Source organism: Streptomyces sp. NPDC002181, from assembly GCF_042890485.1.
In the GTDB taxonomy this organism is placed as follows: Bacteria; Actinomycetota; Actinomycetes; order Streptomycetales; family Streptomycetaceae; genus Streptomyces.
In genome coordinates this window covers 225354-452522 of the sequence record NZ_JBIASC010000002.1, presented here as the reverse complement: position 1 = coordinate 452522, position 227169 = coordinate 225354, and the positions used below count along the sequence as shown (strand labels likewise).

The following is a 227169-nucleotide window of genomic DNA, read 5'->3' as shown; positions in this document are numbered from 1 at the left end:
CCCATCTTGCCCGCGAGTTCGGCGACGCGCGTGACGGTGGCTGCCAGGGGCGCGTTGGCCACCGCGACGGGAGCCGGGAAGCCGTCTGTCACCAGTGGTTCTCCTAGATCGCGGCGGGGTCGTTCGGGCACATGGTCGGCTTTTGGAATCTAGCCGAGGACCCGTCGCAGGGCCAGAACTTGCCACAGCTGTGGCGGGAATGAGCTGTCTGGAGGCTGGAATTGCCACGATAGTTGACACTCGAATGAAGTCGGTAGCAGGATCGCCAGAGGAAATTGAAGATCCAGACCGTGAAGAGGGGGAGCTCTCGGTGCCACATCTCGCAGCGGTGGGCCCGTCCGACGGACTCGCCCGAGTCGTTGAGGAGCGCCTTGCGGGCGAAGAGTCCGCACGCGGCGCAGTGCGGTCGGAGCGACGCAAGGAGATTTTGCGCCAGCGGCGCGAGGAACTGGGGCTGAGCCAGGAAGACCTCGCCGCCCGGCTGCGCATCAGCGTCCGCGCCTACGGCAACTGGGAACGCGGCCTGGTCAAGGAGTGGACCGACCGCAAACTGCTCGCCCTGGCCGAGGCCTTGGAGATGAGCGAGCGGCAGTGCTTCTGGCTCTTCCGCGTCATGGTCGACCGCGATCCGCCGCCGACCTGGCGGGCGGCCGAGGAGAGCCGGCTGCCCCAGGACCCCGCCCAGCGCGACTACCTGTGCGACTACGCGGCGCTCATGGAGGCCGTTCCCTACCCGAGCTTCCTCGTGGACCACCGCTGGGACGTGGCCCTCACCAACTCGGCGTTCGACAAGCTCTTCCAGTCGGTGCGCCCCCACCCCACCGCGCTGCCGGACGACAACTTCCTGCGCTTCGTGCTGTTCCACCCGGACGCCGCCGCCGTGCTGGAGGACCACGAACCGTCCTGGTGCGTACCGCTGCTGGCCCAGTTCGCCGCCGCGCTCGACGCGGCCCCGGAGGACGAGGGCCTCACCAGCATCCGCCAGGAGGTGGCCCGCGATCCGTTCATGGAGGCGGCCTACCGCTACGGGGTGCCGCACTGGCTGAGCACCCACGGGACGGACGCCGCCGAGCTCGACGGAGCCGTGCGGACCGTCCGCCACTGGGACCCGCGCTGGGGGCCCGTGCGCTGTCGGATGGTGGCCGAATCCAGCCGGATGCTCGACGGGATGGGCCTCACCCGGATCACCATGGTCCTGTCCACGCCGCAGGGCGCGGCGACGGGCCCGGTCCGGGGCGGCGAGGCCGCACCCCTCCACCAGGGACCCCGGCTGCGCGCCGTGCCGTCGCTGGAGGACTAGCCCGGCACGGATGAGCCCCCGCGGGGCCGCCCGGCGGGGGACACTGGAGCCTCCATCACGGGTCGATCCCGTGTCGCGGGACCGGATGTCACGGATCGTGGCACGGGCGAAGGGCGGTAGGGCGTGCGGCTGACCATCCTCGGCGGGGGCGGATTCCGGGTACCGCTCGTCTACGGCGCACTCCTCGGCGACCATGCCGAGGGCCGGGTGTCCCACGTGACCCTGTACGACGAGGACCCCGCCCGGCTCGGCGCCATGGCCCGGGTGCTCGCCGACCAGGCGGCCGCCTCCGGGGTGCCCGACGCCCCGGCCGTCACCGCCACCCGCGACATCGACGAGGCCCTGCGCGGGGCCGACTTCGTCTTCTCCGCCATCCGCGTCGGCGGGCTCGAAGGGCGCGCCGCCGACGAGCGGGTCGCGCTGGCCGAGGGCGTGCTGGGCCAGGAGACGGTCGGCGCGGGCGGGATCGCGTACGGCCTGCGGACGGTGCCGGTCGCCCGGGAGATCGCCCGCAGGGTGGCCCGTACCGCCCCCGATGCCTGGGTCATCAACTTCACCAACCCGGCCGGGCTGGTCACCGAGGCCATGGCCGAGGAGCTCGGCGACCGGGTGATCGGGATCTGCGATTCCCCGGTGGGGCTCGGCCGGCGCCTCGCCCGGCTGCTCGGCGCCCGCCCCGAGGAGGCCTGGATCGACTACGTCGGCCTCAACCACCTGGGCTGGGTCCGCGGGCTGCGCATCGGCGGCCGCGACGAACTGCCCCGGCTGCTGGCCGACACCGCGGCGCTGGAGTCCTTCGAGGAGGGCCGGCTGTTCGGGGCCGAGTGGCTTCGCTCGCTCGGCGCGATCCCGAACGAGTACCTGCACTACTACTACTTCAACCGCGACACCGTGCGGGCGTACACGGAGGCCAAGCAGACCCGCGGCGCGTTCCTGCGCGACCAGCAGCGGGGGTTCTACGCCGAGGCGGGCCGGGCGGGGCGGGCGCCCGGAGCGGCGCTGGCCGCCTGGGACCGTACGAGGGCCGAGCGGGAGGCCACGTACATGGCCGAGAACCGCGAGGCGGCGGGCACGGGCGAGCGCGACGCGAGCGATCTGGAGTCCGGCGGATACGAGCAGGTGGCGCTCGCGCTGATGCGGGCCATCGCGCGCGACGAGCGGGCCACGCTGATCCTCAACGTCCGAAATCGCGGCGTGCTGTCCGTGCTGGACGCCCAGGCGGTCATCGAAGTGCCCTGCCTGGTCGACGCGAACGGCGCGCACCCGGTGGCCGTGGACCCGCTGCCGCTGCACGCGGTGGGCCTGGTGACCTCCGTCAAGGCGGTCGAGCGGGAGGTCCTCGCGGCCGCCGCGAGCGGCTCCCGGGCGGACGCCGTCAAGGCCTTCGCACTCCACCCGCTGGTGGACTCGGTCGCGGTGGCCCGGCGGCTGCTGGACGGGTACGCGGCCGAGCATCCCGGCCTCGCCCACCTGCGCTGATCCCGGCGGAGCGTCATCCGTTCGGCCCCGTGCCGGATGCGAGGGGGCGGGGGTGCTGTGAGAGTCCGTACTGTGACCACTGCCTCCGTCGTCCCCGCCGCGGCGCCGCCCCTGCCGGACCGGCGGACGCGCAACGTCATCTTCGGGACGATCATGCTGGGCGTGCTGCTCGCCGCGCTCGACCAGACGATCGTGGGCACGGCGCTGCCCACGATCGTGGCCGATCTCGGCGGCGGCGACCACATGTCCTGGGTGGTCACCTCCTACCTGCTCGCGGAAACCGTCGCGACCGTGCTGGTGGGCAAGTTCGGCGACATGTTCGGCCGGAAACTCATCTTCCAGATCTCGGCGATCGTCTTCATCACCGGCTCCTTCCTGTGCGGGCTGGCGGGCAACATGTCCCTGCTCATCCTGTGGCGCGGCGTCCAGGGCGTCGGTGCGGGCGGGCTGATGGTCACCGCCATGGCCCTGATCGCCGACGTGGTGCCGCTGCGCGAACGGGGCAAGTACCAGGGCGCCATCGGCGCCGTCTTCGGCGTCGCGACCGTCATCGGCCCGCTGCTGGGCGGCCTGTTCACCGACCACCTGTCCTGGCGCTGGTGCTTCTACGTCAACGTGCCCATCGCGATCCTGGTGGTCGTCGCGGCGGCGCGCACGATCCCCGCGGTGCGGGCCGAGGGCCGGCCCGTGATCGACTACCTGGGCATCGTGCTGGTCGCGATCGGTTCGAGCGCGCTCATCCTCGGCACCAGCTGGGGCGGCAACGAGTACGCCTGGAACTCGGCGGTGATCATCGGCCTGTTCGCGGGCGGCGTGGTGGCGCTCGTCCTCTTCTGCCTCGTCGAGCTCCGGGCCGTCGAACCGATGCTGCCGATGCGGCTGTTCCGCAACCCGGTCTTCACCGTCTGCTCCGTGCTGAGCTTCGTCGTCGGCTTCGCCATGCTCGGCGCGATGACCTTCCTGCCGACCTATCTCCAGTACGTCGACGGGGATTCGGCCACGGTGTCGGGCGTGCGGACCCTGCCGCTGGTCATCGGCCTGCTCATCGCCTCGGTCTTCAGCGGCAACGTCACCAGCAAGACGGGCCGCTACCGGATCTTCCCGATCGTCGGCAGCGCGGTCATGGGGCTCGGCCTGTACCTGCTGTCGCTGATGGGCCCCGGGAGCAACGCCTGGCTGGAGTCGCTGTACATGTTCGTGCTCGGTGTCGGGATCGGCCTGTGCATGCAGGTCCTGACGATCGCCGTGCAGAACACCGTGGACTACGCCGACCTCGGCACCGCCACCTCGGGCGTCACGTTCTTCCGTACGCTCGGCAGCTCGTTCGGCACCGCGGTGTTCGGAACCATCTACGCCAACACCCTGGGCCCCGGGCAGGAGAAGGCCGTGGCGGAGGCCGCGCGGGCGACCGGCGCCGATCCGGCGCAGCTGGCGAAGGCGGCCGGGAGCCCCCAAGGGGTCGACGGGCTCGAACCGGCGGCGGCCGCCCCGATCGTCGAGGCGTACGCGCACGCTCTGCAGACCGTGTTCCTGTGGACCGTGCCGGTGGCGGCGTTCGGCTTCGTCGTCGCGCTCTTCCTCAAGCAGGTCCCTCTGCGGGACTCCGCCCGCGCGGCCTCGACGGACATGGGCGACGGCTTCGCCTCACCGGCCACGGCCTCCGGGGACTCCGCCAAACTGCTGGAGCTGGCCGTCGGCAAGCTCGTACGGAACATGGGGCCGGAGACGGCGCGGGCGATCGTGAACGACTCCGACACCCGGCTGGACATCGCGGGCGCGTGGGCGGTGATGCAGGTGGAGATCATGACCCGTACGGTCGGCCACGCGAGCCTCGGGCTCATCGCCTCGCGCCGCGCCCTGCCGCCCGAGGTCCTGGTGCCGGTCTACGACCGGATGGAGCAGGAGGGGTACGTGACCCGCGAGGGCGCCTTCTTCACGCTCACGGCGGCGGGGCAGCGGGAGGCCGCGACCCTGTCCAAGGCGTGGGGAACCTGGCTCGGCGACCAGCTGGAGAAGGACCGCGGCCGGCCGCGGAGCGAGGAACTCCGGGCGGCGGCCGACGCGATCGCCAAACGGCTGCTGGCGGAGGACCTGGGCGAGGGATACTTCGCGCGGAAGACCCCGGCGGGGGTGTGACCCGCGAGGCCGCTCAGTGCCCGGCCGGGCGGCCGCTGGTGATGCGGCTCCACAGCGAGCGCGTGGCGCCGAAACCGCTCTCGTGCACCCAGACGTGGGTGCAGGACGGGCACTGCAGGTGCAGCAGGCTGCCGGTGTTGGTGAGCAGGTAGCGCCAGTGGGCGGAGCAGGTGCGCCGCTCCTCGCACGGCGCGCAGCCGCGGGCGTCGTCGCAGCCCGGGCAGGCCACCCAGGCGCGCCGCCCGGGGTCCGCCTGCGGGTCAAGCGGCAGCATGGCCGTCCCCGCGCGGGGCGAGTACGCCGGCCTCGACGAGGCTGTCGTGGATGCGCTGCTGCTCGGCGTCGAGGCCGGAGTACAGCAGGTCGTACGCCGCCTCCTCACCGCGCAGAACCTCGATCGGGTCCCAGTCGGGGCCGAGGGCGGCCATGACCTGGGCCCGCCGAAGGACCTCCTGAGCGGTGAGGTCGACGGTGAAGTCGACGAGCTCGGGGGTGCCCGGACCGGTGGGGGGTGTGAGGTGGTGGGGGGCCATGCATACGAACTTAGGTATGCCTTCCTTGCTGTGGCAAGAGGGGGTGGGAGATGTCACAGGGGGCGGGCGGCGTCCGCTCGCTCCGTCAGGGCGTCGGGTAGTCGTGCGAGGGGACGGGCGGCAGGGTCGGCCCGAGCTCGGGGCGCCAGGCGCGCAGGACCGTCACCGAGGGCGCGTAGAGGGCTTGCGGGATCGAGTCCGGGGCGAACCACCGCCAGCGCAGGATCTTGTGCGGCTCGGTCACCTTCGGGGTGCCTTCGGCGGCGCCGGTCACGGCCCCCGCGGTCAGGCGGGTCGTCTCCGCCTCGGGGGAGAGCTGGACGGTCAGGATCCGGATGTCCTCGGGGGCCGCCCGCAGATCCGTTTCCTCGGCCAGTTCGCGGGCGGCGGCCTGCTCGAAGCTCTCCCCGGGGTCGACCTTTCCGCCGGGCAGCTCCCAGCGGCCGTCGTGGGCCTCCCCGAGGAGCACCCGCCCGTCGGCGTCGGTGACGACGAGGCCGACGCCGACGACGGCGTTGGGCCGGGGGACGGCCCGTGCCGGGCGTTCGGGCCGGTCATGGGGTGTGGTCATCGTTCCATTTGCCGGTTCGGCAACAGCGTTTGTCAAGCGGGTGGGCCGGCCGCACCCTCGGCGGTATGGACAACGCGAAGGACAACACGCCGTCGGACCCTTCCGACGTGGTGGTCGTGGGCGGCGGGACCGCCGGACTCGCCGGGGCGCTGACCCTGGCCCGGGCCCGCCGGTCCGTGCTGGTGCTCGACTCCGGCAGCCCCCGCAACGCCCCCGCCGCCCACCTGCACGGCTACCTGGGCCGGGACGGGGCGAGCCCGGCGGAGCTGCTCGCCGCGGGACGGGCCGAGGTCGGCGGGTACGGGGGCCGGATCCGCTCCGGGGCGGCCGGCACCGCGCTCGCCGCCGACCGGCTGCCCGGCGGCGGCTTCGCCGTCCGCTGCGCCGACGGGTCCGCCGTGCGGGCCGGCCGGCTGCTGATCGCCACCGGGCTGGTCGACGAGCTGCCGGAGTTGCCGGGGCTGCGGGAGCGCTGGGGCCGGGACGTGCTGCACTGCCCGTACTGCCACGGCTGGGAGGTGCGCGACGAGCCGGTCGCGGTGCTGGCCACCGGTCCGTTGGCCGTGCACCAGGCGCAGATGTGGCGGAACTGGACCGACCGCGTGACCCTGCTGGCCCACACCCGGTTCCTCGCCGGCGAGGAGCGGGAGCTGCTGTCCGCGCTCGGCATCGCGGTGGCGGAGGGCGAGGTGACCGGACTGGAGACCACCGGCGGCCGGCTGGCAGGGGTGACCCTGGCCGGTGGCGCCACCGTGGCGTGCACGGCCCTCGTGGTGGCCCCGCGGTTCACCGCCCGCGCCGGGGTGGCGGCGAGCCTGGGGCTGCCCGTGGCCACGGTGGAGCGGGCCGGAGCGGAGATCGGCACCTGCCTGGAGGCGGACCCGCTGACCGGTGCCACCGCGCTGCGCGGTGTCTGGGCGGCCGGGAACGTGGCCGATCCCATGGAGCAGCTGGCCGGGGCGGCCGCGGCCGGGGTGCGGGCGGCGGTGGCGATCAACGGCGACCTGATCGAGGAGGAGGGCCGGCGGGCCCTCGAAGCCCACCGCGCCGCCGGCCGGGGCAGGGGCGGGGTCGGGGCCTAGTCCGTCGGACGGGTGTGCGGGTTTCGGCCGGGGCGGGTTCGTGCAGGCTCTGAACAGTCTGATCTTCGTACCGTTCATCGGCTCAGAGGCTCGGGGGGCTCGCAATGGCACATGTGCTGGTCATCGGCGGAGGTGTCGGAGGGCTGGCGACCGCGCTGCTCGCGGCGCGGTACGGACACACCGCCGAACTGTTCGAACGCGACGCCCGCGCACCCGGCGCCGCGCTCGACCGGGACTTCTTCGGCTGGCACCGGCCGGGCGTCCCGCAGGCCGCGCAGCCGCACGCCCTGCTGGGCGCGGCCCGTACCGTCCTGAGGCGGGAACTGCCCGACGTCCACGCGGAGATGCTGCGGCTCGGGGCCCGCGAGCGGCACGAGCTGGACTGGTTCGACGTACGCCCGCCCGCGCGGCCCGGCGACGAGGACCTGGTGATGCTCCAGGCCCGGCGCATCGTCCTGGAGAGCGCCCTGGCCACGGCGCTGCGCGCCGAGCCGGGGGCGGTCATGCGCCACGGCGAGCCGGTGACCGGGCTGCTGGCCGAGCCGAGGGGCTCCGCCGTACGGGTGCGGGGCGTGATCACGCCCGCCGGCGCGTACGCCGGGGACCTGGTCGTGGACGCGGGCGGGCGGCGCGGGGGCGTCGAGCGACTGCTGCCCGCGGCGGGCTGCCGGCCGGCGGTGGTGGAACGGCACCGGACGGGGCTGGCGTACTTCTGCCGCTGGTACCGGCTGCCCGAGGGGATGGAGGAAGGGCCCCGCCGGCCGTGGGCGGTGACCGGCAACACCTTCGCCGGGTGCGCCGTCTTCCCGGCCGACAACCGGGTGTTCGCGGTGACCCTGTTCGTCCACACCCGGGACACCACCCGCTCCGCCCTGCGCGACCCCGCCGTGTTCGAGGCCGCCGCGCGGGCCTTTCCGCCGGGTGCGGCCTGGCTGGACCTGGGCGCCGCACCGCTGTCGGGGGTGCTGGCCGCGGGCGGCCTGGACAACCGCTGGAGCGCGCTGGTGGACGAGCGGGGGCCGGTGGCCACCGGCCTGGTGCCGATCGGGGACGCGCTCACGCACACCAATCCGACGCTGGGGCAGGGCACCTCGCTGGCGCTGTGGGCCGCGTGCCGGGTGGCCCGTACGGCGCACGATGACCCGGGATCGGTGCGGTTCGCCGCCGCGTACCACGCATGGGCCGTGCGGACCCTGAAGCCGTGGTTCGACTTCCAGGTGGTGGCCGACGCGGCCATCGGGGAGCGGTTCGCGACGCGGGCGGGGCGAGGGGAGTCGGCGCGCGCGGTGGCCGCGCTGTTCGAGTGCGCACTGGAGGACCCCGAGGTGATGCGGGCCCGGGCGCGGGTGCGGCACCTGGTCGAACCGCCGGAGCGGGCGTACGCGGACCCGCGGGTGCGGGCGCGGGTGGAGCGCTGGCTGGCGGCCCGGCCCGGGTACGCGCCGCAAGCGGTGGGACCGGACCGGGAGGAGTGGGAGAGGCTGGTCTACGACCCGGCGGTCGGGCCGAGCACCTCGGCGAGGTCGTAGCCGACGACCTCCTCCAGCTGGGCGTACGTACAGCTGTCCGGTTCGCGGTCGGGCCGCCAGCGGCGGAACTGGGCGGTGTGCCGGAAGCGGTCGCCCTCCATGTGGTCGTACGCCACCTCGCACACGCGCTCGGGGCGCAGCGGCACCCAGGAGAGGTCCTTCTTGCCGGTCCAGCGGCTCTGGGCGCCCGGCAGCCGGGCGCCCTCGTGCGCGGACTCCTCGGCCCAGGCGGCCCACGGGTGCCCGGTGGTGTCGTCCATCCGCAGGGGTGCGAGCTCCTCCACCAGCTCGGCCCGGCGCTTCATCGGGAAGGCGGCGCAGACCCCCACGTGCTGGAGGGCGCCGCGGGCGTCGTGCAGGCCCAGGAGCAGCGATCCGACAATCGGACCGCTCTTGTGGAAACGGAAACCCGCGATGACGACGTCGGCCGTACGCTCGTGCTTGATCTTGAACATGAGGCGGGCATCGGGCCGGTAGGGCAGATCGAGCGGTTTGGCGATCACCCCGTCGAGCCCGGCGCCTTCGAACCGCTCGAACCACTCCCGCGCGAGCGCGGGGTCGGTGGTCGCGGGCGCGAGATGAACGGGGGGCCGGGCAGTGGACAGGGCGTCGGTGAGGGCGGTGCGGCGGTCGGCCAGCGGGGTGTCGAGGAAGGCCTCGTCGCCGAGCGCGAGCAGATCGAAGGCGACGAAGCTCGCGGGGGTCTTCCGCGCCAGCATGTCGACGCGGGACTGCGCGGGATGGATCCGCTCGGTCAGCCGGTCGAAGTCGAGCCGCCCGCCGTGAACGATGACGATCTCGCCGTCCACCACGCAGCGGGCCGGCAGGTTGTCCTTCAGCGCGGTCACCAGCTCGGGAAAGTACCGGGTCAGCGTCTTCCCGGTACGGCTGCCGATCTCCACCTCATCGCCGTCGCGGTGCACGATGGCCCGGAAGCCGTCCCATTTGGCCTCGTACTGCATGCCCGGAGGGATCTTGGACACCGACTTGGCGAGCATCGGCTTCACGGGCGGCATCACGGGCAGATCCATGTCTTAGATTCTGCGGTGGTACGTCCCGGGCCGCCCGGTATGCGCACCGGGCGGGGGCCGCCTACCGTGGCGCACATGGGTGCATCCGGGAATGCCATCGAGCTGGACGCGGGCGGGCGGACCGTGCGGCTGTCCAGCCCGGACAAGGTCTACTTCCCCGAGCGGGGCCTGACCAAGCTGGACGTGGCGCGGTACTACCTGTCCGTGGCCGACGGGATCACGCGCGCCCTGCGCAACCGGCCCACCACCCTGGAGCGCTACCCCGATGGGGTGGAGGGCGAGTCCTTCTTCCAGAAGCGCGCCCCGAAGAACCTGCCCGACTGGATCCCGACCGCCCACATCGAGTTCCCCAGCGGGCGCACGGCCGACGAGATCTGCCCGACCGAACCGGCCGCCGTGCTGTGGGCCGCCAACCTGGGCTGCCTGACCTTCCACCCCTGGCCGGTGCGGCGCGAGGACACCGACCGGCCCGACGAACTGCGCATCGACCTGGACCCGCAACCGGGCACCGACTACCACCACGCGGTGATCTGCGCCCACGAGCTGCGCGACGTACTGGAGGACCTCGGCCTGCGCGGCTGGCCCAAGACCTCCGGCGGGCGGGGTCTGCACGTGTTCGTGCCGATCGAGCCGCGCTGGACGTTCACCGAGGTCCGGCGCTGCGCGATCGCGATCGGCCGCGAACTGGAACAGCGGATGCCCGGCAAGGTGACCACGGCGTGGTGGAAGGAGGAGCGCGGCGAGCGGATCTTCGTCGACTACAACCAGACCGCCCGCGACCGCACGATCGCCTCCGCGTACTCCGTCCGCCCGCGCCCGCACGCCCCGGTCTCCGCCCCGCTGCGCTGGGACGAGATCGACTCCGCCGAGCCCCGCGACTTCGACATCACCACGATGCCGGCGCGGTACGCGGAGCTCGGAGACCTGCACGCGGACATGGACGAGCACGCCTTCACCCTGGACGCCGCCCTGGAACTGGCAGAGCGCCACGAACACGACCACGGCCTGGGCGACATGCCGTACCCGCCGGACTACCCGAAGATGCCCGGCGAGCCGAAGCGCGTCCAGCCGAGCCGGGCGAAGCACGAGGACGGCACGGGCCAGGGCTGAGCGCACTGTCAGCGGCGGGTGCCATGCTCGTCGGGAGGACGGAAGGAGTACGGGTCATGCTCACGACGGACTACGAAGACGGCTCCCCGAACTGGGTCGACCTCGGCACGCCCGACCTCGACGGCGCCGCCGGGTTCTACACGGGACTGTTCGGCTGGGACTACCGGCCGGGCGGCGAGGAGGCCGGCGGATACGCGATGTTCCAGCTCGGCGGCAAGACGGTGGCGGGCGGTATGGCCGTCGCACCGGGCGAAGTCCGGTCGGCGTGGACCGTGTACTTCCGGAGCTCCGACGCGGACGCCACCGCGGCAGCCGTGGTCAAGGCGGGCGGCACGGTCGCCGTCGAGCCCAGGGACGTCATGGGCCTCGGCCGGATGGCGATCTTCGCCGACCCCGCGGGGGTCACGTTCTCGATCTGGCAGCCGGGCAGGATCGAAGGCCTCGGCGCCGTGACCGACGTCGGCACCCTGTGCTGGACCGAGCTCTACACGGCCGACGTACGGGCGGCCGCGGCCTTCTACGGCGCGGTCTTCGGGTGGGAGATCAGCGAGATGCCCTTCGAGGGCGGCTCGTACACCGCGGTCAAGGCCGCGGGCGCGCCCGACGAGGCGGCCTTCGGCGGCATCGTCCCGATCGGGAGCGACCCGGTCGAGGACGCCGAACGCCCCTACTGGACCCCGTACTTCGAGGTCGCCGACTGCGATGTGACGGCGGCCGCGGCGGAGGAGTCCGGCGGCAAGGTCCGCTTGTCGCCGGTGTTCATGGAGGGAGTCGGCCGTTTCGCCAAGCTGGCCGACCCCTACGGCGCCCGGTTCGCCGTCATCGCCAGCGCTCCGCCGCCGGGGTCCTGAGGAGCCGGTGCCGATCCCGGGGAGCCGGTGTTGATCAGGCGTTGATCGGACGTCCATCGGCGGCGGCAAGGATCTCCGGCATGTCGATGAACACCTCCACCACCGCCGCGCCCGCCTGGTACGACCTCGCCCTCTGCGCCCAGACGGGCCCCGGCTTCTTCTTCCCGGAGCCCGGCTCCTCCCTGCGGGACGCGAAGCGGCTGTGCGGGGCGTGCGAGGGCCGCACGGCATGCCTGGAGTACGCCCTGGCCAACGACGAGCGCTTCGGTGTCTGGGGAGGCCTCTCGGAGTCCGAGCGCCTCGCGCTGCGCTCGCGCGGCTGACCGGGGTCCGGCGCGGCCGGGCCCCGGCGCCGGACAGCGCGAAACCCCGGCAGGGCCGCGGCCGTGCCAGGGTTCGAGGCGTTGTGAACCGGTCGGGCCGGTCGGGCCGGTCGGGCCGGTCGGGCCGGTCAGGCCTTGCGGGCTGCGATGCGCGCCGCGCGGGCGGCCAGCCGCTCGTCGAACTTGCGGGCCTCGGAGTCCAGGCCGTTCATGAAGAGCCCGAGCTCCTCCTGGGCCTGCTGCCCCTCGGGGCCGAGACCGTCGATGTCCATGATCTTCAGGAACCGGATCACCGGGCTCAGCACGTCGTCGTGGTGGATCCGCAGGTTGTAGACCCCGCCGATCGCCATCTGCGCGGCCATCCGCTCGAAGCCGGGCATGCCGTGGCCGGGCATCCGGAAGTTGACCACGACGTCCCGCACGGCCTGCATCGTCAGGTCCGGGGCGATCTCGAAGGCCGCGCCCAGCAGGTTGCGGTAGAAGATCATGTGCAGGTTCTCGTCCTGCGCGATGCGCGCCAGCATCCGGTCGCAGACCGGGTCACCGGACTGGTGGCCGGTGTTGCGGTGCGAGATGCGCGTCGCGAGCTCCTGGAAGGCCACGTATGCCACGGAGTGCAGCATCGAGTGCCGGTTGTCGGACTCGAAGCCCTCCGACATGTGCTGCATGCGGAACGCTTCCAGCTTGTCCGGGTCCACGGCGCGCGAGGCCAGCAGGTAGTCGCGCATCACGATGCCGTGGCGGCCCTCCTCGGCCGTCCAGCGGTGCACCCACGTGCCCCAGGCGCCGTTGCGGCCGAAGAGCGTGGCGATCTCGTGGTGGTAGCTGGGGAGGTTGTCCTCGGTCAGCAGGTTCACGACCAGCGCGATCTTGCCGATGTCGGTGACCTTGGACTGCTGCGGGTCCCAGGCCTCGCCGTCCTCGAAGAAGCCCGGGAAGTTCCGGCCGTCGCTCCACGGGACGTACTCGTGGGGCATCCAGTCCTTGGTGACCTTCAGATGGCGGTTGAGTTCCTTCTCGACCACCTCTTCCAGCGCGTACAGCAGCTTGGCGTCGGTCCACGCCTCCGAGCTGCCGAGGTGGGGAGAGGTGATTGTCACGGGTGCTCCTGAGGACAAAGCGAAATACCTACGGTTCCGTAGCCTACGAACCCGTAGGTTAAGCGGAGCGTGAGGGCCAGCCAAGCCCCAGGCGTTCATATGACCGGTTACGTCCGGTTATCTGCGCAGTTTGAGGGCGCGCGAGAGTGGCCCGGCGGAGCGAAAGTCGCCCCGGCAGGTGGCCCGTGACACCCGCCTTGACGGCGGTCACCGCCAGGACGGGCATTACGGCCGCGGAGCCGGCCGCCGGGTCGGCCGCCGACCCGGCCGCAACCCACTCGTACTCACTCGTGCCAGAGGGCCTCGCGCACCTCCTCGGCCGTGGTCGGCTTCAGCTCGCCGTCCAGCAGCAGCCACCGGGTGATCCCGACGGACTCCAGGAACGGCACGTCGTGGCTGGCCACCAGCAGTGCGCCCTCGTACGACTCCAGCGCCTCCGTGAGCTGCCGGACGCTCGCCAGGTCCAGGTTGTTCGTCGGCTCGTCCAGCATCAGCAGCTGCGGAGCCGGCTCCGCCAGCAGCAGCGCAGCCAGAGCCGCCCGGAACCGCTCACCACCCGACAGGGTGCCGGCCGGCCGGTCCGCCCGGGCGCCCCGGAACAGGAAGTGCGCGAGCCGCGCCCGGACGAGGTTGTTCGAGGCCTGCGGGGCGAACCGGGCCACGTTCTCCACCACCGACCGGCTCTCGTCGAGCACGTCCAGCCGCTGCGGCAGGAACCGCGTCGTCACGTGCGTGACCGCCTCGCCGGACACCGGCGCGAGCGTCCCCGCGATCGTGAGCAGCAGGGTCGTCTTGCCCGAACCGTTGCGGCCCACCAGCGCGATCCGCTCCGGACCGCGCAGCTCCCACTCGCCGGCGACCCGGGCCCCGTGTGCCAGGTGCACGTCGCTCAGGGTCAGGACCCGGCGGCCCGGCGGGACCTGCGTGGCGGGCAGCTTGATCCGGATCTCGTCATCGTCGCGCACCGCCTCCGCCGCCTGGTCCAGCCGCTCCTTCGCCTGCGCCAGCTTCTCGGCGTGCAGGATGCGGTGCTTGCCGGCCGACTCCTGCGCCGCGCGCTTGCGGGCGCCCATGACGATCTTCGGCTCGCGCTTCTGGTCGTTCATCTTCTGGCCGTACCGCTTGCGCCGCGCCAGCTTCATGTGGGCGTCGGACAGCTCCCGCTTCTGTCGCTGTACGTCGGCCTCCGCGACCCGGACCATCCGCTCGGCCGCGTCCTGCTCGGCCGCCAGCTGCTCCTCGTACGCCGAGAAGTTCCCTCCGTACCAGCGGACTTCGCCGTCGTGCAGGTCGGCGATCTGGTCGACCCGCTCCAGCAGCTCCCGGTCGTGGCTGACCAGCAGCAGTACCCCGGACCAGGACTCGACCGCCGCGTACAGGCGGCGCCGGGCCCGCAGGTCCAGGTTGTTCGTCGGCTCGTCGAGCAGCAGGACGTCGGGCCGGGCCAGCAGGAGGGCGGCGAGGCGCAGCAACACGCATTCGCCCCCCGACAGTTCGCCGACCGTACGGTCCAGGCCGATCCGGGCGAGGCCGAGCTGGTCGAGGGTGGCCAGGGCCCGCTCCTCCACGTCCCAGTCGTCGCCGACCGCGGCGAAATTCGCCTCGTCGGCCTCACCCGCCTCGATGGCGTGCAGGGCGGCGCGGGCGGTGTGGATGCCTAGCGCCTCGTCCACGCGCAGGGCGGTGTCGAGGGTGACGCCCTGCGGGAGGTACCCGACCGTGCCGACTGCCGACAACTGGCCTTCGGTGGGCGTCAGTTCACCGGCGATCAGTCTGAGCAGGGTGGACTTCCCGCAGCCGTTGAGGCCGATGAGGCCGGTACGGCCGGGGCCGACGGCCAAGTGGAAGTCATCGAAGACGGGAGTCCCGTCGGGCCAGTCGAAGGACAGGGCGGAGCAGGTGATGAATGCGGGGACATGGCTCATGGAGGCCTCCAGGTTGCGTGAGTGGTGCGTGCAACGCGGGGAGACAGCCGACGGTCGGATCCGACGTGGAACGGGTCGGTACGGCGGGATCGGTCGGTGTCTCGGACCTCAGAAGAGCAACGTCCTGCTCCGTTTCGACGGCAATGGGGCGTCAACGAAGCTACGGGCGGCCGGGGGCCGCCCGCAAACGATTTAAGCGCGAGCGCGAGCGCGAGCGCGAGCGCGAGCGCGGGGCCGGCGAAGGGGCGGGCTGCGGGGAACGGGGTGGCGGCCCGGTCTCAGCGCGGGTCGCGCATCAGCTCGGCCAGGCTGTGGTCCATGTCGAGGTACAGGTGCTCCAGACCCGGCGGCACGATCGTCGCGGCCCGCTCAAGGAACCGGTGCAGCTCGGCCGTCAGCATCAGCACGATCGCCACCCCCTCCGGCGCGTGGAACTCGATCGTGGTCCGGTCGATGTCGTACGGCCGCACCCGTACGTCGCCCCATCCCGTCGGGCGGTCCAGCCCCGATTCCAGGAGTTCGCGGGCGAAGGTCCACGAAACCTCGACGCCTTCCAGGGTGGCGGGAGCGGGGAAGGCCATGCGCACGGCGAAGGGATCCGCACGGTCGTAGCAGAGCGTGACGGGCACGGTCTCGACCTTCGGGGCGGTGGCGACCAGACGGGCCTGCACGGCCTGCTCGATAACAGTGATCAAGGCTCGCTCCCTTGCGGCGGATCTGCTGTCGGGCATGGGTGAAGCCCGGCAACCGGATAGACGCCGGAATCGGCAAATCCGTGCATGCGAACTGACGTGAGCTGTGTCACCGATTGGCTGGAACGCGTCCGTTTGATCGCACAGAGTGACGGCAGGGGCGTGGTGGGTGAAGGGCTGTCATGCGCGGCCGCACGCCCCGGAGTGGTCGCAAAACGGCTGGTTCCCGCTCACTCCACAAGCGCAAAGCATCGCCCTGGTCTCCTGCCGGACGGCCCCGTCGGGGGTCGTCACGCGCAGATCGCCGCGCATCACGAGCTGCCCGGCGGGCGAGCGTACGACCGTCGTCGGCCGGTCCGGCTCCTCGGCCGGCCCCTCGTCGGCGAACCGGTACCGCAGGGCACCCGAGGGGCACCGGCGGATCACCTCGGCGACGCGCTCCGGCTCGGCTCCGTCCGGCTGCACCCACGGACGCTTCCCCGAGTCGAACACCTCCGGGAGCCCGCTCACGCATTCGGCGGCGTGCAGGCACCGCCCGGTGTCGTAGGTGACGGTGATGCGCTTGCCGTCGTAGGCCTTGGGTTCCTTGGATGGCATGGCCACAGCGTAGGAACGCGGCGGCGCGGACGCACCCTGGACGCCGAATCCGGTGTGCATTAGCTTCCGGCGCCATGAGACTTCTGGGAGTTGGCATGTGCGCGGCGGCTCTGGCGGTGGGCCTGCTGGCCGCCCCGGCGCACGCGCAGAACGGTACGGGCGCGCAGGAGTTACGGGGTGCGGGCTGGGCCCTGAAGGACACCGGCAAGGACGCCCGGTTCCGCGGGCTCGCGGCGGTCAGCCGCTCCACGGCCTGGGTGGCCGGCACCAAGGGCACCGTGCTGCGCACGGTGGACGGCGGCCGCAGCTGGCGTGACGTATCACCGCCGGGCGCGGTCGCGGAGGGCCTGGAGCTGCGCGACATCGAGGCATTCGACGCGCGGCGCGCGGTGGCCCTGTCCATCGGGGAGGGCGAGGCCTCGCGGGTGTTGCGCACCGAGGACGGCGGCGCCACCTGGACGGAGACCTTCCGCAACCCCGACCCGCGGGCCTTCTACGACTGCCTCACCTTCTTCGACTCCCGGCACGGACTGGCGATGAGCGACCCGGTGGACGGCAAGTTCCGGATCCTGTCGACGGACGACGGCGGCCGGAACTGGGCGGTGCTGCCGGGCACGGGGATGCCGGACGCCCTGGCGGGCGAGGCGGGGTTCGCGGCCAGTGGCCAGTGCCTGGTGAGCGCGGGGCCGCGCGACGTGTGGCTGGCCACGGGCGGCGGCGCGGCCGGCCGGATCCTGCACTCGCCGGACCGCGGCCGCACCTGGCGGGTCGCCGAGTCGGGCATCCCGGCGGGCGACCCGGCCAAGGGGGTCTTCGCCCTGGCCTTCCGCGACCGTACGACGGGCCTCGCGGTCGGCGGCGACTACCGCACCGGCGAGGCCTCCCCGCGGGCCGCCGCCGTATCGGCGGACTCCGGCCGCACCTGGCGCCCGGCGTCGACCCCGCCCCCGGCGTACCGCTCGGGCGCGGCCTGGCTCCCGCACCTGCGCACCGCGGCCCTGGCGGTGGGCCCGACGGGCAGCGACGTGACGACGGACGCCGGCAGGACGTGGCGCCCCCTGACCCCGGGTTCGTTCGACACGGTCGACTGCGCGGGCGACGGGGGCTGCTGGGCGGCGGGGGAGAAGGGACGGGTGGGGAGGCTGGAGGGGGCTTCGTAGTCGGGGGCGGGGGCTTCGGAAGGCGGCCTTCGGTTGGTCGGGGTCGGTGGGGCTGGGCGGGGTGCCGGGGGCGGGACTCGTGCACTCGGGGTCGGTGGAGTGTCCGGGGGCTTCCCGTCAGTCCACTGTCCTTCCGTGTCGGGTCGGTCCCTCAAGGGCGCTCCCTGCGGTCGCGTCGCTGCGCGATGTCGCTGCGCTCCACCCTTGACCGCCCGGCCCGCCCCGGAATGCCACAAGACTGCCGGGAAGCCCCCGAAGGAACGGCCGGGAGGATACCGGGCAGGGACGGCCGCGTCAGCGATGCCGACCGGGACCTCCGGCCCATCGGCACCACATTTCCCGGTATCACCAGGCCCGACCATGACGGCGGGACGCACTAGATCGCTACGTGCTCCTCTCGGCATGGCGTCCGCGGCCGTCCGGGGCTGGTAGTGGTCGTTTTGCGGCCGAACGGGTCGACGACGAGCGGTGACGACGTTGCGGCCCGGTCGTCGCAGCGGAGCGTCATAGGGTGGCCGTCGCTCACCGGCGACGGAAGGAACGGACGTTCATGGCGTACGACCGGCGGGACCGTGCGATCTTCGGCGTCACCTCCGCCACCACGGTGACCCACGACATCGGCCTGCTCGTACTCCGGCTCGTCGTCGGCCTCACCATGGCCGGCCACGGCACTCAGAAGCTCTTCGGCTGGTTCAAGGGTCCGGGCCTCTCGGCCACCGGCAAGGGCTTCACGATGAGCGGATATCCGGCCGGGGACGCCATGGCGGTCATCGCCGGCCTCTCCGAGACCCTGGGTGGCCTGGGCCTCGCCCTCGGCTTCCTCACTCCGCTCGCAGGCGCGGCCTTGACCGGCACCTTCATCAACATCCTCGCCGTTCGGGGCTTGAACACGTTCTTCGCCCCGAAGGGCGTCGAACTGGAGTCGGTCCTCTTCGCGGCCGTCATCGCACTCACCCTCACCGGCCCGGGCCGCTTCTCCGTCGACCACTTGCTCCCCGTCCTGCGCGAGTCACGTCCCCGCTACTCCGTCCTCGGACTGGTCCTGGGAGCGGTGGTGGGCTTCGTCGTCCTCCTCATCCGCGACTGACCGTCACCTGCGGTCGCGTCGCCAGGGAGGTCCGTTCCGGCGCGTGGACGGCTTGTGTCCAGCCCCGGACGGTCGTCGGACGCCATGCCGGGAGAAGCGCGTAGCGATCCGTCGCGAACCGGCGGGGGATGGTCATCTCATCGCCGTCCGGTGCGGGTTGGTGCCCGCCGAGGTACGGAACGGTTGCTCGCGACGCCCTCCGGGCGCGCTGCCGGTCACCAGGCGCCGGTCGGCATCGCTGACGCGGCCGTTCCTGCCCGGTATCCTCCCGGCCATTCCTTCGGGGGCTTCCCGGCAGTCTTGTGGCATTCCGGGGCGGGCCGGGCGGTCAAGGGTGGCCGAAGGCCATCGCGCAGCGACGCGACCGCAGGGAGCGCCCTTGACGGACCGACCCGACACGGAAGGACAGTGGACTGCCGGGACGCCCCCGGACACTCCACCGACCCCGAGTGCACGAGTCCCGCCCCCGGCACCCCGCCCAGCCCCACCGACCCCCGACCAACCGAAGGCCGCCTTCCGAGCCGCCCGCCTACAGCGCCGGGTTCTCCCGTACCCCCGCCAAGTCCGACGACGTCTTCGTCGCGATGAACTCCGTGATGCGGTACTCGCAGACGCCGGCCAGGGTGAAGGGGTCCTGCGCCGCGATGCGCTCGATTTCCGCGCGCGAGACGCCCGCCGCCAGGATGATGCCGCCCTCGCGCGGGACCTTGCGGCCCGAGGCGAGGAAGACGCCCGAGGCGTAGTGGCCGTCCAGCCATGCGAGGTGGGCGTCCAGCTCGTCCTCGACGGCTTCGATGGGCGCGGTGTACGTGAGCTCCATGACGAACATGATCGCCAGGCTACTCTCGCACCTCATGACGAGTGTGAAGACCCCCGCCGACGAGGCCGAGGCCCGGGCGATACAGGACGAACTCCGCAAGAGCGTGGTGCTCGACGAGGCCGGCCCGCCGCCCGGGCGCGGGCTGGTCGCGGGCGTGGACGTCGCCTACGACGACGAGCGCGACCTCGTCGCCGCCGCGGCCGTGGTCCTCGACGCCGCCACCCTGGAGGTCGTCGAGGAGGCGACCGCCGTCGGGCACGTCAGCTTCCCGTACGTGCCCGGGCTCCTCGCCTTCCGGGAGCTGCCCACGGTGCTGGCCGCCCTCGACTCGCTCACCGCCGCTCCCGACCTGGTCGTCTGCGACGGCTACGGGCTCGCTCACCCCCGCGGCTTCGGTCTCGCATGCCACCTCGGGGTCGTCACCGGGCTGCCGAGCATGGGCGTGGCGAAGAACCCCTTCACGTTCACCTACGAGGAGCCCGGCGCCCGCCGTGGCGACGGCGCCGCGCTGGTCGCGGCCGACGGGGCCGTCGTCGGGCGGGCGCTGCGCACGCAGGACGGGATCAAGCCGGTGTACGTCTCCGTCGGCCACCGCATCTCGCTCGACACCGCCTGCGCCCACGCCCTCGCGCTGAGCCCCCGCTTCCGGATCCCCGAGTCCACCCGGCACGCCGACTCGCTCTGCCGGCGGGCCCTGCGCGAAGCCTCCTGACCGGCGGCCGGTTCAGCGGGTGGCGGCCACCCGGAAGCGGATCCCCGCCTTCTGGAGCCGGTCCAGCAGGGCGTCGCCCATCGCCACCGCCGTGGTGAGCTGGCCGGCCCGCTCCGGCAGGGCGTCGTACGCGAGGCACAGAGCCGACTCCGCCAGCATCTTGGCGGTCTCCCCGTAGCCCGGGTCGCCGCCCGAGACCTCGGTGAACACGCGGCGGCCGCCGCCCTCGCCCACGAAGCGCACCGTGAACCAGCTGCGCGCCCGCCGCTCCGCGTCAGGGCCCCGGCCCGGCTCCCAGCGGCTCATCAGCCACCGCCGCGCCGCCGGGAGCTGCGCCAGGGCCGCCGCCCCGCCGACCGCCGCCGCACCGCCCACCGCGGCGGGGAGGTGTTTCACCGAGGCGTACTGCCGGTAGCGGAAGTCCGGCCCGTACCGCTCCAGCGCGGCAGCGGAGCGGGTCACGATCCGGGGGTCCAGCGTCGGCAGCGGCAGCGCCCAGGTGCCGGTCTCGCCGCTGAACCGCGGCGCGCCCAGCGGACCCCGTACGCGGCGGGCCGGCAGCCGGGGCTCGTGCAGCCGGCGCTCCCGCGCCGCCGCCAGGGTCTGCCGTCCGCGGCCCATGGCGGTGAGGGCGGAAGCCAGCGTTCCGCCGGAGAAGGCGGCGTTGGACCGCATGAACCCGTCCACCCGCAGGGGAACGCCCTCCGGGAGCTGCCCCACCGTGAAGTAGGCGCCGAGGTCCGCCGGGATCGAGTCGAAGCCGCAGGCGTGCACGAGCCGCGCGCCCGTTTCCCGGGCCCGGGCGTCGTGCTCGACGTACATGCGGTCCACGAACTCCGGCTCGCCGGTGAGGTCCACGTAGTCCGTGCCCGCCGCGGCGCAGGCGGCGACCAGTTCCGCCCCGTACAGGACGTACGGCCCGACCGTCGTGGCCAGGACCCGCGTGGAGGCGGCCAGGTCCCGTACGGCCGCGGCGTCCCCCGCGTCTGCGCGCAGCAGCGGCAGCGAGGCGCAGCCCGGGTCGAGCGCGGTCAGCCGCTCGCGCAGCCGCTCCAGCTTCCCGAGGTCGCGCCCCGCGAGGGCCCACCGGCAGCCGGCGGGGGCGTGCGCGGCGAGGTACTCGGCGGTGAGGGCGCCGACGAAGCCGGTCGCCCCGAACAGCACCACGTCATAGGGCCGTACGTGTCCCCGTGCGGGGTCGCGCCCCGCGGCCCCGTCGGCCCGTCGAACCTCTTCGTTCACCACGGCTCCTCCCACTCCAGTCGGTGGCTGAGGCTAACCCGCCGGCCCCGTACGCAGAACAGCGCCCCGGAGGCGGCCTGGACGGCCGTCCCCGGGGCGCTGTGACCGGTGCGGGTCTGCCGCGGCTCAGTTCTCCTGGTACATCCCGAAGACGTCGACGATGAGGTCGGCGTTGCCGTCGCTCTGGTTCCAGAAGTCGACGACGCCGGTGCCGCCGGTGCTCGCCTGGACCAGGTTCGGGACGGTCTTGCCGGTCGTCCAGTTCAGGGTCGAGGAGGTGGGCGGCGCCGGCTGGCCCGCCGCGCCGCTGTCGTACTCGTCCAGCGTGTTCGGGTCCGGGGCGACCGCGAGGAAGCCGCTGTCCTTGGTGTTGGTCACCGTGGCGTTCAGCACGAAGCCGGTGACGCCGGAACCGGGCTCGGCCATCGCCGTGTAGATGTAGTCGCGGCCGGCCAGGGGGCCGTACACCGGGTCCTTGGGGTCGCGGGTGTCGATCATCCGCTCCGGGGCGAAGGGCAGGTAGGAGCCCTTGCTCTGCGGGCTGTAGTAGCCGACGACGTCGACGATGACGTCGGCCGGGTTCCAGCCGCCGTTGCGGATGCTGATCCTGCCGTCGGGGCCGACCGGGACGATCACCGAGTTGGCGATGGTCTGACCGGTCGTGAAGTTCACGTTGGACGCGGTCGGCGCCTGCTGGCCGCTCGGGTAGACGGTCAGGTGGCCGTCGCTGCGCGGGTTGGTGACGGTCACGTTGAGCGCCACGGCGGTGACGCCGGAGGCCGGTACCTTGCCCAGGCCGGTGATCTGGGTGCCGAAGGAGCCGTATCCGGCGAGCTGGCCCTTGGCGGTGCCGGTGCCGGTGCGGGTGTCGACGAAGCGCTGCGGCGCCAGCGGGGTGTAGCCGCTGGAGGCCGTCTGCGTGAAGTAGCCGGTGACGTCGGCGATGAGGTCGACCGGCTCCCAGCCGCCGTTGTACAGGTTGACGTAGCCGTTCGCGCCGACCGGCACGATGACCAGGTTCGGGACCGTCTGGCCGGGGACGAAGTTGACGTTCGAGGTGCTCGGCTTGTCGTCGCCGTCGGCGAAGGCGGTGACGTGGCCGCCGCTGGTGGTGCCGGTGACGGTGACGTTGAGGACCACCGCGGTGACGCCGGCCGGGATGGAGCCGTTCCCGCCGATCTTCAGGTGGGCGGAGGAGTACGGGGCGACCTTGGCGGCCTTCGCGGCGCCGGTGCCGTTGCGGGTGTCCAGCAGGCGGGTCGGGCCGTACGGGGTGTAGTCCGAGCCCGCGGTCGTGAACGCCACCTCGTTGGTGGCCGAGGTGCCTGCGGCCTTGTCCGTCACGGTGACCTTGACGGTGTAGGTGCCGAGCTCCGCGTAGGTGTGCTCGGAGGCCACGAGCTGGGTGCCGGAGGCCGAGGCGGTGGTGGTGGCCCCGTCGCCCCAGGCGACGGTGATGTCGAGCGGGGTGGCGGCGCTGGTGACGGAGCTGTCGAGCTCGATCGCGTGGGCGGAGGTGGCGAACGCGTCCAGGCCGACCGCGAGGGTCGGGTTGGCGCCGGCGGTCTCCGCCATGGGTGCGGCCGCGAGCTTGCTCTTGGGGGCCGGGGCGCTCTGCCGGATCGACCGGGCGGCCGGGCTGGAGAACTTGGCGGTGTTCTCCAGGCCGGCCTGCGCCAGGTCGGGCTTGGTGATGCCCTGGGCGTCGCCGGAGTCGGTGCCGGCCGCGTGGGCCATGCCCGGTATGAGAGAAATGCCGGCCGCGAAGACGGCGGCGGATGCTGCGAGTCGGCGGTAGGACACCGAGCCCCCTATGTTCCGTGAGCCCTTGGCCAGGGCTGAAAGCTCGCTCAGATTACATAGTTCCTGAGCTTCCGCTTAACGCCCCCCGCAGTCGGCTCTCACACCTGGGGCAAGAGTCTCGAAAGCGCCAGGGGGAGCGGGTCTGACCGCTGTGATCAGGCGTTTCACGTTCTCCGATCAGTTGTCCGGGTAGGCCCCGAAAAGCCCGATGGCGGGGCTGATGTCGTCGTCATTCCGGTTCCGGTACGCCGCTGGCATCCACGGGGGTCCGGGGGCGCCCGCGCGAAGGCCGCGGTCCACTCCCGGTCCGCGCCGGGGGGCGGCGCTAGCGTGAGGGCCGAGTGTCCGTGCGAGCGGGTGGCTGTGGTGACGGGAGGCGTCGATGAAGGCTGCGGTGCGCAAGTGGGAGGCGGTGCGGGAGTTCGCCCGGGAGCTGCCGGAGGCCGTGATGGACTTTCCCTGGGGGCCCGAGGACTGCGTCGTGAAGGTCAACAAGAAGATCTTCGTCTTCCTGGGCGGCCTCGACGGCCCGCAGTCGCCGGGGCTCTCCGTGAAGCTCAAGGACGAGGCGCTGCACGGCCACGCCATGACCGCGCCGGGGGCCGAGCCGACCGGCTACGGGCTGGGGCGGGCCGGATGGGTCTTCGTTCCGCTCGGGGTGAAGGGGGCGCCCTCCCTGGACGTGCTGTGCGAGTGGGTGGAGGAGAGCTATCGGACGGTCGCCCTCAAGCGGCACGTGAAGGAGCTCGACGCGCGCGCGGAGCGGCGCCCGGACGCGCGAAACGAGTCAACCGGCTAAGCGGTTGCTCTTGTGCTCAGTGGAAGGCGTTCCTAGCATCGCTGGTGTTACATCAGTTGTGTCACACAATGGCGCGCCACGGATGCTACGGACGCTGGGGGCTCGATGGCAGTGACAGGGAACGTGCCCGACGGGCCGGGCAGGCCCGGCGGACCCGGCACGCCCGGCAGACCCGGCGGCGGCCCGCTCGCGGGCGTGCGCGTCGTCGAACTGGCGGGCATCGGCCCGGGCCCGTTCGCCGCCATGCTCCTCGCCGACCTGGGCGCCGACGTCGTTCGGGTGGACCGGCCGGGCGGCGGCGGGCTCGCGGTCAACCCCGCGTACGACGTCACCAACCGCGGCAAGCGCTCCGTGCTGGTCGACCTGAAGTCCGCCGAGGGCCCGGCCCGGGTGCTCGACCTCGTCGAGCGTGCCGACGTGCTGATCGAGGGCTTCCGCCCCGGCGTCGCCGAGCGGCTCGGTGTCGGCCCCGCCGACTGCCACGCCCGCAACCCGCAGCTGGTGTACGGCCGGATGACCGGCTGGGGCCAGGACGGACCGCTCGCGCACACCGCCGGGCACGACATCGCGTACATCGCCGTCACCGGCGCCCTCGGCATGATCGGCAACCCGGGGGAGCCGCCGGCCGTCCCCGCCAACCTCGTCGGGGACTACGCGGGCGGCTCGCTCTACCTCGTCATCGGCGTGCTCGCCGCCCTCCAGCACGCCCGCACCCCCGGCGGCGCCGGCCAGGTCGTCGACGCGGCCATCGTCGACGGCACCGCCCACCTCACCGCCATGATCCACGGCATGATGGCGGCCGGCGGCTGGCAGGACCGGCGCGGGGCCAACCTCCTCGACGGCGGCTGCCCGTTCTACGGCACGTACGAGACCTCCGACGGCGGGTACATGGCGGTCGGCGCGCTGGAGCAGCAGTTCTACGACACCTTCACCGAGCTGCTCGGCATCAAGGACCGGGCCCCCGCCCGCAAGGACCCGGCCCGCTGGGGCGAGCTCCGCGAGGCCGTCGCCGCCCGCTTCAAGTCCCGTACGAGACGGGAGTGGACGGCGGTGTTCGAGGGCTCGGACGCCTGCGTGGCACCCGTGCTGTCCCTGGGCGAGGCGCCGCACCATCCGCACCTGGCCGCCCGCGCCACCTTCACCGACTTCGGCGGGATCACCCAGCCCGCCCCCGCGCCCCGGTTCTCGGCCACGCCGTCCGCGGTCGCCTCGGGCCCCGCCCTGCCCGGTGCCCACACCGAATCCGTGGCCCGCGACTGGGACGTACCGGCCCTGCTCCCGAAAGAGGTCTGATGGAACTGTCCATGATGCTCGACTACGCCGGGGACCCGCGCCGGGCCGCCGACGAGGCGGCGGCGCTGGAGGCGGCCGGGCTGGACGCCGTATGGGTCGCCGAGGCCTGGGGCTTCGACTCCCCGACGATCATGGGCTACCTCGCCGCCCGCACCGAGCGGATGAAGATCGGCTCGGCCATCCTCAACGTGTACTCGCGCACCCCGGCCCTTCTCGCCCAGACGGCCGCCGGACTGGACGCGCTCTCGGGCGGCCGCGCGCTGCTCGGTCTCGGAGCCTCGGGCCCCCAGGTCGTCGAGGGCTGGCACGGGAAGCCGTACGACAAGCCGATCTGGCGGACCCGCGAGACCGTCGAGCTGTGCCGCCGCATCTGGCGCCGCGAGACCATCGACCACCACGGCATCACCGACATGCCGCTGCCGCCGGAACGGGGGACCGGACTCGGCAAGCCGCTGAAGATCCTCACCCGCCCCGTCCGCGACGCGGTTCCCGTCTACATCGCCTCGCTCGGCCCCGCCAACGTGCGGATGACCGCCGAGATCGCCGACGGCTGGCTGCCCACCCTGTTCCTGCCGGAGAAGGCCCGCGCGGTGTGGGGCGGCGCCCTCGCCGAGGGCGCCGCCCTGCGCTCCCCGGAGCTCGGCCCGCTGCAGACCGTGGCGGGCGGGCTGCTCGCGATCGGCGAGGACGCCGCCGCCGTACGGGACCTGGCGCGCCCGCAGATCGCGCTGTACGTCGGCGGGATGGGCGCGGTCGGCAAGAACTTCTACAACGACCTCGCCGTCGCCTACGGGTACGGCGAGGAGGCCCGCAAGATCCAGGAGCTCTACCTCTCCGGCCGCAAACGCGATGCGGCGGCCGCCGTACCGGACGAGTTCTGCGAGCTCATGACGCTGTGCGGACCGGAGGGCTACGTGCGTGAGCGCGTCGAGGCCTTCCGGGAGGCGGGCGTCACGATGCTCAACGTCACGCCCGTCGGCCCCGAGCCGGCCCGGCTGATCCAAACCGTCAAGAACTGGCTTTAGGGAGCCCACCGATGCAACGCCGGATCTTCGACGCCGACCACGAGGCGTTCCGCGAGACCGTCCGCACCTTCCTCACCAAGGAGGTGCTGCCGCACTACGACCAGTGGGAGAAGGACGGCATCGTCAGCCGCGAGGCCTGGCGGGCCGCCGGCCGGCAGGGCCTGCTGGGCCTGGCCGTGCCCGAGGAGTACGGGGGCGGCGGGAACACCGACTTCCGCTACGCCGCCGTGATCGCCGAGGAGTTCACCCGGGCGGGCGCCGCCGGACTCGCGATCGGCCTGCACAACGACATCATCGGCCCGTACCTGACCTCGCTCGCCACCGAGGAGCAGAAGCGGCGCTGGCTGCCCGGATTCTGCTCCGGCGAGATCATCACCGCCATCGCGATTACCGAGCCGGGCGCGGGCTCCGACCTCCAGGGGATCCGGACCAGCGCCGAGGACCGGGGCGACCACTGGGTGCTCAACGGCTCGAAGACCTTCATCTCCAACGGCATCCTGGCCGACCTGGTCGTCGTCGTCGCCAGGACCACCCCCGAGGGCGGGGCGCACGGGCTCTCGCTGCTGGTGGTCGAGCGCGGCACGGAGGGCTTCGAACGCGGCCGCAACCTCGACAAGATCGGCCAGAAGGCGCAGGACACCGCGGAGCTGTTCTTCCACGACGTGCGCGTCCCCAAGGAGAACCTGCTCGGCGAACTCAACGGCGCCTTCGTCCACCTGATGACCAACCTCGCGCAGGAGCGGATGGGCATCGCGATGGCCGGCATCGCCGCCGCCGAGCACCTGCTGGAGATCACCACCACGTACGTGAAGGAGCGCGAGGCCTTCGGGCGGCCGCTCTCCAAGCTCCAGCACATCCGTTTCGAGATAGCGGAGATGGCCACCGAGTGCGCCGTCACCCGCACCTTCCTGGACCGCTGCATCGTCGACCACTCCAACGGAGAGCTGGACCACGTCCACGCCTCGATGGCCAAGTGGTGGGCGACCGAGCTCCAGAAGCGCGTCGCCGACCGCTGCCTGCAACTCCACGGCGGATACGGCTACATGAGCGAATACCGGGTCGCACGGGCCTTCACCGACGGCCGCATCCAGACCATCTACGGCGGCACGACCGAGATCATGAAAGAGATCATCGGCCGCTCCCTCCTCGGCTAACGCCAGACCTCCCCGAAAGGCTTGACCAGTGAGCACCGAAGCGTACGTATACGACGCGATCCGCACGCCGCGCGGCCGCGGCAAGGCCAACGGCGCCCTGCACGGCACCAAGCCGATCGACCTCGTCGTCGGCCTCATCAACGCCCTGCGCGAGCGCAACCCCGGCCTGGACCCCGCCACCATCGACGACATCGTCCTCGGCGTCGTCGGCCCGGTCGGCGACCAGGGCTCCGACATCGCCCGGATCGCGGCCATCGCCGCGGGGCTGCCGGACACGGTGGCCGGCGTACAGGAGAACCGCTTCTGCGCCTCCGGCCTCGAAGCCGTCAACCTGGCCGCCGCCAAGGTCCGCTCCGGCTGGGAGGACCTGGTCCTCGCGGGCGGCGTGGAGTCCATGTCCCGCGTCCCCATGGCCTCCGACGGCGGCGCCTGGTTCAACGACCCGATGACCAACTGGGACACCGGCTTCGTCCCCCAGGGCATCGGCGCCGACCTCATCGCCACCATCGAGGGCTTCTCCCGGCGCGACGTCGACGAGTACGCCGCCCTCTCGCAGGAACGGGCCGCCACCTCCATCAAGGAGGGCCGCTTCGCGAAGTCCGTCGTCCCGGTCACCGACCGCAACGGCCTGGTGGTCCTGGACCAGGAGGAGTTCGTCCGCCCGGGCACGACCGCCGACAGCCTCGCCAAGCTCAAGCCGTCCTTCGCGGACATCGGCGACCTCGGCGGCTTCGACGCCGTGGCCCTCCAGAAGTACCACTGGATCGAGAAGATCGATCACGTCCACCACGCGGGCAACTCCTCCGGCATCGTCGACGGCGCCTCGCTGGTCGCGATCGGCACCCGCGAGGCGGGGGAGCGCAACGGACTGGCTCCCCGCGCCCGGATCGTCTCGGCCGCCGTCTCCGGCTCCGAGCCCACCATCATGCTCACCGGCCCCGCCCCGGCCACCCGCAAGGCCCTCGCCAAGGCCGGCCTGACCATCGACGACATCGACCTGATCGAGATGAACGAGGCCTTCGCCGGCGTCGTCCTGCGCTTCGTCAAGGACATGGGCATCACCCTCGACCGGGTCAACGTCAACGGCGGCTCCATCGCGCTCGGCCACCCGCTCGGCGCCACCGGCGCGATGCTGCTGGGCACCGTCATCGACGAACTGGAGCGCCAGGACAAGCGCTACGGGCTCGTCACCCTCTGCGTCGGCGGCGGCATGGGCGTCGCGACCATCGTCGAACGCCTCTGAACCCCGTCCTGTACCCCCGAGACCTCCTCCCCGACACGGAAGCAGCGAGAAACATGAGCGAGTCCACCACGATCCGCTGGGAACAGGACGAGACCGGCGTCGTCACCCTGATCCTCGACGACCCGGACCAGTCCGCCAACACGATGAACCAGGCCTTCAAGGACTCCATCGCGGCCGTCGCCGACCGCGCCGAGGCCGAGAAGGACTCCATCCGCGGCATCATCTACACCTCCGCCAAGAAGACCTTCTTCGCGGGCGGCGACCTCAAGGACATGATCCGGCTGCGTCCCGAGGACGCCCAGATCGCCTTCGACACCGGCACCGCGATCAAGCGCTCGCTGCGCCGCATCGAGACCCTCGGCAAGCCCGTCGTCGCCGCCATCAACGGCGCTGCCCTCGGCGGCGGTTACGAGATCTGCCTCGCCTCCCACCACCGCGTGGCCCTCGACGCCCCCGGCTCCAAGATCGGCCTGCCCGAGGTCACCCTCGGCCTCCTGCCGGCCGGCGGCGGCGTCACCCGCACCGTGCGCCTGATGGGCATCGCCGACGCGCTGCTCAAGGTCCTGCTCCAGGGCACCCAGTACAACCCGCAGCGCGCCCTCGACAACGGTCTCGTCCACGAACTGGCCGCCACCCCCGAGGAGATGCTGGCCAAGGCACGCGCCTTCATCGACGCCAACCCCGAGTCGAAGCAGCCCTGGGACGTACCCGGCTACCGGATCCCGGGCGGCACGCCGTCGAACCCGAAGTTCGCCGCCAACCTCCCGGCCTTCCCGGCCAACCTGAAGAAGCAGCTGAACGGCGCCCCGTACCCGGCGCCGCGCAACATCCTGGCGTGTGCCGTCGAGGGCGCCCAGGTGGACTTCGAGACGGCGCTGACCATCGAGGCCCGCTACTTCACCGAGCTGGTCACCGGCCAGACCGCCAAGAACATGATCCAGGCGTTCTTCTTCGACCTCCAGGCCGTCAACGCCGGCCGCAGCCGCCCGCAGGGCATCGCGCCCCGCAAGGTCACCAAGGTCGCCGTCCTCGGCGCCGGCATGATGGGCGCGGGCATCGCGTACTCCTGTGCCCGCGCGGGCATCGAGGTGGTGCTGAAGGACGTCACCGCCGAGGCGGCCGCGAAGGGCAAGGCGTACTCCGAGAAGCTGCTCGACAAGGCCGTCTCCCGCGGCCGCAGCACCGAGGCCCAGCGCGCCGAGCTGCTCGCCCGGATCACCCCGACCGCCGACGCCGCCGACCTGGCCGGCTGCGACGCCGTCATCGAGGCCGTCTTCGAGGACACCTCCCTCAAGCACAAGGTGTTCCAGGAGATCCAGGACGTCATCGCCCCCGACGCGCTGCTCTGCTCCAACACCTCCACGCTGCCCATCACGGGTCTGGCGGAAGGGGTTTCGCGCCCCGTCGACTTCATCGGACTGCACTTCTTCTCGCCCGTCGACAAGATGCCGCTCGTGGAGATCATCAAGGGCGAGCGCACGGGCGACGAGGCCATCGCCCGCGCCTTCGACCTCGTACGGCAGATCAACAAGACGCCGATCGTGGTCAACGACTCGCGCGGCTTCTTCACCTCGCGCGTCATCGGCCAGTTCATCAACGAGGGCGTGGCGATGGTCGGCGAGGGCGTCGAGCCCGCCTCCGTCGAGCAGGCCGCGGCCCAGGCCGGCTACCCGGCCAAGGTGCTCTCCCTGATGGACGAGCTCACGCTCACCCTCCCGCGCAAGATCCGCAACGAGACCCGCAAGGCCTTCGAGGCCGAGGGCCGCACGTGGACCGCGCACCCCGCGGACGCCGTCATCGACCGGATGGTCGACGAGTTCGGCCGCCCCGGCCGCAGCGGCGGGGCCGGCTTCTACGCGTACGACGAGAGCGGCAAGCGCGCCGGCATCTGGCCGGGCCTGCGCGAGCACTTCGCCAAGCCGGACGCGGACATCCCGTTCGTCGACATGAAGGAGCGGATGCTCTTCTCCGAGGCCCTGGACACCGTCCGCTGCCTCGACGAGGGCGTGCTGACCTCGATCGCCGACGCCAACATCGGCTCCATCATGGGCATCGGCTTCCCGGCCTGGACCGGTGGCGTGATCCAGTACATCAACGGCTACGAGGGCGGCCTCGCGGGCTTCGTCGCCCGCTCGCGTGAGCTGGCCGCCCAGTACGGCGAGCGCTTCACCCCGCCGGCCTCGCTCGTCGCGAAGGCCGAGCGCGGCGAGACGTACGCCGACTGACGGGGGCGCGGGGAGGGCGGGCCGGTTCCCGGGGGCCCGCCCTCCCGGCCTTCGCCGCCCTCCCGGCCTTCGCCGCCCTCCCGGCCTTCAGCGGACCGCCGCCTTCGCGACCGACATGGTTTTCTGTTTGGCGAGAAGCGGCTCTGCCAGAATGCTGGATTTCGACTTGATCAGAGACCGCTGATATGCGCTCTCGACGTCGGACCACACGCCGATCAGATTCACCTTCCGCTTGCACAGGACGTCTGCGAGCGCGACCGCCTTCTCGTGGTCGCTCGGCGCTCCGGAGGCAAACTCCTGGTCGTTGATCGCGGCAATGGGATCGGGGTACCTGTGCCCGGACTCATTCATGCATTTCGACCATTTTTCGCTGACTTCCGTCACCGCGGGGTCTTTCTGCGACTTCACGTAGCTTTCCATGTTGAGTTGCTGTACCGGGCTCAGGGCCTGCTGCATCTCGGTGTCGTGAAGTTCCCGCTGCGCCTCTCCCGCGCACCCGCCTTCGGGTACCGGTTTGCCGTTGTACGTGGTGACCTCGCCCCTGATGAGCGCAATGGCGGCCGATGGATAGTCCTCGACCGGTTGGTCTCCGTCCGGCAGGTGATATCCGTGGGCCTTGGCGAGTTCCGCGTCGGCCAGGCCGTAGCGCCGCTCGTTGGTTTCGATTTTCACGCCTCCCCGCGGTGCGGGGGCGGAGGGGGCGCCGATCGCGGCGAGGCACCGCTGCACGAGGGCGTCGCGCCCTTTGGAGAGCGTCTCCAGATCGGATGTCGTGAGCAGGTACGCGTCCAGGGGCAGCTCAAGGGCCTTGCTGTCATCGAGCCGGTGCACCGGGCTCCGGCCCGGGGCGTCACCGGAGCGGACGGCGGATCCCTGCGCGCCGGACGCGCCGGCCGAGCACGCGCACACCAGTGGGAGCAGCAGCAGTGCCAGGCCCGCGCACGCTGTGGAGGAGGGGGAGAACGACTTCACGGGATTCCTCTGCTGATGACGAGGAAGGGTGTCCCGCGGTCGCCGTCGCGACTGCGGGACACCCTTCCCCGATCCAGGCGCCGGTGCTCAGCAAATCATTGCTCTGACGGAGGCGTTGTCGTTGTAGGTGTTCGCCAGGTTCCGGGACGAATAGGCCGCGACGGTGTCGGACGGACCGGAGTAGTTCGAGTTGTAGTACACCCGGTAGCAGTAACTCGAAGCGTTCTGGGCGGACGCGGCGTTGTTCTTCACCGGCTGGCCCTCCCCGGTGGCGATCGTACTGAAGGTCTCACCGGCGAGATTGGGGATGTTGCTGTCCGTCATGAACCGGGCGCCGGCCTGGTTGGAGTTGTAATAGAAGCAGAAGTAGCCGGTCTGGCACGCGTAGGCGCTCGCCGGAGTGGCCATTCCGAGTGTTACACCGGCTGCGGCAGCCAGGAGTGCTACGGAGCGCTTCATGCGCATTGGTCCATCCCCCTGTGTCGTGGTGTCCATGCCAACCATAGGTGAGGGTCCAGGGGTTCTCAACAACAGGAATCCAGCACGGAGTTGGAGCCGTGTGGGCTCCGTGCGCGGCCGGGCGGGGTCACTCTCCGGAGACGAATGCCGCCCGCAGTTCCTCCTTGAGCGACCGCTGGAACGCGGTCACCAGTGCCTGCACCACCATCGGCTGCATGTGCGCGGACAGCGCCTTCATCGACTCCACCCGCTCCGGATCGCTCTCGCCGCGCGTGAACGGCCCCCACACCTCGTCCCGGAACAGCGCCGTCAGCTCGTGCGCCGCCGTCCGCGCGTGCTCCAGCAGCACCGTCCGCGCCGCCAGGATCGTCTCGTGCGCGATCGGTACGTCCAGCAGCGCGACCCCCAGCCGCAGCAGTCCCACGTCGACCCGGAAGCCGTCGGCGGCGGGCGCCAGTACGTTCATCGCCGTCAGCCGCAGCAGATCGGCGTCCGACAGGCTCCGCCCCGCCCGCTTCTCCAGCTCTTCCCGCGAGACCTCCTGGGGCGCGTCCGGGGCCCAACTGGACACCATCGCCCGGTGGATCGCCAGGTCGTGCGCGCTCAGATCGTCGGGCAGCGCGTCCAGATACCGCTCGATGGCCGACAACGTCATGCCCTGGTGCTGGAGTTCCTCGATCAGCGCCAGCCGGGACAGGTGCTCCGGCCCGTAGTGCCCGACCCGACGCGGGCCGATCACGGGAGGGGGCAAAAGCCCGCGCGTGCTGTAGAAACGAACGGTGCGCACGGTGACGCCCGCCCTGGCCGCCAGCTCGTCGACGGTGAGCATCGGCTCGGGTGCCTGGTCGGCCATCATCTGCGCCTCGCTCTCTGCTCCACAGCTTGGGTTCAACAGTATTGCTGTCGCACCAACGATGTGAAACGGCCAGGAGCTGCCCATGACCATGAAACTGCGACTGCCCGGACGACCCGAAGAGCTCACGATCCCCACCCTGCTGGCCCGCAACGCCGCCGAGCACGGCAACCTCCCCGCCCTCTCCTGGCGGGACGGCGACGGCTGGACGACCCTCGACTGGACCGAGGTCCGCCGCAAGGTCGCCGACCTCGCCTCCGGCTACGCCGCCCTCGGCATAGAGCGCGGCGAACACGTCCTGATCATGATGGGCAACCGGCCCGAGCACTGGCTGACCGACCTCGCCCTGGTCCACCTCGGCGCCGTCCCCGTCACCGTGTACGGGACCTCCGCGCCCGAGCAGATCGCCCACATCGCCCGCCACAGCCGGGCCCGCGTCGCCGTCCTCGAAGGCGCCCGCGAGCTGGCCCGCTGGGAACCGCTGCTCGCCGACCGGGAGACACCCCTGGAGCGGCTGGTCGTGGCCGAGGCCGCCGAGGCGGGTGCGCACCGCACGTACGGATCCCTGCACGCCGGCGGCGCCCGCGCCCACCGCGCCGACGACTTCGAGAAGGCCTGGCGGGAGACCCGCCCCGAGGACCCGCTGACCGTCGTCTACACCTCCGGCACCACCGGCGACCCCAAGGGCGTACGGCTGACGCACCGCAACATCATGCTCCAGGCCGTCCGCATCGACGGGCGCACGGACCTGCCCGAACACGCCGAGCACATCTGCTACCTGCCGTTCGCGCACATCGCCGAGCGGATCCTCGGCATCTACCTGCCGCTCCTGCGGGCCGCGCACGTCCGGCTCGTCGCCGACCCGGCCGCCGTGGGGGCCGCCGTACGCGAACTGCACCCGGTGCAGTTCTTCGGGGTGCCCCGGGTCTGGGAGAAGCTCGCCGCCTCCGTACGGGCCGTGCTCGCACAGCTGCCGGCCGCCCAGCGGGAGTCCATCGAGGCCGCGAACGACCTCGCCCGGGCCCGCGCCGGCCACCGCGAGCGCGGCGAGCGGATCCCGGCCGCGCTCGAAGCCTCGTACGCCCGGGCGAAGGAGCAGGTGCTCGACCCGCTGCTGGGTCTGGCCGGGCTGGACCGGCTGGTGTGGACGGCCAGCGCCACCGCGCCGATGCCGATCGACGTGGTCCGGTTCTGGGCGGGCTGGGGGATCACCATCATGGACGCGTGGGGGCTCACCGAGACCTCGGGCGTGTGCACGATCAACAGCCCGGACGGCTTCCGGCTGGGCTCGGTGGGACGCCCGATCGAGGGGCTGGAGCTGCGCCTCGCCGAGGACGGGGAGATCTTCACGCGCGGCGCGACCGTGTTCGCCGGCTACCTGCGGCCCGACGGGTCGGTGGAGAGCGCGCACGACGCCGAGGGCTGGTTCCCGACCGGGGACGTCGGCCGGCTCGACGAGGACGGGTTCCTCTGGCTGACCGACCGCAAGAAGGAACTGATCATCACCTCGAACGGCAAGAACGTCTCGCCGGCGCTGGTCGAGAACACCGTCAAGGAGCATCCCCTGATCGGCCAGGCCCTCGTGCACGGCGACGGCCGCTCCTACCTCGTCGCCCTGCTGGTGCTGGACGGGGAGGTGGCCCCGGCCTGGGCGGCGGCCCGCGGCATCGAGGCCGGCCCGCTCGCCGCCCTCGCGGAGCACCCGGCCGTCCGCGCGGAGATCGCGGCCGCCGTCGACGCGGCCAACGCCCGGCTCAACCGGACCGAGCAGATCAAGCGGTACCGGCTGCTGACCGGGGAGTGGGGTCCCGCCTCCGGCGAGCTCACCCCGTCGCTGAAGCTGCGCCGCCGGGTGGTGCGGGAGAAGTACGGCGCCCTGATCGAGGCGCTGTACGCCGACCCCTACGAGGAACCGGACCGGAGCGTGCAGGCGTAGCCCGGATGGCCCCTTCCGGTGGGCGCGCGGGCGCCCGCCGGACGAGGCTGGGTGGATGCCGGAGACCCGTTTCAGCCGCGAGGAGATCCAGTCCCTCGCACGGCTCAGCCCGTTCGAGCTGAAGGACTGGTTCATCCGGCTGGCCCAGGAGGCCCAGGCCGACGAGCCGGGCCAGAAGGACACCACCGCCCGCGCCATGCTGAACGCGGGCCGCGGCAACCCCAACTGGATCGCCACCGGCCCCCGCGAGGCCTTCCACGCCCTCGGCTACTTCGCCCTCGACGAGTCCCGGCGCGTCTGGACGGCGGACCACCTCGGCGGGATGCCGGAGCGCCACGGGATCGGGAAGCGGTTCGACTCGTGGATCCGCCGCCACCCCGAGCTGCCCGGCACCGAGCTCCTCGCCTCGTGCGTCGCGTACGCGCTGTCGCGGTGGGGGTTCGACAAGGACGCCCTCGTGCACGAGCTGGCCGACGCCGTGACCGGCGACAACTACCCCGTGCCGGACCGGATGCTGGTGCACGCCGAGCAGATCGTCCGCGGCTACCTCGACTTCGAGATCTTCGGCGAACGGCCGGCCGTGGACCGGCTGTCGCTGTTCGCCACCGAGGGCGGAACCGCCGCGATGTGCTACGTCTTCGACTCGCTCGTCCAGAACGGGATCCTGCGCAAGGGCGACAAGATCGCCCTGATGACACCGGTGTTCACCCCGTACATCGAGATCCCCGGGCTCGAAGCGTACGAGTTCGAAGTGGTCTGCGTCAGCGCGAGCCTGTTCGCCGAGACGGGCGTGCGCCAGTGGCGCTATCCGCCGGAGGAGGTCGCCAAACTGGCCGACCCGGAGATCAGGCTGGTCTGCCTGGTCAATCCGAGCAACCCGCCCTCGCTCGCGCTGAGCGACCGGGTGGCGGAGCAGATCAAGGAGATCGTGGCGACCGCCAACCCGCGCCTGCTGATCGTCACCGACGACGTGTACGGCACCTTCGTGCCCGGCTTCCGCTCGCTCGCCGCCGAACTGCCCCGCAACACACTGCTGGTGTACTCGTACTCCAAGCACTACGGGGCGACCGGCTGGCGGCTCGGCGTCATCGGCTTGCACGAGGACAACGTCATCGACGAGATGCTCCGGGAGCTCCCGCGCGAGCAGCGGGAGCGGCTCGCCCGGCGGTACGGCTCGCTCAGCCTGGAGCCGGACGCGATCCGCTTCATCGACCGGATGGTCGCGGACTCCCGCTCGGTGGCGCTCAACCACACGGCCGGACTCTCGGGCCCCCAACAGGCGCTGATGGTGCTCTTCTCGCTGTTCGACCTGCTGGAAGAGGGCCAGGCGTACAAGGAGCGCGTCCGCGCGATCGTCCGGCGGCGGCTCGGCCTGCTGCTGGAGGGTGCCCGGATGAAGATCGCCGACGATGACCGGCGGGCGGCGTACTACGTCGAACTCGACCTGCTGGCCGAGGCGGAACGCGTCCACGGCAAGGACTTCGCGGACTTCCTGGAGATGAACTACGAGCCCGTCGACCCGCTGCTGCGCCTGGCGGAACAGACCTCGGTCGTCCTCCTGGGCGGCGGCGGCTTCGACGGCCCGCAGTGGTCGGTCCGCGTTTCCCTGGCCAACCTCGACGACCTCGACTACCTCAAGGTCGGCCACCACCTGCGCGAGATCTTCGAGGAGTACGCCACGGAATGGCGCCGCACCCGCGACGACACCCCCTAGATCGCGTCCGAGCCCCCGGCGCGGGAATCTCGCCCAACAGGCGGACGGGGGCACGCCGTCCGGGCCACACTGTGGGTCACGGATCGGCGCCCGGCCGGCCGGACGGTGCGGCGGCGGCGGACAGGGGCGGTTGCATGCCACGCGACGCGGTGTTCTTACCCACGGGCTGGTCCCGGCGCTGGCTGGACGCCGCCCTCGCGCTGTGGGTCGTCGGATTCCTGGGCGTCGCGCTGGCCGCGCAGGGAAACCAGCACCTCGGCAACGTCGGGGCGGCGAAGGCCCTGCGCACCGAGCCGGGACAGGCCGGGACGGTCCAGCTGGCCGACGAAGGCCTCTATCTGGTCTGGATCGAGAGCCGCACCGATCTGCCCCGGCCCCCGGCCCTGCAGGCCATGGTGAAGGGCGACGCGCGCAACAAGCCCGGCAGCACGGTGTCCCTCGCCGCCGTCGACGGACACCCCCTCGACCAGGGAGCCTGGCGCACCCCCGGGCTGCGCGAGGCGATCGACCACCGCTACTGGTACGCGGACGAGCGCGGGCACTGGCAGGCCTGGCCGGCCGCCACCGCCCCCCTGCAACCGGGCGGGTACACGCTGGACACGCCCCTGCGCGGGCCGGGCGTCAGGCTGGCGATCGCGAAGGTGCCCGCCGTTCCCCCCAGGAACCAGACCCCTTTCCTGGCGCTGGCAGGCGCCGGGGCGGCCCTGTGGGCCTTCAGCGCCCTGCGCCGGCGCGGCATCGACCGACGGGTCCTCGGCCCCGACGCGCCCGCCCTCGCCTGACCGGGCCCCGAGCACGGACACCACCACACCACTTCCGGGGGAGCGGACATGTTCGACGACGACACGCGGCACGAAGACCTGCAACGGGCCATCGAGAGGGAACGGATCCTCGGAAGGAAGCCGTGGAGCAACGCCACGGCGCCCTCCTCGCCGACCGACTGGGCCTTCCTGGTGCCGCTGGTCCTCGCTCCGATCGGCATCGCGGTCCTCGTCCTCCAAGGGCTCGCCGCCGGGGTGGACAGGCTGACGTACGACTCCCCGCTCGCCTTCCTCTTCCCCGTTCCCGGAGACGGCCCGGCCCGCTTCGCGCTCAGCCTGATCACCCTGGTCCTGTTCGTCCCGGGCACCCTGCTGTGGACCTCCCGCAGACTGCGGACCACCAGGCTGCGGCCCCTGTGCACCTGGCTGCTGTCGCCGGCCGCCGTCCTGCTCGTACCCGTGGTGGTCTACGTCGCCACCACCACGTACACCACCGACGTCGTCAGGCTGGGCGGATGAAGGCCCCCACCGGCGGTACGGCCCGGGCCGCCGCCGTACTGTCCTCGCTGGTCACCCCCCGGCGCCTGCCGGCCACCCTGGGAGCCGCCGGAGCGCTGCTGATGCTCCTGGGCGCCGTACTGCCGTGGGTCGTCGGCGGCGACAGCGACACCCTGTCCCACGGCTTCGGCCCGGACGCGGCCACCGGCGCCCCCGCCCTCGGATCGCGTGCCGGACTCGCGGGCGGGGACGCGCTCGTCGTGGTGGTCACGGGGGCCGGCGCGCTCTGGGCGGCCGTGCTGTTGCTGATCGGGCGCGGCCGCCGCGTCCACCGCGCGGTGCTGGTCGCGGCGGCGGCCCTGGGCGGCGCCTGGGCGGCGCTGGACCTCGCCGAGACCGGTACCGTGCGCGACCGCGCCGGACGGCTGCCCGACCTCACCGCGGGCCCCGGACCGTACGTGGTCCTGGCGACCGTGCCGCTGCTGCTGGCGGCCGCCGTCCTCGCCCGGCACGACGTCTTCGAGGAGCAGGAGGTCCGCACGCTGCGCGCGGTGCGGCTCATGGCCGCAGGGCGGGTCGGCGAGGCCCTGGAGGCGCAGCAGCGGACCGTTCGCGCCGCGCGCCGCTCTCCCGGGCGGGCCCACCCGTCCACGGCGAGCGCGACGGTGGAACTGGTCCGGATGTACGTCTGGGCCGGCTGGCCGGGCCGGGCGGCGGAACTGGCCCGGCAGGCCTCCGAGGACGCGCGCGCGTGGGCACCGGACCACCCGGAGGACCACCGGCGGTTCCAGGCCGACATCGCCGAGGCGCTCGGCTGACGCACTGCCCCGGGTGCCTGCCGCACGGCGGACACCCGGGGGAGCGGGCGCTAGCGTCCGATCAGCGGGTAGTGGTCGGAGAGGTTGGTGTACGTGTACGAGGTGCCCCAGCTGGAGACCGTCCAGGGCGCCGACTGCTCCTTGACCACGTTGTTCTCCCAGCCCGCCGGGCGCGCGTTGCCCTTGCGGTAGAGGACGTAGTCCAGGTCCTCGCGCGGGTCCGTCGGGTAGCGGTAGTTCGCGATGGAGTTCTGGGCGGTGTCGAACGAGTACGGGTGGCCCGTGCGCGAGTCGGAGTTCGCCAGGTCGGCGTTGGCGAGCATGGACGCGAACTCGGGGGAGCGCGAGTCGACGTTCATGTCGCCCGCGACGATGACCTGCTCGTTCGCCGGGATGTTCTTGCCGTCCAGGAAGGCGTCCATCGCCTTGAACTGGCGGGCGCGCATCTCGGCCGCCTCGCCGGAGCCGCAGCCCGGGTCGGTGGACTGGGCGTGGGTGCCGACCACGTGCACGTTGGTCCCGTTCACGTTCAGCACCACGTACGCGAAGCCCTTGTTGGACCACCAGTCGGCGCCGCAGGCGTCCTTGTAGACGACCTGCTCCTTGCGGACGATCGGCCACTTGCTGAGGATCGTGACGCCGCCGTCCTCCGGGGTGGTGGAGGAGTACGCGCCGCCCGTGGCGTCCCAGCCGCTCTTGCTGCGGCCGACGATCGGGGTCTGGTACGGGTACTGCGCCGAGGCGCCCGACTTCAGCGCGTCCGAGGCGCCGTTGTCGAAGGCCTCCTGGAGCACGACCACGTCGTGGCCCTGGAAGAAGGACGCCCGGGGGATCTCCGAAGCCCGGTGGTCCTGGCCCCAGTTGGGGTAGAGGTTCTTGCTCATCAGGAACGTGTTGTACGTGAGGACGCTGAGCCGCGGGGCCGCGGCGCCCTGGGCGGCCGAGGCGGCCGGCGCACTGGTGGCGGCCAGTGCGCCGACGGCGATCGCCGCAACGGCCGTGGCGGCGGCGCGGTTGCGGCTGAGCTTGGTGTGCAGCATGAGGTCTCCATCATTCCTGCAGGGGGGAGATCGACTCCGTCATCCAAGCAGCCGCGGTTACCTCTGGGTAACACCCGTGACAAGACTTTCTGTCCGGCAGCGGACGTCTGGCACTCGCGCGCCGGGACCCCGTGCTCGCAACCCGAACCTTCAGCACTCGCATACTGGAACCATGAGAGAGACCGAGCTCCCCGGACCCGGACCGAAGGCCGCGCGCCGCCCCGATCCCGAGCCGCCGGCCCCCGGCGGGGTGCTCTGGACCATCTCCGGCGACGTGCGCGCCCTCCTGATGCTGCCCGCCGCCTTCACCATGCAGGTCGCCCACCCCGCGATCGGCGCCGGGGTCGACGAGCACTCCGTCTTCCGCACCGACCCCTGGGGGCGCGGCGAGCGCTCCCTGCGCTCGGTCCAGCTCTGGGTGTACGGCGGGGCGGAAGCCGCCGAGGAGGGCCGCCGGGTGCGCCGCCTGCACAAGGAGATCCAGGGCGTCGACACCCGAGGCCGGCGCTACCACTCCCTCGACCCCGCCTGCTATTCCTGGGTGCACGCCACCGGCTTCCCGATCTACCTGTACGCGGGGCGCTACCTGCTGCGCCGCTTCACCCCCGCCCAGGAGCGCCGGCTGTACCGGGAATGGCTCCAGGTGGGCCGGATCCTCGGGATACACGACCGGGACATGCCGCAGAGCATCGAGGAGTACTGGGTCTACTACCGTCGGATGCTGGCCGAGGAGATCGAGCCGACCAAGGTCGCCCGCGAGCTGGTCGCCACCGACACGCGGCTGCCGAGGCCCGAGGGCGGATCCCTGCCGGTGCGGCTGCTGCTGCGGCTCGCCTGGCCGGTGCTGCGGGCGGCGTTCCTGCGCTTCCGGGCGTTCGTCACCGTCGGCTACATGCCGCCCGAGGCCCGCGCCGCCATCGGGCTGGAGTGGAGTCCGGCCCAGGAGCGCAGGCTCCGGCGGTTCAGCACGGCCGTGCGCCTCCTCGTACCGCTGCTGCCGGAGCGGCTGCGGTACCTGCCCATCGCGCGGGCGGCCCGCGCCCGGTGGCGCGCCGGCACCCCCTGAGGGGCGCCGGCGCGCGGAGCCTCGTACGCGCGGCTCAGTGCTCGTGGATCGTGTTCGTCTCGGCGATCTTCTTCCAGGACTTGGGCTCCACCGGCTTCGCGGCGGGGGCCCGGAGGGACCGGGCGGTCTTGGCCGCGGCGGCCGGCGGGGCGAAGGCGGGCTTGCCCGGGGTGTACAGCCAGGTCTCGAAGAGCTGGGCGAGGGGCTTGTTCGAGATCTTCTCCGCGTACCGGACGAAGTCCCCGACCTTGGCGTTGCCGTAGGCGCGCTCGGTGGGCCAGCCCTTGAGGATCTTGAAGAACGTCTCGTCGCCGAGCTCGTTGCGCAGCGCCTGCAGGGCGATCGCGCCACGGTCGTACACGGCTCCGTGGAACTGGTTGTCCGGACCCGGGTCGCCCGGCTTGACCTGCCAGAACGGGTCGTCCGCGGCGCGCAGTGCGTACGTCCAGTCCGCGAGCTCCTGCGCGGTGCCCTCGCCCTCCTTCTCCGACCACAGCCACTGGCTGTACCGGGCGAAGCCCTCGTTGATCCAGATGTCCTTCCAGCCGTCGACGGAGACGCTGTCGCCGTACCACTGGTGGGCCAGCTCGTGCACGACCACCGAGACGTTGGCGCCGTTCGCGAACTGCTTCGGGCTGTAGAAGGGCCGGGTCTGCGTCTCCAGGGCGAAGCTGGAGGGCACGTTGGGCACGTACCCGCCGACGGCGTTGAAGGGGTACGGCCCGAAGACCCCCTCCAGCCACTCGGCGACCTCGCCGGTCCGCTCCACGCTCGCGCGCGCCGCGCCCGCGTTGTCGCCGAGGTCCTTGCTGTACGCGTTGAGGATCGGCAGCCCGCTCGCCGTCGTGCCGGTGGTGACGTCGAACTTGCCGATGGCGAGGGTGGCGAGGTACGTGGCCTGCGGCTTGTTCGAGCGCCAGTTGTACCGGGTCCAGCCCAGCCGGGAACTCTGGGACTGGAGCACGCCGTTGCTGATGGCCTGGGTGCCGTCGGGAACGTTGACGGAGATGTCGAAGGTGGCCTTGTCGAGCGGGTGGTCGTTGCTCGGGAACCACCAGACGGCCGAGTCGGGCTCCTGCGCCGCGATCCCGCCGTCCGGGGTGCGCTGCCAGGCCGACCAGCCGTCGATCTTGAACTCCGAGGGCTTCCCGGCGTACTTGACGACGACCGACGCCGGGGTGTCCTTCTTCAGCACCTGGGCGGGGGTCACCTCCAGCTCGTGGTCCCCGGACGTGGCGAACCTGGCCTTGGCGCCGTTGACCCGGATCTCGCTGACCTTCAGTCCGAAGTCCAGGTTGAAGCGGGACAGGTCCTGCCTGGCGGTGGTCAGGAGGGTGGCGGTGCCCTCCAGCAGGTCCGTCTTGGGCTGGTACTGCAGGCGCAGGTCGTAGTGCGACACGTCGTACCCGCTGTTGCCGCTGGCCGGGTAGTAGGGGTCGCCGATACCCGGGGCCCCTTGGACCGAACTCGCCGCCGACGCCGGGATCACCAGCAGGAGGGAGGCGGCGAGGACGCTCGGGGCGATGACTTTGCGGTGCACGAAGAGCTCCAAGGGGTAGGGAGGCAGTTCTGGTCAACGGCTTGTCGTCCGACCGTATTCAGGACCGCCGCGCCACGTCATGTCCATGGCCCCGGTGTCACACGATCGCCATTCGGCCGTCACAGGGCCGGGGGGCCGTACCCCCGGATCACCGCCCCGATGAGCCGCGTTGGGGTACCTGACCGGCCCTCATCCGCCGCCGGGGCGCGCGGAAGAAGGCCGGAAACCGGAGGTCGGCCGGATCGTGCGCGGGGCGGCCGGGACTCGGCCTACCCGGCATACTGAGCGGTCGGTAATCTGACCGGCATGACGAATCCTGCGCGCGCCGCCCGTAACTGCTGGCATGCGGCGATCAACCCGCTGCACGCGACCATCTACTTCTCTCCCGACCTGGGCAAGGAGTTCGCCGCCCTCGGCGTCACCGAGCGGCCCGCCGTCAACCTCGCCTCCCGCTCCGCCGCCATGGGCGCCGTCGGGCCCGGCACGGTCACCGCCACCTTCTACAACTACCGCCACGACTTCGTCGCCCGGCACCTGCCCGCCGTCTGGGACACGATCACCCCCGAACAGGCCCTGGACGCCCGCCTGCGCGCCGCCGACAGCACCCTGCGCCGGCTCCTCGGCGACGAGGCCGTCGCATCCCCCGAACTCGCCGAGGCCGCCGACCTCGCCCTGCGCGCCGCCGAGGGCTGCACCCGGCACGCCCGGCCCCTCTACGCCGCCCACGCCGACCTCCCCGTACCCGAGGAGCCGCACCTGCGCCTCTGGCACGCCACCACCCTGCTGCGCGAGCACCGCGGCGACGGCCACCTCGCCGCCCTGCTGCTCGCCGGACTGGACCCGCTGGAGGCGCTGGTCAGCCACACCGCCACCGGCCGCGGCATGACCCCCAAGTGGATCAAGGCCATCCGCGGCTGGGAGCAGTCCGACCTCGACGCCGCCGCCGACCGGCTGCGCGAGCGCGGGCTCCTCGACGCCGAAGGCGAACTCACCGAGGAGGGCGGGGCCGTACGCGAGCGCCTGGAAGCCGACACCGACCGCCTCGACGCCGCCCCCTACGAGCACCTGGGCGCCGAGGGCCTGGCCCGCCTCGCCGAGCTCGGCGGTGGATTCGTCGTCAAGGCCGTCACCGCCGGAGCCTTCCCCGCGGACGCCTTCGGCAAGGCCTGACGCGGGCCTGACGCGGGCCCGGCGCGAGCCTGACGCGGGCCCGGCAGGGGTCTGACGCGGGCCCGGGCACGGGCTCGGGCACGGCCCGGAGAACGGCCCGGAGAACGGCCCGGGCGCGGGGCTCCCGGCCCCCGTCACCGCCACCTGCCACAATTGGCAGCCTTCCGGCAAACGAAGGCAGGCGGGACCCGATCGTGACGATGTCCATCGAAGGCAGGATCGCCGAGGAGCTCGGCGTACGGGAGCGGCAGGTCAAGGCCGCCGTCGAGCTGCTCGACGGCGGCTCCACCGTGCCGTTCATCGCGCGCTACCGCAAGGAAGCGACCGAGATGCTCGACGACGCCCAGCTGCGCACCCTTGAGGAGCGGCTTCGGTACCTGCGCGAGCTGGAGGACCGGCGCGCGGCGATCCTGGACTCCGTACGGGAGCAGGGCAAGCTCGACGCCGAGCTGGAGGCCCGGATCAACGCGGCCGACACCAAGGCCCGGCTGGAGGACATCTACCTCCCGTTCAAGCCCAAGCGGCGCACCAAGGCGCAGATCGCCCGCGAGGCCGGCCTGGAGCCGCTCGCCGACGGCCTGCTGGCCGACCCGACGGTGGAACCGGCCGCCGCGGCGGCCGCGTTCGTCGACGCCGACAAGGGCGTCGCCGATCCGGCGGCCGCCCTGGAGGGCGCCCGCGCCATCCTGACCGAGCGCTTCGGCGAAGACGCCGACCTGATCGGCGAGCTGCGCGAGCGCATGTGGGGCCGCGGCCGGCTCGCCGCGAAGGTCCGCGAGGGCAAGGAGGAGGCGGGCGCCAAGTTCGCCGACTACTTCGACTTCGCCGAGCCGTTCACGGCGCTGCCCTCCCACCGCGTGCTCGCCATGCTGCGCGGCGAGAAGGAGGACGTGCTCGACCTGACCCTGGAGCCCGAGGAGCCGGGCGAGACCCCCGGCCCGTCCACGTACGAGGGCATGGTCGCCCGCCGCTTCGGGGTGAACGACCGCGGCCGCCCCGGCGACAAGTGGCTGGCCGACACGGTCCGCTGGGCCTGGCGGACGAAGATCCAGGTGCACCTCGGCATCGACCTGCGGATGCGGCTGCGCGCCGCCGCGGAGGACGAGGCCGTACGCGTCTTCGCGGCCAACCTGCGCGACCTGCTGCTCGCCGCCCCGGCCGGCACCCGGGCCACGCTCGGCCTCGACCCGGGCTTCCGCACCGGCGTGAAGGTCGCCGTCGTGGACGCCACCGGCAAGGTCGTCGCCACCGACGTGATCTACCCGCACGTGCCCGCCAACAAGTGGGACGAGTCCCTCGCCAAGCTGGCCCGCCTCGCCGAGGAGCACGCGGTCGAGCTGATCGCCATCGGCAACGGCACGGCCTCGCGCGAGACCGACAAGCTGGCGGGGGACCTCATCACCCGCCACCCCGAGCTGAAGCTCACCAAGGTGATGGTGTCCGAGGCGGGCGCCTCCGTGTACTCGGCCTCGGCCTTCGCCTCGCAGGAACTGCCGGACATGGACGTGTCGCTGCGCGGCGCGGTGTCCATCGCCCGCCGCCTGCAGGACCCGCTCGCCGAGCTCGTCAAGATCGACCCCAAGTCGATCGGCGTCGGCCAGTACCAGCACGACCTCTCCGAGGTGAAGCTCTCGCGCTCGCTCGACGCCGTGGTCGAGGACTGTGTGAACGGCGTCGGCGTCGACGTCAACACCGCCTCCGCCCCGCTGCTCTCGCGGGTGTCGGGCATCAGCGGCGGGCTCGCCGAGAACATCGTGGCCCACCGCGACGACAACGGCCCCTTCCGCAGCCGCAAGGCGCTCAAGGACGTGGCCAGGCTCGGCCCGAAGGCGTACGAGCAGTGCGCGGGCTTCCTGCGGATCCGCGGCGGGGACGACCCGCTGGACCTCTCCAGCGTGCACCCCGAGTCGTACCCGCTGGTCCGGGGCATGGCCAAGACGGCAGGCAGTGACGTGGCGGCGCTGATCGGCAACACGGGCGTGCTGCGCTCGCTGCGGCCGGAGCAGTTCGTCACCGAGGCCTTCGGCCTGCCGACCGTCACGGACATCCTGCGCGAGCTGGAGAAGCCGGGCCGCGACCCGCGCCCGGCCTTCAAGACGGCCACCTTCAAGGAGGGCGTGGAGAAGATCGGCGACCTGGCGCCCGGGATGATCCTGGAGGGCGTGGTCACGAACGTGGCCGCGTTCGGCGCGTTCATCGACATCGGCGTCCACCAGGACGGGCTGGCCCACGTCTCGGCGCTGTCGAAGAACTTCGTCAAGGACCCGCGGGACGTGGTCAAGCCGGGCGACATCGTCCGTGTGAAGGTCCTGGACGTGGACATCCCGCGCAAGCGGATCTCGCTGACCCTGCGGCTGGAGGACGAGGCCGACCGCACGGCGGGCGGCGCTCCGCGGCAGCGCGAGGACCGACAGGAGCGGCGCGGCGGCGGCCGTCCCCCGCAGCAGCGCGGCGGTGGTCAAGGCGGCCAGGGGCAAGGCCAGGGCCAGGGCCAGGGCCAGGGCGGACAGGCTCGCGGCCAGGGCGGCGGCGGGCAGCGCCAGAGCGGGCAGCGCCAGGGCGGCCAGCGCCAGGGCGGCGGCCAGCGCCAGGGCGGTCAGGGCGGCAGCGGATCCCCGGCCCCCGCCAACAGCGCGATGGCCGACGCCCTGCGCCGCGCCGGCCTCACCGGCGGCCCCGAGGAGCGCCGGGGGCGCTGAGGCACACGTGTCCGCCGGGTACGTGCGGGGATGGCCGAATAGGCACCCCACCTGGGCGCACACCTTGCGAATTCCCGTACAAGATCTGTAGGCATGGTGGAACGCCCGTTCGCCGAGTGGTGAACGGGCTTCCGTTTCTCCCCTCAGGACCCCACTCCCCGAGGCCGCCTTGAAGGCACAGGACGCCATGCCCACGCCCACGCACGCCTACCGACGCTGCCCGCGAAAGGGTCCGAAGAGGGATCACATGCCCCACTCGCAACCCAGCCTCCGTAAACGGTGCGAGAAGATTCTCGGCCATCTGGAGCTGACACATCCCTTCTCCATCGAGGGGCTGTGCAACCGGATCGCCGAGCAGCGGGGCCGCCCCATCCATCTCCACCCGCTCCCCAAGGAGGCCTCGGAATCCGGGGTCTGCGGGCTGTGGGTGGGCACCGACAGCGTCGACTTCGTGTTCTACGAGGCCCAGACCACCGCGCTGCACCGCGAGCACATCGTGCTCCACGAACTCGGGCACATCCTGTTCGGCCACAACTCCCTGGAGGCCGAGGACAACGACGGACAGGTCCCCATCGTCCTCGGGCGCACCAACTACACCACGAGCCAGGAGCAGGAAGCGGAAATGCTGGCCAGCATGATCCGCATCCGCACGACGGGCCCCTGCCCGCAGTCGGCCACCGCACCCCGCTCCACCCTCGCGTGGCTGGAATCCGCCATGGGCTACGGGCGGGGGAGCCATGGACGCCGCTGACCTCACCGCCTTCGGCGACTCGCTCGCCGTGCCCAGCGTCGTCTGCCTCTGGGCAGCGGTCCTGCTCCGCGCCCCGGCGGCCCTGCGTTCCCCGCAACAGCGCGGCCTGTGGCTGGCCGTCGCGACCGCCGCCGCCGCGATGACCCTGAACCTCCCCGACGTCGTCACGTACGCGATGCGCGACCCGCACTACGCGCACTCCGTCGGCCTCGTCCGCAACCTCATAGGCGTGCTGTCCGCCGGCACCGTGCTCTACTTCGTCGCCGCCGCCACCGGCGGCCGGATCCTCCAACTCGCCTCCTGGACCGGCACGGCGGCCTGGCTGACCACCCTCGTCGTGCTGGACACGGCCGCCCCCGCGCACACCGCGCACACCATTCCGGCGCAGGGCGGCCCGGTGCCCTCCCTCGCGTACTGGCTGCTCCTGATCTCCGCGCACCTGCTCGCCAACACCACCTGCGTCGCCCTCTGCTGGCGCTACAGCCGGCGCACCGAGAGCCGGGGACTGGCCGCCGGACTGCGGCTGTTCGGCCTCGGCACCGCGCTCGCCGGCCTGTTCTGGTTCGCGTACCTGCTCAAGGCCCTGTTCGCCAGCACCTGGGCGATGCCCGCCCTGCCGCTGATGATGAACCTCCACGGACTGCTGCGGGCCGCCGCGATCCTCGTGCCCACCCTGTTCACGCTGCGCCGCACGAGCTCCGACATCGCCACCGCCTGGCGGCTGTGGCCGCTGTGGCACGACCTGGTCCAGGCCGTCCCGCACGTCGCCCTCACCAAGCCGCGGGCCGGCCGGGTCGTGGAGCTGCTGTGGCCGCCCGTCCCGCGCAACCTGCTGGTGTACCGCAAGGTGATCGAGACCCGTGACGCGATGCTGATCCTCGGCGAGTACGTCGCCCCGGGCGTCCCGGAGCTGGCCCGCAGCCATGTCACCGGGCACGGGATACCCGAGCAGCGTCGCACCGCGGCCGCGCTGGCCTGCGTACTGAAGGAGGCGCGGCAGGCGAAGCTGGCCGGCCGGCCCGGGCAGCCGGGGGAGGACGCGGCGTGGGAGCTGCCCGCCGCGATGCAGACCTCCGCCGAGGGCGGCGACCTCGACGACGAGGTCCGGTTCCTCGTCGACGTGGCCCAGGCCTACGGATCGCCGTCGACCACGGACTTCACCCCGCTGCCCCCGACCCCGCAGCGCCCGCACACCCCGTAAGGAAGTGACCTCTCGTGACCACCGTTCTGATCACCGGGGCCAGTGCCGGACTGGGCGCCGCCTTCGCCCGCGGCTTCGCGGCCAAGGGCTGTGAACTCGTCCTGGTCGCCCGCGACAAGGAGCGCCTCGAAGCAGTGGCCCGGGAACTCGGCCGGGAGTTCGGCACGGCCAGCGAGGTGCTGCCCGCCGACCTGCTGGAAGCGGACGGCTGCACGGCCGTCGCCGAGCGGCTCGCGGACCGGGAGCGGCCCGTGGACATCCTGGTCAACAACGCGGGCTTCGGGCTGCCCGCGCCCTTCCCGTACAGCCCGGTCGAGGACGAGGAGCGGCTGCTCGACCTGCTGGTGAAGGTCCCGCTGCGGCTCACCCACGCCCTCCTGCCGGGGCTGCGCGAACGCCGCCGGGGCGCGGTGGTCAACGTGTCCTCGGTGGCCGGACTGCTGCCGACCGGGACGTACGGGGCCGCCAAGGCCTGGATCACCGCGTTCAGCGAATCCCTGCGGGTGGACATGGAGCCGTACGGGGTCCGGGTGCTGGCGGTGGTACCGGGCTTCACCCGCACCGAGTTCCAGGCGCGCGCCGGAATGGACGTCAGCTCCCTGCGCGAGGCGGTGTGGCTGGAGCCCGAGGCCGTGGTGGCCAAGGCCCTGCGGGACCTGGCCCTGCGCCGACCGGTGAGCATCACCGGCCGGCGCTACCAGGCGTACGCGCTCGCCGTCCGGCACCTGCCGCGCGGCTTCGTGGCCGAACGGATGGCCCGCAAGCGGCGGGCGCCAGAGCAATGACGGCCCGGGGAATGTGACCTAGAGCTCGGTGACCTTGCCGTCCGCGACCTCCAGGCGGCGGGTCACGTGCACCGCGTCCAGCATCCGGCGGTCGTGGGTGACGAGCAGCAGGGTGCCCTCGTACGCGTCCAGCGCCGACTCCAGCTGTTCGATCGCGGGCAGGTCCAGGTGGTTCGTGGGCTCGTCCAGCACCAGCAGGTTCACCCCGCGGCCCTGGAGCAGCGCCAGGGCCGCCCGGGTGCGCTCGCCGGGGGAGAGCGTGGCCGCCGGGCGCAGCACGTGCGCCGCCTTCAGGCCGAACTTGGCCAGCAGGGTCCGCACTTCGGCCGGCTCGGTGTCCGGTACCGCCGCGCAGAAGGCCTCCAGCAGCGGCTCGTCCCCGAGGAAGAGCCCGCGCGCCTGGTCCACCTCGCCGACCAGTACCCCCGAACCGAGCGTGGCCGCACCGGAGTCGGGCACCAGCCGCCCGAGGAGCACGGCCAGCAGCGTGGACTTGCCCGCGCCGTTGGCGCCGGTGATCGCCACCCGGTCGGCCCAGTCGATCTGCAGGCTGGCCGGGCCGAAGGCGAAGTCCCCGCGCCGCACGGAGGCCTCGTTCAGGGTGGCGACGACCGAGCCGGAGCGCGGCGCCGCCGCGATCTCCATGCGCAGCTCCCACTCCTTGCGGGGCTCGTCGACGACGTCGAGCCGCTCGATGGCACGCTGCGTCTGGCGGGCCTTGGCGGCCTGCTTCTCGCTGGACTCGCCGCGCAGGTTCTTGCCGATCTTGTCGTTGTCGCCGGCCTTGCGGCGGGCGTTGCGCACGCCCTTGTCCATCCAGTTGCGCTGCATCTGGGCGCGGCCCTCCAGAGCCGCCTTCTTGCCCGCGTACTCGTCGAACTCCTCGCGGGCGTGCGTACGGGCCCGCTCGCGCTCCTCCAGATAGGCGTCGTAGCCGCCGCCGTAGAGGTTGATCTGCTGCTGCGCCAGGTCGAGTTCGAGGACCTTCGTGACGGTCCGGGTCAGGAACTCGCGGTCGTGGCTGATGACGACCGTGCCCGCGCGCAGGCCCTTCACGAACCGCTCCAGGCGCTCCAGACCCTCCAGGTCCAGGTCGTTGGTCGGCTCGTCGAGCAGGAAGACGTCGTAGCGCGAGAGCAGCAGCGAGGCGAGGCCCGCGCGGGCCGCCTGGCCGCCGGAGAGCGCGGTCATCGGCAGGTCCAGGCTCACGGCCAGCCCGAGCTCGTCGGCGACCTCCTGGGCGCGCTCGTCGAGGTCGGCGCCGCCGAGGTTCAGCCACTGGTCCAGGGTCGTCCCGTACGCGTCGTCCGCTCCCGGGGTCCCGTCGACCAGGCCCTGGGTCGCCGCGTCCAGTGCCGCCTGGGCGGCCGCGACGCCCGTCCGGCGGGCCAGGAAGTCCCGTACGGACTCTTCCGGGCGCCGCTCCGGCTCCTGGGGCAGGTGGCCGACGGCGGCGGTGGGCGGGGAGAGCCGCAGCTCACCGGTCTCGGGGGTGTCCAGGCCGGCGAGCAGGCGCAGCAGGGTGGACTTCCCGGCGCCGTTGACGCCGACGAGGCCGATGACGTCGCCGGGGGCGACGACGAGGTCGAGATCGGCGAAGAGCGTGCGCTCACCGTGCGCGGCGGTGAGGTTCTTGGCGACGAGGGTTGCAGTCATGGTCCGTCGATCCTATCCGCGCGGCACGGCATGGCCGTAAAGGTGGGATGAGCGTCATTGCGGCCATGGGCGCCGCGTCACACCATGGGGTCATGACGTTGCCGAACGTGCTGGTCGTCCTCTATGACGGCGTGCAGAGCCTGGACGTGACCGGGCCCGTGGAGGTGTTCGCAGCCGTCGGCCGCTTCCCGGGCCGGGCAGGGCACGGGTACGCGATCCGCACGGTCTCCCCGGGCGGGGCGCCCGTACGGACGAGCAGCGGGCTCACGCTGGTGCCGGACGGGGACCTGGAGAGCGCGCGGCCGGGAGCGGGCACCACCCTGCTGGTGCCGGGCGGGCAGTACCGGGGGGACTTCGAGCCCCGGCTGACCGAGTGGCTCCGCACGTACGGGAGCGGCGCGGAACGGCTGGTGTCCGTCTGCACGGGCGGGCTGCTGCTGGCCGAGGCCGGGCTGCTGGACGGGCGGAGGGCGACGACGCACTGGTACGCGTGCGAGCGGATGGCCCGGGACTACCCGCGGGTGACCGTCGAACCGGACCCGATCTACGTACGGGACGGCCCGGTCGCCACCTCGGCCGGGGTCACGGCCGGGATCGACCTCGCGCTGGCCCTCGTGGAGGAGGACCACGGACGGGAGCTCGCGCTGCGCATCGCGCGGCACCTGGTGGTGTTCCTGCGCAGGCCCGGCAACCAGGCCCAGTTCAGCGCCCAGCTGGCGGCGCAGACCGCGCAGCGGGATCCGTTGCGGGAGGTGCAGCAGTGGATCACGGAGCATCCGGACGCGGACCTCGGCGTGGAGGCCCTGGCGGCGCGGGCGCGGCTCTCACCGCGGCACTTCGCGCGCGCTTTCCGGCAGGAGACGGGGGTCACGCCCGGCCGCTATGTGGAGCGGGTCCGCGTGGAGCACGCGCGGCGCCTCCTGGAGGACACCGGGGACGGGATCGCCGAGATCTCCCGCGCCAGCGGCTACGGCACCCCGGAGGCCCTGCGCCGGGCCTTCGTGAAGACGCTGGGCCAGCCCCCGGCCGAATACCGGCGGCGCTTCGGCTCGGACCGCACGCAGACCACCGCTCAGTAGGCACACCACCAGCTCAGTAGGCACACCACCACTCTGGAGGAACCATGCAGATCGCAGTCCTGCTCTACGACCGGTTCACCGCGCTCGACGCGATCGGGCCCTTCGACACCCTCGGGCGGCTGTCCGGCGCCGAGGTCGTGTTCGTCTCGGAGCGGCCCGGCCCGGTGCGGACCGACAGCGGGGCGCTCGCGCTCGTCGCCGACAAGGGGCTCGACGAGGTGACCCGGCCGGACATCGTCATCGTGCCCGGTGGTCCCCACACCGAGCTGGAGATGGAGAACCCCGCCGTCCTCGACTGGCTGCGCGCCGTCGACGCCACCACCACCTGGACCACCTCGGTCTGCACCGGCTCGCTCCTGCTGGCCGCCGCCGGGCTGCTCAAGGGGCGCCGGGCCACGAGCCACTGGCTCTACCTGGACCGGCTGCCCGCCTTCGGCGCCGAGCCCACCGGCGAGCGCGTCGTGTACGACGGGAAGTACGTCACCGCCGCCGGGGTGTCCTCCGGCATCGACATGGGCCTCGGCCTCCTCGGCCGGATCGCCGGCGACGAGTACGCCCAGACCGTCCAGCTGATGACCGAGTACGACCCCCAGCCGCCCTACGACGCCGGCTCGCCCGACAAGGCCCCGGCCGAGATCGTGGCACGGCTGCGCGCGGTCACTCCGCCAGGCGCCCGGTAGTCCGCTCCCTCGCGGCCGCGGTCGCCGGCCCGGCCGCCGGCGCGGTGGTCCAGTCGAACGACGGCGTACGCCGCTCCAGGAACGCGGCGACACCCTCCGCGGTGTCGCCGCTGTCGGCCGCCTGCCGCGCCCAGTGGGCGTCCCGGTCCGTCCGCCCGTTCGTGAACTCCTTGGCCGCCGCCTGCGTCAGCTGCGAACGGGTGGTCAGCACGCGGGCGAAGTCCGCCACCCGCTTGTCCAGCTGCCCGGCCGGCAGCAGCTCGTTCAGGAAGCCGGCCCGCAGCGCGTGCTCCGCGTCGATCAGCTCCGCCGAGAAGAGCAGGTACTTGGCCACCGCGGGGCCGACCAGCGCGGCCAGCCGGCGGGTCGAGGACGCGGGGTAGACGATGCCCAGCTTCGCCGGGGTCACCCCGAAGGAGGCCCCCTCCTCCGCGAAGCGCAGATCGCAGGCCGCCGCCAGCTGGCTGCCGCCGCCCACGCAGAACCCGCGGATCGCCGCGAGCGTCGGCTTGGGGAAGGCGGCAAGGGCCTCCTCGGCCGCCACTGCCAGGGCCTGCGGGTCCTCGTCCCCGGTCAGCGAGGAGATGTCGGCCCCCGCGCAGAAGGTCGGTCCGGCCCCGGTCAGGACGAGCACCCGTACGGCCGGATCGGCCGCGAGCGCGTCCAGCACCTCCGGGAGCGCGCGCCACATCGCCGCCGTCATGGCGTTGCGCTTGGCGGGATGCGAGATGACGACCGTGGCGACCCCGTCGGCGACGGTGTGCAGGAGGGCTGCGTCCATGCGCCGGATGCTATCCCGGCCGGCCGATCCTATGATCGGGGGAGTCCGTCCGGCGGGTGCTGAAAGGTGGCACGACCATGGGCGCAGACCGTTCCGGGGCCGCTTCCCCGGTCGAGGCCCGGGCCAAGGACACGAAGCGGCTGGGGCGCAGCTTCGGGCTGCTGGCCGCGCTCGGGGTGCTCCTGGTGGCGGCCGGCCTGGTCGGCCTGTTCTACGCCTCCTTCGCCACCCTGACCACGATGTTCCTCTTCGGCTGGCTGCTGCTCGCCGGCGGTCTGGTGGGCCTGGTCCAGGCGTTCCAGTCCCGCAAGACCAACCATTTCTGGCTCGCCGTCGTCGTCGCCTCGATCAACATCGCCGCCGGCTTCGTGATCCTGCGCCGGCCCGAGGCGAGCGCCGAGGCGCTGACCATGTTCGCCGCGCTGCTCTTCCTCATCGGCGGGCTGTTCCGGCTGGTGGGCGGCCTGGTGGTGCGCGGGACGAACCTGTGGGTCAACCTGGTCCAGGGCGCCTTCGGCATCCTGCTGGGCTTCCTGGTCCTCGCCAACTGGCCGAGCAGCAGTCTCTACGTGATCGGAACCTTCTTCTCGCTCGCCCTGCTGTTCGACGGGCTGAGCCTGATCGTCCTGGGCATGGGCGCCCGGCGCATTCTGGGCTTGGTCAGGGAAGACGAGCTCCCGGCGGGCGCCGCCGCCGGGAGCGGGCCGGACAGCGCGGCCGAGAAGGGTCCCACAGAAGATCAAGAACGGTCGCACAACTGACGCTGTCATACGCCAACGGTCAGAAAGCGTCCGATTGACGCTGACTTCTGGTCAGGGGTCCGGTCCGGACCAGTCCGCTCCCCACTCTTGACGCGTGGAGACGATCGAGCGTGAAGACGGGGGCCGGGAGATGGATGTCAGCGGGAGCGTCCCGCCAGCCAAGGAGGGCGAGCCGGCGTCGGCCCCGGCCGACCCCCTCGCGTACGAGGGCGTGTGGCGGTTCACCGTGCCCGCTGTAGAAGAATCCGTTCCGCAGGCCCGCCGGGCCGTGCGCGACCTGCTCGGCCGCCAGGGCGTCCCGGCCGACCGGGACCTCGTGTACTCGCTGCTGCTGATCGTCTCCGAACTGGTGACGAACTCGGTCCGGCACGCGGCCCTGCTCTCGCCCCAGGTCGCGGTCGAGGTCGCCATCGGCCGGGAATGGGTACGGGTGGCGGTCGAGGACAACCACCCGTACCGCCCCAAGGCCCTGGAGGCGGATTTCGGCCAGACCGGCGGACGCGGCCTGCTCCTGGTGCGCGAGGTCACGCGGGAATCCGGCGGGGTCTGCGACGTCGAGCACACCTCGACGGGCGGCAAGGTCATCTGGGCGGCCCTGCCGCTCGCCGCACCCGCGCTCTGAGGCGGCGTACGGGCGCCGGGTGCGCCCGGCACACCGGTACGGACTACCAGCCCGCGGCATCCCCGGTCAGTTCGCGGATCGCGGGCCTGGCCGCGTCGAGCACGGTCATGAACCAGGCGGAGAACGGCGCTTCGGCATGCCGCTTGGCCAGCTCCTCGGCGGTCACGAACGCGGTGTCCCCGACCTCCTCCGGATCGGGCTGCGGCCGGGACTGCGCGAGTCCCACGAAAAGGTGGTTGTACTCCTGCTCCACCAGGCCCGACGCGGGGTCCGGGTGGTTGTAGCGCACGGTTCCCGCCTCCGCGAGCAGCGAGGGCGACAGACCCAGCTCCTCGTGGGTCCGCCGGGCCGCGGCCGCGAACGGCGACTCCCCGGGATAGGGGTGACCGCAGCAGGTGTTCGACCAGACGCCGGGGGAGTGGTACTTCCCGAGGGCGCGCTGCTGGAGCAGCAGGCGGCCCTGCTCGTCGAAGAGGAACACGGAGAAGGCCCGGTGCAGCAGACCGGGCGCCTGATGGGCGGAGAGCTTCTCCGCCGTGCCGATGGTGTTGCCGGACTCATCGACCAGTTCGAGCATGATCGGTTCCTGAGTGCCGGTGCCGGGGGACGCGGTGTTCGCGGCGGTGGCTGGTGTGGTCGGCATACCCATCCTTCGCTTCGGACTTCGGCCTTCAGTCTGCCGTACAAAAGAGGCTTGTCCCCACTTCGGCCATCTGCGCATGTCCGCCCGTGCGGCGTGGTAAGCGGCGGGGTACGGCGCTGTCGCACCCCGGGTTTGTGATAGGGCGCCGCGATCGTCAATGATGATCGCGCCGGGGCCCGCAGCCCCGCGATATTCGGCTTATCGGGGAGTAAACGGGTGGTGAATGCCCGCTTCCATTCATCCGATAGCCTCTGCCGACGTGCCGCCGCCCCCGCCCGGGGCGCCCGTCCAGTGTTTCGCTGCAAGGAGTGAGTCCGTCTGTCGACCGTCATCCTCACCGGCCTGCCGGTCCCCGGATCACCGCTCACCGACGAGCTGCGCTCCCTCGGCTTCGACGTCCGCCCGGCTGCGGGTCCCGAGGAGGCCGCCGCGGTGCTGGCCGGCGTTCCCGCCGACCAGCGGGTGGCCGTCGTCGACAGCGCCTTCGTCGGACACGTCCACGCCCTGCGGCTCGCACTGACCGATCCGCGCTTCGACGCCTGCGCGGTGACCGGCGCCTTCGCCGTCCAGCCCGCCGCCCGCGCGGCCCTGGACAAGGCCGCGGCCCTCCCGGCGCAGGGAGAGGGCCCGTACGCGGACCGGCTCGCGGCCGCCGTCGAGGCCGCCGGGACCACCGTCCAGCACCCCGAGCTCGGCACCCTGGTCGCCGCCGTCCCCGCCACCGGCGCCGAGCGCGCCGCGGCGGACGCCGCCGTCGCCGCCGTGGACGACGAGGCCGTACGCCTGCGCACCGCCGTGAAGTCCCGCGACGGGTTCTTCACCACCTTCTTCATCAGCCCGTACTCGCGCTACATCGCCCGCTGGTGCGCGCGCCGCGGCCTGACGCCGAACCAGGTCACCACCGCCTCCCTGATCACCGCGCTGATCGCGGCCGGCTGCGCCGCCACCGGCGAGCGGGGCGGCTACATCGCGGCCGGCGTGCTGCTCCTCGTCTCCTTCGTACTGGACTGCACGGACGGGCAGCTCGCCCGCTACTCGCTCCAGTACTCGACGATGGGCGCCTGGCTCGACGCCACCTTCGACCGCGCGAAGGAGTACTCCTTCTACGCGGGCCTCGCGCTGGGCGCGGCCCGTAACGGCGACGACGTGTGGGCCCTCGCGCTCGGCGCGATGATCCTCATGACCTGCCGCCACGTCGTGGACTTCGCCTTCAACGAGGCCAACCACGACGCCACCGCCAACACGAGCCCCACGGCGGCCCTGTCCGACAAGCTCGACAGCGTCGGCTGGACGGTCTGGGTCCGGCGGATGATCATCCTGCCGATCGGCGAGCGCTGGGCCATGATCGCGGTGCTCACCGCGGCCACCACCCCCAGGATCGTCTTCTACGCCCTGCTCGTCGGCTGCGCCTTCGGTGCCCTCTACACCACCGCCGGCCGCGTGCTGCGCTCGCTGACCCGCAAGGCGAAGAGGACCGACCGCGCCGCACAGGCGCTGGCCGACCTCGCCGACTCCGGCCCGGTCGCCGAGCTCGCCGGCCGGGTCGTGGGCCGGATGGCCCCCGGGGCCGGCATCGCCGCCGCCGTGATCGGGTCGGTGGCCCTGCTGTGGACGGCCTGGGCGTACGAGTTCGGCGCCCGCCAGGTGATCATCGCCGCCGCGTTCTACGCCGTGCTCGCCGGAGCGGCCGTCGCCCGCCCCCTCAAGGGCGCCCTCGACTGGCTCGTCCCGCCCGTCTTCCGGGCCGCCGAGTACACCACCGTGCTGATCCTCGCCGCCAAGGCGGACGTGCCCGGGGCCCTTCCCGCGGCATTCGGACTGGTCGCGGCGGTCGCCTACCATCACTACGACACGGTCTACCGCATCCGCGGCGGATCGGGTGCGCCCCCGCGGTGGCTGGTGTGGACGATCGGCGGTCACGACGGCCGGGTCCTGCTGACCGCGGTCCTGGCCTCCGCCCTGGCGACGCGCGCCGCGGACTTCCCCGTCGCGCTCACGGCCCTGGCCGTGTTCGTGGCACTCGTGGTGCTCGTGGAGAGCATCCGTTTCTGGGTCTCCTCCGGGGCACCCGCCGTACATGACGAAGGAGAACCAGCATGATCGGCCTTGTACTCGCTGCCGGTGCCGGACGCCGCCTGCGTCCCTACACCGACACCCTGCCCAAGGCCCTCGTGCCCGTCGGCCCCGAAGGCGCCGAGGACAGCCTGACCGTGCTGGACCTCACCCTCGGCAACTTCGCCGAGGTCGGCCTCACCGAGGTCGCGATCGTCGTCGGCTACCGCAAGGAGGCCGTGTACGAGCGCCGCGAGGCCCTGGAGGCCAAGTACGGCGTCAAGATCACGCTGATCGACAACGACAAGGCCGAGGAGTGGAACAACGCCTACTCCCTGTGGTGCGCCCGTGACGTCCTGAAGCAGGGCGTCATCCTCGCCAACGGCGACACCGTCCACCCGGTCTCCGTCGAGCGGACCCTGCTGGACGCCCGCGGTGGCGACCGCAAGATCATCCTCGCCCTCGACACGGTCAAGAGCCTGGCCGACGAGGAGATGAAGGTCGTCGTGGACGGCGCCGAGGGTGTTCGGAAGATCACGAAGCTGATGGAGCCCTCCGACGCCACCGGCGAGTACATCGGCGTCACCCTCATCGAGCCCGAGGCCGCCGAGGCCCTGGCCGAGGCGCTGAAGACCACGTTCGAGCGCGACCCCGACCTGTACTACGAGGACGGCTACCAGCAGCTCGTCAACGACGGCTTCGTCATCGACGTGGCCCCCATCGGCGACGTCAAGTGGGTCGAGATCGACAACCACGACGACCTCGCCAAGGGCCGGACGATCGCATGCCAGTACTGACGAGGCTCATCCCCTCCCCGGTCGTCGTCGACATCAGCCGCGGCGCCATGGACGACCTGGCCGGCCTCCTGGCCGACCAGCGGATCTCGGCGTCCGGCAAGCTGGCGATCGCGATCAGCGGCGGCTCCGGCCGGCAGCTGCGCTCCAAGCTGGAGCCCGTACTGCCGCACGCCGACTGGTACCCGGTCGCCGACGGCACGATCGACTCCGCCGTCAAGCTGGCCGACGACATAAAGGGCCGTCGCTACGACGCCGTCGTCGGCCTGGGCGGCGGCAAGATCATCGACGTGGCGAAGTACGCCGCGGCGCGCGTCGGGCTGCCCATGGTCGCCGTCGCCACCAACCTGGCCCACGACGGCATCTGCTCGCCCGTGGCCACGCTGGACAACGACAACGGCCGCGGCTCCTACGGCGTGCCCACGCCGATCGCGATGGTCATCGACCTCGACGTGATCCGCGACGCCCCGGTGCGGTTCGTCCGCTCCGGCATCGGCGACGCGCTCTCGAACATCTCGGCCATCGCCGACTGGGAGCTCTCGCACAAGATCACCGGGGAACCCGTGGACGGCCTGGCCGCCGCCATGGCCCGTACGGCCGGCGAGGCCGTCCTGCGCCACCCCGGCGGCTGCGGCGACGACACCTTCCTCACCGTGCTCGCGGAGTCGCTGGTGCTCACCGGCATCGCCATGTCGATCAGCGGGGACACCCGGCCGGCGTCCGGCGCCTGCCACGAGATCAGCCACGCCTTCGACCTGCTCTACCCCGGGCGCTCCGCGCTCCACGGGGAGCAGGTCGGCCTCGGCGCCGCCTTCGCGATGTTCCTGCGCGGCGCCGACGAGCAGGCCGGGCTCTTCGTCGAGTCGCTGCGCGGTCACGGCCTGCCCGTGCTGCCCGCCGAGATCGGGTTCAGTGCGGACGAGTTCGTCGCGGCCGTCGAGTACGCCCCCCAGACCCGCCCGGGACGCTTCACGATCCTGGAGCACCTCAATCTGTCCACAGCCGAGATCAGGGACGCGTACGCCGACTATGCCAAGACCATCCGTAGCTGAACTCCGGCCCGTCGTTCACCCGCCGGGCGTCAAGGACCGGCGCAGTGGCGAGCACTGGGGCGGTCGCCTGTACATGCGCGAGATCTCCCTGCGCATCACCCGGGTCCTGGTCAACACCAAGGTCACGCCCAACCAGCTGACCTACGTGATGACCCTCGCGGGTGTCCTGGCCTGCCCGGCGCTGCTCATCCCGGGCATCTGGGGCGCCGTCCTCGGCGTGGTGGCGGTCCAGATGTACCTGCTGCTCGACTGCGTCGACGGCGAGGTCGCCCGCTGGAAGAAGCAGTACTCCCTGGCCGGCGTGTACCTGGACCGGGTCGGCGCCTACCTGTGCGACGCGGCCGTCCTCGTCGGCTTCGGCCTGCGCGCCAGCGACCTGTGGGGCACGGGACGGATCGACTGGCTGTGGGCGTTCCTCGGCACCCTCGCGGCCCTCGGCGCCATCCTGATCAAGGCCGAGACCGACCTGGTCGGCGTCGCCCGCCACCAGACCGGCAAGGAGCCCGTCGCCGAGGCCGCCGCCGAGCCGCGCTCCTCCGGCATGGCCCTGGCCCGCCGCGCCGCGTCCGCGCTCAAGTTCCACCGGCTCGTCCTCGGCATCGAGGCCTCGCTCCTCATCCTGCTGCTGGCGATCGTGGACCAGATGCGCGGCGACCTGTACTTCACCCGGCTCGGCGTGGCCGTGCTGGCCGGCATCGCGATGCTCCAGACGGTGCTGCACCTGGTGTCGATCCTGGCCTCCAGCAGGCTCAAGTGACGACGCGGATGCGGCTGGGCGCCGTGATCATCACCATGGGCAACCGCCCCGACGAGCTCAAGGCGCTCCTCGACTCGGTGGCCCGCCAGGAGGGCGACCCGGTCGAGGTCGTCGTCGTGGGCCAGGGCGTCAGGGTCACCGGGCTCCCCGAGGGCGTCCGCTGCGTCGAGCTGCCCGAGAACCTGGGCATCCCCGGCGGCCGCAACGTCGGCATCGAGGCCTTCGGCCCCGGCGGCGGCGAGGTCGACGCCCTGCTCTTCCTCGACGACGACGGGCTGCTGGAGCGCACCGACACCGCCGAGCTGTGCCGGCAGGCGTTCGCCGAGGACCCCCGGCTCGGGATCGTCAGCTTCCGGATCGCCGATCCGGAGTCCGGCGAGACCCAGCGCCGCCACGTGCCCCGGCTGCGCGCCTCGGACCCGATGCGCTCCTCCCGCGTGACCACCTTCCTGGGCGGCGCCAACGCCGTCCGCACGTCGGTGTTCAAGCAGGTCGGAGGGTTGCCGGGGGAGTTCTTCTACGCGCACGAGGAAACCGATCTCGCCTGGCGCGCACTCGACGCGGGGTGGCTGATCGACTACCGGGCGGACATGGTGCTCCTGCATCCGACGACCGCCCCCTCCCGGCACGCGGTCTACCACCGTATGGTGGCTCGTAACCGGGTGTGGCTCGCCCGCCGCAACCTGCCCGCCCCGCTGGTCCCGGTCTACCTGGGCGTCTGGCTCCTGCTGACGCTCCTGCGCAGGCCCTCGGCACCGGCGCTCAAGGCCTGGTTCGGCGGGTTCAAGGAGGGATGGACCACTCCCTGCGGTCCCCGGCGCCCCATGAAGTGGCGTACGGTCTGGCGGCTGACCCGGCTGGGCCGACCGCCTGTGATCTGACACGCTCGCGTCTGAGAACATACGTGGTCACGGAACACGCGTGCCCGGACATGCATGATCACGGGCCGAGCGCCCCAGGCCCGATGCCACCTTCTGCCGCATCTTGAAGACGGAAAGTTTCAACTTGTGAGTGACACAACCCAGCAGGATGGCGCCCTCGCCACGAGCAAGCCGCCGTCCGATGACGCCGGGCTGAGCCCCGCCGAGCTCGCCAGGAAGTACGGCCTGTCCGTCAGCGGAGCCCGGCCGACCCTGGCCGAATACGTGCGGCAGCTCTGGGACCGGCGCCACTTCATCATGGCGTTCTCCCGGGCCAAGCTGATGGCGCAGTACAGCGACGCCAAGCTCGGCCAGATCTGGCAGGTGGCGACCCCGCTGCTCAACGCGCTGGTGTACTACCTGATCTTCGGTCTGATCCTGAACGCGGGCCGCGGCATGGAGAAGGGGGTCTACATCCCCTTCCTGGTGACGGGCATCTTCGTCTTCACCTTCACCCAGAGCTCGCTGATGGCCGGAGTCCGGGCCATCCCCGGCAACCTCGGCCTGGTCCGGGCCCTGCACTTCCCGCGCGCCTCCCTGCCCATCTCCTTCTCGATGCAGCAGCTCCAGCAGCTGCTGTACTCGATGATCGTCGTGGTGATCGTCGCGATCGGCTTCGGCAACTACCCGACGCTGTCCTGGCTGCTGGTCATCCCGACGCTGGCGCTGCAGTTCGTCTTCAACACCGGCCTCGCGCTGGTCTTCGGCCGGATGGGCGCCAAGACCCCCGACCTGGCGCAGCTGATGCCGTTCATCACGCGTACGTGGATGTACGCCTCGGGCGTCATGTTCTCGATCAGCGGGGCGCTCAAGGACCGGCACGTGCCCGAGTGGGTCTCGGACGTGCTCCAGTGGAACCCGGCTGCGATCTACATGGACCTGGTCCGGTTCGCGATGATCGACGACTACGGCCGGGAGAACCTGCCGCCGCACGTCTGGGCCTTCGCCGTCGGCTGGGCCGTCGTGATCGGCCTCGGCGGTTTCGTGTACTTCTGGAAGGCTGAGGAGCGTTACGGCCGTGGCTGAGATCAACCGGGGCAGTGTCCCCACCGTCATCGCCGACGACGTGCACATCGTCTACCGCGTCAACACCGGCAGGTCCGGCAAGGGCAGCGCCACCGCCGCGCTGAGCAAGATAATGCGCCGGGGCAAGGGAGATGCGCCGGGCGTCCGCCGGGTCCACGCCGTGCGCGGCGTGTCCTTCACGGCGTACCGCGGCGAGGCCATCGGCGTCATCGGCTCCAACGGCTCCGGCAAGTCCACCCTGCTGCGCGCCATCGCGGGCCTGCTGCCCTGCGAGTCCGGCAAGGTCTACACCGACGGCCAGCCCTCGCTGCTGGGTGTCAACGCCGCACTGATGAACGACCTCACCGGTGAGCGCAACGTGGTCCTCGGCGGTCTCGCGATGGGAATGAGCCGCGAGCAGATCCGGGAGCGCTACGACGACATCGTCGACTTCTCGGGCATCAACGACAAGGGCGATTTCATCTCCCTTCCGATGCGCACGTACTCCTCCGGTATGGCGGCACGCCTGCGCTTTTCCATTGCCGCGGCCAAGGACCACGACGTTCTGATGATCGACGAGGCCCTGGCCACCGGTGACCGCAAGTTCCAGGTGCGTTCCGAGGAGCGCATCCGCGAACTGCGCAAGCACGCCGGAACCGTTTTCCTGGTGAGCCACAACAACAAGTCCATCCGCGACACCTGCAGCCGCGTGCTGTGGCTGGAGAAGGGTGAACTGCTGATGGACGGGCCCACCGAGGAAGTCGTCTCGGCCTATGAGAAGGCGACCAGCGCCTGACCCCGGTCCCCGCCGGCCCCCGTCGCTCCGCGCGGCGGGGGCTTCGGCTTGCCCGGGCGCGCCCGCGCCGACATTCGGTAGCCGGGTGAATACCCGAGAGGCTGCCGCGGCGTTGTACAGCGTAAGCTGGAGCAGTCCTGAATCACGCCAGAGGGGACGATTCCCCGCAGGTGAACGGCCTGGGGTACCCCGGGGAAAGTCCGGCGGCGTGTCCGAAATAGGATGTATTGGGTCGGCAGTGTAGAACGGGAGACGTGACGGCAATGGCTACGGGAATTCTCCGGCCCCCAGGCATTACGGCCGTCCCCCGCGCGGGCGGCGGGCGGTGACCCCCGGGCACGGTATCCGGCCACGGCGGGACGCGGCCCCCACAGCCCCCGACGCCCGGGCGCAGGCGTCCGCCACCCTCGGCAAGGCACGCTCGGAGAACTTCCCCGTCGCCCCGTCCTTCCTCCCGCGCGCCTGGCGCGACGGGCTCATGGCGGTGTACGGGTACGCCCGCCTGGTCGACGACATCGGCGACGGCGACCTCGCCCCCGGCGGACACGACGCCGTGCTCCTCGGCCTCGACCCGGCCGCGGCGGACGAACCGCTCGCCATGCTCGACGCCCTCGAAGCCGACCTGCACCGTGTCTTCGGCGGCCCCGGCGGCTCCCCGCGCCACCCCCTCCTGCAAGCGCTGCGGCCCGTGGTCCGCGCCCACGGCCTCACCCCCGAGCCCTTCCTCGGACTCATCGAGGCCAACCGCCAGGACCAGCGCGTCACGCGCTACGCCACGTACGGCGACCTCCTCGCGTACTGCGAGCTCTCCGCCAACCCCGTCGGCCGCCTCGTGCTGTCCCTCACCGGCACCAGCACCCCCGAGCGGATCCGCCGCTCCGACGCCGTGTGCACCGCCCTGCAGATCGTCGAACACGTACAGGACGTCGCGGAGGACCTCGGCCGCGACCGGATCTACCTCCCGGCCGAGGACATGAGCCGCTTCCACGTGACCGAGACCGACCTCAAGGCCCACCGCGCCGGCGCGTCCGTGCGCTCCCTGGTCGCGTTCGAGGCGGAGCGCGCCCGGGACCTGCTGAATGAAGGCACCCCGCTGGTGGGTAGCGTGCACGGCAGGCTCCGGCTGCTGCTCGCGGGCTTCGTGGGAGGAGGGCGCGCCGCCCTGCGAGCCGTCACCGCCGCCGGATTCGACGTACTTCCGGGCCCGCCCAAGCCCACCAGGAGCGGACTGCTCCGCGAGGTGGCCGCCGTCCTGCGCACAGCGCCGAGAAAGGGGTGAGCCCGACCGTGGAGGGTTCCGCACACACGTCCGCACCGTCCGCAGCGGTCCTGGCGGCGTACAGCTACTGCGAGGCCGTCACCGGCTCCCAGGCGCGCAACTTCGCGTACGGCATCCGGCTGCTGCCCTCCGACAAGCGGCAGGCGATGTCCGCGCTGTACGCCTTCTCCCGGCGCGTCGACGACATCGGCGACGGCATCCTGGCCCCCGAGGCGAAGTTCGCCCGGCTGGAGGAGACCCGCACCCTCCTCGGCCGGATCCGGGCCGAGGAGATCGACGAGGACGACACCGACCCGGTCGCCGTCGCCCTCGCCCACGCCGCCGACCGCTTCCCGATCCCGCTCGGCGGGCTCGACGAGCTCATCGACGGCGTCCTCATGGACGTCCGCGGCGAGACCTACGAGACCTGGGACGACCTCAAGGTCTACTGCCGCTGCGTGGCCGGGGCCATCGGACGGCTCTCCCTCGGGGTGTTCGGCACCGTGAACAGCGGCGGCCTCGGCGCGGCCGACGCCGCGCGGGCGGGCGAGTACGCCGACACCCTCGGCCTCGCCCTCCAGCTCACCAACATCCTGCGCGACGTCCGCGAGGACGCCGCCAACGGGCGTACGTACCTGCCCGCCGAGGACCTCGCCAAGTTCGGCTGCTCGGACGGGTTCGGGAGCGAACGGATGCCCGCCGGGGCCGATTTCGCCGGGCTCGTCCACCACGAAGTGCGGCGCGCCCGCGCCCTGTTCATCGAGGGCTACCGGCTGCTGCCCATGCTCGACCGGCGCAGCGGCGCCTGCGTCGCCGCCATGGCCGGCATCTACCGGCGGCTGCTCGACCGCATCGAGCGCGAGCCCGAGGCCGTGCTCCGCGGCCGCGTCTCGCTGCCCCCGCACGAGAAGGCGTACGTCGCCGTGCGCGGCCTCTCGGGCCTCGACGCCCGCACCATCTCCCGCCAGAACACGCGGAGGCGGAGCTGATGGGCCCGACGCAGACGCCGCACACCGCGGCGGCGCACCGCACCGGGCCGCCGACCGCCGGGCAGCCGCACGCCCGGCGGGCAACCACGGCGGGGCCCGGCGCGTCTCACCGTGCGGGCTCCGCCCGGACGGCCGCCCCGGCGGGCAGTCGGCGTACGACGGGGGAGGCCGCATGAGCGCGACCGAACGGCACGCCGTCGTCATCGGCGGCGGGCTCGCCGGCGTGACCGCGGCGCTCGAACTCGCGGACGCGGGGCTGGAGGTCACCCTGCTCGAAGGCCGCCCCCGCCTCGGCGGGCTCGCCTTCTCCTTCAAGCGCGGCGAGCTCACCGTCGACAACGGCCAGCACGTCTACCTGCGCTGCTGCACCGCCTACCGGTGGTTCCTCGACCGCGTCGAGGGCGCCCACCTCGCCCCGGTCCAGGACCGGCTCGACGTCCCCGTGCTCGACGTCGCCCACCCCGCCGGGCCGCGCCTGGGCCGGCTGCGCCGCAGCGCCCTGCCCGTACCCCTGCACCTCGCGGGCTCCCTCGCCCGCTACCCGCACCTCTCGCTCGCCGAGCGGGCGAGCGTCGGCCGCGCCGCCCTCGCGCTGCGCCGGCTCGACCCCGCCGACCCGGCCCTGGACGGCGTGGACTTCGCGACCTGGCTCGGCCGCCAGGGCCAGAGCCCGCGCACCATCGAGGCCCTGTGGGACCTCGTCGGCATCGCCACCCTCAACGCCACCGCCGGCCACTCCTCGCTGGGCCTGGCCGCCATGGTCTTCAAGACCGGCCTGCTCTCCGAGAACGGGGCCGCCGACATCGGCTGGGCCACCGTCCCGCTCGGCGACCTGCACGACACCCTCGCCCGCAAGCAGCTCGACTCCGCCGGCGTACGCACCGAACTGCGCACCCGCGTCACCCGCGTCTCCCGCACGCAGGACGGGAACTGGCGGGTCGACACCGAGGGCGAGTCCCTCGACGCCGCCACCGTCGTCCTCGCCGTCCCGCAGCGCGAGGCGCACGCCCTGCTGCCGCCCGGCGCCCTCGCCGACCCGGACAAGCTCCTGGACATCGGCACCGCGCCCATCCTCAACGTCCACGTCGTCTACGACCGCAAGGTGCTCAAGCGGCCCTTCTTCGCCGCGCTCGGCTCCCCGGTCCAGTGGGTGTTCGACCGCACCGACTCCTCCGGGCTCCCCGACGGCGGCCAGTACCTGGCCCTGTCCCAGTCGGCCGCCCAGGACGACATCGACGAGCCCGTCTCGGTGCTGCGCGCCAAGTACCTGCCCGAGCTCGAACGGCTGCTGCCGGCCGCGCGGGGCGCCAAGGTACGGGACTTCTTCGTGACCCGGGAGCGGACCGCCACGTTCGCCCCCACCCCCGGCGTCGGCCGGCTGCGCCCCGGGGCGCGGACCGACACGCCGGGCCTCTACCTCGCCGGTGCGTGGACCGCCACCGGTTGGCCCGCGACCATGGAGGGCGCTGTCCGCAGCGGACTGAGCGCGGCGCACGCCGCACTCGCCGCACTCGGCCGCCACCGGGAGCACCCCCTGCAGGAGGCGGCATGACGACCACCAGCACGACCGCAGCAGCACGTACAGGACACAGAGGAGAGCCAGTGAACCCGGGGAATCCGGCTGTCGAGAGCACGGACGCCGGCAACGGCGCAGCCGGAGCGGGCGTCGAGAAGGCGGACACGCTCGCACTGCTGGAGCGCGGCCGCGCGCTGTCGACCCCCGTGCTCCGCGCCGCGGTCGACCGGCTGGCGGCGCCCATGGACACCGTCGCCGCGTACCACTTCGGCTGGATCGACGCCCAGGGCAACGCCGCGGACGGCGACGGCGGCAAGGCCGTGCGCCCCGCCCTCGCGCTGCTCTCCGCCGAGGCCGCCGGAGCCTCGGCCGAGGTCGGCATCCCGGGCGCCGTCGCCGTCGAACTCGTCCACAACTTCTCGCTGCTCCACGACGACCTCATGGACGGCGACGAGCAGCGCCGCCACCGCGACACCGTGTGGAAGGTGCACGGGCCGGCGCTGGCGATCCTCGTCGGCGACGCGCTGTTCGCCCTCGCCAACGAGGTCCTGCTGGAGCTCGGCACCGTCGAGGCCGGGCGCGCCACGCGCCGGCTGACCACGGCCAGCCGCAAGCTCATCGACGGCCAGGCCCAGGACATCTCCTACGAGCACCGCGAGCGCGTCAGCGTCGAGGAGTGCCTGGAGATGGAGGGCAACAAGACCGGCGCCCTGCTCGCCTGCGCGGTCTCCATCGGTGCGGTCCTCGGCGGCGCGGACGACCGCACGGCCGACAAGCTGGAGGAGTACGGCTACCACCTCGGCCTCGCCTTCCAGGCCGTCGACGACCTCCTCGGCATCTGGGGAGACCCGGAGGCCACCGGCAAGCAGACCTGGAGCGACCTGCGCCAGCGCAAGAAGTCCCTGCCGGTCGTCGCCGCCCTCGCGGCGGGCGGTCCCGCGTGCGAGGAGCTCGGCCGGCTGCTCGCCGCCGACGCCAAGAGCAACGACTTCGAGAACTTCTCCGAGGAGGAGTTCGCGGCGCGCGCCGCGCTCATCGAGGCGGCGGGCGGGCGCGAGTGGACCGCCGAGGAGGCGCGCCGCCAGCACGCGATCGCCATCCGCGCGCTGGACGACGTGGACATGCCGCAGCGGGTGCGCGAACAGCTCGTCGCACTCGCCGACTTCGTCGTCGTGCGCAAGAGGTGACCGCCACCCGGGCAGGGATATGACGCGCGAGTCGCCGGCCGGCGCCCCCTGACGGGAGCGCCCGGCCGACGGCGTACCCCCAGCACAGCAGATGTTCACTGCCACGTAAGGGGAAGCCATGACAGCGACGACCGACGGCGCCGGTACCCCCGGCGTCGATCCGGACATCACCTCACCGGAGACGGTGCAGGGTGCGCGGGAGGCCGCCGCGCGCGCGACCCGCCACCTGCTGGCCCGCCAGGACGCGGCCGGATGGTGGAAGGGCGACCTGGAGACCAACGTCACCATGGACGCCGAGGACCTCCTGCTGCGCCAGTTCCTCGGGATCAGGGACGAGGCCACCACACAGGCCGCAGCCCTCTTCATCCGCGGCGAGCAGGGCGCGGACGGCACCTGGGCCACCTTCCACGGCGGGCCGCCCGAACTCTCCGCCACCATCGAGGCGTACGTCGCCCTGCGGCTCGCCGGCGACGAGCCCGACGCCCCGCACATGGCCCGCGCCTCCGCCTGGATCCGGGCCCACGGCGGGATCGCCGCGGCCCGCGTCTTCACCCGCGTCTGGCTGGCCCTGTTCGGCTGGTGGAGCTGGGACCACCTGCCCGAACTCCCGCCCGAGCTGGTGTTCCTTCCGCCCTGGGTGCCGCTGAACATCTACGACTTCGGCTGCTGGGCCCGCCAGACCATCGTCCCGCTGACCGTGGTCTCCGCGAAGCGGCCCGTACGCCCGGCCCCGTTCGCCCTGGACGAGCTGCACACCGACGCGCGGCGGCCCTACCCCGCGGCAGGGCACCTGGCACCGCTGGCCAGTTGGGAGGGCGCCTTCCAGCGGATGGACAAGGCGCTGCACGTCTACCGCCGCTTCGCCCCGCGCCGGCTCCGCAAGGCCGCGATGGACACCGCCGCCCGCTGGATCATCGAGCGCCAGGAGAACGACGGCTGCTGGGGCGGGATCCAGCCACCCGCCGTGTACTCCGTCATCGCCCTGCACCTGCTCGGGTACGACCTCGCCCACCCGGTCATGCGGGCCGGCCTGGAGTCCCTCGACCGGTTCGCGGTGTGGCGCGAGGACGGTGCCCGGATGATCGAGGCCTGCCAGTCCCCGGTCTGGGACACCTGCCTCGCCGCGATCGCCCTGGCCGACGCGGGCCTGGCGCCCGACCATCCGGCCCTGGTGAAGGCCGCCGACTGGATGCTCGGCGAGGAGATCGTGCGCACCGGCGACTGGGCGGTGCGCCGGCCCGGACTCGCCCCCGGCGGCTGGGCGTTCGAGTTCCACAACGACACCTACCCCGACATCGACGACACCGCCGAAGTGGTTCTCGCACTCCGCCGGATCAAGCACCCGGAGCAGGCCCGGATCGAGGGCGCCATCGCCCGCGGGGTCTCCTGGAACCTCGGCATGCAGTCGCGGAACGGGGCCTGGGGCGCCTTCGACGCCGACAACACCAGCCCCTTCCCGAACCGGCTGCCGTTCTGCGACTTCGGCGAGGTCATCGACCCGCCGTCGGCCGACGTCACCGCCCACGTGGTGGAGATGCTCGCCGTGGAGGGCAAGGCGGCGGACCCGCGGACCCGGCGGGGCATCACCTGGCTGCTCGCCGAACAAGAGGCGTCCGGGGCCTGGTTCGGCCGCTGGGGCACCAACTACGTGTACGGGACCGGGTCGGTGGTCCCGGCCCTGACGGCCGCCGGCTTCTCCCCGGCGCACCCCGCGATCCGGCGGGCGGTGCGCTGGCTGGAATCCGTACAGAACGAGGACGGCGGGTGGGGCGAGGACCAGCGCTCCTACAAGGACCCGCAGTGGGCCGGGAAGGGGGCCTCCACCCCCTCGCAGACGGCCTGGGCGCTGATGGCCCTGCTCTCGGCGGGGGAACGGGAGGGCAAGGCCGCCCGGCGCGGCATCGCGTACCTGGTGGAGACCCAGCGCGGGGACGGCTCCTGGGACGAGCCGTACTTCACCGGCACCGGCTTCCCGTGGGACTTCTCCATCAACTACCACCTGTACCGGCAGGTCTTCCCGCTCACCGCCCTCGGCCGCTATCTGTACGGGGAACCCTTCGCACCCGGGGAGGCCTGATGGCCGCCGCCCGAGCAGGTCTCCCCGCACCGCTGCTGGTCGCCTGCGCGCTGCGCATCGAGCAGGCGGCCCTGCGCAGCGGAGGCGGCCGCGGCGCGGCCCGCCCGGAACCGGGCTACGCCGTGCTGCGCACGGGCATGGGCCCGCGCGCCGCCGAGCGGGCCGTCGCCCGGGCGCTCGCCGAGCCGGGGCTGGGCCGGTCCCCGGTGCTCGCCACCGGGTTCTGCGCCGGGCTGGTCCCCGGCATGAGCCCCGGCGACCTCGTCGTCGCCGAGGAGACCCGCGATCCGCGGGGCACCGTCGCCTGCGAGGGCACCGCCCTGCTCGCCGAGGCACTGGCCCGGGCCGCTCCGGGCCGGACCGTGCACACCGGCGCACTGACCGGATCCGACCACGTCGTCCGCGGCCAGGAGCGCGCCGAGCTGCGCGCCACCGGCGCCATCGCGGTCGACATGGAGTCCGCGGCCACCCTGTGGACCGCCGTGGAGGCGGCCGCCGATGGCTGGAACCGTCCGGTTGCGGCCGTACGGGTGATCGTGGACGCTCCGGAGCATGAGCTCGTCCGTATCGGCACGCTCCGCGGTGGAATATCGGCCTTCCGCGTATTGCGTGCCGTACTGCCCGCGTTTTATGACTGGCACCGTTCTTTGCTGCTCCCCAGGAGGTGAGCCAGATGGCCATGCCGCTGCGACAGTCCATCAGGGTCGGGACGTATCTTCTCGAACAGAAGCTGCGCAAGCGTGAGAAGTTCCCGCTGATCGTCGAGCTGGAACCGCTCTACGCCTGCAATCTGGCGTGCGAGGGGTGCGGGAAGATCCAGCACCCGGCGGGCGTGCTCAAGCAGCGCATGCCGGTGGCCCAGGCGGTCGGGGCCGTCCTGGAGTCCGGCGCGCCGATGGTGTCCATCGCGGGCGGCGAGCCCCTGATGCACCCGCAGATCGACGAGATCGTCCGGCAGTTGGTGGCCAAGCGGAAGTACGTCTTCCTGTGCACCAACGCGATGCTGCTGCGCAAGAAGATCGAGAAGTTCACCCCGTCCCCGTACTTCGCCTTCGCGGTGCACATCGACGGACTGCGCGAACGCCACGACGAGTCGGTGGCCAAGGAGGGCGTCTTCGACGAGGCGGTCGCCGCCATCAAGGAGGCGAAGAGGCGTGGATTCCGGGTCACGACCAACTCCACCTTCTTCAACACCGACACCCCGCAGACGATCATCGAGGTGCTCAACTACCTCAATGACGACCTCAAGGTCGACGAAATGATGATCTCGCCCGCCTACGCCTACGAAAAGGCCCCCGACCAGGAGCACTTCCTGGGAGTCGAGCAGACCCGGGAACTCTTCAGGAAGGCCTTCGCGGGCGGGAACCGGCGGCGCTGGCGGCTCAACCACTCCCCGCTGTTCCTCGACTTCCTGGAAGGAAAGGCGGATTTCCCCTGCACCGCCTGGGCCATTCCCAATTACTCCCTCTTCGGCTGGCAGCGCCCCTGCTATCTGATGAGCGACGGCTACGTGCCGACGTACCGGGAGCTCATCGAGGACACCGACTGGAGCAAGTACGGCCGCGGAAAGGACCCGCGCTGCGCGAATTGCATGGCGCACTGCGGCTACGAGCCCACCGCCGTCCTCGCCACCATGGGCTCCCTCAAGGAATCCCTGCGCGCCGCCCGCGAGACGATCTCGGGGAACCGGGAGAAGCAGTGACCGGCTTCGACCTCCGCGCCCTGCTGGACGAGCGGGGCGGGGAGCGGTACGAGCTGCACACCAGACACCTCAACCACCAGCTGCCCCGCATGCTGCACACGATCGGCTTCGACAAGGTCTACGTACGGGCCGAGGGCGCGCACTTCTGGGACGCCGAGGGCAACGACTACCTGGACATGCTCGCCGGGTTCGGGGTCATGGGCCTGGGCCGGCACCACCCGGTCGTCCGGCAGGCCCTGCACGACGTACTGGACGCGCAGCTCGCCGATCTGACCCGGTTCGACTGCCAGCCGCTGCCCGGGCTGCTGGCCGAGAAGCTGCTCTCGTACAGCCCGCACCTGGACCGGGTCTTCTTCGGAAACAGCGGCACCGAGGCGGTGGAGACGGCCCTGAAGTTCGCCCGCTGCGCGACGGGGCGGCCCAGGATCCTCTACTGCGACCACGCCTTCCACGGGCTGACGACGGGCTCGCTGTCGGTCAACGGGGAGGGCGGGTTCCGGGACGGCTTCGCACCGCTGCTGCCCGACACGAAGATCGCCCTCGGGGACCTGGCGGCCCTGGAGCGGGAGCTGAAGCGCGGTGACGTCGCCGCCTTCGTCGTGGAGCCGATCCAGGGCAAGGGCGTGCTCGCGGCCCCGCCGGGATTCCTGCGGGCGGCGCAGGAGCTGCTGCACCGGCACAAGGCGCTGCTGATCGCGGACGAGGTGCAGACGGGCCTCGGCCGGACCGGCGATTTCTACGCGTACCAGCACGAGCCGGGCGTGGAGCCGGACCTGGTGTGCGTGGCCAAGTCCCTTTCGGGCGGCTACGTACCGGTGGGTGCGACCCTGGGCAAGGACTGGATCTTCAAGAAGGTCTACTCGTCGATGGACCGGGTGCTCGTGCACTCCGCCAGCTTCGGCTCCAACGCGCAGGCGATGGCGGCCGGGCTGGCGGTGCTCTCGGTCATGGAGGAGGGGTCGGTCGTCGCGCACGCGCGTGCGATGGGCGACCTGCTGCGCGGGCGGCTCGCGGCGCTCGTGGACGAGTACGAGCTGCTCCACGAGGTGCGCGGGCGCGGCCTGATGATCGGCATCGAGTTCGGGCGGCCGTCCTCGCTCGGGCTGCGCAGCCGGTGGACCATGCTCCAGGCGGCCCGCAAGGGGCTCTTCGCGCAGATGGTCGTGGTTCCGCTGCTGCAGAAGCACCGGATCCTGACCCAGGTGTCGGGCGACCACCTGGAGGTCATCAAGCTCATCCCGCCGCTGATCGTGGACGAGCGGGACGTCGACCGGTTCGTCGCGGCCTTCCGCGAGGTCATGGACGAGGCGCACGGCGGGGGCGCCCTGATGTGGGACTTCGGCAGGACCCTGGTGAAGCAGGCCGTCGGCGGCGGCTGACGGCCTGCTCCACCTCGCGGGGCCGGCTCAGTCGAGCAGCCGGTCCCGCAGCCGGTCGAGGGTCTCGGGCGTGAGCCCGAGGCCCTCCGCGAGGTACCGGTCGAGCCCGCCCCAGTGTCCGTCGATGGCGTCGAAGGCTGACGTCAGGTATTCGGCGCGGGCGTCGAACAGCGGCGAGAGCAGCTCCATCACCTCGGGGGAGCGGGCCTCGGGCGCATCGCTGCCCCGGCGGACGCGGTAGCGGCGGTGCGGGGCGTTGGACTCCAGGTAGTCCGCCACGATCGCCTCCCGTCCGACGCCCAGCGCGAGCAGGGTGACGGCGATCGACAGGCCGGCCCGGTCCTTGCCCGCCGCGCAGTGCATGAGCGCCGGAACGCTGTCCTCGGCGAGCGCGTGCAGGACCCGGCCGTGCTCGGCGGTGCGCTTCTCGATCATCGTGCGGTACGAGCCGGCCATCCGCGCGGCGGCCTTTCCGTCGCCCAGGAGCCCGCGGAGCTGTTCGACGTCGCCCTCGCGGACCATCGTCCAGAACTCCCTGCCGTCGGCCGGATCCGACAGCGGGATGTTGACGTTCCGTACGCCGGGGAGCTCGACGTCGGGCCCTTCCAGGTCGTGGTCGGCGTTGTTGCGGAAGTCGAAGATGGTGTGCAGACCGAGCGACGCGAGAAATTCTGCATCAGTTTCGGTGGCATGTGCCAGATGTCCGCTACGGAACAGTTTTCCCGGCTTGACCCTCCGCCCGTCGGTGGTCGGGAGGCCGCCCACGTCACGGAAGTTGCGCACTCCCGCGAGTTCGGGCTCCGGTACGGGCCCCGTCGGCGAGGGCCGGGGTATCTGCTGGGTCACGGGAACTCCTCCGCATCGTCGTGGTGTGTCCGAATTACACTACTTGGGGCCAACTTGCCATAACCGGAGGCGAGATCGGGCAGGGCCCCGTGAGCCAGATCATACGGTGACCGTGAGTGCCTGATCGTCAAAGTCGAATGGCCCGGCCGGAGGGGTTGTTGACGCCGGGGAATGGACGGAGGGTGACCGGAATTCCGGTGGATTCCCGGTTCTGTGAATCCGTCAGGAAATTCGTGGCTTGTTCGGTGCGGCTCAACTCGATTACCTTCGCGATCGATCCGGATGGACCGCCGAATCCTGCCGCCGTCCGGGAACCGCACCCGACTATTCACGCGCGCGGCAGGAGCGGGGGAACCAGGTAGGCCGCTGCTTCGGATCTTTCGCATCCGAACAGCTCGGGGTGAAGCCGTTCATGTTCCGTTCATGCGCGGCCGGACATCTCCAGTCCGAACCCGACAGCTCACCTCGCAGGCGACGGAGAGGAATTCGCCATGCCTGCAAAGGGTAAGCACCGACGTCCCAAGTCCCGTTCCATGGCGCGCGGCTTCGCCGTCGCGGGCACCGGCGGTGCGGCCCTCGCGCTGCCGCTGCTGGGTGCCGCAGGCGCCCAGGCCGCCCCGGCCGGGGCCCCCGCCGCGGCTCCCGTGCAGGCTCCGCGGCTTCCCGCGGCCCTCGTCTCCGCGCCCGCCGCCGTACAGCAGGGCTCGCCCGCCACTTCGGCCGTCTACACCGTCGTGCCGGGGGACTACCTCTCCAAGATCGCCCAGGACCGCCACCTCTCGGGCGGGTGGCAGCAGCTGTACGCCGACAACCGCGAGGCGGTCGGCAGCGACCCCTCGCTGATCCACCCCGGGCTGAAGCTGACCCTCGCCGCGAAGGGCGGGGCGGCCGAGGCTCCCGCGCAGAAGGCTGCCCCGGCCCCGGCGAAGAAGTCCTCGGCCGCGGACCCGGCCGCGGAATCGGCCTCGAAGGGGAAGGGGTCAGCGGACGTCGCGCCGGCCGGCGCCCCCGCCGCCGCTCCCGCCAAGAAGAGCACCGCCTCCAAGTCCGCCGCCGCGGTGAGCGCCTCGGGCTTCGTCGCCCCCGTCGGCGGCGGCATCTCCACCCAGTACAAGACCCCCGGCGCCATGTGGTCCAGCGGTTACCACACCGGTGTCGACTTCATCGCGAGCTCCGGCACCACCGTCCGCGCCGTCGGCGCGGGCACGGTGGTCTCCGCAGGCTGGGGTGGCGCGTACGGCAACGAGGTCGTGATCCGGCACGCCGACGGCAAGTACTCCCAGTACGGCCACCTGTCCCAGCTCTCCGTCTCGGCCGGCCAGAGCCTCACCGGTGGCCAGACCATCGGCCTGTCCGGCTCCACGGGCAACTCCACCGGCCCGCACCTGCACTTCGAGATCCGTACCGGGCCGTCCTACGGCTCGGACATCGACCCGCTGGCCTACCTCCGCTCGAAGGGCGTGAGCATCTGACGGCTCCCGCCGTCGGAGAGGCAGCCGGACCCGTGAGGCCGGGACCCGAGGGGGGTCCCGGCCTCACGCACTGTTATTCCGTACCGACCAGGTGGTATAGATCACGGGCCGTCAACCCCTGCCTACGGTGGCGTAGGTCACGCACCGGGGTGAAGGATGTGTTCTCGTGGCAGCGACGACGACGACACTCAAGACCATCGGCTCGTACGCGGCGATCGGGGACAGCTTCACCGAGGGCGTGGGGGACCCGGGACCCGGGGGGACCTTTCTCGGCTGGGCGGACCGGCTGGCCGTACTCCTGGCCGATCAGCGCGAGGAAAACGAGTTCCGGTACGCGAACCTGGCCGTGCGGGGACGCCTCCTCGACCAGATCGTGGCCGAACAGGTCCCCCGGGCCAAGGAGCTCGCACCGGACCTGGTGAGCTTCTGCGCGGGCGGCAACGACATCATCCGGCCCGGCAGCGACCCGGACGACGCGGCGGAGCGGTTCGAGGCGGCGGTGGCCGACCTCACCGGGGCCGTCGGCCAGGTCATGATCACCACGGGCTTCGACACCCGGGGCGTTCCGGTCCTCAAGCACCTGCGGGGCAAGATCGCGACGTACAACGCACACGTGCGCGCCATCGCCGACCGCTACGACTGCCCGGTGCTCGACCTCTGGTCGCTGAAGTCCGTACAGGACCGGCGGGCTTGGGACGACGACCGGCTGCACCTCTCGCCCGAGGGACACACCCGGGTCGCGCTGCGGGCCGCCCAGGTGCTGGGGCTGGAAGTGCCGGCCGACCCCGACCAGCCGTGGCCGCCGCAGCAGCCGCGCGGCTCGGTGGACGTGACCCGGGACAACATCCAGTGGGCGCGGGAGTACCTGGTGCCGTGGATCGGGCGGCGGCTGCGCGGGGAGTCCTCCGGGGACCACGTGGAGGCGAAGCGCCCGGACCTGCTGCCGCTCTAGGGGCACGAGGGGCGAACGGGAGGGGACGGAGGAGGCGGAGGAGGCGGGGGGAGCGCGTGAGAACGGGGGCGCGCGGCGGAATCCTTCGGGGCCGGTACGCGTTGGCATGGTGGTAGACCGGTATTCCGTACGGCCTCACGACCATCCGCCCCACCCTCCCAGGAGGCGCTTTGACCGGCTCCCGTCCCCTGCGTCCTCGGCTTCGCGCCCTGCGGCCCGAAGCTTTCGGCGCGGATCCGTCCGGCGCCCGCCTGGAGCGGATCCGGCGCTCGCCGAACTTCGCCGACGGCACCTTCCAGAACCCGGTCGGGGCCCGGACCAGGCCCTCCGGCTCCATGATGGAGTTCGCCAAGATCTACTTCCACAAGGAGCAGCGGACCCGGCGCAACCCCGGTGCGCCGATCCCGGTGTACCCGACGACCCTCGCCGAGCTGGCGAAACCGCCGGTGAGCGGGTTGCGCCTGACCTGGATGGGGCACTCGGGCGTGCTCGCGGAGATCGACGGGCGGCGGGTGCTGTTCGACCCCGTGTGGGGAGAGCGGTGCTCGCCGTTCCCCTTCGCCGGGCCCAAACGGCTGCACCCCGTCCCCGTGCCGCTCGCCTCGCTGGGGCCGGTCGACGCCGTGGTGATCTCGCACGACCACTACGACCACCTCGACCTGCCCACCATCAAGGAGCTGGCCGGGACCGACACGGTCTTCGCCGTCCCGCTCGGTGTCGGCGCCCACCTGGAGCGCTGGGGGATCGCGCCGGACCGGCTGCGCGAGCTGGACTGGAACGAGGCCACCGAGATCGCGGGGCTCTCGCTGACGGCGACCCCGGCGCGGCACTTCTGCGGGCGCGGCCTGCGCAACCAGCAGAACACCCTGTGGGCCTCGTGGGTGGTCGCGGGCGACGAGCACCGCATCTTCCACAGCGGTGACACGGGCTACTTCCCCGGGTTCGCGGAGATCGGCGCCGCGCACGGCCCCTTCGACGCCACGATGATCCAGATCGGTGCGTACTCGGAGTACTGGCCCGACATCCACATGACCCCCGCGGAGGGCATGCAGGCCCACCTCGACCTCCAGGGCGGGATCCCGCACGGCACGATGCTGCCCATCCACTGGGGCACCTTCAACCTGGCGCTGCACCCGTGGGACGAGCCGGGCGAGGGCACCGTGGACGCCGCGAAGGAAACCGGTGCCGGCATCGCGCTGCCGATCCCGGGCCAGCCCTTCGAGCCCGGCGCGGCCGATGTGCCCGCCGAGCCGTGGTGGCGGCCGTTCGTCCTCGGAGCCCCCGCGGGCGGCCCCGTCGACGGTCCCGCGGCCGTGCCCCGCCTGGAGGCGGGCGGAGCGACGGCCACCGCGGCCCGGGTGGCGTCGGCCGCCGTCGACGGCGGACACGTCGACGGCGGACAGGAGAAGCCGGAGTCCGTCGGCTCGTGACCCGGGCGGTCCGCGGGCCCGGGCGCGGTGCCGGGCGGACCCGGGCCCGGCCCGGGTCCGCCCGACCGCACCCGGGGGTGGTGCGTCGTGGGGGCCGGTCACGAACGTGCGCCCCCGGCGGATTCGGGCTGTCGTACGAGCGCTCCACCGGGAGCGGGAAGCACCCCGCCGAAGTTCCCCAACTGGCTGTCAGCAGCGGGATCGTGCGGTCTAGCGTGGGTATCCGGTGATCAACACCGTGATCCACACCGGGCTCCGGAACCCTGGGGGCCCGGGCCCCACGTAGAGGACGCCGATGTCCGGACTCCGCGCCGCCCGCCACGCCCCGTCGAGACACGCCGCCACCGGTCCCGCCCGGCAGATAAGGCCCCAGCTGGTGCGCGCCGCCCTGCTGCCCACGCTCGCGGCCGCCCTCAGCGGAGCCGCTGCGGTGATCTTCACGCTCCAGCTCGGCGGGGGCGCGGGGGAGCGGGACGCCCGGCTGTGGCCGGTCCTGGCGGGCTGCGCCCTGCTCGTCGCCGGTGCGATGGCCGCGGCCCTGCTGGGGGCCCAGCGCTCCGCCAAGGCCGTACGGGACCGCTGCGAGGCCCTGCGCCGCTCCAGCGTGCGCGGACGCCAGGAGCTGCGGACCGCCGCCGAGCGGCTGGAACGGGGCGAGCCGCCGATCCGCCCCGCCCGCGGCGGCCCGACGGCGCCACCGCCCGGCACCGACCCGGCCCGGGTCGACGAGTTCTGGCTGCTCTCCCAGGAGCTGCGCGGCGCCCGCGAACACGCGCACACCACCCTCGTGCGGCTGGCGGGCCCGGCCGCGCCGTCCGACAGCGACCGCAAGGTTGAGGTGTTCGTCAACCTCGCACGCCGGCTCCAGTCCCTCGTGCACCGGGAGATCTCGCTGCTCGACGGGCTGGAGGACACGGTCGAGGACCCCGATCTCCTCAGGGAGCTCTTCCACGTCGACCACCTCGCCACCCGGATCCGCCGCCACGCCGAGAACCTGGCCGTCCTCGGCGGCGCCGCCTCCCGGCGCCAGTGGACCCGGCCCATCGACCTGAGCGAGGTGCTGCGCTCCTCCGTCGCGGAGGTCGAGCAGTACACGCGGGTCAAGGTGGTTCCCCCGGCGGGCGGCACCGTGCGCGGGCACGCCGTCGCCGACGTGGTGCACCTGCTGGCCGAACTCGTCGAGAACGCCACCGTGTTCTCCGCGCCCGACACCGACGTGGTGCTGCGCGCCGAGCGGGTCACCGCGGGCATCGCCATCGAGGTGGAGGACCGCGGACTGGGCATGCCGGCCGCCGAACAGCACCGGATGAACGCCCTGCTCGCCGACCCCGACCAGATCAGCGTCCGGCAGCTGCTGGCGGACGGGCGGATCGGCCTCTTCGTGGTCGCGGCGCTGGCCCGGCGGCACGGGATCGCCGTGGAGCTCAAGTCCAACATCTACGGCGGCGTGCTCGCGGTGCTGGTGCTGCCGCAGGAGCTGCTGGGGGCGGAGGCGCCGAGCGCCGCCGACGCGCTCGGGGGCTCCCGGGCGACCTCGTGGGGGACCGGGGACGGGGGCGCCGGGCTGCCCCCGCTGGAGCCCGTACGGGTCCCGGTGCCCCGGCCGCAGCCGCAGGCACGCCCGGAGCCGCAGCCGCGGGCACGCCCGGAGCCCGGGCCGGAGGTGCGGAGGGAGCCCGAGCCCCAGCCCGAGCCCGAGCCGGTCGCACCGACCTGGGCGGCGCCGCCCGCGCCGGCTCCGCCGGCCATGGCGGTGGTCTCCGTACCGGCCGCCCGCACGGATCCCGACCGGCCGGCCCTGCCCCGCCGCCGGGCCCAGCACCACCTCGTCCCGCAGCTGCGCGACGCCCCCGCTCCGCGGCCGGCCGACGCACCCGAACAGCCCGTCCACGACCCGGGCCTGATGGCCGCCTTCCAGCGGGGCTTCGGCCTCGCCCAGTCGGAGAACCAGCCATGACCCCGACCTCTCACCCCGGCAAGGAGCGCACCACCATGGGCGGCGAAGCGGCGACCAAGACCAACCGGCTCTCGGACCTCGACTGGCTGCTCAGCGGCCTCGTCCAGCGGGTCCCCTACACGCGCAGCGCGGTCCTGCTCACCGCGGACGGCCTCGTCACGTGCGTCCACGGCCTCGACGACGACAGCGCCGACCACCTGGCAGCCCTGGCCTCCGGGCTCTACTCGCTCGGGCGGAGCGCCGGATCCCGGTTCGGGGACGGCGCGGGGGTCCGGCAGGTGGTGGTCGAGCTCGACAGCGCACTGGTGTTCGTGTCGGCCGCCGGCGCCGGCACCTGCCTCGCGGTGCTGGCCGACCGCGAGGCCGACGCGGGCGTCCTCGGCTACGAGATGGCGATGCTCGTCAAGAGCGTCCGGCCGTACCTGGCGGCCCCGCCGCGTCGGCCCGTCGGCGACCCGGAGTGACGTGCGCCCGCGCCGCGTACGGCTTGGGAGCTCCGCGCGACACGCCCTGGCTCGACGATTCGGCGGGCCGGGTGATGCGCCCGTACACGGCGAGCGGAGGACGGACCCGCCCGGCCGCCGCACTCGACCTGCTGTCCCTGGTGAGCGCGACGGGCGTGCGGCCGCGCGGCCCGCTCGGCGCCGAGCACACGCTCGCGCTGCGCTTGTGCGCCGGCTCCGCGGCCGTCACCGTCGCCGAGGTGGCCGGTCAGCTGCGGCTGCCGGCGGTGGTGGTGAAGGTGCTGCTGTCCGACCTGATGGAACACGGGGCCGTCACGGCGCAGTCGCCGCGGTTCCCGGGCGGCGGATACGTCGCCGCCGACGACCAGAACCTGCTCCGGGCGGTGCTCGATGGCCTACGCCGACGACTGTGACACCCGCACCGCCCCCCTCCTGCCCGCGACGCTGAAGATCCTGGTCGCGGGAGGGTTCGGGGCGGGCAAGACGACCTTCGTGGGCGCGGTGAGCGAGATCGAGCCGCTGTGCACGGAGGAGCTGCTCAGCGGGCTGAGCGAGGGCCCCGACCCGCTCGAAGGGGTCGAGGCGAAGACCTCGACGACCGTCGCGCTCGACTTCGGCCGCCTCACCCTGGACGAGCGGCACGTGTTGTACCTCTTCGGGACGCCGGGACAGCAGCGGTTCTGGTTCCTGTGGGAGGAGCTGTGCGCGGGCGCGCTCGGCGCGGTGGTCCTCGCGGACACGCGCCGGCTCGACGACTGCTTCCCGGCCGTGGACTTCTTCGAGCGGCGCGGCATCGGGTTCATCGTCGCCGTCAACGAGTTCGACGAGGCCCACCGCTACACCCCCGACGAGGTGCGGGAGGCGGTGGGCCTCGGGCCCGAGGTGCCGGTCGTGCGGTGTGACGCGCGGCTGACCAGCTCGGGGACCGGGGCGCTGGCCGCCCTCGTCCAGCACCTGCTCTTCACGGCGGCGGTGCAGTCGCCGGGATCCTGGAACCAGGAGGGGGGAAACCCGCGATGACGTACTACGAGTCGACCGGACACCTGCTGCTCACACCGGTGGACCGGGAGGCACCCGCGCGCACGGTCCGCCTGCGCGAACTGGGCCTGGGGGAGCGGACGGACACCGAGCTCGACGCCTTCGCCCGGCAGATCGCCGACGTACTGGCGGCGCCGTACGCGGGCGTCAACTTCATCGGTGAGGAACGGCAGTTCTTCGCCGGGCTGCACCACGCCCCGGACGCCCCGGCGAGCGGCTACCCGGCGCGGGTGCTGCCCCGGGACCACGGGTACTGCCCCCACGTGGTGGTGCGGCGCCGGGCGCTGGTGCTGGAGGACGTACGGGACTTCGCCCGCTTCGCGGGCAACGCGGTGGTGGACGAGAGCGGGGTCCGGTCGTACGTGGGCGCGCCGCTGATCGACCGGACGGGGACCGTCCTGGGCACGGTGTGCGCGGTGGACGTGGAGCCCCGCCGGTGGGGGGTGCAGGGGCTGGCGACGGCCAAGTCCCTGGCGGCGGAGCTGCTGGAGATCATCCACGGGCGGGAGGACGGATGAAGGCGCCGATCCGCCGGCGGAGGGAGTGCGGGTCCAGCCCGTGCGCGGCGGTGTGCTCGTCCATCGTGCCGTAGCGGCGGAGCTCGGAGCGCCCGACGCCGAGCCCGAGGATCCGGTGCGGGACCTCCGACAGGGCCTCGGCGGCGGCCGCCGTGGAGGTGCCGGCCAGGTACGGCTCGACGAGGACGACGTCGGCCGTGCCCCGGCCGACGGCCCCGCGCAGGGCGGCGTCGTCGAAGGGCCGCACCGTGGTGGCGTACAGCACGGTGACGTCCAGCCCCCGCGTCGCGGCGAGCACGTTGTCCAGCAGCGGGCCGACGGCGACGACGACGGCGGCGCCCGGGCCTCCCTCCCGTACGGTCCGCAGGCCCACGCCGTCCACCGGGCGCGGCGCGGCGTTCGACTGCTGCGAGAGCCGGACGTAGACCTTGTCGTCCCCGGCGGCGTAGGCGTGGCGCAGCAGGGCCTCGGCCTCGTCCGGATGGCCCGGCACGTGGACCGTCCAGCCTTCGAGGGTGTCCATCAGGGCCACGTCGCCCGGCGCCATGTGCGTGAGCCCGCCGGCCGGCCAGTCGTAGCTGGCGTTCGCGCTGACCAGGACCCCGCCCGTGCCCTGGTGCCCGAAGTCCAGCTTGATCTGCTCGAACGGCCGCTCCACCAGGAAGCTGGCGAAGGTGTGCACGATCGGCCGCAGCCCGGTCAGCGCCAGCCCGCCGCCTACCCCGATGAGCAGCTGCTCCCGGATCCCGACGTTGACCACCCGTTCCGGATGGCGCTGCTGGTCGGGCCGGAACCCGTCCATGGTGATCTCGGCGAGCACGAGTGCCAGCCGCGGATCCTCGTCGAGCGCCCGCGACGTGACGGAGACGAACCGCTCCCGCATGTTGTCCACGATGAACCCCTCTACTGCTTCTTCTCGACACGGGCGACGACGGCGTGCGGCCGGCCCGGATGCGGTGTGGTGAAGGCGGCGTGCAGCGCCTCGTGGTCCCGGCCGTCGACGGTCACCGCCGACCAGCCGGCGGCCTCGAAGCGGGAGGCGATCCCGCCGCGCCAGCCGTGGGTCGCGGAGTCGTTGTCGATCACCACCGTGTGCAGCCGCTCCAGACCGGCGGCGCCCGCGTAGGCGATGGCCTCGTGGTTGCTGCCCTCGTCGAGCTCCGCGTCCCCGATCAGCACCCAGACCGCCGGCTCGTGCAGCCCCTGCGCCCGCAGCCCGAGCGCACTCCCGACGGCGAGCGGCAGCCCGTGCCCGAGCGAGCCGCTGCCGATCTCCACTCCGGGGACCAGCGTGCGGTCCGGGTGGTGGCCCAGCGGGGAGTCGTACGAGCCGAAGCCGTGCAGCCAGTCCGCCGGGAAGAACCCCTTGGCGGCGAGTACGGCGTAGTACGCCATCGGCCCGTGCCCCTTGGAGAGCAGGAACCGGTCCCGCCCGGGCTCCTCGGCGTCCTCGGGCCGCACGCGCAGCACCCGGTCGTAGAGCACCCACAGCACGTCGAGCGTGGAGTGAGCGGCGGGCCCGTGCTTCTCGGCCCCGGTCATGAGCGCGATGAGCCGGCCCAGATCGTCGTAGCGGAACCCCGTGTCCGCGGTTGCCTGTGTCATGCACCGATCGTGCAACCTCAAGTCCGCTTGAGGTCAAGCGCCCCGATCCGGGGGAAGGTGCGCGCGACCACCCCGCGAAGTGCGGTATTGTTCTCGTGCGCGTTCAACCCGGGGAAACCCCAGGTCAGCGCGCATCGGGACGTGGCGCAGCTTGGTAGCGCACTTGACTGGGGGTCAAGGGGTCGCAGGTTCAAATCCTGTCGTCCCGACTCGTGAGAGTCGTTGATCAGGGGCCGTGTCGGAATCATCCGACACGGCCCCTGATCGTTTTTCGAGGCCGGTGGGGGACCGGGCGGCTCCGGCGGCGGCCCGCGGAGCCGGCTTCCTCGCGCGAGCCTTCAGTCGAGGCAGAACTCGTTGCCCTCGACGTCCTGCATCAGGATGCAGGACTCGTTGTTCTCGTCGGCGGTCAGCACCTGCAGGCACACCGCGCCCAGCGCGGTCAGTCGTGCGCACTCGGCCTGGAGCGCGGCCAGGCGTTCGGCCCCCACGAGCCCGGTGCCGACCCGTACGTCGAGGTGCACCCGGTTCTTGACGGCCTTGCCTTCGGGGACCCGCTGGAAGTACAGCCGCGGACCCGCCCCCGAGGGATCGCTGCAGGCGAACCAGGAACCCCGGTCCTGCGGGGGCTGGGAGCGGTTGAAGTCGTCCCAGGTGCCGAACCCCGCCGGCGGCGGTGGTGCGACGTACCCCAACACCTCGCACCAGAAGCGGGCGACGCGCTCGGGTTCCGCGCAGTCGAAGGTGACTTGGACCTGCCTGATCGATGACATCGGCGCACCTTAGCAAAGGGGTTCGAGGCGCTCGTACGCAACGTGGTCGGGGCGTCGCACGGTGTCGCTCCCCGGAATCTTCACCCCGTGAAAGTGGAGGGGGTGCGTCCTGTTACATCCCCGGCGGATATGCCGTCCGGTTTGGGTGGTTGTGCGCGGTCGGCGTTCCGGGTCGCCCCCATGTGTTACTCGATCTTGTGGAGGGGGTGTGGTGATCCACCGGATTGATCGGAGAGTTCGTGTCGTACGTCGTCAGGCCGCCCCATTCGGGGTGTCAACGCGGTTGGCTCCACTGCTCGTTCGCGTGCTTTCATCTGTCCGGCGCGGGCGGTGAGGCCGCGCCGATCGCGAATTGATTCAGACGACTGAAAGGGTGCGCACATCATGCGTAACGACATCGAGACCCGTGAGATCGCCGACGACGAGCTGGACGCGGTTTCCGGCGGTGTCAGCATTTCCGGTGGCCTCGTCGGCGCCGTGACCGGCGACGTCTTCCACGTGGTGAACACGGTCACCTCGCTCCACACGGTCCAGGGCGTGCAGGCCCTGCCCGGCGCGGTCGAGGGCATCGTCGGCGTTCGCGCCGGTGTCGCCGGCCTCTGAGCCGGATGTCCGTGTGAGTGGACCCCGGGGCGTCATTCGTTCCGGGGTTCGCCGTGTGTGAAGGGGAGTTCGTGCAGTTTCGTCGAAAGGCGCTCTCCAAGCTGAATTCGGGCGACGAGCTTGATCTGCCCGTGCGCTTCGCCCGGCCCCAGGGGAAATTCGTGCTCGGTGTGAGCGTCCTCGTCATGGCCGTACTCGGTGTTTGGGTGTTCAGCGGGTCCGTTTCCGCCAAATTGAGCGCATCCGGAATTCTCACGCGTGCCCAAGGCAGTTACCTTCTCCAGAGCCCGTTCTCCGGACAGGTCACCGCCGTGCTCGCCCAAGAGGGCCGGCTGCTCCCGCCCGGTGCGCCGCTGCTCCAAGTCGCCACCGAGCAAGGCGAACGGACCGTGCGCGCCGTCGCCGGCGGGCGGGTGACGAGCCTGGTCGCCAAGACGGGCGCCGTCGTGGTGACGGGTGCGGACCTCGCCGTCCTGGAGCGGGTCCGGAGCGCCGACGAGCCGCTGGTCGCCGTGCTGTACGTGTCCGGTGCCGGTGGCGCGGACATCCGCGTCGGGGCCGTCGTCGACCTCGACGTGCAGTCCGTCCCCCGGCAGCGGTTCGGCGTGCTGCGCGGCCGGGTCAAGGACGTGGGGCGCGCGCCCCGGACACAGGCGCAGATCGCCGGCTTCCTCGGTGACGCCCGCCTCGCCGCGCAGTTCGCCCGCCAGGGCAATCCGATCGCCGTGCTCGTGCAGCTCGAAGGCTCCTCCGCGACCGCCTCCGGCTACCGCTGGTCCACCGCGGGCGGCCCCCCGTACCCCCTCGACTCCACGACGCCGGTCACCGGAGCCGTCCACCTCCCGGCACAGCGCCCCGTCGATTGGCTGCTCCCGTGACCGTCTCCACCCGCGGCCGCCAGCGCGCGCCGCGCCGTACGCCCCGTCCCGTACGCACCCCCACCGTGCTCCAGATGGAGGCGGTGGAGTGCGGGGCCGCCGCGCTGGCCATGGTGCTCGGCCACCACGGCCGCTTCGTCCCCCTCGAAGAGCTGCGCATCGCCTGCGGGGTGTCCCGCGACGGCTCCCGCGCCGGCAACCTGCTGAAGGCCGCCCGCGGTTACGGGCTGACCGCCAAGGGCATGCAGATGGACCTCGGCGCGCTCGCCGGGGTGAACCCGCCCGCCATCCTCTTCTGGGAGTTCAACCACTACGTCGTCTACGAGGGCACCGGCCGCCGCCTCGGCCGCCGGGGCGCCTACGTGAACGACCCGGCCAAGGGCCGCCGGTTCGTCCCCATGGAGGAGTTCGACACCGCCTTCACCGGCATCGCGCTCGTCTTCGAACCCGGCCCGCGCTTCCGCCGCACCGGCCGCAGGCCGGGCGTCATGAACGCCGTGCCGGCCCGCCTGCGCGGCACCTCTGGCACCATGCTCGCCGCCGTGCTCTCCAGCCTCCTGCTGGTGGCCGTCGGCGCGACGGTCCCCGCGCTGAGCCGTACGTACATCGACACGTTCCTCATCGGCGAGCAGACCTCCCTGCTCGGCGTGCTGTTCGCGGCCATGGGGGCGGCCCTCGTCCTCACGGCCGTGCTCACCTGGCTCCAGCAGGCCAACCTGCTGCGCGGCCGCATCATCTCCTCGACGCTCGGCAGCGCCCGCTTCCTGCGCCACCTGCTCCGGCTCCCGGTCGCCTTCTTCACCCAGCGGAACCCGGCCGACCTCGTCCAGCGCCTCCGGTCCAACGACGCGGTCGCCGAAACCCTCGCCCGCGACCTGGCCGCCGCGGGCGTGGACGCCGTGGTGGTCGTGCTCTACGCCGTCCTGCTGTGGACCTACGATCCGCAACTCACCGTCGTCGGGGTGCTCATCGCCCTGCTCAACCTCGTGGCCCTGCGGGTCGTGATGCGGCTGAGGGCCACCGGCACCCAGAAGCTGCGCGCCGAGAGCGCCCGGCTCACCAACACCTCGTACAGCGGCCTGCGGCTCATCGAGACGATGAAGGCCACCGGCGGGGAGAACGCCTTCTTCCGCCGCTGGGCCGGCCAGCACGCCGTCACGCTCGACGTGCAGCAGCGGCTCGGGGTCCCCAGTGCCTGGCTGGCCGTCGTAGCGCCCACGCTCGCCGCGCTCAACAGCGCGCTGATCCTCATGATCGGAGGCGTGCGCGCGGTGGAGGGGCACCTGTCGGTCGGCCTGCTCGTCGCCTTCCAGGCCCTCGTGACCGGTTTCACCGCTCCGATCACCCGCCTGGGCGGCGTGGCGGGCCGGATCCAGGACTTCGCGGCGGACGTGGCCCGGCTGAAGGACGTGGAGAACTTCCCCGTCGACCCGATCTACCTGCGCCCCGAGCCGCTCTCCGGCACCCGCCGGCTCAAGGGCCACGTGGAGCTGGAGGGCATCACCTTCGGCTACAGCCCCCTGGACGCGCCGCTGCTGAAGAACGTCTCGCTCACCGTCGGCCCGGGGCAGCAGGTGGCCCTCGTCGGCGGCTCGGGCAGCGGCAAATCCACCGTCTCCCGGCTGATTTCCGGCCTCCACACCCCGTGGGAGGGAGCCATCCGCATCGACGGGATGCGGCTGGAGGACATCCCGCGCGGCGCACTGGCCGCCTCCGTGTCGTTCGTGGACCAGGACGTGTTCCTCTTCGAGGGCACCGTCCGCGACAACGTCGCCCTGTGGGACCCCTCCATCCCGGACGAGGCCGTCCTCGCCGCGCTCCGGGACGCGGCCGTCCACGAGGTGGTCGCGCGCCGGGCCGGCGGCATCCACAGCCGCGTAGAGCAGGACGGGCGCAACTTCTCCGGCGGCCAGCGCCAGCGCCTGGAGATCGCCCGCGCCCTCGTGCGCCGCCCCAGCGTCATGATCCTGGACGAGGTCACCAGCGCCCTGGACGCGGCGACCGAGCAGATCGTCATCGACAACCTGCGGCGCCGCGGCTGCGCCTGCGTGGTGATCGCCCACCGGCTGAGCACCGTACGCGAGAGCGACGAGATCGTCGTACTCGACCGGGGCACGGTCGTGGAGCGCGGGCGGCACGAGCAACTGCTCGCCGCGCAGGGCGCGTACGCCGCACTGGTCAAGGAGCACTGACGTGGCGACCCCGCAGCCGCCCCACCCGACCTACCCGACCCACCAGGTGCATCAGACCCACGGAGCGGCGGATCCGGTCGTCGCGGCCCTCGGCGGCCTGGGCTCGGCCGTCGACTGCACGGGCCTGCGCAGCCTCTCCCTGGAGGGGCCGCTCGTCCTGTGGCTCGTCGTCCGGGGCGAGCTGGACCTGTTCGCCGTCGACGCCGCCCAGGAGGGCCACTGGCACTTCCTCGGCCGGCTGGAGGCGGGCACGCTGCTCCTGGGCCCGGTCGACGGGCCCGCGCACAGGCTGACCGGGCGCCCGCTGCAAGGCTGCGTTCTGCGCCGCGTGGAACTGCACGAGCTGCACCGGCCCGCGCACGTCGGATCCTGGGGCCGGCACGGCGAGTACGGCGAGTACGGCGGCCACGGGCAGTACGGGCAGTACGGGCAGTACGGCGAGTACGGCGGGCACGCCGAGCCGTGGCAGCCCGCGCCCAGCCCCCTGGAGGACGCCTTCGCCCGCGGCATCGGCCGGGGCCTTCGCGTGCTGTACCAGGCACCGCTGGAGGGCGGCCCGGACACCGCCGGCCGGGGCGGGGCCGACGAGGACATCCTGTGGATGCAGATCCCGCCGGGGAGCGTGCGGTACGGCGCCGTGTACGAGCCCCGGGACGGCGCGGCCACCGCGGGCGCGCTCCTCGTCGACGAGGCCGTGTGGCAAGGCATGGTCGACCGGCAGTACCGGCTGCTGTCCGCCCTGGACCGCCGCATCGAGCAGGACGAGCGCGCCCACGAGGACCGCACCGCCGCCGGGATCGAGGCCGGAGAGGCCGCCCGCAGCCGGGCGGACCGCGCCCTGCTCGCGTCCATCGGCCGCTCCCGCCGGGGAGCGCGCGGCGGCGCCGGAGACGACGCGACCTTCGCCGCGTGCCGCCTCGTGGCCGCCGAAGCGGGCATCGCCCTGACCGAACCCACCGACGCAGCGGGCGACTTGGGGCGCACGGACCCGGTCGAACGCATCGCCCTCGCCTCCCGCGTCCGCACCCGCCCGGTCAAGCTGGCCGGCCGCTGGTGGCGTGAGTACGGCGGCCCGCTGGTCGGCCGTCGCGCGGACGACGGCGCCCCCGTGGCCCTGCTCTGGCGCCGCGGCCGGTACGAGGCCGTCGACCCGGCCACCGGCGCCCGCGCGCCCGTCCGCCGAGGCGGCGCGGCCGCCTTCGCGCCGCACGCCGTCATGTTCTACCGCCCGCTGCCCGACCGGAAGCCGGGCCCGGCGCACCTGCTGCGCTTCAGCGTGCGCGGCAGCGGCCAGGACCTGCGCAGCCTGGTCCTCGGGGGACTCGGGGCCGTCGGGCTCGGCGCGCTCGTCCCCGTGGCCACCGGCCGGGTGCTCGGTACGTACGTACCGCGCGGTGAGGGCGGCCTCATCACGCAGACCGCGCTGGTGCTCATCGCGGCCGCGGTGGTCTCGGCCGCCTTCATGCTGCTCCAGAACGTCTCCGTCCTGCGGATGGAGGGCCGCATCGAGGCCACCTTGCAATCGGCCGTGTGGGACAGGCTGCTGCGGCTGCCCGTGACCTTCTTCGCCGGCCGCTCCACCGGGGAACTGGCCGCCGCCGCCATGGGCATCAGCTCCATCCGCAGCGTGCTGTCCGGCATCGTCTCGGTGTCCCTCCAGGCCGGCACCGTCGGCGCGATGAACCTCGTACTGCTGCTCGTCTACAGCGTGCCGCTGGCCCTGGCGGCGCTCGCCATGCTGACCGCCGTCGCCGCCGTCTTCCTGGGCCTCGGGCTCTGGCAGCTCCGCTACCAGCGGCAGTTGCTCCGGCTCGGCAACAAGCTGGACAACCAGGCGTTCCAGACCCTGCGCGGACTGCCCAAACTGCGCGTGGCCGCCGCCGAGAGCTTCGCGTACGCCGCCTGGGCGCGGGAGTTCGCCCGTACCCGCGAACTGCAGCAGCGCATCGGCCGGATCAAGAACGTCCTCACCGTCCTCAACGCGGTCTACCTGCCGCTCTGCACGCTCGCGATGTTCATGCTGCTCGCCGGGCCGGCCCGCGGCAGCATGTCCGCAGCCGAGTTCCTCACGTTCAGCACCGCCGTGACGATGATGCTGGCCTCCGCCACGCAGCTGACGGGCGCGCTCCTGTCGGCCGCCGCCGTGCAGCCGCTGTACGAGCAGGTCAAGCCGATCCTCGACGCGAGCCCCGAGGTACGGACCGCCGGCATCCGGCCGGGCGAGCTCGGCGGCGCCGTCGAGGTGCGGAACCTCTCGTACCGCTACGCCGACGACGGCCCGCTCGTCCTCGACGACGTGTCGTTCGCGGTGCGGCCGGGGGAGTTCGTCGCGATCGTGGGGGCCAGCGGCTGCGGCAAGTCGACGCTGCTGCGCATGCTCATCGGCTTCGACCGGCCGGCCTCCGGCAGCGTCCTGTACGACGGGCAGGACCTGGCCGCGCTCGACCAGGCGGCCGTACGCCGCCAGTGCGGTGTCGTCCTCCAGAACGCCCAGCCGTTCTCCGGGTCGATCCTCGACTGCATCCGCGGCTCCGGCACGTACTCCCCCGAGGAGGCGGCGGAGGCCGCCGCGCTGGCGGGGCTCGCGGAGGACATCAAGGCCATGCCGATGGGTCTGCACACCGTGCTGTCCGACGGCGGGGGGACCGTCTCGGGCGGCCAGCGCCAGCGGCTGATGATCGCCCAGGCCCTCATCGGCAGGCCGCGCGTCCTCTTCCTGGACGAGGCCACCAGCGCGCTCGACAACGAGGCGCAGCGCGTGGTCACCGAGTCGACCCGCGCCCTGCGCGCCACCCGCATCGTGATCGCCCACCGGCTGTCCACCGTCATGGACGCCGACCGGGTGATCGTGATGGCGGACGGCCGGATGGTCCAGCAGGGCCCGCCCGCCGAGCTGCTCGCCGACCAGACGGGTCCGTTCCGCGAACTGGTCCGCCGCCAGGTCGGGTGAGCCGGCCGGCCCGGGGCGGGGCCGGGCGGAGCGCCCGTCAGCCCCGGGCCGAAGCCGAAGCCGGTGCCGGTGCCGGTGCCTCCTGGGCCTGCTCCGGCGTGTCGGTCCCGTGCTCCGGCGCCGACCCGGCCACGGCCGGGGGCGCGGCCTGCGGCGGGAGGGCGAAGAGGCGGAGGAAGAGCTGGGAGAGCGGGCCGATGGCCAGGGCGTACGCCACCGTGCCCACGCCCGCCGTGCCGCCCAGCAGGACTCCCGCCGCCAGGACCGTCAGCTCGATGCCGGTGCGGACCAGCCGCAGCGAGCGCCCGGTCCGCCGGTGCAGCCCGGTCATGAGGCCGTCGCGCGGGCCGGGTCCGAAGCGGGCGGCGATGTAGAGGCCGGTCGCGACCCCGTTGAGGACGATGCCCGCCGTCAGCAGGGCGGCCTGGGCGAGCGTGCCGTGCACGTCCGGCAGCACCGCGAGCGTGGCGTCCATGGTCAGGCCGACGGCGAACACGTTGGAGACGGTCCCCAGCCCGGGCCGCTGCCGCAGCGGCACCCACAGCAGCAGGACCAGCGCACCGACGGCCACAGAGACCGTGCCGATGCTCCACCCGGTGCGCTCGGCGAGCCCCTGGTGGAAGACGTCCCACGGGTCCAGCCCCAGCCCGGCGCGGACCAGGAAGGCCGAGCTGGCGCCGTACAGCGCGAGCCCGACGTAGAGCTGCAGGAGCCGGCGGGGCAGGCGCCGCGCGGGGCGGGCGGGGGCGAGGGACACCGGTGAAGCCTTTCGGGGAGCCAAAGACCGACAGGTCTTACCGTGTGGCATCCCCCGGACGGCTCAACAGGGCCAATCCGAACCAAGTGGCCTTGAATCCGGTCGGCCGACCCGGGCGGCACCCCGCTGTGCCGGCCGCCGTGAGAACAGGCACATTTTCGACCCTTTTCGTCCGAATTGATGAATGCTGGTTGCCGGTCCACACCGACCCACCAGCGCCACCGGCACCGGGAGAAACGAGACACATGCGACGCGTACACCGCCTGAAGGTCAACCGGCGAACGGCCCTGCCCCTCGTCGGCGGAGCCGTCGTCCTCGGCTTCGGGGGCCTCTACCTCACCGGTCTGGCCGCGGCGGGCGACGCCATCGCCGACGGCACCCACGTACGCGGTGTCGACATCGGCGGCATGAGCCGTACGCAGGCCAAGACGGCGCTCGACCACGCGCTCGGCCCCGCCGCGGCCGCCCCGATCGAGCTGCGGATCGGCGACCGCACCGAGAAGGCCGCCCCCGCCGCCTTCGGGCTCTCCCTGGACACCGCCGCCACCGTCGACCGCGCCGCGCAGGGCGGATCCGACCCCTTCACCGTGATCGGGCGCCTCCTCACCCCGGCCGAGAACCGGCAGGTCGAGCCCGTGATCCGGACGGACGGCCCGACCAGCACCGCCGAGGTCGGCCGCATCACCTCCGCCGGCCCGCAGGCCCGCGACGGGGACATCACCTTCGAGGACGGCACGGCCCGGGTCACCGCCCCCGTCACCGGTGTCACCGTACGTGCCGGCCAGGCGGCCGACACCGTACGCGCCGCCTACCTGCGCCCCGAGGGCGGGCCGGTCGCCCTCCCCGTGGACCGCAAGGCCCCCGCCGTGGGGCAGCAGGAGACCGCGCGGGCCCTGAAGGAGTTCGCCGAGCCCGCGATGTCCGGCCCGGTCACCCTCTCCGTGGCCGGGAAGACCGTCACCCTCACCCCCGCCGTGCTGGGCAAGCACCTGTCGGTCGAGCCCGACGCGCAGGGCCGGCTGGTCCCGAAGCTGGACGCCAAGGGGCTGCTGGCCGAGCCCGCGGTCGCTCGGCAGATGGCCGAGGCCACCAGCCCTTCGCGCGGGGCCTCCTTCACCGTGGACGCCTCGGGCCGCGCGGTCGTCGCCCGGGACGGGCGCTCCGGGGTGCAGGTCACCGAGAAGGCCTTCGCCGACGCCGTGGTCCCGCTGCTGACGCGCACCGGCGCCGCCCGCACCGGCGAGGTCGCCGTGACGACGGTCCGGCCGCGGCTGACCGCCGAGAACGCCGAGCGCCTCGGCATCAAGGAGAAGATGTCCTCCTTCACGGTCGAATTCCCGGCCGCGCCGTACCGCACCACCAACATCGGGCGGGCGGTGGAGCTGATCAACGGCTCCGTCGTGATGCCCGGCGAGACGTGGAGCTTCAACAAGACGGTCGGCGAGCGGACCAAGGAGAACGGCTTCGTCGACGGGATCATGATCAACGACGGCCAGTACGTGAAGTCCCCCGGCGGCGGGGTCTCGGCGGTCGCGACGACCATGTACAACGCCATGTTCTTCGCGGGCGTCCACCCGCTGGAGCACGGGGCCCACTCGTTCTACATCGAGCGCTACCCGGAGGGCCGCGAGGCCACCGTCGCCTGGGGCACCCTCGACCTGCGCTGGAAGAACGACTCCGGCCACGCGATCTACGTCAAGGCCGAATCCACCGACACCTCGGTGACCATCAGCCTGCTCGGCACGAAGAAGTACGACGAGATACGCGCGACCCAGGGCCCGCGGGAGAACACCACCCCGCCGGGCAAGCGCACGGGCTCCGGCCCCACCTGCGAGGTCCAGAGCCCGCTGGAGGGCTTCGACGTGGCCGTCGACCGTGTCTTCGTCCAGGGCGGGAAGGAAGCCAAGCGCGAGACCTACCGTACGCACTACACCCCGCGCGACGAGGTCACCTGCGAGGACCCGGCGACCCCGGGCGCATCGGCGTCGCCGAGCCCTTCGGCGTCCCCGACGGGCCCGGCCGCATCGCAGCCGGGCCGCGCCTGACGGCTATACGAAGCCCGCGGGCGGGCGCGCCCGCCAGGAGTGGGCGGGGCAGTGCACCACCGACGTCACGTTCCGGTCCCAGTGGGCCCGGTGGCGGCGGGAGGAGCGGGCATGGGGCGCGCACGGCACGGGGGCCGTGCGCGCCAGTATGAGCAGGGCGGCCGTGAGGGCCGCCAGTTCTATGTGGTCCGGGGTGCCCCGGACCACCTTGATCCGGTGCCGGCGTATCACCAGGTCACCGGGAGGGTCTTGGGCCCTCTGATCAGGGCGCCGGCCTGCCATTCGAGCTGCTCGGGCGGCACGGCCAGGGCCAGGCGCGGATAGCGTTCGACCAGCGTCGTGATGATGATCTCGGACTCCATACGGGCCAGCATCGAGCCGACGCAGTGGTGGGGCCCGTTGCCGAAGGCCATGTGGGCGATGGGGCCGCGGTCGAAGTCCAGCGCGTCCGGGTTCGGGAAGACCTCGGGATCGCGGTTGGCCGCGAGGTACGAGGAGTACACGGTGTCCCCGGCCTTGATCGTGACCCCGGCGATGTCCACGTCCCGCGTGGCGATCCGCGGCAGGCCGACCCCGCTGCGGTGCGGGATGAACCGCAGCAGCTCGTCGACCGCCTGGGGGATCATCTCAGGCTCCCGGCGCAGCCGTTCGTGGTGCTCCGGATGGGTGAGCAGGGCGTACACCATGTTCGCGCTGTTGTTGCGGACTGCGTGCGCACCGCTCACGAGGATCGCGGTGGCGATGGAGACGGCCTCCGGCTCGGTGATCTCACCGGCGTCGGCGGCTCCGGCGAGGACCCCGGCCAGGTCGTCGCTCTGCTTCTCCCGCCGCATGGCGAGCAGGGCGACCACGCATTCGCGCACGGTCTTGAGGGCGTCGGTGCTCTTGTCGGGGGACGGGCCCGGGGTCATGATCACGTTCGCCCAGGAGGTCATGTCCTGGCGCATGTCCTGTGGCATTCCGAGCAGGTCGGCGACGGCCGCGAGCGGGAACGGGCCGTGCAGGTGCTCGACCAGGTCCGCCGGCGAGCCGTGCCGCTCCATCTCGTCCAGGAGCCCGTCGGCCGTGTGCTGCACGGTCGGCCGCAGCTTCTGCATGCTCTTGCCGGTGAACGCCCGGGCGACCACGCGGCGCATGTCGTTCAGGCGCGGCGGGTCGGCGTAGTTCATCGACGCCTGCTGCGAGGCGATCGCGTGCGGGGAGGAGGCGGTGATGGTCCGGCCGACCAGCTCGGACCGGCTGAAGCGCGGGTCGGTGGTCGCCGCCTTCACGTCGGCGTAGCGCGCCATCAGCCAGGCGGTGCCCTGGCCGAACGGCAGCCGGATCCGGGCGGCCCGGTCCTCCCGCAGGCGCTCGTGAAGGAACGGGTCGAATTCCAGGGCCTCGAAGTCGTCCAGGTTCCAGCAGTGCACCGGTTCGCCCGAGGCCGGGTCCACCCCGGTGTCCCTCTCCGGGTCCATCTCCGGCTCAGGCCTGAGGGCGGTTTGCGGGTCTGACGTCATGGTTCATCTCCCTGCGTGGATGTCACCCCCCGAGGCGCGATTCCGCGGGAAATCGGCACGGCCATCCCTTCCCTCACGTCACGCGCTCCGCTGCCTCCACGGCGCAGCGTCACCGGATTGGCTCATGTCTCCAACGCCGTAGTCCCGCGCGCGCATCCGGCGGAGGTCGATGAGGCTGTGTCAGACACGAAAGGAGAGCCACCCATGGCGACTCTGTGCAGGCCAACGGTGTCCGTGCCCGAGCACGTGATCACGATGGAGCAGACCCTTGATCTGTGCCGGTCCGTACACGCGGACCATCCGCAGCTCGACCTGGCGCTGCGCCTGATCCGCAACACCGGCGTCGCGAAGCGGCACATCGTGCAACCCATCGAGGAAACGCTCAAGCACCCCGGTTTCGAATCGCGCAACGCCGTGTACGAGGCCGAGGCCAAGCGGCGGGTCCCCGCGGTGGTGCGGCAGGCGCTGGAGGACGCCCAGCTGCGGGCCCAGGACATCGACATGATCATCTACGTGTCGTGCACGGGCTTCATGATGCCCTCGCTGACCGCTTGGATGATCAACGCGCTGGGGTTCCGGACGGACACGCGGCAGCTGCCCATCGCCCAGCTGGGCTGTGCGGCGGGCGGCGCCGCCGTCAACCGGGCCCACGACTTCTGCCTCGCCTACCCCGAGGCGAACGCGCTGATCGTGTCCTGCGAGCTCTGCTCGCTGTGCTACCAGCCCGCCGACCTGGAGGTCGGCAACCTGCTCTCCAACGGCCTGTTCGGCGACGGAGTGGGCGCGGCCGTCGTCCGCGGCCGGGGCGGAACCGGCATGCAACTGCACCGCAACAGCTCGTACATCATCCCCCAGACGGAGGACTGGATCATGTACGACGTCAAGTCCACCGGGTTCCACTTCAAGCTCGACCGGCGGGTCCCGGGGACGATGGAACCGCTCGCGCCGTCCCTCAAGGACCTGGCCAAGCTCCATGGCTGGGACGCCGCCGCGCTGGATTTCTACATCATCCACGCCGGCGGACCGCGCATCCTGGACGACCTCAGCAAGTACCTCGGTGTGGCACCCGAGGCATTCCGCTTCAGTCGGGCCACACTGACCGAGTACGGCAACATCGCAAGCGCCGTCGTCCTGGACGCACTGCGCCGCATGTTCGACGAGAACGGCACCGCCGACGCCGCGCGGGGCCTGCTGGCCGGATTCGGCCCGGGCATCACCGCGGAGATCTCACTGGGCAGCTGGACCTCGGAATGAGGACCGGGTGAGGGAGGAATCCAAAGAATGCTGAAGGACGGCCCCGCAACCTCAAGGCCACCCATCACGCACTGGCCCACCCCGGCTCTGGACGGGGTCGACTTCGACCCCGTCCTCGCCGAGCTCATGCGGGCCGGTCCGATCACCCGGATCCGGATGCCCAACGGAAGCGGGTGGGCCTGGCTCGTCTGCGGGTACGAAGACGTGCGCACGGTGGCCAACGATCCCCGGTTCAGCCGCAAGCTGGTCGTGGAACACGATGTCACCCGCCTGGCCCCGCACTTCATCCCCGCACCGGGTGCGGTCGGGTTCGAGGACCCGCCCGACCACACCCGGCTGCGGCGTACGGTCGGCGCGGCCTTCACCACCCCCGGGGTGGAGCGCCTGCGCACCCGTGCGAAGGAGATGCTCGACGGCTACGTGGAAGGCATCCTGCGCGACGGACCGCCCGTCGACCTGACCGAACGCCTGCTGGCGCCCTTCCCGCTCGCCGTCGTGTGCGAGCTGATGGGCGTACCGGAGGAGGACCGGCCCAGGGTCCACGAATGGACCACGCTCATCCTCTCCTCCGCCCAGGGCGCCGAACGCAGCGAACAGGCGAAGAACGACATGTGCGCCTACCTGGGCGGGCGCATGCGCACCGGGGAGGTCGCCGGCGGCGACAGCGTCATCGGGCTCCTGGTGAAGGCCATCGAGGCGGGCGAGGTCACCGCCGAGGAGGCCACCGGCCTCGCCCTGCTCCTCCAGATCGGGGGCGAGGCCGTCACCAACAACGTGGGCAACATGGTCTACATCCTGCTCACCCGGCCGGACCTGATGGACCGGATGCGCAGCGACCCCGCCCTGCGGCCCTCGGCCATCAACGAGCTGCTGCGCTACATCCCGCACCGCAACGCCGTCGGCCTCTCCCGGATCGCCCTTGAGGACGTGACGGTGGCCGGCCAGCTCATCCGGGCGGGCGAGGCGATCTACGTGTCGTACCTCGCGGCCAACCGCGACCCGGAGGTCTTCCCCGACCCCCACGAGCTGGACCTGGAGCGCAGCCCCAACCCGCACGTCTCCTTCGGGTACGGACCCCACTTCTGCCCCGGGAACATGCTCGCCCGCCTCGAATCCGAGCTGATGGTGGACGCCCTCCTGGACCGCTTCGCGGACCTGCGCTTCAGCGTCCCCGTGAAGGAACTGCGCTGGCGGCCGGGGGCCCTCATCCGCGGGCCCGAAGGTCTGCCCGTGACCTGGTCATGACCGCGCACGTCGCCCGCGACGGGCTGCTCGTGCCACCGGGTCACGGCCGCAAGCTGCACACCGACGCCCAGCAGGTCACGTTCAAGGTCACCGGGGAGCACTCCACGGTGGCCTCCAGCTTCGAGGTCGTCGTACCGCCCGGGTTCGACGTGGGGGCACACCTGCACACCCGTAGTGAGGAGCTCTTCTACGTCCTGGAGGGTGAACTCGACGTCATGGCCTTCGAGCCTCGCGTCCGTTCCGGGGACGACTGGCGACACTGGGAGGCGCTCGACGGACGCCAGGTCGTCCGTGCCACGCCAGGAACCGTCATCGTGGTTCCGCCCGGTTGTCCGCACGCCTTCGCGAACCCCACCGGCGAACCGGCCCGGATGTTCTTCCAGGCCTCCCCGCCCCCCGATCACGAGCGGTACTTCGAGGAGCTCCTCGAACTGCTCGACACGAGCGCCACCCCGGATCCCGCCGCGGTCCACGCACTCCGGAAGCGCTACGACATCGAACAGCTCACGCCGCTGCGCCACGAGCTGTCCTGACCACCACGGCAACACCCCTCACCCAAACGCACACCATTCTCGGGAGAATTCATGCTGCGCACGCGCCGCAAACTTCGCACCGCCACGTACGTCCTCGCGACCATGATCGCCGCCAGTGCCTCGGTCGCCGCGGCCCCGGCACAGGCCGCCCGCTCCCTGCCGTCCTACTGGTGCTACCTCAACGGTGTCGAGGTGAGGTCCGGCCTGTCGGTGGTGAGGGGCACGGAGGGCGTCGACACGATCACGTGCGAGAACGACGTCGAGAACGTCATCATCGACGGCGGCGGCGGCAACGACAACATCCGCGTCAAGGGCATGCTGATCGACGCCCAGCTGCTCGGCGGCGAGGGTGACGACACCCTCCAGGTCAACAACCTCGCCCCGAAGTACGGCAACTCCTCGGTGCGCGGCGGCGCGGGCAACGACACCATCATCACCGCCCTCGTCGTGGGCACGGCGGCGCACGGCGCCAGCGTCTACGGCGACCACGGCGACGACAAGATCACCACGGGCAGCGTCATGGGTGCGCCCGGAGACTACGAGCGCGGCGGCGGCCAGGTCTTCGGCAACGACGGCAGCGACCTGATCCGCACGGGCAACGTCGACCTCGGCGGCCGGGTCCTCGGCGGCAGCGAGAACGACGTCATCGAGCCCAAGTCGGTCGGCGCCGAGTCCGCGGGCATCGTCCAGGGCGGCCCGGGCAACGACACGGTCCGCGGTCTGAACGACACGGTCCTGACGATCGGCCCCGGCTACGGCCAGGTCGACGGCGGGATCGGGACCAACTCCTGCCGGATCAGGCACTTCTCGACCGGCGACCGGGTCCGCAGCTCGCTGTCGAACTGCGCGAACACCGAGGCGGGCCCGGCCACCCCCGCCAAGCCCGCCGACTCCACCGCCCCCGCCAAGCCGGCGGCGCCCGCGTCCGCCGGGCACTCACCCCGCTGACGGTCGGCGGCCCGCGGGCGCGCCGTGCGCGCGCTCCATCGACAGGCCGCCGGGAAGCAGGAACAGGGTCAGCACCGCACCGGCGGCGAAGATGCCCGCCGATGCCGTGAAGACCGTGTGATATCCCTCCAGGGCAGCCCGCGCCATCAGTTCCGGCGTGGGCTGCCGTCCTGCCAGGGAGCGGGCGACGGCTCCGGCGGCAAGGGTGCTCATGAGCGCCGTGCCGACGGAGCCGCCGGTCTGCCGCATGGCGTTGACCGTCGCGGAGCCGACTCCCGCGTCCCGCGGGTCGATGCCGGCCGTGCCGAGGTTCATGGCGGCCGCCGTGATGAGACCCATGCCCAGCCCCGTGGCCACCTGGCCCGGCAGCACGTCGACGACGTACGGGCCGGTTGCCGTGAGGGTCGACAGCCAGGCCATGCCGCACGCCGACAGCAGCATCCCGACGACGATGCGCGGACGCCCGCCGATCCTGCCCAGCAGCCCCGTGTTGCTGCCGATCGCGCTGATCATGGTGCAGCAGGACATCGGCATGAAGGCCAGCCCGGTCAGGGCCGGGCTGTAGCCGCGGGCGTGCTGGAGGTAGTACGTCAGGAACAGGAACACCCCGAACATGCCGACCCCGGTGATGAACACGGACGCCAGGGCCGTGCCCCGGACCCGGTCGAGCACGATCCGCAGGGGCAGCAGCGGGTGCGCGCTGCGCCGCTGCCACCAGACGAATGCGGCGAGCAGCAGCCCGGAGGCGACCAGGAAGCCCAGCGTGTGCTCCGACTCCCAGCCGCGGGGACCGGCCGTGGCGAGCCCGTAGACCAGACAGAACAGCCCGGACGACGCCAGCACCGTGCCCGGCAGGTCCAGCCGGGGAGGCGTGGTGGGCGCGGGCCGCTTCAGCCACAGCACGCCGCCGGTGACGGCGACGGCGGCGAACACGAGGTTCACGTACATCGTCGAGCGCCAGCTCAGGTGCTCGGTGAGGACACCGCCCAGCAGCAGCCCCACGGCGCCCCCGGACGCGGCGAGCGATCCGAACACGCCGAAGGCCTTGGCCCGTTCGGCGGGGGCCGCGAACGTCGTGGTCAGCAGTGAGAGCGCGGCCGGAGCCAGCAGCGCCGCGAACACCCCTTGCAGGCCGCGGGCCGTGACGAGGACCCCGAAGGTGGCCGCGGCGCCGCCGAGCGCGGATGCCGCCGCGAAGCCGATCTGCCCGACGAGGAAGGCCCGGCGGCGGCCGAACTTGTCGGCCAGCCGTCCGCCGAGCAGCAGCAGGCTGCCGAAGGTGATCGCGTAGGAGGTCACCACCCATTGCCGCTGGTCGTCGGAGAACCCGAGTCCGGCCTGGGCCGAGGGCAGGGCGATGTTCACGATGGTCGCGTCGAGGACGACCATGAGCTGGGCGAGGCCGATGACGGCCAGGATCCACCAGCGGCGCGGATCGGGCGGCGCCGCGGCGTCGGGGACGGCGGAAGCGGTGCTGGTTCCGGGACGGGGCGGCTCTGCGGACATGGGGGACTCCATGGGTTCCGCGCGTTCTCGCCGGCGAGAGGGCGTACGCGTGTGCGTGGACTGTCTGCTTCGACGATGCGCGAGAGCGCCCGCTCACCCGCGCGCCACGCCATGACGCCGTCCGGATGGACCAGTGCCGCGTTCGTTTCCCCTACCGTTTCCCCTTCGTCTTCCTGTCCTTCGCCCTCCCCTTCTCCTTCTCCTTCTCCTTGCTCTTGCGCGGGGCGCCGGCCGGGCGGCCGGCGTGGAGCTCCACCGGTCCCGTGCCCTCGGCGCGGGCGCGCAGGCAGGCCTCGATCTGGCGGCGCAGGGAGGGTTTGACCAGCGTGCGCAGCTCGCCGGCGGTCACGGCCCGCCAGCGCAGCAGCTCGAAGGGGGCGAGCCGGATCCGGGCCAGGGCGGCTGCGTCCAGGACACCGCCGTCGTAGAGGAAGCGGATGCGGGCCGGGTAGCCGGGCTTGTGGGCCCAGTTGACGCCGAGCAGCCGGCCCGGCGCGAGGTCGAGGCCGAGCTCCTCCCGCACTTCCCGGCGGGCGGCGGCCCGCGGGGTCTCGCCGAGGTCGCTGTCGATCCCGCCGCCCGGCAGGTTCCAGCGCCCCGAGCTTCCGTACGAGGGCTCCACCAGCAGGATCCGGCCCGCGGAGTCGGTGAACAGCACGCTCGCGGCGGTGATGGCCTTGGGGCGGGCGGCCCGGTGGCTCGCGGCGTCGAAGGACCCGGCGTGCTCCAGGGCGGTACGCCGCCGCGGGTCCAGGCCGGCGGGGGAGCCGGGCTGTGGCACCCCGTCGACGAGGTGCGCCAGGGAGCCGGCGTACAGGGCGGCCAGACCGGCGCGCAGCCGGGGCGCGAGCCGGGCGGGCAGCACCGCGTACGCCTCCTCCGGCGCGAGCCACCGGGCTCCGGCGGGCTCCCCGCCCGCGGAGGAGAGCGCGCCGGCCCGCTTCGCCGGGAGCGGGCCGACGAGGTGGACGTGGGCGATGAGGGAGCGGCCGAGGGAGCCGGGCCGCCGGGATTCCACGGCGAGCAGCCGGCCGATCGGCGCGGTCAGGCCCAGCTCCTCCTCCAGCCCGCGGGCCAGGGCCTCCTCCGGGGTCTGCGTGTCCTCGACGGCGGCGCCCGGAAGCTCCGCGTCCGCCCGGTGCGGGGGCGCCAGTACGAGGACCCGCCCGGCGGAGTCCAGAACGATCGCGGTGGCGGCGACGAGCGGGGACGGCCGGGCGGCGTAGTACAGGCGGACCTCGTCGGGGGAGGGGCGCTCGGCCGGCCGGTCGGAGGGGCGGTCGGAGGGGCGGTCAGAGGGGCGCTCGGCCGGTCGGTCGGAGGGGCGGTCGGGCAAAGCGGGCTCCTCGTGTCTGGTCGTGCCACCGTACGGGGCGGACCCCTGCCCCGCGCGGGCCCGCCGCGCTCGCCGCTCAGGCCCGGGCCAGGAGCATCCCGCCCATCGTGACCATGGTCGCCGCGACCAGCCCGTCCAGCACCCGCCAGGCCGAGGGGCGCGCCAGCGGGCCGCTCAGCAGCCGGGCGCCGTAGCCGAGGGCGGCGAACCAGACCAGGCTGGCCAGCCCGGCCCCGACGCCGAAGGCCCAGCGCAGGTCCCCGCGGTCGGAGGCGAGGGAGCCGAGCAGCAGGACGGTGTCCAGGTAGACGTGCGGATTGAGCCAGGTCATGGCCAGACAGGCCAGCACGGCCCCGCGGCGCGAGCCGGCGGCCGCGCCCTCGGTGCCCAGGGCCGCGCCGGGGGCGGGCCGCAGCACCCGCCGGGCGGCGAGGAACCCGTAGGCGATCAGGAAAGTGCCGCCGGCGATGGCGACCGCGGTCAGGGCGGCCGGCCAGGCGGTCACGAAGGCGCCGACCCCGGCGACGCCGAGGGCGATGAGGACCGCGTCGGAGACGGCGCAGATCGCGACCACGGCGAGGACGGCGTGCCGGCGCACCCCCTGCCGCAGGACGAAGGCGTTCTGCGCGCCGATGGCGACGATGAGGGAGAGTCCGGTGCCGAAGCCGGCGAGGGCCGCCGCGATGATGCCGTGTGTCATGTCTTCGACCGTAAGCAGTGGTGTTGCTTTAGTACAGCTAAAGATTTTTACGTACCCTTAGCGTTCGTGATGGACGAACTCCCCCTGGACCAGGTACGGACCCTGCTCGCGGTGGTCGACGAGGGCACCTTCGACGCCGCGGCCGCGGCCCTGCACGTGACCCCCTCCGCCGTGAGCCAGCGGGTCAAGGCGCTGGAGCAGCGAACCGGCCGGGTGCTGCTGATGCGGACGAAGCCCGTACGGGCGACCGAATCCGGACAGGTGGTGGTCCGCTTCGCCCGGCAGCTGGCCCGGCTGGAGCGGGACGCGCGCGCCGAGCTCGGAATGGCCCAGGAATCGGGCGGCCCGGTGCGGCTGCCGATCGCCGTCAACGCGGACTCGCTGGCCACCTGGTTCCTGCCGGCGCTCACGCGGGTGCCGCAGGACCCGCCGGTCTTCTTCGAGCTGCACCGGGAGGACGAGGGACACACGACGGCCCTGCTGCGGGAGGGGCAGGTGATGGCGGCGGTCACCTCCTCGCCCGACCCGGTGGCGGGGTGCACCGTACGGAGGCTGGGGCTGGCGCGGTACCTGCCGGTGGCCAGCCCCGGGTTCGTGGCCCGGTACCTGGCCGGGGACACCGAACGGGGCCTGCGGGAGGCCCCGGTGATCGTGTTCGACCGGCGGGACGAGCTCCAGGACGGGTTCGTACGGTCGCTGACCGGCGATCAGGACGCCGGGGCGGGGCCGCTGCGCCACCACGTGCCGACCTCGGAGGGGTTCCGTGACGCGGTGGCGGCCGGGCTGGGCTGGGGACTCGTGCCGGAGACCCAGTCGCAGCCGCTGGTGCGCGCGGGACGGCTGGTACTGCTGATGCCGAGCCGTCCGCTGGACGTGCCGCTGTACTGGCAGCAGTGGAAACTCGACTCCCCGGCGCTGTCGACGGTGGCGGAGGTGGTGGCGGCCGCGGCGGCCGAGGCCCTGCGCCAGGACGGGAGCGGGGCGGTGAGCGGCATCCGGCGGTGAGCGGGACCCGGTGGTGAGCGGGACCCGGTGGTGATCGGGATCCGGCGGGGCACCCCCTAAGCTGCGGGCATGGAGTCCTACACGATCGGCCAGGCCGCCCGGCTGCTCGGCGTGAGCGTCGACACGGCCCGCCGCTGGGCCGACGCCGAGCGCTTCCCCACCCGCCGGGAGGGCACGCGGCGGATGGTGGACGGGCCGGACCTGGCCGCGTTCTGCGTACAGGCCGCACAGGAGGCCGGCGAGGGTGAGGACGCCCCGTACACCTCGGCGCGCAACGCCTTCCCCGGCATCGTCACCGCCGTGAAGCTCGGCACGGTCGACGCCCAGGTGGAGATCCAGGCCGGGCCGCACCGCGTCGTGTCGCTCCTGACCCGGGAGGCCGTGGAGGAGCTCGGCCTGGAGGTCGGCGCGCAGGCCGTGGCCCGGGTGAAGTCGACGAGCGTGTTCATCGACAGGGTCTGACGGGGCCGGCCGGCGGCGGTGGCAGACTGGCCGCTGATCCGCCGAAGGGAAGTACCCCGTTGTCCATGTTCAGCAACCTGCGCCGGGCCGTGCGCCGCGGCTACCGGCGCGCCGTCGACCTCAGCCACCCCTCCCGCTCCCCGCTCGGCAGCGCGGTGGTCAACTGCGTGGTCTACGTGGACGGCGCACGGCAGGACGGCTGTGCCGAGGTGGAGGAGGCGCTGCGGCGGGTGCGCAAGACGGGGGAGGGCTTCGTCTGGATCGGCCTGCACGAACCGACCAGGGAGGAACTCGCCGGGCTCGCCGAGCTGTTCGGACTGCACCCCCTCGCCGTCGAGGACGCGGTGAACGCGCACCAGCGCCCCAAGGTGGAGCGGTTCGACGACATCCTGTTCTCCGTCTTCAAGACGGTGCGCTACGTGGAGCACGAGGAGCTCACCGCGACCAGCGAGGTCGTGGAGACCGGTGAGCTGATGGCCTTCACCGGCGACGACTTCGTCATCACCATCCGGCACGGCGGTCACGGCACGCTGGGCCCGGTCCGCGAGAGCCTGGAAGCGGCGCCCGGCCAACTGGCCAAGGGGCCCGCCTCGGTGCTGCACGCGATCGCCGACCACGTCGTCGACGACTACGTGGCCGTCACGGACGCGGTGCAGAACGACATCGACTCCGTCGAGACCGCGGTGTTCAGCGAGTACGGAGGCCGGGGCGACGCGGGCCGCATCTACCAGCTCAAGCGCGAACTGCTGGAGCTGCGCCGGGCGGTGGCCCCGCTGGGCCGCCCGCTCCAGCACCTGGCCACGCAGCCGATACCGGTGATCCCGGCGGAGGTCCGCGCCTACTTCCGCGACGTGGCCGACCACCTGACCCGGGCCACCGACCAGATCAACGGGTACGACGCCCTGCTCGACTCCATCCTCCAGGCGCACCTCGCGCAGGTGACCGTCGCGCAGAACGAGGACATGCGCAAGATCACCGCGTGGGCGGCCATCGTGGCCGTGCCGACCATGGTCTGCGGGATCTACGGCATGAACTTCGACAACATGCCCGAGCTGCACTGGACGTACGGCTACCCCATCGTGGTCGGCGTCATGGCCCTCGCCTGCTTCGTCATCCACCGGGGCTTCCGCCGCAACGGCTGGCTCTGAGCCGGCCGGCTCCGAGCCTTTCGAGCCAGGGGCCCGCGCGCCGAACACCGCGATCGGGGCGCGGGGATCTCCCCTCCGTCCCACGGGTCCGCCCGGTGCGAGAGCCGCAGGCACCGGGCCGTTCTCCGTGGTGTGCCCGCAGTCAACCAAGTGCGCGGGGACCGGGGGCACTGGTCCCGGGTACGGAAATCCGGCCACCGCGCGTCCCGCGCGTTGGTCGATGAACCAGCGTTGTCGCACCCTTTGCTCCCGGTCGCGCGCAGGGCGTGCGGGGTATTGAGCTGTCCCGAGCTCTGGTAGTAAAGTTTCCTAACGAAGTCGCGAAGCCTCAACTCCCCCATGGAGGTCTTGTGTTCGCCCCCCACCGCAAGAGAATCGCCATCGGCGCTCTGCTCGGCAGCGCCCTCCTCGCCGTACCGGTCACCGCCCACGCGACATCGGCCGCCCCCGCGGTCGCGCCCGCCGCCGCGGTGTCGGCGAAGGCCACCGGGCTCGACGACCCGGCGAAGAAGGACATCGCCATGCAGATCGTCTCCAGCGCGGAGAACTCCTCCCTGGACTGGAAGGCGCAGTACAAGTACATAGAGGACATAGACGACGGCCGCGGCTACACGGCCGGGATCATCGGCTTCTGTTCCGGCACCGGCGACATGCTCGACCTCGTCGAGTACTACACCGACGTGAAGCCGGGCAACGTGCTCGCCAAGTACCTGCCGGCCCTCCGGAAGGTCGACGGCACGGACTCGCACAAGGGGCTCGACCCGAACTTCACCAAGGACTGGGCGAAGGCGGCGCAGGACACCGAGTTCAAGAAGGCCCAGGACCACGAGCGCGACCGGGTCTACTTCAACCCGGCCGTCGGCCAGGGCAAGTCCGACGGGGTCGGCACGCTCGGCCAGTTCATGTACTACGACGCCATCGTCATGCACGGGGACGGCGGCGACTCCACCAGCTTCCGCAACATCCGCAAGCGGGCCCTGTCCAAGGCCAAGCCCCCGGCCCAGGGCGGGAACGAGACCACCTGGCTGAACGCCTTCCTCGACGCGCGGGTCTGGGCGATGAAGCAGGAGGAGGCGCACAGCGACACGAGCCGTGTCGACACCGCGCAGCGGGTCTTCCTCAAGAAGGGCAACCTGAACCTCAACACCCCGCTGGACTGGAAGGTCTACGGGGACTCGTTCCACATCGGCTGAGCCGCAGGTGAGTTCACGGCGTCCCGTGCCGGTGCGAGGGTCCGGCACGGGACGCCGTGCGCGTACGTGACAGCGGCTGACAGGGTCGCGGAGCCGTAACGATGTGGGTGCGAACGAGGGTGCTCCGGCGGGGGCGAGGGGGCGTGCGGGTTGCCTACGAGTGACTCGGAAGCCTCTCCGGCATCACGAAATGGCACCTATCTCCCCTGTTTCGTCACGCGCTGTGACTCGACGCGATCCGTGGGTTCCAAGTGACGCCCGAGGCCCGTGACTTTGGTCGATGAAGCAGCGAAATGCGGCTCTTCCGGCGGGTTGTGAAGTGGCTTGACCACCACATAAGCGGGGCATAAGTTCTGCCTCGGCTTGCTCCATCGAGGACGGGCCGACGAACCGTCCACAGGGGGGACCCATGAACTACTACACCGACGTCCTGAAGAAGTACGTCGTCTTCTCCGGCCGCGCCCGCCGCCAGGAGTTCTGGATGTTCGTACTGTTCAACTTCGCCGTCTCGATCGTCGTCGGCATCATCGACACCGTCATCGGCGCCGGCGGCATCCTCTCCGGCCTGTACAGCCTGGCGGTCCTCCTGCCGGCTCTCGGCCTTGCGGTCCGTCGCCTGCACGACACGAACAAGTCCGGTTGGTGGCTGCTGCTGTACTTCATCCCCGTCCTCGGCTGGATCGCCCTGATCGTCTTCTGGGCCATCGAGGGCCAGCCGCAGCCGAACGAGTACGGCCCGAACCCGAAGGCCGTCCACGCCTGAGCAGGCCCGTACGCCTGATCGTCTGAGCGCCGCCCCGGCCGGAATCGGCCGCGGGGCGGCGCTTTCGCCGTTCCGCGGGCCGTGCGGGCCGGGGCGTGACGCGCGTCTCCCCGGGACTCGGGCAGGGGGCTGTCCGGACCGGCCCGATCACGAGATATCTTGATGTCGAGCAATGTTGCAGACGAGAGACGCAGACTGTGGAGCGGAGCATCCGGTGACTGACTCGACCATCATCTACACGCACACTGACGAGGCCCCGGCCCTCGCGACGTATTCCTTCCTGCCTGTGATCCAGGCCTACGCGTCGACGGCCGGTGTGAATGTCGAGACCCGTGACATCTCCCTGGCCGGTCGGATCATCGCCAGCTTCCCGGAGCACCTGGAAGAGGGCCAGCGGATCGCGGACGCCCTCGCCGAGCTCGGCGAGCTGGCGAAGACGCCGGAAGCGAACATCATCAAGCTGCCCAACATCTCGGCCTCGATCCCGCAGCTGAAGGCCGCGGTCGCCGAGCTCCAGGGCCAGGGCTACGCGCTCCCGGACTACCCGGACGACCCGAAGACCGACGAGGAGCGCGAGATCCGCGCCCGCTACGACAAGGTCAAGGGCAGCGCCGTCAACCCGGTCCTGCGCGAGGGCAACTCCGACCGCCGCGCCCCCGCCTCGGTCAAGAACTACGCCAAGGCCCACCCGCACCGCATGGGCGCCTGGACCTCCGGGTCGAAGACGAACGTGGCCACCATGGGCGCGAACGACTTCCGCTCCACCGAGAAGTCCGCGGTCGTCACCGAGGCCGGCACGCTCCGCATCGAGCACGTCGCCGCCGACGGCACCGCCACCGTCCTGCGCGAGTCCGTACCGGTCCTGGCCGGTGAGGTCGTGGACGCGTCCGTCCTGCACGTCGACGCGCTGCGCACCTTCCTGAACGACCAGATCGAGCGCGCCAAGGCCGAGGACGTCCTGTTCTCCGTGCACCTCAAGGCCACGATGATGAAGGTCTCCGACCCGATCATCTTCGGCCACGTGGTCCGCGCCTTCTTCCCGAAGACCTTCGCCCGCTACGGCGAGACCCTGGCCGCCGCCGGCCTGTCCCCGAACGACGGCCTCGGCACCATCCTGAACGGCCTGGGCGCGCTCTCCGACGCCGACGCGATCAAGGCCTCCTTCGACGCCGAGATCGCCGAGGGCCCGGCCCTCGCGATGGTCGACTCGGACAAGGGCATCACCAACCTGCACGTGCCGTCCGACGTCATCGTCGACGCCTCCATGCCGGCCATGATCCGCACCTCCGGCCACATGTGGGGCCCGGACGGCAACGAGGCCGACACCCTGGCCGTCCTCCCGGACAGCAGCTACGCGGGCGTCTACCAGGCCGTCATCGACGACTGCCGCGCGCACGGCGCCTTCGACCCGGCCACCATGGGCTCGGTGCCGAACGTCGGCCTCATGGCCCAGAAGGCCGAGGAGTACGGCAGCCACGACAAGACCTTCGAGATCGCCGCCGCGGGCACCGTCCGCGTCGTCGACGCCGAGGGCAACGTCGTCCTGGAGCAGCAGGTCGCCAAGGGCGACATCTTCCGCGCCTGCCAGACCAAGGACGCCCCGATCCAGGACTGGGTCAAGCTCGCCGTCACCCGCGCCCGCGCCACCGGCGTCCCGGCCGTCTTCTGGCTGGACGAGGGCCGCGCGCACGACGCGCAGCTGATCGCCAAGGTCAAGACGTACCTCGCCGACCACGACACCGACGGTCTCACCATCGAGATCCTCTCCCCGGTCAAGGCCACCGCGTACTCCCTGGAGCGCATCCGCCGCGGCGAGGACACCATCTCGGTGACCGGCAACGTGCTGCGCGACTACCTGACGGACCTCTTCCCGATCCTGGAGCTGGGCACCAGCGCCAAGATGCTGTCGGTCGTCCCGCTCATGAACGGAGGCGGCCTCTTCGAGACCGGCGCCGGCGGCTCCGCCCCCAAGCACGTCCAGCAGCTGGTCAAGGAGAACTACCTGCGCTGGGACTCCCTCGGTGAGTTCCTCGCGCTGGCCGTCTCCTTCGAGCACCTCGCGACCACCACCGGCAACGCCCGCGCCCAGGTGCTGGCCGACACCCTGGACCGCGCGACCGGCACCTTCCTCAACGAGGACAAGTCGCCGAGCCGCAAGCTGGGCGGCATCGACAACCGCGGCAGCCACTTCTACCTCGCCCTGTACTGGGCGCAGGAGCTGTCGCGCCAGACCGACGACCCGAAGCTGGCCGCGGCGTTCGACCCGCTCGCCAAGACGCTGGCCGAGTCCGAGGAGAAGATCGTCGGCGAGCTCATCGCCGTCCAGGGCTCCCCGGCCGAGATCGGCGGGTACTACCAGCCCGACGCCGCGAAGGCCTCGGCGGTCATGCGGCCGTCCGCGACCTTCAACCAGGCGATCGCTTCCCTCGCCTGAGGTCCGATCGTCTCGATCGATTCCGCCCCGGTCGGCAGCCGCCGACCGGGGCGGACCCGTACGCGGCCGCCGTCGCGCACCGGAAACCCGGTTGCGGGGCGGTTCGGCCGACGGCTAGGAAGTCCTGGTGATCCAGGGAACTCTGGCCGGGCTGCGCGCCCGGCACGCCGATGACGTAGCCGTGCTCCACGCCGGGCTGTACGAGGACGTGGCGACCCGCTCGCGCGCCGAGGCGGGGCCGTGGCGCCCGATAGCCCCGAGCACCGGCCACTCCCCGTACGAGCCCTCCGCCCCCTCCGAGACCGTCTCGTTCTTCTCCGTGTTCGAAACCGCCACCGGAGCGCTCGCGGGCGACGCCGCGCTCTGGGGCATCGACCTCCACAACCGCGGCGGTCACCTGGGGATCTCCCTGCTGCCCGGCTCCCGCGGCCGGGGCCTGGGCGCGGAGGTCGTGCAGCTGCTGTGCCACTACGGGTTCACCGTCCGCGGGCTGCACCGGCTCCAGCTGGAGACGCTCGCCGACAACGCCGCCATGATCGGCGCCGCGACCCGCGCGGGCTTCACCCTGGAGGGCACCTTGCGGAGCTCCGCCTGGGTCGCGGGGGCCTTCGTCGACGAGGTGATCCTGGGTCTGCCGGCGGGGGAGTGGCAGCGGGGGCCCGAACCGCGCTGGTGAGCGCCCGGGCCCGGGCGCGCGGGTGCTCAGAGCCGGTGGACGCGCTCCCCCTCGAAGGTCAGCGGGGACCGGCCCGAGGCCAGGATGCGCAGCCCGGGGGCCGCCGTCAGCAGGCGCCGCAGCCAGGCCAGCGCCTCCGGCGCGAGGTGCTCGGTGCCGTCCAGGACCAGGAGCATGTCCCGCTCCGCGAGCCAGGAGACGGGGTCCGCCGTCCCGTACGGCAGGATCGGCATGCCCGGTACGCAGCCCAGGGCGGTCGTCAGCTCGCGCACGCCGAAGGGCCTGCCGATCGCGACGACGGCCGCGCCGTCGCAGAAATTGGACGAGAGCCGCTCGGCGATCTCCCGCACCAGCCGGCTCCGCGGCTCCCGGAACCACCCCGTGACCGTCAGCACCCGCCCCCGCCGCACGACGGTCAGCAGCCGCGACAGCTCGTCGGACGTCGCGGGCAGCGTGCCGGCCCGGCCTGCATCCCTCATCGGCACGATGCCCCCCATTGCATGCGTGTCCCATGCGCGGCCAAGGGTTCATTCGAGCCGCGTAGCGACGATTATGCGCCAGTTCTGCCGGATGGCCAGGGGAATGTCGGATTCCGGATAAGTTGTACATGTGGCACCCGTTTGTCCATTCGGCCAGGTGGGGGACGCCCGGCGGGCGCGTGAGGTCCTCCTGTGATCGGATCTGATCATGGGTCACGACCACGGAGCTTCCTCGGCGGCCGCCGGGACCGTCAGCGGAACGTTCCGTGCCCGCCTGCTCTGGACCATCGGCATCAGCGCCACGATCACCCTGATCCAGGTCGTCGGCTCCGTGCTCTCCGGCAGCCTCGCCCTCCTCGCCGACGCCGCGCACAGCCTCACCGATGCCGTCGGAGTCTCCCTCGCGCTCGGCGCGGTCACCCTCGCCCAGCGCGCCCCGACCCCGCGCCGCACCTTCGGCTTCTACCGGGTCGAGATCTTCTCCGCCGTCCTGAACGCACTGCTCCTCCTCGCGATCTTCGTCTGGGTCCTCTACACCGCCATCCGCCGCTTCAGCGAACCCGTCGAGGTCAAGGGCGGGCTGATGTTCGGCGTCGCCGTGCTGGGCCTGGCCGCCAACGGCGTCGGCCTCTGGCTGCTGCGCGACGCCAAGGAGCACAGCCTCAACCTGCGCGGCGCCTACCTCGAAGTGCTCGGCGACGCCCTCGGCTCCGTCGCCGTCATCATCGGCGGCCTGGTCATCCTGATCACCGGCTGGCAGGCCGCCGACCCCATCGCCTCCATCGTCATCGGCCTGCTCATCGTCCCGCGCGCCTACGGACTGCTGCGCGAGGCCACCCACGTCCTGCTGGAGGCCACTCCGCAGGACATGGACCTGGCCGAGGTGCGAAGACACCTCCTGGAGGAGCCCGGCGTACTGGCCGTGCACGATCTGCACGCCTGGACGGTCACCTCCGGCATGCCCGTCCTCACCGCGCACGTCGTGGTCGCCGCCGAGACCCTGCGCGGCGAGGAGCACGGGAAGCTGCTCGCCCGGCTCCAGGCCTGCGTCGGCGAGCACTTCGACACGGCCCACTCCACCCTCCAGCTGGAACCGGAGGGCCACGTCGAGGACGAGCGGGCCCTGCACACCTGACGGTTGTCCGGGAGCCGCCGATCGGCTGTACTGCTCTGCAGCCCCGTAACCGGGGCGCGTGCAGGGGAGGGCACCCACGATGAGTTCACACCGCCGACGCCGTCCGGGCTTCCGGGGCCGGCCGCTCGCGACCCTGCTCGCCGCCGCCTTCCTGCTCGCCGGAGTCTGCGCCGCCGCCGGCATCGCGTGGAACCCGTTCACGGCCGACGCCCGCCAAGGCGCCGTGTCCGCCCCCGTGATCGGCACGCCCTGGGCCGCCGGGCCCGGCACGGGCGCGGGGACCACGGCACCCGGCGCCACCGGCACGTCCCCGACCGCACCCGGCCCGAGCCCCGACGGGCCGGCCCGGAGCCCGGGCGCCGGGGACGCGGGAGGCGGGCGGTCCGCCGGCGCCCTGCCGTTCGACCTGCCCGCCCCGGCCGCCCTGCGCACCGGCGAAGCGGGCAGGAAGCTGGTGTTCGCGCACTACTTCACCCCGTACCCCCTCTCACTGGACAACGCGAGCGCCGACGCCGACTACTACACCCGCAACTACCTGAACCCGGCGGGGGAGAACGGCAAGCACGAGCGGTACGGGGGCCTGCTGCGCGACCGGCCGCCGCCCACCCCGCCCAAGTCCGGAAACTGGGAACGGGCCAACCTGGAGCAGGAGGTGCGCACCGCCCGCGCCGCCGGCCTCGACGGGTTCACGCTCGACATGCTCTCCCTGTCCGGGCCGAACCGGGACCGCGCCCAGCTCCTGATGGAGGCCGCCCACACCGTCGACCCCGCCTTCAAGATCATGCTGATGCCGGACATGACCTCCCTGAACACGGACGACCCCGGCGTGCTCGCCGACGCCGTCGCGGCCCTGGGCAAGGCCCCCGCCGCGCACCGCCTCGGCGACGGCCGCCTCGTCGTCTCCCCCTTCAAGGCCGAGGCCAAGAGCGTCGCCTGGTGGACGCAGGTGCTCGACCTCCTCAGGACCCGGCACGGCATCCGCACCGCCTTCGTCCCGACGTTCCTCGACTACGACGCCAACAGCGCGGGGTTCGCGCCGATCAGCCACGGCTTCTCCGAATGGGGCAGCCGCAGCTACGTCGGCCAGGAGAGCGCCACCCGCGACGTACAACGGGCCCACGGCATGGGCAAGATCTGGATGCAGCCCGTGTCGGTCCAGGACGCCCGCCCCAACCAGGGCGTCTACGACGAGGCGGGCAACACCGCCACCCTGCGCTCCACATGGACGCACGCCATCGACGACGGCGCCGACTGGGTGCAGCTCACCACCTGGAACGACTACTCCGAGGGCAGCCAGTTCGCGCCCTCGCTGCACAACGGGTACGCCTACCTGGACCTCTCCTCGTACTACCTGACCAAGTTCAAGACGGGCAGCTGGCCGAAGATCGTCCGCGACACGCTGTACGTATCCGCCCGGACCCAGTTCGCCTCCGCGGACCCCGCCGGAGCCCAGTCGCTGGTGATGTCCCTGCGCAAGGGCAGCGCCGCGCCCCGCGACACGGTCGAGGTGCTCAGCTTCCTGAGGGCCCCGGCGACCGTCCGCACGGTGGTCGGCGCCGCCCGGGACGCGCACGAGGCCCCGGCCGGCATCCACTCCGCACTCCTCCCGCTGCGCCCGGGCACCAGCTCGGCGGCGGTGGTGCGCGACGGGAAGGCCGGGGCGGAGGTGGAACTGCCCTACGCGGCGGACCGCACGGTGCAGGTCCAGGACCTGCAGTACTACGCCGTCACGAGCGGGCGCGACTAGACCGGGGCACCTTGCGGATCAGGGCCGGCCAGGCCCGTTCCGCCACCGTGTGCGGGGCTTCCCGCCTGCCGTTACCGTCGAAGAGGTGTGTTCCATCCGCCTGCACGACACAGGAACGAGCGCACATGGCGAAACACGGCGTCAACGCGGCTGCCGCGGCCGCTCTGGTCTGCCTGGCGGCGTTCGGCGGGACACCGGGGGCCGCCGCCGGCAGCCCGTCCGGCTCGGCCGGCCCGTCCTCCCCGTCCGCCACGCCCGGCCCCACCGCGGCTCCCCGGTTCGTACCGGGCCCCTGCCCGAAGACGCCCGAGCCGATCGAGGCGCTGGACACGGCGCGGTGCGGGTTCCTGGAGGTCCCCGAGAACCGCTCCCGCCCGGGCGGGCGGACCATCAAACTGGCCGTGGCGAGGATCGCGGCGGCCGCCGAGAAGCCCGCCGCGGAACCCGTGGTGTTCATGGCCGGCGGCCCCGGGGCCGACACGTTCGACGACATTCCCTTCCTCGTCGACTCCGGCCTGAACAAGGACCGCGAGCTGATCGTCATGGCCCAGCGCGGCAACCTCCACGACCGGCCGAATCTCGCCTGCCCGGAGGTGGACCGGTTCAACGCGCAGTCCGTGGGCCTGGGTTATGACGCGCGGCGGGCGCGGCAGCTCATGCTGAAGGCGGTGACGGACTGCCGGGCCCGCCTCGTGGCCGACGGCGTCGACCTGAACGCCTACAACACCACCGAGAACGCCGCCGACTTCGCCGATCTGCGCACGGCGCTGCGCATCCCCCGGTGGAACGTCTACGGATACTCCTACGGCACCAACCTGGCCCTGACGTACCTGCGCCTGCACCCCGAGGGGATCCGCGCGGTGGCGATCGACTCGGTCGCCCCCTCCCAGTTCGTGACCCTGCCCTGGACCTGGGGCAGCACCGCCGAGGGCATCCGCAACATCTTCGCGGCGTGCGCGGCGCAGCCCGCCTGCAAGGACCGGTACCCGGACCTCCCCGGCATGCTGACGGAGCAGGTGCGCAAGCTGGAGGCGCACCCGCTGACGCTGGACGTCACGCCGCCGGACGGCGGAAAGCCGGTCAAGACCGTCCTCGACGGGGGCGCCCTGCTGAACCTGATCGTCGCCTTCACCCCCCGGCCCAAGGACCTCCCGGCGGCGCTGGACGAACTCAGCCGCGGGAACCCGCAGCGCTTCGCCCAGGCCCGCGCGGCCGGCTCGGTACAGAAGACCGGCGAGTTCGCGCACGGACTGACGAACTCGATCGCGTGCGCCGAGTGGGCTCCGGGCCACTCGGAATCCGACGTGCTGAAGGCCGGCCGGAAGGCCTACCCCGAGTGGCCCGACACGGTCCTGGCGGAGGCCCCGCAGCTGCCGTTCCAGTACCCGGTGTGCGGGATCTGGAAGGTCGCGGACCGTGCGGAGATCCAGCGCGTGCCCACGGTCAGTTCGGTGCCGGCCCTCGTCGTCTCCGGGACGTTCGACGTCAAAACAGGGGCGAGCTGGGCGAAGGGCGTGGCCCGCGACCTGTCCCGCTCGACCTCCGTGCTGATCCCCGGAATCGGCCACTGGGTGGTCCCGCAGTCGCCCTGCGCGCAGCGCGTGCTGGCATCGTTCTTCGCTCGCCCGACCGCGCCCGACACCTCGTGCGCGGACGGCCTGGCGCCCGAGCCGTTCACGATCATCCCGAAATGACCGGGAGGGCAGATGACCCCGCACCACGCGCCCGTGCACCACGCGCCCCGTCGTCGTCACTCCGTACGGCGGGTCCGGGCCGCGTCGGCCGGCGTGGCGACCGGCCTCCTCGTCACCGGACTGCTCGCCGGACCCGCTCAGGCGCGGTCCCGCACCGACGCCACCACCGGCCCCGGCGCGCCGATCGGCACGGCCGCGCGGACGGTGGGCGACGCCCGTTACGAACCGGGCCCCTGCCCCAGGACGCCGGAGCCGATCCCCGAACTCAAGGGGGCGCGCTGCGGAACGCTCACCGTGCCCGAGAACCGGGCGAAGCCGACCGGCAAGACGATCGAGCTCGGTGTCGCGATCGTGCCCGCCGCCACCGGCAAACCGAAACCCGACCCCATCGTGTGGCTCGCCGGCGGACCCGGCGACGACGCCGTGGGGGAGGCGAAGATGGCGATCGACGGCGGCCTGAACCGGGACCGCGACGTGGTCTTCATGTCCCAGCGCGGTACGTACTCGGCCCGGCCGAACGTCCTGTGCCCCAACATCGACGAGTTCAACGCGCGCGCCGTCGGCCTCGTCTCCGACGCCCCGTCCACCGAACGCCTGCACGTCGCGGCCACGAAGGCCTGCCGCGACAAGCTGGCGGCCGGCGGGATCGACGCCGGCGCCTACAACGACACCGAGAGCGCCGCCGACTACGAGGACCTGCGCGCGGCCCTGGGCGTCAAGCAGTGGAACCTGTACGGCATTTCCTACGGCACCCACCTGGCGCTCGTCTACATGCGCCTGCACCCCGAAGGGCTGCGCTCGGTGGGCATCGACGGCATCCTGCCCCCTTCCAAGTCCGGTTCGGCCGCGACCTGGATGAGCGCCCGGCAGGGCTTCGACGGCCTCTTCAAGGCCTGCGCGGACCAGCCGGCGTGCAACAAGCGCTACCCGAACCTGTCGGCCACCTTCGACAAGCTCGTCCGCGACCTCGAAGCCAATCCGGTCACCACCACCGTCTCGGTCCCCGGCAGCGACAAGCCGGTGAAGGTCGTACTGGACGGCGGGGCCCTCGTGAGCTGGATGACCTCCGCCACCCACGTCGCGCCCCAAGTGCCCCGGGCCCTCGACGAGCTGGCGCACGGCAAGCCCCAGCGGATCGCACAGCAGTACGCCGGCGGCAAGCTCAGCCCCGCAGCCATGGGCCGGGTCGCGCACGGCCTCGTCTACGGCGTCTTCTGCAGCGAATGGACCCCGTACGAGAGCCAGGCCGAAGCACTCAAGGGCGGGCAGGAAGCCTTCCCGGACTTCCCCCGCTCGGTACAGGCGCAGGCCCCCCAGCTGACCTTCCTCCGTCCCGACTGCGACGTCTGGAACGTCCCCGCGGCGCCGCGCTCGATCCGGGACGCGACGAGCGGTGACATCCCCACCCTCGCCCTGTCCGGCGGCTTCGATTCCCAGACCGGCGCCGACAACGGACCGTACGTCGCCCGGACGCTGAGCAAGGCCAAGGTCGTCACCGTCCCCTACGAGCCGCACGTGGTGTTCGCCACCTCGAAGTGCGCCCAGGAGATCGCCGTCTCGTTCTTCGACGATCCGGCCGCCCCCCGGACCGCGTGCCTGAAGAGCCTCAAGGCACCGCAGTTCGAGATCGGGCCCTGACCGCGGCGGGCGGCGGACCCGGTCCGGCAGGTCCGGCCGGTTCGGCCGGGGGCGTACTGGGCGCGCGCGGTACGGCAGGCGATGATGCGGGGACAGCCGCGCCGCACCCCGGAGGTCCCGTGAACCAGCCCAAGCCGATACGCCCCGCCGGGCCGCCCGCCGAGTTCCCCGGCGGGCGCGCACTGTTCAGGCTCGATCCCGCCGTGTCCCACCTCAACCACGGCTCGTTCGGCGCGGTGCCGGTCCCCGTGCAGGAGGCCCAGGCCACCCTCCGCGAGGAGGCGCACGCCGATCCCGACGCCTTCTTCATCGAGGCCCCCGACCGGATCGCCGCGGCGCGCGCCCGCGTGGCCCGTCACCTCGGCGCCGACCCCGACGGCATCGCCTTCATCGCCAACGCCACCGAGGGCGCCAACCTCGCCCTCGACGCCGTCCCCTTCGCCGACGGCGACGAGATCCTGGTCACCGACCACGGCTACGGCACGGTCGTGGCGGCCGCCGCCCGCCGCGCCCCGATCACCACCGTCTCCCTCGACCCGTACCTGCCCGACGAGGACGCCGTACGCGAGACGGTGCTGGCCGGGCTGACGCCCCGGACCAGGGCCGTGGTGCTCGACCACATCAGCTCGCCCACCGCCCGGCTCATCGCCTCGCCCCGGCTGCTCGCCGAGCTCACCGCCCGCGGGATCACCACCCTCGTCGACGGGGCCCACGCCCCCGGCATGATCGCGGACCCGCTCGCCGGAGCCGCCGACTTCTGGTTCGGCAACCTGCACAAATGGGGGTACGCCCCCTCCGGCAGCGCCGTCCTCGCCGTCGCCCCCGCACACCGCGGCCGGGTCCGGGCGCTGGTCCCCTCCTGGGAGGACGCGCACGGTTTCCCCCGCTCCGTGGAGAACCGCGCCACCGCCGACTACACCGGCTGGCTCGCCGCCCCCGAGGGCCTGGACCTCCTCGACCGGCTCGACGCCGACAAGGTGCGGGCCCACAACGCCGCCCTGGCCGCCCACGGCGCGGCCCTGCTCGCCCAGATCCCGGGACTCACCCCGCTGCCGTACACCGAGGGGCTCGCCATGCGCGCCCTGCGGCTGCCGCCCGGCACCGCCGAGACCCAGGCGGAGGCGAGCGCCCTGCGCGAGCGGATCGCGGCCGGGCTGGGCGTCCGCGTGCTGATCTGGAGCCGGCCCGGCGGCGGCGGCATCCGGATCTGCGGGCAGATCTACAACCGGCCCGAGGAGTACGAACGCCTCGCCGCCGCGCTCCCGGCGTACCTGTAGAGGGCCTCAGCCGCGCCGGAGCAGGTACGTGTCCATGATCCAGCCCTTGCGGGCACGGGCCTCGGTACGGAGCTCCTCGATCCGGCCGGCGACCTCCGCGAGCTTCCCCGAGACCAGGATCTCGTCCGGGGTGCCCACGTAGGCCCCCCAGTAGATGAAGAGGTCCTGGTCGAGGTGGGCCGTGAAGGCGTGCCGCGCGTCCAGCATCACCACCACGTCGTCCACGTCCTGCGGCCAGCCCTCGGCCAGGCGCCGGCCGGTGGTGATCTGGACGGGCCGGCCGACCCGGTTCAGGTTGGTCCGGTGCCGGGCCAGCAGGGCGGAGACGCTGCTGATGCCGGGTACGACCTCGTGCTCGAAGGCCACCCGGCCCCGCTCCAGCACCTCGTCGAGGATGGCGAGCGTGGAGTCGTACAGCGAGGGGTCGCCCCACACCAGGAAGGCGCCGGTCTCGCCGTCCGCCAGGTCCTCGGCGATGAACCGCTCGAAGATCTCGGCCCGCGCGCTGCGCCAGCCGTCCACGGTCGGGGCGTAGTCGGCCGGGGTCCGGTCGCGGTCCGGGTCGCGGCCCTCCACCAGCCGGTGGCCGGGGCCGGCGTGCGCGTCGAGCATCGCGCGCCGCAGCCCGGTCAGATCCGACTTCTCCTCCCCCTTCTCCAGGATGAGGAATGCGTCCGCCGCGCCGATCGCCTTGACCGCCTGGAGGGTCAGGTGGTCCGGGTCGCCCGCGCCTATGCCGATCACTGAGAACTTCTTCACGCCGCTATTCTGCCCGTCATGCGTGCCGCCCTGTTCGTCACCTGCGTCAACGACGCGCTGTACCCGCGCACCGGCATCGCCGTCGTACGCCTGCTGGAGCGGCTCGGCGTCGGCGTGGACTTCCCGGCCGCCCAGAGCTGCTGCGGCCAGCCGCAGTACAACACCGGCTACCGGCGCGAGAGCGAGCCGCTGCTGCGGCGCACCGCCGAGGCCTTCGCCGGGTACCCGTACGTGGTCACCCCGTCGGGATCCTGCGCCGCGATGGTCCGTACCCACTACCCGCGCATCGGCCGCCAGGCGGAGCGGGAGGGGCGCGGCCCCGGGCTGACGGCGCTGGCCGAGGAACTCGTACCGCGCGTCTTCGAGCTGACCGAGTTCCTGGTGGACGTGCTCGGGGTGACCGACGTGGGCGCGTACTTCCCGCACACCGTCACCTACCACCCCTCCTGCCACGGCTTGCGGGCCCTCGGGCTGGGGGAGCGCCCGCGGCGGCTGCTCTCCGCCGTCAAGGGGCTCAACCTCGTCGAGCTGCCCGGGGCCGAGGAGTGCTGCGGCTTCGGCGGCACCTTCGCGCTGAAGAACCCGGACGTGTCGGCGGCCATGGGCACCGACAAGACCGGCAGCGCGGTGCGGACGGGCGCGGAGGTGCTGTGCGGGGCCGACAACTCCTGCCTGGCCCATCTCGACGGGATCCTGCGCCGCGGGGGAGAGGCGATGAGGACCCTGCACCTCGCCGAGATCCTGGCCTCGACGGAGGAGGAACCGCTGACATGAGCGGCACATTCATGGGCATGCCCGACTTTCCCGCCTCTCCCGACTTTCCCGCCTTTCCCGACGCGGCCCGGGAGGCCGTGGGGGACCCGGTGCTGCGCGCCAATCTCCGGCACGCCACCCACACCATCCGCGACAAACGGGCCCGGGCCGTCGCCGAGCTGGCGGACTGGGAGGGGCTGCGCGCCGCGGGGAAAGCCGTGAAGGACCACACGCTCCGCCACCTCGACCGCTACCTCGTCCAGCTGGAGGAGGCGGTCACGGCCGCGGGCGGCACCGTCCACTGGGCGGCCGACGCCGACGAGGCCAACCGGATCGTGACCGGGCTGGTGCTGGCGACCGGCCACCGGGAGGTGGTCAAGGTCAAGTCCATGGCGACCCAGGAGATCGGCCTCAACGAGGCCCTCGAAGCGGCCGGGATCGCCGCGTACGAGACCGACCTGGCCGAGCTCATCGTCCAGCTCGGCCACGACCGGCCCTCACACATCCTCGTCCCGGCCATCCACCGCAACCGGGCCGAGATCCGGGAGATCTTCGCGGCCGAGATGGGCCGCTGGGGCCGCCCCGCGCCCGAGGGCCTCGGCGACGACCCGCGCGAGCTCGCCGAGGCCGCCCGGCTCCACCTGCGCGAGAAGTTCCTGCGCGCCAAGGTCGGGATCTCCGGGGCCAACTTCATGGTCGCCGAGACGGGCACCATGGTCGTCTTCGAGTCCGAGGGCAACGGCCGGATGTGCCTGACGCTGCCCGAGACCCTGATCTCGGTGGTCGGCATCGAGAAGGTCGTGCCGACCTTCCGGGACCTGGAGATCTTCCTCCAGACGCTGCCGCGCTCGTCCACCGCCGAGCGGATGAACCCGTACACCACGATGTGGACCGGGGTGGGCCCGTCGCGCGGGGCGGACGGCGACGGCCCCACCGCCTTCCACCTCGTCCTCCTCGACAACGGCCGCACCGACACGCTGGCCGACGAGGTGGGCCGCCAGGCCTTGCGCTGCATCCGCTGCTCCGCCTGCCTGAACGTCTGCCCGGTGTACGAGCGCGCCGGAGGCCACGCGTACGGCTCGGTCTACCCGGGGCCGATCGGCGCCGTCCTCAGCCCCCAACTGCGGGGTACCGGCAGCGCGATCGACGCCTCGCTGCCGTACGCCTCCACCCTGTGCGGAGCCTGCTACGAGGTCTGCCCGGTCGCCATCGACATCCCGGAGATCCTGGTCCACCTGCGCGAACGGGTGGTCCAGGGCGGCCCGGTGACCCGCGAGGGCGTCCGCGTACGGATCCGACCGGCGCGGGGCCACACCGCCGAACGGGCCGCGATGCGGGCCGCCCGGCTGCTCCTGGACCGCCCCGGCGCGCTGCGCGCCGGGGAGCGGCTGCTGGCCCGTGCCAGGAGGCTGCGGCCGCGCCGGCTGCCGGGGCCCGGGCGGGCGTGGACGGACAGCCGGGAGCTGCCGGAGCTCCCGGCGGAGTCGTTCCGCACCTGGTGGGCGCGGGAGCGGGGGGACGGGGCATGAGCAGCAGGGACCGCATCCTGGGCCGGATCCGCCGGGCGGTGGCCGACGGCGGCCCCGGCCCCGCCGTCCCCCGGGACTACCTCCGCGTCCACGGCGCCCGTACCCCGGCCGAGACGGCGGACCTCCTGGCCGCCCACCTCGCGGAGTACCGCGCGCGGGTCCACCGTACGGACGGCGACGGGATCGCCGCGCTCATCGCCCGGCTGCTGGCCGAACGCGGCGCCCGTACGGTCCTCGTCCCGGCCGGTCTGCCCCCGCAGTGGCCGGCGGCGGCGGGGGCCGCCCGTATCGACGACCGGCCGGGGTCGAACCCGTACGAACTGGACGCGGTGGACAGCGTGGTGACCGGCTGCGCCCTGGCGATCGCCGAGACCGGCACGATCGTCCTCGACGGCGGCCCCGGGCAGGGCCGGCGCCGCGTCACCCTGATCCCGGACCACCACATCTGCGTGGTCCGGGTCCCGGAGCAGGTGGTGGACTCGGTCCCGCAGGCCCTGCCCCTGCTGGACCCGACGAGGCCGCTGACCTGGATCTCCGGCCCCTCGGCCACCAGTGACATCGAGCTCGACCGGGTGGAGGGCGTGCACGGCCCGAGGACCCTGGAGGTGATCCTGCTGACCGGACCAGCAGAATGAGTGCCATGCCCGCATACATCGCGCTCACCGCCCTCGTCGTCCGCGACTACGACGAGGCCATCGACTTCTACACCCGCGCCCTCGGCTTCACCCTCGTCGAGGACACCCCTCGCCCCGACGGCTCCCGCTGGGTCGTGGTCCGCCCGGACGGCGCCACCGAGGCGGCCCTGCTGCTGGCCCGCGCCAAGGACGAGGCCCAGAGCTCCCGGGTCGGGGACCAGACGGGCGGCCGGGTCGGGTTCTTCCTCTACACCGACGACTTCGCCCGGGACCACACGCGGATGACGGCGGAGGGCGTCCGCTTCCTGGAGGAGCCGCGCCACGAGGCGTACGGCTCGGTGGCGGTCTTCGAGGACCTGTACGGCAACCGCTGGGACCTCCTCGAACCCGCGTAGACCCCGGCGGGGCCCCGGCCCGGCACCGGCCCGCCCGGGGTCAGCGGGGGCCCGGCCGCTCCGGCGTGTCCGGCGGGGAGGAGAGCCGCGGCGCCTCGGCCGCCGCGTCGACCGCCGCGCCGGCCTCCACCCGCCCGGCCAGCGCCCGGGCCCAGCGGACCAGCCCCGGTACGTCGATCCCGTACGGGCCCCCGCCGCCGGCGCCATCCCCCGTGTCGGGCCCGGCCAGGGCGGTCGCCCCGCGGCGCAGCAGGCGCGACCCGCCGACGGCGTTCCCGCGCGCGGCGTGCGTGAGCCCGACCGCCAGCTGCGCGAGGGCCCGCCACAGCGGGGCCTCGGCCTCGGGCCCGGACTTCCAGGCGTCCTCGAACACCTCGTGCGCGTGGAACGGCATCCCGGCGTCCAGCAGCCGCTGCGCCTCGGCCACCGTCTCGGCGGGCGCCCGCACGATCCCCTCGGGCTGCCGCTCCACGCCCGGCTCCCCGTACGCCAGGGGCCGCCCCAGCCCGTCCCGCGGCCGCGCGCTGCGCGCCCGCCCCTCACCGTCCCGATCCCGTGCGTTCACCCCGCCATCCTGCCCGCGGCCGGAAACCCGTGCATGCGCACCCCTCTACGTGGGGTAATGTTCTGCATGTGCCGCCGGGACGGGGGAAACCCCAGATCAACGGCACAACGGGACGTGGCGCAGCTTGGTAGCGCACTTGACTGGGGGTCAAGGGGTCGCAGGTTCAAATCCTGTCGTCCCGACCATGCTTTAAGCAGGTCGGAGGTCGTTCTCTCAACCATGAGAGGACGGCCTTTCGTGCGTCCCGGGCCATGATGGCCGCACGTCCCATCCGTGGCCGGCCGGCCGGCCCTGGCGCTGAACGCCGGGGGCGCGGGGGTACGGAACCCGCCGCGGGTCTCGCGGGCCTGTGGACGCGGTCGCGTGGTGCTCGCGGTCACCACGCGGGGTCGGCGGAAGACGGGCCCCGCGAACGGGGCGTCAGGATCATCCTTCGTACGCGGGGTTGTGGGTGCCTGGTGCCGCAGGGCCGCGCCGGCCGCGCCGACGCGCGCGGAGATCGCTCGCCGGCTGCGGCCCCTCACGGTCGGTTTCGCGGTGTTTCCCTGAAGTTCTCCTGACGTGTCCCGACATGTCTACGACATGTCGCCGACGTGCGCCGGAGGCGGCGGCCGTCGGGATCCGGCCGTTCCGTCGGCTGGGGCGCGGCCCTTCCGCCGGGCCGGGAAGTCGTGTGCGGGCTAGGCCGCAGCGGGATCCGGGGCGGCTCGGGGCGGGGTCGGGGCGTATGGGTTTCGGCCATATTGGCGGACGCCAACCCCCTTGTGCAGTCCGGATCATGACCTGCTGTCAAGGGCCGTGCATAGAGACGCTAAGATTCCGGGCCGTTGTCATATGATCATTCGCTTTCGATCGTTTGAGGGTTCTGATGGTTCGCGTGGGATCGTCGCCCGGAAGTCCAGGGCCCACCTCACCCGTCGTTTGGGCGCTGCCCGCCCTGCTGACCGCCGCCGTCGCGGCGATCGCCGTGGTCCAGGTGTCCGCACCTGCCCGCACCCCCGTCGCCTGGATGGGAGCCGTCGCCTTCGTGGCCGTCGCCCTGTCCTGCGGTGAGGCCGCCCGGCGCGGCAAGTCGGTCGCCGCGCTGCGCGCGGTCGTCGCCGCGCAGGAGGCGGCCCTGCTCCGGCAGCAGGCCGAGACCGTACGACTCGCGCAGGAACTGCTGCCCGACGTCGTGGAGCGGCTGCGCAAGGGGGAGTTCCCCGAGGAGGTGCTCGCCTCCCTGGAGGAGCTCGACACCCACGGGCCCGGCCTGACACCGGAGTTCAGGGCGGCCCACCAGGCCGTGCTGCGCTCCGTGCTCGACGCCGTCGTCGCCGAGGAGGACCTGCGCGACTCGGCGCAGCGCGCCTTCGTCAACATCGCCCGCCGCGTCCAGGCCATCGTGCACCAACAGGCTCAGGAACTGCGGGAGATGGAGGACCGGCACGGCCGCAGCCCCAAGGTCTTCGGCGACCTGCTGCGGCTCGACCACGGCACGGCCCTCATCGGCCGCCTGGCCGACTCCATCGCCGTCCTCGGCGGGGCCCGGCCCGGCCGCCAGTGGAGCAAGGCCGTCCCGCTGTACAGCGTGCTGCGCGGCGCCATGTCGCGGATCATCGACTACCAGCGCGTGGAGCTGCACTCCGTCTCGCAGGTGGCCGTCGTCGGCCCCGCCGTCGAACCGCTCATCCACGCGCTCGCCGAGCTGCTGGACAACGCGACCCGCTACTCCCCGCCCCAGACCAGGGTCCACCTGACCGCCGTCGACGTGAACTCGGGCATCGCCGTCGAGATCGAGGACGGCGGCGTGAGCATGAGCGAGGAGGCCCGCAAGCGGGCCGAGCGCATGCTCCGCCAGGCACAGCAGGGCATCGACCTCACCGACCTCGGGGAGACCCCGCGCCTGGGCCTCGCCGTGGTCGGCCGGCTGGCGCAGGCGTACGACTTCCAGGTCTCGCTGCGCGCTTCGGCGTACGGCGGCGTGCGCGCCGTGCTCGTCATCCCGCAGTCGCTCATCACCACGGCCGCCGCCGCGACCGGCGTCGCCCACGGCATCGGCACCGCCTCCGGCCCCCGTGCCGCCCTGGCCCCGGCCGCCGCCAAGACCACCGCGGAGGCCGGTACGCCGGACGCGGGGCAGGAGCCGGCCCGCCCGGTCACCGGCCCCCGGATACCGGCCGCGCCCGACGAGGTGCCCGTCGTGACCGAACGGACCCCGGGCGGCCTGCCGCAGCGCCGCCGCAAGGCGCGCGCCGTGGCACCCGAGGCGCCCGAGGCCGACGGCGCCGGCGACCGGATCGTGGCAGCGGCCGAGGCGGCCGCGGAGCGCGCCGGACACGGCTATGCCGAGGAGGGCGGGTACGCGTACGGATCGGGACGCGCGCCCGAGCCCGCGCCGCAGCCGCAGCCCGAGGTCCAGCCCGGGATGTGGCTGGCCGCCTTCCAGGGCGGCCTGTCGGGGGACAGCCAGACCGCCGCGACCCGGAGCGGCGCGGCAAGCCAGAACACGGATGACTCGCCGGCCTCGGCGAGCAAGGGGGAACAGCCATGAGCCAGCAGCAGACCAATATGGACTGGATGCTCAAGGACCTGGCCGAGGGCGTCCCGCAGACCCGCCACGTCATCGTCCTGTCCGCCGACGGCCTGCGCATGGCGCAGTACGGGGCGGAGACCGACACCGCGGACCGGCTCGCCGCCGCCTGCGCCGGGCTGCAGAGCCTCGCCGGCGCGGTCGCCACCGAACTCCCGGGCAGCAGCGGGCGGATGAGGCTCGTCGTCATCGAGATGGACGGCGGCTTCTTCTACCTGATGGCGGCCGGGGCCGGCGCCTTCCTCGCCGTCCTGGCCGGCGAAGGCGTCGACGCCGGGCTGATGGGCCAGCGGATGCGCGACCTCGTCGCCCGGATCGGAGAACACCTGAGCAGCCCGCCGCGCCGCGACGGGCAGCCGGCGTGAGCAACCCGGGCGGGGACTGGGAGGACGGCACTCCCGAGCGGCTGTACGTGATCACCGGCGGCCGCAGTGGCGATTTAGAACCCAGCCACCTCGACCTCGTCACGCTGATCATCGCCAAGTCGGGGCCCAAGCCCGGGATGCAGCCGGAGCACGCGGCGATCATGCGGCTGTGCCAGACGCCGCTCTCGCTGGCCGAGATCTCCGCGTACCTCGGCCTGCCGGTGAGCGTGGTCACCGTACTCCTCGGTGACCTGCTCGCCGCGGGCCACGTGCTCTCCCGCCCACCCGTCGCCCCCGCCAAACTCCCGGACCTGGCACTGATTGAGGCAGTCATCGATGGACTTCGAAAGCTCTGAGCGGGCCACCGCGCCCCGGCGCGAGGACGCGCTGCCGGCCACGGCCGCCGCCGCAGTCAAGGTGGTGATCGTGGGCGGCTTCGGCGTCGGCAAGACGACCCTCGTCGGCTCGGTCAGCGAGATCCGGCCGCTCACCACCGAGGAGACGATGACCCAGGCCGGGGTCGGCGTCGACGACACGGCGGGAGTGGAGCGCAAGACCTCCACCACCGTGGCCATGGACTTCGGCCGCATCAGCATCAACGAAGAGCTGGTGCTGTACCTGTTCGGCACCCCCGGCCAGGAGCGGTTCTGGTTCCTGTGGCGCGGTCTGTTCGAGGGCGCGCTCGGCGCGGTGGTCCTGGTCGACACCCGCCGCCTGGAGGTCAGCTTCGACGTGATCGGCCGGCTGGAGGAGCGCGGGGTGCCGTTCGTGGTCGCCGTCAACTCCTTCCCGGACGCGCCCGAGCACCCCCTGGAGGAGCTGCGCTCCGCCCTCGACCTGCCCGCGTCCGTACCGCTCGTCTTCTGCGACGCGCGCCGGCGCGACTCCAGCCGCGACGTCCTGATGACGCTGATGCGCTACCTGCACTCCCTCGCCGCGACCCCGGAGGCATCGTGAGCACCACCCCCACCCACCAGCCGGGTCCGGCCGCGCCGCCGCCCGGCTGCCCCGCCCACCGGCTCTACGGTGCCGAGGCCGAGGCCGACCCCATGGGCCTGTACGAGAAGCTGCGCGCCGAGCACGGCGCGGTGGCCCCCGTCCTCGTCCAGGGGGACCTCCCGGCCTGGCTGGTGCTGGGCCACCGCGAGAACCTGGACGTGGTGCGGACCCCGTCCCGGTTCGCCCGCGACCCGCGCCACTGGCGGGACCAGCAGGAGGGCAACGTCCCGGCGGACCACCCGCTGACCCCGATGACCGCCTGGCAGCCCGCGTGCCACCTCGTCGAGGGCGTCGAGCACGAGCGGCTGCGCGGGGCGATCACCGAGTCCCTGGAGCGCTTCGACCGCCGCGGCATACGCCGCTACGTCAAGCGCTTCGCCGACCAGCTGATCGACGCCTTCGTGCAGACCGGGAAGGCCGACCTCGTCGAGGACTTCGCCGAGCCGCTGCCGATGCTGGTGATGACGCAGCTCGTCGGGGCGCCGGAGTCCTACGGACCCCGTCTCGTCGAGGCCGCCCGCGACATGATCCAGGGCACCGAGACGGCCGTCGCCAGCTTCGAGTTCGTCTCGGTCACCCTCCGCGAGCTCGTGGAGCGCAAGCGGGAGGTGCCCGGACGGGACTTCACCACCTGGCTCGTGGAACACCCCACCGCGCTCAACGACGACGAGGCCGTCGAGCACCTGCGGCTCGTAGTGATCGCGGCCTTCGAGACGACCGCCAACCTGATCGCGAACACCCTGCGCATGGTGCTCACCGATCGCCGCTTCCGCGCGAACCTGTCCGGCGGCCACATGACGCTCCCGGACGCCCTGGAGCAAGTCCTGTGGGACGAGCCCCCGTTCATGACGATGCTCGGACGCTGGGCCACCGGTGACACGGAGCTGGCCGGAACGCGGATCAAGGCCGGTGACATGCTGCTGCTCGGGCTGGCGGCGGGCAACGTCGACCCCGAGATCCGGCCCGATCTGACGGTGCCGGTCCACGGCAACCGCTCGCACCTGGCCTTCAGCAGCGGCCCGCACGAGTGCCCCGGACAGGACATCGGCCGGGCCATCGCCGACACCGGCATCGACACCCTGCTGACGCGCCTGCCCGACCTGGAGCTGGCCGTCCCCGAGGACGGGCTGCGGTGGACCTCCTCGCTGCTGTCCCGTCACCTGGTGTCACTCCCCGTACGGTTCACCCCGCGCGGGGCCGCCGTCACCGGCTCCACGCAGGTACCCGGAGCACACCGGCCGCCGGCCGCGCCCCCGGCCCCGCAGGCCGCCCCCTTCACGGAGGTGCGGCCCGCGGGCCAGGCCTCGTGGTGGTCGCGTCTGCTCGGGCGCGGCTGAGGCCGGGGGAGCCCGGCCGCCTCAGCGCGCCGGGGCGTCGAGCTGCTGCCACCACCAGGCGAGAGCCGGGACCGGCAGCGGCTCGGCGCTCGGGTCGCTGGGCGCATCGGTCCAGGTGATGTCGTACGAGGCCCCCTCGACCGGCAGCGCGTTGCGGTTGCGCGGACTGGCGTAGCGCGGCGCGCGGTCGTGGTACTCGGTGTCGCCCACGATCCAGTGTTCCAGCGCGGTGAGGTACCTGCCGAGCTGCTCGTCCGCACCCCGCGCCAGCTGCTCGCCCAGCCGCGCGAACAGCGTCAGCGAGCGGTCCCGCAGGGCGTACGCCGCGGGCAGCGCCTCGGCCGGCGTACAGCCGTGCTCCTCGGCCAGCACGTTGAGCAGGTTCTGCTCCAGCGGCTCGTGATGGTCGTCCTTGTTGTACGAGAACAGGTCGTTGTCGCACGCGACGATGAACCCGGCGGCTTCGGTCATGGCCTGGACGGGCGCCGAGTACAGCACGTCGGCCGGCACTTCTATGCCGGCCGCCGCCTCGCACCAGGTCAGCAGGAACCGCGTGCCGCCGATCCAGCTCCGGGTCGCCGCGAAGTCGTTCAGGCCCGGCATGGTGCCCCGCTCGGCGTGGGCGGCCTGCGAAGCGGCGCCGAGCACCCACTCCTGTATGCCCTCGGTGAACCGGCGCAGCTGGAACGGAGTGAGCACGGCCCGGGTGCGGGCCGCCAGGTCCTCCAGCGCGGCGCTGTGCGGCCCGGGCGGCAGCAGGCCGGTGCCGGGCGCCTCCAGGACGCGGATCAGGCGGGTTCCGTGGCCGACGACGGACGCGGTGGGCGTCGCGCCGGCGTCGGAGTCCTGCCAGTCGTCCGCGGCGAAGGCCCAGTAGCACCACTGGGCGAAGACCAGCATGGACTCCACGTCGCCGTGGGGGACGATCCGGCTGACGAGGTCGGCGCTGCGCGAGGCCAGTCCCCAGGCGCGCTCGGTGGCGTCCGGGTAGAGGCCGAACGCGTCGATCCAGGCGATGGACCGCTCTTCGATCTCGGCCGCCTTGGGATGGATCAGTCCCCGCTCGAACGGCCAGTAGAAGGGCGGGAGTTCCCAGCCGATGCGGGAGGGTCGGGCGTTGTCGCCGTACGCGGGGGGCATCGGTCAGCCGCCCCCGCCCAGACGGAACATCAGCAGGCGGGTCTCCAGCGCGTGGTCGCGCCAGATCCTGAACAGCTTGCCGTGCGTGATGGTGGACTCCTGGAGCCGTTCGCGCGACCAGGCGGAGGTGGTGGCCCCGGAGCTCTCGACGCGGTCCAGCTCGGCGGTGTTCCAGGCCATCGACTGCACCCAGAACTCGGCGACCCGGTCGGTGACGTCCTCGTCCTGCTCCAGTTCGAAACCGGCCGCCTCGGCGGCGGTGAGGTACTCGGTGAGGGTGCCGAGGCGTGTCTTGTAGTAGCCGTCGATGAACTCGGTCCACTCGGGCCGGCAGATGAAGTGCTCCTGGATGCCGAACCAGCCGCCCGGCTTGAGCGAGCGGGCCACGACCTGGAAGAGCCGCTCGCGGTCCATGTAGCCGGAGCTCTCGTTGGCGTACGCGGCGTCGTACTTGCGGTCGGCCGTGAAGTCGTGCACGTCGGCCAGGAGGGGGGTGACGAGGTCGGCGACGCCGGCCTGGCGGGCGAAGTCCTGGATCACGGGTATGTGCTCGCCGGCGACGGTGAGCCCGGTGACGGTCGCGCCGTGCTCCTGGGCCCAGTAGAGCGAGCCGCCGCCGACGCCGCAGCCGATGTCGAGGACGCTGGCGGGCGGGGTGGTGCAGGCTCCCCAACTGCGGGCCGCGTGCGCGACGATGGCCTCCTGGGACTCCACGATGCGGCGCTTGAGCACGCGTTGGGAGACCGTGGTGTTCGGCGTCTCGCCCGGGCCGAAGAGGCCCATGTGGAAGTGGACCCTGGGTCCGGGGCCGTACTTGTGGAGGATGTCGGCTGTCTTGCGGCTGTAGTAGAGAGGCACTTGGCTCTCATCGAACTCCTGGCCACCAGCGGGGGTCTGGATGACGAGGTTCCTGTCCATCGGTTCTCCGGTCCTGCGGTCGCGTGGGGGTGTTAATCGGCCGCCCCACTCTGCCCGTAAGCGATCGATAAAAGTCATCCATCACTCGGGTGATGAGCATAACCACAGCTGAAACGGCAACAATTCCGGCCATTTGATGTCACGTCAGGTGTTGGCCCGCCGGAATGAAACGGAATACCTGTCACGACGTCAGGCGGAATGCAGCGGGTCGGCGCCGAGGGCGGCGGTGATCTCCGCCGTCGTGCTGACCTTGCCGATGCGCGGGAAGATCTTGCCGAACGCGTGGGCGTGGGACGCGGGGTCGGTGTCGGCGGTGGCGTCCTCGGCGAAGACCAGCGAGTAGCTGTGCTCCCAGGCCGTACGGGCGGTCGACTCGACCCCGACGCTGGTGGAGATGCCGGCCAGGACGATCCGGTGGATGCCGCGGCGGCGCAGCTGGAGGTCGAGCTCGGTGCCGGTGAAGGCGCCCCAGTGCCGCTTGGTCACCACGACGTCGCCGAGGGCCGCGAGCTCGGCCGGGATCTCGGAGAACGCGGCGGGCGGAGCCGAGGCCGGGCCCGGGCGGTCCACGTCGGTGGTGGGCAGGTCGCCGCCGTCGGGCGACCAGGCGACCCTGACCAGCACCACGGGCAGCCTGCGGGCGCGGAAGGCCTCGGCGAGCCGGATGCCGTTGGCGAGGACCTCGGCGGCGGGCCGGGTGGTGGGCAGCGCCAGGATGCCCTGCTGGAGGTCGATGAGGACCAGGGCGGTGCCGTCGTCCAGGGACAGTGGCGAACGTTCGGTGCGGTCTGCTGCGGCGCTCATCCGGTCTCCCGAGGTCGGTCCGGCGTCAGGGTTCACGCCCATGTAACCCGCGGCGGCGCCGGCCCGCGCGTTCACGCGGCCGGTGCGGGCTCCGGCAGCCGCCGGGCCAGGGCCCAGGCGAGCAGCGGCAGCACGGCCAGGGGGAGCAGGGCGGCCCGTACGGACGTGGCGTCCGCGAGGGCGCCGATGAAGGGGCTCGCCAGACCGCCGGCACTGACCGTCAGGCCGAGCGTGACCCCGCCCGCCGTGCCCATGCGGGCCGGCAGGTAGTCCTGGCCCAGCGTCACCTGGAGCGAGAACGGCACGTACAGGGCGGCTGCGGCCAGCGCCGCGCACCCGTACACCAGGGGCAGCGGCAGGAACAGTACGCCCGCGACGGCGGGAGCCGCCGCCGCGTACGCCCGGCGGACGGTGGCGACGCGGCCCCGGCGCGAGGCCAGGCGGCCGCCCAGCAGGGTGCCGCCCGCGCTGCCCGCGAACAGGGCGAACAGCGCCACCGCCCCGGCGGTTCCCCCGCCGCCGCGCTCGCGCACGTACAGGGCGATGAACGTGCTCAGCCCGACGAACGCGACGGAGCGGACGACCACCACCAGCGACAGCCGCAGGAAGGCCCGCCGGTCCTCGGGCCCGGGCGCGCCGGCGGACGCGGCCGCCCGCGCCCGGGCCGCCCCGTTCCGCGCCGGCCGCGGGAGGTTCAGTACGACGCCCAGCGCGGCCGGGACGGCCAGCAGCGCCCAGCCCGGCGGCCCGGACACCGACAGGGCCCCGAAGACGAGCAGCGGTGCGCAGGCGAAGCCGATGTTGCCGCCCAGCGCGAACCAGCTCATCGCCGTGTGCCCGGGGCCGGCCGCCGAGGTGCGGACCAGCCGGGCTGCCGCCGGGTGGTAGGCGGCCACGCCCAGCCCCGACAGGGCCACGGCGGCCACGGTGGCCGGATAGCCGGCGTCCGCGCCGACGAGGGCGATGCCCAGTCCGGCGGCGGCGGTGCCCAGCGGGATCAGCCAGGGCACCGGGCGCCGGTCGGCCAGCACCCCGAACAGCGGCTGGACCACCGAGGACAGCAGGGAGGCGGCCAGCACGATCCCGGAGGCGGCGGCGTATCCGTACGCGCGCTCGGAGACGAGGAAGGGGACGAGCGCGGCGACGGCGCCCTGGTAGACGTCCACGCAGGAGTGGCCGGCCGCGTGGGCGGCGAGACGGCGGCGCCGTACGGGACGTGTCGCGGCGGCGGGCCGTCCGGAAGCGGTCTTCGACGGGTTCACCGGTCGAGGATCTCCCGCACCGCGAGCGGCCCGCTTCCGATAAATTGCCCGGTGATGCAGAAAATCCGCCACACCCCGCGGGCCGCGACCAGCATCCGCGCCCTCGACACCCACGTCGGGATCGACCCCCACCGGCACGACGACCACCAGATCGCCTACGCCGGTTCCGGAGTGCTGTCCGTCACCACCGACGCCGGCACCTGGGTGGCCCCCACCACCCGCGCCCTGTGGATCCCGGCCGGGACCGTGCACGAGCACCGCGCGTACGGGCGCACCGACCTGCACTCCGTCGGCCTTCCGACCCGGCTCAACCCGCTCGGCCTGCACACCCCCGCCGTGATCGCCGTGGGACCGCTGCTGCGCGAGTTGATCCTGGCCTACACGCGGGCCCCCGAGGGCGACGGCCCCGAAGGCGACGGCCCCGAGCGGCGCCGGATGCTCGGGGTCCTGCTCGACCAGCTGCGCGCCGCGCCCCTGCAGCCCCTGCACCTGCCCGCGCCCGCCGACCCCCGGCTGACGGCGGTGTGCGCCCTGCTGCACGCCGACCCGGCCGACTCCCGCACCCTGGCGGCCCTCGGTGCGGCCGCCGGCGCCGGGGCGAGCGAGCGGACGCTGAGCCGCCTGTTCCGCTCCGAACTCGGCATGACCTTCCCGCAGTGGCGCACCCAGCTGCGCCTGCACCGGGCACTGCGGCTGCTGGCCGTCGGCACCCCCGTCACCGCCGTCGCCCACCGCTGCGGCTGGTCCTCCGCGAGCGCCTTCATCGACGTCTTCCGGCGCGCCTTCGGCCACACCCCCGGAACCCACCCCGGCCGGCTGCCGTGAACACTCCTGCCGTGAACACTCCCTAGGGTCGCGCGTACCGCAGCTGGACCACGCCGTTGCCGAACGTGCGGGTGCCTTCCAGGCGCAGCGGTCCGGGGCCGGCGAACGGCGGGAACACCGGTGTGCCGCGGCCGATGCGCACCGGGTGCACGAGGAGCCGGTACGCGTCCACCAGGTCGTGGCGCAGGAAGGCGGCGGCGAGGTCGGCCCCGCCCACGACCAGGTCGCCGCCCGGGGCCTCCTTGAGCGCGGCGACCTCGGCCGGTACGACGTCCCGCACCAGCGTGGAGTTCCAGGCGAGGTCCTCCTGGCGCAGCGTGCGGGAGTACACGTACTTCGGCATGTCCCGCCAGATGCCCGCGAACTCCGCCTCCTCCGGGGAGGAGTCCGGATCGGCGTCGGCGGTCGGCCAGTACTCCGTCATCAGCTCGTGCGTGACCCGGCCGGTCAGGAAGCCGCCCAGCGGGCGGATCTCGTCGTTCATGAACCGGTGCAGTTCGTGGTCGACCATGTGCCAGGAGATGTCCCGGTCCGGTCCCTGCATGAAGCCGTCGAGGGACATCGACATCATGAGGATGATCTTTCGCATGCCGGACCACGCTACATACTGGCCGGTGTGAAGAGCGAAGACGGCGCAGACGACACGGTCCTGTTCACCACGGAGGGCCACACCGGGGTGATCACCCTCAACCGCCCCAGGGCGCTCAACGCCCTCACCCACCCCATGGTGCTGCGGATCACCGAGGCGCTGGCGGCCTGGGAGCACGAGCCCGCCGTCGTCCAGGTCCTCATCCGCGGCGCCGGCGAGCGCGGCCTGTGCGCCGGCGGGGACATCCGGGCCATCCACGACGACGCGAAGGCCGGCGGAAGGGCTTCCGAGGACTTCTGGCGCGACGAGTACCGGCTGAACGCGCGGATCGCCCGCTACCCGAAGCCGTACGTGGCCCTCATGGACGGGATCGTCATGGGCGGCGGAGTCGGCCTCTCCGCCCACGGCAGCGTGCGCGTCGTCACGGAACGCTCCCGCGTCGCCATGCCCGAGACCGGCATCGGCTTCGTCCCCGACGTGGGCGGTACGCACCTGCTCGCCCGGGCTCCGGGGGAGCTCGGCACCCACCTGGCCCTGACCGGGGCCGCCGTGGGCGCGGCCGACGCGCAGCTGTGCGGGCTCGCCGACCACTTCGTACCCGCCGCCCGGCTCCAGGAGCTGACCGCCGCCCTCGCCGGCGCCCCGGCGCACCGGGTGCTGCCGCAATTCGCGCAGCAGCCCGCGCCCGGTGAACTGGCCGGACGGCGCCCCTGGATCGACCGCTGCCACGCCGCCGACACCGTCGAGGAGATCGTGGAACGACTGTTCGGCGAGGGGGATCCGGCGGCCAAGGAGGCCGCCGAGACGATCCTGGCGAAGTCCCCGACCTCCCTCAAGGTCACCCTGGCCGCCCTCCGCCGGGCCCGCGGACTCGGCTCCCTGGAGCGGGTGCTGGAGGAGGAGTTCCGGGTCTCCTGCCACGCCCTGCGCTCACCCGACCTGGTGGAGGGCGTACGGGCGCAGGTCGTCGACAAGGACCGCGACCCCCGCTGGTCCCCGCCCGCGCTCGCCGAGGTCACCGACGCGGAGGTGGAGCGGTTCTTCGCACCGCTCGGCGGAGCCCGCGAGCTGCGGCTGCCCTGAACCCGGAGGACCGCTCAGCGGTAGCCGGTCACATCGGCCGGCAGGCCCCGGTCCTGGACCTCGGCCAGGTACCGCCAGGCGTCCGGCCGGCTGCCGTCGAGGTCCGTGAATCCGTACTCCCGGGCCAGCTGCGCGCTGGAGAGCGACCGGCCGTTCCAGCGCGCCACCCCGGGGTCCGCCGCGAGCGCGGCGACGCCCCGTCCGACGTACGAAGGGGTCTCGGAGATGGCGAAGTGCGGCGTCCGCTCCAGGGCGTCCCGCCAGTTCTCCTCGCTCACCCCGTGGTTGTCCAGCATCATCTCCGAGCGCAGCCAGCCGGGCGTCAGCGCCACCGCGGTCGCCCCGCGCGGCCCGAGCTCGTGCCCGAGCGCGAACGCCATGCGCAGCACCGCCGACTTGGCGAGGTCGTAGAAGAACGAGACCCGGTAGTGGGCCGCGTTGTACTCGGCCGTGCCGTCGGTCATCTCCACCACGAGCCCGCCCGGTTCCCGCAGCAGCAGCGGCAGCGCGCAATGGCTGGTGATGGCATGGGTGTCCACCGCGAGCCGCAGGATCCGCAGCCCCTTGTCCAGGTCGTGCTCCCACACGGTGGCATTCCACTCGAACAGCTTCTCGCCGCCCCAGATGTCGTTCACCAACACGTCCAGGCGCCCCTGCTCGGCGTCGATCCGCGCGACCAGTGCCTCGACCTGCTCCGGCACCAGATGGTCCGCGACCACGGCGATGCCCCGCCCGCCCGCCGCCGTGACCAGCTCCGCGGTCTCCTCGACGGTCTCCGGCCGGTCGTACTCCGAACGGCTGCCGCGCGTACTGCGCCCGCTCACGTAGACCGTCGCACCCCGCGCGCCGAGCTGGACCGCGGTGCCCCGGCCCGCGCCCCGCGTGGCCCCGGCCACCAGGGCGACCTTGCCTTCGAGAGTCCGCCGTGCGTCCGCCATGACCCGACCCTACGCCGCCACCGCCCGCCGGGCGCGCCGGCGCGGCGGCCGCCATCCGGGGACGCCCGCGGAGGGGCTTGTCCAACCCGCCCTCCAGGCCGCACTGTTGCCCGAGATCCGCCCACTCGTCCAGACGGTCAGGAGACCCGGCTTGTCACCCGACAGCGCACCCGCGCCCGCGTACGTCATCGACCCCGCGGGCGGCTGCCCGCACGCCCTCAACGCCCGGCTGCGCGGCCGGGGCGCCGTGGCGGACGTGGTCCTGCCCGGCGGGGTGCCCGCTGCGGTCGTCCTCGGACACGAAGCGCTGAAGGAGTTCCTCGCCCACCCCGACGCGGCCAAGGACGCCCGGCACTTCCCCGCCCTGCACGACGGCACCATCGCGCCCGACTGGCCGCTGCGGGTGTTCGCCAACGCCCAGGGCATGCACACCGCCGACGGCGCCGACCACCGCCGGCTGCGCTCCCTCGTCGGCAACGCCTTCACCGCCCGCCAGGTGGAACGGCTGCGGCCGCGCATCGAGGAGCTGACCACCGCGCTCCTCGACGAGCTCGCGCGGGCGGCCGCCGAGGCTCCCGACGGGGTCGTGGACCTGCGCAGCCGCTTCGCGCTGCCCCTGCCCATGAGCGTCATCTGCGAGCTGCTGGGCGTCGACCCCGAGCACCGCGGGCGGCTGCACCACCTGTCCCACACCGTGATCATCGCCACCGACACCACGCCCGCGGAGGTGGTGGCCGCCGTACGGGAGCTCGTCGAGCTGATGGGGACGATCGCCGCCGCCCGCCGCGAGAGCCCCGGCGAGGACCTGACCAGCGCGCTGATCGCGGCCCGCGAGGACGACGGCGACCGGCTCAGCGAGGCCGAACTCATCGGCACCATGCGGCTGATGCTCGTCGCCGGCCACGAGACCACCCTCAACCTGATCGGCAACGCCGTCCGTGCCCTGTGCACCCACCGCGACCAGCTCGCGCTGGTCCGGGAGGGCAAGGCCGGCTGGTCCGACGTGGTCGACGAGACCCTGCGCTGGGACGCCCCGGTCAGCTGGTTCCCGTTCCGGTACGCCGCCCGCGACCTGACCGTCGGGGGGACCGTGATCCCGCAGGGCACCCCGGTCCTCGCCGGCTACACCTCGGCCGGCCGCGACGAGGCCTTCCACGGTCCGGACGCCGACCGCTTCGACGTGACCCGCCCCGCCGCCTCCCGCCACCTCTCCTTCGGGCACGGCGCGCACTACTGCGTGGGCGCCCCGCTCGCCCGCCTGGAGGCCACCATCGCCCTGGAGCGGCTCTTCACCCGTTTCCCCGACCTCGACCTCGCGGTTCCCGAGCCCGAACTCCCGTACCTGCACAGCTTCATCGGCAACAGCGTCGAATCCCTCCCCGTCCGGCTCGGGTAGCGGATCAGCCGCGGCCGTCGCCGGGCGGGGAGAGCTCCGTGCTCAGCCAGCCCAGCGCGTCCGGGTACATCGCCGTCCAGGTCTGGAAGTTGTGGCCGCCGGAGGGGCGGATCAAGGTCTTCACCCGGACCCGGCTGCCCGCCGCGGCCCGGCTGAAGGCCTTCAGCTGCGCCGGCGGGCTGTCCTTGTCCTGCGCCGAGGTGGCCAGGAACAGCCCCACATCGGCCTTTCCGCCCCTTCCGTCCCTTCCGCTCTTCCCGGCCTGGCGGACCAGCCAGAGCGGGCTGTTGCGCTCGCGCAGCACCGGATCGGACAGCACCTCCGGGTCCCCGGCCAGCGGGTCCGGGTCCAGGGCCGCGCCCGCCCGGAACACCTTCGGGTACTGGAGCGGCAGCTTGACCGCGCAGAACGCCCCCGTCGAGACCCCCATCAGCCCCCAGCCGCCCGGCTCGGGCAGGGTGCGGAAGTTCTTCGCGACCAGGTCCGTCACGTCCTCCGCGAGCCAGCTGGCCACCTTCCGCGTCGGCGTGTTGCTGCAGTCCGTGTTCACCCCGCCGGGGTACACGTCCGGGATCACCACGATGAACGGGTGCGCCGCGCCGACCCGGACCAGCTGGTCCAGCGTCCCCGGCATCCCGCCCAGGTCGGTCCAGGTGCGGGGCGAGCCCGGATACCCGTGCAGCAGGACCAGCACCGGGAACCGGGTCTTCTCCGCGCCCGGCACCCGGTACTCGGGCGGGGTCCACACGATCACCTGCCCGGCGAGTTTCGAATGCGAGCCGCGGAAATAGGTGCTCTGCGTACCGTCCCCGCCCTGGGTGAACCTGGCCCGGCCCAGCGGCGGCCCCGTCATCGCCGAGGAGTTCTGCGCGTTCTCCGTGCCCAGCAGGTCGTTCCACGAGGAGTAGAGCCCGTAGCTGCCGTTGATCCAGGTCGCGATCACCGCGATCGAGGTCAGCTGGCACAGCGCGATCATCAGCACCCGCAGGGGCCAGCGCACCCACCCGGGCCCCGGGATCCGGTTCCACAGCAGCAGCGCGGCGAGCATCGCGAACACGGTGACGGTGATCAGGGTGGCGAGGAACGCCGTACTGGTCAGCTCCACGAGGGCCGGCTCCTGACGTGCGGGTCGGTTTCCCAGGATGTCCGCATCATGCCTTCCTCCCGAGTCCCGGCCGGACACGCACCGACACCGAGTGCCACCCGGTCGCCCCGTCGGGGACGGTACCCGCGCGCACACCCGTCTGGACGGCCCCCGTACCGTCCGTGGCCCGGACCTCCAGCGTGTGCCGCCCGGGGGCCGCCTCCCACTCCCACACCCACTGCCGCCAGGTGTCGTTGCCGTCCGACGCTCCGAGCCGGGCCTCCTGCCACGGGCCGGCGTCCACCCGTACCTCCACCCGGGCGATGCCCCGGTGCTGCGCCCACGCCACCCCCGCCACCGCCACCCGCCCCTCCACCGGCTCGGCGGACGGGCGCGGGGTGTCGATGCGGGACTGCGTCTTGACCGGGCCCCGCTGTGCCCAGGACCGGCGCACCCAGTACGCGTCGTACGCCGCGAACGTCGTCAGCCGCAGCTCGGTCAGCCACTTGCACGCCGAGACGTACCCGTACAGGCCCGGTACGACCATCCGCACGGGGAAGCCGTGCGCGAAGGGCAGCGGCTCGCCGTTCATCCCGACGGCCAGCAGCGCGTCCCGGCCGTCCATCACGGTCTCGACCGGCGTGCCGAGCGTCATGCCGTCCACCGAGCGGGCCACCAGCTGGTCCGCGGGACCGCCCTGCGAGGGCGGCCGCACCCCCGCCTCGCGCAGCAGGTCGGCCAGGCGCACGCCGAGCCAGCGGGCATTGCCCGCGTACGGGCCCCCGACCTCGTTGGACACGCAGCAGAGGGTGATGTCGTGCTCGACGAGGGGGCGGGCCAGCAGCTCGCTCAGCCCGAATTCGAGCGGGTTCGAGACGCCCTCGCCGTGGATGCGCAGCCTCCAGGTGTCCGCGTCCACCCGGGGGACGACCAGGGCGGTGTCCACGCGGTAGAAATCCGCGTTGGGGGTGATGAAGCGGGAGATCCCGGGCACCGGCAGCTGCGCGCCGGGCGGTACCGGCGGCGCGGGAACGGCCGGCTCCGGCAGGACCAGGTCCGCCCGCGAGGCCGTCGCCCCGGCCGCGCCGTACGCGCCGAGCCGCCGCCCCGCGTACCCGATGCCCGCCGAGGCCACGAGGGCCGCGCCGACCAGCCGGCCGAAGCCGCGCCGGTCCATCGACCACGCCCCGCCCGGCGGCGCGCCCACCGGACGGGGCGTGGCGAGCGCGCCGACCAGTACGTACAGCACGCCGGCCGCGGCCACTCCGCCGGCCAGCGAAGGCAGCGCGTCGTGCCAGGTCGCCTCGGGCCGGCTGAGCGCGGCCGCCGCCCCGACCAGCCCGAAACAGCCGGCGAGCGCGATTCCGGCGGGCAGGTGCCGTACGGCCAGCACTCCGGCCAGGGCGGCCACCGCGGCCAGGACGAGGATGATCCCGAGGGCCAGCAGCAGTTTGTCGGCGGTGCCGAACTCCCGGATCGCCCATTCCTTGACGCCCACCGGCGTACGGTCGACCACGGCTTCGCCGACCGCGGTGACGGGGGAGGCCTCGGGCCGGACCGCCGCCGAAACCAGCTCGGCCACGGCCAGTCCGGCGCAGGCGGAGACCAGCCCGCAGACGGCGCCGCCCAGGACGCGGCGCCGCCGTCCCGGGTCCGCCTTCACAGGGGTCGTCATGGGCAAGTCACCGTCCGCCTCACCGTCGCCGTCTGCCCGGAATGTGAGCTTCCAGTGTGACTCCGGCCAGGGCGGACCTGCGCCCGGCCGCGCCCGTTCGGCTCAGCGCGCCGGCGCCGGTTCGGCTCAGCGCGCCGGCGCCGGCGGCACCCAGCGCCCGGTGCGCGGCGCCTTCACCCCGTACTCCGCCTTCAGCTCGGTGGGGATGGCGTGGTGCATGACCCGTCCCCGGGTGAGCGCGGACAGCTCGAAGCCGGCGAGCAGCGAGCCGGCCTTGTCGAGCGCCCACTCCGCGAGCGGACCGCTGTCCTCGATGGTCTCCAGCAGCCCCAGCACCACGGGGACCGCCCTGGCCGCCGAGTCCCACGGGCTGCGCGGGACCTCCAGCCAGTCGCCGATGGTGTCGCCGACCAGGAAGCGGACCGTGGCCGGGACCATCGGGTCGAAGAGGGTGCCGGGTACCACGTCCTCGTACAGCCGCAGCAGCTGGGCATTGAGGACCACGCCCTCGGGCGAGGGCCCGAGATGGCGCTCCAGGTAGAGGTCGCAGTACGCGCGCGCCCCGGCGAGGTCCTGCGGTACGGCCGCCATGTCGCAGCCGAGCAGCGCCGCCACGACCCGCCAGGCGTAGTAGTAGGCCTCCGCGCCCTCGTCGCTCATGTGGATGCCGAGCCGGTGCATGGCGTCGAGCACCAGCAGCGAGAAGAAGGTGTGCCCGGCGATCATGTCCTCCTGGCAGATGGGCAGGCCGTCCCGCTCCACGTCCCAGTGGCCGCCGTGGCGCAGGTGGTGGCGCACCGCCGCGTGCAGCAGCCGCACCTTCTGCACGGCGGGGATGAACTTGCCGCCCTCGGCGAAGGAGTCGGTCCGCATGAGGTACGTGACGAACTGGCCGGTGTTGGCCATCCGGCGGGAGGGGTAGGCGAGCGAGTGCGTGGAGGACAGCAGCCGGGCCATCCGGGGGACGGCGTAGCTGACGGGCATCGCGGCGAAGGACAGGCCGGTGTTGATGTGGGCGGCGTTGTCCATGAAGAAGAGCCGGGCCTGTTCCATGACGTCCCAGTCGACCCAGGCCGGGGGCAGGGCCGTGGTCTCGAAGTAGCCGCGTGCGGAGGCCGGTAGCCGTTCGGGGAGCGGGTCCCCGGCGGTGGTGAAGAACCGCATCAGCGTATTGAGGTCGCCCACCTCGCCGCGGTGCATCAGTGCGGCGACGGTCTCGTCGGCGAGCGGATCGCCCTGGGCGGCCAGGGCGTCGAGGGCGGCGTCGTCGTATCGGGGGCGCGGCGGGGCGGAGGCGTTCTCGGCGGTGGTCACGTGACTCGTCCTTCTCGTGTGGGGAGGGGGCGGGTTACAGCGAGCGCTCGGCGGCGGTGCCGGCGAGCTCGCGCAGCGCGGACCGCGCCTCCGCGGGCATCGGTACGGAGTCCAGTGCGCCGACGGCCCGGGCGATGCGCTCCCGGATCATGTCCTCGACCTGCTGCCGGGCACCGCAGCGCTCCATCAACGCGCGTACGGCGGAGGCCTCTTCGGCGCTCAGGTCGGGGCGGCCGACCAGCTTCGCGAGCAGCCGCCGGCCGTCGTCGTCTGTCGCGGCGACGGTCAGGGCGAGCAGCGCGGTCGGTTTGCCGTCCCGCAGGTCGTCCGCGTTCGACTTGCCGGTCCTGGCCGGGTCGCCGAAGGTGCCGAGCAGGTCGTCGCGCAACTGGAAGGCCTCGCCGAGCGGCAGCCCGTACGCGGAGAAGGCGTCGAGCAGGGCGCGCGGGCCCCCGCCGAGGGTGGCGCCGAGGTGCAGGGGCCGCTCGACGGTGTACTTCGCCGTTTTGAAGCGGGCCACCTCCAGCGACTCCGCCACCTGAGGGACCTGCTCCGCGCGGGTGCGGAGCACCTCCAGGAACTCGCCCGCCATCGTCTCGCGCAGCAGCGCGGCCCACAGGGGGACGGTCCGGGCCAGGTAGGCGCCGGGCAGCCCGCAGGAGCTGAACACGTACCCGGCGTAGCCCATCAGCAGATCGCCGAGGACCATCGCCAGGGCGGTGGAGCGCTGTCCGGCACCCGTACCGGAGGCGAAGGCGGCGTGTGCGGTGGGCCGGCCGTGCCGCATCCGGCTGCCGTCGATGATGTCGTCGTGCGTGCACGCGGCCGCGTGCACGAGCTCCATCGCGGCCGCGGCCCGGATCACGCCCTCGCAGTCGGGCTGTCCGGCCGCCCGCCAGCCCCAGTACAGGTACGCGGCCCGCAGCCGCTTCCCGCCGGCCAGCGAGCGCCGCAGCTGCCCCGACAGCGGCGAGAGTTCGGCGTGCAGTGCGAGCAGCGCCCGCTCCTCCTCGTCGGCCAGCCGGACCAGCACCTCGTCGATGCGCTCCTTGAAGCCGGTGTGGTCATGCACGCGGGTGGCCCTCGGAGGCGACCCGCTCGGCGGCCCGGCGGGCCATCGCCTCCAGATGGTTCTCCGTCGCCGCGCCCGAGCGGCGGGTGGCCAGCTCGCCGCGCTTGCGCAGCTCGACGACCCCGTCGGTGAGCAGTTCCCGCAGGTCGGACCGGCGCAGTGCCTCCTGGGCCCGGTCTGCGGACTGCCGTAACTGGTCGAGGGCCAGATCGGCGGCTCCGGCGGCCAGCAGCGCCAGCAGCTCCAGGGTCACGGGCGGGGTGCGGTCCTCGGCGGGCGGCGTCTCCTGGGACATGCTCGGTCCACTCCTGCTGGCGTCGGGCCGCGTGACGGCGTCGGAAGGGGCGGCCGCCGGATGTTCCGACGGCCGCCCCTGGTGGTCCTTCCGGGCCAGTCAACCGAGTGCGCGTCCCGCGCGTCCCACTTCCGGCGGTTTCTCCCCCGCACGGGTACCCCGATTCCCACGGCCGGGTGAGGATCGGCGCATCGTCCGGTGGCCGTCGCCGCGGGTGGTGTAGGGCTCAGCGGGCGGCCCCCTCCCAGGACTTCAGGGCGGCCGCGATGTCCGAAGCCAGGGCGTGCGGATCCCCGCTCGGGCCGTTGGCCCCGCTCGGGTGCCGGGTGGTGCGCCGGGCCCAGTCCTCCTCGTAGGCGTGCCAGTCGATCTCCCGGGGAGCCGCGCGCCGGACCAGGGACTCCTCCAGCGTCTCGAAGTAGGCCGCCCAGCGGGGCGCGTACAACTCCCCGATCAGACCGCTCCATTCGCGGTTCGCGTAGTCGTGCAGGAAGCCGCCCTCGCTGGTGCTGCGCCGGCCCCACACGCTCAGGATCGAGCGGGCGTCGTACTCGTACCGGTCCTGCTCGGCCTCGTCCGCACCCCAGGAGCGGGCAGCCGCCAGCCAGTCGCCGAGCAGGAAGTTCGGGTCGGAGCCCGTGACGGCGTCCAACCGCCTTTCCCCGTCCGCCCATTCGGCGGTCAGCGCGCGCAGCCGGGTCAGGTCCTTCGCCTCGTACGCGGCCTTGATCTTCGGCAGCAGCACGCGCGAGTGGTTGGCCAGGGCCTGCCGGGCCGTGTCCACGAGGTCGAAGCGGTACGCGCTGGAGCCGCGCAGCTTCGGATCCACCTTGAGCAGGTGGTCCAGGGCACGGCGCACCGCGTCGGCCGGGTAGCGCATCGACTTGGGGCTCCAGTACGCCGCGCCCACCGCGCTCAGGCCCGGCCGGGCGGTGAACAGGCTGTCCTGGGACTCCGACCACAGGCCGGAGGAGGTGCTGTAGGGGCCCGTGCGCAGCTCCTCCCAGGCGGCGGCGGCCTCCTTGTCGGCGCGCCCGTAGCGGCGGCCCGCGAAATCGGCGAACCACTTGCGCTGGTCGATCGTCCCCGGCTCCCAGGCGAGATCGGTGAACAGGTCGAAGGCGGCCGGGTTGGTGCCGGTGGCCTCCGGCAGATAGGCGATGCCCTTCAGCGCGCTGTGGGACTTGGCCCGCCAGGGGCCGAACCGCTCGATCCACACCGAGGTGTTCGCGCCGATGGTGGTGTGCCCGCCGAAGTTGTAGATCGTGCCCATCGCGTACGGGACCCCGCCCCAGCGGGCCTCGCGGTCCAGCTTGTTGTACCGGTCGGACAGCCCGTCCAGGATCAGCAGCTTCGAGGTGTCCACCCCCGCGAGCAGCTCCGCCTTCGGGCTGTCCTGCCAGCCGAGCACCGCCCACATCGCGCCCGGATGCGCGGCGTGCAGCGCCTTCTGGACGGCTCCGGCGGCCGCCTTCACGTCGACGGTGCCCACCGTCCCGCCCTCGTGCAGCGGGCTCATCCGGTACATGGCGCTGTCCCCGAACACGGCGCGCTGCTCGGCGTAGTACGCGGCGGCCAGCTTCCCGAACGCCGGGGAGGTCGGGTCCAGCCAGTCGGGCCGGTCGAAGCCCGCCCAGTCGCCCTGCGCCACCGTCTTCGCGCCCGTGTTGCGGGCGGCGAACCCGGGGGGCACCGTACCGAAGTAGCCGGGCAGCACGGGGGTCATGCCGAGCCCGCGCAACTGCTCGGCGATCCGCCCGCCGACCTCGGCGCGCTCCCGCATGAGCCGCTCCGAGACCGGGCCGCCGAACCCGCTCAGGTTCTGCAGCAGCCACCAGCTCTGGTGCCCGGGTCCGGGGATCCACTCGCGCAGTTCGGCGGCGGAGTAGCCGAAGCCCTGGAGCGCCCGGTAGTAGGGGTATTCGGCGCCGGCCTGGACGAACACCTCGTTGATGCCGTGCAGGGCGAGCAGGTCGATCTGCCGCTGGTGCTGCTCGAAGGTGCGGTACGCGCCCGAATAGCCGTCGTCGGTGTCGTTGAGGGCGTAGCGGTGCGGGACGAGCGCGCTGCGGGTGACCGGCGCCGGTACGGCGGGCAGCCGCGCGGGCAGCATTCCGATGCTGTCGCCGGGCCAGCCGATGTCCGCTCCGGCCACGTGCTGGAGGTACCAGCCGACACCGGTGAGCAGGGTGGCGCCGGTGGATCCGCGCACGGTGATCGCGCCGGCCGACCCGGACACGGTGAAGCGGTCGGCCCCGGCGGCCGGGTCCGGTACGAGGGTGAACTGGTCGGCGTGGTGCGGCAGCAGCCGCTCCAGCGCCTCGCGCGCGGGCCCGGCGTCGAAGGCCCGGGGCCCCGGCGCACCGGGCGGGCCGTCCGGTGCGTGCGCGGGCGCGCGGTCTCGTACGCCGGCCGCGTCGCCCGTACCGGCGGTACCGGCGAGGGCGGGGGAACCGGCGCCGAGGAGGGCCGCCAGGGTGGCGAGGGCGACCCGGCGGCGCAGCCGCGCGCGCCGCCGGGGCCGGAGTGGGGAGTTCGTCATGCGATGAGTCACCGATCCGTGTGATCAGACGGGCAGGGACCAGGCCTGGTCGACGCGGTGGTCGCCGCAGTCGCTCAGGCGCAGTCGCTCGGCCGGGGCGTCCGGGGTGGCGGCAGCGGCGGGAGCCGTCAGGCAGAGCCCGCCGGCGTCCTCGACCAGTGCTCCGTCCCGGCGGTGCGTCCAGCGCTGTCCCGGCTCACCGGGTGCGCAGGCGGCCAGTGCGACGGCCCCGCCCTCGCCCGCCGACAGGCACTTGCCGGTCAGGCGAACGCTCTCCTGCGGCCCGAGCACCCAGCGCTGGTCGCCGGCGGCGGTGCACGGCGCGAGGACCACCGCGCCCACGCCGGTGGTGTTGACCCCGTCGGCGCACTGGGCGCCGTTGCCGGTGATCTGCCCGGTCGGCACGGCCGCGCCGCACCCCTGGCGCGGGGTGAGCCGGAAGACCGCCGTGTCGTGCGCGGCCACCTTCCCCGTGAGGGAGGTCGAGACCTCGGCGCTCCTGCCGGTCCACAGGTCCTTGGCGTCGACCGTGCAGGAGTACAGACCGATGTCGGCGAGCGGTACGGAGATGTCCCGCGCGCTGCCGGACCGGTTGAGCACGGCGACGGCGCGGTCGCCGTCGGCCAGCGGGCGGGCCAGCACCTCGAAGGTGGCGTTGGCGGAGAGCACCGCGCCCTGGCGGCCCATCGGGTCCTGGTCCAGCGCGATCAGGTCGGTGTTGCCGAGGGCCGCCAGTCCCGCCGGGGTGAGCTTGGTGACGTCGGAGGACAGGATGAACGGGGCGGCCATCATCGCCCACAGGCCCACCTGGCTGCGGCCCTCCGCCTCGGTGAGCCCGGGGGCGCCCGCGATCAGGAAGTCGGGGTCGTTCCAGTTGCCGGGGCCCGCGTACCGGCCCAGCCAGCGGTTGTAGCCGTAGTTGCCGAGCACCGAGCTCCACCGGGAGGTCGCGGGCGCGGCGGGGTTGTAGACCTTGATGTCCTTGCCCTCGCGCCACAGCTGGCCGGTCTCGCCGACCCAGCCGAGGACCTTGTGCCAGTCGGAGCCGCCCCATTCGCCCTGCTGGAAGTAGGCGGGGGCCGAGGCCGAGAGCACCATGTCCCGGCCGCTGGCGCGCAGCCCCTCGGAGACGGCGCCGTACGCGTCGCGGTACGCCTGCTCCTTCGTCTTCCCGGGCGGCACCCACAGGTTGCAGCCGTCCATCTTGACGTAGTCGACCTTCCACGACGCGAACTGCCGGGCGTCCTGGGCGTAGTGGTCGGGGCCGCCGCCGTCGGGCGAGCCGCTGCCGGGGTAGCGCTCGCAGGTGAGGGAGCCGGCGTCCTCGTAGATGCCGAACTTCAGGCCCTTGGCGTGCAGGTACTCGCCGAGCCAGGCCATGCCGCGCGGGAACTTCTGCGCGTCGACGACCAGGTTGCCGTCCGCGTCCCGGCTCTTGGTCATCCAGCAGTCGTCGACGGTCACCGTGTCGTAGCCCTTGGCCGCGAGGCCGCTGGAGACCAGCGCGTCGGCGTTCGCGACCACCTTGGCCTCGTCGATGTCGCACATGTAGTGCGCCCAGTTGTTCCAGCCCATGGGCGGGGTGAGCGCGAGCGGGGCGTCCGAGGTGGCGTACGGCTCGGCCGTCGCCACGGTGGTGGGGGCGAGGCAGAACGCGAGCAGGGCGGCGGCTGTCAGACAGGGGAGCGACGCACGCAGGCGAGGCGGCACGGAGACTCCTTGAGGTGGGGCTGCAGTGCGCTCAGTGCAGCGGTGCGACTACCCTCTGTCAACATAAGTCGACGGTTATGGCTCAATGACCAGCAATATGGGCGTAGTCGGCGTCACACGATCGGGGAGTCGTGCGGGTGATACGCCGTATGTTCCAGTGGCTGATACGCTGTATCTCATGCCGAGGAGATCAGCGGCCCTGGACCGCGCGACGCCCGAGACGATCGCCGTCGCCGCCCTGCGCCTCATCGACGAGGAGGGGCCGCACGCGCTGAGCTTCCGCGCCCTGGCCGACCGGCTTGAGGTCTCCCACGCCACCGTCCAGCGCCGCTGCACCGACCTCGCCGGACTCCTCGACCTCTGCACGGAGCACCTCGCCGGACAGCTGCCCGAGATCCCGCCCGGGACCGGCTGGGCCGAGGCCGCCGAGCTGCGGTTCACCGCCCTCTACCGGCTGCTCGTCGCCCACCCCGGGCTGCTCGCGCTCCGCGGCGGCCGGCCCTGGCTCGGCCGCCAGCTGCTGGCCCGGCTGGTCGAACCGGCGCTCGCCGACAGCGTCGCAGCCGGGATGACGGCCGCCGAGGCGATGACCGCGTACCGCCGCATGTACCTGCTGACCCTCGGCAGCGCCGCCTTCGTGGACCACCGGGATCCGGCCGGCGCCACGGCCGCCTCGCGGGCGGCCCTGGCCGCACTGGACCCGGAGGAGTTCCCCGTGCTCACGGGCGGGCTGGCCGACGTACTGCCCGCCCTGACCGACCACGACGTGTACCACGGCGCACTGCGCCAGCTGATCGAGGCCAACCGGCCCGCCTGACCGAGGCCGACCGGCCCGCCGCCCGAAGGGAACCCCATCGTGGAACAGCAGCTCGACTACGCCGCCGTACGCGCCGCCGCCGGCCGGATAGCCGGGGCCGTCCGCCCCGTCGCCGTCGTCCCCGCCGCCGAGGGCCTCTGGTTCGCGCTGGAACACCTCCAGCACACCGGGTCCTTCAAGGCCCGGGGCGCCCGCAACTTCCTGGCCGCCCACCGTGACGCCGGGACCCTCCCGGAGGTCGGCGTCACCATCGCCTCCGGGGGCAACGCGGGCCTGGCCTGCGCCTGGGCTGCCCGTGCGGAGTCCGTCCCCGCGACGGTGTTCCTGCCCGTGGGCGCGCCGCGCGTGAAGGTGGAGCGGCTGCGCGGGTACGGGGCCGACGTACGGCTCGTCGGGGACCGGTACGCCGAAGCGCTGGCCGCGTGCGAGGAGTTCGCGGCGGGCAGCGGCGCGCTGAGCAGCCACGCGTACGACCACCCGCTGATCGCGGCGGGCGCGGGTACGGTGCTGGACGAGATCCGGGCGGGGCTGCCGGGGCTGGACACCGTGGTCGTCGCGGTGGGCGGGGGCGGGCTGTTCGCGGGTGTCGCGGCGGCGGCCCGTGAGCACGGCGTACGGGTGGTCGCGGCCGAGCCGGAGAACTGCCGGGCCCTGAACGCGGCCCTGGAGGCGGGCCGGCTCGTCGACGTGCCCGTGGACTCGGTGGCCGCCGACTCGCTGGGCGCCACCCGGGTCTCGGCGGCGGCGCTGGCCGCCGCGCGGGAGAAGAACGTACGGTCCGTCCTGGTCCCGGACCCGGCGATCACGGCGGCCCGGCGCGCGCTGTGGGAGGAGCACCGGATCGTGGTGGAGACGGGCGCGGCCACGGCCCTGGCGGCCGTCCGGACCGCGGCGCAGCCGCTGGGCGAGCGGGTGGCCGTCGTCCTGTGCGGAGCGAACACCGACCCGGGGGACCTGACGGCTCCCGAGAGGATCTAGTCCTCGTCCTCGTCCTCGCCCTCGCGCACGACGACCACCGTGCACGCCGCGTACTGCACCACCTGCTGGCTCACCGAGCCGAGCAGGACGCCCTTGAAGCCGCCGTAGCCCCGGGTGCCGACCACCGTCAGGTCCGCCTCCTTCGAGGCGTCCACCAGCACCTGGGCCGGCGAGCCCTGTTCGATGCGGCGGAAGACGGGCACGCCGGGTGAGGTGCCGACGGCCGAGGCCACGGTGTCCGCGAGACGCTGGCGGGCCGTCTCCTCGGCGCCGACCAGCTCGTCCGGGGTGCCGTGACCGACGGCGAACGGATTGGTGTTCCACTCCCAGCTCATGACGGCGTGTACCCGGCCGCCGATGGCCTTCGCCTGGGCCACGCCCCAGCGCAGGGCTTCCTTGGAATGGTTCGAACCGTCCACGCCGACGACGATCAGAGGCTCGATGGTCTCACTCACGGTGGGTTCCTCTCGTTTCGTCCGTATCGTCCTTGCCTCTTGTATACACGGGTGAGGGGGTCCGGCCTCGAACGGCGACGATCGTTGCGGGCGCGGAAGACTTTGGAGGACAGCGCGCGATCCCCGTGACTTGCGAAGCTCCGAGTGTCAGGAAGACCGGCGGGGCAGAAGGTACGGAGGAACGGACGTGGCACAGCGCAAGGGCTGTCTGATCGGCTGCGGGGTGGCGCTGGTGCTCGGCATCGCGGCCGTCGGGGCGCTCGTCTTCGGCGTCGGGAAGGTGGTGGACGCCGCGGGCAAGACCATCCTCGAACCCGGCGTCTACCGGTCCGTGAAGGTCGGCGACCCGGAGGACGCGGTCCGCGCGAAGATGCCGTCCGGTGAGAGCTTCATGAAGGACGCCCTGAAGTCGGGCGGTCCCGCCGAACCCGAAGGCAGCGTCTGCTCCTGGTACGTGTCCGCCGAGGACGGCGACGGGGAGACGGTGTACCGCTTCTGCTTCAAGGACGGAAAGCTCGCCGAAAAGGTCGAGTACCGGATGAAGTAGGGGAGCGGTGGCCGACCGGAGCCGCGTGAAGGCGGGGGAGGGCCGGGTCGCGACGGTCCGGGGGAGGCGGGCGAACTCCGCTTCGATCCAGGCCGGTACGGCCCTCTGCCGGCCCGGGTCGCACAGCGGCACGCGGAACACCAGCTGCCGCCGGGCGCGGGCGCTCTTCGCGGGCGTGGCCGAGCGCCGCCGCGCGGCGGTGAACGCCCCGCGCGCCAGGCCGTCCCACCCGGGCGGCGGGTCGGTGCCGACCACGCGGACGAGGGCGGCCATGTTGAACGTGCTGAGGATCCGGGCCTGTTCGTCGACGCGGCCTCACGGGCGAGGAGCTCGTCCTCGAACGGCCGCCAGACGGCGCGCGCTTCGCGCTGCGCCTCGACCGCGGGCTTCGGCTCGGTGGCTGCTGACCAGCGTCGGGTTCCATGGCCGGCGTGGCAGGTTCCGCCCCGGCGCCCTCCGACCGTGCAGGTCGGTGCTCTGGCTGCTGAGCTACACGCCGTGCGGGGCGTCCGCGACCATCCGAAGGCCGCATGTGCAACGGCATTTGGGCGGATGCCAGGTAAAGCGCATTAGTGCGGGGTCCGATGCAGTGCCGGTAAACAGTCAACATCCGCTGCCGGACGGGCGTTGTTATCGAATCGATATCGCGTTGAAGGCGGTTGGAACTAAAGCGCATCAGTCCAGGTTGTCGCGGTGTTGACTCAGGCGGTTTCCTCTGCCTCCACGGCCGCCGTCGGCATTCGGGACCCACCGGTACCCGCCCAACCGCACTTCGGCCGCATTGACGCGATCCGGCTTTGGGGTCAGCGTGGGCTGCGCGCTCCGGCAGAGAGGCCGGAACTCCCCCCGAAGGTGGCGACGATGACCCGTTCGAACGCGACCCGTACCGCCGTCGCCACGCTCGTGGCCGGCACGTTCCTCTCGGTCTCCGCCTGCGGGCTCGGCGGCGGCGCCGCGGACGTGGCGGAGGGCAGGAAGACCGGTGAGGTCTCCGGCGAGATCACCTTCCGCACCCTCCAGCTCAAGCCCAAGTTCACGGCGTACGTACAAGGAGTCATCGACGCCTTCGAGAAGAAGTACCCCGGGGCGAAGGTCAGATGGGAGGACGTCCCCGGCGACGGCTACAACGAGAAGCTCGTCGCCGACGCCCAGGCCGGAGCCCTGCCCGACGTGGTCAACCTCTCCACCGACTCCTTCCAGCTCCTCGGCGACCGCGGCCTGCTGGCCGACGTCGCGGGGCTCGACCCCGAGGTAGCCAAGGAGTACGTCCCCGGCGCCTGGGAGCAGTTCAAGCTCCCGGGGAAGGGCGACGGCGTGTACGCCTACCCCTGGTACGTGACCCCGGAGATCCTCACGTACAACAAGGAGCTCTTCGAGAAGTCCGGACTCGATCCGGCGCAGCCGCCGACCAGTGTCGAGCAGTTCTTCGACTACGCCGGCAAGATCGCCGCCGCGTCCGGCGGCCGGTACTCCGCCTTCATGGCCGACCCCAAGGGCCGCCTGCCCGGCGACTGGCAGAAGATGGGCGTGCCGATCCTGAACCCCGCGCAGGATCGTTTCGTCTTCGACACCCCCAAGGCCGTCGAGTGGGTCGAGCGGATGAAGGACCTGTACGCCAAGGGCGCCATGCCCAAGGAGTCCCTGCTCAAGTCCGACGACATCAACCAGCTGTACGGCGCCGGCAAGCTGGTCTTCGGCCCCGGCTCCCCGGGCTTCGTCAAGGACATCAAGCAGAACGCCCCGCAGATCTACGCCGGCACCCAGGTGGCGGGAGCCGTCACCGGGAAACTCGGCCACATCGGCATCTACGCCCAGTCGCTCGGCATCAGGAAGGACACCAAGCACCTGGACGCGGCCACCGAGTTCGCCAAGTGGGTCACCAACGGCCCCAACCAGGTGGAGTTCTCCAAGAACGCGACCATCTACCCCTCCAACGCCCAGGGCCTGGCCGATCCGCGCTTCGCGGACCGGGGCGACGGCACGGACGCCGAGACGGTGGCCCGCGCGGTCGGCGCCCGGGAACTGGCGAGCGCCGCGCTCGACGCCAACACCCCGGTCCAGTGGACCAACCAGGTCGGCGACGCCGTCGTCCGGGAGATGCAGAAGGCGATCCAGGGCGAGCAGGACCCGAAGGCGGCCGTGCGCAAGGCCCAGGAGGAGGCGAACCGGCTGCTCGCCAAGTCGGCCCGCAAATGACGCCGGGCCCCGCCCGCTCCGCCAGAGCGCGCCGCAAGGCCCTCGCGGCCATGGAGGCCGAGACCGGGCTGGTCCACCGGCGGTGGTGGACCCCCTACCTCTTCCTCGCCCCCGGCCTGGTGATGGTGGCCCTGTTCAGCCTCTGGCCGTTCGTCAACACCGTCGTGCTGTCCCTCACCGACGCCCAGATCCTGCGCGGCGGCGCCTTCGTGGGCTTCGACAACTACACCCGCGCCTTCGCCGACCCCGACTTCTGGACCGCCACCGGCAACAGCGTGCTGTACCTCGTGGTCGTCGTGCCCTGCCTGGTCCTGCTGCCGCTCGCCCTCGCCGTGCTCGTCCAGGCGAAGGTCCCCGGCATCGGGTTCTTCCGCTCGGCCTTCTACACCCCGGTGATCGCCTCGGCCGTGGTCGTCGGCCTGATCTGGCAGTGGGTGCTGCGCAGCGACGGGCTCGTCAACACCGTGTTCCGCAGGCTCAGCATCGTCTCGGAGCCGGTCCCGTTCCTGACCGACAGCACCATGCTCCTGGTCTCCGCCATGATCGTCACCGTGTGGAAGGGGCTCGGCTACTACATGGTGTTCTACCTCGCCGCCCTCGGGAACGTATCGCCCTCGCTCCACGAAGCGGCCGCGCTCGACGGCGCCGGCCCCGTACGCCGCTTCTTCAGCATCACCGTCCCCCAGGTGAAGCCGATGATGCTGCTGGTGGGCACCCTGTCGGCCATCTCCGCGCTGCGCGTCTTCACCGAGATCTACATCCTGGGCGGGGAGAGCGGCGGCCCCGGCGGCGGCGCCCGCACCCTGCCCTTCCTCATCCGGCAGGTCGGCCTCGGCTTCTCCGGCGAGACCGGCTACGCCTCCGCCGTCTCGATCCTGCTGTTCCTGCTGACCCTGGCCTTCAGCCTGCTGGGCCGCCGCCTGTCGAAGGGGGACGAGAGTTGACCACCACGCCCCGCGCACGGCTCGGGCTCGCCGCCCGGTACGCCACGCTGGTCCTGATGCTCGTCGTGATGCTCGGGCCGATCGTCTGGCAGTTCCTGACCTCGATCCGGGGCCGCACCGAGAACGTGTACGACGGGGTGCTGCCCCGGCGGCCCACCCTGGACAACTACGCCCTGGTCGCCGAGTCCTTCCCGCTGCTCCAGTACGTCGGCAACACGCTGATCGTGGCCGTCCTCGCGATCACCTCGAACATGCTCTTCGCGGCGATGGGCGGATACGCCCTCTCCCGGGCCGGGTGGAAGGGCCGCAAGTCCGTCTTCACGGTGCTGGTGGCCACCCTCATGTTCCCCTTCGAGTCCGTGATGATCTCGATGTTCCTGACCGTCCGCGAGATGGGCCTGGTCGACACCCTCATCGGCGTGTGGCTCCCCGGAGCGGTCTCCGTCCTCAACATCATGGTCATGCGCTCGGCCTTCCTCGCGGTGCCCAGGGAGGTGGAGGAGTCGGCGGTCCTGGACGGCGCCGGCGAATGGACCCGGTTCACCCGGCTGTTCCTCCCCGCCGCCAAAGGGGCCCTGGCCGTCGTCTGCATCACCAGCTTCATGGGCGCCTGGGACGATTTCCTGTGGCCGCTGCTGGTCCTCACCAACAGCGACCACTACACCCTCCAGCTCGGCCTGAAGACCCTGGCCGGCGCCACCACCACCAACGACCAGCGGATCGTCGCCGCCGGCGCGATGGCGGCGCTCTTGCCGATGATGCTGCTCTTCTTCGCCCTCCAGCGTTTCTTCTTCAAAGGAGTGGGCGAGGGAGCCGTCAAAATCTGAGTCCACGCGACCTGCCGTCCCGCGACCGATCCGCCGTCCCGCGACCGACCTGCCGTCATACGACCCCTCCCTCCCTTGGAGCAGCCGTCATGCACGACGACCGCAGCATCACCGAACACCGCCTGCGCCGGGTCCTCAAGGAGCGCATCAAGCCCGCCGTCCACTCCCGCCCGGTTCCGCTGGCGATCGGGCGCTGGGAGGCACCCGGCGAGCCCGTGCCGGTCAGCGAGGGGCTCGCGGCCCCGTACGGACCCTGCGCGATCGGCGAGACGTGGGGGCCCGCCTGGGGCACCACCTGGTTCAAGGTCACCGGCACCGTACCGGCCGAGTGGGCCGGCCGTACGGTCGAGGCCGTCCTCGACCTCGGCTTCGACCGGATGATGCCCGGGTTCCAGTGCGAGGGGCTGGTCCACCGGGCCGACGGGAGCGAGGTCAAGGCGCTGAACCCGTACAACGACTGGGTGCGGGTCGCCGATGCGGCGGCCGGAGGCGAGCAGGTCGAATGGTACGTGGAAGCCGCCTCCAACCCCGTCCTGGTCGACCACTCGGCCACGTACGAGGGGGACCGCGGCACCAGCGGTGACCAGCCCCTCTACCGGCTCGCCCGGATGGACCTCGCCGTCTTCGAGACCGACGTCTGGGAACTCGTACAGGACCTGGAGGTCCTCCACGACCTCATGACGCAGCTCGGCGAGGCCGACGCCCGGCGGTACGAGATCCTGCGCGCGATCGACGCCGCCCTCGACGCGCTGGACCTCGGGGACGTCCCCGGGACGGCGGCCGCCGCCCGTACGCGTCTCACCGGGGTGCTCGCCGCCCCCGCCCACGCCTCCGCGCACCGGATCAGCGCCGTCGGGCACGCCCACATCGACTCCGCCTGGCTGTGGCCGCTGCGCGAGACGGTCCGCAAGGTCTCCCGCACCACGTCCAACATGGTCAACCTGATGGACGCGCACCCCGAGTTCGTCTTCGCCATGTCGCAGGCGCAGCAGCTGGACTGGATCAAGACCCACCGGCCCGAGCTCTTCGAACGGATCAAGAAGAAGATCGCGGACGGGCAGTTCGTACCGGTCGGCGGCATGTGGGTGGAGTCCGACACCAACATGGTCGGCGGTGAGGCGATGGCCCGTCAGTTCCTTTACGGGAAGAAGTTCTTCCTGGACGAGTTCGGCATCGAAACCCGCAACGTCTGGCTGCCCGACTCCTTCGGGTACACCGCCGCGATGCCGCAGATCGTGAAGCTGTCCGGATCGCAGTGGTTCCTGACGCAGAAGATCTGCTGGTCGCAGGTGAACGCGTTCCCGCACCACACCTTCTGGTGGGAGGGCATCGACGGCACCCGGGTCTTCACCCACTTCCCGCCCGTCGACACGTACAACAGCGATCTGGGCGGCGCGCAGTTGGCGCACGCCGCGGCCAACTACCGTGAGAAGGGCAGGGGTTCACGCTCCCTGGTGCCCTTCGGATGGGGCGACGGCGGCGGCGGCCCCACCCGCGAGCACCTGGCCCGCGCCCGGCGCCAGCGCGATCTCGAAGGCTCCCCGCGCGTGGAGATCGAGCGGCCCGACGCCTTCTTCGAGAAGGCGCACGCCGAGTACGCGGACGCCCCCGTCTGGGCCGGCGAGCTGTACCTGGAGCTGCACCGCGGCACCTACACCTCGCAGGCCAAGACGAAGCAGGGCAACCGGCGCAGTGAATCGCTGTTGCGCGAGGCCGAGTTGTGGGCGGCCACCGCCGCCGTCCGGGTGCCGGGGTACGGGTATCCGTACGAGGACCTGGAGCGGATCTGGAAGACCGTGCTGCTCCACCAGTTCCACGACATCCTCCCCGGCTCGTCGATCGCCTGGGTGCACCGCGAGGCGCGCGCGACCTACGCCGAGGTACGGGAGGAACTGCGCGGGATCACGCTGGCCGCGCAGACCGCCCTGGCCGGGGAGGGCGCCGCCGAGCTGGTCTTCAACTGCGCCCCGCACACCCGGCGCGGCGTCCCGGCCGGCGGCGCGGGCCCGGCGCAGGCACCGGCCGGGTGGCAGCGGGTCACCGTGGAGGAGCGGCACGGCGGCGGGCACGTCCTCGCCAACGGGCGGCTTCTGGTGGAGATCGACGGGCGCGGGCTGATCGTGTCGGCGTACGACCTGGAGGCGCGGCGGGAGGCGCTGGCCCCGGGGGTGGCCGCGAACCTGCTCCAGATCCACCCCGACTTCCCGAACATGTGGGACGCGTGGGACATCGACGCCTTCTACCGCAACAGCGTGACCGACCTGGTGGAGCTGGACGCGCTGGAGGTGGCCGAGGGCGGCCCGGACGCCGTGACGGTCCGCGTCTCCCGCTCCTTCGGCCGCTCGGCCGCCGTGCAGTCGATCACGCTGCGGGCCGGGGCCAAGACCGTGGACCTGGTCACGGAGGTGGACTGGCACGAGACGGAGAAGTTCCTGAAGGCCGCGTTCCCGCTCGACGTGAAGGCCGAACGATCCGCATCGGAGACCCAGTTCGGACACGTGTACCGGGCGACCCACACCAACACGTCATGGGAGGCGGCGAAGTTCGAGATCTGCGCGCACCGGTGGATCCACGTGGAGGAGCCGGGGTGGGGTACGGCGATCCTCAACGACTCCACGTACGGCCACGACGTGACCCGCGACATGCGGCCGGACGGGGGTCAGACCACGACGGTCCGCCTCTCGCTCCTGCGGGCACCGCGCTATCCGGACCCGGAGACCGACCAGGGCGCCCACACCCTGCGGTTCTCGCTGGCTCCGGGCGCGCAGATCGCGGACGCGGTGCGCGAGGGCCACGCGCTGAACCTGCCGGAGCGGGTGGTGCCCGGCGCGGGCCCGGTCGCCCCGCTGCTGGCCGTGGACGAGGCGGCGGTGGTGGTCGAGGCGGTCAAACTGGCCGAGGACCGCAGCGGTGACGTGGTCGTCCGCCTCTACGAATCCCTCGGGGGCCGCGCGACGGCGTCCCTGACGGCCGGCTTCCCGCTCTCCGCGGCGTTCGAGACCGACCTCCTGGAACGGCCGCTGCCGGGTCCGGCCGTGGCCGCTCCGGCGGCGGACGGTACGGTCGCCCTCACCCTGCGCCCGTTCCAGATCGTCACGGTCCGGCTGCGCCGGGCCTGATGCGCACGAGCCCCCGCGGGGGTACCGCGCGTGGACGGGGTCGCACCGGTGACGTATGTTCCTGGCTGCCCGCCGGCCGCGTCGGCGGCCTTCGTCATGCCACCGTGCACTCGTGGGGGTTCCTCGTCATGTCCTTCGGTACCAGATCGCTGCCTCCGCTCGGTGCGCCGCCGAGCCGCTCGCTCCTCCGCTCGCCCCGGGGCCTGGCCACCGCGCTGACCGTGCTGCTGGCGTTGTGCGCGCTGACGCGGCTGCTCCTGCTGGCCGCCGACGCCGGCTGGTACCTGGCGCTCGACGGCACCCGGGACACGGATCAGGCCCGGCGGCTGTACACGATGGCGACGAGCGGGTCGCTGCTGGCGACGCTCCCCACCGCCGTGGTCTTCATCGTCTGGTTCCACCGGGTCCGGGTGAACGCCGGCGTCTACGCCCCCGAGCTGTTCCGCCGGGGACCGGGCTGGGCGGTCGCCGTCTGGTTCATCCCGTTCGTGGGCTGGACCTTCCTCGCCCACGGGGTCGCCACCAGCATCTGGGCGGCCAGTGCGCCGAAGCCGGCTCGTGGCGGCGCGCCCGTTTCCACGGCCCCCGTCACCGCCTGGTCGGCGACCTTCGGTGCCGCGATGCTCGCCTCGCTGGTCTCCGCCCGGATGGACGGAGCTGCCGGGACGCAGGCCGGGCTGCGCGATGCCGCGCTGGTCGCCATGGTGTCCGACCTGCTCTTCGTCGTGGCCGCCGGATGCGCCGTGGTCCTCGTGCGGAAGGTGTCGGCCCTGCAGGCCCAGAGGTGACCCGGCGGCGTGACCCGGCGGCGTGAACTCCGCCACTTGGTTATGCACCTAGTTGCACAATCGGCCCCTCCTCGCCTAGAACAGGTTCATCACCCCCGCGCGAGGAGGCGCCCCTCATGAGTTCCCAGAGCCGGTACCCGCACCTGCTGAGCCCCCTGGACCTCGGCTTCACCACGCTGCCGAACCGCGTGATCATGGGGTCGATGCACACCGGGCTCGAAGAGCACCAGGGCGGCTTCGAGCGGCTCGCCGCCTTCTACGCCGAGCGCGCCCGCGGCGGCGCCGGGCTGATCGTCACCGGCGGCATCGCCCCGAACGACGCCGGCCGGCCCTTCGAGGGCGGGTCCCGCCTCACCACCGAGGAGGAGGCCGCCGAGCACCGGGTGATCACCGAGGCGGTGCACGCCGAGGGCGGGAAGATCGCGATGCAGATCCTCCACTTCGGCCGCTACGCCTACCACAAGGACCTCGTCGCCCCCAGCGCCATCCAGGCCCCCATCAGCCCCTTCGTCCCGAACGAGCTCAGCGACATCGAGGTCGAGCGCACCGTCGAGGACTTCGTCCGCGCCGCCCGCCTCGCCAAGCTGGCCGGCTACGACGGCGTCGAGATCATGGGCTCCGAGGGCTACCTGATCAACGAGTTCATCGCCGCCGCCACCAACAAGCGCACCGACCGCTGGGGCGGCGCGTACGAGAACCGCATGCGCTTCCCGCTGGAGATCGTCCGGCGTACCCGCGCGGCCGTCGGCGAGGACTTCATCCTCGTCTACCGCCTCTCGATGCTCGACCTGATCCCCGGCGGCTCCACCCTCGACGAGGTCGTCCGCCTCGCCAAGGAGATCGAGTCGGCGGGCGCCACGATCATCAACACCGGCATCGGCTGGCACGAGGCCCGCATCCCCACCATCGCCACCTCCGTCCCGCGCGGCGCCTACACCTGGGTCACCAAGCGGCTGATGGGCGCGGTCTCCGTCCCCCTCGTCACCAGCAACCGCATCAACACCCCGGAGAAGGCCGAGGAGATCCTCGCCGACGGCCGCGCCGACCTGGTCTCCCTGGCACGCCCCTTCCTCGCCGACGCCGACTTCGTCGCCAAGGCCGCGGCCGGCCGCTCCGAGACCATCAACACCTGCATCGGCTGCAACCAGGCCTGCCTCGACCACACCTTCAGCGGCAAGATCACCAGCTGCCTGGTCAACCCGCGCGCCTGCCACGAGACCGAACTCGTGCTCTCGCCCACGAAGCTGAAGAAGCGCGTCGCCGTCGTCGGCGCCGGCCCGGCCGGCCTCGCCTGCGCCGTCTCCGCCGCCGAACGCGGCCACGCCGTCACCCTCTTCGAAGCCTCCGGCCACATCGGCGGACAGCTCGACATCGCCCGCCGCATCCCGGGCAAGGAGGAGTTCGAGGAGACCATCCGCTACTTCGGCACCCAGCTCGCCGCCCACGCCGTCGACGTCCGGCTGAACACCCGCGCCGAGGTCGAGACCCTCCAGGACTACGACGAGGTCGTCGTCGCCACCGGCGTCACCCCCCGCACCCCCGACATCGAGGGCGTCGAGCGCGCCAACGTCGTCAGCTACCTCGACGTCCTGCGCGACGGCGCGCCCGTCGGCGAGCGCGTCGCCGTCGTCGGCGCCGGCGGCATCGGCTTCGACGTCGCCGAGTTCCTCACCGACAGCGGCGAGGGCGCCTCCCAGGACCCCGAGACGTACTTCCGCCACTGGGGCGTCGACACCGCCTACGCCGGCCCCGGCGGGCTCACCGCCCCCGAGCGGCCCGCGCCCCCGCGCCGGGTCCACCTCCTCCAGCGCAAGACCACCAAGGTCGGCGCCGGCCTCGGCACCACCACCGGCTGGATCCACCGGGCGGAGCTCAAGCACCGCGGTGTGGTCTCGGTCGCGGGCGCCACGTACGACCGGATCGACGACGAGGGCCTGCACGTCACCGTCGGCGAAGAGCAGCGGCTGGTCCCGGCCGACACGGTGGTGCTCTGCACCGGCCAGGAGCCGCGCCGGGAGCTGTACGAGGCCCTGCTCGCGGCCGGCGCCCGGCCGCACCTCATCGGCGGCGCCGACGTGGCCGCCGAGCTGGACGCCAAGCGGGCGATCCGCCAGGGCACGGAGCTGGCCGCGACCCTCTGACCGGCCTCCGGAACGCCGAGGTCACCGAAGGGAGTTGTGGCGTCCGGGCCCCGGCCGCCACAATCTCCGGGTGACCTTGACACCCGCAGACGCAGACAAGATCCTCGCCGACAACTTCGCCCCGTGGGTGCTCGCCCTCGGGCTGACCGTCCAGGAGACGGGCGAGCGGCACGCCGTACTGCGGCTGCCCTGGTCCGAATCCCTCGCCCGGGACGGCGGCGGCCTCTCGGGGCAGGCGCTGATGGCGGCCGCCGACACCGCCACCGTCATCGCGATCTCCGCCGCGCGCGGGGCGTACGGCCCGATGACCACCGTCCAGCAGTCGACCAGCTTCCAGCGGCCGGTGGTCGGTGCGGACGTGCTGATCGGGGTCCGGGTGACCAAGCTGGGCAAGCGCATGGCCTTCGCCGACATCACCATGACCCCCGAGGGCGCCGACGAGCCCTCCGCGACGGCGTCGACGGTCTACGCCCTGCTGGGCTGAGCCGGGTGGCGGACCCGGTCCATCCCCCCTCGCTCTGGCGCAACCGCGACTTCAACGTCTTCTGGCTCGGCCAGGCGCTGTCCGTCCTCGGCGGATCGATCTCGCTGCTCGCGCTGCCCCTGCTGGTCCTCGACGCCACCGGATCCCTGGTCCAGATGGGCCTGCTCACGGTCGTCTCGGGGGTCGGGGCCATCGCGACCGGCCTGTTCGCCGGGTACGTGGTGGACCGCACGGACCGGCGCCGGCTGATGATCGCCTGCGATCTCGTGCGCGCCCTGCTGCTGGGCGCGGTCCCGCTCATCTGGCTGGCAGGGCCCCGGGTCTGGCTGCTGTACGTGCTGACGGCGCTGGTCACCGTCCTGAAGACGCTCTTCGACGTGGCGTACGTGACGGCGGTGCCCGGCCTGGTGCCCACCGAGCACCTGACCGCCGCCAACGCGCGGATGACGGCGGCCTTCGCGTTCGGGACCCTGTGCGGGCCGGCCGCGGCGGGGTTCATCGCCGCGGCGGTGGGCCCGGACTGGGCGCTGGGGGTGGACGGGGCGACCTTCCTGGTCTCGGCCGCGAGCCTGCGATGGGTGACCTTCGGCCGGGCCGGGGACGGCGACGGGCACGGGCATGAGCACGGGCACGGGCACGGGCACGGGCACGGTGCTTCGCGGGACCACGGGCCGGCGCCCGGGAAGCTGCGCGAGATGTTCGTGGAGGGGTTCCGCTTCCTGTGGGCCCATCCGGTGCTGCGGGCGCTGACCGTCCTGCTCACGCTGCTGACCTTCGTCACCACGGGCGCCACCGACCTGCTGATCTTCCGGGTCCAGGAGGAGCTGGGACAGAGCAAGGCCACCGTCGGATTCGTCATCGCCCTGAGCGGGCTCGGGATCGTCGGCGCGGCCCTGGCCGCCGCGCCGCTGCGCCGGGCCCTCGGCTTCGGGACGTGCTGGCTGGGCTCGGTCGCCCTGATCGGCGGGGCGGTGGCGGTGACCGGAGTGAGCGGGAGCCTGCCGGTGATCACCGTGGCGGCCGCGGTGTTCATGTTCGGGCTCACCCTCGGCGCGGTCTGCTCCCTGACCCTGCGCCAGGAGGTGACCCCGGCCGCGTTGCTCGGGCGGGTCACCTCGGCCTTCTGGACCGTCCACGGTGCCTCCGGTCCGGTGGGCGCGGCGGCCCTCACCGTGCTGGCCGGCCGGCACGGGGTGCCCGCGGTCAGTGTGGGCGCCGGGGCGTTCTGCCTGCTCATCGTCGGGGCCGGGCTGCTGACGCCGCTGCGGGGAAGCCGGGCCGGGTCCGCGCCGGCCCGCGCGGCGCGCGCACAGGGTGCGGGTCTGGGATCGTGGAACGCGGGGGAGCGTACGGAGGAGAGCCATGTCCGGACAGTTCGAGGCGACCGTCGAGATCGACCGGCCCGTCGGGGAGGTCTTCGCCTACCTGGCCGACGGCCGCAACGACCCGCAGTTCAGCCCGAGGGTCCAGGAGATCAGCAAGACGCCCGACGGCCCCACCGCAGTGGGCACGGTCTTCCGCAGCACGGTGAAGGACGCCGGGATGAAGACGGGCCGTGAGTTCCGCATCACCGGCTTCGAGCCGGAGAAGCTGGTCCGCTGGACGGAGCAGAGCAAGAACCTGGTCACGGCCGAGGGCGGATACGACTTCGAAGCCCTCCCCGGCGGCCGTACCCGGGTGCGCATCTTCAACACCCTCGAAGGACACGGGTTCGGCAAGCTGCTGGTGGGCCTGGCCGCGAGCGCGGCCCGCAAGGACGCGCCCGACTTCGGCCGCCGGATCAAGGCCGCCGCGGAGGCGTCCTGACCGGCGGCCGGAGCCGTCAGGCTCAGAACCTCCCGTCCGCCGGGACCGGGAAGCGCCGCGGCGACTGCGGGGCGATCTCCGAGCGGCGTTCCTGCGCGCCCGGAGCCGTCCGGCAGGTCACGTCCCGGGCGGGCAGCCTGCCCGTCGCCAGGTAGGCGTTGACCGTGGCGTTGGCGCAGGAGTTCGGGTCCGCCAGGTACACGCCGTGGCCCTCACCGCCCAGCGCGAGCACCATCCGCGAGCCCGCCAGCGCCTTGTGCATGCCCTGCCCGCTGGCCAGCGGGGTCTGGGAGTCCCACTCGTTCTGCACGGTCAGCACGTTGGTCTTCGTCTTCATGGCCGTCGGCGGCTCGATCGGCCGCTGCCAGTACGCGCACGGCTTGATGTTGGACGCGAAGTCCCCGTACAGGGGGTACTTCGCCTTGTCGCGCGCCGCCTCCCGCTGGTACTGCTCCGGGTAGCGGGGCCATTCGGTGTCCCCGCACACCACGGCCCAGAACACGGACGTGCCGTTGTCCGAGGCCGGCTCGGCGGCGGGCTTGAGCAGCCTGCGCTGCGACTCGGTCAGCCGGACGGGTTTGCCGTCGGCCGCGTCCTTCAGCGCCTTGACCAGGGGAGCCGCCTGCGAGGGGTAGAAGAAGAGACCGCGTGCGGTGCGGATGTCATCGCCCGTGACCTTGGTGCCCTCGAACTCGATCGGCTGCAGGTTCGCGCGGGCCACGAGGTCCCAGAAGGTCTTGGAGACCGCGTCCGGGGTCTCGCCGAGCCCGTAGTCGCCCGAGCGCTCGGCCGTCCACTGCGCCCACCGGTTGAAGGCGGGCTCCGCCTCGGTCGCCCACACCTGGATCATGCCCCGCCAGATGCGCTGGGGGTCCACGCCGCTGTCCAGCACGAAGCGGTCGCTGCGGTCCGGGAACATCTGCGTGTACACCGCGCCCAGGTAGGTCCCGTACGAGTAGCCGACGTAACTGATCTTCTTCTCGCCCAGCGCGGCGCGGATCGCGTCCATGTCGCGCGCGGTGTTGCGGGTGGTGATGAACGGCAGGACCGAGCCCGACTTCTCGCGGCACTTGTCCGCGACCGTACGCGCCCAGGCCACGTCCGCGGGGAACGTCTCCTCCTTGTACGGCCGGTCGAAGTTCTGCTCGGCGTCGGTCATCCCGCAGGTGATGGGGGTGGACGCGCCGACCCCGCGCGGGTCGAAGCCGATCAGGTCGTACTGGTCGCGTACGTCCTTCGGCATCAACTCGTCCATCATCAGCGGCAGATCGAGCCCGCTGCCGCCCGGCCCGCCGGGGTTGAGCAGCATGGCACCGTGCCGCTTGGCCGGGTCGGCGCTCTTGATCCGCGATATCGCGAGGTCGATCGTGCGGCCCTGCGGGCGCCGGTAGTCGAGCGGTACCTTGATCGTCGCGCACTCGTACGAGGCGGGCTGATCGGAGCTGCAGCGCTGCCACGCTGGCTTCTGCGGCGTGTACTGCGCGGCCGGGGCGGCGGTGGCCCCCGTCGCGGAGAGCAGCGGGACGGTGGTCGCGACGAGACCCGCGGCGGCGAGCATGGGTGCGAGGCGTTTCATTTTCACGAAGAGCCGATTCCTTCCGTGAATGCGATGGCCTCACCACCTTGTTGTACGAGGGCCCCCCGGCGAATCATCCCGGAGGGCCGGTCGGCATGCGTCTCACGAACGAGCTCACATCCGGACAATTGGCCGACACGCGGGCGGAATTGCTGCCCGGCCCGCTCGGCAGGACATCCCCCCGGGGGCGGTCAGGCGCCGCCGCTGACCCGCTCGATCGCGACCATCGCCGCGTCGTCGCCCAGGCTGCCGCCCGGGGAGTGCGCCAGCAGGTCCGCGCAGAGGTGGCGCAGCAGGGCGTCCGGGCCGTCCCCCGGCCAGTCGGCGGCCCGCTCCGGCAGCGGGTAGAAGGCGCCCCCGGCGTCGCGGGCCTCGATGACGCCGTCCGTGTAGAGCAGGATCATGTCGCCCGGCTCGAAGGAAAAGGACTGCGGGGCGAAGCCGGTGTCCACGTACTGCGTCAGGCCCAGGGGCGGCGCCGGATGGTCCACCTCAAGGGGGATGACCCGTCCTCCCCGCAGCAGCAGGGGCGGCGGGTGCCCGCAGCTGATGAGACGTACGGTCATCTCCCGATCGGGGATGTCGAGTACCGCCGCCGTGGTGAACGCCTCGCCGGGATCTTCGGGCTGCTCGCCCGCACCGTCCGGGTCCGCGGCCACGGCCGACTCCAGGTACGCGACCAGCGTCGGCAGGTCCGCCTCCTGGTGGGCGGCGGCCCGGAAGGCGCCGAGCACCAGCGCGGCGTCCCCGACCGCCTCCAGGCCCTTTCCGCGGACGTCGCCGACGATCAGGCGGGTGCCGTGCGGGGTGCGGGTGGCGGCGTACAGGTCCCCGCCGATCTGGGCCTCCGCCTCCGCGGCCAGGTACACGGAGGCCAGGCGCAGCGGGCCCATCCGGTCCCGCAGCGGCCGAAGGACCACCTCCTGCGCGGCCTCGGCCACCGAGCGCAGCTGCGTCAGCTGCTTCTCGTGGACCTCGCGCAGATGGGCGAAGAGGGTGACGAAGATCGAGATCAGGACCAGCGCGATGATCTGGAAGGTGTGGTTCAGGTCGGTGGCGGTGGTCCGTACCACGGCGACCGTCACCTGGGCCGCGACGGCCACCGCTCCGACGAACCCCGTCATCCGGGGGCCGGCGAACGAGGCGGTGACCGCCGGTGCCGCGACCAGGAACGGACCCAGGTGGACATCGGGCGGAGCCAGCACGTCGACCACCGTGACGGCCGCGATCAGCGCGAAGGGAACCGCCAGCAGGGGCAGGCGCGGTTCGCCGACGTGGCGCAGGCTCGGATGCGGCGGCCGATGGTCCATGACTCCTGAATACACCGCGGCCATTGTTCCCGCGCTCCGTCGTACGGCCGTATCGGCGGGCGGCTGCGCTGCCGGTCCGGGGGAGTGGGGGGAGGATGGGAGCACCCCGGGCGCGGACCCGGGGCGTGGAGACCGAGCGGGCCGGTGCGCCGCCCCCGCGGCAGTGGACGGGAAGGAGCGCCCGGCATGAGTACGGCGGACGCCTCCCCGGCCGCCCCGGAACCGGCGCGGCCGGGCTCCGCTGCCCGGCCCTCCGGCGCGGAACCCTCCGGCGAACTCGCCGTCGACCCCGCCACCGGGCCCGGCCTCCTCGACGTGCTCGGCGTCGCGGGGGTCGTCCTCGACGCGCAGGGGCGGATCACCCTGTGGAGCCCGCAGGCCGCGGAGCTGTTCGGCTACACCGCGGGCGACGCGCTCGGGCAGTTCGCGGCGGAGCTGCTCGTCGACGAGCCGAACCTGGCCATGGTCCTCTCCCTCTTCGACGAGGTGATGACCGGCAGCGGCTCGTGGGCCGGGGCGTTCCCCGTACGGCACAAGGACGGCACCACCCGCCTGGTGGAATTCCGCAACATGCGGCTGGAGGACAGCGAGGGGCGGCTCTACGCCCTCGGCATCGCCTCCGACCAGGCCACCGTGCGGCGCGTGGAACGCGACCTGGCCCTGTCCATGCGGCTCGTCGCGCAGTCCCCGATCGGCCTGGCCGTCCTGGACACGGAACTGCGCTACGTCCTGGTCAACCCCGCACTGGAACGGATCAACGGGCTGCCCGCCGCCGGGCACATGGGACGCCGCGTCCACGAGGCCCTGCCGCATGTGGACACCGAGTCCATCGAGGCGGCCATGCGCGAGGTGCTCTCCACCGGCCGGCCGCAGCTGAACCGGTTCACCACCGGCCGTACGCCCGCCGACCCGGACGAGGACCACGCCTGGTCGCTCTCCCTCTACCGGCTCGACGACCCGGCAGGGCGGCCGCTCGGGGTCGCCGCCTCCATCGTCGACGTCACCGAGCAGCACAAGACCTCGACGGCCGTCGCCCTGGCCCGACAGCGGCTCGCCCTGATCGCCGACGCCTCCGTACGCATCGGCACCACGCTCGACCTCGGGGTCACCGCGCGCGAGCTCGGCGACATCGCCGTGCCGCAGCTCGCCGACCTCGCCACCGTCGACATCCTCGACGCCGTCCTGACGGGCGACCACCTGCCCGGGGCCCCGGCCGACGAGACCGTGCGCTTCCGCGCCCTCGCCGTCAGGGCGGCCCGCCCGAGCCCCGCCACCCTCGCGGTCGACCCGGTCGGCTCGATCGCCCGCTACGACACCACCCGGGTGGTCACCCAGTGCGTACGGGCCGCCCGGCCGGTGCTGGTGGCGCATGTGACGGAGGCCGATCTGCCCAGCGTCGCCCGCGACGCCGATGCCGCCGCCCTCCTCGCCGCGGCCGGGCTGCACTCGTACCTCGCCGTACCGCTCATCGCCCGCGGCGAGGTCATCGGCGCCCTCGGGCTCCAGCGCACCGACAACCCGCTGCCGTTCGACCACGACGACGTCCTGCTCGCCAGCGAACTCGCGGCCCGCGCCGCCGTCTGCATCGACAACGCCCGCTGGTACCAGAAGCAGCGCCGCGCCGCCCTCACCCTCCAGCGCCACCTGCTGCCCCACCACCCCACCCCCACCCCGGGCCTGGAGATCGCCTACCGCTACCAGCCCGCCGAGGCGGCCGGCGAGGTCGGCGGCGACTGGTTCGACGTCATCCCGCTGCCCGGGGACAAGACCGCACTGGTGGTCGGCGACGTCATGGGCAGCGGCATCAACGCCGCCGCCACCATGGGCCAACTGCGCACCGCCGCCCGCACCCTGGCGGAGCTCGACCTCGACCCGGCCACCGTCCTGACCCGGCTCGACCACACCGCCACCGGGCTCGGGCACACCATGGCCACCTGTGTGATCGCCGTGTACGACCCGCACCGGGGCCGGTGCCGCATCGCGACCGCCGGCCACCTGCCGCCCGTACGCACGAGCCCCGGGCGGCCGCCAGAGCTGCTCGACCTGCCGACCGGCGCGCCCCTGGGGGTCGGCGGTGTGCCCTTCGAGGCCACTGCCCTGGACCTGGACGTCGGCGACCAGCTCGTCCTCTACACGGACGGGCTCGTGGAAACCCGGGACGAGGACATCGACATCCGGATGCAGGCGCTCACGGCTCTGCTCCACGACCCGGCCCGTCCCCTTGAGGAGACCTGCGACCTGCTGCTGTCCGAGCTGCGCCAGCCGGAAGGCCGCGACGACGTGGCCCTGCTCGTGGCCCGCACCCGACCCCTGCCCGGGGCTCCTCAGAGCTAGCGCTCGCGAACGGTACCAGCCTTTAGGGGCGTTGACCGGATGTTTGTCCATTCGTGATGGTCCTTCCAAACAGGCACCACAACTGGCACTAGCGTCCCGTGGCACCCGGGGAGCGCGGGTGCATTGGACACGGGCAACTGCCGGAGCCCGAGCCGGCGCACCCCCTCCCGGTCCACGCAGCAAGGAGGCACAGTGCTGTCTTTCCGTCGGTCGGCCGTCGGCAGCATGTCGGTGGCATCGAGACACGTGATGGCGACGGGCGTCGTCATCGGCGCCCTCGCGTTCACCCTGATCGCGTTGCTGATCCCCGTGCAGAAGTTCGGCGGGTCGAACGCCTCGGCTGCCACGGCTCCGGCGGCCGAGGACGACGGCGCCGGCATCCAGAGCACGGCCTTCGGGCCGCTCACCCCCCAGGACCGGGACTTCGTCCGCAAGGTGCGGCTCGCCGGCCTGTGGGAGCTGCCCGCGGGCCGGCAGGCCCTCCAGCGCAGTACGCGGCCCGCGATCCGCACCGCGGGGGAGCACCTCATCGAGGGCCACACCGAACTGGACCGCAGGGTCATGGAGGTGAGCCAGGCCCTCGGCATGGAGATCCCCAACCAGCCCAGCGCGCAGCAGCAGGGCTGGCTCGACCAGATGGACAGGGCCCAAGGACCCCAGTACGAGCAGCTGTTCGTCCAGCTGCTGCGCAGGGCCCACGGCAAGGTGTTCGCACTCGTGGCCCAGATCCGGGCGCAGACCCGCAACTCCCAGGTGCGGGCCCTGGCCACGGACGCCAACAACACCGTCCTGGACCACATCACGGTCCTTGAGGCCAGTGGGCTCGTCGACTTCGACGGCCTCGCGGACGCCCCGTCGGGCGCCCCCTCCGCGCCCGCCCCCGGCGCCTCCTCCCCCTATTCCCGACCGACGAAGTGAAGTGATCGCATGAGTCAAAAGGGCCACAAACGCCGTCTGCGGCCGAAGCACAAGATCCTCGCCGCGATGTCCGCCCTGGTCCTGGGCGGCGGCGGTGTCGTGATCGTCTCTCAGGGCGCCTTCGCGGGACAGGATTCCCGCAGCGCTCCCGTGACCGCCACCATCGACTGCCCGGACGTGGGCGACAAGCTCGACAACGTCCCCGACCAGGCACGCAAAGACGTGGACGCGAACCTCGCGCAGCTCGACACCCAGGTCGCCGACGCCTACAAGCAGCTCTCCTCCGGCCAGGCCAAAAGCAAGGCGCTGCTCGGCGGGCTGAAGCAGCAGCGCGACAAGACCATCACCGACCTGTCCGACACCCTCGGGAAGGCCGGCCAGAAGCCCGCCGGACTGCAGGGGCTCAGCGGGTGCGTGATGAAGGAGGCGGCGGCCGCCAACCCGGCGGACGAGCCGGCCCTCGCGAACGGCGCCGACGGCGCAGCGAAGCAGGGAGCCCCCCAGCAACAACAGCAACAACAGCAACAGCAGCAGGCCAAGGGCGGCCCGGCGCGCAGCGACTTCGTCGCCATCGGCAACGTCAAGCCCAACGTGCGCAAGCCCGCGGCCCGCGGCGGCGCCTCCACCGGATCCTTCGCCGTGCAGTGCGGGCGCAACGAGAACGGCCACTTCAACCCCGACAACGTCATCGTCGCGCCCGGCGTGAGCAACGGCGCCCACCACATGCACGACTACGTCGGCAACAAGACCACCGACGCCTTCTCGACGAACAACAGCCTCGCCCAGTCCGGGACCACCTGCACCAACGGCGACCAGTCGACGTACTACTGGCCCGTGCTGCGACTGCGCGACGGCAAGGCGGAGAAGGACGCCAAGGCCCCCGGCGGCGGCCAGGACGCGAACGTCGGCACGATCCTCAAGCCGAAGCAGGTGACCATCGAGTTCAAGGGCAGCCCCGTCAGCAAGGTCGCCGCGATGCCCCGCTTCATGCGGATCATCACCGGTGACGCCAAGGCCCTCACCAACGGCAACGCCAACGCGAACGCCTCGTGGAGCTGCACCGGCTTCGAGAACCGCCAGCTGAAGGACAAGTACCCGGTCTGCCCCAAGGGCAGCGACGTCGTACGGACGTTCAACTTCCAGAGCTGCTGGGACGGCAAGAACATCGACAGTGCCAACCACCGCACCCACGTGGCCTTCGCCGACAACAACGGCAACTGCAAGAAGGGCTTCAAGGCCATCCCGCAGCTCGTGCAGCGGATCGTCTACAGCGTGCCCCCCGGCTCCCGGTTCGCCGTGGACAGCTTCCCCGAGCAGCTGCACAAGCCGGTGACCGACCACGGAGACTTCATCAACGTCATGTCGAACGGCCTGATGGCCGGTGCGGTGCGCTGCATCAACGACGGTCGCGCCTGCCGCTGAGAACTTCGGGGCGGCGCCGCCCTCCCACCTCCCCCCGCGTCGCCCCGAGAGAGCGGTGCCGGTCCGAAGCCGACTTCGGGCCGGCACCGCGTACGCGTTTGTGCCACCGACCAAGGGGGCCCGCGCACGGGCCCTGAGACCCACACGAGGAGTGCCATGTCCGGCTCTCGTCACACCACCCCTCCCGGACCGCGTCCGGAACCCGACCCCGATCCGGAACCCGAACCCGAACCCGGTTCCGATCCCGTGTCCGGTTCCGAGCCCTCGGACGGGGACCTCATACGGCGGCTCAGGGCGGCCTACGCCGCCGGCGACGGCGATCCGGCCGTCTGCGAGCGCCTGTACCGGCGGCACAGTGCCGCCGCTTTCGCATGTGCGCGCCGCTGCTCCCGGTCCCCGCAGGACGCGGAGGACCTGGTCTCGGAAGCGTTCATCCGCACCCTCCAGGCCGTCCGCTCCGGATCCGGGCCGCAGGACGAATGGCGTCCGTACCTCCTGTCGGTGGTCCGCCGCACGGCCGTCGAGTGGCGGGCCCGCGCCGGCCGGACCGTGCTGACCGCGGACATCGAGGCCTGGTGCCGGCCCGGCCCCGACGGGGACGACCCGCAGCGCCGGTTGCTGGACGGCGAGGACCGCCGGCTCGTCGCCCGTTCCTTCCAGGCCCTGCCCGAACGCTGGAAGGCCGTCCTCTGGCACACCCTCGTCGAGGACGACTGCCCGCATCCCGTGCCCCTGCTGCTCGGCATCACCCCCAGCGCCGTGACCTCGCTGGCCTTCCGGGCCCGGGAGGGTCTGCGCGAGGCGTACTTGCGTGCCCATCTGGACACGGCCGCCGACGACCGGTGCCGCCACTTCGGCAGCCTGCTGGGGGCGGTGATCCGGCGCCGCGGGAGCACGCCGCGCGGCCGCGGTCTCGCCCGGCACCTGGCGGCCTGCCGGTCCTGTTCGCGTGCGTACGCCGAACTGCTGGACCTCAACGCCGCGCTGCGCGCCGGAGCGGAGTCCGCGGTGCTTGTAGGCCTGTAGGACGGTGGGGCCGGCGAGCCCGGCCCGGGTCCGGGCCCCGACGTACGGCGGCCCCGGTCCCCCTCCGCTCCGCGGGGGCGGGGGAGGGGACCGGGGCCGAATCCGTGTCTACGGGGGGAGGGTAGGGGGCGGGGGAATGCGGGTCGGGGCCGGGGGAGGGCTACAGGCCGTTGACGCGGGCCATGCGCCCGACGCCCAGCGGCCGGAAGTCGGTGGTCGCGACGCGCACCTTGCGGCCGATCCGCGAGTTCTGGCGGCGCACCTGCGCCATCAGGCGGCGGCTGCGCAGGGCCATTTCGAGCTCGAACCGGGTCCGCGGATCGCGCAGGCCGGGTCCGAAGAGCTTTTCGAGCTGCCGCATGCGGTAGCGCACGGTCTGGGGGTGGACGCTCAGCGCCTTCGCGGCCTCGGGGGCGCCGCCGCCCTCCAGCCAGGCCAGCAGGGTGACTTCGAGCCGTTCGCTCTGGCGGGGGGTCAGGTTGGCCAGCGGCCGCAGCCAGCGTGCGGCCAGTGCGTGCGCCAGGGGCTCGTCCTGGAGCAGCATGAGGGTGGAGAGGTGGTCGTCGACGAAGAGGGCGCGCGCCTCCAGGCCGGGCCGGTTGGGGGTCAGGGACAGCAGTCGCAGGGCCCACCGCAGGGAGGAAGCGGTTTCGCGGGGGGCGACGGGGTGGCCCACGGCGGCGAACCGGCCGCGCAGCAGGGCCTCCAGGGAAGCCCGGGTCTCCGGGTCCGGGCTCGGGACCAGCAGGCAGGGCTGGCCGCCGACCATGCCGGCGAGTCCGTCGTCCAGGACGGCCGCGAGCTGCTGGGTCTCGCCGGGGGTGGCGAGGGCGATGGCGCGTATCTCGGCCGGGAGCGGCCAGCCGGCCGCCGAAGCCAGCTCGGAGAGCGCGATTTCAGCCATGGGCATGTCACTTGTGAGGGCGGAGAAGAGCTCACGCCTCGCGCGTTCGGAGCGGGTCCCGAGACCGTCGCGGGGGACGACCGTCAGGGGGGACAACTGCCCTCGCTGGCGGGGGACCCGGATGCCGGTCGGCGGACCGCGGTGCTCATCGTCCTCGCCCTCCTCCTCTTCCTGGTCCGGGTGCTCGTGCTCGGCGGCGTAGTCCTCCTCTTCCTCTTCCTCGTCGGGGTGGGCGTGTTCCGTCACCTTGCTCTTCTGCTGAGGCGCGGGTTCGCGGTACCCGAGGGCGGTGAGCAGGGCCACTTCGAGCCGCTGTCTGACCACCTCCTCGTCAAGGTCGTCGACGAGGGCGGAGAACCCGGGGAGCTCCTCCCTCAGCTCCTCCACCATCCCGGCGGTCAGCGCGGGGAGTTCCCTGCGCACGACCCGGGTCCATTCGCCTCGGGGACGGGCCCAGATGCGGTTCAGAAGTTCGCACATTGTTACCTCGTTCATGCCGGGGTACGGCCTGCCCCGTGGGAGGGTGACAAGCCTGTCGAGGTCGCCTTCCTCCCCCCTCTGCGCCAGTGCGGACGGGGGAGTCGAGCACCTCGTACACCCTCCAGGAGAGTGCCATCCACTTGCAGTCCCGCGGCTTTGCCTGAGCTTTGCCGACGGGGAGGTGTGATGGCGGACAAGGCGTAACTCTTGTTGCCACCGCACCGTTGGAAGGGAATCTTCCGGGGCTGTCCGGTGTGACGATGCCACGCGCGCCAGAACTTGTCACGATTAGATAAATACTGTGGAGGCGTTGCGAAGGTCCACGATGCTTCTGCACTCCGGCCCCAGCTCCCGGTCGGCGGACCTCATCTCCCGCCCGCCGCGGAGCAGTTCCGTCGACCACCCCGGGCGCCGAGTGCGCGTGGAGTGCCTCGGGCCTGGGCGTATGGGAGAACTACATGCCCCTGTCCCCAGCCCGTGCGCCCCGCTCACACCGGGCGCGCCGCACCAGACGCCATGCCGGCGAGGCCGTTGCCGCGGCCGCCGGCCGGCGGGCCGTGCGGCGGCCGCCCCTGCTGTCCCCGGCCGGAGGCGTGCGTCCCGCCACCCTCGTCCTCGCCGCCCTCACGGGCCTGCTCGCCCTGTCCGTGGCGGCCCGGGCGGGCGCCCTGAGCCACTTCTGGGACTTCCTGGACTTCGGGGCGGGCGTCCTCTCGCTCGTCTCGCTCACCTCTGCCGTCCTGTGGGGCCTCGCGGCCACGGACCGTACGGTGCTCACCTCCGGGCACCGGCTGGTCGCCCAGGCGGCACACCGCGGCCTCGCCGTCGCGGGGCTGGGCTTCCTGCTCCTGCACATATGGGTCAAGGTCGCCGAGTCGCAGACGGGCATCACCTCCGCCTTCCTGCCGTTCACGGACCAGGACCAGCCGTTCCTCATCGGCCTGGGCACCCTGGCCGGATACGTATTCGTCTCCACGGCGATTTCCGGCGCCGTTCGCAGCGCCTTCGCGACCAAGGGCCGCTCCCTGTGGTGGCGGGCCCTGCACTTCGGCGCGTACCCGGCGTGGGGCGCGTCCCTGGTGCACGGCCTCAAGGCCGGCCGCCCCGCCAGCGCGTGGGTGACCGTCTCGTACGCCCTGTGCCTGCTCGGGGTGGCCGGCGTGCTCGCCGTGCGGCTGCGGGCGAGGCTGCGCGCCGCGCCCGTAAGGCCGGTCGCCGTGTCCGCGGCCACTCCTCAAGGCGCGCCGCCGCGGCCCAAGAGGCCGCCGCAGCGGTTCGTACGGCAGCCCGCGGAATGGGCCGCCGAGCGGCTGACGGCGCGGCTGGCCCGGCAGTCGGACCGGCGTTCGGTCGCCCCGCAGCCGGATCCGCCCGCCGCACCGGCGAGGAGTCCCTTCGTGCCCTCCCCCCGGCAGGCCCTGGAGCCCACGACCGAGGTCCTCCCGCCGTACGGTGCGACGCCGTACGCACCGTCGTACGGCAGCGGCGCGTACGGCGCCGACACGTACGACACCGTGGTCATCCCCAGCGGCATCGCGGCCGGGCCCGGAACGGACCGGCCCGGCGGGTCGTACGACGGGATGCGGGGCCGTCAGTGACCTCGATCGTCGATCCCGCACTCGGGTGCGTCGGCCAGCCCAGGCTGCTGGCCGGACTCGACGTGCTGCCCCGGCTCGACCGCGCCGATCACTCCGTGGTGCACGGCCCGTTGCCGCAGTACACCGCGGGCGATCTCGTGGAGCTCGCCGAGGGCATCGACCTGCGGGGCCGCGGGGGAGCGGGTTTTCCGTTCGCCCGCAAGCTCAAGGCGGTCATCCGGTCCGCCCGGACCAAGGAGGGGCGGACCGCCGTCGTGGTGAACGGCACCGAGGGGGAGCCGAGCTGCCTCAAGGACGCCGCCATGCTGCTGCACTCCCCGCACCTGGTGCTCGACGGAGCCCTGCTGGCGGCCGACGCGATCGGCGCCGAGGAGGTTGCCATCGGGGTGACCAGGGACGACGTGGAGCAGTCCCTGCGGGCCGCCGTCGCCGAGCGCGGCGTGGCCGGCAGCCGCCTGCGCGTCGGCCGGCTTCCCGAGCGCTTCGTCTCGGGAGAGGGGACCTCGCTCGTGAACGGCCTCAACGGAGGGGCCGCGATCCCCAACGGGCAGAAGGTCCGGACCAGCGAGCGGGGTCTGAGCGGACTGCCGACCCTGCTGTCCAACACCGAGACGTACGCCCAGCTCGCCATCGCCGCCAGGATCGGGGTGACGGGATTCCGCTCGGTCGGCCTCGAGAGCGAGCCGGGCACCGTCATGCTGACGATCAGCGGCTCGACGGTGGTCGAGGCGCCCCTCGGGACCTCCCTGGCGTACGTCCTGGAGCTGTGCGGCTCCTCCCCGGGCCAGGGCGTCCTGGTCGGCGGGTACCACGGCAAATGGCTGACGCCGGCGGCGGCGCGGACCGCCCTGCTCTCCCGGGAGTCGCTCTCCTCGCTCAAGGCCACGCTCGGTGCGGGTGCGGTCCTGCCGCTGCCCGAGGACACCTGCCCGGCCGGCGAAGTGGCCCGCGTGATGCGCTGGATGGCGGACGAGACCGCCGGCCAGTGCGGCCCGTGCGTCAGAGGCCTGCCCTCGCTCGCCGATGCCGTGGAGGCTCTGGTGGCGGGGGGAGGCCGGCCGGCCCTGGAGGCGGTGGAGGCGCGGATGCGGGGAGTGCTGCGGCGCGGTGCGTGCAGCCATCCGGACGGCACCTCGGCGTTCATGGCCTCGGCGCTCGCCGTCTTCCCCGACGAGATGCGCGACCACGCCCTGGGCAGCGGCTGCGGACGCCGCGTGCTCGGCGCGCTGCCCCTGCCGGAGGACGAGAACCCCGAACGGCTCGTCGTGGACTGGACGCTGTGCAAGGGTCACGGGCTCTGCGTGGACGTGCTGCCCGACGTGGTGCGGCTGGACCGGGACGGCTATCCGGCCGAGGCCGTCATGTCCGTCCCCGGAAGGCTGCGGCCGATGGCGCTCCGCGCCGTGCGGCGCTGCCCCGCGCTCGCGCTGCGCATTCAGGAATGAGCCGGCGGTAAACGGCCGCCGGTGGCGGGAGTTCACGGGTTAGCGCGATCTGATAAATTCCCGCCCATTCGAATTCGGTGAACCCGTCAGGCCTTATGAATAAGGCAGTAGACGAACCCCCCGGGTTCAACCCGAAGGAGTGATCGTGAACAAGACGCGTCGTATCTCAACGGTCGGATCGGTGGCCGCGGTTCTGCTGCTGGCGGCAGGTTGCGGCAGCAGCGACAATGGCGCCGCACGCAACACGAATTCCGTACAGCCGGCGGGCGCGGGCAAGGCCCTCGGAGGCGCGTACGACACGGGCTACGGAGCGGGCGGCTACGGGGCGGGCGTCGCCGGCGCCGGCTCCGGTTCGGGCTCGGACGTCGGATCGGGCTCCGGCAAGGCGGCGTCGGCCGGGCAGCTGTCCGTGCGCGACATCGCGAGCGTGGGCAGCGTGGTCACCGACAGCGCCGGGATGGCCCTCTACCGCTTCGACAAGGACACCCCGCAGCCGCCCAAGTCGAACTGCGACGGGGACTGCGCCACGGTGTGGCCGGCCGTACCGGCCGACGACGCCTCGGCCGCCGCCGGCATCGACGCGGCCCTGATCGGCTCCGTCGACCGGACCGACGGCAGCAAGCAGCTGACCCTCGGCGGCTGGCCCGTGTACCGCTACGCGAAGGACACGAAGGCGGGCGAGGCGAAGGGCGAGGGCGTCGGAGGCACCTGGCACGCACTGGCGCCGGACGGCAAGAAGGCGGTCGACAAGAAACAGAAGGCGGACGGCAATACCGGTAGCGGAATGGAAATGGGGGCGGGGGCCGCGGGCATGAACATGAAGTCGGGCGCGGAACTCTCCGTCGCCGACAATGAAAAGCTCGGCAAGATACTGGTGGACGGCCAGTGGCGCACGCTCTACCGATTCGACAAGGACAGTGCGTGGCCGATGAAGTTCGGCTGCCTCGGGGCCTGCCTGGACACGTGGAAGCCCGCCGCCGCCATCGACAAGGCGAAAGCCGAGGGAATCGCCGGCAAGCTGGTCGGATCGGTGAAGCGGCCCGACGGCAGCGAACAGCTCACGATCGACTGCTGGCCGGTCTACACCTTCACCGGGGACACCGAACCCGGCCAGGCCAACGGGCACAACAAGCAGGGGCTCTGGTTCGCGGTCACCGCCGAGGGCAAGAAGGTACCGCCGACGGCGTAGCGAGCCTTCCACCCCCCTCCGACGCAACCCCGGCCCCGAACCCTGTGAGGCAGTCAGCCATGCCCCGTCCACCGCGTCACGCCGCTTCCGCCGCCGCCGCTGCCGCCGTGCTGCTCGCGACGCTGCTGTGCGGAGGCTGCTCCGACCGGGCGGCGGCCGGTCAGCGACCGGCCGACGGCTCGTCCGCCCCGGCCCCGGCCTCGACCGCCCGCCCCGCCCCGCTCCAGGAGATCGGCGCCGCCCTCGGCTGTACGCCGGAGACGACGGTCGACGCGGAAGAACTGCGAGAGGGGGCGTGCGGTTCGGGCCAGGAGGGCTTCCGGATGGCCACCTTCACCAGCGAGCAGGGCCGCCGCACCTGGCTGAACGAGGCCCAGATGTACGGGGGTACGTACCTCGTCGGCCCCACCTGGGTCATCACGGCGGCCTCCGCCGAGGCCCTGGCCGGCGCCCACACCCGCCTCGGCGGAACCATCGAAACCGTCTCCGGTCACGGCGGCTCCCCGCAGGACATGCCCCACGACATGCCCCACGACATGCCCCAGGACATGCCTCACGACATGTCCCAGGACCCCACGCGCGGCGCCTCACCCGGCTCCTCCCACGCGGGCGGGCACGACTCCCCCGGTCCCGCCGCGTCCTGAGGAGGCGTCCGGCCCGGCACCGCGATTAATTGCGGTGCCGGGCCGCTGCCGTGTCCCTAGACTCGCTCCCGTGCCGCCACGGGACGTGGTGCGCACTCAGCCGACGAGAGGGGAGCCGGGCCGTGTGTCACCGCATCGCCGTGTTCGCTCCCCGGTCCCGGTACGACGTGATCCTGGTGTCTCCGTCCTCCCGATGACGGCTGCGCGGCCGCCATCGGATGTCCGCGACGACTGACACGACACGACACGGCACGACCTCCCTCCCCAGTACGTTCGCGTACGCCCGGGCGAGCACGGCCGCGCCCTCGTCCGCCCCGGCCCCTCGTGTGCCCGGGCACATCCTCCTTCGTCCGGAATTCGCGCCGCCCTCTTCTCGACCGACCGGAAAGACCCGGGCCATGCGCACCCACCCGCACACCTCGACCACCGTCCGCAACCTCGGCATCCTCGCGCACGTCGACGCCGGCAAGACCACCGTCACCGAGCGGATCCTCTACGCCACCGGGGCCACCCACAAACGCGGCGAGGTCCACAACGGCACGACCGTCACCGACTACGACCCCCAGGAGCGCGACCGAGGCATCACGATCTTCGCCGCAGCCGTCAGCTGTACGTGGGACGGCCACCACGTCAACCTGATCGACACACCGGGACACGTCGACTTCTCCGACGAAGTGGAACGTTCCCTGCGCGTACTCGACGGTGCGGTCGCGGTGTTCGACGCCGTCGCGGGCGTCGAACCGCAGAGCGAATCGGTATGGCGGCAGGCCGACCGCCACGGCGTGCCGCGCCTCGTGTTCGTCAACAAGATGGACCGCGTCGGAGCCGACCTCGACCGGGCGGTCGCGTCCGTACAGGAGCGGCTGCACGTCGCCGCGCTGGTCGTCCAGCTGCCCATCGGGCAGGAGGACGGCTTCCGCGGGACGGTGGACCTCGTGCACATGCGCGCACTGGTCTGGGGCGAGGAGCCGGACTCGTTCACGTCGGGTCCCGTACCCGAAGCCCTCTACGAGGAGGCGCGCGCCCGCCGACGGCTGCTGGAGGAGCGGGTGGCGGAACTCCACCCGGCCGCCCTGGAGGAGTACTGCGCCACCTCGGAGCTGTCCGCCACCACGCTGACGGCCGCCCTGCGCGACCTGACGCGCGGCGGTGAGGGCGTCGTCGTCCTCTGCGGCTCGGCCTACCGCAACCGCGGGATCGAGCCGCTGCTCGACGCGGTCGTCTCGTACCTCCCCTCGCCTGCGGACATGCCGCCGGTACGGGGAACCCGGGGCGCCGCGGTGGAGGAACGGGCCGCCGACCCGGCGGCGCCGTTCGCCGCGCTCGCCTTCAAGGTGAACGCGACGGCGACCGGCCGGCTGACCTGCCTGCGGATCTATTCGGGAACGATGAGGAAGGGGGACACCGTGCTGGACTCGGCCACCGGCCGGACCGAGCGCATCGGACGGATCCTGCGCGTCCAGGCGGACCGGCACGCCGAGGCGGACCGGGCCGTGGCCGGGGACATCGTCGCCGTCGTCGGGCTCAAGGGCACCCGCGCCGGGTCCACGCTGTGCGCCCCCGGGGCGCCGCTCGTCCTCGAACCGCCCAAGGCCGCCGCACCCGTGGTGTCCGTGGCGGTCGAGGCGGGCGGCAGCGCCGAGACGGGCCGCCTGTCCGCGGCGCTGGCCAGGCTGGTCGAGGAGGATCCGTCGCTGGTGGTGCGGACGGACCCCGAGACGGGCCAGACGGTCCTGTCGGGGATGGGCGAACTGCACCTGGAGGTGGCGGTGGAGAAGATCCGCCGCAGCCACGGACTGCGGATCGCCGTGGGCCGCCCCCGGGTGGCGTACCGGGAGACCGTCGTGCGCGGGGTGTCGGGTCTCGTGTACCGGCACGTCAAACAGGACGGCGGCGCGGGCCAGTTCGCCCACGTGGTCCTCGACGTCGAGCCGTTGGCGACGGGCGCGGAACGGGCCGGCGAGGGCGTCTTCGAGTTCCGGACGGCCGTCGTCGGCGGCCGGGTGCCCCAGGAGTACGCCCGCGCCGTCGAGGCGGGCTGCCGGGACGCGCTCGCCGAGGGGCCCCTCGGCGGTCATCCGGTGACCGGACTGCGGGTGACGCTGACCGACGGGGCCACGCACTCGAAGGACTCCTCGGAGATGGCGTTCCGGGCCGCGGGCAGGTTCGCGCTGCGCGAGGCCCTGCGCGCCGCCGCGATGGAGCTGCTGGAACCGGTGGCCGAGGTCGTGGTGACCGTACCCGACGACGCCGTCGGCGGGGTGCTGGGAGATCTCGCGGCCCGGCGCGGACGGGTCTCGGGCTCGGCCGCGCGGGCCGGGACCACGGCGGTCACCGCCACCGTGCCGCTGGCCGAGCTCTTCGGCTACGCGTCCCGGCTGCGCAGCCGCACCCAGGGCCGGGGCACGTTCACCGCCCGGCCCACGGGCTACGCCCCCGTGCCGGAGGCGGCGTACCGGCAGGCCCCGGCCGGGTAGCACGCGCCGGGCTCAGCCCTTCCCGGAGGAGGCTCCGGCCTCCTCCGGGAACCCCTCGGGGAAGGGCTGTTCGGCCCAGATGGTCTTGCCGCGGGCGTGGTAGCGGGTGCCCCACAGCTGGGCCAGCTGCGCCACCATGAACAGCCCGCGCCCACCCTCGTCGGTCTCCTCCGCGCGCCGGACGTGCGGGGAGGTGCTGCTGCCGTCCGAGACCTCGCAGATCAGCTCGCGGTCGCGGATCATCCGCAGCTGGATCGGCTCGCTGCCGTACCGGATGGCGTTGGTGACCAGTTCGCTGACCACCAGCTCCGTGGTGAACTCCAGCTCCTCCAGGCCCCATACGGCCAGTTGCCGCGTCGCGAGCGTACGGGCGCGGGCCACGACCTCGGGCTCCGCCGGCAGGTCCCATGTGATGTGGTGCTCGGCCGGCAGCTCGTGCAGGCGCACCATGAGCACCGCCACGTCGTTCTGCGGCAGTACCGGGAGCAGCCGGCCGATCACCGCGTCGCAGGCCTGGTCGAGTCCGTCCGGCGGGGTGAGCGCGATGCCCGCGAGCGCCTCCGGGAGGCGTTCGAGGCCGAGGTCCACCTCCCGGTCGGGGGCCGCGACCAGGCCGTGGCTGTAGAGCACCAGGACGTCCCCGTCGTTCAGCGTCATCTCGGCGCCCTCGAACGGCGATCCGCCGAGGCCGAGCGGCGGACCGGCGGGCAGGGGCACGATGGCCGGCCGCCCGCCCACCGGCGCGAGCACGGGCGGCGGATGGCCCGCGCAGGCGACCTCCAGCTGCCGCGTGATCGGGTCGAAGACGGCGTACGCGCAGGTCGTCCCGGCCGCGCCGCCCCGCCGCCCGCCGGCCTCCTCGTCGCCGTGCTCGTCCACGAACCGGTGGATCTGGTCGTCCATGTACGAGAGCAGCTCGTCGGGGGAGAGGTCGAGGTCCGCGAGGGTCCGCACCGCCGTGCGCAGCCTGCCCATGGTCACGGCGGCGTTCAGACCGTGCCCGTGCGCGTCGCCCGCCACCAGCGCCACCCGCGCCCCCGACAGCGGGATCACGTCGTACCAGGCCCCGCCCAGCTCGGCCTGGCCGTGCGCGGGCAGGTAGCGGGTCACGGCCTCCAACGCGCCGAGCACCGGCAGCCGTTGGGGCAGCAGGCTGCGCCGCAGGGCCAGGGCCGCGGTCCGCTCGCGCGTGTAGCGGCTCGCGTTGTCGATGCACACGGCCGCGCGGGTCGAGATGTCCTCGGCCAGCAGCACGTCGTCCGGTTCGAACCCGTGGGCGCGGGAGTGGCGTACGAAGACGGCGGCGCCGAGCACCGCGCCGCGGGCGGACATCGGTACGAGCAGCCAGGAGTGGACCCCGTACGCACGGACCCGCTCGGCCTGCGCCGGGTCGACCGGGGCGAGCTCCGCGATCAGCTCCTCGCCGGTCAGCAGCAGGGGTTCGCCGCCGGCCATGGCCCGGGTGAACAGCGAACCCGGCCCGGTGGTGAAAGGGTCGGGATCGCCCGTCGCCACCGCCGCCTTCACCGGGATCCCGGGCGCGGAGGAGGTCGCGGCGCGCAGCAGGGTCACGCTCTCGCCCACCGGGCCGACGAGCGGCTCCTCGCCGCCGAAGACCAGGGCGGGCAGGTCGACGTAGGCGTGGTCGGCGAACTCCGGTACGGCCACGTCGACGAGCTCCTGGGCCGTGCGCAGCACGTCCAGGGTGGTGCCGATGCGCGTGCTCGCGTCGTTGACCAGCGCCAACCGCTCCCGCGCCCGGGCCCGTTCGGTCACGTCGGCCACGGTGTGCGCGAGCGCGATCAACTCGCCGGAGCTGCTGCGCAGCGGGAGGATGGTCTCGGACCAGACGTGCTGCCGGTCGGGATCGCCGCGCAGCAGGCCGCGCACCTCGGTCTGCACCAAGGCCTCACCGGTCTCCAGGACATGGCGCTGGCGCGCTTCGAGGGCCGCCATGTCCAGCAGGTCGGGCGGGGCCACCTCGGACATCGTGCGCCCGACGAACTCCTCGTTCGCGAAGCCCGCGCCGCGCCGCAGGGCGTCGTTCTGCGCGATGAAGCGCAGCTGCGTGTCGAAGACGTCGATGAGGAAAGGGGACTCGGTGAACAGCCCCCTGATCAGGGCCTCGCTGAGCTCGCGCCGCCGCGTGGCGTCGGTGTCGGTCGCCTGGACCAGCCACTGCCGCTCCCCGGCGGTGGACATCATGGGCCGCGCGTGGAGCGCCACCTCGACCTGGCGCCCGCTGCGGTGCCGCAGCACCGCGTGCCCCGGCCCGGAGCGCGCGAGCAGCAGATCGGCCCCGCGCAGCCCGTGCACCTCCCGGGCGGTGTAGCCCAGCAGCCGCTCGGCCCCCGGCCCCCACCCGATGACCACCCCGTGCGCGTCGAGCAGGGCGTACGTCTCCTCACCCGGTTCCGCAACCACGCCGGAGGCATCGTGGAACACCGGGTCGTGCATCACTGCGCCCCACTTCCCGATCCGCGGAACGACTCACTGCGTACTGTTCCGATTATCGCTCTGAGTCACCACATGTGCAGCCTGGGTCGAGCCCCGCCGGAGCCGCCCCGCACCCCGCCCGCGGACCCCTCGCGTCCGGCCTCTGACATCCGGGTATCGGAGCAGGTCAGCGCGGTCCTGCCCATGAGCGCTCACGAATGCCCACGATGGGCCCAGGGCCTGCCTCCCGGACGCCGGCGGTCGGGCTCGGGCTCACCGCGGCGCTGGACCTCCTCGGGTTCGACTGCCGGCGCAGTGACGGCGACACGGCCGCCGATGCGGAGACCCGGCTCCGGGCCGCCGCGGCCGAAGGACCGGTCCTGGTGGGCCCGTTGGAGATGGGCCTGCTGTGGCAGGAGCCCGGCTCCGGCACCGCGGTCGGCGCCGACCACTACGTGCTGGTCGTGGAGGTCGACACGGACGTCGTCGTCTTCCACGATCCGCACGGCCACCCGTGGGCGACGCTGCCGATGTCCGACTTCCTGGCGGCATGGCGCGCCGAGGAAATCAGCTACGTGGAACGGCCGTTCGTCCTGCGGTCCCGGTTCATCCGCACCCGCGACGTCACTCCGGCGCAGGCCGTGCGTGCCTCGCTGCCACGGGCATTGCGGCTGCTGGAGGCGTGCGAGAGCGGGGCCGCCGGCATGTCCCCCGCATCGCTCGGCGGCGGTGCCGCTCTGGAGCGACTCGCCGATCTGGTGGCCCAGGGGCTCGACGAGGGCATCCGGGGCGTGATGGCGCGGTTCTCCGTACGGGCCGGGGCGCGGCGCCTGTCCGACGCGGCCGTCTGCCTGGCGGGGCTGGGATGCGCCGGTCCGGCCGAGGTGCTGACCCGGCAGGCCCGGATCCTCGGCGCCCTGCAGCTCCCGCTGATCACCGAGGACGACGCCGCTCTGGAGGCGGGGCTGCGGCGGCTCGCCCCGACCTACGCGGAACTCCGTGAGGCACTCGCCAAGGAGCTGGCCGCGGAGCGCGAACTCCGCCCTGCAGGCACCCCGGCTCGTGCGTAAGGCCGGACGGGTGCCGAAGCCCGGAACCTGCCGCCGGGCTGAAAGACTTGGGGAGGGCTGACCGAACTTGTGAACGGTTGTAGGCTGCCGGCACCGCCCTTGACCTGCGTGAAGCAGGCAGGGAGCAGACATATCGGGAGTTTTCGCATGCTTCGTACCATGTTCAAGTCCAAGATCCACCGGGCCACCGTCACCCAGGCCGATCTGCACTACGTCGGCTCCGTGACCATCGACGCCGATCTCCTCGACGCGGCGGATCTGCTGCCCGGGGAGCTCGTCCACATCGTGGACGTCACCAACGGGGCGCGCCTGGAGACGTACGTGATCGAGGGCGAGCGCGGTTCCGGCGTCATCGGGATCAACGGCGCCGCCGCACACCTCGTGCACCCCGGGGACCTCGTCATCCTCATCAGTTACGCACAGGTCGAGGACGCCGAGGCAAGGGTGTTGAAGCCGCGCGTCGTCCACGTCGACGCGGACAATCGCATCATCGAACTGGGCGCGGATCCGTCCGCCCCGGTACCGGGAACGGACCAGGAGCGCAGCCCCCACGCGGTGGCTGTCTGAGGGGAGTCGGGGACCATGTCGCAGACCGAGGCCGGGGCCATCGAGTTCAAGGACGACCGCGAGGCGGGGCGGCTGCTCGCCGTCGAGTCCGGTGAGGTGGTCGGGCTCATCGCGTACTTCGTGCTCGACGCGCGGCCCCACGCCCTCGTGGCGGTGCACACCATCGTCGAGCCCGGGCACGAGGGCCGGGGGATCGCCGGGGACCTGGTGAAGTCCTTCTACGGGATCGCCGCCGCCGAGGGGGTTCCCGTGGTTCCGCTGTGCCCGTACGCGGCCGCCTGGGCCGGACGCCACCCCGAGCAGGCGCCCGAGGCGCCGGCCGAGGTGGTCGCGGCGGCCAAGGCCCAGCTGGCCGCCAGCCCCGACCTGTGGTGACGCGCCTGACCCTGCTGCACACCTCGCCGGTCCACGTGCCGGTGTTCGACGCCCTGCGGGACCGGGACCACCCCGGGGCCGTACTGCGCCACCTCGTGGCGCCGGAGCTGCTCGACCGGGCCCGTGCGCAGGGTCCGGACGCGGCGGCTCCGGGCCTGCGGGCCCTGCTGGCCGGCTCCGTCGGGCCGGTCCTCGTGACCTGCTCCACCATCGGCGCCGTCGCGGAGTCCCTGGCGCCGGAGCTCGGCGTCCCGGTCCTGCGGGTGGACCGGCCGATGGCCGCGCAGGCCGTCCGTACGGGCCCGCGCATCGCGGTGCTCGCCACCGTGGAGTCCACGCTGGCCCCGACGGTCGCCCTGCTGAGGGAGGAGGCCGACCGGGCCGGCCGCCCGGTGTCGGTCACCACGCACCTGATCGCGGAAGCCTGGTCCCGCTTCGAGGCGGCCGACACCGCGGGCTACCTCGCCCTCGTGGCCGGGGCGGCGGACCGCGTCACGGAGGCGGACGTCATGGTCCTGGCCCAGGCCTCGATGGCCGACGCCGCCCTCCTGGCCGGTACGTCCGTCCCGATCCTGGCCAGCCCGCCCCCCGGTCTGGCCGCCGCCGTCCAGGCGGCCCGCCGGGGCCCCGTTCGTCCGTGACCCCGCACGGGGGCTCGACCGGCCCGCGCATCGGGCGTACGGAGGGCGTACCCGGGCGGATGCGGGGAAGGTGGGAGTCATGGTGCGAAACGCAGAGATGACGGAGCCGCCCGTGCCCGAGCCGGATCCGATTCCGCCGCCCGGGCCCGGCCCCCGGCCCTTCCCGGATCCCGAGCCGGTTCCGCGGCCCGTGCCCCCGGTACCGGGGCCGGTGCCCGAGCCCGATCCGATCCCGCCGCCGCCGGGGCCCGCGCCGATCCCGCAGCCCGGGCCCCTGAGCGGCAGGACGCCCGCCGGCTAGGCCGTACGGACCTCGGAGCGGTCGCCGCTCCAGAGGGTGTGGAACGTGCCCTCCCTGTCGGTGCGCCGGTAGGTGTGCGCCCCGAAGAAGTCGCGCTGGCCCTGGGTCAGGGCCGCCGGGAGCCGCTCCGCGCGCAGCGCGTCGTAGTACGCGAGCGAGGCGGAGAAGGCCGGCACCGGGATGCCCTGCGACACCGCGGCCACCAGCACGGCCCGCCAGTCGTCCTGGGCCTCGCCGATCTCCTGCGCGAAGCCCGGGTCCGCCAGCAGGCTCGGCAGGTCCGGCTGCGCGTCGTAGGCCGTACGGATCCGGTCCAGGAACGCCGCGCGGATGATGCAGCCGCCCCGCCACAGCGAGGACACCGCGCCCAGGTCCACGCCCCAGCCGTACTCCTCGCTGCCCGCCTGGATCTGGTGGAAGCCCTGCGTGTACGAGACGATCTTCGAGGCGTACAGGGCCTGCTCCACCCGGGCGGCGAACGCGTCGGCCGCCTCCGCCGACAGCGGCGCGGCCGTCGGGCCCGCGAGCCCCCGCGCGGCCTTACGCAGGTCCGCGTGGCCCGAAACCGCACGGGCGAAGACGGCCTCCGCGATTCCCGACACCGGAACGCCCAGGTCCAGCGCGATCTGCACGGTCCAGCGGCCGGTGCCCTTCTGCTCGGCCGCGTCGGCCACGACGTCGACGAACGGGAGCCCGGTCTCGGCGTCGGTGTGGGCGAGCACCTCCGCCGTGATCTCGATCAGGTACGAGTCCAGCCGGCCCCGGTTCCACTCGCGGAAGGTCTCCGCGATCCGCGCGGGGGAGTACCCGGCGACATCGCGCAGCAGATGGTAGGCCTCGGCGATCAGCTGCATGTCGGCGTACTCGATGCCGTTGTGCACCATCTTGACGAAGTGCCCGGCGCCGTCGGGGCCGACGTGCGAGACGCACGGCGTACCGTCCTTGGCCTTCGCCGAGATCTTCTCCAGCATCGGACCGAGCGACCGGTACGACTCGGCGGAGCCGCCCGGCATGATGCTCGGGCCGAGCAGCGCGCCCTCCTCACCGCCGGAGATGCCCGCTCCCACGAAGTGGATGCCCTGCTCGCGCAGCTCCTTCTCGCGCCGCCGGGTGTCCTCGAAATGGGCGTTGCCGCCGTCGATGATGACGTCGCCCGGCTCCAGCAGCGGGGCGAACTCGTGGATCACGGCGTCGGTCGGCTCACCGGCCTTCACCATGATGATCAGACGGCGCGGTCGCTCCAGCGCGTCCACGAACTCCTTCGCGGACTCGGTGGCGACGAAGGAACCCTCGTGCCCGAACTCCTCCACCAGGGCGGTGGTCTTCGCGGCCGTGCGGTTGTGGACGGCGACCGTGAAGCCGTTGCGGGCGAAGTTCCGGGCGAGGTTGCTCCCCATCACCGCGAGCCCGGTGACGCCGATCTGGGCGGTGCTGCTCATGCATGCGCTCCTGAGTGCTTCGATGTGCGGGTGGGAGCGACGCTACAGGGGCCGGAACGGACAAAGCCGTCCCGCCATGCGAAAGAATGTCAACTTCCCCCGGCGTGCGCCCTGTTGCGCCCCTTGTCATGCCCTGATCCCGCCGTTAGGTTGTGCGGTTCCTGATGTCTTCAATGGGGGCTCCCATGGGTGTACGGGGCCGGCACCGCCGGTACGTGCCGAGCAGCATCAACCGCGCCTCGCTCGTCGTCACCGCCGGTGGCGCAGGGCTCGCGCTCCCTCTGATCGGCGCCGGAACCGCCCAGGCCGCCTCGGTGGACACCTGGAACAAGGTCGCGGACTGCGAGTCCACCAACAACTGGCACATCAACACGGGGAACGGCTACTACGGCGGGCTCCAGTTCAGCCAGAGCACGTGGCGCGCCTTCGGCGGCACCGCGTACGCCGCCCGCGCCGACCAGGCCACCAAGGACCAGCAGATCGCGGTCGCGGAGAAGGTCCTCAAGGGGCAGGGCCCGCAGGCCTGGCCGGTGTGCGGGAAGCAGGCGGGGCTCTCGCGCGGCGGCCCCGCGGCCGCCGTCTCCCCGCAGGGCCAGAACCAGGGTCAGGGCCAGGGCGTGAAGGTCCAGGTGCAGCGCAAGGAGGCGAAGCCCGCCGCTCCGCCGGCCACCACGCCCCGTCCGACGGGCACCTCGGTCCTGCCCAACCCGTACGTGGTCGCGCCCGGGGACTCCCTCTCGGCGATCGCCACCAGCCAGCAGGTCGAGGGCGGCTGGCAGGCGCTGTACGAGACCAACCGGACCACCGTGGGCAGCGATCCGAACCTGATCTTCCCCGGTCAGCGGCTCACCCTGCGCGTGACCGCCGCACCGGCCCCGCCGACCGCGCCGCCCGCGCAGAACCCAGAGAAGCCGCCGCGGACCGCCGAGCCGGTCAAGCCCGTGGAGCCGAACGCGCAGAAGCCCTCGCAGAAGCCCGCCGAGAAACCGGCGGAGAAACCGGCCGAGAAGCCCGCCCCCGCACCCGCCTCAGCGCAGCAGCAGCCTGCCTCGGGCGGCTTCGTCGCCCCCGTGGACGCCTCCCTCGGCACCGCGTACCACGTGGCCGGTTCGTCCTGGTCCAGCGGATACCACACCGGCGTCGACTTCCCGGTCGCCACCGGAACCTCCGTCAAGGCCGTCGGCCCCGGCTCCGTCGTCTCCGCCGGCTGGGCCGGTGCGTACGGCTACCAGGTCGTCATCCGGCACGCCGACGGCCGGTACTCCCAGTACGCCCACCTCTCGGCGCTCGGGGTCAAGGCCGGGCAGCAGGTCTCCGGCGGGCAGCGGATCGGCCGCTCCGGCTCCACCGGCAACACCACCGGACCGCACCTCCACTTCGAGATGCGCACGTCCCCCGGCTACGGCTCCGACATCGACCCCCTGAAGTACCTCCGGGGCCGCGGCGTCAGCATCTGACGGGGCCGCGGCATCTGACCCCCGTACGTGCGGCGGCACGACCGCGAGCAGGATCAGGCCTGTCGCCGCCAGCACGCCGCTGGCCAGGGCCGCCGCGGTGCCCGCCGCACCGAACCGGAAGCCCTCGTCGAAGAGCGAGATGCCGACCGCCGCCGCGACCACCGGATTGACCACGGTCAGCGTGGCCAGCGGAGCGGCCAGCCCCGCGCCCCGGTAGGCGGCCTGGGAGAGCAGCAGCCCGGCCGAGGCCAGGGCGGCGATCGCCGCCAGATCCGGCCACATCGAGCCGAGCGGGCCCGGGGCGAAGGCGAATTCCTCGGCCACCGACTTCGTGAACACGGAGGCCATGCCGAAGGCAGTACCGGCCGCGACCGCCAGCAGCACGCTGCGCAGCACCGGCCGGTCCGCCCGGTGCATCCGGTGCGCCGCCAGCATCAGCGAGGCCACCGCGGTCCCGGTCACGATCAGCAGCAGCCACCGCTCCGCAGCCGGCAGCGGCTGGTCCGCGGCTCCGTCCCCGCCGGTCAGCGCCAGCAGCCCGGCCAGCCCCACCGTGGCCAGCACCGCGCCGCGCCAGGCCGCCGCACCCGCCCGGCGGTGTACGAAGAGGGCCGCCATCGGCAGGGCGAACACGATGGTCAGCGCACCGAGCGGCTGGACCAGGCTCAGCGGGCCGTACGCGAGGGCCACCACGTGCAGCAGCGCGCCCAGGCCGTTCAGCCCGACCGCGCACCACCAGCCGGCCCGGCGCAGCGGCGCGTACGGGCGGTCGGGGGTGCTCGCCGCGACCTGTTCCTGGACGATCGCGCCGCCCGCGTACGCGACGGCGGACACCAGGCAGAGCAGGACCGACAGCGCAAGGGCACTCATGATTTCCACAATGCCCCACCCCAGCGGCCTATTCCTCCCCCTACAGGTGGTCACCAGTCATACCCGAGGCATACTCCAGAAGGATTACGGGGCCGGCGGCGGATTCCCGCCGCACGCCGCCCACGGTGACCGCCCCGTCGCGGTGCGTGAGAGGCCTCCCCACGGGTTTGGTTCCGGGCGCGTCGGATCCGTACAGTAGCGGTTTTGAGGACTTCCGCAGCAGGCGGACGCGGACGAGTGAGCAAGGAACGGCAGCGGCCATGACGGTGACCGAAGACAACCACGTGAGCGCGGACGACCACGCCTACGGGCCGGGCATCGACCCCGAGCGGCTGGCGCTCTGCCTCAGCGTCCTGGAGGAACTCGACAAGATCGACGTCGACCACCCCGACGCCATCACCGTACGCCGCGCCACCGCGGGCCTCTACCGCACGGTCAAGCAGCGCCGCCGCCAGGAGCGCCGCGCCGCGAAGACCGCCAACGACAAGGCCGTCACCGAGGCGACCGCGACCGGCTCCGCCGAGCGCATCGACGACGAGACCGAGGGCATCCTGCCCTCCTCCGTCACGGAGGCCGGCCGGATCGCCGGGATACTCCAGCGCCCGCGCTCCTGCTACATCTGCAAGACGCGCTACGTCGAGGTCGACTACTTCTACCACCAGCTCTGCCAGCCGTGCGCCGGCCACAACCGTGCCAAGCGCGAGGCCCGCGCCGACCTCACGGGCAAGCGCGCGCTGCTCACCGGCGGCCGCGCCAAGATCGGCATGTACATCGCGCTGCGGCTGCTGCGCGACGGCGCCCACACGACGATCACCACCCGCTTCCCCAAGGACGCCATCCGCCGCTTCAAGGCGATGGACGACTCGGCGGAGTGGATGCACCGCCTGGAGGTCGTCGGGCTCGACCTGCGCGACCCGGGCCAGGCCGTGGCGCTCGCCGACCAGGTCGCCTCGGCCGGTCCGCTCGACATCCTGATCAACAACGCGACGCAGACCGTGCGCCGCCTGCCCACCGCGTACGCCGCGCTGGTCGAGGGCGAGAGCGCCCCGCTGCCGGCCGGCGAGCTCCCCGCCCACCACGTCATCGGCGCGTTCAACTCCGGCGCGGTCGACGGCCTGGCGGCCCTGCCCGTCGGCGTGAGCGGGCTCGACGCGCAGAAGGTCGCCGACCTCGCCCTGGTGGCGGGCAACGCCAGCATCGAACGGCACCTCGACGGCACCGCCATCGACGCGGGCGGCCTGCTGCCCGACGTCGTCGACAGCAACACCTGGGTGCAGACCATCGACCAGATCACCCCGGTCGAGCTGCTCGAAACCCAGCTGTGCAACTACACGTCGCCGTTCATCCTGATCAGCGCGCTCCGGCCGGCCATGGCCGAGGCCGCCCGCAAGGCCTCCAGCGGGCGCGCGTACGTGGTCAACGTCTCGGCGATGGAGGGCGTGTTCAGTCGCGGCTACAAGGGCGCGGGGCACCCGAACACCAATGCCGCCAAGGCCGCGATGAACATGGTGACGCGGACCAGCGGCCAGGAGATGTTCCAGGCCGACGGCATCCTGATGACCTCGGTCGACACCGGCTGGATCACGGACGAGCGCCCGCACTTCGACAAGCTGCGCCTGGCCGAGGAGGGCTTCCACGCCCCGCTCGACCTGGTCGACGGCGCGGCCCGGGTCTACGACCCGGTCGTGCGCGGCGAGGCCGGCGAGGACCTCTACGGCGTCTTCCTCAAGGACTACGCGCCCGCCAACTGGTAGACCCGCCCCCGTCACGCGCCCGTGCCCCGGCTCCTTCGAGGGAGCCGGGGCACGGTCGTCTCACGGCGTGCGCTCGTACGCCCGCGCCGCCACCAGCTCCAGGACCGGACGCCAGTCCTCCATCACGCCCGCGTCGAGCCCGACGACCTTGCCCGCGTCATCCGCTTGGCGCAATGTCACCGCCGCTTCCGCGTCGGGGTCGGCCGCGAAGGCCCGGACCTCCGCCTCGTCCATGAGCCCGCCCTGCGCCCGCAGGGTCAGCGCGCTCTGCGGGGACAGCGCCCGGCCGGGCTCCACGGCCGCCAGATAGCGCTTGGCCGGCACGTGCAGCCTCACGAGCCGGGCCACCCGGTCGCCGAGCAGCGGACGGACCGCCTCCGCCGCGTGGTCGGCGTGTCCCGCGTCGTCACCGGGGAAGAGCAGGTGGCCCAGGTCGTGCACGAGCCCGGCGACTTGGAGCTCCTTGTCGAACGGATGCGAACGGCGCAGCAGTGCCGCAGTCTGGAGCCCATGATCGTGCAGATCGACCGGGTCTCCGCTGCGGTCGGGCGTGTCCCACGCACCGCGACACGCGAGCAGCAGCTCCATCAGCTCCCCGACGCTGTCGACCCTCGGTACCCCCGGCACTCCGGACCTCGCCGCCACCGTCGCTCCCTCCGCCGCCCGTACCCCAGCCGTGCCACCGGCGTCGAGCACACCACCCGACCGGGTCCCATCGGCGTACGACTTCCTGAACTCGCGGCGAAATCAAGCCGTCGGGCGGATTTTGCCAATCCATCGAGCGGGGGCGCGCTCATATGTGTACTCTGAGTGGCACAGAACGGCCGTATCCAGGCCACGCTCCACCAAGGCGCCACCGCGTCCGGAAACCCTTTATCCCTTGTGCCCGGCGCGCGGCTCGCCCGCCGGGTTACGCGACACAAAGGAGTGCGCGGTGACAGACACGACGACGAAGTCCGAGGAGAAGCCGAGGACGTACCAGGGGGCGCGGTTCCGCACGCGCGCCGAGGAACTCGGAAGCCTCGAAGTCTGGGCCCGGTCCGCCCCGATCCGACTGGCCGGCTACGAGGACGACCTGGCGGAGCCCCACATCCTGCCCGGCATCGACTAGTACGACCGACACGCGCGCCCCCGAGCCGACCGGCCACGGGGGCGCGGTGCTGCGGTGAGCGGCCCCTCGCCGCGCCGACCGTCCGGGACTGCGGAGAGGTTCCCGTGAGCCGTACGCCGTGAGCGTCATCGCTGTCGGCGATCAAGACTTCCGGCCGGCCCCCGGCCCCGGCACGCTGGCTCGCATGAAACTACTGATGCTGGGCGGTACCGAGTTCGTCGGACGCGCTATCACCGAAGACGCCCTGGCGCGGGGCTGGGAGGTCACCGTCTTCCACCGCGGCCACCACGCGCCGCCGCCGGGCACCTCCGCCCTGCACGGCGACCGCACCGCGCCCGGGGGCCTGGACGCCCTCGCGGCGGGGGAGTGGGACCTGGTCGTCGACACCTGGAGCGGCGCCCCGACCGCCGTGCGCGACAGCGCCCGGCTGCTCGCGGGCCGCGCGGGACGGTACGCGTACGTCTCCACCCGTTCCGTGTACGCCTACCCGGCCCCCGCGGGCCTCGACGAGCAGGGCTCCCTCGTGGAGGGCTCGCCCGATGCCGACTCCGTCGCCTACCCGCAGGACAAGCGGGGCGGTGAGCTCGCCGCCGAGGCGGCCTTCGGGGAGCGCGCCCTGCTGGTGCGCGCCGGCCTGATCCTCGGCCCGTACGAGAACGTCGGCCGGCTGCCCTGGTGGCTGAACCGCGTCGCGCGCGGTGGCCCGTTCCTCGCGCCCGGCCCCCGCGACCTGCCGATCCAGTACATCGACGTGCGCGACCTCGCCCGCTGGACCCTCGACGCCGCCGAGGCCGGCCTCGGCGGCGCCTACAACCTGGTCTCCCCGCCCGGCCACGCCACGATGGGCAGCTTCCTCGACGCCTGCGTCGCCGCGGCCGGGGGCGTCGCCGAACCCCGCTGGACGGACGCCGCCGCCATCGAGGCGGCCGGCATCGAGCCCTGGACCGAACTGCCCGTATGGATCCCGGAGGGCGAGGCGCACGACCACATGTGCCGCGCCGACGTCGGCAAGGCCCTGGCGGCGGGCCTGGTGTGCCGCCCCGTCGAGGAGACGGTGGCCGACACCTGGACCTGGCTGTCCTCGATCGGGGGCGAGGCGCCCCAGCGCCCGGACCGCTCGACCAAGGGGCTCGCGTTCGAGCGGGAGGCCGCGCTACTCGGGCTCTGACCAGGAGGCCTCGGCGAGACGGGTGGGCGGCAGGTACTCGCGCAGCAGCGTGCGGTGCCACCAGGCGCCCGTCTCGCGCAGCTCCCGCCAGGTGGTGAAGCGGTAGCGGTACAGCCGGGCCCTCACGTAGAGCGGCGGGGCGTCGGGGAAGGGGTTGTGGCGCAGCAGCCGCAGCGTGTCCCGGTCGCCCGCCAGCAGCCGCTCCACGAACGGCCCGAACCAGTCCCGCGCGTAGCCGGGCGAGAGCGCCGCGAACCACATGAGCCAGTCCAGCCGCAGGTGGTACGGGGCGAACTGGCGCGGAATGGAGTGCAGATCACCCGGTTTGCCCTTGAACCCGTACTCCCGCCACTGCCCGTCCTCCCGCGGTACCGGGTCCGCCGTCCCCTCGACCACCACCTCGTCCCGAATCCGGCCCACCGTGCCGAAGGCCCCGTAGGTGTTGACCAGGTGCAGGGAGTCGAAGGAGCGGTTCATCACCTGGCGCCTGGAGACCATGTTGAGCACCGGATGCCGGCTCAGCACCAGCACCAGCGCGGTCACCGCGCACACCAGGACCGCGAACCAGAGCGGCGCCGGGCGCGAGGCGGCGGCCGGCGGCGCCCCCGCGAGCCCGGTGAAGTCGACCGCCGACAGGGCCACCGTGATGGTGATCCAGTTCAGCCAGGCGAAGTTGCCCGAGAGCACCAGCCACAGCTGCGTCGCCACGATGATCCCGGCCGCGTACGAGGCCACCGGCTGCGGAGTGAAGAGGAGCACGGGGACCACCAGTTGCGTCACGTGGTTGGCGGCGCACTCCACCCGGTGCACGGGCTTCGGCAGATGGTGGAAGAACCAGCTGAGCGGCCCCGGCATGGGCTGCGTCTCGTGGTGGTGGTAGAGGCAGGTCAGATCGCGCCAGCAGGAGTCCCCGCGCATCTTGATCAGCCCCGCGCCGAACTCCACCCGGAAGACCACCCAGCGCAGCAGCCACAGCACCAGCACCGGCGGTCCGACCCGGGAGTTGCCGAGGAAGACCGCGAGGAATCCCACCTCCAGCAGCAGCGACTCCCAGCCGAACGCGTACCAGGTCTGGCCCACGTTCACGATCGACAGGTAGAGCAGCCACAGCAGCGCCCACATCCCCATGGCCGCGGCCAGCGGGACGAGGTCCCCGGCCCCGGCGGCCAGGGCCGCGGCCACCGCCGCCCCCGCCCAGGCGCAGCAGGCGAAGAGCCGGTCCGAGTAGTGCAGCCGGAACAGGCTCGGGGCGCGACGGGACGGCACGTACCGTACGTAGCGCGGCACGGGCAGCATGCCGTGCGCCCCGATCAGGGCCCGGAACTGGAGGGCGGCCGCGAGGAAGGCGAAGACGTACACGCCGGCGAGGGCCCGCTGGAAGACCAGCCGGCCGAGCCAGTAGCCGGGCGCCGTGAACCAGTCCATCCCCTCCAGTATCGGGCGGATCAGGCAGCGGCGGCCAGCTTGCGCAGAGTGCGGCCCAGCCATCGGGCGTAGCAGTGCTGGAGGAAGGGGATCACGGGGCCCGCGAGCCGGGTGTACCAGGCGGCCGGCCGGCTGAAGGCGGCCATCTCGAACCACACCGTGCCGTCCGGGTCCCGGAACACCATGAAGGACTCCTCCCCGCACTCCGGGTGGCCGGCGAGCGTGCCGTACGCGAAACCGATGCGCGCGGGCTCGTACGCCGTCCAGATCACCTCGCACGGGGCGCTGATCCGCAGCGGCCCCCAGCCGATCCCGACCACCACCCGGCTCCCGGGGCGGACCGCGTCGTGGCCGGCCCGGACGAGCATGCCCGATGCCCGGTGGGCGCCGAAGGTGGTGACGGCGGTTCCGGCGGCCTCGAACGCGGCCTGACCGGTGCCGATGCGCGCGCGGTGGTGCAGGTGGTGGTACCCGGCGGGCAGCGGCCGCCGCCGCGTCGCACCCCGGTCGGGGTAGTTGACGGCGTCACGGCCGGTGCTGCCGGTGCTGAGGAGGCGGGTCACGGCGTGGTCTCCATTCGGTCGAGGGTCAGCCGGCGCCAGGCCAGCAGCGCGCACAGGGCGAAGCCGAGGGCGTTGCCGAGACCGTGGGTCGCGGCCGTCCAGGTCACAGTGGGGTGTACGAGGCCGGTGGCCTCGCCGAGCGCCCACCACAGGGCGAGCAGCATGGTGGCCACCAGCACCGCGGCCGAGGTCGCCAGCAGCGCACCGGTGGTGCGGTCGCGGGCGTCCGGCCGGATCTCCCGCCAGGTCAGCAGGGCCACCGCCCACATCCCGCCGGTCAGCACCACCGCGCCGACCAGCTCCGCCCAGTCGTCCACGAAGTAGCCGAGCAGGACCAGCAGGGTCCCGCCGGGGACGCTGTACGCGGCCCAGCGCCCCAGGGCCGTACCGCCGGGCGTCTTCGCGGTGGCCCGGCAGACGAGCCCGGCGACCAGGGCGGCGGTGAAGCCGGCGAAGTGGAAGTGCGGCACCGTCAGCGCCAGGATGTCCAGGTCGAAGCCGAACAGCCGGTACCCGGCGCGCTCGGCGACCAGGGCGGTCCCGGCGACCGCCGGCGAGAGCAGTGCGGTGAGCACGGCGATCTCGGCCGGAGCGAGGCGGCCGCCGCCGGCGGTCGGCGACCGCGGGGTCCGCAGCAGCCGGGCCGGGGCACGGCCCGCGAGCGCCAGGGTGGCGGCGGCGTACAGCGCGGCGAGTGCCGTGGCGATCGCGCCGCGCGGCAGCCAGAGGCACAGGGCTCCGGGGGCGGCGAACAGCGGCCAGACGCGGGCGGTTCCGCGCAGCCCGGCCGGGTCGATCAGGCGCAGGCCCGCGGGGATCACGTAGAGCATGCCCAGGGTGACGATCAGATGCACCAGTACGGTCATGGCGGGCTCCCCTCCGCGCGCGGCCGAACGCTTTGAACGCGTTCAACTCACGGTCGCGACCTTACGAGGTTCCTTGAACATGTTCAAGACCCGGTCCCTTCCGCCCGCCCGCTCCACCCCCGTTCCACCCCCGCCTGTGCGCGCCGCTCCGGTTGCGGCCCTCCCGTGGATACGGCAGACAGGAGGGAGCAACCGGGGCGAAAGGGAGATTCACGTGCACGTACCGACACCTCGTCAGGCTCCACGCCGTCATACACCGGTCCGCGCCGCCCTCTTCACGCTCCTCGGTCTGCTCGCCGCGGCGTGCGGCGCCCCCGAGGAGCCGCAGAGCGCGGCCGGCCCGGAGAGCCAGGAAGTCCTGCTCCAGCCCGTGGGGACGGCAGGTCCCGACCCCTTCACCGCCACCTCGGCCACCGGCGAGTCCGCCCCCGCGCAGCCTCCGCTGCCCAACCCGACCGGCCAGGGCATCCGGACCGTCGGCGCGGCCACCCCCGGCCTGTACGCCGGCACCAAGCGGCTCGGCAGCTGCGACGTGGAACAGCAGCTGCGCGCCCTCACCGAGGACGACGCCAAGGCCAAGGCCTTCGCCGAGGCCGTCTCCGTCGAGACGGCGAAGCTCCCCGAGTTCCTGCGCGGGCTGACCCCGGTCGTCCTCCGCGCCGACACCCGGGTCACCAACCACGGCTTCCGCGGCGGCAAGGGCGAGGCATTCCAGTCCGTCCTCCAGGCCGGCACCGCCGTCCTCGTCGACGACCACGGCATGCCCCGGGTCCGCTGCGCCTGCGGAAACCCGCTCCAGGCACCGCGCGCCCCCAAGGGCTCCCCCGCGCTCAAGGGCGACCAGTGGAGCGGCTACCAGGCCCAGCAGGTCATCGTCATCGAACCGACCCCGCACCCGGTCAAGAGCCTGGTCCTCGTCAACATCGCCGACAACACCTGGATGGAGCGCAAGACCGGCGACGACGGCGCCCAGGACGCCGTCCCGCAGCCCGTCCCCGCGTTCGACCCGGCCAACGGCATCCCCACCGGCCCCGTGACCCCGCCCGCGGCCGCCGCGCCCGAGCCGTGCGCCCCGCCCGAGACGGACGCCGGCGCCGGGACGAACGGCCTGGCCAGGACGGCCCCGCCGGCCCCGCCGAAGCCGCAGGCCGGTCCCGGCGGGGTCCCGGCCCCCGAGGCCACCGACTGCGTACCGGCCCGGAGCGAGCAGACCGGGCCCGACCAGCAGGCCCGGCCGGACCGGCCCGCGCAGCCCTCGCCGGCGGCCCCGCAGAAGCAGCGCCCGGGGCAGCCCCCGGCCGCTCCGCGGTCCGACGTACCGCCGGACCGGCAGGGCGACGCACCCGCGGACGCCTTCGGGGGCCCGGGGCTCGCGCCGGAGGCCGACGGCCCGATGCCGCGGCGGCAGGACCAGGGGGACCCGTTCTCCCAGGGGGACCCCTTCGCCCAGGGCGACCCGTTCACCCAGGGCGACCCCTTCGGCAGCGGCGACGACCCCTTCGCCCCGTCCGGCCAGGACGCGCCGTACGACCCCTTCGGCGGCCCGGACCGGCAACAACCGCTCGCGAACCCCGCCCGCTCTTTGGGGAGCGCCTGACGGACCCCTGTGTCATGGTGGATCGGTGCCGACCACCGTATCGCTGCCGGACGACTGGCCCGCACACCCGGACCGGTCGCTCTCGCTGAACCGCATGGGCAGTTTCGACTGGGACCTGGAGACCGGTCTCCTGCACATGGACGCAGCGGCCCTCGGGGTGTACGACATGACGCCCGGGGACTACGACGGCCGGCCCGAATCCCTCGCCCCGCGCGTCCCGACCGCCGAGGCGACGCGGCTGGACGCGCTCGTCTCCAGCGTCCTGAAGAGCGGCGACGACAGTTACGGCGCGTACTTCCGGATCCGCACCCGGGACGGGGAGCTGCGCTGGACCCACACCCAGGGCCGGGTCATGCGCGGCTCCGACGGTCGCCCGTTCCGCATCATCGGCATCGTCCGCGACGCGACCGAGGAGCTCAGCCACTCGGCTGAGCGCCTCGGTCTCGACGAGGAACGGCGCCGTCAGACCTCGGTGGTCGAGAGCACCACCGCAGCCCTCGCGCACGCCCGGACCGTGCGGGACGTCATCGACGTCATCGGCGACGCCCACGGCCTGGAGCGGCTCGGCTCGATGGGCATGGTGATGGGGCTGGTCGAGGCCGGGCGGATCCACCTCGTGGCCGAAGGGCCGGCCGACAGTTTCGTACCCGGCACCCGCTACACCCGGATCGACGAGCAGTACCCGATGAGCGAGGTCGTGCGCTCGCTGCAACCGCGCTTCCTCGACTCCGCGGAGGAGTTCGCCGAGGGCTATCCCGACCTCTGGTCGAAGATCTCGTCCATGGAGATCTCGGCCGCCGCCTACCTGCCGCTGATCGCCCAGGCCCGCCCGATCGGCGCGATCGGACTGCTCTACCAGGACAAGGACGGATTCACGCAGGACGAGCGGAACCTGCTGATCGCACTGGGCAGCAGCATCGCGCAGAGCCTCCAGCGGGCGATGCTGCTGGAGCAGGAGCACGACCTGGCGGAAGGCCTCCAGCAGGCGATGCTCCCGCGCCGGATCCCGTCGGTGCCGGGCGCGGAGATCGCCGTACGGTACCGGTCCGCCCGGATGGGCCAGGACATCGGCGGCGACTGGTACGACGTCATCCCGCTGCCCGGCGGCCGGGTCGGGGCCGTCATCGGCGACGTCCAGGGCCACGACACGCACGCGGCCGCGGTCATGGGACAGCTGCGGATCGTGCTGCGCGCGTACGCCGCCGAGGGGCACGCGCCGGGCACGGTCATGGCCCGGGCCTCCGTCTTCCTGCACGAGCTGGACACCGACCGCTTCGCGACCTGCACGTACGTCGAGGCCGACCTCACGACGGGCGTCCTTCAAGTGGTCCGCGCCGGGCACATCGACCCGCTGGTGCGCACCCGGGACGGGGACTGCCTGCGCCTCCCGGTGGAGGGCGGCATGCCGCTGAGCCTGTCGGCGGAGTTCGGCCGCCTGGAGTACCCGGTGACCACCGTGGAACTGGACCCGGGGGAAACCCTCGTCCTGTGCACGGACGGGCTCGTGGAACACCCCGGCGCGGACCTCGACGACGGGATCCGGCTCCTCACCTCGCTGGTACGGAGCGGGCCGACGGACCTCGCGCGGCTGGCCGACCGGCTGTGCGAGGTGGTCGACGAGCGCGGCGGCGACGACGACATGGCGCTGCTCCTGCTGCGCCGCCAGGCGGAGGACGCCCCGCAGGGCGGCGGCCGCCTCCAGCAGCACGTGGCCCCCGGGGACCCGGAAGCCCTGGTCGCGGCCCGCCACATGATCGGCGCGGCGGTACGGGCGTGGGGTGCGCGGGAGCGGGCCGACGAGATCGAACTCGTCGCGGACGAGCTCATCGTGAACGCCCTGATGCACACGGAAGGGCCGGCCATCGTGACCCTCCGGGTCCTGGCGGGCCCGCAGCGGCGCCTGCGCGTCGAGGTCGAGGACCGCTCCAGCGCCCTCCCGCGCCGCCGCGAAGCGGGCGAATCCGGTGTCTCGGGCCGCGGCCTGATGCTGGTGGACCGCCTGGCGGACGTCTGGGGAGTCGAACCCCGGGGCAGCGGCAAATGCGTCTGGTGCGAGTTCGTGATGTCCTGAGCCCGCGTCCGGGTAGCCGGGGCGGGGGCCCGGGGGCAGGGTGGGGGTATGCCCGAGTTGCCCGAGGTCGAGGCCCTGCGTGAGTTCCTCGACGAACACCTCGCCGGGCGGGTGGTGGAGCGCGTCCTCCCGCTCGCCGTCAGCGTGCTCAAGACGTACGACCCGCCGCCGAGCGCCCTCGAAGGGCAGCCGGCCGGGGCCACCGCCCGCCACGGGAAGTTCCTGGCGATCCGGATCGGAGAGCTCCACCTCGTCACCCATCTGGCCCGGGCCGGCTGGCTCCGCTGGCAGGAGGCCCTGCCCGACAGGCCGCCGCGCCCGGGCAAGGGGCCGCTGGCCCTGCGCGTCGCCCTGGAAGGCGGCGGCGGCTTCGACCTCACCGAGGCCGGTACGCAAAAACGCCTCGCCGTGTACGTCGTGCGCGACCCCCGGGAGGTGCCCGGCATCGCCCGCCTCGGCCCCGACCCGCTCGCCGACGCGTTCGACCGGGACGCGTTCGCCGCGCTCCTCGCGGGGGAGCGGCGGCAGATCAAGGGCGTGCTGCGCGACCAGGGCGTCATCGCGGGCATCGGCAACGCGTACAGCGACGAGATCCTGCACGCGGCGAAGGTCTCCCCCTTCAAACTGGCCGCTTCCTTCGACGAGGAGCAGGTCACCCACCTGTACGAGGCCGTCCGGCGGACCCTGGGCGAGGCCGTCGAGCGCGCGCACGGCGTGGCCGCCGGGAACCTCAAGGCCGAGAAGAAGAGCGGGCTGCGGGTGCACGGCCGGGACGGGGAGCCGTGCCCGGTGTGCGGGGACACCGTCCGTTCGGTGTCGTTCGCCGACTCCTCGCTCCAGTACTGCCCCACCTGCCAGACGGGCGGCAAGCCGCTCGCCGACCGCAGGCTCTCCCGCCTCCTCAAATGACCGGCGCCTGCGTAGACTCCGGCCCCATGGCCGACCCGCACCCGCCGCACGCGCAGCAGTCGCCGTCGCCGCCCCGGCGCGAGATCGTCACGGGGGTGCCCCGCGCCGCGCGGCGCCGCCCGCCCGCGCACACCCCGGCCCGCTCGGAGATCTCCGAGCAGACCACCCTGGGTGCCACCTACGTCCGGGCCCTGATGCGCAGCCAGCTCAGGGCGGGACTGGGCGCGCTCGGCGTCCTCGCGCTGCTCGCCGGGACGCTGCCGGTGCTGTTCGCGCTGGAGCGCTCGGCGTCGGGACCGCTGGTCTGGGTGTCCCTCGGCCTGGTCGCGTACCCGGTGATGTGGCTGATCGCCCGGTGGTACGTCACCCGGGCCGAGGCCAACGAGGCCGATTTCACGGGCCTGGTGATGGATCCGGCCGAGGCGCCGGGCACCCACCACGTGCCCGGCTGAGCCTTCCCGCGGTCCCGTCAGAACAGGTGCATCGCCAAGTGGCCCAGCGGCAGGCCGAGCTGCCAGGCCGGCGTCCACACCCGCGCGTTCTCGTCCAGCCCCGCCGGGGCGTCGTCGTGGCCGTGCCGCCCCGGGTCCAGGTTGGTGGCGAAGAGTTCGGTGCGGTCCAGCCAGCGCCAGGCGGCCCGGGCCAGTTCCAGGTCCGGGTCCTCGCTACTCCCGCGCTCCCTGGCCTCCTCGCCCAGCGCGAGGAACCGGGTGTCCACCCAGTCGCGCCAAGGGTGCCCGTACGCCGTCAGCGACATCCATTCGTCGAGCTGCGAGACCACCCGGATCCCGGAGAGCTCGCCGGCCGCGTCGGAGAGGTAGATCGTCAGCGCGAGCGTGTCCCGCCCGGCGCGGAACTCCAGGGTACTGACCGGGATCAGCCGGCCGGTGCGCAGCAGTTCGTCGGCGATGTACTCCGCGTAGAGCCATGCCATGGGCACCGCGAGCCCGCCGTCACTGGTGCCGTTCGTACCCTCGGGCTGCACCGTTCCACCTTCTCCCGCGCGTCGAGCTTCCCGTCGTCAGCCATGAGCCTTCACCGAGCGACTCGCGGAACGGGGGATGTTTACCCAACTTGAACGCTCTGAGGCCGATTTCGATGCGTTTTGTGTCCGATCCGCGTGCATTCGGTTCGTTCAGGCGCCGAGGCCGTACCCGTATCCCTGGAGCCCCTTCTTCAGGGCGCGCAGGGCGTAGTACGTACGGGACTTGACCGTTCCGGCCGGAATTCCGAGCTCCGCCGCCGCTTCGGCCACCGAGCGGTCCTGGAAGTAGACCTGCATCAGCACCTCGCGGTGCTCCGGCCCGAGCGAGCCCACGGCCCGGCGGACGTCGATCGCCGTGACCGAGCCGGCCACCGCGTCCTCGGGCGCCGGTGCCTGCTCCAGCCCCTCCGGGTCCACCTCCTGCGGCCGGGACAGCCGCGCCCGGCGGGCGTCGATCGCGAGGCGCCGGGCCACCGTGAACAGCCAGGGCCGCATGGAGTCGTGAGCGCTCTCCAAGACCTCGGGGTGCTGCCACGCACGCACCAGCGTCTCCTGCACGAGGTCCTCGGCGCGCTGGGAGTCCCCGGCCGTGAGCCCGAGCAGGAAGCCGAACAGGGCCCGCCCGTGGTCGCGCTGGAGTTCGGCCAGCGCCTCGGGGTCCGTGCGCAGGAGGCTGGGGGAGAGGGGCACGGGTGGCTCCTTCCTGGGTCCGTTCGGCTCCGACGCACCCACCCTCACCTGCACGGAGCGCCCCGGGAACCGTCCGGTCCCGCTGTTGCGCCCAAGCGCCCGGGTCGTCCGGTGGGCGGCCGCGCCCGGCGGTGAACGGTCGAACGGCTCGGCGAACGGCCGCCGGGTGGGGGCGGCGCCGCGAGGGCGCGGTGGAGCCGGCGGCCGAGTGGAGCCGACGGCCGACTGGTGACGTCCCCCTCCATGGATTACAGATGGTCAGATAGTCCTACTAATGAGAGCTGGCTCAGATGACCAAGCGCACCCGGCAGGCCCTCGCGCTCCTGTCGGCGGTCCTGCTGGCCGCGGCCGCCGCAGGCTGCTCCTCCGGCAAGGACCCCGCACCCGCCCGCCTCGGCAACCCCCGAGCCCCCTCGCCGTCCACCGGCTCCGGGGCCCACTCGGCCCCCGCCGGCGCCGCCAAGGGCTTCACCCTGGTCGCCTCCGGCGACGTGCTGCCGCACGACTCGGTCATCAAGCGGGCGGCGGCGGACGCGGACGGCGACGGCCATGACTTCAGGCCGATGTTCTCCCTGGTCAAGCCGGTGGTCTCGGCCGCCGACCTGGCCCTGTGCCACATGGAGACCGTGTACGGGGAGGACGGCGGCCCGTTCACCGGCTACCCGGCCTTCCAGTCTCCGCCGGAAGTGGCGGACGGCCTCAAGGACGCCGGGTACGACGGCTGCTCCACGGCCTCGAACCACACCCTGGACGCCGGGTCGGAGGGGCTGAAGCGCACCCTCGACAAGTTCGACGCGGCCGGGCTGAAGCACGCGGGCTCGGCCCGTACGGCGGCCGAGGCGGCCACGCCGACCATGTACACGGCGGGCTCCGCGAAGGTCGCGCACCTCGCGTACACCTACGACACGAACGGCTACCCGATGCCGGAAGGCCAGCCGTGGGCCGTCAACCTGATGGAGAAGGACAAGATCATCGCGGATGCGCGGGCCGCCCGCAAGGCGGGCGCGGACGTGGTCCTGGTCAGCGTGCACTGGGGCACCGAATGGCAGACCGAGCCGGACGAGAAGCAGCTCTCGCTCGGCAAGGAGCTGACGGCCTCGCAGACCGGCGGGCGCCCCGACATCGACATGATCCTGGGCACCCACGCGCACATCCCGCAGGCCTACGAGAAGGTCAACGGCACCTGGATCGTCTACGGCATGGGCGACCAGGTCGCCGGCGAGATGTTCAACCACTCCGGCGCCCGGGACATGCGCGGCAACTACGGCTCGATCGGCCGCTTCACCTTCGCCCCGCCGGCCGCCGAGGGACAGCGCTGGCAGGTCACCAAGGCCGAGTTCGTCCCGCAGATGATGGACCTGTCCGCCGGAAAGGTGGTCAACCTGCCCGCCGCCCTGGCCGAGGACCCGGGCGACGAGGCGTACGAGAGCGCGCAGGACGCCGTCAGCGAGGCCGTCCTCGGCCGCGGCGCGGCCAAGGACGGCCTGACGATGGCGCGGTAGCCCGCCCTCGCCGTCGGGGAACGCCGGTCACGGAACCACCGTGACCGGCCAGCGGCCCGCCTTGACCAGGCGCACCGCCACCGAGCCGACGATCCGGTGCCCGGCCTGCTCCGAGGCGCCGACCACCACCGCGTCCGCCTTCAGCTCGTCCGCCGCGCTCACCAGCCCCGCGTACGGGTCCCCGCGGAAGGTGTGGAACTGCCAGCGCACGTCGTAGACGCCCTTGACCCGCTCCGCCGCCTCCCGGATCTCGGCCACCAGCCCCTCGGCGATCTCCCCGGTGGTGTCGGCCACCGGCGCGCCCATCGAGGCCCCGGCCGGCATCACCGGCTGGACGTACACCAGCGCCAGCAGCGCGTGCTGGCGCCGGGCCAGCCCCGCCGCGTACGCCGCCGCCCGCAGCGAGCTCTCCGACCCGTCCACCCCGGCGAGGATCACCTTCGGGCCGTCCGTACCGCGTTCGAATCCCGTGTTCACGTGCTCAGTCACGTCATCGAGGTTAGGCCGTGTCCCCCGGGTTCACGGCGGGGCCCCTGCGCTTCGCCGCGCGCCGAGGCGCGGGCCTCCCTACAGTGCGAACCATGAGTGCCACCGTGGAGGAGACCCGGGGCACCCGGAACCGCTTCCTGAACCGGGTGCCCGACGCGTTCGCCGCGTTCTTCGGAACGCTCGGACTGCTGTGCGCCGTACTGGCCCTCTCCCCGACACTGCGGCACCTGCTGCGGCACGTCGTGCGCTTCCTCGACGCGATCGTGGTGCCGGTCAGCGCCAACCTCGCCTACGCCGTCTTCCTCTTCCTGCTCGCCGCCGCGCTGGGCACCCGCAAGAAGGTCGCCTGGTGGATCGTCGTCACCTATCTGGCCCTGCTCATCCTGGTCGACGTCCTGATCATCGCCGACGAGTACTACTGGATCGGCGGGCCTTCGATGGCCCTCTCCGTCGCCGCCCTCGTCGTCCTGATCGCCGCCCGCAAGGAGTTCTACGCCGCCTCCCGGCCCGGCGCCTTCTGGCGGGCGATGCTCGTCCTGGGCCTCGGGCTGCTCGTCGCCGTACTCGTCGGCTGGGGGCTGGTCGCACTGTTCCCCGGCACCCTGCCCAAGGGGCAGTGGCTGGACTGGGCGGCCCGGCAGGTCTTCGGCGGCCTCGTCTCTCCCCGCCAGTTCGACGGCCAGCCGCCCCGCCCGCTGTACTTCTTCCTCGGCCTCTTCGGCGCCCTCGCCCTGCTGAACGCCGCCTCCACCCTGTTCCGCTCGCAGCGCCTGACCGCCGCCCTGCACGGGGACGAGGAGCCCCGCATCCGCGCCCTGCTCGGCGCCTACGGCCGGGGCGACTCCCTCGGCTACTTCGCCACCCGCCGCGACAAGGCCGTCGTCTTCGCCCCGAACGGCAGGGCCGGCGTCACCTACCGCGTCGAGGCCGGCGTCTGCCTCGCCAGCGGCGACCCGGTCGGCGATCCCGCCGCCTGGAGCGCCGCCGTCGACGCCTGGCTGACCGTCGCCCGCCGCCACGGCTGGCAGCCCGCCGTCATGGGCGCCTCCGAACAGGGGGCGACCGCGTACGCCCGCTCCGGCCTCGGCGCCCTCCAGCTCGGCGACGAGGCGATCCTGCAGGTCGCCCACTTCGACCTCGACGGCCGCGACATGCGCGTCACGCGCCAGGCCGTCAACCGCGTCAAGCGCACCGGTGCCACCACCCTCATCCGCCGCCACTCCGCCCTCAGCGAGGAGGAGATGCAGCGGATCATCGAGCGCGCCGACACCTGGCGCGACACGGAGACCGAGCGCGGGTTCTCCATGGCGCTGGACCGGCTCGGCGACCCCGCCGACGGGGACTGCCTGCTCGTCGAGGCCTTCGACGCCCAGGGCGAGCTGATCGCCCTGCTGTCCTTCGTCCCCTGGGGCAAGGACGGCATCTCCCTGGACCTGATGCGCCGCGACCGCAACGCGCCCAACGGGGTCATGGAGTTCATGGTCGCCGAGCTGTGCGCCGCGGCACCGGGCCTCGGCGTACGCCGGATCTCCCTGAACTTCGCCGTCTTCCGCTCCGCCTTCGAGGAGGGCGGCCGGATCGGCGCCGGGCCGGTGCTCAAGCTGTGGCGCAAGCTGCTGCTGTTCTTCTCCCGCTGGTGGCAGCTGGAGGCCCTGTACCGCTCGAACGTCAAGTACGGGCCCGAGTGGTACCCGCGGTTCCTCTGCTACCAGGACGCCGGCTCGCTCGCCCGGGTCAGCCTCGCCTCCGGCATCGCCGAGGGCTTCGTCTCCGTACCCAGCCTGCGCAAACTGTGGGGCAACGCGCACGCCAAGGGGCTCACCGCTCCCGCCAGCACCGAGGGGCTGCCCTCCATCGACTCCCTCGCCCTCGGCCTCGTGGGGGCGGAGGCCGAGACCGCGTCGCGGGCCGAGCGGCTGCCGGAACAGGTCCGCGTCCGCCACGACAAGATGGAGCGGATCCGGGCCGCCGGCATCGACCCGTACCCGGTCGTCATCAGCAGGCGGACCCACACCGTGGCCGGGCTGAAGGCCGCGCACCCCGCACCCGCGCCCGGCACCCGCTCCGGGGAACGGGCCACGCTCGCCGGCCGGGTGATGCTCGTACGCGACCTCGGCGGCGTGGTCTTCGCCGTCCTGCGCGACTGGTCCGGGGACGTGCAGCTGATGCTCACCCGCGACGAGAGCGGCGCCGCCGTACTGGACTCCTTCACCTCCCAGGTCGACTTCGGCGACCACGTGGTCGCGAGCGGCGAGATCGGCGCCAGCCGCAGCGGCGAGCCCTCCCTCGTGGTCTCCTCCTGGCAGCTCACCGGCAAATGCCTGCGCCCGCTGCCGGACAAGCGCAAGGGTCTCGCCGACCCGGAGGCGCGCGTGCGGCGCCGCTACCTGGACCTGGTCGCGAGCCCCGAGGCGCGGGACGTCGTACGGGCCCGCTCCGCCGCCGTCCAGGCACTGCGCCAGGGGCTGCTGGACCGGGGATACCTGGAGGTCGAGACCCCGATGCTCCAGCAGATCCACGGCGGGGCGAACGCGAGGCCCTTCCGGACCCACATCAACGCCTACGACCTCGACCTGTACCTGCGGATCGCGCCCGAGCTGTACCTGAAACGGCTGTGCGTCGGCGGCCTGGAGAAGGTCTTCGAGATGGGCCGCACCTTCCGCAACGAGGGCGTCTCCTACAAGCACAACCCCGAGTTCACGATGCTGGAGGCCTACCAGGCCTTCGCCGACTACGACGTGATGCTCGACCTCACGCGCGAGCTGATCCAGGGCGCCGCGACCGCCGCCTTCGGCTCGCCCGTCGCCCACAAGGCGGGCCCGGACGGCAAGCTGGCCGTCCACGACATCTCCGGGCTCTGGCCGGTCAAGACGATGTACGGGGCCATCGGCGAGGCACTCGGGGAGGAGGTCGACGCCGACACCGAGGAGCACGTGCTGCGCCGCCTCTGCGACCGGGCGGGCGTCCCCCACAAGCCCGAGGACACCCGCGGCGACGTCGTCCTGGAGATGTACGAGCGGCTGGTGGAGGAGAGGACCAAGCTGCCCACCTTCTACAAGGACTTCCCCACGGACGTCTCCCCGCTGACCCGGCAGCACCGGCGGGACCCGCGCCTGGCCGAACGCTGGGACCTGGTCGCCTTCGGAACCGAACTGGGCACCGCGTACTCGGAGCTGACCGACCCGGTGGAGCAGCGGCGCCGGCTCACCGCCCAGTCGCTGCTCGCGGCGGGCGGGGACCCGGAGGCGATGGAGCTCGACAACGACTTCCTGGACGCCCTGGAGTACGCGATGCCGCCGACCGGCGGCCTGGGCATCGGCGTCGACCGGCTGGTCATGTTCCTCACCGGCCTCACGATCCGCGAGACGCTGCCGTTCCCGCTGGTGCGGCGCGGCTGAACGGGTGAGGGGCAGCGCGCGCGTACGCGCCTCTCGACATCTGCGGGGATGTCGTTGATACGTAGTAATAATGAAAAATGACGAGCCGACAGTAGGGCGACGCGTGCTCCTGCGCACCGCCGTCTTCCTCGGAGTCGCCGCCGCCTCCGGGCTGCTCACCGGCGGCGAGACCGGCGCGCCCGGCCAGAGCGCGGCGGGCGGCGCACCCGGTGCGGGCCTCGGCGGCGCGGCGGGCGGCGGCCCGGGGCCCGGCGGAGCCGCCGGACCGGGCGGAGTCCGCGCCCTGCGCCCGCAGGCGCCCGGGCAGGCCGCGTACCGGCTGAGCCCCATGACCGCCGAGGCCCCGCTGCGGCCGCCCGCCGCGCGGCCGGCGGTACGGACCCGGCCCATCCTCGAACTGCCCCCCGACGCGAGCACGGCGAGCGCCATGGTGCTCACCTTCGACGACGGACCCGACCCGCGCTACACGCCCGCCATCCTGGACACCCTCGCCCGGTACGGGGTCCGCGCCATGTTCTTCGTCTGCGGGGAGATGGCCACCGACAACCGGGACCTGCTGCGCCGGATGGCCGCCGAGGGCCACCTCATCGGCAATCACACCTGGACCCATCCGCTCATCCCCACGCTGAGCCGGCCCGCCCTCGCCTCCGAGATCGCCCGGACGAGCGAGGTCGTACAGCAGGCGGTGGGCGAGGCGCCGCAGTGGTTCCGGGCGCCGTACGGGGCGTGGAACCGGGCGGCGTTCGAGATCGGGGCCGAGCTGGGCATGGAGCCGCTGGCCTGGACGGTGGACACCCTGGACTGGAAGGAGCCGGGCACCACCACGATCGTCTCGAACGTCCTCAAGGGCGCGGCGCCCGGAGTGATCGTGCTGAACCACGACGCGGGCGGGGACCGCTCGCAGAGCGTGCGGGCGGTGAGCACGTACCTGCCCCAGCTCCTGGCGCGGGGCTACCGGATGACGCTGCCGAAGCTGCCGCCCCGCTGAGGAAGGTCCTCCTCGGCGGGGCGGCGGCGCGTGCGCGGCGGTGTGCGTGCGGGTGCGCGTTCGCGCGGTGCGGCGGCGGTCCGCCGCCGCTCAGCGCGCCTGCACCATCCGGGCGAAGACGACGACGTTGCCGTCGTACCCCTTGGCCTTGGAGTAGCCCCCGCCGCAGGTGATCACCCGCAGCTCCGCGTGCCCGTTGTCCCCGTACACCCGGGCTCCGGGGAACGTCTCCTTCGAGAAGACCTCCACCCCGTACACCTCGAACACCGCCGTGGTGCCGTCGTACCGCTCCACCTCGATGTGGTTGCCCTTCTGCAGCGAGCCCAGGCCGTAGAAGACCGCCGGGCCGCGTTCGTTGTCGACGTGGCCGACGATCACCGCCGAGCCGCGCTGGCCCGGCGCGATGCCGTTGAGGTACCAGCCGGCCAGGTTCGGGTCCTGCGGGGGCGGGGCCTCGATCCAGCCCTGCGCGTCCAGCCCGACGGTCATCACCGGCGCGTCCACCTTGATGTTGGGGATGCGGATGCGCTGGACCGACGAGTGCCCCAGCGGCGCCACCTCCGGCCGCGCATCGCCCTGCTGCTGCATCGGCTGCTCACCCTGCGCGGGCGGATCCGGCGGCAGCTGCCGGGCCGGCACCCCTACCGCCGCGGCCGCGGTCGGCTGCGGAGGCCCGTCGCCGATGTCCGCTCCGTTGCGCATCATGGCGAGGCCGCTGAGCATGACCAGTGCGAGCACGCCCCAGGGGGATCGTCTTCTCGGTGGCTGCTCGCTCTCGTCCTCGGTCATGGCTCTCCCTTCCCGACGCGGGGGTCCCGACCCGCGTTCCTGTCCCACCCCTGTACGCCCTTCCTCACGCACGCTAAGGCTGCGTGCGCAAGACGGCGATCGCTGAAGGGCGAACGGGTGGCGGCACGGCCGGAAGGGGTGCGCCCATCCAGGTATTCGTCACATAAATGCCTGACGGGTCGTGACCTGCGGATCCGTCAGCTGAGCCGCGCGCGTCTCGGCGTGTCGCTCAACCTTGCGGCCCAAAGCCGGAAATGCGCTGGTTGCGAGCCGCCCCGAGGGTTCGACGTGGGAGGCGTTCTCGTCGATCTTCCCGGGCGACCGCTCCGGGGCGCTTCCCGCTGGAGGTTCCACCATGCGTGTTCTCCGCGCCCTCACCGTGGCCGCGGCGGCCGTCGTCGCCGTCGGGCTCAGTACCCCGTTCGCCACCGCGAACCCGTCGGACCCGTTGGGCGGGGCCCCGTTCGGCGGATCCCCGTCGGGAGGACTGCCGTCGGGCCAAGGCGGCAACAACGGCAACAACGGCAACGGCGGCAACAACGGCAACGGGCCGAGCAATGTCACCGTCAACCCGTACAAGGTGCACCAGGGCTCGACGATGCAGGTCAGCGCGGCCGGCTGCCGTCACGGCGGCACGGTCTGGTCGCCCGGCAACTTTCCCCAGACGAACCTGTCGGCCGGCTCCATCGGGTTCGCCACCGTCCGGATCTTCAACCACGCCTCGCCGGGCAACCACACGCTGTCCGTCAAGTGCCACGACAACAGCCTGGTCGCCACGCACCGGTTCACGATCAATCAGGCCAACGGCGCACACGGCGGAATCGGCGGCTCGTTCGGCCCGTCCACCGCCGAGACCGTCATCGGGTCCAGCCTGGTCGGCGCCGCGGCCCTGGGCGCGGGCGTGCACGTGATGCGCCGCCGTCCGCTGCGCGGGCGGGCCTGACGGCCGGGCCTGCCCGGCCGAACCCTGGCCGAGCCCTTCGCGGTCAGCAGTGGCCCGGGAACCGCCGGTCGCCCCGATTCCTCGCCGGGACTCGGGGCGACCGGCGGTCGGTGCTCCGGGGCGTGCAGCGTGAGGTGTGAGGTGTGAGCGTGCGGCGCGCGCTGCCGTACGTGACCGGCGCAGCCGGTCAGTGGCCGCGGGCGGCGGCGCGGCGGCGCAGGACGTACGCCGTACCGCCGGCGGCCGCCAGGAAGAGCGCGGCGCCCGCGCCGAGCTCCCGGGGATCCATTCCGGCCACGCTGCCGCCCAGACCGCCGCGTACGCCGAGGGAGGCGCCCTGGGAGGCCGCCGCGGTGGCCGTCGACGTGGAGGTGGAGCTGGTGGTGGGCTTGGTGGTGCCGCCGGTGATGGTGAGGTCCGCCGAACGGTTCACCCCGTTGCAGGTGAAGGTGACGGAGTAGACGGCTCCGCGCCGGGCATCGCTGTCCACGGTGATTCGGGCGGTCTTCCCGCGCTCGATGACGACCGTGTCGAAGACCCCGGATGAGACGGTGGCTTCGGCGACGTTGCAGCCGGGGACGGAGACCACCGCCTGGCCGCCCGGAGCGACCTGCGACGGAGTGATCGCGACGGCGAAAGGCGTGATGGGCTCGGCCGCGGTCGCGGAGGGCGCGCCGAGGGCGCCGAGCGCGAGTACGGCGCACGTGGCGCCGGCGCTCAGCAGGGCTGTGGCGTTGCTGCGTATCGCACCCATGGTTGATCTCCGGATCCCCGAGGAGCAGCCGCGGAACGGTTTCCGCACGTGGGGGGTCGTGCGCCTCGATGTCCGACACGCTAGGTCCGGGTGCGGTGACCCGCGATCAGGAACGGGCGAATGGGGCACGGGCGTAGGCCGAACCGGGGACGGTGGGCCCGCCCCCGGTTTGCGGGCGCGGCGGTCCGCCCGGTTCCGGGCCCCCGTGGTCGCCCGGCTCCCGGCCCCGTGGTCGCCCGGCCCCCGGCCCCCCGCCCCGCGCCTCAGTCGCCGAGCGGCAGATGCGGGAACTGTGCGAGGAAGGGCTCGGCGGTCGCCGCGACACCGCGTCCGAACGGTGCGTCGAAGTCCCAGATCAGGAACAGCAGGAAGGCGATCAGCGCACTGAACAGGCCCGCCAGCAGCAGTTCCCGGAACGAGCGGCGGATCTGCAGGGTGAAGACCAGGCCGACCGTGACCAGCGCCCCGGCGATCAGCCCGAACCACACCACTCCCGGCATCGTCGCCCCGGCGCTCTGGCCACGGGCGTTGCGCGCGTCGTCCACGATCGCGACCTGGTCCACCAGCGGCTGGTAGGCCTGCCCCTCGTGATCGGTCTGCGGTTCGTAGTCCGTGACGTCACGGCGGATACGTTCCAGCAGCTCACCGCTGCGGTCGGTGAGATCGCCGTGGTCGGCCATCTCCTTCCACTCGGTGTCCACCACGTACGTCACGTACGCGTCGACGTCGGAGCGGATCTTCTTGCGCACGTCGGCCGGGTAGACCTCGGAGCGGACGCTGATCTCGTGCAGGGCCTGCGCCTCCTGGCGCACGTACTCCTGGGCGGCCCCTCGGCCCTCCCAGACGCCGGCGATCGCCAGGCCCAGCACGATCGCGTAGATCACGCCGATCATCATCGTCATGTACTCGATGACGTCGGGGGTCTCGCTGGGATCGTCGTCGTCTCCGATCCGCCGTTGGTTGAAGAAGGCGATGGACAGCACCACGGCGCAGGCCGCCGCCATCGCGAGGGCCAAGACGAGCCATTCCGACAAGATGACTCCCAAATCGGTCACGAAGTCTGGTGTGCGGGGCGGTTCAGCGCGGGCGCAGCGCGACGATCGCGAGCACCGCGGGAGCCGCGGTCATCAAGGTGAAGGTCACCGGTGAGATGTGGTGCTCGGGCCGCTTGACGGCCGCCGTGTGGTACGAGGGCCTGGCCACCGGCCTCTTCGGGGGCGGGGGCGGCGGCGGTGTCACCACGGGGGTGGGTGCCTTCACTTGGAGCACCGGTGGCGGCACCGGCTTCGGCGGGGCCGGCACCGGCTTCGGCTGCGGCTTCGCCTGCGGAGGCGGCGGGGGCGGCGGCGTGGGCTTCGGGGCGGGCGGCGGCGGAGTCGGCTTGGGCGGCGGCGGCGTCGGTGTGGGGGTCGGCGTCGGTGTCGGTGTGGGGGTCGGAGTGGGGGTCGGCTTCGGCGGGCAGGGCGGGGGAGGCGGCGGCGGGCAGTGGTGTCCGCCGTGTCCGTGGTGGCCTCCGTGCCCGTGGCCGTGGCCGTGGCCGTGGCCGTGGCCGTGGCCGTGCCCGCGCCCCGGGTCATGTCCGTTGCCGGGGCCGCTGCCCCGGCCGTCGGGTGCCCCGTCGCCGTGATGTCCGCCACCCCGGACGCTCGCGGCGGCGCCGCTTCCGGCGGTCGCGACCAGCCCGGGGGCGCTCGCCCCGTCTCCGGAGTCGATCGTCGCGTAGGCGCTGCTATCAGCCACGGCCGGCGTGGCGGACAGCGCCGCCCACAGCAGGACCGGGACCACCAGCAGGCGTCTGGTAGAGGCTCTGTTCACCCGGGGAGCATGGGCTCACGTGCGCCCGCGCACGCGGTGCCCGGCCATGGTTCGCCTGAACGGGTGGCACGAAGACCGTAGAGGTTTAAGCCACGGAATGAAGAATTCCGATCATCTGCCTGCACATTATCAAAAGCGACTTGTCGGTTTCGGTCATTCACCGCGGGAGGGGTCGCCGAGGCCTTTGGTGTGTGATGAAGAACGGATCACCAATTTCCGCTTTTGCTCGCTCCGTTGGGCAATGATCAGTACATTCGGCTCGGACAGGCGTCCGATCCCGGACGACCGCGCAGGATTACGGCTTGGAGACCCCGATGGAGCGCCCCGCCTGGGCCCCGCCAGGTATCGACATATCGGTGCCGAGCGTGTCCCGCATCTACGACTACTACCTGGGCGGCTCCCACAACTTCGAGGTCGACCGCCAGGCCGCCCGCCGCGCCATGGAGTTCCTGCCGGGCCTGCCCAAGATCATGCAGGCCAACCGGGCGTTCATGCGCCGCGCCGTCCGCTACGCCGTGGCACAGGGCGTCACCCAGTTCCTCGACATCGGCTCCGGCATCCCGACCTTCGGCAACGTCCACGAGATCGCCCAGGCGGCCAGCCCCGAGGCCCGCGTGGTCTACGTGGACCACGACCCGGTGGCCGTCGCGCACAGCCGGGCCGTCCTCGCCGGGGACGAGCGCACCGGCATCGTCGCCGCCGACCTGCGCAAGCCGCAGGAGATCCTCGCCGCTCCCGAGGTCACGCAGCTGATCGACCTCGAACGCCCGGTCGCCCTGCTGCTCGTCGCCGTCCTGCACTTCCTGGAGGACTCGGACGACCCGTACGCCGCCGTCGCCGAGCTGCGCGACGCGCTGGCCCCGGGCAGCCTCCTCGTGCTCACGCACGCCTCGTACGAGGGGATCCCGCTCTCCCAGGAGGTCGCGAGCGGCACCGTCGGCGTCTACCGGGACATCCGCAACCCGCTCGTCATGCGCAGCGGCGAGCAGATCGGCCGCTTCTTCGACGGATTCGAGCTCGTCGAACCCGGCGTCGTGTCCATGCCGCTGTGGCAGCCCGAGGGCATCGAGGACCCGGAGGACGGCGGGGACCCCGAGGACCCGTACGCCTTCTCGGGCTTCGGCGGAGTGGGACGCAAGGCGTGAGATCCACGGCCGCGGTGCCCTCCGGCACACCGACCCCGAAGAACGAGGGGCCCGCTCAGGCAGCGGAGCCCACCGCTCCGCCGACAGGCCCGCCGACACCGGCGGGCCTGTCGGCGGGCGCGGGTCCGGCCGCACTGCGGACCGGGCTGGAGGACCGGATCGGGCGCTTCGCGACCATCTGGGGACGGGCGATCTTCCCCGTCACCGCGACCTCGCTGACCCGCGTCGAGTTCGAACAGCACCTCATCCCGCTCGCCCGGACCCTCGCCGAGGCCCTGCACGCCCGGCCCTTCGACGCGGGCGTGGCCCAGCGGGTGGGGGCCGAACTCGTCGCGGTGCACTGCACCGACCCGGAAGCGCTCGCCGGCACGCTCGGCGTGGTCGAGTCGTACCTCGTGCTCTACTGCGGCCCCGACGGGGTTGGCGTGGAAGGCACCGAGGAGTACCGCTCCCGCTGCGCCCGGCTCCAGCACGGGATCGCGGCCGGATTCGCCCGCGCCCTGCGCGAGCGCACCCTCAAGGAGCAGGAGGCCATCGCCCGCTCCGCGCTGACCGCCCGCATCGACGCCCAGCAGGCACTGCACGCGAGCGAGGAGCGCTTCAAGGCGGTCTTCGAGGGCGCGGCCGTCGGCATCGGAATCGCCGACCTCGAAGGCAACATCCTTGAGGTCAACGACGCGCTGCTGCAGATGTTCGGTGGCATGGGCGGGCACATGCAGGGGCGCAACGTCAGCGAGTGGGGCCACCCCGACGACGCCCCGCACGTATGGCGGATGTACGGCGAACTCGTGCGCGGCGAGCGCGAGAGCTACCGGGTGGAGAAGCCGTACTACCGCCACGACGGGACCGTGCTGTGGACCAACCTGACGGTGTCGCTGCTGCGCGACGCCGAGGGCGTGCCCCAGTACCAGCTGGCGCTGATGGAGGACACCACCGAGCGCCGGCTGCTTAACCTGCGCCTGCGCTACGAGGCCACCCACGACGCCCTGACCGGGCTGCCGAACCGGACGCTGTTCTTCGAACGCCTGGAGAAGGCCCTGAGCGGGGCCGGCGGAACCCGCTTCGGGCTGTGCTACCTGGACCTGGACGGGTTCAAGGCGGTCAACGACAGCCTCGGCCACTCGGCGGGCGACCGGCTCCTGGTGGAGGTCGCCGACCGGCTGCAGAGCTGCGCGACGGGCCCCGGCGAGGTCGTCGCACGCCTCGGCGGAGACGAGTTCGTGGCCCTGACCACCGGCTCGGACACCGAGGAGAAGGTGACCGAACTCGCCGTCCGGATCCTGTCCGCCCTGTCGGTGCCGATCCGCATCGAGGGCCGGGAGCTGTCGGTCCGCGGCAGCATCGGCATCGTGGAGGGCCCGGCCCGCGAACGCACCCCGGCGGAGGTGCTGCGCAGCGCCGACATCACCATGTACCGGGCCAAGGCGGCCGGCGGCAACCGCTTCGAGTTCGCCGATGCCGAGGCCGACGCCCGCGCCATCACCCGGCACGGCCTCACCAACGCCCTGCCGGCGGCGCTGGAACGCGGCGAATTCTTCATCGAGTACCAGCCGCTGGTCCACCTCCACGACGGCAGCGTGCACGGCGCCGAGGCCCTCGTCCGCTGGTCGCACCCGCAGTACGGGGTACTCGGCCCGGACCGCTTCATCCCGCTCGCCGAACGGACCGGGCTGATCGTGCCGCTCGGCCGCTGGGTCCTGGAGGAGGCCGTCCGCCAGGCCCGCAACTGGCAGCGCCAGCACGGCGGGTCGGCCCTGCGCATCAACGTCAACCTCTCGCCGACCCAGCTGCACCACCCCGGCCTGGTCGCCGACACCGTCGCGGTGCTGGAGAACTCGGGCCTCGCCCCGGGCGCCCTGTGCCTGGAGGTCACCGAATCGGCCCTGATCGGGGCCGACGACGAACTCCTGGAACCGCTGCGCCGGCTCGCGGCCCTCGGCGTGGACATCGCGCTCGACGACTTCGGCACGGGGTACTCGAACCTGGCCAACCTGCGCCGCCTCCCGGTCAGCGTCCTGAAGCTGGACCGCTCCTTCACCAAGGGGATGCAGCAGCAGCCCGCCAACCCGGTCGACGTCAAGATCGTGGAAGGCATCGTCGCCCTGGCCCACAGCCTCGAACTCGCGGTCACGGTCGAGGGCGTGGAGACCGGCGCCCAGGCCGCCCAGCTCCGCGATCTCGGCTGCGACACGGCCCAGGGCTGGTACTACGCCCGCCCCGGCGCCCCCGACCGCATCCACACCCTCTCGCTCTCGGACGCCGTGCCCACACCTTCCTGACGCCCGGCGCCGGCCCGCCCGCCCCTGGTCAGTCCAGGCCGGCCTCCGTCCCCACGCCGGGGGTGCGGACGGCCGCGATGACCCGGTCGTACCGCCGCGCCGTATCGGCCACGACCTCGACGGCCACCGGCAGGCGCTCCGCCTCGTACGCGTCGAGCACCTCCTCCCCGCCCGGCCCGGTGAGGGCGGCGGCCAGGGTCCGCCCCAGGGCGGCCGCATCCTCGATGCCGGTGTTCATGCCCAGCCCGCCGGCGATGGGATGGACGTGCGCGGCGTCCCCGGCGAGGAAGGCCCGGCCCGCGCGCATCCGGGTGACCACGCGGACACTGACCCGCCAGGCGGAGAGCCAGGTGGGATCCGCGAGCCGGATCCCCGGTATCCGGGCGTGCCGGTCGAAGAGGCGTTGGAAGCCTTCCAGCGAGGGCGGCAGGGGCTCCCCCCGCTCGTCCTGTTCGGGGGAGGCCTGCAACTGGAAGGTGTCGGTCCCGGGCATCGGGCAGAGCATGATCCCGCTGCCGTCCGAGCTGAACCACTGGTGCCAGAAGTCCCGGCTGAGCCCGGGGGCGCGGACGTCCCCGATGACCATCGCGGGCTCCTGCGCCGAGTTCCCTTCGAAGGGGATGCCGAGCAGCTTGCGGGTGGCGCTGTGCCCTCCGTCGCACCCGGCGAGATAGCGGGCCCCGATCACGGTGCCGTCCGCCAGCTCCGCGCGGACCCCGGCCGCATCCTGGGCGATTCCGGCGAGCCGGGTCCCGTACTCGACCGCCACGCCCAAGGCGCCGAGCCGCTCGCGCAGCGCCTCCTCGATCTGCCACTGCCCCAGCAGCAGCCCGTTGCCGCCGACGGGCGTGTCGTTGACGTGCGCTCCGTCGAAGTACTTGCGCAGGACCACCTCGTCCTGGCCGACGGCGGTGAGGGACTCGGCCACGCCGAGCTTCTCGAAGATCTCCACACTGCCCGGCCGGAGCCCCTTGCCGCGGGACTCGCGGTGCGGCCCGGAGCGCTGGTCGATGACGCGGACGGCGGCTCCGCGCAGGGCGAGGTCGCAGGCCAGGGTGAGTCCGGTGGGGCCGGAGCCCACGATCAGTACGTCAGTCATCGGATGTCCTCTCGGGTCGATCTCCGGTCTCGTCGATGTCTCAAGGAAAGCGGCTCCCGACCAAAAAAGCAACCCGGTCAAGAAATTAACCGAGTCACGATCCTGTGCTATCCTCGCGGTATGGAGAAGACGACGGGTCTGCGCGAGAACAAGAAGCTCCGTACGCGTCGCCAGTTGGCGGCCACGGCGCTGGAGCTCTTCATGGAGCGGGGCTTCGATGCCGTGTCGGTGGCCGATGTCGCCGCCGCGGCGGAAGTCTCCAAACCGACCCTGTTCCGGTACTTCCCGAGCAAGGAGGACTTGGTGCTCGACCGGTTCGCGGACCACCAGGACGAGGCGGCGCGCATCGTGCGCGACCGGCCCGCCGGCCAGACGCCGGTGGGCGCGGTCCACGCGCACTTCCTGGAGGCCCTGGCCGAACGGGATCCGATCACCGGGCTCTGCGACCACCCCGGCGTTCTGGCGTTCCAGCGGCTGCTCTACTCCACCGCCAGCCTGGAGAGCCGGATGTCCCACTACACCGACCGCGAGGTGGAGCTGCTCGCCGCCGTGCTGGAGGCCGAGTCGGTCCGGCCGCTCGCCGCGCGGCTGGCGGCGACGTATCTGGTGGCGGTCCGCCACGAGCTGGGCCGGGAGAACTACCGCCGCATGGACGGCGGCCAGAGCGCCGACGCGGCGCACCCGGCGGCCGTCGCCGATGCCGACCAGGCCTTCGCGATGCTGGCCGACGGGCTCGACAAGACCCTCCCCGGAGCCGGAGCCGGAGCCGGAGCCGGAGCCGGAGCCGGAGCCGCAGCCGGAGCCGGGGCGGGGGCGGGGGCCGGGGCGGGGGCCGGGGCTGGATCCGGGTCCTGACGCCCGTCCGCGTGGCCGCAGGCACGCATCCGGCAGGGGCGCGGCGGCCTCAGCCCAGGAGGATGCGCCTCAGCTCGCGGGCCGCGCGCGGGGGTGCGACGTCCGTGCGGTGCGCCAGGGCGATGGTGCGGCGCAGCGGAGAGCCGGCGAGCGCGGTCGCGCGCAGCCCCGGGCCGCCGTGATCGACGACCATCGCCGGGACCACCGCCACGCCGAGCCCCGCGCGCACGAAGCCCAGCACCGCGTCCATCTCCCCGCCCTCCACCGTGAACACCGGCTCGAAGCCCTCCGCGCGGCAAGCGGCCACCGTCAGATCCCGCAGGTCGTATCCGTGGCGGAACATCACCATCGGCTCATCGCGCAGCGCCGACACCGTCAGAGGTCCGCCGCCCGCGGGCGGCGGCAGCTCCGCCGAGGAGACCACGACCAGGTCCTCCGTCAGCAGCTCCACCGTGGTCAGCGCCGGAGCCGAGGGCGGCAGCGGCAGTGCGATGAGAGCCAGGTCCAGCGCTCCGCGCGCGAGTTCCCGTACGAGGTCCAGCGAACCGCTTTCCTCGATCAGCAGCTCGATCCCCGGATGCGCGGTGTGGAAGGCGCGCAGCACACCCGGCAGCAGCCCCGTGCACACGCTCGGAGTCGCCCCCAGCCGGACCCGCCCCCGCCGCAGCTGCGCCAGCTCCTGCACCTCCAGCCGCGCCGTGTCGGCGTCCGCCAGGATCCGCCGGGCCAGCGGCAGCAGTGTCTCGCCCGCGTCCGTCAGTGCGATGTTCCCCCGCGCCCGGCTGAAGAGTTCCGCCCCCAGCTCCCGTTCCAGCGACTTGATCTGCTGCGACAGCGACGGCTGGGCTACGTGCACCCGCTCCGCGGCCCGGCTGAAGTGACGGGTTTCGGCGACGGCCACGAAGTACAGGAGCTGCTGGAACTGCATCGCCCCAGGATACGCCGTGCATAGGAAGCCCCTATTGACATAAGCGCCATCATGTCTTGGACCTCTCGGGACTTTGGTCCTTACCTTCGGTGGCATGGCTCTGGCAACGCGGACGGGCCGACGGCCGTCCACCACGCGCACGCTCTGGGACTCCACCGTCGGCAAGAAGTCCGTGATGGCGGTCTCCGGGCTGATCATGCTCGGCTACCTGGTCCTCCACATGCTCGGCAACCTCAAGATCTTCTTCGGGCCCGACGAGTTCAACGGCTACGCCCACTGGCTGCGCACTCTCGGATCCCCCTTCCTCCACCACGAGTGGGCCCTGTGGATCGTGCGCGTGGTGCTCCTCGCCGCGGTCGTCGGCCACGCCGTGTCCGCGTACCAGCTCAGCCGCCGCGACATCAAGGCCCGCCCGGTCAAGTACGCCCACAAGCGCCGCCGCGCGAGCTACGCCACGCGCACCATGCGCTGGGGCGGCATCATCCTGGCCCTGTTCATCGTCTGGCACCTGCTCGACCTCACCACGCTCACCGTCAACGAGCGCGCGTGGGCCGGCCACCCCTACGAGAACGTCCTCTCCACCTTCTCCACCTGGTACGGGAACGCGATCTACATCGTGGCGATGGCCGCCGTGGGCCTGCACGTCCGGCACGGCTTCTGGAGCGCCGCCCAGACCCTCGGCGCGGGCAGTGCCCGCCGGGACCGGACGCTGAAAATCCTGGCCAACGCCCTCGCCCTCGTCCTCTTCGCGGGCTTCGTCTCCGTCCCCGTCGCCGTCATGACCGGAGTGGTGAGCTGACATGAGCACCGACTACACCCACTACGGCACCGGCGAGCCGATCGCCGACACCAAGGCCCCCGAAGGCCCCATCGCCGAACGCTGGGACCGCCGCCGCTTCGAGGCCAAGCTCGTCAACCCGGCCAACCGCCGCAAGCACACCGTCATCGTCGTCGGCACCGGCCTGGCCGGCGGGGCGGCCGGCGCCACCCTCGCCGAGCAGGGCTACCACGTCGTCCAGTTCTGCTTCTCCGACTCCCCGCGCCGGGCCCACTCCATCGCCGCGCAGGGCGGCATCAACGCAGCCAAGAACTACCGCAACGACGGCGACTCCGTGCACCGCCTCTTCTACGACACCGTCAAGGGCGGCGACTTCCGCGCCCGCGAGTCCAACGTCCACCGCCTCGCCCAGATATCCGTCGAGATCATCGACCAGTGCGTGGCCCAGGGCGTCCCCTTCGCCCGCGAGTACGGCGGCCTCCTCGACACCCGCTCCTTCGGCGGCGTCCAGGTCTCCCGCACCTTCTACGCCCGCGGCCAGACGGGCCAGCAGCTCCTCCTCGGCGCCTACCAGGCGCTGTCCCGGCAGATCGCGGCCGGCAACGTGGAGATGCACGCCCGCACCGAGATGCTCGACCTGATCACCGTCGACGGAGTGGCCCGCGGCATCGTCGCCCGCGACCTCGTCACCGGGAAGATCTCCACCCACTACGCCGACGCCGTCGTCCTCGCCTCCGGCGGCTACGGCAACGTCTTCTACCTCTCCACCAACGCCATGAACTCCAACGCGACCGCCGTCTGGCGGGCGCACCGGCGCGGCGCCTACTTCGCCAACCCGTGCTTCACCCAGATCCACCCCACCTGCATCCCGCGCACCGGCGAGCACCAGTCCAAGCTGACCCTGATGAGCGAGTCACTGCGCAACGACGGCCGCATCTGGGTCCCCAAGGCCCAGGGCGACACCCGCCCCGCCGCCGAGATCCCCGAAGACGAGCGCGACTACTACCTGGAGCGGATCTACCCCTCCTTCGGCAACCTCGTACCCCGCGACATCGCCTCCCGCGCGGCCAAGAACGTCTGCGACGAGGGCCGCGGCGTCGGCCCCGGAGGCCAGGGGGTCTACCTCGACTTCGCCGACGCCATCCGCCGCATGGGCCGGGACAAGGTCGCCGAGAAGTACGGCAACCTCTTCGAGATGTACGAGCGGATCACGGCGGAGAACCCGTACGAGGTCCCCATGCGGATCTACCCCGCCGTGCACTACACGATGGGCGGCCTGTGGGTCGACTACGACCTCCAGACCACCGTCCCCGGCCTCTTCGCCATCGGCGAGGCCAACTTCTCCGACCACGGCGCGAACCGCCTCGGCGCCTCCGCCCTGATGCAGGGCCTCGGCGACGGCTACTTCGTGCTCCCCTCCACCATCAACGACTACCTGGCCCGCCACCCGCACCAGGACGCCGTCGACGACACCCACCCCGAGGCCGCCGCCGCCGTAAGGGAGGTCCGCGACTGCCTCGCCAAGCTGCTCGCCGTCGACGGGGACCGCACCCCGGACTCCTTCCACCGCGAGATCGGCGAGCTCATGTGGGAGTACTGCGGCATGTCCCGCACCGAGGCAGGCCTGCGCAAGGCCCTCGCCCGGATCCCGGAGATCCGCGAGGAGTTCTGGCGGCGGATCAAGGTGCCGGGCCGCGGCGAAGAGTTCAACCAGTCGCTCGAGAAGGCCAACCGCATCGTCGACTACCTGGAGCTCGCCGAGCTGATGTGCCTCGACGCGCTCCACCGCGCCGAGTCCTGCGGCGGCCACTTCCGCGAGGAGTCCCAGACCCCGGACGGCGAGGCCGCCCGTCGCGACGAGGAGTTCGGCTACGCCGCAGCCTGGGAGTACCAGGGCACCGGCGCGGCCCCCGTCCTGCACAAGGAAGACCTCGTCTTCGAGTACGTCCACCCCACCCAGCGGAGCTACGCATGAGGCTCAACCTGCGCGTCTGGCGCCAGCAGAACCCCGACACCCCCGGCGCCATGGTCACGTACGAGGTCGACGGCATCTCCCGCGACATGTCGTTCCTGGAGATGCTCGACACCCTCAACGAGGACCTCATCCTGCGCGGCGAGGACCCGGTCGCCTTCGACCACGACTGCCGCGAGGGGATCTGCGGCGCGTGCAGCCTCGTGATCAACGGCGACGCCCACGGCCCCGAGCGCACCACCACCTGTCAGCTGCACATGCGCTCCTTCGCCGACGGCGACACCATCGACGTCGAGCCCTGGCGGGCAGCCGCCTTCCCGGTGGTCAAGGACCTCGTCGTGGACCGCGGCGCCTTCGACCGGATCATCCAGGCCGGCGGTTACATCACCGCCCCCACCGGCTCCGCCCCCGAGGCCCACGCCACCGCCGTGCCCAAGGCCGACGCGGACTCCGCCTTCGAGCACGCCGAGTGCATCGGCTGCGGGGCCTGCGTGGCGGCCTGCCCCAACGGCTCCGCGATGCTCTTCACCTCCGCCAAGGTCAACCACCTGAACGTGCTGCCGCAGGGCTCGCCGGAGCGGGAGACCCGGGTGCTCGACATGGTGGCCGCCATGGACGACGAGGGGTTCGGCGGCTGCACCCTCACCGGCGAATGCGCCACGGCCTGCCCCAAGGGCATCCCGATGCCCTCCATCGCCGCCATGAACCGCGAGTGGCTGCGGGCGGTCCGCAAGCATGGAGGAAGCTGAGAAGTACCTGTGAGACGCGGATAACGGACTCCTGGTCCTTGCGTGAAAAATGAACGAAGGGAAAGGTGGACGTGAACGAGGCATCCGCCCCTGCCTGCCGGACGGCACCGCAAACCCCCGCCGGGTACCGTCCGCATCCTCGGGTGCCGCACACCGGCGCCGTCTCGCGAGGTCGTATATGCAGGGCCTGTCCCGTCTTCCCCTTCCCGTCGGCCTGCGCCGGATCGTACGGACCCTGCGCCGGCCCGGCGGCGTACCGAGACAGCCGGACGCCGCGCAGCGGGAGCGCACCGGGAACGGCGGCCGGGCGGTGCCACCGCCCGGCCAGGCCCGTGAGGACGAGCTCCTGGAGAAGGTCCCGGGCCTGGTCCGCCACCGCGGCCGGCTCTCCCGGGTCCGCGACGACCTGCTGCCCGCCGGAGCCCGGGACGGCAATCTGAGCGCGGTCGCGGACGCACTGGACGCGGCCGCGGTCCCGTACGGGCTCGTCCCCGACGGGGAGCTGCGGCACCGGGTGGCCATCGGCCCGGGCGACCGCGCGGCCACCCTGAAGGCCTGCGCCGAGGCCTTCACCGGGCTCCCGGTGTACGCCCGGCTCCTCGGTGACGGCGACAGCGACGGTGACGGCGACGGCAGCGGAGCCGCGGGGCCCTCGGAGGTCCTCGCCGAATCGCTCCCCGAAGCGGTCGCCGCCCACGAGGGCCCGCTCACCGGCGCCTCTCACCCCAAGGTCAAGGGCATCCGGCTCTTCCAGCCGGTCGTCACCTCCGGCAGGACGGTGGCCTACGGTCCCGAGACCGGCTGCGACGTGGAGTTCTGGGAGACCCCCGAGTCGGGGACCGGCGCGATCGCCGGCCTGCGCGAGACCCCGTACGGCTGGTGGGTGCCCACCCTCGACGCCACGGCGACCACCCGCGTCGGCGATCGCGACCACCCCGTCGTCGACGCTTTCGCGGGCCGCTTCCCCGACGACATCGACTTCCCCGTCGACGCCGTGATCACCTGGGTCGACGCCGCCGACCCGGCCTGGCGCCGCCGCCGGGACCGGGCCGCGGCGGCCGCGGCGCAGGGCTCCGGGCGCGTCCCCGTCGACCTCGCCGAGAACCGCTACCGCGACCGCGGGGAACTGCGGTACTGCCTGCGCTCCATCGCCGCCCACGCGCCGTGGATCCGCCGCGTCTTCCTCGTCACCGACGACCAGACCCCGCCCTGGCTGGCGACCGACCACCCCCGGATCACCGTGGTCGACCACCGGGACCTGTTCGCCGACCCCGCCCACCCGCCCGTCTTCAACTCCCACGCCATCGAGAGCCGGCTGCACCGCATCCCCGGCCTCGCCGAGCACTTCCTCTACTTCAACGACGACATCTTCCTCGGCCGTCCGCAGCGCCCCCAGAACTACTTCCTCGCCTCGGGACTGCCCAAGGTCTTCCACGACCAGCGGGCCGTGGCCCCCGGCGCCCCCGACACCGACTCCGGCGACGACGTCTTCACCGCTTCCCAGAAGGCCACCCGCCGCGCGGTGGAACAGGCCGTCGGCCGTACCTATCCGCACATCCTGGCCCACACCCCGTATCCGCTCAGCCGCTCCCTCTTCGCCCATGTCGAGGAGCGGCTGCCCGGCCGGCTGACCGGCATCAGCCGCTCGGTCTTCCGCAGCGCCGACGACCTCGCCCCCGTCACCCTCGCCTCCCACCTGGCCCTCGCCGACGGCCGCGCGGTGGAGGGCGAACTGCGCCACGCGTACGTCAGCACCGGCCGGACCGAGGAGATCGACCGGCTGCCGGACCTGGCGGCCGAGCGCCGCTCCGACGCGTTCTGCCTCGCCGACGACGACACCGGCGCCGGTCTGTCGCCCCGGGAGCAGCAGCGCGCGGTCACCGCCTTCCTGGAGGCCTACTTCCCGGTGCCCTCTCCCTACGAGAGGTGAGAGCCGTACGGGGAGCCTCGGCCGATCGGCTGATCCGATCGGCCGACCGGGCACTCATGACGGCCGTACGCCGCGCCGCGCCGCGGAGCCGTCCGGCCGGTGGGGGACAGTGGGCCCCATGCCAGAAGCCCCCGCCGGGTCCGGACCGCGCCGCCGCACCCTCCTGGCGGCCGCCGCCCTCGCCCCGCTCGCGCTGGCCGGCTGCTCCTCGGAGGACCCGTCCGGGAACGCCGCCCACGGCCCGCGAGCCGCGTCGAAGGACGCCCTGGTCATGGTGATCCGGCACGCGGAGAAGCCCTACGCCGGGGACCTGGGCGAGGACGAGGACGGCAACGAGGACCCCGGATCCCTCGCCGGGCGCGGCCGCCGCCGGGCCGAGGAACTGCACCGCCTCTTCCCGCCCGCCGGTGGTTCGACGCTGCCGCGCCCCGCCGTCGTCTTCGCGGCCGGCGGCCCGGCCGGCGCCGGAGGCAGGCCCCCCGCCCGCTGCCGCCAGACCGTCGAGCCGCTGACCACCGCCCTGCACACCCCGCTGCGCTCCGAGTTCGGCATCGGCGCCGAAGAGGCCCTGGGGCGGGCCGTGCTGGCGGCCCGGATGCCGGTGCTCGTCTGCTGGGAGCACACCGGCATCCCCCGCCTGATCCACGCGCTCGGCGCCCACCAGGTCCTCGGCGTCCCCGCGGGCTGGCCCGACCGCTACGACCTGGTCTGGGAGTTCACCCGCCGCGAGGGCCGGTGGACCTTCCGCGAACTGGCCCAGCACCTGCTGCCGGGCGACGCGTAGGCGTCACGGCCGCACGGCCCCCAGCGCCCGCGCGAGGTAGCCCGCCGTCCGGCCGGCGCCCGCGGCCGCCACCTCCGCCGGGGTGCCCGCCGCGACGATCCGGCCGCCGTCCGTGCCGCCGCCCGGGCCGAGGTCGACGACCCAGTCCGCGCCCGCCACCACCTCCATGTCGTGCTCCACGACCACCACGGAGTGCCCGGCGTCCACCAGCCCGTGCAACTGCCGCAGCAGCACCCGCACGTCCGCCGGGTGCAGCCCGGTCGTCGGCTCGTCCAGCACGTACAGGGTGTGGTCGCGGCGCTGCCGCTGGAGCTCCGCCGCCAGCTTGATCCGCTGCGCCTCGCCGCCCGACAGCTCCGTGGCCGGCTGCCCCAGCCGCAGGTAGCCCAGCCCGATCTCCTCCAGCGCCCGCAGGCTGCGCGCCGCCGCCGGGACCGGCGCGAAGAAGGCCGCCGCGGACTCCACCGTCAGGCCCAGTACCTCGGCGATGTTCAGCCCCTCGTACCGCACCTCCAGGGTCTCGGTGTTGTACCGGGCCCCGGCACACTCGGGGCACGGGGCGTACGTGCTCGGCAGGAACAGCAGCTCCACCGAGACGAACACCTCGCCCTGGCAGGTCTCGCACCGGCCGCCCGCCACGTTGAAGGAGAACCGGCCCGCCTTCCAGCCGCGCGCCCGTGCCTGCGGAGCCGCCGTGAAGAGCCTGCGCACCACGTCGAACAGCCCCGTGTACGTGGCCAGGTTGGAGCGCGGTGTCCGGCCGATCGGCTTCTGGTCCACCTCCACCAGCCGCCGCACCGGGAACCCCGGATCCGCGATCCGCTCCCCGACCTCCCGGGCGAGCACCTGGCCCACCAGCGTGGACTTGCCCGACCCCGACACGCCGGTGACCGCCGTGAACACCCCGAGCGGGAACTCGGCGTCCACGCCCCGCAGGTTGTGCCGCTCGACCCCGGTGAGCCGCACCGACCCCCTCGCCGCCCGCACCGGGCGCCGCCCCGGAACCGGCCCCGGTTCCGCCCCGCCCGGCCCGAACAGGTGCCGCGCCGTCGCCGATTCCGCCACGCCCGCCAGCCCCCGCGGCGGACCGCTGTACAGGATCCGCCCGCCGTGCTCCCCGGCCAGCGGACCCACCTCCACCAGCCAGTCCGCGTGCCGCACCACGTCCAGGTGGTGCTCGACCACGAACACCGTGTTCCCCGCCGCCTTGAGCCGGTCCAGTACGCCGAGCAGCGCCTCGGTGTCGGCCGGATGCAGCCCGGCCGACGGCTCGTCCAGTACGTACACCACCCCGAACAGCCCGGACCGCAGCTGCGTCGCCAGCCTCAGCCGCTGCAGCTCTCCCGCCGACAGGGTGGGCGCGGTGCGGTCCGGGCTCAGGTAGCCGAGTCCGAGCTCGACGACCGGCCCGATCCGGGCCCGCAGGTCCTCGGCCAGCACCCGCGCCGCCTCACCGTCCGGGGACGCGGCGGCCAGTACGGCGTCCAGGGCGGTCAGCGGCAGCGCCGCCAGCTCCGCGATCGTACGGCCCGCGAACGTCACGGCCAGGGCTTCCGGCCGCAGCCTCCTGCCTTCGCACACCGGGCACGGGGAATGGGTCAGGAACCGCTCCGCGCGGGCCCGCAGGGTGGCGCTCTTGCTGTCCGAGAAGGTCCGCATGACATGGCGGCGGGCGCTCATGTACGTGCCCTGGTAGGGCCGTTGGATCCGGTCCGCGTCCCGCACCGGATGCACCGTGACCACCGGCTGCTCCTCGGTGAACAGGATCCACTCGCGGTCCTTCGCCGCGAGCTCCCGCCAGGGCGCGTCCACGTCGTGGCCGAGCGCCTCCAGGACGTCCCGGAGGTTCTTGCCCTGCCAGGCCCCCGGCCAGGCGGCGATCGCCCCCTGGCGGATCGACAGCCCGGGATCCGGCACCAGCAGCTCCTCGCTGGTGCGGTGGACGCTGCCGAGCCCCTGACAGGAAGGGCAGGCCCCGGCCACGGTGTTGGGGGAGAAGGCGTCGGAGTCGAGCCGCTCGGCGCCCGGCGGGTAGGTGCCGGCGCGCGAGTACAGCATCCGCAGGGAGTTGGACAGCAGGGTCACCGTGCCGACGGAAGAGCGCGAGCCGGGGGATGAGCGCCGCTGCTCCAGCGAGACCGCGGGCGGCAGCCCGGTGACGGAGTCCACCTTTGGGGCGCCGATCTGGTGGATCAGGCGGCGGGCGTAAGGGGCCACCGACTCGAAGTACCGGCGCTGGGCCTCGGCGTAGAGCGTGCCGAAGGCCAGGGAGCTCTTGCCGGAGCCGGAGACGCCGGTGAACACGGTCAGGGCGTCGCGCGGGATGTCCACGTCGACGCCGCGCAGATTGTGCTCCCGGGCGCCCCTGACCCGTACGAAGGAATCGGGCCGGGCGTCGGACGCGGTGGAGTGGTGCATTCGCCCCAGTTTACGGGCCGCTTCCCGGGGCCGCCCCCGGTCAGGGAGCGGTCAGGGACGGTCAGGGACCGGTCAGCCCCGCCACCCGGGCCAGCCGCTCGAAGGAGTCCAGCAGCGCCGCGCGGTCGTACGTGGACGTGGTGACCAGCAGCTCGTCCGCGCCCGTCTGCTCCGCCACCTCGGCGAGCTGCTCCGCGACCTGCTCCTCGGTGCCGTGGACGTGCCCGTCGAGCCCGCTCTCGTACAGCTCCCGTTCCTTCGGGGTCATGGCGAGTGCCTCCACCTCCTCCGCCGGGCGCAGGGGCGGGAAGCTGCCCCGGGTGCGGGAGTAC

Annotated in this window: 199 protein-coding genes, 3 tRNA genes, 2 pseudogenes and 1 riboswitch (2 of these 205 running past the window's edge); of the genes and pseudogenes, 135 read left to right on the top strand and 69 right to left on the bottom strand. The window is 72.7% G+C overall.

What is annotated here, in order from left to right:
- On the bottom strand, positions 1-92 hold the 5' end (the start) of the coding sequence (locus tag ACFYXV_RS08255) for a helix-turn-helix domain-containing protein (RefSeq protein ID WP_383338376.1). It extends 574 nt beyond the left edge of the window; only the first 92 of its 666 coding nucleotides appear in the window; it begins with the start codon at positions 90-92; its stop codon lies beyond the left edge, outside the window.
- A gap of 335 nt (positions 93-427) precedes the next feature.
- Here ACFYXV_RS08255 and ACFYXV_RS08250 point away from each other — a divergent pair, with 335 nt between their 5' ends.
- The 3 genes from ACFYXV_RS08250 (at position 428) to ACFYXV_RS08240 (ending at position 4915) form a co-directional block, all read left to right on the top strand.
- Positions 428-1300: a helix-turn-helix domain-containing protein gene (locus tag ACFYXV_RS08250; RefSeq protein WP_385463118.1), complete on the top strand. Its 873-nt coding sequence runs from the start codon at positions 428-430 to the stop codon at positions 1298-1300.
- A gap of 123 nt (positions 1301-1423) precedes the next feature.
- Positions 1424-2779 (top strand): 6-phospho-beta-glucosidase, encoded by a 1356-nt coding sequence (locus ACFYXV_RS08245; protein ID WP_385463115.1) that lies wholly within the window; start codon positions 1424-1426, stop codon positions 2777-2779.
- A gap of 36 nt (positions 2780-2815) precedes the next feature.
- Positions 2816-4915, top strand: coding sequence for an MDR family MFS transporter (locus tag ACFYXV_RS08240; protein ID WP_389382351.1), 2100 nt, complete (start codon positions 2816-2818; stop codon positions 4913-4915).
- A gap of 13 nt (positions 4916-4928) precedes the next feature.
- Here ACFYXV_RS08240 and ACFYXV_RS08235 read toward each other — a convergent pair whose 3' ends face one another.
- The 3 genes from ACFYXV_RS08235 to ACFYXV_RS08225 form a co-directional block, all read right to left on the bottom strand.
- A complete protein-coding gene (locus ACFYXV_RS08235; protein ID WP_383498779.1) occupies positions 4929-5189 on the bottom strand; it encodes a hypothetical protein in 261 nt (86 codons plus the stop codon).
- Positions 5176-5448 (bottom strand): DUF6400 family protein, encoded by a 273-nt coding sequence (locus tag ACFYXV_RS08230; protein WP_389382350.1) that lies wholly within the window; start codon positions 5446-5448, stop codon positions 5176-5178. The genes ACFYXV_RS08235 and ACFYXV_RS08230 overlap by 14 nt, the downstream gene beginning before the upstream one ends.
- 85 nt (positions 5449-5533) lie before the next feature.
- A complete protein-coding gene (locus ACFYXV_RS08225) occupies positions 5534-6019 on the bottom strand; it encodes an NUDIX hydrolase (RefSeq protein WP_389382349.1) in 486 nt (161 codons plus the stop codon).
- A gap of 65 nt (positions 6020-6084) precedes the next feature.
- Here ACFYXV_RS08225 and ACFYXV_RS08220 point away from each other — a divergent pair, with 65 nt between their 5' ends.
- Entirely contained in the window at positions 6085-7101 is a 1017-nt protein-coding gene (locus tag ACFYXV_RS08220; protein ID WP_389382348.1) for an NAD(P)/FAD-dependent oxidoreductase, read from the top strand.
- A gap of 104 nt (positions 7102-7205) precedes the next feature.
- The gene (locus tag ACFYXV_RS08215) at positions 7206-8630 is read left to right on the top strand and encodes an NAD(P)/FAD-dependent oxidoreductase (RefSeq protein WP_389382347.1); all 1425 of its coding nucleotides are present in this window, start codon (positions 7206-7208) and stop codon (positions 8628-8630) included.
- Here ACFYXV_RS08215 and ACFYXV_RS08210 read toward each other — a convergent pair.
- Complete coding sequence (locus ACFYXV_RS08210) at positions 8588-9661, bottom strand: ATP-dependent DNA ligase (RefSeq protein WP_389382346.1); 1074 nt, start codon at positions 9659-9661, stop codon at positions 8588-8590. The genes ACFYXV_RS08215 and ACFYXV_RS08210 overlap by 43 nt on opposite strands.
- 75 nt (positions 9662-9736) lie before the next feature.
- On the opposite strand from ACFYXV_RS08210, the gene ligD reads away from it, so the two are divergent.
- The 3 genes from ligD (at position 9737) to ACFYXV_RS08195 (ending at position 11945) form a co-directional block, all read left to right on the top strand.
- On the top strand, positions 9737-10771 hold the full coding sequence (gene ligD, locus ACFYXV_RS08205) for a non-homologous end-joining DNA ligase (protein ID WP_385463093.1): 1035 nt from the start codon (positions 9737-9739) through the stop codon (positions 10769-10771).
- 56 nt (positions 10772-10827) lie between these two features.
- On the top strand, positions 10828-11622 hold the full coding sequence (locus ACFYXV_RS08200) for a VOC family protein (protein ID WP_389382345.1): 795 nt from the start codon (positions 10828-10830) through the stop codon (positions 11620-11622).
- Positions 11623-11702: 80 nt separating this feature from the next.
- The gene (locus ACFYXV_RS08195; protein WP_385463087.1) at positions 11703-11945 is read left to right on the top strand and encodes a WhiB family transcriptional regulator; all 243 of its coding nucleotides are present in this window, start codon (positions 11703-11705) and stop codon (positions 11943-11945) included.
- Positions 11946-12073: 128 nt separating this feature from the next.
- On the opposite strand, the gene ACFYXV_RS08190 is transcribed toward ACFYXV_RS08195, so the two are convergent.
- The 4 genes from ACFYXV_RS08190 to ACFYXV_RS08175 all read right to left on the bottom strand — a co-directional run bounded on the left by ACFYXV_RS08190 (position 12074) and on the right by ACFYXV_RS08175 (position 16259).
- Positions 12074-13045: an acyl-ACP desaturase gene (locus tag ACFYXV_RS08190; RefSeq protein ID WP_383338400.1), complete on the bottom strand. Its 972-nt coding sequence runs from the start codon at positions 13043-13045 to the stop codon at positions 12074-12076.
- Between the two features lie 284 nt (positions 13046-13329).
- On the bottom strand, positions 13330-14970 hold the full coding sequence (locus ACFYXV_RS08185; protein ID WP_389382344.1) for an ABC-F family ATP-binding cassette domain-containing protein: 1641 nt from the start codon (positions 14968-14970) through the stop codon (positions 13330-13332).
- 278 nt (positions 14971-15248) lie between these two features.
- Complete coding sequence (locus ACFYXV_RS08180) at positions 15249-15701, bottom strand: SsgA family sporulation/cell division regulator (RefSeq protein ID WP_383338404.1); 453 nt, start codon at positions 15699-15701, stop codon at positions 15249-15251.
- Positions 15702-15842: 141 nt separating this feature from the next.
- A complete protein-coding gene (locus ACFYXV_RS08175; RefSeq protein WP_385463077.1) occupies positions 15843-16259 on the bottom strand; it encodes a (4Fe-4S)-binding protein in 417 nt (138 codons plus the stop codon).
- Between the two features lie 74 nt (positions 16260-16333).
- Between ACFYXV_RS08175 and ACFYXV_RS08170 the strand changes: the two genes are divergently transcribed.
- A complete protein-coding gene (locus tag ACFYXV_RS08170) occupies positions 16334-17419 on the top strand; it encodes a WD40/YVTN/BNR-like repeat-containing protein (RefSeq protein ID WP_389382343.1) in 1086 nt (361 codons plus the stop codon).
- 550 nt (positions 17420-17969) lie between these two features.
- Positions 17970-18506 carry a DoxX family protein gene (locus ACFYXV_RS08165; RefSeq protein WP_385463071.1) on the top strand — a complete coding sequence of 179 codons (537 nt, stop codon included), beginning with the start codon at positions 17970-17972 and terminating at the stop codon, positions 18504-18506.
- A 529-nt stretch (positions 18507-19035) separates the two neighbouring features.
- On the opposite strand, the gene ACFYXV_RS08160 is transcribed toward ACFYXV_RS08165, so the two are convergent.
- Entirely contained in the window at positions 19036-19335 is a 300-nt protein-coding gene (locus ACFYXV_RS08160; RefSeq protein WP_385463305.1) for a YciI family protein, read from the bottom strand.
- Between the two features lie 25 nt (positions 19336-19360).
- On the opposite strand from ACFYXV_RS08160, the gene ACFYXV_RS08155 reads away from it, so the two are divergent.
- Complete coding sequence (locus tag ACFYXV_RS08155) at positions 19361-20038, top strand: endonuclease V (protein WP_389382342.1); 678 nt, start codon at positions 19361-19363, stop codon at positions 20036-20038.
- A gap of 12 nt (positions 20039-20050) precedes the next feature.
- Here ACFYXV_RS08155 and ACFYXV_RS08150 read toward each other — a convergent pair whose 3' ends face one another.
- Both ACFYXV_RS08150 and ACFYXV_RS08145 read right to left on the bottom strand, forming a co-directional pair.
- The gene (locus ACFYXV_RS08150; protein ID WP_389382474.1) at positions 20051-21205 is read right to left on the bottom strand and encodes a saccharopine dehydrogenase family protein; all 1155 of its coding nucleotides are present in this window, start codon (positions 21203-21205) and stop codon (positions 20051-20053) included.
- A 201-nt stretch (positions 21206-21406) separates the two neighbouring features.
- A complete protein-coding gene (locus tag ACFYXV_RS08145; protein WP_389382341.1) occupies positions 21407-23017 on the bottom strand; it encodes a PKD domain-containing protein in 1611 nt (536 codons plus the stop codon).
- Positions 23018-23465: 448 nt separating this feature from the next.
- On the opposite strand from ACFYXV_RS08145, the gene ACFYXV_RS08140 reads away from it, so the two are divergent.
- The 6 genes from ACFYXV_RS08140 to ACFYXV_RS08115 all read left to right on the top strand — a co-directional run bounded on the left by ACFYXV_RS08140 (position 23466) and on the right by ACFYXV_RS08115 (position 30822).
- A complete protein-coding gene (locus ACFYXV_RS08140) occupies positions 23466-23882 on the top strand; it encodes an MmcQ/YjbR family DNA-binding protein (RefSeq protein ID WP_385463062.1) in 417 nt (138 codons plus the stop codon).
- A 105-nt stretch (positions 23883-23987) separates the two neighbouring features.
- Positions 23988-25175, top strand: coding sequence for a CaiB/BaiF CoA transferase family protein (locus tag ACFYXV_RS08135; protein WP_385463059.1), 1188 nt, complete (start codon positions 23988-23990; stop codon positions 25173-25175).
- A complete protein-coding gene (locus ACFYXV_RS08130; RefSeq protein ID WP_389382340.1) occupies positions 25175-26200 on the top strand; it encodes an LLM class F420-dependent oxidoreductase in 1026 nt (341 codons plus the stop codon). The genes ACFYXV_RS08135 and ACFYXV_RS08130 overlap by 1 nt, the downstream gene beginning before the upstream one ends.
- An 11-nt stretch (positions 26201-26211) precedes the next feature.
- Positions 26212-27354 (top strand): acyl-CoA dehydrogenase family protein, encoded by a 1143-nt coding sequence (locus tag ACFYXV_RS08125; RefSeq protein ID WP_389382339.1) that lies wholly within the window; start codon positions 26212-26214, stop codon positions 27352-27354.
- A 28-nt stretch (positions 27355-27382) separates the two neighbouring features.
- Entirely contained in the window at positions 27383-28597 is a 1215-nt protein-coding gene (locus ACFYXV_RS08120; protein WP_030870742.1) for an acetyl-CoA C-acetyltransferase, read from the top strand.
- 53 nt (positions 28598-28650) lie between these two features.
- On the top strand, positions 28651-30822 hold the full coding sequence (locus ACFYXV_RS08115) for a 3-hydroxyacyl-CoA dehydrogenase NAD-binding domain-containing protein (RefSeq protein WP_385463050.1): 2172 nt from the start codon (positions 28651-28653) through the stop codon (positions 30820-30822).
- A gap of 87 nt (positions 30823-30909) precedes the next feature.
- Here ACFYXV_RS08115 and ACFYXV_RS08110 read toward each other — a convergent pair whose 3' ends face one another.
- From ACFYXV_RS08110 to ACFYXV_RS08100, 3 genes are all read right to left on the bottom strand, one after another.
- Positions 30910-31794: a hypothetical protein gene (locus ACFYXV_RS08110; protein WP_389382338.1), complete on the bottom strand. Its 885-nt coding sequence runs from the start codon at positions 31792-31794 to the stop codon at positions 30910-30912.
- A gap of 87 nt (positions 31795-31881) precedes the next feature.
- Complete coding sequence (locus ACFYXV_RS08105; RefSeq protein WP_389382337.1) at positions 31882-32202, bottom strand: peptidase inhibitor family I36 protein; 321 nt, start codon at positions 32200-32202, stop codon at positions 31882-31884.
- A 178-nt stretch (positions 32203-32380) separates the two neighbouring features.
- Positions 32381-33106: a MerR family transcriptional regulator gene (locus tag ACFYXV_RS08100; RefSeq protein ID WP_383338433.1), complete on the bottom strand. Its 726-nt coding sequence runs from the start codon at positions 33104-33106 to the stop codon at positions 32381-32383.
- A gap of 85 nt (positions 33107-33191) precedes the next feature.
- Here ACFYXV_RS08100 and ACFYXV_RS08095 point away from each other — a divergent pair, with 85 nt between their 5' ends.
- The 5 genes from ACFYXV_RS08095 to ACFYXV_RS08075 all read left to right on the top strand — a co-directional run bounded on the left by ACFYXV_RS08095 (position 33192) and on the right by ACFYXV_RS08075 (position 38833).
- On the top strand, positions 33192-35042 hold the full coding sequence (locus tag ACFYXV_RS08095; protein ID WP_389382336.1) for an AMP-dependent synthetase/ligase: 1851 nt from the start codon (positions 33192-33194) through the stop codon (positions 35040-35042).
- Between the two features lie 55 nt (positions 35043-35097).
- On the top strand, positions 35098-36756 hold the full coding sequence (locus tag ACFYXV_RS08090) for a bifunctional aspartate transaminase/aspartate 4-decarboxylase (protein WP_385463035.1): 1659 nt from the start codon (positions 35098-35100) through the stop codon (positions 36754-36756).
- Positions 36757-36890: 134 nt separating this feature from the next.
- Positions 36891-37538, top strand: coding sequence for a hypothetical protein (locus ACFYXV_RS08085; protein ID WP_389382335.1), 648 nt, complete (start codon positions 36891-36893; stop codon positions 37536-37538).
- 48 nt (positions 37539-37586) lie between these two features.
- The gene (locus ACFYXV_RS08080) at positions 37587-38036 is read left to right on the top strand and encodes a hypothetical protein (protein WP_385463029.1); all 450 of its coding nucleotides are present in this window, start codon (positions 37587-37589) and stop codon (positions 38034-38036) included.
- Complete coding sequence (locus tag ACFYXV_RS08075; protein WP_389382334.1) at positions 38033-38833, top strand: hypothetical protein; 801 nt, start codon at positions 38033-38035, stop codon at positions 38831-38833. Before ACFYXV_RS08080 ends, ACFYXV_RS08075 begins: the two co-directional genes overlap by 4 nt.
- A 50-nt stretch (positions 38834-38883) precedes the next feature.
- Here the strand turns inward: ACFYXV_RS08075 and sph are convergent, their stop codons facing one another.
- Positions 38884-39873, bottom strand: coding sequence for a sphingomyelin phosphodiesterase (gene sph / locus ACFYXV_RS08070; RefSeq protein ID WP_385463023.1), 990 nt, complete (start codon positions 39871-39873; stop codon positions 38884-38886).
- A gap of 172 nt (positions 39874-40045) precedes the next feature.
- Here sph and ACFYXV_RS08065 point away from each other — a divergent pair, with 172 nt between their 5' ends.
- Entirely contained in the window at positions 40046-40939 is an 894-nt protein-coding gene (locus tag ACFYXV_RS08065) for an oxygenase MpaB family protein (protein WP_385463020.1), read from the top strand.
- A gap of 34 nt (positions 40940-40973) precedes the next feature.
- On the opposite strand, the gene ACFYXV_RS08060 is transcribed toward ACFYXV_RS08065, so the two are convergent.
- Complete coding sequence (locus ACFYXV_RS08060) at positions 40974-42479, bottom strand: M1 family metallopeptidase (protein ID WP_389382333.1); 1506 nt, start codon at positions 42477-42479, stop codon at positions 40974-40976.
- Between the two features lie 306 nt (positions 42480-42785).
- Here ACFYXV_RS08060 and ACFYXV_RS08055 point away from each other — a divergent pair, with 306 nt between their 5' ends.
- The 5 genes from ACFYXV_RS08055 to ACFYXV_RS08035 all read left to right on the top strand — a co-directional run bounded on the left by ACFYXV_RS08055 (position 42786) and on the right by ACFYXV_RS08035 (position 49085).
- Positions 42786-43649, top strand: a complete 864-nt coding sequence (locus ACFYXV_RS08055; protein WP_385474641.1) for a hypothetical protein — start codon at positions 42786-42788, stop codon at positions 43647-43649.
- Between the two features lie 194 nt (positions 43650-43843).
- Positions 43844-46348 carry a Tex family protein gene (locus ACFYXV_RS08050; protein ID WP_389382332.1) on the top strand — a complete coding sequence of 835 codons (2505 nt, stop codon included), beginning with the start codon at positions 43844-43846 and terminating at the stop codon, positions 46346-46348.
- Between the two features lie 247 nt (positions 46349-46595).
- On the top strand, positions 46596-47099 hold the full coding sequence (locus ACFYXV_RS08045; protein WP_385474637.1) for a hypothetical protein: 504 nt from the start codon (positions 46596-46598) through the stop codon (positions 47097-47099).
- On the top strand, positions 47086-48300 hold the full coding sequence (locus tag ACFYXV_RS08040; RefSeq protein WP_389382331.1) for an MAB_1171c family putative transporter: 1215 nt from the start codon (positions 47086-47088) through the stop codon (positions 48298-48300). Before ACFYXV_RS08045 ends, ACFYXV_RS08040 begins: the two co-directional genes overlap by 14 nt.
- Before the next feature lie 14 nt (positions 48301-48314).
- On the top strand, positions 48315-49085 hold the full coding sequence (locus tag ACFYXV_RS08035) for an SDR family NAD(P)-dependent oxidoreductase (RefSeq protein WP_385835679.1): 771 nt from the start codon (positions 48315-48317) through the stop codon (positions 49083-49085).
- An 18-nt stretch (positions 49086-49103) separates the two neighbouring features.
- Here ACFYXV_RS08035 and ACFYXV_RS08030 read toward each other — a convergent pair whose 3' ends face one another.
- A complete protein-coding gene (locus ACFYXV_RS08030) occupies positions 49104-50741 on the bottom strand; it encodes an ABC-F family ATP-binding cassette domain-containing protein (RefSeq protein ID WP_385474632.1) in 1638 nt (545 codons plus the stop codon).
- 92 nt (positions 50742-50833) lie between these two features.
- On the opposite strand from ACFYXV_RS08030, the gene ACFYXV_RS08025 reads away from it, so the two are divergent.
- Together ACFYXV_RS08025 and ACFYXV_RS08020 are read left to right on the top strand one after the other, a co-directional pair.
- On the top strand, positions 50834-51820 hold the full coding sequence (locus tag ACFYXV_RS08025; protein WP_385474630.1) for a GlxA family transcriptional regulator: 987 nt from the start codon (positions 50834-50836) through the stop codon (positions 51818-51820).
- Between the two features lie 44 nt (positions 51821-51864).
- Complete coding sequence (locus tag ACFYXV_RS08020; protein ID WP_385474628.1) at positions 51865-52500, top strand: DJ-1/PfpI family protein; 636 nt, start codon at positions 51865-51867, stop codon at positions 52498-52500.
- Here the strand turns inward: ACFYXV_RS08020 and ACFYXV_RS08015 are convergent.
- Entirely contained in the window at positions 52478-53281 is an 804-nt protein-coding gene (locus ACFYXV_RS08015) for an enoyl-CoA hydratase/isomerase family protein (RefSeq protein WP_389382330.1), read from the bottom strand. The genes ACFYXV_RS08020 and ACFYXV_RS08015 overlap by 23 nt on opposite strands.
- A 77-nt stretch (positions 53282-53358) precedes the next feature.
- Here ACFYXV_RS08015 and ACFYXV_RS08010 point away from each other — a divergent pair, with 77 nt between their 5' ends.
- Positions 53359-54042: an HdeD family acid-resistance protein gene (locus ACFYXV_RS08010; protein ID WP_385474624.1), complete on the top strand. Its 684-nt coding sequence runs from the start codon at positions 53359-53361 to the stop codon at positions 54040-54042.
- 130 nt (positions 54043-54172) lie between these two features.
- Positions 54173-54664, top strand: a complete 492-nt coding sequence (locus ACFYXV_RS08005; RefSeq protein ID WP_389382473.1) for an ATP-binding protein — start codon at positions 54173-54175, stop codon at positions 54662-54664.
- 43 nt (positions 54665-54707) lie between these two features.
- On the opposite strand, the gene idi is transcribed toward ACFYXV_RS08005, so the two are convergent.
- Complete coding sequence (gene idi, locus ACFYXV_RS08000; RefSeq protein ID WP_366101972.1) at positions 54708-55307, bottom strand: isopentenyl-diphosphate Delta-isomerase; 600 nt, start codon at positions 55305-55307, stop codon at positions 54708-54710.
- A 318-nt stretch (positions 55308-55625) separates the two neighbouring features.
- On the opposite strand from idi, the gene ACFYXV_RS07995 reads away from it, so the two are divergent.
- The 15 genes from ACFYXV_RS07995 to ACFYXV_RS07925 all read left to right on the top strand — a co-directional run bounded on the left by ACFYXV_RS07995 (position 55626) and on the right by ACFYXV_RS07925 (position 72791).
- Positions 55626-57407, top strand: coding sequence for a DUF5941 domain-containing protein (locus ACFYXV_RS07995; RefSeq protein WP_389382472.1), 1782 nt, complete (start codon positions 55626-55628; stop codon positions 57405-57407).
- On the top strand, positions 57404-58156 hold the full coding sequence (locus tag ACFYXV_RS07990; RefSeq protein ID WP_385474622.1) for a sugar phosphate nucleotidyltransferase: 753 nt from the start codon (positions 57404-57406) through the stop codon (positions 58154-58156). Before ACFYXV_RS07995 ends, ACFYXV_RS07990 begins: the two co-directional genes overlap by 4 nt.
- Positions 58144-59205 (top strand): iron-containing alcohol dehydrogenase family protein, encoded by a 1062-nt coding sequence (locus tag ACFYXV_RS07985; protein ID WP_385474620.1) that lies wholly within the window; start codon positions 58144-58146, stop codon positions 59203-59205. Before ACFYXV_RS07990 ends, ACFYXV_RS07985 begins: the two co-directional genes overlap by 13 nt.
- A complete protein-coding gene (locus tag ACFYXV_RS07980; RefSeq protein WP_383338479.1) occupies positions 59183-59962 on the top strand; it encodes a CDP-alcohol phosphatidyltransferase family protein in 780 nt (259 codons plus the stop codon). The genes ACFYXV_RS07985 and ACFYXV_RS07980 overlap by 23 nt, the downstream gene beginning before the upstream one ends.
- An 8-nt stretch (positions 59963-59970) precedes the next feature.
- Positions 59971-60843 (top strand): glycosyltransferase family 2 protein, encoded by an 873-nt coding sequence (locus tag ACFYXV_RS07975; RefSeq protein WP_383338721.1) that lies wholly within the window; start codon positions 59971-59973, stop codon positions 60841-60843.
- Between the two features lie 126 nt (positions 60844-60969).
- Positions 60970-61908, top strand: a complete 939-nt coding sequence (locus tag ACFYXV_RS07970) for an ABC transporter permease (RefSeq protein WP_389382329.1) — start codon at positions 60970-60972, stop codon at positions 61906-61908.
- The gene (locus ACFYXV_RS07965) at positions 61901-62683 is read left to right on the top strand and encodes an ABC transporter ATP-binding protein (RefSeq protein WP_048474981.1); all 783 of its coding nucleotides are present in this window, start codon (positions 61901-61903) and stop codon (positions 62681-62683) included. Before ACFYXV_RS07970 ends, ACFYXV_RS07965 begins: the two co-directional genes overlap by 8 nt.
- A 343-nt stretch (positions 62684-63026) precedes the next feature.
- Positions 63027-63962: a squalene synthase HpnC gene (gene hpnC, locus ACFYXV_RS07960; protein ID WP_389382471.1), complete on the top strand. Its 936-nt coding sequence runs from the start codon at positions 63027-63029 to the stop codon at positions 63960-63962.
- Entirely contained in the window at positions 63959-64930 is a 972-nt protein-coding gene (hpnD, locus tag ACFYXV_RS07955) for a presqualene diphosphate synthase HpnD (protein WP_385474614.1), read from the top strand. The genes hpnC and hpnD overlap by 4 nt, the downstream gene beginning before the upstream one ends.
- A gap of 172 nt (positions 64931-65102) precedes the next feature.
- Positions 65103-66482: a hydroxysqualene dehydroxylase HpnE gene (gene hpnE, locus ACFYXV_RS07950; protein WP_385474612.1), complete on the top strand. Its 1380-nt coding sequence runs from the start codon at positions 65103-65105 to the stop codon at positions 66480-66482.
- A gap of 50 nt (positions 66483-66532) precedes the next feature.
- Positions 66533-67633: a polyprenyl synthetase family protein gene (locus ACFYXV_RS07945; RefSeq protein ID WP_385474610.1), complete on the top strand. Its 1101-nt coding sequence runs from the start codon at positions 66533-66535 to the stop codon at positions 67631-67633.
- Between the two features lie 118 nt (positions 67634-67751).
- A complete protein-coding gene (shc, locus tag ACFYXV_RS07940; RefSeq protein WP_389382328.1) occupies positions 67752-69710 on the top strand; it encodes a squalene--hopene cyclase in 1959 nt (652 codons plus the stop codon).
- Positions 69710-70378: a 1-hydroxy-2-methyl-2-butenyl 4-diphosphate reductase gene (locus ACFYXV_RS07935; RefSeq protein ID WP_389382327.1), complete on the top strand. Its 669-nt coding sequence runs from the start codon at positions 69710-69712 to the stop codon at positions 70376-70378. The genes shc and ACFYXV_RS07935 overlap by 1 nt, the downstream gene beginning before the upstream one ends.
- 5 nt (positions 70379-70383) lie before the next feature.
- Positions 70384-71412: an adenosyl-hopene transferase HpnH gene (gene hpnH, locus ACFYXV_RS07930; RefSeq protein ID WP_385474605.1), complete on the top strand. Its 1029-nt coding sequence runs from the start codon at positions 70384-70386 to the stop codon at positions 71410-71412.
- Positions 71409-72791 (top strand): aspartate aminotransferase family protein, encoded by a 1383-nt coding sequence (locus ACFYXV_RS07925; protein WP_389382326.1) that lies wholly within the window; start codon positions 71409-71411, stop codon positions 72789-72791. Before hpnH ends, ACFYXV_RS07925 begins: the two co-directional genes overlap by 4 nt.
- A 27-nt stretch (positions 72792-72818) precedes the next feature.
- On the opposite strand, the gene ACFYXV_RS07920 is transcribed toward ACFYXV_RS07925, so the two are convergent.
- On the bottom strand, positions 72819-73637 hold the full coding sequence (locus ACFYXV_RS07920; RefSeq protein ID WP_385474601.1) for a tyrosine-protein phosphatase: 819 nt from the start codon (positions 73635-73637) through the stop codon (positions 72819-72821).
- Between the two features lie 278 nt (positions 73638-73915).
- A riboswitch (cyclic di-AMP (ydaO/yuaA leader) is annotated at positions 73916-74124 on the top strand.
- Positions 74125-74128: 4 nt separating this feature from the next.
- On the opposite strand from ACFYXV_RS07920, the gene ACFYXV_RS07915 reads away from it, so the two are divergent.
- The 8 genes from ACFYXV_RS07915 to ACFYXV_RS07880 all read left to right on the top strand — a co-directional run bounded on the left by ACFYXV_RS07915 (position 74129) and on the right by ACFYXV_RS07880 (position 81468).
- Complete coding sequence (locus tag ACFYXV_RS07915; protein WP_389382325.1) at positions 74129-75109, top strand: peptidoglycan DD-metalloendopeptidase family protein; 981 nt, start codon at positions 74129-74131, stop codon at positions 75107-75109.
- 166 nt (positions 75110-75275) lie between these two features.
- Entirely contained in the window at positions 75276-76061 is a 786-nt protein-coding gene (locus ACFYXV_RS07910; protein WP_385474598.1) for an SGNH/GDSL hydrolase family protein, read from the top strand.
- A gap of 170 nt (positions 76062-76231) precedes the next feature.
- Complete coding sequence (locus tag ACFYXV_RS07905; protein ID WP_389382323.1) at positions 76232-77491, top strand: MBL fold metallo-hydrolase; 1260 nt, start codon at positions 76232-76234, stop codon at positions 77489-77491.
- Between the two features lie 295 nt (positions 77492-77786).
- Positions 77787-79448, top strand: coding sequence for an ATP-binding protein (locus ACFYXV_RS07900; RefSeq protein WP_389382322.1), 1662 nt, complete (start codon positions 77787-77789; stop codon positions 79446-79448).
- Positions 79449-79483: 35 nt separating this feature from the next.
- Positions 79484-79912, top strand: a complete 429-nt coding sequence (locus ACFYXV_RS07895; RefSeq protein ID WP_383338725.1) for a roadblock/LC7 domain-containing protein — start codon at positions 79484-79486, stop codon at positions 79910-79912.
- A 23-nt stretch (positions 79913-79935) separates the two neighbouring features.
- A complete protein-coding gene (locus ACFYXV_RS07890; protein ID WP_385475556.1) occupies positions 79936-80325 on the top strand; it encodes a DUF742 domain-containing protein in 390 nt (129 codons plus the stop codon).
- Complete coding sequence (locus ACFYXV_RS07885) at positions 80303-80932, top strand: ATP/GTP-binding protein (protein ID WP_385475514.1); 630 nt, start codon at positions 80303-80305, stop codon at positions 80930-80932. Before ACFYXV_RS07890 ends, ACFYXV_RS07885 begins: the two co-directional genes overlap by 23 nt.
- Positions 80929-81468 carry a GAF domain-containing protein gene (locus ACFYXV_RS07880; protein ID WP_389382321.1) on the top strand — a complete coding sequence of 180 codons (540 nt, stop codon included), beginning with the start codon at positions 80929-80931 and terminating at the stop codon, positions 81466-81468. The genes ACFYXV_RS07885 and ACFYXV_RS07880 overlap by 4 nt, the downstream gene beginning before the upstream one ends.
- Here the strand turns inward: ACFYXV_RS07880 and ACFYXV_RS07875 are convergent.
- Both ACFYXV_RS07875 and ACFYXV_RS07870 read right to left on the bottom strand, forming a co-directional pair.
- Positions 81443-82360 (bottom strand): transketolase family protein, encoded by a 918-nt coding sequence (locus ACFYXV_RS07875; RefSeq protein ID WP_389382320.1) that lies wholly within the window; start codon positions 82358-82360, stop codon positions 81443-81445. The genes ACFYXV_RS07880 and ACFYXV_RS07875 overlap by 26 nt on opposite strands.
- An 11-nt stretch (positions 82361-82371) precedes the next feature.
- On the bottom strand, positions 82372-83073 hold the full coding sequence (locus ACFYXV_RS07870) for a transketolase (RefSeq protein ID WP_385475520.1): 702 nt from the start codon (positions 83071-83073) through the stop codon (positions 82372-82374).
- 135 nt (positions 83074-83208) lie between these two features.
- Between ACFYXV_RS07870 and ACFYXV_RS07865 the strand changes: the two genes are divergently transcribed.
- Positions 83209-83282: transfer RNA gene (locus ACFYXV_RS07865), tRNA-Pro, on the top strand.
- A gap of 129 nt (positions 83283-83411) precedes the next feature.
- Here the strand turns inward: ACFYXV_RS07865 and ACFYXV_RS07860 are convergent.
- A complete protein-coding gene (locus ACFYXV_RS07860) occupies positions 83412-83846 on the bottom strand; it encodes a VOC family protein (RefSeq protein ID WP_385475522.1) in 435 nt (144 codons plus the stop codon).
- A 384-nt stretch (positions 83847-84230) separates the two neighbouring features.
- Between ACFYXV_RS07860 and ACFYXV_RS07855 the strand changes: the two genes are divergently transcribed.
- The 4 genes from ACFYXV_RS07855 (at position 84231) to ACFYXV_RS07840 (ending at position 90469) form a co-directional block, all read left to right on the top strand.
- Complete coding sequence (locus ACFYXV_RS07855) at positions 84231-84449, top strand: hypothetical protein (RefSeq protein ID WP_383338514.1); 219 nt, start codon at positions 84231-84233, stop codon at positions 84447-84449.
- Between the two features lie 71 nt (positions 84450-84520).
- Positions 84521-85327 carry a hypothetical protein gene (locus ACFYXV_RS07850; RefSeq protein ID WP_389382319.1) on the top strand — a complete coding sequence of 269 codons (807 nt, stop codon included), beginning with the start codon at positions 84521-84523 and terminating at the stop codon, positions 85325-85327.
- On the top strand, positions 85324-87519 hold the full coding sequence (locus ACFYXV_RS07845) for an NHLP family bacteriocin export ABC transporter peptidase/permease/ATPase subunit (protein WP_389382318.1): 2196 nt from the start codon (positions 85324-85326) through the stop codon (positions 87517-87519). Before ACFYXV_RS07850 ends, ACFYXV_RS07845 begins: the two co-directional genes overlap by 4 nt.
- Positions 87520-87565: 46 nt before the next feature.
- The gene (locus tag ACFYXV_RS07840) at positions 87566-90469 is read left to right on the top strand and encodes an NHLP bacteriocin export ABC transporter permease/ATPase subunit (protein ID WP_389382470.1); all 2904 of its coding nucleotides are present in this window, start codon (positions 87566-87568) and stop codon (positions 90467-90469) included.
- A 37-nt stretch (positions 90470-90506) separates the two neighbouring features.
- On the opposite strand, the gene ACFYXV_RS07835 is transcribed toward ACFYXV_RS07840, so the two are convergent.
- Positions 90507-91226 (bottom strand): YitT family protein, encoded by a 720-nt coding sequence (locus ACFYXV_RS07835; RefSeq protein ID WP_389382317.1) that lies wholly within the window; start codon positions 91224-91226, stop codon positions 90507-90509.
- 245 nt (positions 91227-91471) lie between these two features.
- Between ACFYXV_RS07835 and ACFYXV_RS07830 the strand changes: the two genes are divergently transcribed.
- Positions 91472-93271, top strand: coding sequence for a VanW family protein (locus ACFYXV_RS07830; RefSeq protein ID WP_385475532.1), 1800 nt, complete (start codon positions 91472-91474; stop codon positions 93269-93271).
- 3 nt (positions 93272-93274) lie between these two features.
- Here the strand turns inward: ACFYXV_RS07830 and ACFYXV_RS07825 are convergent, their stop codons facing one another.
- Positions 93275-93502, bottom strand: coding sequence for an acyl-CoA carboxylase epsilon subunit (locus tag ACFYXV_RS07825; protein WP_385475533.1), 228 nt, complete (start codon positions 93500-93502; stop codon positions 93275-93277).
- Positions 93499-94773: a cytochrome P450 gene (locus tag ACFYXV_RS07820; RefSeq protein ID WP_385475535.1), complete on the bottom strand. Its 1275-nt coding sequence runs from the start codon at positions 94771-94773 to the stop codon at positions 93499-93501. Before ACFYXV_RS07820 ends, ACFYXV_RS07825 begins: the two co-directional genes overlap by 4 nt.
- Positions 94774-94977: 204 nt before the next feature.
- Between ACFYXV_RS07820 and ACFYXV_RS07815 the strand changes: the two genes are divergently transcribed.
- From ACFYXV_RS07815 to ACFYXV_RS07800, 4 genes are read left to right on the top strand one after another with little or no spacing between them, the layout of a single operon-like run.
- Positions 94978-96027, top strand: coding sequence for a type III polyketide synthase (locus ACFYXV_RS07815; RefSeq protein ID WP_383338528.1), 1050 nt, complete (start codon positions 94978-94980; stop codon positions 96025-96027).
- Positions 96028-96054: 27 nt separating this feature from the next.
- Entirely contained in the window at positions 96055-97272 is a 1218-nt protein-coding gene (locus tag ACFYXV_RS07810) for a cytochrome P450 (protein ID WP_385475538.1), read from the top strand.
- On the top strand, positions 97269-97805 hold the full coding sequence (locus ACFYXV_RS07805; RefSeq protein ID WP_359181917.1) for a cupin domain-containing protein: 537 nt from the start codon (positions 97269-97271) through the stop codon (positions 97803-97805). Before ACFYXV_RS07810 ends, ACFYXV_RS07805 begins: the two co-directional genes overlap by 4 nt.
- A gap of 51 nt (positions 97806-97856) precedes the next feature.
- The gene (locus tag ACFYXV_RS07800) at positions 97857-98753 is read left to right on the top strand and encodes a hypothetical protein (protein WP_385475540.1); all 897 of its coding nucleotides are present in this window, start codon (positions 97857-97859) and stop codon (positions 98751-98753) included.
- On the opposite strand, the gene ACFYXV_RS07795 is transcribed toward ACFYXV_RS07800, so the two are convergent.
- From ACFYXV_RS07795 to ACFYXV_RS07785, 3 genes are all read right to left on the bottom strand, one after another.
- A complete protein-coding gene (locus tag ACFYXV_RS07795; RefSeq protein ID WP_389382316.1) occupies positions 98742-100259 on the bottom strand; it encodes an MFS transporter in 1518 nt (505 codons plus the stop codon). The two genes, ACFYXV_RS07800 and ACFYXV_RS07795, sit on opposite strands and share 12 nt — an antisense overlap.
- Before the next feature lie 151 nt (positions 100260-100410).
- A complete protein-coding gene (locus ACFYXV_RS07790; RefSeq protein ID WP_389382315.1) occupies positions 100411-101595 on the bottom strand; it encodes an NUDIX domain-containing protein in 1185 nt (394 codons plus the stop codon).
- A gap of 76 nt (positions 101596-101671) precedes the next feature.
- Entirely contained in the window at positions 101672-102295 is a 624-nt protein-coding gene (locus ACFYXV_RS07785) for a LysE/ArgO family amino acid transporter (protein ID WP_385475546.1), read from the bottom strand.
- Positions 102296-102364: 69 nt separating this feature from the next.
- On the opposite strand from ACFYXV_RS07785, the gene ACFYXV_RS07780 reads away from it, so the two are divergent.
- The 7 genes from ACFYXV_RS07780 (at position 102365) to ACFYXV_RS07750 (ending at position 109976) form a co-directional block, all read left to right on the top strand.
- Positions 102365-103300, top strand: coding sequence for a LysR family transcriptional regulator ArgP (locus ACFYXV_RS07780; RefSeq protein ID WP_389382469.1), 936 nt, complete (start codon positions 102365-102367; stop codon positions 103298-103300).
- Positions 103301-103369: 69 nt separating this feature from the next.
- On the top strand, positions 103370-103762 hold the full coding sequence (locus tag ACFYXV_RS07775; protein WP_366102013.1) for a TOBE domain-containing protein: 393 nt from the start codon (positions 103370-103372) through the stop codon (positions 103760-103762).
- 65 nt (positions 103763-103827) lie between these two features.
- Positions 103828-104910 carry a magnesium/cobalt transporter CorA gene (gene corA / locus ACFYXV_RS07770; RefSeq protein ID WP_385475550.1) on the top strand — a complete coding sequence of 361 codons (1083 nt, stop codon included), beginning with the start codon at positions 103828-103830 and terminating at the stop codon, positions 104908-104910.
- A 350-nt stretch (positions 104911-105260) separates the two neighbouring features.
- On the top strand, positions 105261-106103 hold the full coding sequence (locus ACFYXV_RS07765; protein WP_389382314.1) for a chitosanase: 843 nt from the start codon (positions 105261-105263) through the stop codon (positions 106101-106103).
- A gap of 409 nt (positions 106104-106512) precedes the next feature.
- On the top strand, positions 106513-106866 hold the full coding sequence (locus ACFYXV_RS07760) for a DUF805 domain-containing protein (protein ID WP_389382313.1): 354 nt from the start codon (positions 106513-106515) through the stop codon (positions 106864-106866).
- Between the two features lie 214 nt (positions 106867-107080).
- The gene (locus ACFYXV_RS07755) at positions 107081-109300 is read left to right on the top strand and encodes an NADP-dependent isocitrate dehydrogenase (RefSeq protein ID WP_385465725.1); all 2220 of its coding nucleotides are present in this window, start codon (positions 107081-107083) and stop codon (positions 109298-109300) included.
- Positions 109301-109427: 127 nt separating this feature from the next.
- Complete coding sequence (locus tag ACFYXV_RS07750; RefSeq protein WP_389382312.1) at positions 109428-109976, top strand: GNAT family N-acetyltransferase; 549 nt, start codon at positions 109428-109430, stop codon at positions 109974-109976.
- A gap of 26 nt (positions 109977-110002) precedes the next feature.
- Here the strand turns inward: ACFYXV_RS07750 and ACFYXV_RS07745 are convergent, their stop codons facing one another.
- Complete coding sequence (locus ACFYXV_RS07745; protein ID WP_385465719.1) at positions 110003-110455, bottom strand: hypothetical protein; 453 nt, start codon at positions 110453-110455, stop codon at positions 110003-110005.
- Between the two features lie 208 nt (positions 110456-110663).
- On the opposite strand from ACFYXV_RS07745, the gene ACFYXV_RS07740 reads away from it, so the two are divergent.
- From ACFYXV_RS07740 to ACFYXV_RS07720, 5 genes are all read left to right on the top strand, one after another.
- Complete coding sequence (locus ACFYXV_RS07740; RefSeq protein ID WP_385465716.1) at positions 110664-111590, top strand: cation diffusion facilitator family transporter; 927 nt, start codon at positions 110664-110666, stop codon at positions 111588-111590.
- A gap of 79 nt (positions 111591-111669) precedes the next feature.
- A complete protein-coding gene (locus tag ACFYXV_RS07735) occupies positions 111670-113337 on the top strand; it encodes an endo-1,3-alpha-glucanase family glycosylhydrolase (RefSeq protein WP_389382311.1) in 1668 nt (555 codons plus the stop codon).
- A 125-nt stretch (positions 113338-113462) separates the two neighbouring features.
- Positions 113463-115031, top strand: coding sequence for an alpha/beta hydrolase (locus ACFYXV_RS07730; protein WP_389382310.1), 1569 nt, complete (start codon positions 113463-113465; stop codon positions 115029-115031).
- A gap of 12 nt (positions 115032-115043) precedes the next feature.
- The gene (locus ACFYXV_RS07725) at positions 115044-116669 is read left to right on the top strand and encodes an alpha/beta fold hydrolase (protein WP_389382309.1); all 1626 of its coding nucleotides are present in this window, start codon (positions 115044-115046) and stop codon (positions 116667-116669) included.
- Positions 116670-116788: 119 nt separating this feature from the next.
- Positions 116789-117946: an aminotransferase class V-fold PLP-dependent enzyme gene (locus tag ACFYXV_RS07720; RefSeq protein WP_389382308.1), complete on the top strand. Its 1158-nt coding sequence runs from the start codon at positions 116789-116791 to the stop codon at positions 117944-117946.
- Between the two features lie 6 nt (positions 117947-117952).
- Here ACFYXV_RS07720 and cobF read toward each other — a convergent pair whose 3' ends face one another.
- Positions 117953-118705, bottom strand: coding sequence for a precorrin-6A synthase (deacetylating) (cobF, locus tag ACFYXV_RS07715; RefSeq protein WP_385465701.1), 753 nt, complete (start codon positions 118703-118705; stop codon positions 117953-117955).
- A gap of 18 nt (positions 118706-118723) precedes the next feature.
- On the opposite strand from cobF, the gene ACFYXV_RS07710 reads away from it, so the two are divergent.
- From ACFYXV_RS07710 to ACFYXV_RS07695, 4 genes are read left to right on the top strand one after another with little or no spacing between them, the layout of a single operon-like run.
- Positions 118724-119479, top strand: coding sequence for a (Fe-S)-binding protein (locus tag ACFYXV_RS07710; RefSeq protein ID WP_385465698.1), 756 nt, complete (start codon positions 118724-118726; stop codon positions 119477-119479).
- Positions 119476-120987 (top strand): lactate utilization protein B, encoded by a 1512-nt coding sequence (locus ACFYXV_RS07705; protein WP_389382307.1) that lies wholly within the window; start codon positions 119476-119478, stop codon positions 120985-120987. Before ACFYXV_RS07710 ends, ACFYXV_RS07705 begins: the two co-directional genes overlap by 4 nt.
- Complete coding sequence (locus ACFYXV_RS07700; RefSeq protein WP_385465692.1) at positions 120984-121622, top strand: lactate utilization protein C; 639 nt, start codon at positions 120984-120986, stop codon at positions 121620-121622. Before ACFYXV_RS07705 ends, ACFYXV_RS07700 begins: the two co-directional genes overlap by 4 nt.
- 5 nt (positions 121623-121627) lie before the next feature.
- Positions 121628-122017, top strand: a complete 390-nt coding sequence (locus ACFYXV_RS07695; RefSeq protein WP_383338572.1) for a VOC family protein — start codon at positions 121628-121630, stop codon at positions 122015-122017.
- A gap of 40 nt (positions 122018-122057) precedes the next feature.
- Here ACFYXV_RS07695 and ACFYXV_RS07690 read toward each other — a convergent pair whose 3' ends face one another.
- Positions 122058-122582 carry a DUF309 domain-containing protein gene (locus tag ACFYXV_RS07690; protein ID WP_389382306.1) on the bottom strand — a complete coding sequence of 175 codons (525 nt, stop codon included), beginning with the start codon at positions 122580-122582 and terminating at the stop codon, positions 122058-122060.
- Positions 122583-122690: 108 nt separating this feature from the next.
- On the opposite strand from ACFYXV_RS07690, the gene ACFYXV_RS07685 reads away from it, so the two are divergent.
- The 6 genes from ACFYXV_RS07685 (at position 122691) to ACFYXV_RS07660 (ending at position 127855) form a co-directional block, all read left to right on the top strand.
- A tRNA-Pro gene (locus ACFYXV_RS07685) sits at positions 122691-122767 on the top strand.
- Positions 122768-123450: 683 nt separating this feature from the next.
- A complete protein-coding gene (locus ACFYXV_RS07680; RefSeq protein WP_385465686.1) occupies positions 123451-125115 on the top strand; it encodes a sensor histidine kinase in 1665 nt (554 codons plus the stop codon).
- Entirely contained in the window at positions 125112-125519 is a 408-nt protein-coding gene (locus ACFYXV_RS07675) for a roadblock/LC7 domain-containing protein (protein WP_134069669.1), read from the top strand. Before ACFYXV_RS07680 ends, ACFYXV_RS07675 begins: the two co-directional genes overlap by 4 nt.
- Positions 125516-125875 carry a DUF742 domain-containing protein gene (locus ACFYXV_RS07670; protein ID WP_382981840.1) on the top strand — a complete coding sequence of 120 codons (360 nt, stop codon included), beginning with the start codon at positions 125516-125518 and terminating at the stop codon, positions 125873-125875. Before ACFYXV_RS07675 ends, ACFYXV_RS07670 begins: the two co-directional genes overlap by 4 nt.
- Positions 125856-126476 carry an ATP/GTP-binding protein gene (locus tag ACFYXV_RS07665; RefSeq protein WP_383338591.1) on the top strand — a complete coding sequence of 207 codons (621 nt, stop codon included), beginning with the start codon at positions 125856-125858 and terminating at the stop codon, positions 126474-126476. The genes ACFYXV_RS07670 and ACFYXV_RS07665 overlap by 20 nt, the downstream gene beginning before the upstream one ends.
- Entirely contained in the window at positions 126473-127855 is a 1383-nt protein-coding gene (locus ACFYXV_RS07660) for a cytochrome P450 (protein WP_385465679.1), read from the top strand. The genes ACFYXV_RS07665 and ACFYXV_RS07660 overlap by 4 nt, the downstream gene beginning before the upstream one ends.
- A 21-nt stretch (positions 127856-127876) precedes the next feature.
- Here ACFYXV_RS07660 and ACFYXV_RS07655 read toward each other — a convergent pair whose 3' ends face one another.
- The 4 genes from ACFYXV_RS07655 to ACFYXV_RS07640 form a co-directional block, all read right to left on the bottom strand.
- Positions 127877-128995: a hypothetical protein gene (locus tag ACFYXV_RS07655; RefSeq protein ID WP_385465676.1), complete on the bottom strand. Its 1119-nt coding sequence runs from the start codon at positions 128993-128995 to the stop codon at positions 127877-127879.
- A 3-nt stretch (positions 128996-128998) separates the two neighbouring features.
- Entirely contained in the window at positions 128999-129913 is a 915-nt protein-coding gene (locus ACFYXV_RS07650) for an SAM-dependent methyltransferase (protein ID WP_385465673.1), read from the bottom strand.
- Between the two features lie 189 nt (positions 129914-130102).
- The gene (locus tag ACFYXV_RS07645; protein WP_385465670.1) at positions 130103-130717 is read right to left on the bottom strand and encodes a hydrolase; all 615 of its coding nucleotides are present in this window, start codon (positions 130715-130717) and stop codon (positions 130103-130105) included.
- Between the two features lie 71 nt (positions 130718-130788).
- Positions 130789-131979, bottom strand: coding sequence for an MFS transporter (locus ACFYXV_RS07640; RefSeq protein ID WP_389382304.1), 1191 nt, complete (start codon positions 131977-131979; stop codon positions 130789-130791).
- A 54-nt stretch (positions 131980-132033) separates the two neighbouring features.
- On the opposite strand from ACFYXV_RS07640, the gene ACFYXV_RS07635 reads away from it, so the two are divergent.
- Positions 132034-132804, top strand: coding sequence for a helix-turn-helix domain-containing protein (locus tag ACFYXV_RS07635; RefSeq protein WP_389382303.1), 771 nt, complete (start codon positions 132034-132036; stop codon positions 132802-132804).
- A gap of 22 nt (positions 132805-132826) precedes the next feature.
- Here the strand turns inward: ACFYXV_RS07635 and ACFYXV_RS07630 are convergent, their stop codons facing one another.
- Positions 132827-133393, bottom strand: coding sequence for a dihydrofolate reductase family protein (locus ACFYXV_RS07630; RefSeq protein WP_385465661.1), 567 nt, complete (start codon positions 133391-133393; stop codon positions 132827-132829).
- 18 nt (positions 133394-133411) lie between these two features.
- Between ACFYXV_RS07630 and ACFYXV_RS07625 the strand changes: the two genes are divergently transcribed.
- Positions 133412-134476 carry an enoyl-CoA hydratase/isomerase family protein gene (locus tag ACFYXV_RS07625; RefSeq protein ID WP_389382468.1) on the top strand — a complete coding sequence of 355 codons (1065 nt, stop codon included), beginning with the start codon at positions 133412-133414 and terminating at the stop codon, positions 134474-134476.
- Between the two features lie 14 nt (positions 134477-134490).
- On the opposite strand, the gene ACFYXV_RS07620 is transcribed toward ACFYXV_RS07625, so the two are convergent.
- The gene (locus ACFYXV_RS07620) at positions 134491-135414 is read right to left on the bottom strand and encodes an SDR family oxidoreductase (RefSeq protein ID WP_385465658.1); all 924 of its coding nucleotides are present in this window, start codon (positions 135412-135414) and stop codon (positions 134491-134493) included.
- 151 nt (positions 135415-135565) lie between these two features.
- Between ACFYXV_RS07620 and ACFYXV_RS07615 the strand changes: the two genes are divergently transcribed.
- Complete coding sequence (locus ACFYXV_RS07615; RefSeq protein WP_389382302.1) at positions 135566-136810, top strand: cytochrome P450; 1245 nt, start codon at positions 135566-135568, stop codon at positions 136808-136810.
- A 4-nt stretch (positions 136811-136814) separates the two neighbouring features.
- Here ACFYXV_RS07615 and ACFYXV_RS07610 read toward each other — a convergent pair whose 3' ends face one another.
- The 7 genes from ACFYXV_RS07610 to ACFYXV_RS07580 form a co-directional block, all read right to left on the bottom strand.
- Positions 136815-137915, bottom strand: a complete 1101-nt coding sequence (locus ACFYXV_RS07610) for an alpha/beta hydrolase (RefSeq protein ID WP_389382301.1) — start codon at positions 137913-137915, stop codon at positions 136815-136817.
- 46 nt (positions 137916-137961) lie between these two features.
- A complete protein-coding gene (locus ACFYXV_RS07605) occupies positions 137962-139569 on the bottom strand; it encodes a molybdopterin-dependent oxidoreductase (protein WP_389382300.1) in 1608 nt (535 codons plus the stop codon).
- Between the two features lie 126 nt (positions 139570-139695).
- Positions 139696-140883, bottom strand: coding sequence for an oxygenase MpaB family protein (locus ACFYXV_RS07600; protein WP_385465646.1), 1188 nt, complete (start codon positions 140881-140883; stop codon positions 139696-139698).
- 34 nt (positions 140884-140917) lie between these two features.
- On the bottom strand, positions 140918-141955 hold the full coding sequence (locus tag ACFYXV_RS07595; RefSeq protein ID WP_385465643.1) for a polyprenyl synthetase family protein: 1038 nt from the start codon (positions 141953-141955) through the stop codon (positions 140918-140920).
- Positions 141948-142250 carry a hypothetical protein gene (locus ACFYXV_RS07590; protein ID WP_385465640.1) on the bottom strand — a complete coding sequence of 101 codons (303 nt, stop codon included), beginning with the start codon at positions 142248-142250 and terminating at the stop codon, positions 141948-141950. The genes ACFYXV_RS07595 and ACFYXV_RS07590 overlap by 8 nt, the downstream gene beginning before the upstream one ends.
- Before the next feature lie 226 nt (positions 142251-142476).
- Positions 142477-144792, bottom strand: a complete 2316-nt coding sequence (locus ACFYXV_RS07585; RefSeq protein WP_389382298.1) for an alpha-N-acetylglucosaminidase — start codon at positions 144790-144792, stop codon at positions 142477-142479.
- 24 nt (positions 144793-144816) lie between these two features.
- Entirely contained in the window at positions 144817-146502 is a 1686-nt protein-coding gene (locus ACFYXV_RS07580) for a ricin-type beta-trefoil lectin domain protein (RefSeq protein WP_389382297.1), read from the bottom strand.
- A gap of 178 nt (positions 146503-146680) precedes the next feature.
- Here ACFYXV_RS07580 and ACFYXV_RS07575 point away from each other — a divergent pair, with 178 nt between their 5' ends.
- Complete coding sequence (locus ACFYXV_RS07575; RefSeq protein ID WP_389382295.1) at positions 146681-147319, top strand: TetR/AcrR family transcriptional regulator; 639 nt, start codon at positions 146681-146683, stop codon at positions 147317-147319.
- A 39-nt stretch (positions 147320-147358) separates the two neighbouring features.
- Positions 147359-148297, top strand: coding sequence for a serine/threonine dehydratase (locus ACFYXV_RS07570; RefSeq protein ID WP_385465628.1), 939 nt, complete (start codon positions 147359-147361; stop codon positions 148295-148297).
- Here ACFYXV_RS07570 and ACFYXV_RS07565 read toward each other — a convergent pair.
- The gene (locus tag ACFYXV_RS07565) at positions 148294-148752 is read right to left on the bottom strand and encodes a universal stress protein (RefSeq protein ID WP_385465625.1); all 459 of its coding nucleotides are present in this window, start codon (positions 148750-148752) and stop codon (positions 148294-148296) included. The genes ACFYXV_RS07570 and ACFYXV_RS07565 overlap by 4 nt on opposite strands.
- A 187-nt stretch (positions 148753-148939) precedes the next feature.
- Between ACFYXV_RS07565 and ACFYXV_RS07560 the strand changes: the two genes are divergently transcribed.
- Positions 148940-149299: a hypothetical protein gene (locus ACFYXV_RS07560; protein ID WP_383338630.1), complete on the top strand. Its 360-nt coding sequence runs from the start codon at positions 148940-148942 to the stop codon at positions 149297-149299.
- A gap of 423 nt (positions 149300-149722) precedes the next feature.
- On the opposite strand, the gene ACFYXV_RS07555 is transcribed toward ACFYXV_RS07560, so the two are convergent.
- Positions 149723-149798, bottom strand: a tRNA-Cys gene (locus tag ACFYXV_RS07555).
- 362 nt (positions 149799-150160) lie between these two features.
- Between ACFYXV_RS07555 and ACFYXV_RS07550 the strand changes: the two genes are divergently transcribed.
- From ACFYXV_RS07550 to ACFYXV_RS07510, 9 genes and pseudogenes are all read left to right on the top strand, one after another.
- A complete protein-coding gene (locus ACFYXV_RS07550; RefSeq protein WP_389382293.1) occupies positions 150161-151495 on the top strand; it encodes an ABC transporter substrate-binding protein in 1335 nt (444 codons plus the stop codon).
- Complete coding sequence (locus ACFYXV_RS07545; RefSeq protein ID WP_389382292.1) at positions 151492-152439, top strand: carbohydrate ABC transporter permease; 948 nt, start codon at positions 151492-151494, stop codon at positions 152437-152439. The genes ACFYXV_RS07550 and ACFYXV_RS07545 overlap by 4 nt, the downstream gene beginning before the upstream one ends.
- The gene (locus tag ACFYXV_RS07540) at positions 152436-153266 is read left to right on the top strand and encodes a carbohydrate ABC transporter permease (RefSeq protein ID WP_385465613.1); all 831 of its coding nucleotides are present in this window, start codon (positions 152436-152438) and stop codon (positions 153264-153266) included. The genes ACFYXV_RS07545 and ACFYXV_RS07540 overlap by 4 nt, the downstream gene beginning before the upstream one ends.
- Before the next feature lie 89 nt (positions 153267-153355).
- On the top strand, positions 153356-156385 hold the full coding sequence (locus tag ACFYXV_RS07535; protein ID WP_389382290.1) for an alpha-mannosidase: 3030 nt from the start codon (positions 153356-153358) through the stop codon (positions 156383-156385).
- 128 nt (positions 156386-156513) lie between these two features.
- On the top strand, positions 156514-157173 hold the full coding sequence (locus ACFYXV_RS07530) for a DUF4328 domain-containing protein (protein WP_389382289.1): 660 nt from the start codon (positions 156514-156516) through the stop codon (positions 157171-157173).
- A gap of 116 nt (positions 157174-157289) precedes the next feature.
- Positions 157290-159314, top strand: coding sequence for an FAD-dependent oxidoreductase (locus ACFYXV_RS07525; protein ID WP_389382287.1), 2025 nt, complete (start codon positions 157290-157292; stop codon positions 159312-159314).
- Positions 159315-159384: 70 nt separating this feature from the next.
- A complete protein-coding gene (locus tag ACFYXV_RS07520; protein ID WP_383338646.1) occupies positions 159385-159798 on the top strand; it encodes a PaaI family thioesterase in 414 nt (137 codons plus the stop codon).
- A gap of 5 nt (positions 159799-159803) precedes the next feature.
- Positions 159804-160943 (top strand): annotated as a pseudogene (locus ACFYXV_RS07515) (MFS transporter); the annotation flags it as partial.
- A gap of 217 nt (positions 160944-161160) precedes the next feature.
- Positions 161161-161604 (top strand): SRPBCC family protein, encoded by a 444-nt coding sequence (locus ACFYXV_RS07510; protein ID WP_383338648.1) that lies wholly within the window; start codon positions 161161-161163, stop codon positions 161602-161604.
- Positions 161605-161626: 22 nt separating this feature from the next.
- Here the strand turns inward: ACFYXV_RS07510 and ACFYXV_RS07505 are convergent, their stop codons facing one another.
- Together ACFYXV_RS07505 and ACFYXV_RS07500 are read right to left on the bottom strand one after the other, a co-directional pair.
- Entirely contained in the window at positions 161627-163180 is a 1554-nt protein-coding gene (locus ACFYXV_RS07505) for an alpha/beta hydrolase (protein WP_389382467.1), read from the bottom strand.
- 191 nt (positions 163181-163371) lie between these two features.
- Positions 163372-164490 carry a PP2C family protein-serine/threonine phosphatase gene (locus ACFYXV_RS07500; RefSeq protein WP_385465600.1) on the bottom strand — a complete coding sequence of 373 codons (1119 nt, stop codon included), beginning with the start codon at positions 164488-164490 and terminating at the stop codon, positions 163372-163374.
- A 186-nt stretch (positions 164491-164676) separates the two neighbouring features.
- Here ACFYXV_RS07500 and ACFYXV_RS07495 point away from each other — a divergent pair, with 186 nt between their 5' ends.
- The 4 genes from ACFYXV_RS07495 to ACFYXV_RS07480 all read left to right on the top strand — a co-directional run bounded on the left by ACFYXV_RS07495 (position 164677) and on the right by ACFYXV_RS07480 (position 170190).
- Entirely contained in the window at positions 164677-166824 is a 2148-nt protein-coding gene (locus tag ACFYXV_RS07495; protein ID WP_385465597.1) for a SpoIIE family protein phosphatase, read from the top strand.
- 192 nt (positions 166825-167016) lie between these two features.
- Positions 167017-167742: a DUF4142 domain-containing protein gene (locus ACFYXV_RS07490; RefSeq protein ID WP_389382284.1), complete on the top strand. Its 726-nt coding sequence runs from the start codon at positions 167017-167019 to the stop codon at positions 167740-167742.
- A gap of 9 nt (positions 167743-167751) precedes the next feature.
- Positions 167752-169164, top strand: coding sequence for a DUF1996 domain-containing protein (locus ACFYXV_RS07485; protein WP_389382283.1), 1413 nt, complete (start codon positions 167752-167754; stop codon positions 169162-169164).
- A 246-nt stretch (positions 169165-169410) separates the two neighbouring features.
- A complete protein-coding gene (locus ACFYXV_RS07480) occupies positions 169411-170190 on the top strand; it encodes an RNA polymerase sigma factor (RefSeq protein ID WP_389382281.1) in 780 nt (259 codons plus the stop codon).
- A 160-nt stretch (positions 170191-170350) separates the two neighbouring features.
- Here the strand turns inward: ACFYXV_RS07480 and ACFYXV_RS07475 are convergent, their stop codons facing one another.
- Positions 170351-171574 carry a PucR family transcriptional regulator gene (locus tag ACFYXV_RS07475; protein ID WP_389382279.1) on the bottom strand — a complete coding sequence of 408 codons (1224 nt, stop codon included), beginning with the start codon at positions 171572-171574 and terminating at the stop codon, positions 170351-170353.
- Between the two features lie 458 nt (positions 171575-172032).
- On the opposite strand from ACFYXV_RS07475, the gene ACFYXV_RS07470 reads away from it, so the two are divergent.
- The 5 genes from ACFYXV_RS07470 to fusA all read left to right on the top strand — a co-directional run bounded on the left by ACFYXV_RS07470 (position 172033) and on the right by fusA (position 178927).
- A complete protein-coding gene (locus ACFYXV_RS07470) occupies positions 172033-173172 on the top strand; it encodes a hypothetical protein (protein ID WP_385465585.1) in 1140 nt (379 codons plus the stop codon).
- Positions 173169-174617 carry an NADH-ubiquinone oxidoreductase-F iron-sulfur binding region domain-containing protein gene (locus ACFYXV_RS07465; protein ID WP_383338662.1) on the top strand — a complete coding sequence of 483 codons (1449 nt, stop codon included), beginning with the start codon at positions 173169-173171 and terminating at the stop codon, positions 174615-174617. Before ACFYXV_RS07470 ends, ACFYXV_RS07465 begins: the two co-directional genes overlap by 4 nt.
- Before the next feature lie 145 nt (positions 174618-174762).
- Complete coding sequence (locus ACFYXV_RS07460) at positions 174763-175806, top strand: SCO0930 family lipoprotein (RefSeq protein WP_389382277.1); 1044 nt, start codon at positions 174763-174765, stop codon at positions 175804-175806.
- Positions 175807-175865: 59 nt separating this feature from the next.
- A complete protein-coding gene (locus ACFYXV_RS07455) occupies positions 175866-176450 on the top strand; it encodes a hypothetical protein (protein WP_389382276.1) in 585 nt (194 codons plus the stop codon).
- A gap of 398 nt (positions 176451-176848) precedes the next feature.
- Positions 176849-178927: an elongation factor G gene (gene fusA / locus ACFYXV_RS07450; protein WP_385465575.1), complete on the top strand. Its 2079-nt coding sequence runs from the start codon at positions 176849-176851 to the stop codon at positions 178925-178927.
- Positions 178928-178939: 12 nt separating this feature from the next.
- Here fusA and ACFYXV_RS07445 read toward each other — a convergent pair whose 3' ends face one another.
- Complete coding sequence (locus ACFYXV_RS07445) at positions 178940-181351, bottom strand: SpoIIE family protein phosphatase (RefSeq protein ID WP_385465572.1); 2412 nt, start codon at positions 181349-181351, stop codon at positions 178940-178942.
- A gap of 239 nt (positions 181352-181590) precedes the next feature.
- Here ACFYXV_RS07445 and ACFYXV_RS07440 point away from each other — a divergent pair, with 239 nt between their 5' ends.
- The 4 genes from ACFYXV_RS07440 (at position 181591) to ACFYXV_RS07425 (ending at position 184016) form a co-directional block, all read left to right on the top strand.
- Positions 181591-182433, top strand: a complete 843-nt coding sequence (locus ACFYXV_RS07440; RefSeq protein WP_389382274.1) for a hypothetical protein — start codon at positions 181591-181593, stop codon at positions 182431-182433.
- Positions 182434-182580: 147 nt separating this feature from the next.
- Positions 182581-183000 (top strand): aspartate 1-decarboxylase, encoded by a 420-nt coding sequence (gene panD / locus ACFYXV_RS07435; RefSeq protein WP_385465546.1) that lies wholly within the window; start codon positions 182581-182583, stop codon positions 182998-183000.
- Between the two features lie 15 nt (positions 183001-183015).
- A complete protein-coding gene (locus ACFYXV_RS07430; protein ID WP_383338672.1) occupies positions 183016-183375 on the top strand; it encodes a GNAT family N-acetyltransferase in 360 nt (119 codons plus the stop codon).
- Positions 183369-184016 carry an arylsulfatase gene (locus tag ACFYXV_RS07425; protein WP_389382272.1) on the top strand — a complete coding sequence of 216 codons (648 nt, stop codon included), beginning with the start codon at positions 183369-183371 and terminating at the stop codon, positions 184014-184016. Before ACFYXV_RS07430 ends, ACFYXV_RS07425 begins: the two co-directional genes overlap by 7 nt.
- 297 nt (positions 184017-184313) lie before the next feature.
- On the opposite strand, the gene gndA is transcribed toward ACFYXV_RS07425, so the two are convergent.
- Positions 184314-185756 carry an NADP-dependent phosphogluconate dehydrogenase gene (gndA, locus tag ACFYXV_RS07420; RefSeq protein WP_385465540.1) on the bottom strand — a complete coding sequence of 481 codons (1443 nt, stop codon included), beginning with the start codon at positions 185754-185756 and terminating at the stop codon, positions 184314-184316.
- A gap of 185 nt (positions 185757-185941) precedes the next feature.
- Here gndA and ACFYXV_RS07415 point away from each other — a divergent pair, with 185 nt between their 5' ends.
- Positions 185942-187213: a transglycosylase family protein gene (locus ACFYXV_RS07415; protein ID WP_389382270.1), complete on the top strand. Its 1272-nt coding sequence runs from the start codon at positions 185942-185944 to the stop codon at positions 187211-187213.
- Between the two features lie 132 nt (positions 187214-187345).
- Here the strand turns inward: ACFYXV_RS07415 and ACFYXV_RS07410 are convergent.
- Positions 187346-188083, bottom strand: a pseudogene (locus tag ACFYXV_RS07410) (DMT family transporter); the annotation flags it as partial.
- 260 nt (positions 188084-188343) lie between these two features.
- Here ACFYXV_RS07410 and ACFYXV_RS07405 point away from each other — a divergent pair.
- Positions 188344-189837, top strand: coding sequence for an SDR family NAD(P)-dependent oxidoreductase (locus ACFYXV_RS07405; RefSeq protein WP_383338680.1), 1494 nt, complete (start codon positions 188344-188346; stop codon positions 189835-189837).
- Positions 189838-189897: 60 nt separating this feature from the next.
- Here the strand turns inward: ACFYXV_RS07405 and ACFYXV_RS07400 are convergent, their stop codons facing one another.
- Positions 189898-190425: an HD domain-containing protein gene (locus ACFYXV_RS07400; RefSeq protein WP_389382466.1), complete on the bottom strand. Its 528-nt coding sequence runs from the start codon at positions 190423-190425 to the stop codon at positions 189898-189900.
- 346 nt (positions 190426-190771) lie between these two features.
- Between ACFYXV_RS07400 and ACFYXV_RS07395 the strand changes: the two genes are divergently transcribed.
- Together ACFYXV_RS07395 and ACFYXV_RS07390 are read left to right on the top strand one after the other, a co-directional pair.
- Positions 190772-190948, top strand: coding sequence for a hypothetical protein (locus tag ACFYXV_RS07395; protein ID WP_383338682.1), 177 nt, complete (start codon positions 190772-190774; stop codon positions 190946-190948).
- 184 nt (positions 190949-191132) lie between these two features.
- Complete coding sequence (locus ACFYXV_RS07390) at positions 191133-192116, top strand: NAD-dependent epimerase/dehydratase family protein (protein ID WP_385465532.1); 984 nt, start codon at positions 191133-191135, stop codon at positions 192114-192116.
- Here ACFYXV_RS07390 and ACFYXV_RS07385 read toward each other — a convergent pair.
- The 3 genes from ACFYXV_RS07385 to ACFYXV_RS07375 are packed head-to-tail and all read right to left on the bottom strand — an operon-like array spanning position 192102 to position 194970.
- A complete protein-coding gene (locus tag ACFYXV_RS07385; RefSeq protein ID WP_389382269.1) occupies positions 192102-193541 on the bottom strand; it encodes a lipase maturation factor family protein in 1440 nt (479 codons plus the stop codon). The two genes, ACFYXV_RS07390 and ACFYXV_RS07385, sit on opposite strands and share 15 nt — an antisense overlap.
- A 20-nt stretch (positions 193542-193561) precedes the next feature.
- Positions 193562-194104, bottom strand: a complete 543-nt coding sequence (locus ACFYXV_RS07380; RefSeq protein WP_389382267.1) for a DUF1990 family protein — start codon at positions 194102-194104, stop codon at positions 193562-193564.
- On the bottom strand, positions 194101-194970 hold the full coding sequence (locus ACFYXV_RS07375; RefSeq protein ID WP_389382266.1) for a YndJ family protein: 870 nt from the start codon (positions 194968-194970) through the stop codon (positions 194101-194103). Before ACFYXV_RS07375 ends, ACFYXV_RS07380 begins: the two co-directional genes overlap by 4 nt.
- Before the next feature lie 214 nt (positions 194971-195184).
- On the opposite strand from ACFYXV_RS07375, the gene ACFYXV_RS07370 reads away from it, so the two are divergent.
- Genes ACFYXV_RS07370 through ACFYXV_RS07355 form a run of 4 tightly spaced genes read left to right on the top strand, consistent with a single transcriptional unit; the run spans position 195185 to position 199999 of the window.
- Positions 195185-196567 (top strand): DUF6777 domain-containing protein, encoded by a 1383-nt coding sequence (locus ACFYXV_RS07370; protein ID WP_389382265.1) that lies wholly within the window; start codon positions 195185-195187, stop codon positions 196565-196567.
- Positions 196568-196574: 7 nt separating this feature from the next.
- Complete coding sequence (locus ACFYXV_RS07365; protein WP_385465734.1) at positions 196575-198638, top strand: SpoIIE family protein phosphatase; 2064 nt, start codon at positions 196575-196577, stop codon at positions 198636-198638.
- A gap of 48 nt (positions 198639-198686) precedes the next feature.
- Complete coding sequence (locus tag ACFYXV_RS07360) at positions 198687-199547, top strand: Fpg/Nei family DNA glycosylase (protein WP_389382264.1); 861 nt, start codon at positions 198687-198689, stop codon at positions 199545-199547.
- Positions 199548-199573: 26 nt separating this feature from the next.
- Positions 199574-199999 (top strand): hypothetical protein, encoded by a 426-nt coding sequence (locus ACFYXV_RS07355; RefSeq protein WP_385465514.1) that lies wholly within the window; start codon positions 199574-199576, stop codon positions 199997-199999.
- A gap of 17 nt (positions 200000-200016) precedes the next feature.
- Here ACFYXV_RS07355 and ACFYXV_RS07350 read toward each other — a convergent pair whose 3' ends face one another.
- Together ACFYXV_RS07350 and ACFYXV_RS07345 are read right to left on the bottom strand one after the other, a co-directional pair.
- A complete protein-coding gene (locus ACFYXV_RS07350; protein ID WP_389382464.1) occupies positions 200017-200481 on the bottom strand; it encodes a hypothetical protein in 465 nt (154 codons plus the stop codon).
- 201 nt (positions 200482-200682) lie between these two features.
- On the bottom strand, positions 200683-201222 hold the full coding sequence (locus ACFYXV_RS07345; protein WP_383338695.1) for a sigma-70 family RNA polymerase sigma factor: 540 nt from the start codon (positions 201220-201222) through the stop codon (positions 200683-200685).
- A gap of 290 nt (positions 201223-201512) precedes the next feature.
- On the opposite strand from ACFYXV_RS07345, the gene ACFYXV_RS07340 reads away from it, so the two are divergent.
- Positions 201513-202724, top strand: coding sequence for a CapA family protein (locus ACFYXV_RS07340; RefSeq protein ID WP_389382262.1), 1212 nt, complete (start codon positions 201513-201515; stop codon positions 202722-202724).
- Between the two features lie 27 nt (positions 202725-202751).
- Here ACFYXV_RS07340 and ACFYXV_RS07335 read toward each other — a convergent pair whose 3' ends face one another.
- Positions 202752-203213: a universal stress protein gene (locus tag ACFYXV_RS07335; RefSeq protein WP_383338699.1), complete on the bottom strand. Its 462-nt coding sequence runs from the start codon at positions 203211-203213 to the stop codon at positions 202752-202754.
- A gap of 92 nt (positions 203214-203305) precedes the next feature.
- Between ACFYXV_RS07335 and lysX the strand changes: the two genes are divergently transcribed.
- Positions 203306-206611 (top strand): bifunctional lysylphosphatidylglycerol synthetase/lysine--tRNA ligase LysX, encoded by a 3306-nt coding sequence (lysX, locus tag ACFYXV_RS07330; protein WP_385465508.1) that lies wholly within the window; start codon positions 203306-203308, stop codon positions 206609-206611.
- A 70-nt stretch (positions 206612-206681) separates the two neighbouring features.
- The gene (locus ACFYXV_RS07325; RefSeq protein WP_385835672.1) at positions 206682-207599 is read left to right on the top strand and encodes a polysaccharide deacetylase family protein; all 918 of its coding nucleotides are present in this window, start codon (positions 206682-206684) and stop codon (positions 207597-207599) included.
- 90 nt (positions 207600-207689) lie between these two features.
- On the opposite strand, the gene ACFYXV_RS07320 is transcribed toward ACFYXV_RS07325, so the two are convergent.
- A complete protein-coding gene (locus ACFYXV_RS07320) occupies positions 207690-208388 on the bottom strand; it encodes a class F sortase (protein WP_385477453.1) in 699 nt (232 codons plus the stop codon).
- A gap of 355 nt (positions 208389-208743) precedes the next feature.
- Between ACFYXV_RS07320 and ACFYXV_RS07315 the strand changes: the two genes are divergently transcribed.
- Positions 208744-209331 (top strand): hypothetical protein, encoded by a 588-nt coding sequence (locus tag ACFYXV_RS07315; protein ID WP_385477455.1) that lies wholly within the window; start codon positions 208744-208746, stop codon positions 209329-209331.
- A gap of 187 nt (positions 209332-209518) precedes the next feature.
- Here ACFYXV_RS07315 and ACFYXV_RS07310 read toward each other — a convergent pair whose 3' ends face one another.
- From ACFYXV_RS07310 to ACFYXV_RS07300, 3 genes are all read right to left on the bottom strand, one after another.
- Complete coding sequence (locus ACFYXV_RS07310; RefSeq protein ID WP_389382260.1) at positions 209519-210085, bottom strand: hypothetical protein; 567 nt, start codon at positions 210083-210085, stop codon at positions 209519-209521.
- 263 nt (positions 210086-210348) lie between these two features.
- Positions 210349-211119, bottom strand: a complete 771-nt coding sequence (locus ACFYXV_RS07305) for a hypothetical protein (RefSeq protein ID WP_383352657.1) — start codon at positions 211117-211119, stop codon at positions 210349-210351.
- A 43-nt stretch (positions 211120-211162) separates the two neighbouring features.
- A complete protein-coding gene (locus ACFYXV_RS07300; protein WP_389382259.1) occupies positions 211163-211900 on the bottom strand; it encodes a hypothetical protein in 738 nt (245 codons plus the stop codon).
- A gap of 314 nt (positions 211901-212214) precedes the next feature.
- Here ACFYXV_RS07300 and ACFYXV_RS07295 point away from each other — a divergent pair, with 314 nt between their 5' ends.
- Both ACFYXV_RS07295 and ACFYXV_RS07290 read left to right on the top strand, forming a co-directional pair.
- Positions 212215-213045, top strand: coding sequence for an SAM-dependent methyltransferase (locus tag ACFYXV_RS07295; RefSeq protein WP_383352661.1), 831 nt, complete (start codon positions 212215-212217; stop codon positions 213043-213045).
- Between the two features lie 107 nt (positions 213046-213152).
- Positions 213153-215324 (top strand): putative bifunctional diguanylate cyclase/phosphodiesterase, encoded by a 2172-nt coding sequence (locus ACFYXV_RS07290; protein ID WP_383349693.1) that lies wholly within the window; start codon positions 213153-213155, stop codon positions 215322-215324.
- A gap of 28 nt (positions 215325-215352) precedes the next feature.
- Here the strand turns inward: ACFYXV_RS07290 and ACFYXV_RS07285 are convergent, their stop codons facing one another.
- Complete coding sequence (locus tag ACFYXV_RS07285) at positions 215353-216423, bottom strand: FAD-dependent monooxygenase (RefSeq protein ID WP_389382258.1); 1071 nt, start codon at positions 216421-216423, stop codon at positions 215353-215355.
- A gap of 120 nt (positions 216424-216543) precedes the next feature.
- Here ACFYXV_RS07285 and ACFYXV_RS07280 point away from each other — a divergent pair, with 120 nt between their 5' ends.
- Positions 216544-217278 (top strand): TetR/AcrR family transcriptional regulator, encoded by a 735-nt coding sequence (locus ACFYXV_RS07280; RefSeq protein ID WP_389382257.1) that lies wholly within the window; start codon positions 216544-216546, stop codon positions 217276-217278.
- A gap of 49 nt (positions 217279-217327) precedes the next feature.
- Here the strand turns inward: ACFYXV_RS07280 and ACFYXV_RS07275 are convergent, their stop codons facing one another.
- Complete coding sequence (locus ACFYXV_RS07275; protein WP_385468864.1) at positions 217328-218206, bottom strand: LysR family transcriptional regulator; 879 nt, start codon at positions 218204-218206, stop codon at positions 217328-217330.
- A 94-nt stretch (positions 218207-218300) separates the two neighbouring features.
- Between ACFYXV_RS07275 and ACFYXV_RS07270 the strand changes: the two genes are divergently transcribed.
- From ACFYXV_RS07270 to ACFYXV_RS07250, 5 genes are all read left to right on the top strand, one after another.
- The gene (locus ACFYXV_RS07270; protein ID WP_385468867.1) at positions 218301-219005 is read left to right on the top strand and encodes a succinate dehydrogenase cytochrome b subunit; all 705 of its coding nucleotides are present in this window, start codon (positions 218301-218303) and stop codon (positions 219003-219005) included.
- Between the two features lies 1 nt (position 219006).
- Positions 219007-220959 carry a fumarate reductase/succinate dehydrogenase flavoprotein subunit gene (locus tag ACFYXV_RS07265; protein WP_385468869.1) on the top strand — a complete coding sequence of 651 codons (1953 nt, stop codon included), beginning with the start codon at positions 219007-219009 and terminating at the stop codon, positions 220957-220959.
- Complete coding sequence (locus ACFYXV_RS07260; RefSeq protein WP_048478870.1) at positions 220956-221705, top strand: succinate dehydrogenase/fumarate reductase iron-sulfur subunit; 750 nt, start codon at positions 220956-220958, stop codon at positions 221703-221705. The genes ACFYXV_RS07265 and ACFYXV_RS07260 overlap by 4 nt, the downstream gene beginning before the upstream one ends.
- A 178-nt stretch (positions 221706-221883) precedes the next feature.
- Positions 221884-223635 carry a Stealth CR1 domain-containing protein gene (locus ACFYXV_RS07255; protein ID WP_389382256.1) on the top strand — a complete coding sequence of 584 codons (1752 nt, stop codon included), beginning with the start codon at positions 221884-221886 and terminating at the stop codon, positions 223633-223635.
- Between the two features lie 118 nt (positions 223636-223753).
- Positions 223754-224419 (top strand): hypothetical protein, encoded by a 666-nt coding sequence (locus ACFYXV_RS07250; RefSeq protein WP_385468878.1) that lies wholly within the window; start codon positions 223754-223756, stop codon positions 224417-224419.
- Positions 224420-224422: 3 nt separating this feature from the next.
- Here ACFYXV_RS07250 and ACFYXV_RS07245 read toward each other — a convergent pair whose 3' ends face one another.
- Positions 224423-226837 (bottom strand): ABC transporter, encoded by a 2415-nt coding sequence (locus ACFYXV_RS07245; protein WP_389382255.1) that lies wholly within the window; start codon positions 226835-226837, stop codon positions 224423-224425.
- Positions 226838-226898: 61 nt separating this feature from the next.
- Positions 226899-227169 carry the 3' portion of an LLM class flavin-dependent oxidoreductase gene (locus ACFYXV_RS07240; protein ID WP_385468884.1) on the bottom strand. It continues 728 nt past the right edge of the window, so 271 of the gene's 999 nt are visible here — the last part of the coding sequence; its start codon lies beyond the right edge, outside the window; the stop codon is at positions 226899-226901.

What these genes read in the sequence shown, in the direction of transcription:
- ACFYXV_RS08080 (WP_385463029.1), top strand. Translation starts at nt 37,587, where the DNA reads ATGTTCGACGACGACACGCGGCACGAAGACCTGCAACGGGCCATCGAG.
- ACFYXV_RS07285 (WP_389382258.1), bottom strand. Translation starts at nt 216,423, where the DNA reads ATGACTGACGTACTGATCGTGGGCTCCGGCCCCACCGGACTCACCCTG.
- ACFYXV_RS07340 (WP_389382262.1), top strand. Translation starts at nt 201,513, where the DNA reads ATGACCAAGCGCACCCGGCAGGCCCTCGCGCTCCTGTCGGCGGTCCTG.
- ACFYXV_RS07740 (WP_385465716.1), top strand. Translation starts at nt 110,664, where the DNA reads ATGGGTCACGACCACGGAGCTTCCTCGGCGGCCGCCGGGACCGTCAGC.
- ACFYXV_RS07885 (WP_385475514.1), top strand. Translation starts at nt 80,303, where the DNA reads ATGGCCTACGCCGACGACTGTGACACCCGCACCGCCCCCCTCCTGCCC.
- ACFYXV_RS07805 (WP_359181917.1), top strand. Translation starts at nt 97,269, where the DNA reads ATGACCGCGCACGTCGCCCGCGACGGGCTGCTCGTGCCACCGGGTCAC.
- ACFYXV_RS08180 (WP_383338404.1), bottom strand. Translation starts at nt 15,701, where the DNA reads ATGCCCGACAGCAGATCCGCCGCAAGGGAGCGAGCCTTGATCACTGTT.
- ACFYXV_RS07745 (WP_385465719.1), bottom strand. Translation starts at nt 110,455, where the DNA reads ATGAGGGATGCAGGCCGGGCCGGCACGCTGCCCGCGACGTCCGACGAG.
- ACFYXV_RS07760 (WP_389382313.1), top strand. Translation starts at nt 106,513, where the DNA reads ATGAACTACTACACCGACGTCCTGAAGAAGTACGTCGTCTTCTCCGGC.
- ACFYXV_RS07355 (WP_385465514.1), top strand. Translation starts at nt 199,574, where the DNA reads ATGGCCGACCCGCACCCGCCGCACGCGCAGCAGTCGCCGTCGCCGCCC.
- ACFYXV_RS07980 (WP_383338479.1), top strand. Translation starts at nt 59,183, where the DNA reads ATGCCAAGACCATCCGTAGCTGAACTCCGGCCCGTCGTTCACCCGCCG.
- ACFYXV_RS07530 (WP_389382289.1), top strand. Translation starts at nt 156,514, where the DNA reads ATGTCCTTCGGTACCAGATCGCTGCCTCCGCTCGGTGCGCCGCCGAGC.
- ACFYXV_RS08240 (WP_389382351.1), top strand. Translation starts at nt 2,816, where the DNA reads ATGCGAGGGGGCGGGGGTGCTGTGAGAGTCCGTACTGTGACCACTGCC.
- ACFYXV_RS07470 (WP_385465585.1), top strand. Translation starts at nt 172,033, where the DNA reads ATGCCCCTGTCCCCAGCCCGTGCGCCCCGCTCACACCGGGCGCGCCGC.
- ACFYXV_RS07455 (WP_389382276.1), top strand. Translation starts at nt 175,866, where the DNA reads ATGCCCCGTCCACCGCGTCACGCCGCTTCCGCCGCCGCCGCTGCCGCC.
- ACFYXV_RS07245 (WP_389382255.1), bottom strand. Translation starts at nt 226,837, where the DNA reads ATGCACCACTCCACCGCGTCCGACGCCCGGCCCGATTCCTTCGTACGG.
- ACFYXV_RS07505 (WP_389382467.1), bottom strand. Translation starts at nt 163,180, where the DNA reads ATGAAACGCCTCGCACCCATGCTCGCCGCCGCGGGTCTCGTCGCGACC.
- ACFYXV_RS08160 (WP_385463305.1), bottom strand. Translation starts at nt 19,335, where the DNA reads ATGTTCGTCATGGAGCTCACGTACACCGCGCCCATCGAAGCCGTCGAG.
- ACFYXV_RS07650 (WP_385465673.1), bottom strand. Translation starts at nt 129,913, where the DNA reads ATGGACAGGAACCTCGTCATCCAGACCCCCGCTGGTGGCCAGGAGTTC.
- ACFYXV_RS07250 (WP_385468878.1), top strand. Translation starts at nt 223,754, where the DNA reads ATGCCAGAAGCCCCCGCCGGGTCCGGACCGCGCCGCCGCACCCTCCTG.
- ACFYXV_RS08185 (WP_389382344.1), bottom strand. Translation starts at nt 14,970, where the DNA reads ATGAGCCATGTCCCCGCATTCATCACCTGCTCCGCCCTGTCCTTCGAC.
- ACFYXV_RS08130 (WP_389382340.1), top strand. Translation starts at nt 25,175, where the DNA reads ATGGAACTGTCCATGATGCTCGACTACGCCGGGGACCCGCGCCGGGCC.
- ACFYXV_RS07800 (WP_385475540.1), top strand. Translation starts at nt 97,857, where the DNA reads ATGCTGCGCACGCGCCGCAAACTTCGCACCGCCACGTACGTCCTCGCG.
- ACFYXV_RS08005 (WP_389382473.1), top strand. Translation starts at nt 54,173, where the DNA reads ATGGATGTCAGCGGGAGCGTCCCGCCAGCCAAGGAGGGCGAGCCGGCG.
- ACFYXV_RS08235 (WP_383498779.1), bottom strand. Translation starts at nt 5,189, where the DNA reads ATGCTGCCGCTTGACCCGCAGGCGGACCCCGGGCGGCGCGCCTGGGTG.
- ACFYXV_RS07830 (WP_385475532.1), top strand. Translation starts at nt 91,472, where the DNA reads ATGCGACGCGTACACCGCCTGAAGGTCAACCGGCGAACGGCCCTGCCC.
- ACFYXV_RS08100 (WP_383338433.1), bottom strand. Translation starts at nt 33,106, where the DNA reads ATGGCCGACCAGGCACCCGAGCCGATGCTCACCGTCGACGAGCTGGCG.
- ACFYXV_RS07320 (WP_385477453.1), bottom strand. Translation starts at nt 208,388, where the DNA reads ATGACCGAGGACGAGAGCGAGCAGCCACCGAGAAGACGATCCCCCTGG.
- ACFYXV_RS08040 (WP_389382331.1), top strand. Translation starts at nt 47,086, where the DNA reads ATGGACGCCGCTGACCTCACCGCCTTCGGCGACTCGCTCGCCGTGCCC.
- ACFYXV_RS08145 (WP_389382341.1), bottom strand. Translation starts at nt 23,017, where the DNA reads ATGGCCCACGCGGCCGGCACCGACTCCGGCGACGCCCAGGGCATCACC.
- ACFYXV_RS07360 (WP_389382264.1), top strand. Translation starts at nt 198,687, where the DNA reads ATGCCCGAGTTGCCCGAGGTCGAGGCCCTGCGTGAGTTCCTCGACGAA.
- ACFYXV_RS07820 (WP_385475535.1), bottom strand. Translation starts at nt 94,773, where the DNA reads ATGACGTCAGACCCGCAAACCGCCCTCAGGCCTGAGCCGGAGATGGAC.
- ACFYXV_RS07585 (WP_389382298.1), bottom strand. Translation starts at nt 144,792, where the DNA reads ATGACGAACTCCCCACTCCGGCCCCGGCGGCGCGCGCGGCTGCGCCGC.
- ACFYXV_RS07975 (WP_383338721.1), top strand. Translation starts at nt 59,971, where the DNA reads ATGCGGCTGGGCGCCGTGATCATCACCATGGGCAACCGCCCCGACGAG.
- ACFYXV_RS08170 (WP_389382343.1), top strand. Translation starts at nt 16,334, where the DNA reads ATGAGACTTCTGGGAGTTGGCATGTGCGCGGCGGCTCTGGCGGTGGGC.
- gndA (WP_385465540.1), bottom strand. Translation starts at nt 185,756, where the DNA reads ATGAGCAGCACCGCCCAGATCGGCGTCACCGGGCTCGCGGTGATGGGG.
- ACFYXV_RS07710 (WP_385465698.1), top strand. Translation starts at nt 118,724, where the DNA reads ATGCGTGCCGCCCTGTTCGTCACCTGCGTCAACGACGCGCTGTACCCG.
- fusA (WP_385465575.1), top strand. Translation starts at nt 176,849, where the DNA reads ATGCGCACCCACCCGCACACCTCGACCACCGTCCGCAACCTCGGCATC.
- ACFYXV_RS08030 (WP_385474632.1), bottom strand. Translation starts at nt 50,741, where the DNA reads ATGACTGCAACCCTCGTCGCCAAGAACCTCACCGCCGCGCACGGTGAG.
- ACFYXV_RS08175 (WP_385463077.1), bottom strand. Translation starts at nt 16,259, where the DNA reads ATGCCATCCAAGGAACCCAAGGCCTACGACGGCAAGCGCATCACCGTC.
- ACFYXV_RS07795 (WP_389382316.1), bottom strand. Translation starts at nt 100,259, where the DNA reads ATGTCCGCAGAGCCGCCCCGTCCCGGAACCAGCACCGCTTCCGCCGTC.
- ACFYXV_RS07280 (WP_389382257.1), top strand. Translation starts at nt 216,544, where the DNA reads ATGGAGAAGACGACGGGTCTGCGCGAGAACAAGAAGCTCCGTACGCGT.
- ACFYXV_RS08065 (WP_385463020.1), top strand. Translation starts at nt 40,046, where the DNA reads ATGAGAGAGACCGAGCTCCCCGGACCCGGACCGAAGGCCGCGCGCCGC.
- ACFYXV_RS07635 (WP_389382303.1), top strand. Translation starts at nt 132,034, where the DNA reads ATGCAGAAAATCCGCCACACCCCGCGGGCCGCGACCAGCATCCGCGCC.
- ACFYXV_RS07315 (WP_385477455.1), top strand. Translation starts at nt 208,744, where the DNA reads ATGCGTGTTCTCCGCGCCCTCACCGTGGCCGCGGCGGCCGTCGTCGCC.
- ACFYXV_RS08140 (WP_385463062.1), top strand. Translation starts at nt 23,466, where the DNA reads ATGAAGGCTGCGGTGCGCAAGTGGGAGGCGGTGCGGGAGTTCGCCCGG.
- ACFYXV_RS07310 (WP_389382260.1), bottom strand. Translation starts at nt 210,085, where the DNA reads ATGGGTGCGATACGCAGCAACGCCACAGCCCTGCTGAGCGCCGGCGCC.
- ACFYXV_RS07525 (WP_389382287.1), top strand. Translation starts at nt 157,290, where the DNA reads ATGAGTTCCCAGAGCCGGTACCCGCACCTGCTGAGCCCCCTGGACCTC.
- ACFYXV_RS07855 (WP_383338514.1), top strand. Translation starts at nt 84,231, where the DNA reads ATGCGTAACGACATCGAGACCCGTGAGATCGCCGACGACGAGCTGGAC.
- ACFYXV_RS07735 (WP_389382311.1), top strand. Translation starts at nt 111,670, where the DNA reads ATGAGTTCACACCGCCGACGCCGTCCGGGCTTCCGGGGCCGGCCGCTC.
- ACFYXV_RS08215 (WP_389382347.1), top strand. Translation starts at nt 7,206, where the DNA reads ATGGCACATGTGCTGGTCATCGGCGGAGGTGTCGGAGGGCTGGCGACC.
- ACFYXV_RS08195 (WP_385463087.1), top strand. Translation starts at nt 11,703, where the DNA reads ATGTCGATGAACACCTCCACCACCGCCGCGCCCGCCTGGTACGACCTC.
- hpnH (WP_385474605.1), top strand. Translation starts at nt 70,384, where the DNA reads ATGGCCATGCCGCTGCGACAGTCCATCAGGGTCGGGACGTATCTTCTC.
- ACFYXV_RS07620 (WP_385465658.1), bottom strand. Translation starts at nt 135,414, where the DNA reads ATGGCGGACGCACGGCGGACTCTCGAAGGCAAGGTCGCCCTGGTGGCC.
- lysX (WP_385465508.1), top strand. Translation starts at nt 203,306, where the DNA reads ATGAGTGCCACCGTGGAGGAGACCCGGGGCACCCGGAACCGCTTCCTG.
- ACFYXV_RS07495 (WP_385465597.1), top strand. Translation starts at nt 164,677, where the DNA reads ATGAGTACGGCGGACGCCTCCCCGGCCGCCCCGGAACCGGCGCGGCCG.
- ACFYXV_RS07275 (WP_385468864.1), bottom strand. Translation starts at nt 218,206, where the DNA reads ATGCAGTTCCAGCAGCTCCTGTACTTCGTGGCCGTCGCCGAAACCCGT.
- ACFYXV_RS07665 (WP_383338591.1), top strand. Translation starts at nt 125,856, where the DNA reads ATGGACTTCGAAAGCTCTGAGCGGGCCACCGCGCCCCGGCGCGAGGAC.
- ACFYXV_RS08015 (WP_389382330.1), bottom strand. Translation starts at nt 53,281, where the DNA reads ATGGACGCAGCCCTCCTGCACACCGTCGCCGACGGGGTCGCCACGGTC.
- corA (WP_385475550.1), top strand. Translation starts at nt 103,828, where the DNA reads ATGTTCAGCAACCTGCGCCGGGCCGTGCGCCGCGGCTACCGGCGCGCC.
- ACFYXV_RS07880 (WP_389382321.1), top strand. Translation starts at nt 80,929, where the DNA reads ATGACGTACTACGAGTCGACCGGACACCTGCTGCTCACACCGGTGGAC.
- ACFYXV_RS07990 (WP_385474622.1), top strand. Translation starts at nt 57,404, where the DNA reads ATGATCGGCCTTGTACTCGCTGCCGGTGCCGGACGCCGCCTGCGTCCC.
- panD (WP_385465546.1), top strand. Translation starts at nt 182,581, where the DNA reads ATGCTTCGTACCATGTTCAAGTCCAAGATCCACCGGGCCACCGTCACC.
- ACFYXV_RS07725 (WP_389382309.1), top strand. Translation starts at nt 115,044, where the DNA reads ATGACCCCGCACCACGCGCCCGTGCACCACGCGCCCCGTCGTCGTCAC.
- ACFYXV_RS07325 (WP_385835672.1), top strand. Translation starts at nt 206,682, where the DNA reads ATGAAAAATGACGAGCCGACAGTAGGGCGACGCGTGCTCCTGCGCACC.
- ACFYXV_RS07680 (WP_385465686.1), top strand. Translation starts at nt 123,451, where the DNA reads ATGGTTCGCGTGGGATCGTCGCCCGGAAGTCCAGGGCCCACCTCACCC.
- ACFYXV_RS07485 (WP_389382283.1), top strand. Translation starts at nt 167,752, where the DNA reads ATGAGTCAAAAGGGCCACAAACGCCGTCTGCGGCCGAAGCACAAGATC.
- ACFYXV_RS07645 (WP_385465670.1), bottom strand. Translation starts at nt 130,717, where the DNA reads ATGAGCGCCGCAGCAGACCGCACCGAACGTTCGCCACTGTCCCTGGAC.
- ACFYXV_RS08210 (WP_389382346.1), bottom strand. Translation starts at nt 9,661, where the DNA reads ATGGATCTGCCCGTGATGCCGCCCGTGAAGCCGATGCTCGCCAAGTCG.
- shc (WP_389382328.1), top strand. Translation starts at nt 67,752, where the DNA reads ATGACAGCGACGACCGACGGCGCCGGTACCCCCGGCGTCGATCCGGAC.
- ACFYXV_RS07350 (WP_389382464.1), bottom strand. Translation starts at nt 200,481, where the DNA reads ATGGCATGGCTCTACGCGGAGTACATCGCCGACGAACTGCTGCGCACC.
- ACFYXV_RS07895 (WP_383338725.1), top strand. Translation starts at nt 79,484, where the DNA reads ATGGGCGGCGAAGCGGCGACCAAGACCAACCGGCTCTCGGACCTCGAC.
- ACFYXV_RS08200 (WP_389382345.1), top strand. Translation starts at nt 10,828, where the DNA reads ATGCTCACGACGGACTACGAAGACGGCTCCCCGAACTGGGTCGACCTC.
- ACFYXV_RS08045 (WP_385474637.1), top strand. Translation starts at nt 46,596, where the DNA reads ATGCCCCACTCGCAACCCAGCCTCCGTAAACGGTGCGAGAAGATTCTC.
- ACFYXV_RS07255 (WP_389382256.1), top strand. Translation starts at nt 221,884, where the DNA reads ATGCAGGGCCTGTCCCGTCTTCCCCTTCCCGTCGGCCTGCGCCGGATC.
- ACFYXV_RS07550 (WP_389382293.1), top strand. Translation starts at nt 150,161, where the DNA reads ATGACCCGTTCGAACGCGACCCGTACCGCCGTCGCCACGCTCGTGGCC.
- ACFYXV_RS07900 (WP_389382322.1), top strand. Translation starts at nt 77,787, where the DNA reads ATGTCCGGACTCCGCGCCGCCCGCCACGCCCCGTCGAGACACGCCGCC.
- ACFYXV_RS08125 (WP_389382339.1), top strand. Translation starts at nt 26,212, where the DNA reads ATGCAACGCCGGATCTTCGACGCCGACCACGAGGCGTTCCGCGAGACC.
- ACFYXV_RS07265 (WP_385468869.1), top strand. Translation starts at nt 219,007, where the DNA reads ATGAGCACCGACTACACCCACTACGGCACCGGCGAGCCGATCGCCGAC.
- ACFYXV_RS08165 (WP_385463071.1), top strand. Translation starts at nt 17,970, where the DNA reads ATGGCGTACGACCGGCGGGACCGTGCGATCTTCGGCGTCACCTCCGCC.
- ACFYXV_RS07655 (WP_385465676.1), bottom strand. Translation starts at nt 128,995, where the DNA reads ATGCCCCCCGCGTACGGCGACAACGCCCGACCCTCCCGCATCGGCTGG.
- ACFYXV_RS07375 (WP_389382266.1), bottom strand. Translation starts at nt 194,970, where the DNA reads ATGACCGTACTGGTGCATCTGATCGTCACCCTGGGCATGCTCTACGTG.
- ACFYXV_RS07985 (WP_385474620.1), top strand. Translation starts at nt 58,144, where the DNA reads ATGCCAGTACTGACGAGGCTCATCCCCTCCCCGGTCGTCGTCGACATC.
- ACFYXV_RS08055 (WP_385474641.1), top strand. Translation starts at nt 42,786, where the DNA reads ATGACGAATCCTGCGCGCGCCGCCCGTAACTGCTGGCATGCGGCGATC.
- ACFYXV_RS08010 (WP_385474624.1), top strand. Translation starts at nt 53,359, where the DNA reads ATGGGCGCAGACCGTTCCGGGGCCGCTTCCCCGGTCGAGGCCCGGGCC.
- ACFYXV_RS07535 (WP_389382290.1), top strand. Translation starts at nt 153,356, where the DNA reads ATGCACGACGACCGCAGCATCACCGAACACCGCCTGCGCCGGGTCCTC.
- ACFYXV_RS07390 (WP_385465532.1), top strand. Translation starts at nt 191,133, where the DNA reads ATGAAACTACTGATGCTGGGCGGTACCGAGTTCGTCGGACGCGCTATC.
- ACFYXV_RS07385 (WP_389382269.1), bottom strand. Translation starts at nt 193,541, where the DNA reads ATGGACTGGTTCACGGCGCCCGGCTACTGGCTCGGCCGGCTGGTCTTC.
- ACFYXV_RS08105 (WP_389382337.1), bottom strand. Translation starts at nt 32,202, where the DNA reads ATGGCCACTCCGGCGAGCGCCTACGCGTGCCAGACCGGCTACTTCTGC.
- ACFYXV_RS07405 (WP_383338680.1), top strand. Translation starts at nt 188,344, where the DNA reads ATGACGGTGACCGAAGACAACCACGTGAGCGCGGACGACCACGCCTAC.
- ACFYXV_RS08075 (WP_389382334.1), top strand. Translation starts at nt 38,033, where the DNA reads ATGAAGGCCCCCACCGGCGGTACGGCCCGGGCCGCCGCCGTACTGTCC.
- ACFYXV_RS07700 (WP_385465692.1), top strand. Translation starts at nt 120,984, where the DNA reads ATGAGCAGCAGGGACCGCATCCTGGGCCGGATCCGCCGGGCGGTGGCC.
- ACFYXV_RS07675 (WP_134069669.1), top strand. Translation starts at nt 125,112, where the DNA reads ATGAGCCAGCAGCAGACCAATATGGACTGGATGCTCAAGGACCTGGCC.
- ACFYXV_RS07400 (WP_389382466.1), bottom strand. Translation starts at nt 190,425, where the DNA reads ATGGAGCTGCTGCTCGCGTGTCGCGGTGCGTGGGACACGCCCGACCGC.
- ACFYXV_RS08135 (WP_385463059.1), top strand. Translation starts at nt 23,988, where the DNA reads ATGGCAGTGACAGGGAACGTGCCCGACGGGCCGGGCAGGCCCGGCGGA.
- ACFYXV_RS08220 (WP_389382348.1), top strand. Translation starts at nt 6,085, where the DNA reads ATGGACAACGCGAAGGACAACACGCCGTCGGACCCTTCCGACGTGGTG.
- ACFYXV_RS07860 (WP_385475522.1), bottom strand. Translation starts at nt 83,846, where the DNA reads ATGTCATCGATCAGGCAGGTCCAAGTCACCTTCGACTGCGCGGAACCC.
- ACFYXV_RS07440 (WP_389382274.1), top strand. Translation starts at nt 181,591, where the DNA reads ATGGGCCCAGGGCCTGCCTCCCGGACGCCGGCGGTCGGGCTCGGGCTC.
- ACFYXV_RS07815 (WP_383338528.1), top strand. Translation starts at nt 94,978, where the DNA reads ATGGCGACTCTGTGCAGGCCAACGGTGTCCGTGCCCGAGCACGTGATC.
- ACFYXV_RS07915 (WP_389382325.1), top strand. Translation starts at nt 74,129, where the DNA reads ATGCCTGCAAAGGGTAAGCACCGACGTCCCAAGTCCCGTTCCATGGCG.
- ACFYXV_RS07810 (WP_385475538.1), top strand. Translation starts at nt 96,055, where the DNA reads ATGCTGAAGGACGGCCCCGCAACCTCAAGGCCACCCATCACGCACTGG.
- ACFYXV_RS07590 (WP_385465640.1), bottom strand. Translation starts at nt 142,250, where the DNA reads ATGTCCCAGGAGACGCCGCCCGCCGAGGACCGCACCCCGCCCGTGACC.
- ACFYXV_RS07510 (WP_383338648.1), top strand. Translation starts at nt 161,161, where the DNA reads ATGTCCGGACAGTTCGAGGCGACCGTCGAGATCGACCGGCCCGTCGGG.
- ACFYXV_RS08115 (WP_385463050.1), top strand. Translation starts at nt 28,651, where the DNA reads ATGAGCGAGTCCACCACGATCCGCTGGGAACAGGACGAGACCGGCGTC.
- ligD (WP_385463093.1), top strand. Translation starts at nt 9,737, where the DNA reads ATGGGTGCATCCGGGAATGCCATCGAGCTGGACGCGGGCGGGCGGACC.
- ACFYXV_RS08095 (WP_389382336.1), top strand. Translation starts at nt 33,192, where the DNA reads ATGACCATGAAACTGCGACTGCCCGGACGACCCGAAGAGCTCACGATC.
- ACFYXV_RS07730 (WP_389382310.1), top strand. Translation starts at nt 113,463, where the DNA reads ATGGCGAAACACGGCGTCAACGCGGCTGCCGCGGCCGCTCTGGTCTGC.
- ACFYXV_RS08025 (WP_385474630.1), top strand. Translation starts at nt 50,834, where the DNA reads ATGACGTTGCCGAACGTGCTGGTCGTCCTCTATGACGGCGTGCAGAGC.
- ACFYXV_RS07605 (WP_389382300.1), bottom strand. Translation starts at nt 139,569, where the DNA reads ATGACGACCCCTGTGAAGGCGGACCCGGGACGGCGGCGCCGCGTCCTG.
- sph (WP_385463023.1), bottom strand. Translation starts at nt 39,873, where the DNA reads ATGCTGCACACCAAGCTCAGCCGCAACCGCGCCGCCGCCACGGCCGTT.
- ACFYXV_RS07775 (WP_366102013.1), top strand. Translation starts at nt 103,370, where the DNA reads ATGGAGTCCTACACGATCGGCCAGGCCGCCCGGCTGCTCGGCGTGAGC.
- ACFYXV_RS07705 (WP_389382307.1), top strand. Translation starts at nt 119,476, where the DNA reads ATGAGCGGCACATTCATGGGCATGCCCGACTTTCCCGCCTCTCCCGAC.
- ACFYXV_RS07430 (WP_383338672.1), top strand. Translation starts at nt 183,016, where the DNA reads ATGTCGCAGACCGAGGCCGGGGCCATCGAGTTCAAGGACGACCGCGAG.
- ACFYXV_RS07575 (WP_389382295.1), top strand. Translation starts at nt 146,681, where the DNA reads ATGCCGAGGAGATCAGCGGCCCTGGACCGCGCGACGCCCGAGACGATC.
- ACFYXV_RS08225 (WP_389382349.1), bottom strand. Translation starts at nt 6,019, where the DNA reads ATGACCACACCCCATGACCGGCCCGAACGCCCGGCACGGGCCGTCCCC.
- idi (WP_366101972.1), bottom strand. Translation starts at nt 55,307, where the DNA reads ATGCCGACCACACCAGCCACCGCCGCGAACACCGCGTCCCCCGGCACC.
- ACFYXV_RS07545 (WP_389382292.1), top strand. Translation starts at nt 151,492, where the DNA reads ATGACGCCGGGCCCCGCCCGCTCCGCCAGAGCGCGCCGCAAGGCCCTC.
- ACFYXV_RS08230 (WP_389382350.1), bottom strand. Translation starts at nt 5,448, where the DNA reads ATGGCCCCCCACCACCTCACACCCCCCACCGGTCCGGGCACCCCCGAG.
- ACFYXV_RS07630 (WP_385465661.1), bottom strand. Translation starts at nt 133,393, where the DNA reads ATGCGAAAGATCATCCTCATGATGTCGATGTCCCTCGACGGCTTCATG.
- ACFYXV_RS07785 (WP_385475546.1), bottom strand. Translation starts at nt 102,295, where the DNA reads ATGACACACGGCATCATCGCGGCGGCCCTCGCCGGCTTCGGCACCGGA.
- ACFYXV_RS07415 (WP_389382270.1), top strand. Translation starts at nt 185,942, where the DNA reads ATGGGTGTACGGGGCCGGCACCGCCGGTACGTGCCGAGCAGCATCAAC.
- ACFYXV_RS08090 (WP_385463035.1), top strand. Translation starts at nt 35,098, where the DNA reads ATGCCGGAGACCCGTTTCAGCCGCGAGGAGATCCAGTCCCTCGCACGG.
- ACFYXV_RS07475 (WP_389382279.1), bottom strand. Translation starts at nt 171,574, where the DNA reads ATGTGCGAACTTCTGAACCGCATCTGGGCCCGTCCCCGAGGCGAATGG.
- ACFYXV_RS08155 (WP_389382342.1), top strand. Translation starts at nt 19,361, where the DNA reads ATGACGAGTGTGAAGACCCCCGCCGACGAGGCCGAGGCCCGGGCGATA.
- ACFYXV_RS07260 (WP_048478870.1), top strand. Translation starts at nt 220,956, where the DNA reads ATGAGGCTCAACCTGCGCGTCTGGCGCCAGCAGAACCCCGACACCCCC.
- ACFYXV_RS08085 (WP_389382335.1), top strand. Translation starts at nt 36,891, where the DNA reads ATGCCACGCGACGCGGTGTTCTTACCCACGGGCTGGTCCCGGCGCTGG.
- ACFYXV_RS08020 (WP_385474628.1), top strand. Translation starts at nt 51,865, where the DNA reads ATGCAGATCGCAGTCCTGCTCTACGACCGGTTCACCGCGCTCGACGCG.
- ACFYXV_RS07695 (WP_383338572.1), top strand. Translation starts at nt 121,628, where the DNA reads ATGCCCGCATACATCGCGCTCACCGCCCTCGTCGTCCGCGACTACGAC.
- hpnE (WP_385474612.1), top strand. Translation starts at nt 65,103, where the DNA reads ATGAGCGCGACCGAACGGCACGCCGTCGTCATCGGCGGCGGGCTCGCC.
- ACFYXV_RS07270 (WP_385468867.1), top strand. Translation starts at nt 218,301, where the DNA reads ATGGCTCTGGCAACGCGGACGGGCCGACGGCCGTCCACCACGCGCACG.
- ACFYXV_RS07935 (WP_389382327.1), top strand. Translation starts at nt 69,710, where the DNA reads ATGGCCGCCGCCCGAGCAGGTCTCCCCGCACCGCTGCTGGTCGCCTGC.
- ACFYXV_RS07500 (WP_385465600.1), bottom strand. Translation starts at nt 164,490, where the DNA reads ATGGACCATCGGCCGCCGCATCCGAGCCTGCGCCACGTCGGCGAACCG.
- ACFYXV_RS07870 (WP_385475520.1), bottom strand. Translation starts at nt 83,073, where the DNA reads ATGACACAGGCAACCGCGGACACGGGGTTCCGCTACGACGATCTGGGC.
- ACFYXV_RS07780 (WP_389382469.1), top strand. Translation starts at nt 102,365, where the DNA reads ATGGACGAACTCCCCCTGGACCAGGTACGGACCCTGCTCGCGGTGGTC.
- ACFYXV_RS07295 (WP_383352661.1), top strand. Translation starts at nt 212,215, where the DNA reads ATGGAGCGCCCCGCCTGGGCCCCGCCAGGTATCGACATATCGGTGCCG.